Origin of the sequence: Gilvimarinus chinensis DSM 19667 (assembly GCF_000377745.1) — a bacterium.
Taxonomy (GTDB): domain Bacteria; phylum Pseudomonadota; class Gammaproteobacteria; order Pseudomonadales; family Cellvibrionaceae; genus Gilvimarinus; species Gilvimarinus chinensis.
Genome location: NZ_KB898708.1, coordinates 115,343 through 346,028, shown reverse-complemented (window position 1 = coordinate 346,028; position 230,686 = coordinate 115,343). Strand labels below are relative to the sequence as shown.

General features: G+C 49.7%; 197 protein-coding genes, 5 tRNA genes and 1 pseudogene (2 of these 203 cut by a window edge). 106 read left to right on the top strand and 97 right to left on the bottom strand.

The genetic code is table 11. The annotated features are described in order from the left end of the window. From lon to D568_RS0111030, 3 genes are all read left to right on the top strand, one after another. Positions 1-225, top strand: the 3' portion of a protein-coding gene (gene lon / locus D568_RS0111040; RefSeq protein ID WP_020209664.1) for an endopeptidase La. The gene continues 2,190 nt to the left of window position 1, outside the view; the window shows 225 of its 2,415 coding nt (coding positions 2,191-2,415); its start codon lies beyond the left edge, outside the window; it ends in the stop codon at positions 223-225. 266 nt (positions 226-491) lie between these two features. Beyond that, positions 492-764, top strand: a complete 273-nt coding sequence (gene hupB / locus D568_RS0111035) for a nucleoid-associated protein HU-beta (RefSeq protein ID WP_020209663.1) — start codon at positions 492-494, stop codon at positions 762-764. 134 nt (positions 765-898) lie between these two features. Then, positions 899-2,761 carry a SurA N-terminal domain-containing protein gene (locus D568_RS0111030; protein ID WP_020209662.1) on the top strand — a complete coding sequence of 621 codons (1,863 nt, stop codon included), beginning with the start codon at positions 899-901 and terminating at the stop codon, positions 2,759-2,761. 110 nt (positions 2,762-2,871) lie between these two features. Here D568_RS0111030 and D568_RS0111025 read toward each other — a convergent pair whose 3' ends face one another. Both D568_RS0111025 and D568_RS19980 read right to left on the bottom strand, forming a co-directional pair. Further along, positions 2,872-3,828 (bottom strand): GGDEF domain-containing protein, encoded by a 957-nt coding sequence (locus D568_RS0111025; RefSeq protein ID WP_026286990.1) that lies wholly within the window; start codon positions 3,826-3,828, stop codon positions 2,872-2,874. Positions 3,829-3,834: 6 nt separating this feature from the next. Beyond that, positions 3,835-4,452, bottom strand: coding sequence for a hypothetical protein (locus D568_RS19980; RefSeq protein ID WP_020209660.1), 618 nt, complete (start codon positions 4,450-4,452; stop codon positions 3,835-3,837). A 227-nt stretch (positions 4,453-4,679) separates the two neighbouring features. Here D568_RS19980 and D568_RS0111015 point away from each other — a divergent pair, with 227 nt between their 5' ends. Genes D568_RS0111015 through D568_RS0111000 form a run of 4 tightly spaced genes read left to right on the top strand, consistent with a single transcriptional unit; the run spans position 4,680 to position 10,255 of the window. Continuing rightward, positions 4,680-6,497, top strand: coding sequence for an extracellular solute-binding protein (locus tag D568_RS0111015; protein WP_026286989.1), 1,818 nt, complete (start codon positions 4,680-4,682; stop codon positions 6,495-6,497). Positions 6,498-6,516: 19 nt separating this feature from the next. After that, positions 6,517-7,608, top strand: a complete 1,092-nt coding sequence (locus tag D568_RS0111010; protein WP_026286988.1) for a microcin C ABC transporter permease YejB — start codon at positions 6,517-6,519, stop codon at positions 7,606-7,608. After that, the gene (locus D568_RS0111005) at positions 7,608-8,630 is read left to right on the top strand and encodes an ABC transporter permease (RefSeq protein WP_020209657.1); all 1,023 of its coding nucleotides are present in this window, start codon (positions 7,608-7,610) and stop codon (positions 8,628-8,630) included. Before D568_RS0111010 ends, D568_RS0111005 begins: the two co-directional genes overlap by 1 nt. Positions 8,631-8,635: 5 nt before the next feature. Further along, positions 8,636-10,255, top strand: a complete 1,620-nt coding sequence (locus D568_RS0111000) for an ABC transporter ATP-binding protein (RefSeq protein WP_157497825.1) — start codon at positions 8,636-8,638, stop codon at positions 10,253-10,255. Here D568_RS0111000 and D568_RS0110995 read toward each other — a convergent pair. Continuing rightward, entirely contained in the window at positions 10,252-11,820 is a 1,569-nt protein-coding gene (locus D568_RS0110995; protein WP_020209655.1) for a LysM peptidoglycan-binding domain-containing protein, read from the bottom strand. The genes D568_RS0111000 and D568_RS0110995 overlap by 4 nt on opposite strands. Before the next feature lie 68 nt (positions 11,821-11,888). Beyond that, a complete protein-coding gene (gene gloB, locus D568_RS0110990; RefSeq protein ID WP_020209654.1) occupies positions 11,889-12,674 on the bottom strand; it encodes a hydroxyacylglutathione hydrolase in 786 nt (261 codons plus the stop codon). 91 nt (positions 12,675-12,765) lie between these two features. On the opposite strand from gloB, the gene D568_RS19975 reads away from it, so the two are divergent. From D568_RS19975 to msrA, 9 genes are all read left to right on the top strand, one after another. Next, on the top strand, positions 12,766-13,524 hold the full coding sequence (locus D568_RS19975; RefSeq protein WP_051084043.1) for a methyltransferase domain-containing protein: 759 nt from the start codon (positions 12,766-12,768) through the stop codon (positions 13,522-13,524). A 52-nt stretch (positions 13,525-13,576) separates the two neighbouring features. Next, the gene (gene rnhA, locus D568_RS0110980; RefSeq protein WP_020209652.1) at positions 13,577-14,017 is read left to right on the top strand and encodes a ribonuclease HI; all 441 of its coding nucleotides are present in this window, start codon (positions 13,577-13,579) and stop codon (positions 14,015-14,017) included. A gap of 1 nt (position 14,018) precedes the next feature. Further along, entirely contained in the window at positions 14,019-14,750 is a 732-nt protein-coding gene (gene dnaQ / locus D568_RS0110975) for a DNA polymerase III subunit epsilon (protein ID WP_020209651.1), read from the top strand. 161 nt (positions 14,751-14,911) lie between these two features. After that, positions 14,912-16,627, top strand: coding sequence for a FimL-related protein (locus tag D568_RS0110970; protein WP_020209650.1), 1,716 nt, complete (start codon positions 14,912-14,914; stop codon positions 16,625-16,627). Between the two features lie 9 nt (positions 16,628-16,636). Beyond that, the gene (nudC, locus tag D568_RS19970) at positions 16,637-17,437 is read left to right on the top strand and encodes an NAD(+) diphosphatase (protein WP_083915352.1); all 801 of its coding nucleotides are present in this window, start codon (positions 16,637-16,639) and stop codon (positions 17,435-17,437) included. Then, complete coding sequence (locus D568_RS0110960) at positions 17,430-18,080, top strand: cation/multidrug efflux pump (RefSeq protein WP_245551630.1); 651 nt, start codon at positions 17,430-17,432, stop codon at positions 18,078-18,080. The genes nudC and D568_RS0110960 overlap by 8 nt, the downstream gene beginning before the upstream one ends. Positions 18,081-18,106: 26 nt before the next feature. Beyond that, complete coding sequence (gene sohB / locus D568_RS0110955) at positions 18,107-19,159, top strand: protease SohB (RefSeq protein WP_020209647.1); 1,053 nt, start codon at positions 18,107-18,109, stop codon at positions 19,157-19,159. An 8-nt stretch (positions 19,160-19,167) separates the two neighbouring features. Beyond that, a complete protein-coding gene (locus tag D568_RS0110950) occupies positions 19,168-20,166 on the top strand; it encodes a YhdH/YhfP family quinone oxidoreductase (RefSeq protein ID WP_020209646.1) in 999 nt (332 codons plus the stop codon). A gap of 37 nt (positions 20,167-20,203) precedes the next feature. Further along, positions 20,204-20,848 (top strand): peptide-methionine (S)-S-oxide reductase MsrA, encoded by a 645-nt coding sequence (gene msrA / locus D568_RS0110945; RefSeq protein WP_020209645.1) that lies wholly within the window; start codon positions 20,204-20,206, stop codon positions 20,846-20,848. Here msrA and D568_RS0110940 read toward each other — a convergent pair. Continuing rightward, entirely contained in the window at positions 20,837-21,109 is a 273-nt protein-coding gene (locus tag D568_RS0110940; RefSeq protein ID WP_020209644.1) for a hypothetical protein, read from the bottom strand. The two genes, msrA and D568_RS0110940, sit on opposite strands and share 12 nt — an antisense overlap. A 36-nt stretch (positions 21,110-21,145) precedes the next feature. Further along, positions 21,146-21,868: a phosphoadenylyl-sulfate reductase gene (locus D568_RS0110935; protein WP_020209643.1), complete on the bottom strand. Its 723-nt coding sequence runs from the start codon at positions 21,866-21,868 to the stop codon at positions 21,146-21,148. A gap of 223 nt (positions 21,869-22,091) precedes the next feature. On the opposite strand from D568_RS0110935, the gene thrH reads away from it, so the two are divergent. From thrH to D568_RS0110895, 7 genes are all read left to right on the top strand, one after another. After that, positions 22,092-22,709, top strand: coding sequence for a bifunctional phosphoserine phosphatase/homoserine phosphotransferase ThrH (thrH, locus tag D568_RS0110930; RefSeq protein WP_020209642.1), 618 nt, complete (start codon positions 22,092-22,094; stop codon positions 22,707-22,709). A gap of 205 nt (positions 22,710-22,914) precedes the next feature. After that, positions 22,915-25,968: an HD domain-containing phosphohydrolase gene (locus D568_RS0110925; RefSeq protein ID WP_169334797.1), complete on the top strand. Its 3,054-nt coding sequence runs from the start codon at positions 22,915-22,917 to the stop codon at positions 25,966-25,968. Positions 25,969-25,983: 15 nt separating this feature from the next. Then, on the top strand, positions 25,984-26,844 hold the full coding sequence (locus D568_RS0110920; RefSeq protein ID WP_211211673.1) for a DMT family transporter: 861 nt from the start codon (positions 25,984-25,986) through the stop codon (positions 26,842-26,844). 207 nt (positions 26,845-27,051) lie between these two features. Next, positions 27,052-27,258 carry a cold-shock protein gene (locus D568_RS0110915; RefSeq protein WP_020209639.1) on the top strand — a complete coding sequence of 69 codons (207 nt, stop codon included), beginning with the start codon at positions 27,052-27,054 and terminating at the stop codon, positions 27,256-27,258. A gap of 620 nt (positions 27,259-27,878) precedes the next feature. Further along, positions 27,879-29,210, top strand: a complete 1,332-nt coding sequence (locus D568_RS19965) for a hypothetical protein (protein ID WP_020209638.1) — start codon at positions 27,879-27,881, stop codon at positions 29,208-29,210. Beyond that, positions 29,210-30,157: a 1-aminocyclopropane-1-carboxylate deaminase/D-cysteine desulfhydrase gene (locus D568_RS19960; RefSeq protein WP_020209637.1), complete on the top strand. Its 948-nt coding sequence runs from the start codon at positions 29,210-29,212 to the stop codon at positions 30,155-30,157. Before D568_RS19965 ends, D568_RS19960 begins: the two co-directional genes overlap by 1 nt. Positions 30,158-30,166: 9 nt before the next feature. Further along, positions 30,167-31,300, top strand: a complete 1,134-nt coding sequence (locus D568_RS0110895) for a cyclic nucleotide-binding domain-containing protein (protein WP_020209636.1) — start codon at positions 30,167-30,169, stop codon at positions 31,298-31,300. Here the strand turns inward: D568_RS0110895 and D568_RS0110890 are convergent. Beyond that, a complete protein-coding gene (locus tag D568_RS0110890; RefSeq protein ID WP_020209635.1) occupies positions 31,261-32,214 on the bottom strand; it encodes a DUF1853 family protein in 954 nt (317 codons plus the stop codon). The two genes, D568_RS0110895 and D568_RS0110890, sit on opposite strands and share 40 nt — an antisense overlap. A gap of 59 nt (positions 32,215-32,273) precedes the next feature. On the opposite strand from D568_RS0110890, the gene D568_RS0110885 reads away from it, so the two are divergent. The 16 genes from D568_RS0110885 (at position 32,274) to D568_RS0110810 (ending at position 48,377) form a co-directional block, all read left to right on the top strand. Continuing rightward, positions 32,274-33,173 (top strand): NAD(+) kinase, encoded by a 900-nt coding sequence (locus D568_RS0110885; RefSeq protein WP_020209634.1) that lies wholly within the window; start codon positions 32,274-32,276, stop codon positions 33,171-33,173. After that, on the top strand, positions 33,170-34,135 hold the full coding sequence (locus tag D568_RS0110880) for a metallophosphoesterase (RefSeq protein WP_020209633.1): 966 nt from the start codon (positions 33,170-33,172) through the stop codon (positions 34,133-34,135). Before D568_RS0110885 ends, D568_RS0110880 begins: the two co-directional genes overlap by 4 nt. 43 nt (positions 34,136-34,178) lie before the next feature. Then, positions 34,179-35,063 (top strand): rhomboid family intramembrane serine protease, encoded by an 885-nt coding sequence (locus D568_RS0110875; protein ID WP_020209632.1) that lies wholly within the window; start codon positions 34,179-34,181, stop codon positions 35,061-35,063. Next, positions 35,063-35,329, top strand: a complete 267-nt coding sequence (locus D568_RS0110870) for a YeaC family protein (RefSeq protein WP_020209631.1) — start codon at positions 35,063-35,065, stop codon at positions 35,327-35,329. The genes D568_RS0110875 and D568_RS0110870 overlap by 1 nt, the downstream gene beginning before the upstream one ends. A 16-nt stretch (positions 35,330-35,345) precedes the next feature. Beyond that, a complete protein-coding gene (gene pepN, locus D568_RS0110865) occupies positions 35,346-38,027 on the top strand; it encodes an aminopeptidase N (protein ID WP_020209630.1) in 2,682 nt (893 codons plus the stop codon). Positions 38,028-38,036: 9 nt separating this feature from the next. Further along, entirely contained in the window at positions 38,037-38,969 is a 933-nt protein-coding gene (locus D568_RS0110860; protein ID WP_020209629.1) for a 5'-nucleotidase, read from the top strand. A 105-nt stretch (positions 38,970-39,074) separates the two neighbouring features. Continuing rightward, positions 39,075-40,049 carry an HTH-type transcriptional regulator CysB gene (gene cysB, locus D568_RS0110855; RefSeq protein WP_020209628.1) on the top strand — a complete coding sequence of 325 codons (975 nt, stop codon included), beginning with the start codon at positions 39,075-39,077 and terminating at the stop codon, positions 40,047-40,049. Between the two features lie 162 nt (positions 40,050-40,211). After that, on the top strand, positions 40,212-41,162 hold the full coding sequence (locus D568_RS0110850; protein WP_020209627.1) for a YbgA family protein: 951 nt from the start codon (positions 40,212-40,214) through the stop codon (positions 41,160-41,162). A 62-nt stretch (positions 41,163-41,224) separates the two neighbouring features. Continuing rightward, entirely contained in the window at positions 41,225-41,671 is a 447-nt protein-coding gene (locus D568_RS0110845) for a nuclear transport factor 2 family protein (protein WP_020209626.1), read from the top strand. Then, complete coding sequence (phrB, locus tag D568_RS0110840) at positions 41,671-43,110, top strand: deoxyribodipyrimidine photo-lyase (protein WP_020209625.1); 1,440 nt, start codon at positions 41,671-41,673, stop codon at positions 43,108-43,110. The genes D568_RS0110845 and phrB overlap by 1 nt, the downstream gene beginning before the upstream one ends. Beyond that, positions 43,107-43,862, top strand: a complete 756-nt coding sequence (locus D568_RS0110835; protein ID WP_020209624.1) for an SDR family NAD(P)-dependent oxidoreductase — start codon at positions 43,107-43,109, stop codon at positions 43,860-43,862. Before phrB ends, D568_RS0110835 begins: the two co-directional genes overlap by 4 nt. Next, entirely contained in the window at positions 43,862-45,127 is a 1,266-nt protein-coding gene (locus tag D568_RS0110830; RefSeq protein ID WP_020209623.1) for an NAD(P)/FAD-dependent oxidoreductase, read from the top strand. Before D568_RS0110835 ends, D568_RS0110830 begins: the two co-directional genes overlap by 1 nt. Continuing rightward, positions 45,124-45,891: a DUF1365 domain-containing protein gene (locus tag D568_RS0110825; RefSeq protein WP_020209622.1), complete on the top strand. Its 768-nt coding sequence runs from the start codon at positions 45,124-45,126 to the stop codon at positions 45,889-45,891. Before D568_RS0110830 ends, D568_RS0110825 begins: the two co-directional genes overlap by 4 nt. Then, entirely contained in the window at positions 45,884-47,152 is a 1,269-nt protein-coding gene (locus D568_RS0110820; RefSeq protein WP_020209621.1) for an SAM-dependent methyltransferase, read from the top strand. Before D568_RS0110825 ends, D568_RS0110820 begins: the two co-directional genes overlap by 8 nt. Beyond that, entirely contained in the window at positions 47,145-47,669 is a 525-nt protein-coding gene (locus tag D568_RS19955; RefSeq protein ID WP_020209620.1) for a DUF2878 domain-containing protein, read from the top strand. The genes D568_RS0110820 and D568_RS19955 overlap by 8 nt, the downstream gene beginning before the upstream one ends. Before the next feature lie 3 nt (positions 47,670-47,672). Further along, positions 47,673-48,377 (top strand): hypothetical protein, encoded by a 705-nt coding sequence (locus D568_RS0110810; RefSeq protein WP_020209619.1) that lies wholly within the window; start codon positions 47,673-47,675, stop codon positions 48,375-48,377. A 10-nt stretch (positions 48,378-48,387) separates the two neighbouring features. Here the strand turns inward: D568_RS0110810 and D568_RS0110805 are convergent, their stop codons facing one another. After that, on the bottom strand, positions 48,388-48,669 hold the full coding sequence (locus D568_RS0110805) for an EscU/YscU/HrcU family type III secretion system export apparatus switch protein (RefSeq protein ID WP_020209618.1): 282 nt from the start codon (positions 48,667-48,669) through the stop codon (positions 48,388-48,390). Beyond that, the gene (locus D568_RS0110800; protein WP_020209617.1) at positions 48,666-50,240 is read right to left on the bottom strand and encodes a hypothetical protein; all 1,575 of its coding nucleotides are present in this window, start codon (positions 50,238-50,240) and stop codon (positions 48,666-48,668) included. Before D568_RS0110800 ends, D568_RS0110805 begins: the two co-directional genes overlap by 4 nt. Before the next feature lie 146 nt (positions 50,241-50,386). Here D568_RS0110800 and ccmA point away from each other — a divergent pair, with 146 nt between their 5' ends. From ccmA to D568_RS0110765, 7 genes are read left to right on the top strand one after another with little or no spacing between them, the layout of a single operon-like run. Further along, positions 50,387-51,055 carry a cytochrome c biogenesis heme-transporting ATPase CcmA gene (ccmA, locus tag D568_RS0110795; RefSeq protein WP_020209616.1) on the top strand — a complete coding sequence of 223 codons (669 nt, stop codon included), beginning with the start codon at positions 50,387-50,389 and terminating at the stop codon, positions 51,053-51,055. After that, positions 51,048-51,740: a heme exporter protein CcmB gene (gene ccmB / locus D568_RS0110790; protein ID WP_020209615.1), complete on the top strand. Its 693-nt coding sequence runs from the start codon at positions 51,048-51,050 to the stop codon at positions 51,738-51,740. Before ccmA ends, ccmB begins: the two co-directional genes overlap by 8 nt. Positions 51,741-51,765: 25 nt before the next feature. Then, on the top strand, positions 51,766-52,524 hold the full coding sequence (gene ccmC / locus D568_RS0110785; protein ID WP_020209614.1) for a heme ABC transporter permease CcmC: 759 nt from the start codon (positions 51,766-51,768) through the stop codon (positions 52,522-52,524). A 4-nt stretch (positions 52,525-52,528) separates the two neighbouring features. Further along, entirely contained in the window at positions 52,529-52,750 is a 222-nt protein-coding gene (ccmD, locus tag D568_RS0110780; protein WP_020209613.1) for a heme exporter protein CcmD, read from the top strand. A 3-nt stretch (positions 52,751-52,753) separates the two neighbouring features. Continuing rightward, complete coding sequence (gene ccmE, locus D568_RS0110775; protein WP_020209612.1) at positions 52,754-53,218, top strand: cytochrome c maturation protein CcmE; 465 nt, start codon at positions 52,754-52,756, stop codon at positions 53,216-53,218. Then, positions 53,208-55,181, top strand: a complete 1,974-nt coding sequence (locus D568_RS0110770) for a heme lyase CcmF/NrfE family subunit (RefSeq protein WP_020209611.1) — start codon at positions 53,208-53,210, stop codon at positions 55,179-55,181. Before ccmE ends, D568_RS0110770 begins: the two co-directional genes overlap by 11 nt. 2 nt (positions 55,182-55,183) lie before the next feature. Beyond that, entirely contained in the window at positions 55,184-55,714 is a 531-nt protein-coding gene (locus D568_RS0110765; RefSeq protein WP_020209610.1) for a DsbE family thiol:disulfide interchange protein, read from the top strand. Positions 55,715-56,186: 472 nt separating this feature from the next. Here the strand turns inward: D568_RS0110765 and D568_RS0110760 are convergent. After that, positions 56,187-56,263: transfer RNA gene (locus D568_RS0110760), tRNA-Asp, on the bottom strand. Positions 56,264-56,275: 12 nt separating this feature from the next. Then, positions 56,276-56,351: transfer RNA gene (locus tag D568_RS0110755), tRNA-Val, on the bottom strand. Positions 56,352-56,523: 172 nt separating this feature from the next. Between D568_RS0110755 and D568_RS19945 the strand changes: the two genes are divergently transcribed. The 9 genes from D568_RS19945 to D568_RS0110705 all read left to right on the top strand — a co-directional run bounded on the left by D568_RS19945 (position 56,524) and on the right by D568_RS0110705 (position 67,840). Further along, positions 56,524-57,039 (top strand): cytochrome c-type biogenesis protein, encoded by a 516-nt coding sequence (locus D568_RS19945; protein ID WP_083915351.1) that lies wholly within the window; start codon positions 56,524-56,526, stop codon positions 57,037-57,039. Further along, complete coding sequence (gene ccmI, locus D568_RS0110745; protein ID WP_020209608.1) at positions 57,036-58,301, top strand: c-type cytochrome biogenesis protein CcmI; 1,266 nt, start codon at positions 57,036-57,038, stop codon at positions 58,299-58,301. Before D568_RS19945 ends, ccmI begins: the two co-directional genes overlap by 4 nt. Positions 58,302-58,540: 239 nt before the next feature. Next, a complete protein-coding gene (smc, locus tag D568_RS0110740) occupies positions 58,541-62,053 on the top strand; it encodes a chromosome segregation protein SMC (RefSeq protein ID WP_020209607.1) in 3,513 nt (1,170 codons plus the stop codon). Positions 62,054-62,085: 32 nt separating this feature from the next. After that, positions 62,086-63,072: a cell division protein ZipA gene (gene zipA, locus D568_RS0110735; protein WP_020209606.1), complete on the top strand. Its 987-nt coding sequence runs from the start codon at positions 62,086-62,088 to the stop codon at positions 63,070-63,072. Between the two features lie 30 nt (positions 63,073-63,102). Further along, positions 63,103-65,151, top strand: a complete 2,049-nt coding sequence (gene ligA, locus D568_RS19940) for an NAD-dependent DNA ligase LigA (RefSeq protein WP_020209605.1) — start codon at positions 63,103-63,105, stop codon at positions 65,149-65,151. A 29-nt stretch (positions 65,152-65,180) separates the two neighbouring features. Then, the gene (locus D568_RS21685) at positions 65,181-65,606 is read left to right on the top strand and encodes a hypothetical protein (RefSeq protein WP_020209604.1); all 426 of its coding nucleotides are present in this window, start codon (positions 65,181-65,183) and stop codon (positions 65,604-65,606) included. A 3-nt stretch (positions 65,607-65,609) separates the two neighbouring features. Then, a complete protein-coding gene (gene hemB / locus D568_RS0110715) occupies positions 65,610-66,590 on the top strand; it encodes a porphobilinogen synthase (RefSeq protein WP_020209603.1) in 981 nt (326 codons plus the stop codon). A 77-nt stretch (positions 66,591-66,667) separates the two neighbouring features. Continuing rightward, positions 66,668-66,985: a DUF3012 domain-containing protein gene (locus D568_RS19935; RefSeq protein ID WP_020209602.1), complete on the top strand. Its 318-nt coding sequence runs from the start codon at positions 66,668-66,670 to the stop codon at positions 66,983-66,985. Between the two features lie 9 nt (positions 66,986-66,994). After that, positions 66,995-67,840 carry an ion transporter gene (locus D568_RS0110705; protein WP_020209601.1) on the top strand — a complete coding sequence of 282 codons (846 nt, stop codon included), beginning with the start codon at positions 66,995-66,997 and terminating at the stop codon, positions 67,838-67,840. On the opposite strand, the gene D568_RS0110700 is transcribed toward D568_RS0110705, so the two are convergent. Further along, positions 67,837-68,424, bottom strand: a complete 588-nt coding sequence (locus D568_RS0110700) for a response regulator (RefSeq protein WP_020209600.1) — start codon at positions 68,422-68,424, stop codon at positions 67,837-67,839. The two genes, D568_RS0110705 and D568_RS0110700, sit on opposite strands and share 4 nt — an antisense overlap. A 129-nt stretch (positions 68,425-68,553) precedes the next feature. Here D568_RS0110700 and D568_RS0110695 point away from each other — a divergent pair, with 129 nt between their 5' ends. The 6 genes from D568_RS0110695 (at position 68,554) to D568_RS21430 (ending at position 74,592) form a co-directional block, all read left to right on the top strand. Continuing rightward, positions 68,554-69,405, top strand: coding sequence for an ATP-binding protein (locus tag D568_RS0110695; RefSeq protein WP_020209599.1), 852 nt, complete (start codon positions 68,554-68,556; stop codon positions 69,403-69,405). A gap of 681 nt (positions 69,406-70,086) precedes the next feature. Beyond that, positions 70,087-70,629, top strand: coding sequence for a HEPN domain-containing protein (locus D568_RS0110690; protein WP_020209598.1), 543 nt, complete (start codon positions 70,087-70,089; stop codon positions 70,627-70,629). 132 nt (positions 70,630-70,761) lie between these two features. Then, positions 70,762-72,786 (top strand): hypothetical protein, encoded by a 2,025-nt coding sequence (locus tag D568_RS0110685; protein WP_020209597.1) that lies wholly within the window; start codon positions 70,762-70,764, stop codon positions 72,784-72,786. Further along, positions 72,767-73,057 carry a hypothetical protein gene (locus D568_RS0110680; RefSeq protein WP_020209596.1) on the top strand — a complete coding sequence of 97 codons (291 nt, stop codon included), beginning with the start codon at positions 72,767-72,769 and terminating at the stop codon, positions 73,055-73,057. Before D568_RS0110685 ends, D568_RS0110680 begins: the two co-directional genes overlap by 20 nt. A 487-nt stretch (positions 73,058-73,544) precedes the next feature. Then, entirely contained in the window at positions 73,545-73,955 is a 411-nt protein-coding gene (locus tag D568_RS0110670; RefSeq protein WP_020209594.1) for a hypothetical protein, read from the top strand. Between the two features lie 163 nt (positions 73,956-74,118). Beyond that, entirely contained in the window at positions 74,119-74,592 is a 474-nt protein-coding gene (locus D568_RS21430; RefSeq protein ID WP_083915347.1) for a DUF3592 domain-containing protein, read from the top strand. A 241-nt stretch (positions 74,593-74,833) separates the two neighbouring features. Here the strand turns inward: D568_RS21430 and glgA are convergent, their stop codons facing one another. Together glgA and glgB are read right to left on the bottom strand one after the other, a co-directional pair. After that, on the bottom strand, positions 74,834-76,315 hold the full coding sequence (gene glgA / locus D568_RS0110665; RefSeq protein WP_020209593.1) for a glycogen synthase GlgA: 1,482 nt from the start codon (positions 76,313-76,315) through the stop codon (positions 74,834-74,836). Positions 76,316-76,343: 28 nt separating this feature from the next. Further along, a complete protein-coding gene (glgB, locus tag D568_RS0110660) occupies positions 76,344-78,518 on the bottom strand; it encodes a 1,4-alpha-glucan branching protein GlgB (protein WP_020209592.1) in 2,175 nt (724 codons plus the stop codon). Between the two features lie 605 nt (positions 78,519-79,123). Between glgB and glgC the strand changes: the two genes are divergently transcribed. From glgC to D568_RS0110635, 4 genes are read left to right on the top strand one after another with little or no spacing between them, the layout of a single operon-like run. Continuing rightward, positions 79,124-80,377, top strand: a complete 1,254-nt coding sequence (gene glgC, locus D568_RS0110650) for a glucose-1-phosphate adenylyltransferase (RefSeq protein ID WP_020209590.1) — start codon at positions 79,124-79,126, stop codon at positions 80,375-80,377. Positions 80,378-80,388: 11 nt separating this feature from the next. Beyond that, complete coding sequence (locus D568_RS0110645; RefSeq protein ID WP_020209589.1) at positions 80,389-82,122, top strand: glycoside hydrolase family 57 protein; 1,734 nt, start codon at positions 80,389-80,391, stop codon at positions 82,120-82,122. After that, positions 82,119-83,678 carry a 4-alpha-glucanotransferase gene (gene malQ / locus D568_RS0110640; protein ID WP_020209588.1) on the top strand — a complete coding sequence of 520 codons (1,560 nt, stop codon included), beginning with the start codon at positions 82,119-82,121 and terminating at the stop codon, positions 83,676-83,678. The genes D568_RS0110645 and malQ overlap by 4 nt, the downstream gene beginning before the upstream one ends. Positions 83,679-83,681: 3 nt before the next feature. Next, complete coding sequence (locus D568_RS0110635) at positions 83,682-84,032, top strand: PilZ domain-containing protein (protein WP_020209587.1); 351 nt, start codon at positions 83,682-83,684, stop codon at positions 84,030-84,032. 47 nt (positions 84,033-84,079) lie between these two features. Here the strand turns inward: D568_RS0110635 and D568_RS0110630 are convergent, their stop codons facing one another. Continuing rightward, entirely contained in the window at positions 84,080-86,137 is a 2,058-nt protein-coding gene (locus D568_RS0110630) for a TonB-dependent receptor (RefSeq protein WP_020209586.1), read from the bottom strand. 256 nt (positions 86,138-86,393) lie between these two features. On the opposite strand from D568_RS0110630, the gene D568_RS0110625 reads away from it, so the two are divergent. From D568_RS0110625 to D568_RS0110590, 8 genes and pseudogenes are all read left to right on the top strand, one after another. Further along, on the top strand, positions 86,394-86,807 hold the full coding sequence (locus D568_RS0110625; protein ID WP_020209585.1) for a BlaI/MecI/CopY family transcriptional regulator: 414 nt from the start codon (positions 86,394-86,396) through the stop codon (positions 86,805-86,807). Next, complete coding sequence (locus tag D568_RS0110620) at positions 86,804-87,715, top strand: M56 family metallopeptidase (RefSeq protein WP_020209584.1); 912 nt, start codon at positions 86,804-86,806, stop codon at positions 87,713-87,715. The genes D568_RS0110625 and D568_RS0110620 overlap by 4 nt, the downstream gene beginning before the upstream one ends. A 113-nt stretch (positions 87,716-87,828) precedes the next feature. After that, a pseudogene (gene uvrA / locus D568_RS22280) lies at positions 87,829-90,675 on the top strand (excinuclease ABC subunit UvrA); the annotation flags it as partial. A gap of 33 nt (positions 90,676-90,708) precedes the next feature. Next, positions 90,709-93,444 (top strand): excinuclease ABC subunit UvrA, encoded by a 2,736-nt coding sequence (gene uvrA / locus D568_RS22275; RefSeq protein WP_425401966.1) that lies wholly within the window; start codon positions 90,709-90,711, stop codon positions 93,442-93,444. A 327-nt stretch (positions 93,445-93,771) separates the two neighbouring features. Then, the gene (locus tag D568_RS0110605) at positions 93,772-94,395 is read left to right on the top strand and encodes a hypothetical protein (RefSeq protein ID WP_020209581.1); all 624 of its coding nucleotides are present in this window, start codon (positions 93,772-93,774) and stop codon (positions 94,393-94,395) included. Between the two features lie 68 nt (positions 94,396-94,463). Continuing rightward, positions 94,464-94,805: a DUF6122 family protein gene (locus D568_RS0110600; protein ID WP_020209580.1), complete on the top strand. Its 342-nt coding sequence runs from the start codon at positions 94,464-94,466 to the stop codon at positions 94,803-94,805. 286 nt (positions 94,806-95,091) lie between these two features. Continuing rightward, complete coding sequence (locus D568_RS0110595) at positions 95,092-97,179, top strand: TonB-dependent siderophore receptor (protein ID WP_020209579.1); 2,088 nt, start codon at positions 95,092-95,094, stop codon at positions 97,177-97,179. Between the two features lie 14 nt (positions 97,180-97,193). After that, positions 97,194-98,366: a PepSY-associated TM helix domain-containing protein gene (locus D568_RS0110590; RefSeq protein WP_020209578.1), complete on the top strand. Its 1,173-nt coding sequence runs from the start codon at positions 97,194-97,196 to the stop codon at positions 98,364-98,366. A gap of 6 nt (positions 98,367-98,372) precedes the next feature. On the opposite strand, the gene trxC is transcribed toward D568_RS0110590, so the two are convergent. Then, complete coding sequence (gene trxC, locus D568_RS0110585) at positions 98,373-98,810, bottom strand: thioredoxin TrxC (protein ID WP_020209577.1); 438 nt, start codon at positions 98,808-98,810, stop codon at positions 98,373-98,375. Positions 98,811-98,955: 145 nt separating this feature from the next. Here trxC and D568_RS0110580 point away from each other — a divergent pair, with 145 nt between their 5' ends. Next, the gene (locus D568_RS0110580) at positions 98,956-99,672 is read left to right on the top strand and encodes a GntR family transcriptional regulator (RefSeq protein WP_020209576.1); all 717 of its coding nucleotides are present in this window, start codon (positions 98,956-98,958) and stop codon (positions 99,670-99,672) included. A 146-nt stretch (positions 99,673-99,818) separates the two neighbouring features. Here D568_RS0110580 and D568_RS0110575 read toward each other — a convergent pair whose 3' ends face one another. The 6 genes from D568_RS0110575 to D568_RS0110550 form a co-directional block, all read right to left on the bottom strand. Then, a complete protein-coding gene (locus D568_RS0110575) occupies positions 99,819-102,656 on the bottom strand; it encodes a TonB-dependent receptor (protein ID WP_020209575.1) in 2,838 nt (945 codons plus the stop codon). A gap of 256 nt (positions 102,657-102,912) precedes the next feature. Further along, complete coding sequence (locus tag D568_RS0110570) at positions 102,913-104,355, bottom strand: exonuclease domain-containing protein (protein WP_020209574.1); 1,443 nt, start codon at positions 104,353-104,355, stop codon at positions 102,913-102,915. 152 nt (positions 104,356-104,507) lie between these two features. Continuing rightward, complete coding sequence (locus tag D568_RS0110565) at positions 104,508-107,519, bottom strand: TonB-dependent receptor (protein ID WP_020209573.1); 3,012 nt, start codon at positions 107,517-107,519, stop codon at positions 104,508-104,510. A 307-nt stretch (positions 107,520-107,826) separates the two neighbouring features. Further along, a complete protein-coding gene (locus D568_RS0110560; RefSeq protein WP_020209572.1) occupies positions 107,827-108,078 on the bottom strand; it encodes a hypothetical protein in 252 nt (83 codons plus the stop codon). A 53-nt stretch (positions 108,079-108,131) separates the two neighbouring features. Then, on the bottom strand, positions 108,132-109,958 hold the full coding sequence (locus D568_RS0110555) for a coiled-coil domain-containing protein (RefSeq protein WP_020209571.1): 1,827 nt from the start codon (positions 109,956-109,958) through the stop codon (positions 108,132-108,134). A 29-nt stretch (positions 109,959-109,987) separates the two neighbouring features. Then, entirely contained in the window at positions 109,988-110,875 is an 888-nt protein-coding gene (locus D568_RS0110550) for a coiled-coil domain-containing protein (protein ID WP_020209570.1), read from the bottom strand. A 196-nt stretch (positions 110,876-111,071) separates the two neighbouring features. On the opposite strand from D568_RS0110550, the gene D568_RS0110545 reads away from it, so the two are divergent. The 3 genes from D568_RS0110545 to D568_RS0110535 all read left to right on the top strand — a co-directional run bounded on the left by D568_RS0110545 (position 111,072) and on the right by D568_RS0110535 (position 113,850). Further along, positions 111,072-112,007: a LysR family transcriptional regulator gene (locus D568_RS0110545; protein WP_020209569.1), complete on the top strand. Its 936-nt coding sequence runs from the start codon at positions 111,072-111,074 to the stop codon at positions 112,005-112,007. A gap of 77 nt (positions 112,008-112,084) precedes the next feature. Then, the gene (locus D568_RS0110540) at positions 112,085-113,140 is read left to right on the top strand and encodes a putative urea ABC transporter substrate-binding protein (protein ID WP_020209568.1); all 1,056 of its coding nucleotides are present in this window, start codon (positions 112,085-112,087) and stop codon (positions 113,138-113,140) included. Continuing rightward, complete coding sequence (locus D568_RS0110535) at positions 113,137-113,850, top strand: cysteine hydrolase family protein (protein ID WP_020209567.1); 714 nt, start codon at positions 113,137-113,139, stop codon at positions 113,848-113,850. Before D568_RS0110540 ends, D568_RS0110535 begins: the two co-directional genes overlap by 4 nt. Positions 113,851-114,071: 221 nt before the next feature. Here D568_RS0110535 and D568_RS0110530 read toward each other — a convergent pair whose 3' ends face one another. Further along, complete coding sequence (locus D568_RS0110530) at positions 114,072-115,583, bottom strand: cellulase family glycosylhydrolase (RefSeq protein ID WP_026286979.1); 1,512 nt, start codon at positions 115,581-115,583, stop codon at positions 114,072-114,074. Positions 115,584-116,912: 1,329 nt separating this feature from the next. Between D568_RS0110530 and D568_RS0110525 the strand changes: the two genes are divergently transcribed. Further along, a complete protein-coding gene (locus D568_RS0110525) occupies positions 116,913-119,435 on the top strand; it encodes an HD domain-containing phosphohydrolase (RefSeq protein WP_245551628.1) in 2,523 nt (840 codons plus the stop codon). An 81-nt stretch (positions 119,436-119,516) separates the two neighbouring features. Here D568_RS0110525 and D568_RS0110520 read toward each other — a convergent pair whose 3' ends face one another. The 6 genes from D568_RS0110520 to D568_RS0110500 all read right to left on the bottom strand — a co-directional run bounded on the left by D568_RS0110520 (position 119,517) and on the right by D568_RS0110500 (position 127,882). Then, positions 119,517-122,633, bottom strand: coding sequence for an efflux RND transporter permease subunit (locus D568_RS0110520; RefSeq protein WP_020209564.1), 3,117 nt, complete (start codon positions 122,631-122,633; stop codon positions 119,517-119,519). Between the two features lie 10 nt (positions 122,634-122,643). Next, entirely contained in the window at positions 122,644-123,534 is an 891-nt protein-coding gene (locus D568_RS19930) for an efflux RND transporter periplasmic adaptor subunit (protein ID WP_020209563.1), read from the bottom strand. 3 nt (positions 123,535-123,537) lie between these two features. Continuing rightward, positions 123,538-124,824, bottom strand: coding sequence for a TolC family protein (locus tag D568_RS19925; RefSeq protein ID WP_020209562.1), 1,287 nt, complete (start codon positions 124,822-124,824; stop codon positions 123,538-123,540). A gap of 70 nt (positions 124,825-124,894) precedes the next feature. Further along, positions 124,895-125,224: a hypothetical protein gene (locus D568_RS21680; protein WP_157497819.1), complete on the bottom strand. Its 330-nt coding sequence runs from the start codon at positions 125,222-125,224 to the stop codon at positions 124,895-124,897. 135 nt (positions 125,225-125,359) lie between these two features. Then, complete coding sequence (locus D568_RS0110505; protein ID WP_020209561.1) at positions 125,360-126,208, bottom strand: hypothetical protein; 849 nt, start codon at positions 126,206-126,208, stop codon at positions 125,360-125,362. A gap of 549 nt (positions 126,209-126,757) precedes the next feature. Continuing rightward, entirely contained in the window at positions 126,758-127,882 is a 1,125-nt protein-coding gene (locus D568_RS0110500) for a hypothetical protein (RefSeq protein ID WP_020209560.1), read from the bottom strand. Between the two features lie 530 nt (positions 127,883-128,412). Between D568_RS0110500 and purE the strand changes: the two genes are divergently transcribed. Together purE and D568_RS0110490 are read left to right on the top strand one after the other, a co-directional pair. Further along, on the top strand, positions 128,413-128,895 hold the full coding sequence (gene purE / locus D568_RS0110495; RefSeq protein WP_020209559.1) for a 5-(carboxyamino)imidazole ribonucleotide mutase: 483 nt from the start codon (positions 128,413-128,415) through the stop codon (positions 128,893-128,895). Continuing rightward, entirely contained in the window at positions 128,895-130,016 is a 1,122-nt protein-coding gene (locus D568_RS0110490; protein ID WP_020209558.1) for a 5-(carboxyamino)imidazole ribonucleotide synthase, read from the top strand. Before purE ends, D568_RS0110490 begins: the two co-directional genes overlap by 1 nt. A 268-nt stretch (positions 130,017-130,284) precedes the next feature. Here D568_RS0110490 and D568_RS21130 read toward each other — a convergent pair whose 3' ends face one another. The 5 genes from D568_RS21130 to D568_RS0110465 are packed head-to-tail and all read right to left on the bottom strand — an operon-like array spanning position 130,285 to position 134,762. Beyond that, the gene (locus D568_RS21130; RefSeq protein WP_020209557.1) at positions 130,285-131,244 is read right to left on the bottom strand and encodes an alpha/beta hydrolase; all 960 of its coding nucleotides are present in this window, start codon (positions 131,242-131,244) and stop codon (positions 130,285-130,287) included. Positions 131,245-131,268: 24 nt separating this feature from the next. Beyond that, entirely contained in the window at positions 131,269-132,789 is a 1,521-nt protein-coding gene (locus D568_RS19910) for a sulfite reductase subunit alpha (RefSeq protein WP_020209556.1), read from the bottom strand. 4 nt (positions 132,790-132,793) lie between these two features. Further along, positions 132,794-133,615: a DUF4198 domain-containing protein gene (locus tag D568_RS0110475; RefSeq protein ID WP_020209555.1), complete on the bottom strand. Its 822-nt coding sequence runs from the start codon at positions 133,613-133,615 to the stop codon at positions 132,794-132,796. Between the two features lie 19 nt (positions 133,616-133,634). Beyond that, positions 133,635-134,144 carry a DUF2271 domain-containing protein gene (locus D568_RS0110470; protein ID WP_020209554.1) on the bottom strand — a complete coding sequence of 170 codons (510 nt, stop codon included), beginning with the start codon at positions 134,142-134,144 and terminating at the stop codon, positions 133,635-133,637. Between the two features lie 24 nt (positions 134,145-134,168). Continuing rightward, entirely contained in the window at positions 134,169-134,762 is a 594-nt protein-coding gene (locus D568_RS0110465; protein WP_020209553.1) for a PepSY-associated TM helix domain-containing protein, read from the bottom strand. Between the two features lie 263 nt (positions 134,763-135,025). On the opposite strand from D568_RS0110465, the gene D568_RS0110460 reads away from it, so the two are divergent. The 7 genes from D568_RS0110460 (at position 135,026) to pabB (ending at position 143,970) form a co-directional block, all read left to right on the top strand. Continuing rightward, complete coding sequence (locus tag D568_RS0110460; RefSeq protein ID WP_020209552.1) at positions 135,026-136,396, top strand: class II fumarate hydratase; 1,371 nt, start codon at positions 135,026-135,028, stop codon at positions 136,394-136,396. Positions 136,397-136,405: 9 nt separating this feature from the next. Further along, positions 136,406-136,855 (top strand): hypothetical protein, encoded by a 450-nt coding sequence (locus tag D568_RS0110455; RefSeq protein WP_020209551.1) that lies wholly within the window; start codon positions 136,406-136,408, stop codon positions 136,853-136,855. 207 nt (positions 136,856-137,062) lie between these two features. After that, a complete protein-coding gene (locus D568_RS0110450) occupies positions 137,063-137,650 on the top strand; it encodes a YceI family protein (protein ID WP_020209550.1) in 588 nt (195 codons plus the stop codon). Between the two features lie 258 nt (positions 137,651-137,908). Beyond that, complete coding sequence (locus D568_RS0110445) at positions 137,909-138,457, top strand: flavodoxin (RefSeq protein ID WP_020209549.1); 549 nt, start codon at positions 137,909-137,911, stop codon at positions 138,455-138,457. 154 nt (positions 138,458-138,611) lie between these two features. Next, positions 138,612-138,908: a hypothetical protein gene (locus D568_RS0110440; protein ID WP_157497817.1), complete on the top strand. Its 297-nt coding sequence runs from the start codon at positions 138,612-138,614 to the stop codon at positions 138,906-138,908. 447 nt (positions 138,909-139,355) lie between these two features. Then, on the top strand, positions 139,356-142,457 hold the full coding sequence (locus tag D568_RS0110430) for a phosphorylase b kinase regulatory subunit alpha/beta (RefSeq protein ID WP_020209547.1): 3,102 nt from the start codon (positions 139,356-139,358) through the stop codon (positions 142,455-142,457). A gap of 76 nt (positions 142,458-142,533) precedes the next feature. Beyond that, the gene (gene pabB, locus D568_RS19905) at positions 142,534-143,970 is read left to right on the top strand and encodes an aminodeoxychorismate synthase component I (RefSeq protein ID WP_020209546.1); all 1,437 of its coding nucleotides are present in this window, start codon (positions 142,534-142,536) and stop codon (positions 143,968-143,970) included. Here pabB and D568_RS0110420 read toward each other — a convergent pair. The 3 genes from D568_RS0110420 to D568_RS0110410 form a co-directional block, all read right to left on the bottom strand. Next, positions 143,938-144,843: an aspartyl/asparaginyl beta-hydroxylase domain-containing protein gene (locus D568_RS0110420; RefSeq protein ID WP_020209545.1), complete on the bottom strand. Its 906-nt coding sequence runs from the start codon at positions 144,841-144,843 to the stop codon at positions 143,938-143,940. The two genes, pabB and D568_RS0110420, sit on opposite strands and share 33 nt — an antisense overlap. 304 nt (positions 144,844-145,147) lie before the next feature. Then, positions 145,148-145,224: transfer RNA gene (locus tag D568_RS0110415), tRNA-Asp, on the bottom strand. Positions 145,225-145,236: 12 nt separating this feature from the next. Continuing rightward, positions 145,237-145,312, bottom strand: a tRNA-Val gene (locus D568_RS0110410). A gap of 222 nt (positions 145,313-145,534) precedes the next feature. Between D568_RS0110410 and D568_RS19900 the strand changes: the two genes are divergently transcribed. From D568_RS19900 to trmA, 3 genes are read left to right on the top strand one after another with little or no spacing between them, the layout of a single operon-like run. After that, the gene (locus D568_RS19900) at positions 145,535-147,004 is read left to right on the top strand and encodes a two-component system sensor histidine kinase NtrB (RefSeq protein ID WP_020209544.1); all 1,470 of its coding nucleotides are present in this window, start codon (positions 145,535-145,537) and stop codon (positions 147,002-147,004) included. A gap of 19 nt (positions 147,005-147,023) precedes the next feature. Next, positions 147,024-147,776: a hypothetical protein gene (locus D568_RS0110400; protein WP_020209543.1), complete on the top strand. Its 753-nt coding sequence runs from the start codon at positions 147,024-147,026 to the stop codon at positions 147,774-147,776. Positions 147,777-147,784: 8 nt separating this feature from the next. After that, positions 147,785-148,870: a tRNA (uridine(54)-C5)-methyltransferase TrmA gene (gene trmA / locus D568_RS0110395; protein ID WP_020209542.1), complete on the top strand. Its 1,086-nt coding sequence runs from the start codon at positions 147,785-147,787 to the stop codon at positions 148,868-148,870. 3 nt (positions 148,871-148,873) lie between these two features. On the opposite strand, the gene D568_RS0110390 is transcribed toward trmA, so the two are convergent. Further along, entirely contained in the window at positions 148,874-149,338 is a 465-nt protein-coding gene (locus D568_RS0110390; protein ID WP_020209541.1) for a DUF2489 domain-containing protein, read from the bottom strand. Then, entirely contained in the window at positions 149,331-150,836 is a 1,506-nt protein-coding gene (locus tag D568_RS0110385) for a DNA recombination protein RmuC (RefSeq protein ID WP_020209540.1), read from the bottom strand. The genes D568_RS0110390 and D568_RS0110385 overlap by 8 nt, the downstream gene beginning before the upstream one ends. Positions 150,837-150,971: 135 nt before the next feature. On the opposite strand from D568_RS0110385, the gene D568_RS0110380 reads away from it, so the two are divergent. The 5 genes from D568_RS0110380 (at position 150,972) to D568_RS0110360 (ending at position 159,820) form a co-directional block, all read left to right on the top strand. Beyond that, entirely contained in the window at positions 150,972-151,394 is a 423-nt protein-coding gene (locus D568_RS0110380; protein ID WP_020209539.1) for a tetratricopeptide repeat protein, read from the top strand. Beyond that, the gene (gene murI, locus D568_RS19895) at positions 151,387-152,280 is read left to right on the top strand and encodes a glutamate racemase (RefSeq protein ID WP_020209538.1); all 894 of its coding nucleotides are present in this window, start codon (positions 151,387-151,389) and stop codon (positions 152,278-152,280) included. The genes D568_RS0110380 and murI overlap by 8 nt, the downstream gene beginning before the upstream one ends. Positions 152,281-152,448: 168 nt before the next feature. Beyond that, positions 152,449-155,145, top strand: coding sequence for a PD-(D/E)XK nuclease family protein (locus D568_RS19890; protein ID WP_020209537.1), 2,697 nt, complete (start codon positions 152,449-152,451; stop codon positions 155,143-155,145). After that, positions 155,142-158,591, top strand: coding sequence for a UvrD-helicase domain-containing protein (locus D568_RS0110365; RefSeq protein WP_020209536.1), 3,450 nt, complete (start codon positions 155,142-155,144; stop codon positions 158,589-158,591). Before D568_RS19890 ends, D568_RS0110365 begins: the two co-directional genes overlap by 4 nt. Before the next feature lie 143 nt (positions 158,592-158,734). After that, positions 158,735-159,820 (top strand): 3-deoxy-7-phosphoheptulonate synthase, encoded by a 1,086-nt coding sequence (locus D568_RS0110360; protein WP_020209535.1) that lies wholly within the window; start codon positions 158,735-158,737, stop codon positions 159,818-159,820. A gap of 130 nt (positions 159,821-159,950) precedes the next feature. On the opposite strand, the gene D568_RS0110355 is transcribed toward D568_RS0110360, so the two are convergent. From D568_RS0110355 to D568_RS0110340, 4 genes are all read right to left on the bottom strand, one after another. Beyond that, entirely contained in the window at positions 159,951-161,057 is a 1,107-nt protein-coding gene (locus D568_RS0110355; protein WP_020209534.1) for a DUF481 domain-containing protein, read from the bottom strand. 44 nt (positions 161,058-161,101) lie between these two features. Continuing rightward, on the bottom strand, positions 161,102-161,689 hold the full coding sequence (gene nfuA / locus D568_RS0110350; RefSeq protein ID WP_020209533.1) for a Fe-S biogenesis protein NfuA: 588 nt from the start codon (positions 161,687-161,689) through the stop codon (positions 161,102-161,104). 157 nt (positions 161,690-161,846) lie between these two features. Beyond that, positions 161,847-162,641, bottom strand: a complete 795-nt coding sequence (locus D568_RS0110345; RefSeq protein ID WP_211211671.1) for an ion transporter — start codon at positions 162,639-162,641, stop codon at positions 161,847-161,849. 24 nt (positions 162,642-162,665) lie between these two features. Next, positions 162,666-163,355 carry an RluA family pseudouridine synthase gene (locus D568_RS0110340; RefSeq protein WP_020209531.1) on the bottom strand — a complete coding sequence of 230 codons (690 nt, stop codon included), beginning with the start codon at positions 163,353-163,355 and terminating at the stop codon, positions 162,666-162,668. Positions 163,356-163,403: 48 nt separating this feature from the next. Between D568_RS0110340 and D568_RS22205 the strand changes: the two genes are divergently transcribed. The 3 genes from D568_RS22205 (at position 163,404) to D568_RS0110320 (ending at position 166,339) form a co-directional block, all read left to right on the top strand. Further along, positions 163,404-163,682 carry a DUF2970 domain-containing protein gene (locus tag D568_RS22205; protein ID WP_020209530.1) on the top strand — a complete coding sequence of 93 codons (279 nt, stop codon included), beginning with the start codon at positions 163,404-163,406 and terminating at the stop codon, positions 163,680-163,682. 505 nt (positions 163,683-164,187) lie between these two features. Next, entirely contained in the window at positions 164,188-165,852 is a 1,665-nt protein-coding gene (locus D568_RS0110325; RefSeq protein ID WP_020209528.1) for a nitrite/sulfite reductase, read from the top strand. Beyond that, entirely contained in the window at positions 165,836-166,339 is a 504-nt protein-coding gene (locus D568_RS0110320; RefSeq protein ID WP_020209527.1) for a DUF934 domain-containing protein, read from the top strand. Before D568_RS0110325 ends, D568_RS0110320 begins: the two co-directional genes overlap by 17 nt. A gap of 27 nt (positions 166,340-166,366) precedes the next feature. Here the strand turns inward: D568_RS0110320 and D568_RS0110315 are convergent, their stop codons facing one another. From D568_RS0110315 to D568_RS0110305, 3 genes are read right to left on the bottom strand one after another with little or no spacing between them, the layout of a single operon-like run. Further along, a complete protein-coding gene (locus tag D568_RS0110315; RefSeq protein ID WP_020209526.1) occupies positions 166,367-166,984 on the bottom strand; it encodes a MiaE family protein in 618 nt (205 codons plus the stop codon). Between the two features lies 1 nt (position 166,985). Further along, positions 166,986-167,453, bottom strand: a complete 468-nt coding sequence (locus tag D568_RS0110310) for a DUF1289 domain-containing protein (RefSeq protein ID WP_026286974.1) — start codon at positions 167,451-167,453, stop codon at positions 166,986-166,988. A 52-nt stretch (positions 167,454-167,505) separates the two neighbouring features. Further along, entirely contained in the window at positions 167,506-168,465 is a 960-nt protein-coding gene (locus tag D568_RS0110305) for an SMP-30/gluconolactonase/LRE family protein (RefSeq protein WP_020209524.1), read from the bottom strand. A 233-nt stretch (positions 168,466-168,698) separates the two neighbouring features. Between D568_RS0110305 and acnB the strand changes: the two genes are divergently transcribed. The 3 genes from acnB to D568_RS0110290 all read left to right on the top strand — a co-directional run bounded on the left by acnB (position 168,699) and on the right by D568_RS0110290 (position 172,705). Further along, the gene (gene acnB / locus D568_RS0110300) at positions 168,699-171,317 is read left to right on the top strand and encodes a bifunctional aconitate hydratase 2/2-methylisocitrate dehydratase (protein ID WP_020209523.1); all 2,619 of its coding nucleotides are present in this window, start codon (positions 168,699-168,701) and stop codon (positions 171,315-171,317) included. Between the two features lie 61 nt (positions 171,318-171,378). Beyond that, the gene (locus D568_RS0110295; RefSeq protein ID WP_020209522.1) at positions 171,379-172,218 is read left to right on the top strand and encodes an SDR family oxidoreductase; all 840 of its coding nucleotides are present in this window, start codon (positions 171,379-171,381) and stop codon (positions 172,216-172,218) included. Between the two features lie 13 nt (positions 172,219-172,231). Continuing rightward, complete coding sequence (locus D568_RS0110290; RefSeq protein WP_020209521.1) at positions 172,232-172,705, top strand: methylglyoxal synthase; 474 nt, start codon at positions 172,232-172,234, stop codon at positions 172,703-172,705. A 42-nt stretch (positions 172,706-172,747) separates the two neighbouring features. Here D568_RS0110290 and htpG read toward each other — a convergent pair whose 3' ends face one another. Further along, entirely contained in the window at positions 172,748-174,655 is a 1,908-nt protein-coding gene (gene htpG / locus D568_RS0110285; RefSeq protein ID WP_020209520.1) for a molecular chaperone HtpG, read from the bottom strand. A gap of 161 nt (positions 174,656-174,816) precedes the next feature. Then, positions 174,817-174,893: transfer RNA gene (locus D568_RS0110280), tRNA-Val, on the bottom strand. A 245-nt stretch (positions 174,894-175,138) separates the two neighbouring features. On the opposite strand from D568_RS0110280, the gene D568_RS0110275 reads away from it, so the two are divergent. Continuing rightward, on the top strand, positions 175,139-177,058 hold the full coding sequence (locus tag D568_RS0110275; protein ID WP_020209519.1) for a polysaccharide biosynthesis protein: 1,920 nt from the start codon (positions 175,139-175,141) through the stop codon (positions 177,056-177,058). Between the two features lie 6 nt (positions 177,059-177,064). Here D568_RS0110275 and D568_RS0110270 read toward each other — a convergent pair whose 3' ends face one another. The 18 genes from D568_RS0110270 to gyrA form a co-directional block, all read right to left on the bottom strand. Beyond that, positions 177,065-178,084: an MraY family glycosyltransferase gene (locus tag D568_RS0110270; protein ID WP_040516586.1), complete on the bottom strand. Its 1,020-nt coding sequence runs from the start codon at positions 178,082-178,084 to the stop codon at positions 177,065-177,067. Then, positions 178,081-179,049: an NAD-dependent epimerase/dehydratase family protein gene (locus D568_RS0110265; RefSeq protein ID WP_020209517.1), complete on the bottom strand. Its 969-nt coding sequence runs from the start codon at positions 179,047-179,049 to the stop codon at positions 178,081-178,083. The genes D568_RS0110270 and D568_RS0110265 overlap by 4 nt, the downstream gene beginning before the upstream one ends. Continuing rightward, positions 179,039-180,448, bottom strand: a complete 1,410-nt coding sequence (locus D568_RS0110260; RefSeq protein WP_020209516.1) for a mannose-1-phosphate guanylyltransferase/mannose-6-phosphate isomerase — start codon at positions 180,446-180,448, stop codon at positions 179,039-179,041. The genes D568_RS0110265 and D568_RS0110260 overlap by 11 nt, the downstream gene beginning before the upstream one ends. Positions 180,449-180,543: 95 nt before the next feature. Then, complete coding sequence (locus D568_RS0110255; RefSeq protein ID WP_020209515.1) at positions 180,544-181,929, bottom strand: UDP-glucose dehydrogenase family protein; 1,386 nt, start codon at positions 181,927-181,929, stop codon at positions 180,544-180,546. Positions 181,930-182,003: 74 nt separating this feature from the next. Continuing rightward, positions 182,004-183,191: a lipopolysaccharide assembly protein LapB gene (lapB, locus tag D568_RS0110250; protein WP_020209514.1), complete on the bottom strand. Its 1,188-nt coding sequence runs from the start codon at positions 183,189-183,191 to the stop codon at positions 182,004-182,006. A gap of 1 nt (position 183,192) precedes the next feature. Further along, positions 183,193-183,492 (bottom strand): LapA family protein, encoded by a 300-nt coding sequence (locus D568_RS19885; RefSeq protein ID WP_020209513.1) that lies wholly within the window; start codon positions 183,490-183,492, stop codon positions 183,193-183,195. 21 nt (positions 183,493-183,513) lie between these two features. After that, a complete protein-coding gene (gene ihfB, locus D568_RS0110240; RefSeq protein ID WP_020209512.1) occupies positions 183,514-183,813 on the bottom strand; it encodes an integration host factor subunit beta in 300 nt (99 codons plus the stop codon). Positions 183,814-184,008: 195 nt separating this feature from the next. Further along, positions 184,009-185,688 carry a 30S ribosomal protein S1 gene (gene rpsA / locus D568_RS0110235; RefSeq protein ID WP_026286972.1) on the bottom strand — a complete coding sequence of 560 codons (1,680 nt, stop codon included), beginning with the start codon at positions 185,686-185,688 and terminating at the stop codon, positions 184,009-184,011. Positions 185,689-185,986: 298 nt separating this feature from the next. Next, positions 185,987-186,886, bottom strand: coding sequence for a UTP--glucose-1-phosphate uridylyltransferase GalU (galU, locus tag D568_RS0110230; RefSeq protein ID WP_020209510.1), 900 nt, complete (start codon positions 186,884-186,886; stop codon positions 185,987-185,989). Positions 186,887-186,906: 20 nt separating this feature from the next. Further along, positions 186,907-188,262 carry a phosphohexomutase domain-containing protein gene (locus D568_RS0110225; protein ID WP_020209509.1) on the bottom strand — a complete coding sequence of 452 codons (1,356 nt, stop codon included), beginning with the start codon at positions 188,260-188,262 and terminating at the stop codon, positions 186,907-186,909. A 210-nt stretch (positions 188,263-188,472) separates the two neighbouring features. Continuing rightward, the gene (gene cmk, locus D568_RS0110220; RefSeq protein ID WP_020209508.1) at positions 188,473-189,144 is read right to left on the bottom strand and encodes a (d)CMP kinase; all 672 of its coding nucleotides are present in this window, start codon (positions 189,142-189,144) and stop codon (positions 188,473-188,475) included. 22 nt (positions 189,145-189,166) lie between these two features. Next, positions 189,167-189,868: an orotidine-5'-phosphate decarboxylase gene (gene pyrF / locus D568_RS0110215; RefSeq protein WP_026286970.1), complete on the bottom strand. Its 702-nt coding sequence runs from the start codon at positions 189,866-189,868 to the stop codon at positions 189,167-189,169. Between the two features lie 117 nt (positions 189,869-189,985). Beyond that, positions 189,986-190,276, bottom strand: coding sequence for a ComEA family DNA-binding protein (locus D568_RS0110210; protein ID WP_020209506.1), 291 nt, complete (start codon positions 190,274-190,276; stop codon positions 189,986-189,988). A gap of 129 nt (positions 190,277-190,405) precedes the next feature. Further along, on the bottom strand, positions 190,406-191,824 hold the full coding sequence (gene cysN / locus D568_RS0110205) for a sulfate adenylyltransferase subunit CysN (RefSeq protein ID WP_020209505.1): 1,419 nt from the start codon (positions 191,822-191,824) through the stop codon (positions 190,406-190,408). A 74-nt stretch (positions 191,825-191,898) separates the two neighbouring features. Then, positions 191,899-192,810 (bottom strand): sulfate adenylyltransferase subunit CysD, encoded by a 912-nt coding sequence (gene cysD / locus D568_RS0110200; protein ID WP_020209504.1) that lies wholly within the window; start codon positions 192,808-192,810, stop codon positions 191,899-191,901. A gap of 166 nt (positions 192,811-192,976) precedes the next feature. Continuing rightward, the gene (locus D568_RS0110195; protein ID WP_020209503.1) at positions 192,977-193,885 is read right to left on the bottom strand and encodes a prephenate dehydrogenase/arogenate dehydrogenase family protein; all 909 of its coding nucleotides are present in this window, start codon (positions 193,883-193,885) and stop codon (positions 192,977-192,979) included. 2 nt (positions 193,886-193,887) lie between these two features. Next, positions 193,888-194,985 carry a prephenate dehydratase gene (gene pheA / locus D568_RS0110190; protein ID WP_020209502.1) on the bottom strand — a complete coding sequence of 366 codons (1,098 nt, stop codon included), beginning with the start codon at positions 194,983-194,985 and terminating at the stop codon, positions 193,888-193,890. Between the two features lie 7 nt (positions 194,986-194,992). Then, the gene (gyrA, locus tag D568_RS0110185; protein WP_020209501.1) at positions 194,993-197,584 is read right to left on the bottom strand and encodes a DNA gyrase subunit A; all 2,592 of its coding nucleotides are present in this window, start codon (positions 197,582-197,584) and stop codon (positions 194,993-194,995) included. Positions 197,585-197,816: 232 nt separating this feature from the next. Between gyrA and D568_RS0110180 the strand changes: the two genes are divergently transcribed. From D568_RS0110180 to D568_RS0110165, 4 genes are read left to right on the top strand one after another with little or no spacing between them, the layout of a single operon-like run. Next, positions 197,817-199,157: a TRZ/ATZ family hydrolase gene (locus D568_RS0110180; protein ID WP_020209500.1), complete on the top strand. Its 1,341-nt coding sequence runs from the start codon at positions 197,817-197,819 to the stop codon at positions 199,155-199,157. After that, complete coding sequence (ubiG, locus tag D568_RS0110175; protein WP_020209499.1) at positions 199,154-199,879, top strand: bifunctional 2-polyprenyl-6-hydroxyphenol methylase/3-demethylubiquinol 3-O-methyltransferase UbiG; 726 nt, start codon at positions 199,154-199,156, stop codon at positions 199,877-199,879. Before D568_RS0110180 ends, ubiG begins: the two co-directional genes overlap by 4 nt. 7 nt (positions 199,880-199,886) lie before the next feature. Next, positions 199,887-200,564, top strand: coding sequence for an HAD family hydrolase (locus tag D568_RS0110170; protein WP_245551626.1), 678 nt, complete (start codon positions 199,887-199,889; stop codon positions 200,562-200,564). Positions 200,565-200,571: 7 nt separating this feature from the next. Then, positions 200,572-201,333 carry a YciK family oxidoreductase gene (locus tag D568_RS0110165; RefSeq protein ID WP_020209497.1) on the top strand — a complete coding sequence of 254 codons (762 nt, stop codon included), beginning with the start codon at positions 200,572-200,574 and terminating at the stop codon, positions 201,331-201,333. Between the two features lie 7 nt (positions 201,334-201,340). Here D568_RS0110165 and D568_RS0110160 read toward each other — a convergent pair whose 3' ends face one another. The 31 genes from D568_RS0110160 to fliF form a co-directional block, all read right to left on the bottom strand. Continuing rightward, positions 201,341-201,721, bottom strand: a complete 381-nt coding sequence (locus tag D568_RS0110160; protein ID WP_020209496.1) for a DUF2802 domain-containing protein — start codon at positions 201,719-201,721, stop codon at positions 201,341-201,343. Between the two features lie 11 nt (positions 201,722-201,732). Beyond that, entirely contained in the window at positions 201,733-202,218 is a 486-nt protein-coding gene (locus D568_RS0110155; protein WP_020209495.1) for a chemotaxis protein CheW, read from the bottom strand. A gap of 105 nt (positions 202,219-202,323) precedes the next feature. Continuing rightward, a complete protein-coding gene (locus D568_RS0110150) occupies positions 202,324-203,151 on the bottom strand; it encodes a chemotaxis protein CheW (protein ID WP_020209494.1) in 828 nt (275 codons plus the stop codon). Then, positions 203,148-203,963 (bottom strand): ParA family protein, encoded by an 816-nt coding sequence (locus tag D568_RS0110145; RefSeq protein ID WP_020209493.1) that lies wholly within the window; start codon positions 203,961-203,963, stop codon positions 203,148-203,150. Before D568_RS0110145 ends, D568_RS0110150 begins: the two co-directional genes overlap by 4 nt. Positions 203,964-203,989: 26 nt before the next feature. Next, on the bottom strand, positions 203,990-204,898 hold the full coding sequence (gene motD / locus D568_RS19880; protein ID WP_020209492.1) for a flagellar motor protein MotD: 909 nt from the start codon (positions 204,896-204,898) through the stop codon (positions 203,990-203,992). 2 nt (positions 204,899-204,900) lie between these two features. Continuing rightward, positions 204,901-205,641 carry a flagellar motor protein gene (locus D568_RS0110135; RefSeq protein ID WP_020209491.1) on the bottom strand — a complete coding sequence of 247 codons (741 nt, stop codon included), beginning with the start codon at positions 205,639-205,641 and terminating at the stop codon, positions 204,901-204,903. Further along, positions 205,641-206,735 (bottom strand): protein-glutamate methylesterase/protein-glutamine glutaminase, encoded by a 1,095-nt coding sequence (locus D568_RS0110130; RefSeq protein WP_020209490.1) that lies wholly within the window; start codon positions 206,733-206,735, stop codon positions 205,641-205,643. The genes D568_RS0110135 and D568_RS0110130 overlap by 1 nt, the downstream gene beginning before the upstream one ends. Before the next feature lie 28 nt (positions 206,736-206,763). Then, positions 206,764-208,980, bottom strand: a complete 2,217-nt coding sequence (locus tag D568_RS0110125; RefSeq protein ID WP_020209489.1) for a chemotaxis protein CheA — start codon at positions 208,978-208,980, stop codon at positions 206,764-206,766. A gap of 11 nt (positions 208,981-208,991) precedes the next feature. Beyond that, positions 208,992-209,789 (bottom strand): protein phosphatase CheZ, encoded by a 798-nt coding sequence (locus D568_RS0110120; protein WP_020209488.1) that lies wholly within the window; start codon positions 209,787-209,789, stop codon positions 208,992-208,994. A gap of 26 nt (positions 209,790-209,815) precedes the next feature. Continuing rightward, positions 209,816-210,199, bottom strand: coding sequence for a chemotaxis response regulator CheY (gene cheY / locus D568_RS0110115; protein WP_020209487.1), 384 nt, complete (start codon positions 210,197-210,199; stop codon positions 209,816-209,818). 139 nt (positions 210,200-210,338) lie between these two features. Beyond that, complete coding sequence (locus tag D568_RS0110110) at positions 210,339-211,058, bottom strand: RNA polymerase sigma factor FliA (RefSeq protein WP_020209486.1); 720 nt, start codon at positions 211,056-211,058, stop codon at positions 210,339-210,341. 26 nt (positions 211,059-211,084) lie between these two features. After that, the gene (locus D568_RS0110105; protein ID WP_020209485.1) at positions 211,085-211,912 is read right to left on the bottom strand and encodes a MinD/ParA family protein; all 828 of its coding nucleotides are present in this window, start codon (positions 211,910-211,912) and stop codon (positions 211,085-211,087) included. Positions 211,913-211,965: 53 nt separating this feature from the next. After that, on the bottom strand, positions 211,966-213,312 hold the full coding sequence (gene flhF, locus D568_RS0110100) for a flagellar biosynthesis GTPase FlhF (RefSeq protein ID WP_020209484.1): 1,347 nt from the start codon (positions 213,310-213,312) through the stop codon (positions 211,966-211,968). 14 nt (positions 213,313-213,326) lie between these two features. Then, on the bottom strand, positions 213,327-215,423 hold the full coding sequence (gene flhA / locus D568_RS0110095) for a flagellar biosynthesis protein FlhA (RefSeq protein WP_425401965.1): 2,097 nt from the start codon (positions 215,421-215,423) through the stop codon (positions 213,327-213,329). A 204-nt stretch (positions 215,424-215,627) separates the two neighbouring features. Further along, on the bottom strand, positions 215,628-216,764 hold the full coding sequence (flhB, locus tag D568_RS0110090) for a flagellar biosynthesis protein FlhB (RefSeq protein WP_020209482.1): 1,137 nt from the start codon (positions 216,762-216,764) through the stop codon (positions 215,628-215,630). Further along, positions 216,764-217,549 carry a flagellar biosynthetic protein FliR gene (gene fliR, locus D568_RS0110085; RefSeq protein WP_020209481.1) on the bottom strand — a complete coding sequence of 262 codons (786 nt, stop codon included), beginning with the start codon at positions 217,547-217,549 and terminating at the stop codon, positions 216,764-216,766. Before fliR ends, flhB begins: the two co-directional genes overlap by 1 nt. Continuing rightward, positions 217,549-217,818: a flagellar biosynthesis protein FliQ gene (gene fliQ / locus D568_RS0110080; protein WP_020209480.1), complete on the bottom strand. Its 270-nt coding sequence runs from the start codon at positions 217,816-217,818 to the stop codon at positions 217,549-217,551. The genes fliR and fliQ overlap by 1 nt, the downstream gene beginning before the upstream one ends. Before the next feature lie 2 nt (positions 217,819-217,820). Next, positions 217,821-218,660 (bottom strand): flagellar type III secretion system pore protein FliP, encoded by an 840-nt coding sequence (gene fliP, locus D568_RS0110075; protein WP_020209479.1) that lies wholly within the window; start codon positions 218,658-218,660, stop codon positions 217,821-217,823. Next, entirely contained in the window at positions 218,644-219,045 is a 402-nt protein-coding gene (gene fliO / locus D568_RS0110070; protein WP_020209478.1) for a flagellar biosynthetic protein FliO, read from the bottom strand. Before fliO ends, fliP begins: the two co-directional genes overlap by 17 nt. Next, the gene (fliN, locus tag D568_RS0110065; RefSeq protein ID WP_020209477.1) at positions 219,046-219,492 is read right to left on the bottom strand and encodes a flagellar motor switch protein FliN; all 447 of its coding nucleotides are present in this window, start codon (positions 219,490-219,492) and stop codon (positions 219,046-219,048) included. Continuing rightward, positions 219,482-220,489, bottom strand: coding sequence for a flagellar motor switch protein FliM (gene fliM, locus D568_RS0110060; protein ID WP_020209476.1), 1,008 nt, complete (start codon positions 220,487-220,489; stop codon positions 219,482-219,484). The genes fliN and fliM overlap by 11 nt, the downstream gene beginning before the upstream one ends. An 11-nt stretch (positions 220,490-220,500) precedes the next feature. After that, a complete protein-coding gene (locus D568_RS0110055; protein ID WP_020209475.1) occupies positions 220,501-221,025 on the bottom strand; it encodes a flagellar basal body-associated FliL family protein in 525 nt (174 codons plus the stop codon). Positions 221,026-221,317: 292 nt separating this feature from the next. After that, complete coding sequence (locus D568_RS21125; protein ID WP_020209474.1) at positions 221,318-222,823, bottom strand: flagellar hook-length control protein FliK; 1,506 nt, start codon at positions 222,821-222,823, stop codon at positions 221,318-221,320. A gap of 97 nt (positions 222,824-222,920) precedes the next feature. Then, the gene (locus D568_RS0110045; RefSeq protein WP_020209473.1) at positions 222,921-223,262 is read right to left on the bottom strand and encodes an Hpt domain-containing protein; all 342 of its coding nucleotides are present in this window, start codon (positions 223,260-223,262) and stop codon (positions 222,921-222,923) included. 28 nt (positions 223,263-223,290) lie between these two features. Then, complete coding sequence (locus D568_RS0110040) at positions 223,291-224,988, bottom strand: ATP-binding SpoIIE family protein phosphatase (RefSeq protein WP_020209472.1); 1,698 nt, start codon at positions 224,986-224,988, stop codon at positions 223,291-223,293. A 10-nt stretch (positions 224,989-224,998) separates the two neighbouring features. Next, a complete protein-coding gene (locus D568_RS0110035) occupies positions 224,999-225,304 on the bottom strand; it encodes an STAS domain-containing protein (protein WP_020209471.1) in 306 nt (101 codons plus the stop codon). A 153-nt stretch (positions 225,305-225,457) separates the two neighbouring features. Beyond that, positions 225,458-225,901 (bottom strand): flagellar export protein FliJ, encoded by a 444-nt coding sequence (fliJ, locus tag D568_RS0110030; RefSeq protein WP_020209470.1) that lies wholly within the window; start codon positions 225,899-225,901, stop codon positions 225,458-225,460. A gap of 10 nt (positions 225,902-225,911) precedes the next feature. After that, positions 225,912-227,315, bottom strand: coding sequence for a flagellar protein export ATPase FliI (gene fliI / locus D568_RS0110025; RefSeq protein WP_020209469.1), 1,404 nt, complete (start codon positions 227,313-227,315; stop codon positions 225,912-225,914). Next, positions 227,312-228,196 (bottom strand): flagellar assembly protein FliH, encoded by an 885-nt coding sequence (locus D568_RS19870; protein WP_020209468.1) that lies wholly within the window; start codon positions 228,194-228,196, stop codon positions 227,312-227,314. Before D568_RS19870 ends, fliI begins: the two co-directional genes overlap by 4 nt. 10 nt (positions 228,197-228,206) lie before the next feature. Further along, positions 228,207-229,193, bottom strand: a complete 987-nt coding sequence (fliG, locus tag D568_RS0110015) for a flagellar motor switch protein FliG (protein ID WP_051084051.1) — start codon at positions 229,191-229,193, stop codon at positions 228,207-228,209. A gap of 42 nt (positions 229,194-229,235) precedes the next feature. After that, positions 229,236-230,686, bottom strand: the 3' portion of a protein-coding gene (gene fliF, locus D568_RS0110010; protein ID WP_020209466.1) for a flagellar basal-body MS-ring/collar protein FliF. Its footprint extends 247 nt past the window's final position; 1,451 of the gene's 1,698 nt are visible here — the last part of the coding sequence; its start codon lies beyond the right edge, outside the window — the gene reads right to left on this strand; it ends in the stop codon at positions 229,236-229,238.

The window sequence follows — 230,686 nt, the reverse complement described above, 5'->3', positions numbered from 1 at the left end:
GGGGGAATCAAAACAGTTTTGATTCCGGCTGATAATGAGCGTGACCTGAAAGAAATACCCGATAATATTAAAGCCGATTTGGATGTTCGGCCCGTCAAATGGATTGATGAGGTATTGCAGGTGGCGTTGCAGCATACCCCCAAGCCTCTGTCGGATGAAGAATATCAAGCACTGGAAAAGGCGGCTGAAAACAAGCCCGCAGAAGCAAGGATTAGCGCCCATTAACATGTTACTTTGTGTAACCAATATTGAGTTTCTGCGCAATTCTAAGCCCCGTTAGTCGGGGCTTTTTGTTTAAAACGCGACCAAATATAGGTTTGCTTACGCAATTACTAAGAGCAGCCTTGACCCACACTCTGCCACTTGGTATAAATCGCAATTCAATAGTGAGTGGTGCTGAGCCGCACTGGGTTAGCCTGATGTCGCCAAATCAAAAACACACTGCACAACTATAAACACGTGTTCTGGAAAATCTATTTAAGGGGTTAAACGTGAACAAAACTGAGCTGATCGAAGCCATCGCCGCATCTGCGGATATTTCCAAAGCTGCTGCTGGCCGTGCATTGGACGCCGTTGTCGACGGTATCACCGATTCATTGAAGAAGGGTGACCAAGTTGTGCTGGTAGGGTTTGGAACCTTTTCTGTTAAAGAGCGTGCTGCTCGTACAGGTCGTAACCCGCAAACTGGCGCAGAGATTCAAATCGCTGCTGCGAATGTTCCCAGTTTCAAAGCGGGTAAAGCTCTGAAAGACGCTGTAAATTAATCGGCTTCGATTAAGATAAACATCGATAAATAACCTTGTATTTATCGATGAAATAAGGCGCATCACAGATGCGCCTTTTTTATGTTTAATAAGTATTAGTGTCAACGTAGACACAATGGGTCTGGGAGCAGAACATGTTACAAACCATGCGGGACAACTCTAAGGGTGTTGTTGCGGGGATACTAGTCGGGCTGCTGGTAATTATTTTTGCGCTATCGGGGGCTGAAGCCCTGTTTAGCACCGCTAATAATACCCAAGTAGCCTTGACCGTAAATGGCCAAGAAATAACTGAAACAGAGGTGTTACGCGCTGTTGAGCAGCAAAAGGTGCAGCTTCGCAATCGTTTTGGTGATTCGGTCCCAGAAAGCTTTCTCTCGAATGAGAATTTGCGTCAACCGGCTATTGATCGTTTAATTGACAGAGCTGTAATGATACAGGCTGCAGAAAGCGCCAACATGGCTATCTCCCGTCAGCGCATTGATGATGTTATTGTTTCCATTCCCGCCTTCCAAAACAGTGCAGGCCAATTCGATCCTGAAGTATTTACAATGGCTTTGCGTCGCCTTGGTTATACCCCAGCCAATTATCGTACTGAGTTGTCTCGGGATCTGATTGTGAATCAGTTGGCAAATGGAATTACAAATTCTGGCTTTGCGACTGCTGCAGAGGTGGAATATCTGGCTGAACTAAATAATCAAACACGAGATTTTTCGTACGTAACCCTAACCGTTGAAAGTTTGTTAGATGAAGTAGAGGTGTCTGAGGCAGAGATTGCCGATTACTACAAACAGAATGCAGAGCCTTTCACAGAGCCAGAGAAGGTTATCGTCGAATATATTGATCTAAGTGTTGAGCGCTTGATGGCATCCGAAGAGCTTTCTGAGGCGGAAATCAAGTCGTACTTTGAGGAAAATATAGACAGCTTTACGCCGGTGGTAGAGCGTCATGTAGCTCACATTTTATTGGAAGAGGCGAGCGAGGCTGAGCTTGCGCAGGTGCAGGCAGCAATTGACAGTGGGCAAGATTTCGCAGAGCTGGCACAGCAGTACTCTGATGATATGGGCTCTAAAGATATGGGCGGAGATCTCGGTGTCACAACTGGAGATGCTTTTCCTGAAGAATTTGAAGAGGCCTTGGCGCAGTTGAATGTTGGAGAAGTTTCCGCGCCAGTTGAAACGGACGCAGGTACACACTTCATAAAGTTGGTGGATATGTCTGGTGGTGAAGCACCAGACTTTGATGCCGAGCGAGACAGTATTGCCGCGCAGATTAAGCGGGCGAGGGCTGAGGGGCGCTTTGTGGAGCTGCTGGATCGCCTTGAAGACTTGTCTTATAACGCCGAATCTTTGGCTGATGTGGCTGACTCCCTTGGGCTGGAGGCTCAGAGCACAGATGCCTTTTCTCGAAATGGCGGAAATGGGGTGGCAGCTTATGATGCTGTAGTCCGTGCAGCTTTTGGCGAAGAGGTTTTAGAGTTCGGAAATTCAAGTGAATTAATTGAATTAGCCTCGGATCGAGTTGTGGTGGTTAAACTGCTGGAGCGCGAAGCTAGTTTTGTGAAGCCGTTGGCTGAGGTGCAGAGCGATATCCGAGCTACTTTATCAGAGCAGAAAGCAGATGAGGCACTTCGCCAGCGAGGAGATGCTTTAGTCCGTCGTGTTGAGTCTGGAGAAGATTTGGCTGTGGTGGCTTCCAGCGAAGAGTTAGAGTTGGTGGAAGTAACTGAGGGGGCTCGTTCAGATACCTCCCAGCCTCGCAGTGTTATTGAGTTTGCTTTCTCTTTGCCGCGTCCAGTAAGTGGAAGTATTGTGGACGGCTCAGCGGGCAATGGGGAATATCATATTGTGCAGCTTAAAAAGGTGGCTGTGCCTGCCGTTGATATGCCTGAAGAACAGCAGCAAGCCATGCGACAAGGCGTTGCGGGCTTTTATGGTTCGGCTGACTTTGAATCTTTTAGCAATTATTTGCTTGAAACTGCCAATATAGTGGCTGAGTAACAATATTTAGATCGTTTAGCTTTACTTCATTTCAGCTTAAGAGCGACTAATATGTTTAATGGCGTGTCTCTTTGAGGCGCGCCATTTTATTGCACGGCTCGTGATGAAGTTCAGTTCTGGGTGCTTTGATTTCTGCCGCGATTTTTGCTGTGATAAAGTGCTTGATCGGCGCGCTTTATCCAGGTTTGTGTATTCTCAATACTCTCATTTAGCTCGCAAACTCCAAGGCTAATGGTTACCCGGATCTCATTCTGCGCCATAATTCGCTGATTTTCGACTCTATTGCGCAACCGTTCGGCAAATTCCAGCCCTCCATCACTATCTGTGGCGGTGAGGATGACACAAAACTCCTCTCCACCATAACGTCCGGCCACGTCGGTTTCCCTCATCTCTTCTTTTAAGCATTGACTTATGACACGTATTACATCGTCCCCGACGCTATGACCATGAGTGTCGTTGACTCTTTTAAAGTGATCGATATCGAACATGATCAATGTGCAGGGAATATGATAGCGATCAAAACGTTTAAACTCTTGCTCAAGGCAGCTCTCCCAGTAGCCTCGATTAAAAAGTTGGGTCAAATGGTCAATTCGGCTCAAATCTTCCAGACGATTATTGGTTTCAGTTTGGGTGATTTTGCTGATAGCGGTGTCAGTAACATCGTATAAAATCAAGCAAATATGCGAAACTTCTGCATGAGTGTTGAGTAAAGGGATAATAGTGCTGTTTTGGTACATAAATTCGGCGCTACCGGTAATGGGGCGGTAGTGCGGAAAGTGGAAAAGGTAAGGGCGCTGCTCCCAGGTGGTGAAGGCGGCGCTTTGCAGGACAAAAGCGGGTTCGGCCTTGCGGCAAAACCATTCTTGCGGCAGCTGAGGGAATACATCAAACAATGATTGGCCTAAGACGTGCTCAGGGGCCTTACCGCTGTGGTTCTGCATAAACTGGTTCCACAGGCAAACCTGATACTCCCGGTCTAAGACAACCAGGCCAACATCAATATTTTGCAGGATGTCCATTAGCCAATGGACATCTTTAAGAAAGTGATTTATGTCGTCTTGAGCCATCTCTTATTATTCAAGGAGGTAATTTAATTTTTCAAGTAAGCCGTCTATGCAATTCTCACTGATAACCAACAATAGGTCACAATTTACTTTATGGTCTTCGATCGAGTAATTGATCTCTATTACAAGAGCCTCAGACCAACCGGTTTCTCGTTCTTGCAGGCTACTGGCCAGGTCTGGGTTGCCATTGAGCAAGGTGGGAGGACCAAGGCTGAAATGGGTGTCGAGCTGTTTAGCCAGGCTATGTAAACAAGCGCCTCCCAGTACATTGGTGGTGTCCATGAGTAGCTCGTTTTTAATACCTTCGCTCTGCTGATAGCGAAGTAGTGTCGCCAGGTCATGATAATTGGTGCCGTTAAAGATCAATAGAGCTTCACCGGCGATTCCGCCACCGATAAACCCTTGGCACACCCCAGTCAGGCCGTGTGTGACCTCGGTATTTGACTGCTGTAGGCTTTGCAGCGCCATGGCGATATCATTGCGAGTTAGAATGCCCACGGTGGGAATGGAGAGCACGACAAATACGTCAAGCAGGCGCGCTAGTCGATCTGCCGATTGCCCCATGGCGACATTGGCAATTTCTTGTAGGCAGTCCCGCTGGTCTTCATTAAGAAGCTTGGTTGTCATTGCGCAACCTTGCGTTCGAGAAATGATAGGGTTAAAAAATGATCAGCTTTGGCTGGCTGTCACTTAATTTAGTCTAATAGTAGCACTATAACATCAGGTTGTCCGTGCCAGTCTCCATAAGGCCTTGCTTAATATTATAGTGCTCGCTTTGCTCAACTTAGTTGTACATAAGGGCACTAGTTTCCGTACAATTTGTCCAACTGCCTTCGTTATCGCGAGATGAGAATATGAACAGATTTAGATACGCCGTGTTCGCATTGGTATGGTTATTCGCCTCCGCGGCTTATGCGCAAGACGCAGCTGAGGTAAATGTGATCAAATCCCACGCCTTCGCGGAGCGTGGCGAGCCAAAATATTCGGCAGACTTTGAACATTTTGACTATGTAAACCCTGACGCCCCTAAAGGGGGGCAGTTAGTCTTGGCAACGGTCGGTACCTACGACAGTTTTAATCGATATGCCTCGCGAGGTGATAGTGAGGTCAATAGCGAAGCCTTCTATGATTCTTTGATGATCAGCAGTGACGATGAGATAGGTGTTTATTATCCGTTGATTGCTGAGAGCATTGAGTACCCCTCAGATTACACATGGGTCACCTTTTATCTTAACCCCAATGCTCGCCATCAAGATGGTAAAAAAATCACGGCTGAGGATGTCGTATTTACTTTTCATAAATTTATGGAAGAGGGGGTTCCTTTCGTAAAGCAGCGTTATGGCGATGTTAGTGACGTGAAGGCTATCGATGAGTTAACAGTTAAGTTCTCATTTAAGACCTCGAATAAAGAGCTGGTGCCTAGTATGGCTTCTCTGCCTATTCTTCCTAAACATTATTGGCAGTCTCGTGACTTTTCAGAGCCATTAAAGGAGCCTCCGCTGGGGAGTGGTGCTTACCGTGTCGCCGACTATAAGTTGGGGCAGTCGGCGACCTACGAACGGATAAAAGATTATTGGGCTAAAAATTTACCTAGCCGTAAAGGGCTTCTGAATTTTGATACGATTCGCTATGACTATTATCGGGATGATACAGTCAGCTTAGAGGCATTTAAGGCAGGAGAGTTTGACTTCAGGCGGGAGAATATTGCCAAGCAATGGGCTGAAGGCTATCAGGTGCCAGCTGTCACCCAGGGAAAAATTGTGAAGGAAGAGGTGGCTCACTCCATTCCTCAGCCGATGCAGGCATTTGTTTTTAATACACAATACAAGTTGTTTCAGGATCGTCGCGTGCGTCGCGCACTGAACTTAATGCTGGATTTTGAATGGTTGAACAAAAACCTTTTCTATTCATCGTATACGCGCAATGAAAGTTACTTTGAAAACACACCGTACAAAGCCGAAGGCTCGCCCAGTAAAGCTGAGCTGGCGGTGTTAGAGCCTTTTCGTGATCAATTGCCTGAGGAGGTGTTTGGTCCTGTGTGGCGGGCACAAAAAACCGATGGCTCGGGCCGCAACAGAGAGCAAATGCGACAAGCGTTGGCACTTTTGAAAGAGGCGGGCTGGAGCTTAAAAGATAAAAAGTTGGTGAATGAAAAAGGCGAAGCATTTGCGTTCGAAATACTGCTTTATAGCCCTTCGATGGAGAGGGTAACCTTACCTTTTATTCGCAATTTAGAGCGCATTGGTATTAGTGCAAGTATTCGTATGGTGGATTCAACTCAGTATTTGAATCGTCTGCGTTCAAGGGACTATCAAATGACGCCGCAAGGATATAGCGCTATGCCGTACCCTATGCCGGTAATGGAACTTGCCTGGCACTCTGACTACCTGGACTCAACCTATAATCAAGCCGGTGTCAGTAATCCTGTGATCGACGCCTTGATTGCCCAGATTCGAGATAGTCAAGAAGATGATGACAAGCTCATGGCTTTGGGGAAGGCTTTTGACCGTGTTGCTTTGTGGAATTTTTATGTTATCCCGCAGTGGCATTCAGGTGTCTTCCGAATTGCCTACTGGAATAAATTCTCACGCCCTGAGAAACGTCCTAGATATGCCATTGGGTTGGACTCCTGGTGGTACGATGAGCAAAAAGCAAAATCTTTGGCGAAGTGATTAGGATGGTGGTGTAAATTTGGCGGCATATGTACTTAGGCGGTTGCTGCTGGTAATACCGACATTGCTGGCAATCATTACGCTCAATTTTTTTATTGTCCAGGCTACACCGGGCGGTCCAGTGGATCAGGCTGTTGCCAAGATGCTAGGGATGGGTGATAGCTCAATTCAGCGTGTGACAGGCAGCAGCTCGGACCAACCCGACTCTGGCTTGAGTGCCGCTGGCGAGTCACCTGAGTCCCGCGGGGCACGTGGGCTGGATCCTGAGGTAATCGCTGAAATTGAAAAACAGTTTGGCTTCGATAAACCCATGTACGAACGCTATTTCACTATGCTGTGGGATTATGTTCGCTTTGATTTTGGCGATAGTTTATTCAAAGCCAGTTCGGTTACAGAGCTAATCATTGATCGCTTGCCTGTATCTGTATCGTTAGGATTGTGGAGCACGTTGATTATTTACCTTGTCTCCATTCCTTTGGGAATTAGGAAAGCGATAAAGCACCACAGTAGTTTCGATGTTTGGAGCAGTTGGATTATTGTGATTGGCAACGCTGTGCCGGGCTTCTTATTTGCCATATTGCTTATCATCGTGTTTGCCGGCGGGTCCTATTTTGACTGGTTTCCCTTGCGAGGCCTGGTGTCTGACAACTTCGATTCCCTTCGATGGTACGAAAAAATTGCCGATTATTTTTGGCACTTAACCTTGCCGATTATCGCTATGGTCATAGGTGGCTTTGCCACATTGACCATGCTGACCAAAAACTCTTTTTTAGATGAAATCAATAAGCAGTATGTCATTACGGCTCGGGCAAAAGGGGCGATGGAAAGCCGGGTTTTGTACAAGCATGTGTTTCGAAATGCGATGCTGATTATTATCGCTGGCTTTCCTGCCACCTTTATCAGCATGTTTTTTACTGGTTCGCTTTTAATTGAGGTGATTTTCTCGTTAGAGGGGCTGGGCTTGTTAGGTTTTGAGGCTACTTTGCAGCGCGATTATCCCGTCATGTTTGGCACGTTGTATATGTTTGGCTTACTCGGCCTGCTCATTGGTATTGTGAGTGACCTCGCTTACACCTGGGTTGATCCCAGAATTGATTTTGAGGGTCGCTAATGAAATTGAGTCCATTGAATCAGGAGCGTTGGCAGCGCTTTAAAAAGAACCGTCGTGGATTTTTTAGCCTTTGGCTATTCTTAGCTTTGTTCACTGTAACCTTGGGTGCGGAGTTGATTGCCAATAGCGCCCCTATCATTGTTAAGTATGATAATAACTTATACTTTCCTGTTATACAGGAGTATTCAGAGCTGACATTTGGCGGCGATTTTGATGTTGCCGCCGATTATCGTGACCCTTATATTGCTGAGTTAATTAATCAGTCTGGTTGGATGTTATGGCCTCCCATCAGATTTGATTACAAAACGATTAATTATGACTTGCCTTCTCCGGCCCCCAGTCCTCCATCTGCCGAGAATTGGCTGGGGACTGATGATCAGGGGAGGGATGTCCTTGCTCGTTTAATTTATGGGTTTCGGATATCCGTTGTTTTTGGTCTGATCCTGACCTTGTTAACCACGGTTATCGGCGTTGCGGCAGGTGCAATACAAGGGTTTTACGGTGGAAAGATAGACCTGATTGGGCAGCGCCTGTTAGAGGTTTGGTCTAGTATGCCGACCCTCTTTGTGCTCATTATTATTGCCAGTTTAGTGCCTCCCAGCTTTTGGATTTTGTTGTTGATTTTATTATTGTTTGGCTGGATGACTTTAGTGGGTGTGGTGCGCGCCGAATTTCTGCGCGCGAGAAACCTTGATTATGTGTTGGCCGCACAGTCTATGGGGGTTTCGGATGCAACACTGATGTTTCGTCATCTATTGCCCAATGCGATGGTCGCGACAGTGACGTTTATTCCTTTCTTGTTGGTTGGAGGTGTTACCAGCCTGACGGCGCTGGACTTTCTTGGTTTCGGATTACCACCGGGGTCTGCCTCGCTAGGCGAAATGGTAAGTCAGGGTAAGAACAATTTGCACGCTCCCTGGATTGGTATATCAGTGTTTATTGTTTTAGCTTTGTTGTTAACGTTACTGGTTTTTGTGGGTGAAGCAGTTCGAGATGCCGTCGACCCTAATAAAACGCGATGAAATTTATGAGTACTCCACCTCTGTTACAGATTAAGAATTTAACTGTCGCTTTTGCTCAAGATGGCACACAGCGTAAAGTGGTTGAGGGCGTCAACCTTGATCTGAGCTCAGGTGAAATAGTAGCGTTGGTTGGGGAAAGCGGGTCCGGAAAATCGGTCACCGCTCAATCAATTCTAAAGCTATTACCTGCCTATAGTGCACACTACCAAAGTGGTGAGATTCTTTTTGAGCAGATAGATTTGCTGCAGCTTAGCGAAGCTAAGCTGGGGGGGTACCGTGGTAATCGCATCAGTATGATCTTTCAAGAACCCATGACCTCTTTAAATCCGCTGCACAGTATTGAAAAGCAATTGGCTGAAGTTTTATTGCTGCATAAAGGGTTGTCGCGTGCAAAAGCTCGACCCCAGGTATTGCGGTGGCTTGAAAAAGTAGGCATTCGGGATGCGCAGCGAAGATTGTCGGCTTTACCCCATGAGTTAAGTGGCGGAGAAAGACAGCGCGTAATGATTGCCATGGCGCTCATTACAGAACCTGAGATATTAATTGCTGATGAGCCCACCACTGCACTTGATGTGACAGTGCAGGCGCAAATCCTGGCACTGCTGAAATCGCTTCAGCAAGAGCTGAATATGGCGGTATTGTTTATCACCCACGATCTTCATGTGGTTCGGGCATTGTCCGACCGAGTGGCCATTATGAGAGAGGGGAAGTTAATCGAAACTGGCGCGACGGCCGATATTTTTGCCAACCCCAAAGAGGGTTATACGCGAGAGCTGATTGCCTCTGACCCTGGGGGGGCACCCATTCCAGTGCCGGCCAGGTCGCCTGAAATACTCTCAGTGTCAAACTTGCGAACGTGGTTTCCTGTTTATAAGGGTGTGTTTAAAAGAGTCGCGGATCATGTAAAAGCCGTTGATGATATTTCATTTACCCTTCGTGAGGGCGAGACGGTAGGTGTGGTGGGAGAAAGTGGCTCGGGTAAAACAACACTGGGACGGTCTTTGTTGCGTTTAATCGAAAGCGATGGTGAAGTTGCTTACGGCACCCATAAGCGACTTTCATTACTTCAGTTAAGCGCCCGCGAGCTGAAACCTTTACGGCGGGAAATACAGGTTATTTTTCAAGATCCGTTCTCAAGCTTAAGTCCGCGGATGACAGTGGCTGATATTATTGCAGAGGGGCTGAAAGTCCATGAGCCAGGCTTAAATAAGGAAGCGATTGAGGTTCGAGTTATCGACGTTTTAACTCAAGTGCAGTTAGATGCGGCGGCTCGATTTCGGTATCCCAATGAGTTTTCAGGTGGACAACGACAGCGAATTGCTATTGCAAGGGCGTTGATTTTAAAGCCGCGATTAATTGTGCTAGATGAGCCAACGTCAGCGCTTGATAGAGCCGTTCAGAAAGAAGTGATTACGCTGCTTAAACGTTTGCAGCAAGAGCACAAAATGGCGTTTATATTTATTAGCCACGATTTGGATGTGGTAAAAGCCATGAGTCATACTATTTTAGTGATGAAGGCTGGCAAGGTGGTGGAGACCGGAAGTGCTGAGGCGCTCTTTAATCGTCCTCAGCATCCCTACACTAAAACGTTACTTCAGGCCGTTCGTACTGTGACGAGCGCTTAACGCCCATTTTTTACATCCACAAACAGTGTCAGCTTTTGACCTGGGTGTATGTAATTTTTAACTGCCACATTATTCCAACGGCTGATGTCCTGAATGCTTACATTAAATTTACGGGCGATGGTATCAAGTGAGTCTCCGCTGCGGACTTTGTAGGTTAGCTTGCGGGTAATACCATTACTGTCTCCGGATTTTGAGGTTTTACTCCAGACCACCAGAGTTTGCCCAGGCTTTAAGGTATCGCGGGAGGACATGCCATTCCATTTGGCAAGTGAACTGACGCTTACCTTATGTTGATTGGCGATACGCCAAAAACTGTCTCCTTTTTTAACCACATAGTTGACCTTGGTGCTGCCACTGCTGCCCTTTGATTTGCTTTGGCTGGAAGCGCGTCTTTGTGTGGCGCTAAAGGCGTAGTGCTCGCTTTGCTCTGAAGCGCTGGGGATGAGCAATGTATCTCCAGCGCGAATTCGTGAAGACTTTAAATTGTTCGCTGTGCGTAAGGCTTCTGGGTTGGTGTTAAAGCGCTTGGCGATTTTAATTAATGAGTCACCGCGCTTAATGCTGTATCTCTGCCAGCTGATACGCTCTGCGGTAGGGATAGCAGCCAGTGCATTGGCAAAGCCTTCCGCGTGAGCGCTTGGAATTAAAAGGCGGTGTGGCCCCTCCGGATCTGTCGCCCAGCGGTTATAGCCCGGGTTGAGTAGATAGAGTTCGTCCATGGAAATGTTGGCGAGTTCGGAGGCGCGGGCCAAATCCAGCTGTGAATCGATGTCCACGGCTACAAAATAGGGCGCGTTGGGAATCTCGGGAAGCTCAATATCGTACTCGGCAGGGTTGGCGATAATTTTCGAAAGAGCTAATAGCTGAGGCACATAGGCGCGTGTTTCACGGGGCAGGCTTAATGACCAAAAATCCGTTGGTTGGCCGGCTTTGGCGTTACGATTGATTGAGCGTTGCAGACGCCCTTGTCCGGTGTTGTAAGCGGCCAGGGCGTGAAGCCAATTGTCATCGAATAACTTATGCAATCGCTCAAGATAGGCTAACGCCGCGTCGGTAGAGTCGATAATATCCCGGCGTCCGTCATACCACCAGTTTTGTTTCAGGCCGTATTCTCGCCCAGTGCCGGACATAAATTGCCACATTCCTGAAGCCGTTGCGTAGGAGTAAGCGAAGGGATCAAAAGCACTTTCTACTACTGGCATCAGGGCGATCTCAAGGGGCAGGCCTTGAGCTTCTGTTTTTTCAACAATGTGGTACAGATAACGTTGGCCGCGTGTGAATACCCGTTCAATATATTCTGGGTGATTTGCGTACCAATCTACATATTGATCGAGCTGTTTCTGATCGTAGGGGCCCAGTGAAAAACCACTGCGGATACGATCCCACAAATCCTGATCCACTGTTGAGCTGGTTTTAGCAATGCTTACAGGCGGTTTATCGCTTTTGCTCTGTACGGCTGGAACAGGCTTCTCTGCCGTGGTATTTAAGGGGGGAGTGGTTGGGGTTAGGCCGCAAGAAGTGAGAAAAATACTTAGGGCAACGGCGATAGTTTTGGTCAATCTCATGCGGCTGGAGTCTTATGTTGTTTCATCATTCAAAGTTCACGGGATTCTAGGGTTTTCACTGCAGCTGGTCAATTTTTGCCAAAGTTGTCTTTCCAGTGCCGAATGGCGGCGAAAACTTCACTTTCTGAAGTGAGTCTGCGGCCTGAGTAATGCTCAGCGCTGGCAATTACCTCTACTTCGGTGGTTCGCAAAAATGGGTTCGTGGCAAGCTCAAGGGCTAAGGAGCTGGGAATCGTCGGTAGCCTTTGCGCTCGCTTTCTTTTCTCTTCTTCCTGACGCTTACGTAGCTCAAGATTGTTGGGCTCAACACTTAATGCAAACTGAATGCTATCGATCGTGTATTCGTGGGAGCAGCAAATCAGAGTATCTGGTGGGAGCTGGCAGAGCTGTTGCAATGAATTGACAAATTGCTCGGCACTCCCCTCGAACATACGGCCACACCCGGCTCCAAAAATATTATCGGCGCTAAACAGTCGCGGTGGTTCAGAGTTGGGTAAAAAGTAGGCGATGTGTTCTAAGGTGTGCCCGGGCGTATCAAGCACTTCGAGTGTAAGAGGACCCAGCGCCAAGGTGTCGCCGCCTTTAAGTGGATGGGTTATCTGAGGGATTTTAGGGCTCGAGGGGCCGTAAACCGGCACGTTGAAATCTGTAAGCAGGTCGTCGATACCGTCGGTGTGGTCCCAGTGATGATGAGTGACCACTATTCCCGCTAAGGTCAGCTCGTGTTGCTTTAGCTGTTGGCGTACAGGTTCTGCATCGCCTGGGTCGAAAATATAGGCATTAGCCGAGTTATCATCAGGTTGCAGCAACCAGAAGTAATTTGTCTGTAGGGCTGGAAAGGAAAAGAGTCGCACAAAGCCTCCTGTAGCCTCGGGGTTGATGGTATCGGAGATGTTGGTCGGCTATGGTAACATCGCTGACTAAACGACTTACGGGTGATACGGTTTGGCGGGCAAAATTTGCAAACCTCAGCAGGCGGTAGACGCTGCATCTCAGTGGTTTTCGAGTGCCACAGGCCAGGTGTTGCTAAGTCGTCAACAGGAGGCTATTGATCCTGTTCTCTCTTGTATGTTCGGGTATCATTTGTGTCAGATCAGCGTTTGCCGTGGTCTAAACCTAACCTCAGCCAGTCGTATTCCCCATAAATTTGCGATTAGCCCTATTGCCGATGGAAATAGTTGGGAGGGGGCTCGAGGCGATTTTAGTCTGTTGCCGTTAGCGTCAGAATCGGTGGATGTGGTCTTACTGCATCACTCTTTGGATTACAGCGCTACGCCCCAGCAATTGTTAGCGGAAGCCGCGCGGGCGACAATCCCTCGGGGGCATATTATTGTCTGTGGGTTTAACCCGTGGAGTCTGCAGGGAGTATGGCGTTTCTCTCGGCGTTTCAGCAGCAATAACCCTTTGTGGCATCACCATCATATCCGCTTAGGGCGTTTGTTAGACTGGTTTGCTGTGCTGGGCTTGAGCCTGGTCGAGGTGCGTTATGGCGGTTTTTGGCCGGGTGCCGCGACTGCAGACATGTTCGAGCGCAGCTGTGATCGCCTGAAGTTACCCTGGGGGAGTTACTATATGGCCTGTGTGCGTAAAGATGTACCGGGTGTTTTGGCCATCAAACCTGACTGGTCGACGATTGAAATCAGGGCTTTGGGGGCAGCTCAACGTAAAGCAAGCCGAGATGGCTGTTCAGTTAGAGGTTGGTAACCTTGCATTGAAAGCTCAAAGCCCTAAGAGAGAATGAAGCGAGTAATTATTAGTGAAGAACATTGAGATTTTTACAGATGGTGCCTGCCGGGGTAACCCGGGGCCTGGTGGCTGGGGGGCATTATTGCGATACAACGAAAAAGAAAAAGAGCTGTTTGGTGGAGAGGCTAATACAACCAATAACCGAATGGAGTTAATGGCGGCTATTCAGGGATTAAAGGCTCTGAATGAGGCCTGCAATGTCGTGTTAACAACTGACTCTCAGTACGTACGTAAAGGTATAACCGAATGGCTGTCCGGCTGGAAACGCAATGGGTGGCGTACCTCTGCTAAAAAGCCCGTGAAAAATGACGACCTTTGGCGTTTATTGGATGAGCAGTGCCAGCGTCATGAGGTAGATTGGCGCTGGGTAAAAGGGCACAGCGGTCACACGGAAAACGAGCGCGCTGACCAGCTAGCGAATCGTGGTATTGATTCTTTAAAGGGGTTATAGCATGAGTATAGATGTGAAGGGCCACCGTCAAATTGTTTTGGATACAGAGACTACAGGCCTGGACCCTGCATCGGGGCATAAGATTATTGAGATCGGTTGTGTCGAGGTGATCAACCGTAAGTTAACGGGAAATCATTACCATCAGTACATTAATCCGCAGCGAGAAGTGGATGCTGGGGCAATAGAAGTTCACGGTATTACCAATGAAATGCTGGCTGATAAGCCCGTGTTCTCTCAAATTCGTGATGAGTTTCTCGCCTTTATTGAGGGTGGGGAGCTTGTGATTCACAACGCCCCGTTCGATGTGGGCTTTATTGATCATGAGTTGCGTCAGCTCAATCCTGCGCATCAGACCATTGCACTTAGTAACTCTATTGTTGACTCTTTGGTCTTGGCGCGAGGTAAGCATCCAGGGCAAAAAAACAACCTGGATGCACTGTGCAAGCGTTATGGCGTCGATAACTCCCAGCGTGATTTGCATGGAGCGTTGCTTGATGCGGAAATTCTAGCTGATGTCTATCTGCTGATGACGGGGGGGCAAACCGCGCTCTCGCTGGGCAGTAGTGGTAATAGTGGCGATGAGGGCAGTGATGGGGCAGGAGAGATTCGTCGTTTAAGCCCTGAAAGGGCGCCTCTACCGGTACTACGAGCCACTGACCACGAGCTTGAGTGTCATCAAAAAAAGTTGGCGGATATTGATAAGGCCAGTGGTGGAAACTGCCTTTGGCGGTGAAATGCGACATCTTTAGCTATTGCCAAGTACTCGCTCTAGCGGTCTGTCATGTTTTAAGGTAGTTTCTACTATTTACGATTAACCTGTTGCTGCTAAACGTAAAAGTTTAATGTGATGAGCGTTTTTTGAGCGGCACCAAAGGTAACTTTAGGACGATAATAGTGAACCAGGATACCGCAGAGAATTTTAATGCTTCCTCTTTAAAGCTTGTACATGATGAACTCTTGGCAACAATAGAGTCGGCAGCCTCGCGTTTAGAACAATTTGTGGCTGACTTGGAAAATGGCGAGTTATTACAGCTGTGTATAGACGATATCAAGCAGATACGTGGAACACTCAGTTTGTTACAGCTGCGAGGCGTCGATTTACTGGCGCAAGAGCTTGTTGAGCATATTACGGATATCCCGCTGGGTGAGGACCCAAAAACGGTAGCAAAGCTGGATCGCCTCACCTCAGTCTTTTTTATTTTGCCGCGTTACCTTGAGTACTGCACCCAAGTAGGGCGCAGTATGGCTGTATTGCTCATTCCTTATATCAATGAGTTACGTCGGGTGCGTAAGGCACCCCCTGTGCCACAAAGTTACTATTACCCCGTTAATGTCACTGACCCGCAAAGAGAATCTAAGCCCGAATTAAACCTTCCGGAAGAGTTTCGTCAGGTCGTGCGCAGGCTTCGCCACATGTACCAAGTGGCGATGCTTAACGTATTACAAGGGCAGCAGGTTACTCCCTCCCTCGGCATGATGTCCCGGGCATTAGAACGCCTGGATAAAGTGTGTGGAAATCACCCCGTGGCCAATCTCTGGTGGGTTGGGGCTGAGTTTTTAACTCTTTTAAGCAAAAACCAGCTTGAGCTAACAAATGCTCGGAAAATGCTTTTTGGCGCTATTGACAGAGACATTAAAAGACTGCAGTTCGAAGGCGAAGCCGTTCTCAAGCGTGCTCCCAATGAACCTTTGTTGAAAGAGCTGATTTATCTGACGGTTTTAGCTCATCAAGATAGTGAGAGAAATCGTCGTATACGCAAAGCATTTGATGCTCCAGAGCTTGGGTACACGGAAAGTGGGCTTGCCAAAGAGCAGGAGCATTTAAAAGGGCCGAGCGCGACTACCGTTAGTTCCATGAGTGCCGTATTACAAGATGAGTTACGAACTACAAAAAATATTCTCGAAAGGGCCGCTCAGGGTGGTGTAGAGCTATTAATTGATAGCCCAGAGCTTGTGGATACCCTAAAGAGAGTGGCCGATACCTTGTCGGTCGTCGGTCTTGTGGCGCCCGCAAACTCTCTGAAAGAGGAAATTGCCCGAATCAGTAGCTGGCAAGATGGCAGCAACGAGGCCCAGGCGGATGAGCTACTGAAAGTAGCCGATACTCTGCTTTATATCGAGAGTACGGTGGCCGGTTTGTCAAAAATGAGCTTGTCAGAGGAAAAGCTTGCGCGGTTGAACGCCTTGTCCCGCGAAGAAGCGCTTTCTAACAGCCAGATTATGGAGGCTGAAACACTGGTCATTGAAGAGGCTGAGGCGGGCCTGGCATTAATTAAGCGCGGATTAAACTCTTACGCTGAATCTAATTATGATGTTGGCCATATTAAAAACGTCGCCTCCACATTAACCAGTGTTCGTGGTGGGATGTCCGTGCTTAATTTACCCCGAGCTGCCCAGGTTGTCGCTGCCTGTGAGCGATTTGTTAATGAAGCGCTACTAGGGGGAGAGGAACTCGCGGCCGTTCAGCATTTGCTGGAAACGTTTGCCGATGCAGTTATTAGCCTGGAGTACTATCTCGATTCAATCAAATCCGGTAAAGACGCCGATACCAGTGTTTTGCAAGTGGCAGAAGACAGTTTGGCGGCACTTGGCTATCCTGTCGATACTTGAGTGCCCGCTATGCAACCCAACTTCTCTAAGCTGTGGCTGGTGAAAAATGGCTCTATTGGTGTGGACAGTTCAGGAAACCCCATACACGAAGTAGAGAGCTTGAGAGAGGGTATATACTTACCGTTGACGGCCTCAGACTCTAACGACTATGCACTACTATTAAAAGACGACTTGGTAAATAGTGATGTTCAATGGGTGTCTTTACGCGAGTGTTTGTTTGAGTTTAACGAACAGCAAATTTTATCCGCAAGTCAAGCCGTACAGTTAAGTCATTGGTTTTACTCCCATCGTTTTTGCAGTTGCTGTGGTACAGCTTTAGGGTTGCCTCATGCAGAAGACCTGAAGCGCAAAGAGATGGTGTTGCGTTGCAATGCCTGCGACAGCAATTATTATCCACGAGTCTCACCTTGTATTATCGTTTTAATAAAGAAAGAAAAATCCTGCCTGTTGGCTAGGCATAAACGCTCTCATACCGCTGTTTACACGACACTGGCGGGATTTATAGAGGCCGGAGAGTCTGCCGAGCAGGCGGTTATACGTGAAGTTCGTGAAGAAGTGGGTATTGAAGTAAATAATCTCACTTTTCACAGCAGCCAAAGCTGGCCTTTTCCAGGGCAGTTAATGCTTGGCTTTTACGCTGACTACGCGGATGGTGAAATTAGCTTACAGGAAGAAGAGATTGTAGATGCTAACTGGTTTGAGTCAACAAATCTGCCGGAGATACCGCCTTCCGGTACTATTGCGCGGCGTTTGATTGATGGATTTTTAGAGCGTTGTAAGTCACAGGGGGAAGAATACAGTGGTGTATAGTGCGATAGCAGCGGTGGCTGCATTGCTTGCTCTGATGGTGGCCTATTCAGCCGCAAAACTGTTATGGAAAGACAGTTGGATACTTGGATGGCTGAGAGGCATGTTTGGCTTAGGCATGTTGGCCTTAGCGGTCGTTTTTGTGTTTATTGCCCTGGATATTTTCAGTTATCGGCAGATACAAACGGAGCAAACCGTTGCCACTCTAAGTTTTGATAAAAAAGCGGACCAGGTCTTTGAGGTGTTGGTGGTCGATGCGGAAGGTGTCGAACATCGTTACAAAATCAAAGGAGATCAATGGCAGTTAGACGCTCGGATTATTAAGTGGACGGGTGCGTTATCCAACGTTGGTATAAAGCCAGGGTATCGACTGGATCGCTTATCCGGCCGCTACTACTCGTTAGAAAAAGAGCGTGAGGAAGACCGGACTGTCTATGCATTCAATGAGAGCCCTGTAGGAGTTGATGTCTGGGCATGGCTGCGTGAGGCAAAAGAGCGTTTGCCGATCGTTGATGCGGTATACGGCAGTGCGACATATCTGCCGATGGCGGATGAGGCCGTATTTGAAATAAGCTTATCAGCGGCTGGGCTTGTGGCTCGCCCGGTAAACGATCAGGCGCGCTCAGCAGTGAGCGGCTGGCACTAAACCGATAAAAAGTTAGGAGAAATTGTTTGGAATTTATCAGTGAATATGGCTTGTTTTTGGCTAAAGCCATTACCGTTTTAGTGGTTGTTGCAGTGGTTTTAGCCTTAATTGCCAGTAATAAACAAAAGGGTAATAGCAATGAAGGTCATATTGAAGTAACAAAGCTTAACGAAAAGTTTGAACAATTTACCGATACTATCAAAGGTGAGGTGCTGGATTCAGCTGCGAGAAAGTTAGAGCTTAAGCTTAAAAAAAAGAACAGCAAAGCAGAAAAAAAGCGGCATAAAAAGCCGCCGGAAAAAGCTGATCATACCCTAAAGCGACGTAAACGCATTTATGTGCTTAATTTTGATGGCGATATTAAAGCATCGGCTGGAGATAGCCTGCGTGAGGAGATAACAGCGGTCCTTGGCGTGGCCGAGAGTAAGGACGAAGTGGTTGTACGGCTTGAAAGCGGCGGCGGCATGGTGCACAGCTACGGGTTGGCGGCTAGTCAACTTATGCGTTTTAAAGAGCGAGGTATTCCTTTAACGGTCAGTGTCGATAAGGTGGCTGCCAGTGGTGGCTATATGATGGCATGCGTAGCGGATAAAATCATTGCTGCACCTTTTGCAATTCTAGGTTCAATCGGGGTGGTGGCTCAACTTCCTAATTTTCATCGCTTACTCAAAAAGAACGATATCGACTTCGAAATGTTTACCGCCGGTGAGTACAAGCGAACGGTAACCATGTTTGGCGAGAATACGGACAAGGGGCGAGAGAAGTTCACCGACGATATTGAAAAAACCCACGTACTTTTTAAAGAGTTTGTTTCGGAGCATCGGCCCGTTGTTGCCATTGAACAAGTGGCTACCGGGGAAGTGTGGTACGGTCGCCGCGCGTTGGACATTCAGCTGATCGATGAAATTGTCACCAGTGACAGCTATCTTTACTCTCAGCACCCTGATGCAGATATATTCGAAGTTGAGTACGCACAAAAGAAAACATTGCCAGAAAAGTTAGGTCTTGCAGCCGAGGCCAGTTTTGATAAATTGACCTTGCGCTGGCTGTCACGGTTACAATCCACTCGCTGGTTTTAGGAGATATTATGTCTGATTTCAGCTCTGTTCGTGTGCATCGCAGTAAAAACGGCCAAGTTAGCTGCGTGCTTGAAAATGTTGCTGAATCTACCTTAGGTGATCGTGGCGTTTTGATCGATGTGTACTACTCAGGGCTAAACTTTAAAGACGCATTAAGTAGCGCTGCAAACCCTGGTGTGAGCCGCAACTTTCCTCACACGCCAGGCATCGATGCCGCGGGTATCGTTCGTGATGATCCCTCAGGAACGTTCAAGGCGGGGCAGAGGGTGTTGGTTAGCGGCTACGATTTTGGGATGAATACCCCCGGAGGTTTAACGCAGGTATGCCGCGCACCCGTGGAATGGGTGTGTGAGTGCCCTGAATCATTGAGTTTGGCTGACGCTATGATTTATGGCACTCCTGGGCTAACGGTTGCGCAAGGGTTAGATAAAATCAAACGGCTACAGCGAGCAGAGATAGACGGCGAAACGTTTGTGATCACAGGTGCATCAGGCGCCGTTGGCAACCTCGCCATTATTCTGGCGAGTTACTCAGGCTGCAAAGTCATTGCTTTAAGTGGCAAGGCGCAGTTATACCCCAGGTTGCGAGAGTTGGGTGCCAGTGAGTGTATGCCCAGTTCAGAGTGGTTAGAGCCACAGAAAAAAGCACTGCTAAAACCTTCTTGGCGCTTGGGGTTCGACACCTTAGGGGGTGACGCTTTAGTAAACCTGTTAAAAGCGACGGATCACGAAGGGGCTATTGTCAGCTGTGGATTAGCGCTGTCAGCCGACTTAACGGCTAATGTTTACCCCTTTATTCTGCGCGGTGTCTCGCTACTGGGCGTGGATTCCGCGGAGCAGCCACTAAGCTATAAACATAGACTTTGGCAGCAGCTGGCAGAGGTACCTTTAACCCAGAAGGTCAAAGATGCGATGGTGCGTGAAATTTCTCTTGCTCAAGTTCCTGATTATTTAAGTGCGATGTTAAAAGGTCAGGGGCAGGGCAGAGTCCTGGTTAAAACTCGTTAAGTCGCTAACGGCGATGGCTTGAACAGGAGTGGGGTGTATGTTTTCAGGACAAGATAAATCCAAAATGCCAACTGAAGAGCAGGCATTGCCGGGCAGGCCAGAACCCCTTCAGGTGGAAAATACTCACTGGGTATCAGGGGAAGTAATCAAGCCTCCTTTTCCAGAGCATACCGAGTGGTTTTTAGCCGGTTTGGGGTGCTTTTGGGGGGCGGAGCGCTGCTTCTGGCAAGAGCCGGGCGTATTTACGACTGCTGTCGGGTATGCCGCAGGCCATACACCCAACCCAACTTACGAAGAGGTGTGTAGTGGGTTGACGGGTCATAATGAAGTTGTTTTAGTGGTGTATAACCCTGCAGACACCTCATTCGACCGACTCCTGCAAGTATTTTGGCAGGCTCATGATCCTACTCAAGGTATGCGGCAAGGTAACGATCGGGGCACTCAATACCGCTCGGGGCTGTACTTGAGCAGTGAGGCTCAATTAAGCCGCGCCCAGGCAAGCCGAGACCTTTACCAGGCGGAACTTCGAGCCCGGGGGTATGGCGATATCACCACCGAGATTCAGCCTGCACCAGCGTTTTATTACGCTGAGACGTATCATCAGCAATATCTGGCTAAAAACCCTGGGGGTTATTGCGGTCTCGGTGGGACTGGAGTCACTTGTCCTGGGTTAAGCCTCTAAGACTTCAAGTAAGAACTTCATATAGACCGTGTAAATTTTAATCGGCTTTCCATCTTCCTCGACCATAAAAAATGGTGCCCGGTCCACGCCGTACTGTTTGGCAAGTTGCATGCCCGGGCTGTCAATGTCGTCTTCACGGGCTTCAACGATTTCGTCGATACGGGCCAAGTGGCCTGCTTGCTCTAGTTTATTTTGTACATCCAGACATTTTCGGCATGCAGAGCCGTCACGCAGTATTTTTTTTACCAGAGTTATTTTCATCGCCTGTACCGCTCATCGTTAGATGGGTGTTGCCGCTTAGCTGATATTACTGGCGTGGAGGCCGCACTCTTTTTTCGTCGCTTCTTCCCACCACCAGCGCCCTTCGCGTTCATGTTGGCCAGGGCCAATTGGTTTGGTGCAGGGCTCGCAGCCGATGGAAACAAAACCACGATCGTGCAGGGGGTTGTAAGGAACCTCGTAGGCCCGGATATAGGCCCAGACTTCCTCTGAACTCCAGTTGGCGAGAGGGTTAAATTTGGTCAGTGTCTCACCGGCGCGGGCAAATGCCAGGTCGTCCTGGATGACGGGGATGTCTGCGCGGGTGCCAGGGCTTTGATCTTTACGCTGGCCGGTAATCCAGGCATCAACCTCCAGCAACTTCTTGCGCAACGGGTTGATTTTACGAATGCCGCAGCATTCTTTATGGGTGTCCTCGTAAAAACTGAAAAGACCTTTTTTACTGACAAGCTGGCGTACTTCTTCGCCATCAGGAGATAGTATATCTATCTGGATTCCATAGTGCTTACGCACTTGCTCGATGAACTGATAGGTTTCGCTGTGCAGGCGCCCGGTGTCTAGGCAAAATACTGACACATCCGGGCGAATACGGCTGGCCATGTCTATGAGTGCAACATCTTCAGCTCCGCTGAATGAAATAGCTATATTTTGGTAGTTTTCCAGAGCGTAGCGCATTATCCGATGGGGACTTTGCTTGGCCAGTTCCTGCTCTATATCAACAGTGTTGATAACCTCGGTCATGGTTTGTGGTTCCTGAATCACGGTGGTTCTGGCTGATGCCAAGATCTAATTTTGCGCGAAGCATAGCAAAGCGAGGCGTGTCTGCCCAATACCTTGGGGGTATTATCTTATAACTGTCTATTATCCCGAGCTGAGGGTGCCCCTGGGTTATCTGGATTGCTTTTCGGCGCTTGGCAAGGTAGATTCGCCAACTTTTATACCGCTTAGGATAGGGGAGATAGCTGTGGAACTCGCTTGTTTAGACTTAGAAGGCGTATTAGTGCCTGAAATTTGGATTAAATTTGCCGAAAAGACCGGCATCGAAGCCTTAAAGGCAACGACCAGGGATATTCCTGACTACGATGTACTGATGCGTCAGCGGCTTAAAATTCTTGAAGAGAATAACCTGGGGTTGAATGAAATTCAGGAGGTGATTGCCACCCTTAAGCCCCTTGAGGGCGCAGTGGAGTTTGTTGACTGGCTGCGGGAGCGCTTTCAAGTGATTATTCTATCGGATACCTTTTACGAGTTCTCCCAGCCCTTGATGCGTCAGCTGGGCTTCCCCACGTTACTTTGTCACCGCCTTGAGACCGATGCCAGCGGGAGAGTTATTAATTACCACCTACGCCAGAAAGACCCAAAACGTCAGTCTGTTCTGGCCCTGAAGACCCTCTATTATCGTATTATCGCTGCCGGTGATTCTTATAACGATACCACCATGCTGGGTGAGGCTGATGCGGGCATCTTGTTTCATGCGCCTCAGAACGTAATAGACGAATTCCCTCAGTTTCCTGCCGCCCATACTTACGAAGAGCTAAAGAAGGAATTTATTAAGGCAAGCAATCGAGAGCTTTCACTGTAGTGTCAGGGGCGTTTTACGCCCCTGACTCTTTATTTGAAAGAAAGCGGGCATTGCTGTAAAAGCGAAACAATGCGTAATATAGTGGTCAAAAGTTGGGCAGACGGAGTTGGCCTTGAAGACCTTCCCCCGGGGTTTAAACCCTCAAATTTCCATTCGTACTATCACGGTGGTGCTGGTGGTGTTGACGATGGTGTTTACTGCCGTCGTGTCTATCTCTTTACAACACAACTTTTGCCGTCAAATGGCTCGGGATGCAGCTATAAAACGTTACCAGCGATCCGCTGACAGCATTGGTACTTATATTAAGTCCATTGAATCTCGAGGGGTTCAAATTGCTCGCGTCTTATCCAAATACCCATTGCTCGGCAATTCTGTTAGTGAGGGCAGCGCAACTCGTGAAGTGTTTGCAGAGTTGATGCTTAATAATCCCGTGTTTTACAGCGTGTATTTGGGGTTTGATAATGGCGATTTTTATGGGGTAATTAATTTACAGAGCAGCCACGGGGTTCGTCAGCGATTAAGCGCATTACCTGAAGATCGGTGGGTGGTAAATACGGTGTCAGAAACAGACTCTGGCCGAGTTAGGACGCTTTATTACTATGATGCAGCTTTTAGGCTTCGGCATGTTTATACGGAACCAAGTCGTTACGACTCCACGCAAAGGCCCTGGTACCGGCGAGCAAAAAAAGACGAGGTGGTTTCTTCTCCCCCCTATTTGTTTCAGTTTAATCAGTTAACCGGAAAATCTTTTTCAATTCGCCTGCCACAGAGTAAAGCAGTATTGTCTTTAGATGTAACCTTGCAGTCTTTCTCCGAAGATCTTCTTCATCACAAGGTCAGCGATAAGGAAAAGATTTACTTGTTCAACAGTTCCGGACTTTTGATTGCAAGTAATCAGATCCGGGGAGTTGGGGAGGCTGAATATGTTACTCAGCCCCTTGATTTGAACCATGCTCAGCGTAGCTATATTAAAGAGCTTGGCACTGTTCGTGTGTCAAATGATACTGATTGGCCTCCTTTGGATTTCGCAGTTTCTGGGAGCCCCAGAGGGTATATGGTTGACGTGATGAACATTCTGTCAACCAGTCTTGATTTGAAGTTTGAGCATATTAATGGGTATGCCTGGCCGGAGTTTCTCGCAAACTTTAAGGCAGCAGAGATTGATGTATTACAAGCTGTTCCTAACAGTAAAGACACCGTAAAGCATGGGCCGATTACCCAGCCGATATTAAGTCTGCCTTTCAGTGTGGCTGTCGCTCAAGGTAGCCCTCCCATCAATCATTTACAGGGTCTAGAAGGGAAGACGGTTGCTGTTGTCTCCGATTGGAGTTCAACTCAAAAACTGCAGCAGGTGGTGCCCGGTATTAAGGTGGTCGAGACTGAGACGCCCCTGGCATCCTTAATGGCAGTAGCCAATGGAATGGCGGATGCAACCATTGATTTTTCGGTTGTTTTGGCGTCAGCCGTTCAAGATTACTTTATTCATGATGTTTTTGTTGGAAAGCCTTTCTACCCGGACCCTGACGTTCTATATAGCACGCTTCATATCCAGGTTCGCCCAGAGTATAAAGACTTAATTCCATTGCTCAACTTAGCGCTGGAAAATATTGAACCTCAGGATTGGGAATTGTTAGAGCAAAAGTGGTTGGGCAAGCCCTTGGGGCGTGAATCGGATGTGGTTCCTTATTATGAGCTGTTAAAGGCCGCTCAAGACGAAAGTCTTCAAGGTCAGCTGCAAAAAGTGCCTATTAATGGTGTAAATAAGTTTATATACGTTGAAAACTTGTTTCCCCAGCGCGAAATGGGTGGTTATTTAGGTGTGTTACTACCAGAAGAACAAGTGTTGGGGGAGAGTCGTCAGCAACTGCGAACATCGCTTCTGTTTACTTCTTTTGCTTTGTTATTGTTGTTGCCTCTCGCGTGGTGGTGTTCTTCGCCATTGGTTAGGCCGATACAGGCGTTGAAAGAAAGTAGTGAGCGAATAAAAGCCCGTAAAGGTTATAAGCTTATACCTTCGGCCACCCCCATTAAAGAGCTTCAAGCATTGTCTAAAACGTTTAATTCAATGGCTGAATCTATTGATGCCCACGAGCAGCGACAGCAAGAGTTGTTGGATTCGTTTATTCAGATCATTGCTAATGCTATTGATGAAAAGTCACCATATACCGGTGAGCACTGTGAGCGAGTTCCAGAAATTGGGTTAATGCTCGCCAAAGCCGCACAAGACTCTAACAGCCCTCCTTTTTCTAAATTCAGCTTTAATGAAAATCAATGGAGGGAGTTTCGCATAGCGGCTTGGCTGCATGACTGTGGCAAAATAACCACACCGGAGCACATTGTTGATAAAGGGACTAAGCTGGAGAGCATCTACAATCGTATACACGAAATACGGATGAGGTTTGAAGTGCTTTGGCGAGATGCTCATATCGAGTACCTGGAGAAACTCCGCTTACACCCAGATTCTCATAATGAGCTGGCTCAGGCGTTGCAAAGAAAAAAACACAAGTTGCAACAAGATTTTGCTTATATTGCCTCGGTTAATCAGGGTAGGGAGACATCTGATGCTGATATGAGTGGGAAACTGACTGAATTGAGCCAGGTAACCTGGTTGCGTTATTTCGATAACCGCTTGGGGTTATCTCCGGTAGAGGAGAGGCGGCAGAGTATGGAGGAGCAACTGTTGCCGGTCATTGAGCCGTTGTTGGCGGATAAGCCTGAGCATATTATCCCGCGAGAACGGCTTCCAAGATATCCTCCTCACCTAGGGATTACCATGACGCCACCCGAGCAGCTGTACAATCGCGGTGAAATATATAACCTCAGTATTCGCTATGGGACGCTCACCGCAGAAGATCGTTTTAAAATCAACGAGCATGTAATTGCCACTATTAAAATGCTCGATGGTTTACCGTTTCCCCCTGAGCTGAAAAACGTGCCTCGCTATGCCTCTACGCATCATGAGTCGATGGACGGTGGTGGTTACCCGCGGGGGCTAAGTGCAAAAGATTTATCCATTCCTGAGCGTTTGCTGATGGTGGCAGATATTTTTGAAGCGCTCACAGCTCGTGACCGTCCTTATAAAAAAGCTAAAACTCTTAGCGAAGCGATTTCAATTCTGTCAAAAATGGTTGATAGGGGGCACGTCGATAAAGATGTATTTCATTTGTTGTTGGAAAGCGGCGTGTATTTACAGTACGCTCAACAGTTTCTGCCCGCGTCGCAAATCGATCGGGTAGATGTTGAACAATATCTTCGATAGTTGGTAAATCCTCAATTGAATACTCAATTTTCTCAAGTGTCCCGGGTGGGGCTGGTTGCGCTGGCGATGTTGGCGTTTGCTGGCAACTCATTGCTTTGTCGTTTGGCCTTAGCTTCCGGCGCTGTAGATGCCAATAGCTTTACCCTGATACGACTGTGCAGTGGCGCAGTGATGCTCTATCTGCTGGTGACTTTCAATAGCGCAGGCTCAAGCACCAAGATTCCTACATCGCAGCAGAGTTGGCGAGCGGCTATGGCGTTGTTTGTCTATGCGTTATTGTTTTCCTTGGCTTACGTCAACCTGGGCACTGCAGAGGGAGCCCTTATTCTGTTCGCGGCTGTGCAATTAACATTGCTGGGGTATGCCGTTTTCAGAGGGGGGCGATTATCCTACCGTGAATTAGCCGGTGCTGCGCTGGCGTTTAGTGGGCTTGTTGGTTTGTTGTTACCGGGTGCTTCTCGTCCCTCCTTTGGAGGCTTTGCGTTAATGGCTGGCGCTGGGCTTGCCTGGGCAGTGTTCACCTTGATAGGACGGGCAGGGCAAGCCCCACTTCAGTTGACCGCCCATAGCTTTTATCGCGCTGGTCTCATGTGTTTGGTTTTATTGCCTTTTGTATTGTTTGACCATCAATGGAGTGGATACGGAGTTTTATTGGCTGTGCTGTCCGGTGCAGGCGCTTCAGCTATTGGCTACGCGTTATGGTATTTGGTCTTGCCGAGCCTCAGCGTTACTCAGGCCGCAGCCGTGCAGCTCAGCGTCCCTGTATGGGCTGCGCTGGGGGGAATCGTGTGGCTTGATGAGGCGCTCAGCGTGCAGTTTATTGTGGCGAGTTTGATTATTTTGAGCGGCATTGCACTGACCTTGGTAAAGCGATAAAAAGTGCTCAAAATTTCTCTTTGGGGTCTGTTGACTTGGGTTGTTAGGGGTATATACTCAGATACGCTTGAAAGTATGTCCTATATTTATGCCCAACCTTAGTAACAGTAGTTTCTACAGTTCTGGTCTTTCAGTCATAAGTAATAGCAACACTTTTAGCACCAATCGCCTCATTAGGCTTACTCATTGATTGTAAAGGAATAGACTATGTCTACTGTAACTGGCACTGTTAAGTGGTTTAACGAAGCTAAAGGTTTTGGTTTTATTGAGCAGGAGTCTGGTCCAGACGTTTTCGCTCACTTCAGCGCGATTGTTGGCTCTGGTTTCAAAACCCTGGCCGAAGGTCAAAAAGTTGAATTTACTGTGACTCAAGGTCAAAAAGGCCCTCAGGCTGAGAACATCGTTGTTTTGTAAGTGTTGGGGTCAGTTATTCAGCCAAGCTGAATTGACGACAAAAAAGGCGAGGTTTCTACCTCGCCTTTTTTATGGCTGGAATATGATCGATAGATAATAATATGTCTTGTCTGCACATAGACGCGTGTCGATACTCCCTGTTCCCAGGTGGCTGAGTTGGAATGACACTACAGGTACTGAAACACGTCCTGCAGCTGTCCACTTTCTCGGGTTAGGCCCCGGTTTTTGCTTCTTTCATTTTTTGCATTCATGGCCAATTGAGTAAAATTAGGCCGCTCCGAGCCTAGTTATCACAATACTGTCATATTGCTATGAAATTCTGGGCTTGCGTTCAAGACAACGCTGAAGCTAATGAAATATGACCAGGAGAGACTAATGCAAGATTATTTAGAAGAGCTGTTGGATGTGACATTTGATGACATGGATGATGAAACCGGCGAGGACTACGCGGAAGTGTAGTTCCTTGCGTTATATAACCCACCCCTAAAATCTGAACTGAATCCCACAATTTTATCGACAGCCCCCCTCTATCAAGCAAGTTGCTGATTTATCGACGCCATATCCTTATACTTTTTGTTCGCTAATTACTCATAGAATCATTAAAAGCGCAAGGGGCGGCCATGTCCAGCCAGGATGTCACTGTTGAGGCAATTATTGTCTTTGACGAGGGTAAAATAGATCGGGAGCTTCAGTATCCCGAGTTTGAGGCCATTATGGATGGCTTTGTACCCATTCCCGAGTTCGCTGAGAAGCAAGTGCCAGCTGTATACCTGCGTATTAATTCAGCATTACGAATAACTGCATGTGTATTCTTTGTTGCTGACTTTGAGGCCGGTGGCATGATCGCCAAGCGGTGGAATGTTCCCTTGCAGGCTTTGGCCGATAACGCCGCACGAGGCCCGGATCTTGGTGCGGGGCCTATTGCGCTGGCATGTTACAGTCAATGTCCTATTAGTTGGCAAAAGAGTAAGCTCTGGGACCCGATGATGGAGCCTGGGCGGAACAGTTTTGTATTAATGAAAAAAGCGGTGGCGGCTAACCGCTTGGGGTTGGTTTTTCCTAAGGCTGACAAACCTGTGGAGCCGGAGCATGGGCTTGTTGATCAGCAGCTACGCGAGACTCTTGAGCGAGAATACGCGCGTACAATGCGTACCCGGCTGGCCCACACCTTGCGGGAGCAGCGCCTGCGTATCAACACCTTGAAAAGCCGCATGGCCCTTAAACTGGATGGCCTTAAAAGAGAACATCAAGTCCGTCTTGATGGTTATCAGCAAAGAATTGATCAGGCTGAGGAGGCAGTAAAGCATCTTGATGGGCGAATTCATGAACTCGAGCACGAGCTGGCACTAAAGGATGGAAAGATAGAAGGTTTACGTGAGTATTATGAGCACAAGCTCAAGTCGCTACAACATGACGGTGGCGCTGAAATCGAAGCCTTAGAGGCCGGATTCGCGGAGCAGTTACAAGCCAAGCTTGAGCAATCTCAAGAGCATATGCAACAACTGCTGGATATGCGTGAAATGGAGCTTTTTTATCGCCAGCAACAGGAAGAAGCATTACGTGATGAGCTCGCCGCCTTACAGCGAGAACACGATTCGTTATTGAATCATGGTGCGGCGCAGTTACTCGCACCAATGAAGAAAGCGGGAGTCAGCTTTGTTGTATTTGCGCCAGGGTGTGGTCAATTGACGCTCAGCGCTGAAGAGGTGCCGGGTTATATGGCGGACCCACAATCGTTTGCAGCTCAGAAAAGTGGTTTGAGCTTGCAGTCTTACAGGCAGTGGCTGGATCACTATCATTCCCCTTACTGCACCGCCGTTAACATTGACGGGGAAGAGTGTGGCACAGGTGTAACAAGAGTCATGGCACCTGCCGATTTTCACGACGGGGAAAGTAACCGCTGTGATGTGCACCGGGAGTCTAACCCGACGATCATTGCAGGACAGAGTTAATGGGTAAGTACGAGCCAGAGACTGAGCTGCTGCAGCGTGCATTGCAGGTAAGCTATGACCCACTAGTCCTGCCTAACTGTGCAAAGGCCGGGGTCAAAGTAGTATTGCGTAGGGACGATTTAATCGACCCTTACTGCAGTGGCAATAAGTTTTATAAGCTCTTTTATAACCTTTTAAACGCCAAACAACTCGGGGCAAAGCGGTTGACCACTGCCGGTGGCGCTTGGTCCAACCATATTTATGCCGTGGCACTGGCTGCGCGTAAAATCGGGCTGCCTTGCCGAGGCCTTATTCGAGGCGAAAGGCCGAGAGTCTTGAGCCCAACGCTGCTTGATGCCAGCAGGGCGGGTATGCAACTGGAGTTTATCAGTCGAGCCAATTATCGTCAGAGCGCTGTATTTGGCCCTGCAGACTTACCGGAAGAAGATTACTTTATTCCAGAGGGGGGAGCTAATAGCGCAGGAGAGCGAGGTGCTGCCGTACTCGGTCAGGCCATCGCAGCCACTGTGCCTACGAGTAAAAACTCCTACGTCTGTATGGCGGTGGGTACAGGAGGCACGTTAAAAGGTGTCGTAAGCGCTTTACCCGCCTCGGTGACCGCCATCGGCATCAGTGTGTTGAAAGACAACTCAGGTTCAAGCGCTATAGGCTCGAGTATGTGTGAAGGGCGCTGGCGTTTGCTGTGGGGGTTTGCAGCAGGGGGGTACGCAAGGCGGCTACCCACTTATTTGCTTGAGTTTTGGAAAAGGTTTGAACTCTCTCACGCCATAGCATTAGACCCTGTGTATACCCTCAAAGCACTCTACGCGGTCGATAACTTGGCGGCTCGGGGTTACTGGCCTGCGGGCTCGCAAGTCGTGGTCATTCATTCAGGAGGCTTACAGGGGCGTCGAGGTTTCAGATCGCAAATTGATTGGCCAGAACCATCTTTTTCTCATTGTTTTTGAGTGCTTACCATGGAGCAAATGTTAAAACAGGCAGAGCAAAACGTGTTACTAGACCTGCAACAGACCAAGTCTTTTGTGCCGCTTAAAGATATGGGTAGCGAGCACCTGCAGGTGTTATTAAGCACTGCGAAGACTGAGTATTTATACCCTGGTCAGGTGCTGTTTAACCGCGGGTCGGTTGACGAATGTCACTTGTATTTACTCTATGGCGACCTCTTGCTCGAAGATAGTGAGGGGCGTGAAGCCTTGCTGAAAGGTCGCTCAGAAGTAATGCCACTGGCCCACCATCGACCACGCCGTTTTCAGGCAACAGCAGCTACTGATTGTGCCATTTTACGTTTGCGCAGTGATGAGCTGGATAAACTACTGACCTGGAGTCAGGTGGCTGATTATTTACACAGTGTGATCGCTCGGGACCGTGACATGGACGAAGATGTCCAGTGGATGATGCAGGTGCTGCGGTCAAATTTATTTTATAAAGTCCCCCCCCTGAATGTCGAAGAAATTTTCACCGAAATGCAGGCCCAGTCTGTACACGCCGATGAAGTAATTGTACGACAGGGTGAAATTGGGGATCGCTGCTATTTCATCAAAGAAGGGCGTGCCGAGGTAACCCGTCAGGGTGCCACAGGCATTGAGCAAGTGGCGGTGATTGAGCCGGGGCGCTGTTTTGGTGAAGACGCTTTAGTTAATGACGCACCGCGTAACGCCAACGTTCGAATGCTGACGGATGGTGTTTTAATGTGTTTACCCAAACAGGCTTTTTATCGTTTGTTGCGAAGCCCGCAAGTGCCCTCCACGACATTAGCGGTCATGCCGAACCGAGATCTCACTCGATCAAGTATTGTCGATGTCCGCTCTGACGAAGAGTATGCGCTGGGACATTTGCCTGGTGCGGTGAATATTCCACTGCACTTACTGGGCATTAAGTCGCGCTTAATGCGCCTGGGGGTAGATTATATTTGTTATTGTGATACTGGTCGACGCAGTGGGGCGGCCACACACTTGCTGCGTGAACAAGGTTTTAATGTGACCGTGTTGGCCGATTGCGACGAGCTATTTAACCGTGCGGATTTTGATCGCCATTTGGAAACTGAAAAAAATTACGTGTTAAAAGAGGGGCTGGCCGTACCTGGCCAATGATTGGGCACCACAAAAAAGCGCTCCTGTTCTCGCCACACGCCTTTGTCTAAACGCAATTTAGCCACCATTTTGGGTCTTCCCTGGCGGTTCAGCTGGGCGGTGAGGGCCTTTATTAGCTGCGAGCACCCCAGCGGGCGTACCGCGTGGTGGTGAACAATCGGTGCCAGCCAATGGTTACGCGGTACTATGCAGTAATTTGCCGTTAAGGTATTGGTCAGGCTGCCGACTAAACGGTTTAGGTGATACCAGTAGCCTTGCACCGCCTCGGGATTAACCCCTGGTGGCAGGGTCCATTCTGCGGCTCTTGGAGCGAACAAATACCCTTTTAATAAGAACTGTGTGCCGGTTACCGGTCTGGCGGCTGCTTTTAATGTGGTCAATCCTTCGGGGGTATTCGATAAGTTCAGTTGATGCATTCTTAAATGGTTGATTTTGTTCGCTAGATTATCGCTGGTGTTTGGCCCTAGCCAATGATCTGCACATTGCAGGTGATTACCCACCCCCAAGTAAAACTTCAGCGCAGCTTCGATATGCCACACATGGGCATCACGTTTTACGATAAAGTCGTAAGCACCCAAGGTTTTTCCATCACGATTAACTTGTAGATTATGGGCCAGAAGTGTCTCTTTCGTGCTGAGGTGTAACCAGTAAAAACGCCACAATGTTTCAAAATAAACGCCCAGCCGGGTACTGGTTACTTGGGCGATAAAATTCAGCAGGGGAGCAGGTTCGTGATCAAGCGCTAGAAGCCTTTGCTTGGTTTTGTCGTCTAACAGGGCCTGATAGCAAACGGAGGGGTGCTTTAAGCTTGTTATCATCGGTGGGCCAAAACACGCGTAGGCAAGATCACGCACCTCCCGGCAACGTAAATTTTGTAACAGTGTGCGTAAAGCTGCTTCGTTGTTTGAGGTCATTGGCGTATACGTGGTGGTTAGGCATAATAGCTGCCTATTAAATGTATAAGAGGGCAATCATGACACAATTTGCCAACGTCGGCCTGATAGGCAGGCTTGATAACGAGCGAGCCAAGTACAGTGTCGACAGGTTGATTGATTTTCTCACCTCGCGGCACTTAAATGTGGTCATCGAAGCGCGTAGCGCCGAGATTATCGACGCCGCCAAGCGCTACCCGAACATCACCATTGCGACTATGGATAAGCTGGGCACCGGCTGCGATCTGGCAATTGTGATTGGCGGTGATGGCAGTTTGCTGAGTGGGGCTCGGGATCTGGTGCAATACAATGTACCGCTACTTGGTGTTAACCGCGGTCGACTTGGGTTCTTAACGGATATTGTGCCTGAGGATATTGAACAAAAGGTAGCGGAAGTTCTGGCAGGAGAATTCAGCAGCGAAAGCCGGTTTTTGCTGGATATGAGTGTAGAGCGTAACGGTGAAATTATCTGCACGGGCGATGCGCTCAATGATGTTGTGCTGCACCCGGGCGAATTTATCCGAATGTTAGAGTTTGAGCTGTATGTGGACGATCACTTTGTTACCTCGCAGCGTTCAGATGGCATGATTGTCTCTACCCCCACTGGATCTACGGCCTACGCCCTGAGCGGTGGTGGCCCAATTATGCATCCGAAACTGGACGCATTGGTGTTAGTCCCCATGAATCCACACACCTTGAGCAGTCGCCCCATGGTGGTTGCCGGTGATAGTGTGGTACGAATCCTGGTTGGTGATGGCAACAGTGCGGTACCGCAGGTGACGTGCGATGGCCAAACCCATGACTCTGTGCGCGGTGGTGATCAAATCATCATTCGCAAGAAGCCCCAGCGGTTACAGCTTATCCACCCGTTAAATCATAATTTCTATGAACGCTGCCGCTCCAAGCTCGGTTGGGGAGGGCATCTGTTGGACAAATCATGACGCTACAGGTGCAGTATAACCTCGATCATGATGCCGCTCGGCTTGACGTAATTGGTGATATACACGGTTGTGCGCTCACACTAGAGCGGCTGCTTATAAAGCTTGGCTACAGTAAACGCCGCGGCGTATACAGTCATCCGAGCCGCAAAATCGTGTTTGTGGGGGATATTGTCGATCGGGGGCCACGAATCCGACAAGCACTTGCGTTAGTTCGGGAAATGGTTGAAGCGGGCACCGCTTATCTGATTCTCGGTAACCATGAGGTGCACGCTTATTGTTATTGCACTGCACACCCCTCTGCGCCGGGAAATTATTTACGTCCACACACCCCCCGCAATACCGCAATCGTGGCTGAAACACTGGAGCAATTTGCTAACTACAACGATGAGTGGTCCGATTATTTACGCTGGATGGCTCGGCTTCCTTTATATTTAGCCAATGAGCAGATGCGAGTGGTACATGCCTGCTGGGATGCTGCAATCATTGAGGGGCGGGGCAGTGATACTGTTTCACCCTCCCAGTGGGTGGCGATGGCTGACCCCGGAAGTGACGATGCTCAGGCAATCAAAAGACTGACCTCGGGAATCGACTTACCTTTGCCCAATAACACCAGCATGCTGTCCGCTGACGGCTATAGACGCACTCGTTTTCGCGCCCGGTTTTGGCCCCCTGTACCGGAACACTATAACGATTTGGCTTTTCAGCCAGATCCGCTGCCTCCAGAAATTGGCAGCTTGCCGCTTGATCCCAAGCTGCTAGAGCGCTTGGTGGTGTATGATAGCGCCGAGCCTCCACTGTTTTTAGGCCACTACTGGCTGAGCGGCACTCCTGAGCCTGTAGCCAGTAATATTGCCTGCCTGGATTATGGTGCGGTGCGCTTTGGCCGTTTGGCGGCGTATCGGCATGATGGTAAACAAACCGTAAACCCTGATAATTATGTATGGGTGTACGTTGACCCTTAGAATGCCACACTTAATGACCGCGATATTTGATTCTGGAGCCTGAGTGTCCTGGAGTAACGTTAAACAGTTTCCACTGCAGCAAAATTTAGCCCCCCTGACTTTAGCCCTGCGCGAGCGTGGTATTCCACACCGAATCGTCGAACTTTCGGGTAGGCAGGTGCTCCAGGTGCCAGAGGCGACCTTGGCGGAGCCGGTGGGGGACTTCGTCGAGGCCTGGCAAGATGGTCGGGTTACTGCGATCCCGCAAGAAAGTGCTAGTGTAAACACCCGTGATCAGTCCCGTGAAGCTTTGCGGCGAAGTGTGTACCGCTCGCCCGTCACGTTTGTGTTAATCCTGGCGAGCATCTTTGGTTTTGCGTGTATCGAATTTGCACCATTGCGATCCTGGGCGGCCCAGCTGACATTCGTGCCTGTTATGCCAGCCCCCCAGGGTTTGGTGCTGGGTACTTTGCAAGACACTTTGCAGCAAGCCGACTACTGGCGGCTACTGACGCCAGCCTTTTTGCACTTTTCGATCTTCCATATTGTCTTTAATGCCTTATGGACCTGGGAGTTAGGCCGACGCCTTGAGTGGAGCATGGGTTTGGGGCTCTACCTCGTATTTTTCGGGGTTACCGCCATAGCCAGCAATGTTGCACAGTATTTTTGGCCAGGCCCTGTCACGCTTTTCGGGGGCATGTCTGGTGTTATCTACGCAATGGTTGGTTACATAGGTGTGTGCCAATGGTTAAAGCCCGAGCCGGTGCTCGCGGTACCCAAGGGTATTTTGATTTTTATGCTCGCCTGGCTTGGTATTTGTATGCTGGGTGTGGTGGACTTTTTTATGGCGGGGGGCGTTGCCAACGGCGCCCACCTTGGCGGACTTTTAAGCGGTGTGCTATTCGCTTTGGGCAAGCTCGCAGTAGCTAAAAAATCTGAGATAAAGTGATGAGTGATTTTAAACAAGTGTTATCTAGCCTGACCCCTGAAATTTACACCAATATGAAGCGCGCCATAGAGCTGGGCAAATGGCCCGATGGCCGCGTATTAACTGCTGAGCAGCGTGAGTTGTGTATGCAGGCGGTCATCGCCTATGAACACGACAACCTGCCGGCCGAGCAGCACACTGGGTATATTCCGCCCAAACCCCACAGTCACTGCGGTGAAGCTGGAGACAATGACCCCAATACAGAAACGCCACTGAAGTGGCAGTGAGGTAGCTGGAATGACTATGCCTGAATCTTTGCATCAGCCAAACACCGTCTATTTAAAGGATTATCAACCTCCGACCTACACCATTGAAAAAACCTACCTGGATGTGGCGATTCATAAAGGTGAAACGTTTGTTGATTCTACCCTTAACTTGGTTTGCCGTGACAGTGATGCCCCTCGGGAGCTTGCTCTGGCTGGCGAACAGTTGGAGTTGGTATCCATCGCCGTAGATGGCGAGCCCCTAGATAAAGCCCAATACCGTCTGGAGGCGGGGGCTTTGGTGCTGCTAAACCCGAAGCTGAGCTTCCAGCTGCAAACGGTGGTTCGCATTGAGCCTGAAAAAAACTCCTCGTTAGAGGGGCTGTATCGTTCGCGTACCATTTACTGTACTCAATGTGAGGCCGAAGGTTTTCGCAAAATTACCTACTACCTGGATCGCCCCGATGTCATGAGCGATTTCACCACGCGCATCAGCGCTTCGAAAGCAGAGTGCCCCTTACTGCTTTCAAACGGCAACTTACTGGAGAGTGGCGACCTTGAGAATGGTCGTCATTTTGCGTTGTGGCATGATCCACACAAAAAGCCCTGTTATTTATTTGCCTTGGTGGCAGGGGATTTAAGTGTCGTTGAGGACTCTTTTGTCACCGCTAGTGGGCGTAATGTCGAGCTGAAAATCTTTGTTGAAGAAAAAGATTTGGATAAATGCGCCCACGCCATGAACTCACTCAAAAGCGCCATGCGCTGGGATGAGAAGGTGTACGGTCGTGAGTATGATCTCGACATCTTTATGATTGTCGCAGTTGACGATTTCAATATGGGCGCAATGGAAAACAAAGGTCTGAATATCTTCAATACCTCCTGCGTTCTGGCCAAGCCTGAAACCACAACGGACGCGGGCTTTCAGCGCGTGGAAGGTGTGGTTGCACACGAATACTTTCACAACTGGTCGGGTAATCGTGTCACTTGTCGCGATTGGTTTCAATTAAGCTTAAAAGAGGGCTTTACCGTTTATCGTGATGCCGAGTTCTCCGCCGATATGGGTTCACCAACGGTAAAACGAGTTGAAGATGTAACGCTTCTGCGAACACATCAATTCGCGGAAGATGCAGGGCCTATGGCCCATCCGATTCGGCCAGCCAGCTACATGGAAATATCCAATTTCTATACGCTAACCGTTTATGAAAAAGGTTGCGAAGTGGTGCGAATGCTGGCGAATTTATTAGGGCCAGAACTCTTTCGCAAGGGTACCGATTTGTATTTTGAGCGCCACGATGGACAGGCCGTTACTACGGAGGATTTTGTTCAGGCATTGGCAGACGCTTCTGACCGGGATTTCAGCCTCTTCCAGAATTGGTACAACCAGGCAGGTACGCCAGAGCTGACGGTGACAGATCATTACGACGAGAATAGCCGTCAGTACACACTTACCATAAAACAATTCACACCACCGACCCCCGAATGCACTGATAAGCAGCCATTTCATATCCCGGTTGCCATGGGATTGCTGGGTGAAGCGGGTGAGCTTGCCCTGAATCTTGAGGGAAATACACCAGAGGATCTACCTTCGGATAATACTCACATGGTGCTGGAGTTAACCGAGGCGGAACAGACGTTTGTCTTTACGAATGTCCCTGAAAGGCCCGTTCCATCGCTTCTGCGAGGGTTTTCCGCACCGGTCAAACTCAAGTACGAATACAGCCGGGATGATTTAGTCAAGCTCAGCTTGCACGACAGTGACGGTTTTAACCGTTATGAAGCCTGCCAGAAATTAGCTATGGCGGTGATCGATGACGCTCTGCACGCTTATACCTGTGACGAGTTAGAGCACTTTACTCCCGATGCGCGATTGTTACAGGTGTACCGCAGCTTGCTTCTTGAGTCAGAGCTGGATCAGGCCATGCTCGCGTATATGCTGATTCTGCCAAGTGAGGGCTATATTGCCGAGCAGCAAGACGTCATAGACCCCATTGCTATCCATGAAGCAAGGCGTGTGGTGGCGGCTGCGATTGCCAGTGCGCTGCGAAGTCAATTTCAGAGATTGGCTGAATCCTTTGATCCTGCACAGGAATACAAACCCGTGGCTCGGGACATCGCCGCGCGGCTTATACGCAATACCGCGCTGGATTACCTGATGATCAAGCCGAGCGAAAGCAACACCAATACGTGTTTAGCGCAGCTCAACCAGGCAAATAATATGACCGATGAACTGGCCGCGCTCACAGCTTTGGTGAATTGTGATGCTCCGGCCGTGAAAGCGCTGGCAGAAAAACAGCTGGAGGCGTTCTATCAAAAATGGCACCACGAGCCGTTGGTTATTAATAGCTGGCTGGCCTTGCAGGCACGTAATGCTAGGCCCGGAGGGTTAGAGCGGACCAAGGCATTGCTAGATCACCCGGCCTATGATGCCAGCAACCCAAATAAAATTCGCTCCGTGATTGGTGTATTCAGCAACGCTAACCCCGTTAACTTTCACGGCGGAACGGCTCAGGATTCAGCGGCCGGCTATAAATTTCTCGCTGACCAGGTCATTGCGTTGGATCGCAAAAACCCGCAAATTGCAGCTCGCTTGCTGACTCCGTTGACCCGTTGGCGTCGATATGCCGAGTCGCGGGGGCAGGCCATGTATCAAGAATTACTGCGTATTAACGAAACGGCGGGCTTATCCCCCGACTGCAGTGAAATTGTAACCAAGAGTCTTTAAGGGGCTGGCATGGCAAGTGGATTTGGTGACAAGCTGGTGATTGCTATATCTTCTCGGGCGCTGTTTAACCTTGATGACAGTCATCGGGTTTATACCGAGCGGGGGCTTGAGGCTTATGCACAGTATCAAATTGAGCATGAAGAAGAGCCCCTTGAGCCCGGCGATGCGTTTCCGATGGTAAAAAAGCTGCTAAGCCTCAATGACAGCGAACAGGGTGACCCTCGGGTGGAAATCATCCTCCTATCACGCAACAGTGCTGATACGGGGCTTCGTGTATTTAATTCCATCGAACACTACGGGCTTGCCATAACTCGCGCTGCATTCTGTGGCGGCCAGAGTCCGTATCGCTACGCCAGTGCGTTTGGTTGCCATTTGTTCTTGTCGACAGAAGCATCAGACGTGCGCGACGCCCTTGATCATGGCATAGCAGCCGCAACATTGGTTGCGCCCAAAACCCGCAATTACAATGACAATGAGTTACGGTTTGCGTTTGATGGGGACGCGGTGCTGTTTTCCGACGAAGCCGAACAAATTTTCAAGCGTCAGGGGCTGACAGCGTTTACCCAAAGCGAAAAGGCCGCCGCCAAAACCCCGCTTCCCGGTGGGCCGTTCAAACCATTTCTGGATGCTTTGCATAAGTTACAGGTCGAGTTTGGTGATGCAGAGAACTGCCCAATACGGACGGCTTTGGTGACGGCACGCTCGGCGCCCGCTCATGAAAGGGTGATTCTCACGCTCAGAGCCTGGAAAATACGTATCGACGAATCGCTTTTTTTAGGGGGGCTGCCTAAAGGTGCTTTTCTCAAAGCCTATGGTGCTGATGTGTTTTTTGATGATCAGGAAGCTCATATTGAGTCTGCCAGCGAACATGTGGCGAGCGGCCACGTACCCCATGGGGTGGCAAATTCACCAGAATTTAAACCTAAAGCAAAGAAAAATTAAGCAGAGTTTTATAAATTTGGTAGATATATGAAATTCAGCTATTCTTGCTCTGAATAATCAACTATATTTTTATAACACGAAATACAAGGGCCATTTGGAGGGCTTATGAAGCTGCAACAACTCCGGTATATATGGGAGGTGGCACACCACGATCTCAATGTATCCGCGACGGCGCAGAGCTTATACACATCACAGCCGGGCATCAGTAAACAGATTCGCCTCTTGGAAGATGAGCTGGGTGTAGAGATCTTTTCCCGTAGTGGTAAACACCTGACGCGGATAACGCCCGCAGGCGAAGCCATTCTGAAAACCGCTGGCGAAATTCTGCGCAAAGTCGAAAGCATTAAGCAAGTTGCCCAGGAGTTCAGTAACGAGCGCAAAGGCAGCTTGTCCATCGCGACCACCCACACCCAGGCACGGTACGCATTGCCCAGGGTAATAGAGGGTTTTATTGAGCAATACCCAGAGGTTTCGTTACACATGCATCAGGGTACACCGATGCAAATTTCCGAAATGGCGGCAGATGGCACGGTTGACTTTGCTATAGCCACCGAAGCGCTCGAACTCTTCAGCGACTTGGTGATGATGCCTTGCTACCGCTGGAACCGTTGTATTGTGGTGCCCAAAAATCACCCTCTGGCTAACCTGCACGAACTGAGTTTAGAAGAGGTTGCCAAGCATCCGATTGTCACTTATGTGTTTGGCTTTACCGGTCGCTCTAAGTTGGATGAGGCCTTTATTAGCAAAGGGTTAGCGCCCAAAGTTGTGTTTACCGCTGCCGATGCTGATGTGATCAAAACTTATGTTCGCCTGGGCTTAGGCATTGGTATCATTGCGCACATGGCTTTCGACGAAGAGGCAGATAGCGATCTGGTGGCACTGGACGCCAGCCATCTGTTTGAAACCAGTATTACTAAGATTGGTTTCCGTCGCGGTACCTTCCTGAGGGGGTTTATGTATGATTTTATACAGCAGTTTGCCCCTCATCTGACGCGTGATGTCATTGATCAGGCGTATGCCTGCCATTCAAAAGTAGAGCTTGAAGAACTCTTTTCGGATATTCCGCTACCGTCTTATTAAGTTGTCTGCCAACTGCGTAGCCTAACAGCCAGCCTTAGCGCTGGCTGTTTTCGTCTGCCTCCAGTGATCTATACTTTCCCTAGCATCGAACAATACAGTACGCAGTGGCTTGAACCGCCTGTAGTGCTGAAATTGTGACAATCGTGTATGGAGTGTAATGCTATGGCGTTGGAGAAAATCCCGGTTGGTGTCAGCCAATGTTTATTAGGCGAAACGGTACGTTACGATGGGGGGCACAAGCGATCGCGTTATTTGACTGATCAGCTCAATCAATACTTTGACTACCACCCGGTATGCCCTGAAGTTGCTATTGGCTTGGGTATCCCCCGTAAACCCATCCGTTTGGTTGCGACGGATACTGGCACCCGGGTACAGCAAAATGATGATCCATCGGTAGATCACACAGATGCTCTTGCCGATTATGGCGAAAAAATGGCCACCGAGCTGAGCCATTTATGTGGTTATATTTTTATGCAAAATTCACCCAGCTGTGGTGTTTTTGATATGAAGCGCTACGGGGATAACGGCTACCCGAAGGATAAGCACGGTAGAGGTTTGTACGCACAAAAATTGATGGAAAAACTACCTCTGTTACCGGTAGAAGAGGCCGGCAGATTGAACGATGCAGGCTTACGGGAAAATTTTATCACTCGGGTTTATGCCTATTTCGATTGGCGCACTCAGGTCGAGTCAGCCCCTACTGCGAAAAAGCTCATTAATTTTTACTCTCGTTATAAATACCAGGTGATGGCCCACCACCCACCCAGCTACAAAGCGATTGGTCGGTTACTGGCGGATTTAAAAAGCAGGTCGATAGCAGAATCATGCGACGACTTTATTCAAGAATTTATGTACGCCTTATCATTTCAAGCTACCCGTAAGGGCAATACCAATGCATTAATGCACTTGCGCGGCTATCTGAAAAACCAGTTAGATGCCGCTGAGAAAGCCGAGCTAAGTGATCTTATCGAAAATTATCGCCTTGGCTATGTGCCCCTAGTGGTGCCTATGACTCTGTTGAAGCACCATTTATTAAAGGTTGATGATGCCTACTTACAGAGTCAAAGCTTCTGGTCGCCTCACCCGGAAAAACTTGGTTTGCGCAATATTTGATGATCTGAAATTTTGCGATGCACGTAACTCCTCTCGGCTTCCGCTCAATGGATACTCGGCACATGAACGCGAAAAAAACTTTAATCGAACGACTAATGGATCATTATAAAACCTTTAATACAGAGTCTGTTAATGATATTGCGGCCCTATATCACGAGAACACCGTTTTTATTGATCCCGTCACCCAAATCGAAGGGCGAGAATCGTTACAAGCTTATTTTACGTCTATGGCAGAGGGATTAAAGACGTGTAGATTTGAGTTTGAACAAGTGATAACACAACAACAAGAGGGCGTTTATCACACCTGTTTGACTTGGGTAATGACATTTATTCACCCGAAACTGAACTCGGGGGCACCTGTTTCGGTACCGGGCGTTTCGTATCTACAGCACTCTGCTGATGCAATTTATAGGCATCGTGACTATTACGATCTAGGCGCAATGCTGTACGAGAAAATCCCCGTGCTGGGGACTTTGGTTAGCCATTTACGCAAACGGCTGGAGCACTGATGCAAACATTGGTGTGGTTTCGCAACGACTTACGGATTCATGACAATCCGGCACTGCACTATGCTTTACAAGACAGTGTTAATTACAAATCAAGTCGGGTTAGCGGTATTTACATTCTTTGCGGCGAATATGTTAAATCGCACCCTATGGGTAAGAGAAAACTGTGGTTTATCCGCGAAAGCCTGCGCGAGTTGCAGCAAACGCTCGCCCAATGTGGCATTGCCCTTGAATTTTTGTGGGTCGCCAAGGCGGCTGATATTCCCGCATCAATAATCGATTATTGCCAGCGCTTTAACTTCGAGCGCCTGACTTGCAACGCCGAATACCCGTTGGATGAACTCAACCGGGACAGAGCCACTAAGCACGCGTGCGAACAAGCTGATATCGAATTCAAGCGTTATCATGATCGATGCTTAGTACCGCCTGGCGCGCTTCACACTCAGCAGGGAGACACTTACAAGGTCTTTACCCCCTTCAGTAAAGCGTGGAAACGTCTGGTTTCTGAAACGAGTTTGCAAGTCTACCCAGCGCCGCAGGCACAGCCGAAAAATAGGCAAAAATTCAGTGCGAACCCCGAGGCACTGGAAAAGTGCTTTGCCAGCTTTGACCCTGACGATATGAGTGAATTCTGGCAGCCAGGAGAACAAGCGGCACTGGAGCGCTTGTCTGAGTTTTGCCGCGAGGATATTCACGATTATAACAAGCTGCGCGATTTCCCGGCAGTAGAAGGAACTTCCGGTTTGTCTCCGTACTTAGCAGTAGGCGCTTTAAGCCCCAAGCAGTGCCTTCTTGCAGCAAGCCTGGCAAGCGATGAGCACTGGAGCGCTGCTGAAGGAGTATCTGTGTGGGTCAATGAGCTTATCTGGCGAGAGTTTTACATGCACATCGCTGCGGCTTTTCCGCAGGTAAGCCGCTATAAACCCATGCAGGATTACACGGACAATGTGCAATGGCTGAATGATGAACAAACATACGCCGCTTGGTGCCGAGGTGAGACAGGTGTGCCTATAGTGGATGCAGCCATGGTGCAGCTGAACACAACGGGGTGGATGCACAATCGGCTGCGCATGATCACGGCGATGTTTTTAAGCAAAAACCTTGGTGTTGATTGGCGCCGGGGCGAACACTATTTTATGCAGCAACTTATTGACGCCGATTTCTGTGCGAACAACGGGGGCTGGCAATGGAGTGCTTCCACAGGCACCGATGCGGCGCCATACTTTCGTATTATGAACCCGATTACACAATCGGAGCGCTACGATCCAGGGGGCGAATTTATCCGCTCACAATTACCTCAATTTCACAACACAGATAAAAAATCTCTGCACACAGGGGAGGGCGTAACCTCCTATCCGAAGCCACTGGTAGATGTAAAGATCAGTCGTAAACAGGCTATTGAGCGATTTGCACAAGCCAAAGAAACCGAGACAACAGCATGAGCACACATACCCTCGCGGGTCGTAGAGTATTGGTAACAGGTGGCAGCAAAGGGCTTGGCCTTGCTTGCGTTAAACAGCTGTTAGAGCAGGGGTGTGATGTCTATGCTTTGGCCAGAGATACCTCCACCCTGGGTGAGCTAAAAAGGAACTACGGCGTACAGTTGCGTACGTTTGACTCAGACATCACCGATCTTTCCAGCGTAAATGCGGTCGCAAACCAACTGGAAGCTATCGACACCGTAATTTTAAACGCGGGCACCTGTGAATACCTGGCACCAGGGCAGGTCGATGCTGAGCTCACCAACAGAGTGTTTGAGGTGAATCTACAGGGCTCCATTAATGTTCTCAACGCCGTTATTGATGTTTTAGCTGCATCGGAAAATGCGCCTCATATCGTCGGTATATCCAGCCTGGTTACCGAGGTACCCTTATCGCGCGCCGAGGCCTATGGTGCATCCAAAGCGGCGCTTGATTATTACCTGAATAGCTTAAGAGTAGACCTTTATCACCGTGGAATCGATGTATCCATTGTGAAGCCGGGGTTTGTAAAAACGCCGCTCACCGCAAAAAATGACTTTCCCATGCCATTTATCATGGAGCCTGAACAGGCGGCCGAGCATGTGTTAAAAGCGGTAGCACAACGTCGGTATTTGTATAAGTTCCCCTGGCAACTGGCTCTGAGCCTTGGGGTTTTAAAATGTTTACCTACCGGATTTAGAGTAAAAATTATGCAAAAGATGGTGCGAACCTGATGACAGAGAACAAAAAGAGCATAGCGATCATCGGTTCCGGGGTTAGCGGATTAACCTGCGCTTATCTGCTTTGCCGCAATCACTCAGTTACCGTCTTCGAAAAAGAGCAAAGCATTGGCGGTCATACGGCAACAAAGCCGGTATCCACGCCCAGTGGTGATTATTGGATCGACACCGGATTTATTGTTTATAACGACCGTACTTACCCTAATTTTATCAAGCTGATGCAGCAGCTTAATGTTGCCGGACAAAAAACAGAGATGGGGTTTGGTGTCAGCTGTGAAAATAGTGGCTACGAATACGCTGGAACATCGGTTGGCGGGTTGTTTGCACAAAAGCGCAATGTGTTTAAGGTTTCGCATTGGCGAATGCTGGCCGATATTGTCCGCTTTAACCGCCGCTGCACCGAACTGTTTCAACGCGATAACATCGACCCAAGCTTTACTCTTGATGAGTTTGTAACAAAAGAAGGTTTTGGAAAGCGCTTCGTTAACTTTTATCTTTTGCCTATGGTGTCGGCAATCTGGTCGTCCGGTACCGAAACCGCCGCAAAAATGCCGCTGGATTTTTTTATCCGATTTTTTCATAACCACGGCTTGCTTACCGTCATGGATCAGCCTCAGTGGTACACCCTCGTGGGCGGGTCCCATTCGTACTTAAAGCCATTAACGGCACCTTTCGCAGACTCTATTATTACGGGCGCCTCCATAAAATCGGTGGTTCGCACCGATAGCGGTGTTGATATTCTGCACGCGGACGGAACCCTGAGTCAGTTTGACGAGGTGGTTTTCGCCTGTCATAGCGATCAGGCGCTGGCTTTGCTGGGTGATCCTACAGCGCAGGAAAAAAGCGTACTTGGTAGCATTCCTTACAAAGACAATGATGTGGTGTTGCATACCGATGCCTCTCTTTTGCCTGATAAAAAAAGCGCCTGGGCGAGCTGGAATTATCGCATCCCTAAGCCCGCGGATGATGCCTGCCTGCTGACCTACAACATGAACATTTTGCAGAACATTCGTTCGCCAGAAACCTTCTGTGTAACCGTTAACCCTGGTGAGCGCATTGACGAGGAGTATATTCATGGCCGGTATCGTTACGCTCATCCTGTTTTTACCAAAGAGAGCGTTGCCGCAAAAAGTCGCTGGGCGAATATTAACGCGCAGCATCATACCCATTTTTGCGGGGCTTATTGGCACAACGGTTTTCATGAGGATGGGGTTGTATCGGCGCTGCGTGTCGCGAGCTATTTTGGTGAGACTTTATGAGGCCCGAAAGCGCCATTTACAGTGGGTGGGTAAGGCACAGGCGCTTTACCCCGCGCAGGCATGAGTTTTCTTACCAACAGCATTTGTTTTTTATGGATTTAGACAAATTGCCCGAGCTTTTTTCGGTGGGGCGACTGTGGTCGTTAAACAAAACGAACCTCGGCAGCTTTCGCCGTGAAGATTACATGGCACCGACCGATCAAGGTTTGAAAGAGGTTGTGCTTAAAAAAGCATCACCTTTACTGCAGCGTGAGGGTGTTACGCAGGTTTTTTTACTGGCAAATCTTCGCTTATGGGGTTTTTGCTTCAATCCGGTCAGTCTTTACTATGTTTATCAAGACAGCGTTCTTAAAGGCATCGTTGCCGAAGTGAACAACACCCCTTGGAATGAGCGCCATACCTATGTGGTACCCATGGGGGATAACCAAAAAGCCAGGGATGTCAGGTTCCCCAAAACGTTTCACGTTTCCCCATTTAACCCTATGGATATGGATTATCACTGGTTCAGCAGCTGTCCAGGTGAAACGCTGAGTGTGCATATGGAAAACCATAAGGGTGGCGAGAAACATATGGACGCAACTCTCACTTTGGAGAAAAAAAACTGGAACGCTGCACATCTAAATAGAATGTTATGGCGTACCCCGTACAACAGTATAAAAGTACCTGCGGCGATTTATTGGCAGGCCCTTAAGTTGTGGTTAAAGCGGGTTCCGGTTTACGACCATTCAAGCCCAGATATGGGAGAGGAGAAACATTGTGACTGAATCGTCAACGCGCAAAGGGATCGCTGGATTTAGCGCCCATAGGTCGAAAACTTTCACCTACCGCGAGCAGGTAGCAAAGAAGCTGGTTCTGAAGACTTTACAGAAGCTGCACCATGGTTGCCTGAGAATTCACGAGCAAGACGAGTGTTACACCTTTGGTGAAGACCCCCGTAAGGCCAGTTTAGTCGCGGATATTCATGTTCATAACCCAGCGGCCTACGCCGATGTAGCCTTTGCAGGTTCTGTCGGCTCTGGCGAAGCGTATATGTCCGGTTATTGGTCCACTCCGAACTTGACCAATGTGGTCAGAGTTTTTGTCAGCAACATGGATGCGCTAGACGCAATGGATCAAGGTCAGTCAAGATTGAGCAAGTTGATTCTTAGGGTTTTTGCGTATTTTAAGCGCAACTCCAAAGAGGGAGCTAAGCGCAATATCAGCGCTCATTACGATCTGGGCAATGAATTCTTCTCGTTATTTTTAGACTCAAAGCTAATGTATTCGTCGGCCATTTTTGCCAACGACGCTCAAACCCTTGAAGAAGCTGCCGAATACAAGCTCAAAACCATCTGTGAAAAGCTTGAACTCAAGCCGACTGACCATTTGCTTGAGATTGGCACAGGGTGGGGCGGTATGGCCATTTATGCTGCGCAGCATTACGGTTGCCGTGTTACCACAACCACAATTTCGGCGGAACAATATGAGCACGCTAGGCAGCGTGTGCAAGAGCTCGGCCTGCAAAACAGAATTACGCTGCTGTTTGACGATTACCGAGATTTACAAGGCCAATACGATAAGCTGGTGTCGGTAGAAATGATCGAAGCTGTTGGTTACGAACACTACCCCACCTATTTCGAAGTTTGTTCGCGCCTTCTAAAAGACGACGGCCTGATGCTCTTGCAAGCAATTACCATCGCTGACCAACGTTACGAAATGGCCAAAAATTCGGTTGATTTTATTCAGCGTTACATCTTTCCCGGTGGAGGTTTGCCTTCAGTCAACAAAGTGCTTGAGCTCATGAGCGATGTTACCAAACTCAACTTGATGGGCTTTGAGGACATAGGTCAGGATTACGCCAAAACCTTAAAGTGTTGGCGAGAGAGGTTCCTGGCGCAACTTTCTCAGGTGAGAGAGCAGGGTTTTGACGAGCGTTTTATTCGATTATGGGAATATTATTTGTGCTACTGCGAAGGCGGGTTTATCGAGCGCAGTATAGGAACCGGCCAGTTCTTATTTGCAGGTCCTGCGTATCGCAATGGCTAAACCCGTTTACTTTTCAATTGCCAACGCCGTCGCTTTTCAGGCGGGGTGGTTTATTTGTTTGCTCGCCCCTGTGGCGTGGGCGCTGCTGTACACGGCGCTTTTTACGGTGGTTCATTTTCGAATTTTGAAACCAGAAGCCCGGTGCGCTGATGCACTGGCCGTCGCCGTCGCTATGGCTTTGGGCTTTATACACGACACGGCACTATTGCAGACGGGGGTGCTAAGCGACTCTGCAAGCGCGCAGCCCATTTGGTTAACCTGTTTATGGTTGATGCTGGGGCTCACTTTACGGCATTCGCTGTGGCCAATTTACTCTCGACCCTGGCTTGCCAGCCTGGTGGGGGCTGTGGCCGCCGGGCTTTCTTATACAGCAGGTATCGCCCTTAGCGATGTCAGTTGGGGCGAGTTTGGCCCTCGGGGTGCATTTGTTATCGCGGTCATTTGGCTTTTGGTTTTGCCTGCTCATAAAGCAATAACGGATTCATTTAATGTAATGCGCTATGCAAAGGGACGATAAACCATGCGAGTGTTCTCTATCGCGCTATTAATGGCGCTCAACGTGTTTAGCATCCACGCCTTCGGCGAGGTTGAGTCTTATGCTACGGGCAGGGCTTATTATTTAGACAAACGTGATCAACCTGCTTACCGAGAAGAATATTTTAACGACGGGGGTGGTCAGCAGCGAGTTCTGTACTTTTCACCAGGCGAGGTTCTCATCGGTCGAAAGCTACTTGATTATCACACAGGTAAAACCGCGCCCGACTTCACATTTGAAGATTTGCGATTTTCGCGGATACTGTCGGCAAAACATTCAGACGGGGGTATTAGGTTAACCAAAGAGATTGAAGGTAAACCTGAAAGCCAGACGATTAATGTACAGAAGAACCAAGTGATTGATGCGGGGTTTGTTGCCGCCATCGCCGAAAATAAAAACGAATTGGCACAGGGATTTGAATTTAACTTTGCTTTTGCTGACCGCTTAAAAAATATTTCGCTGCGTGCTCAAAGCGTAAACGTCGAGAGCACACCTTTTGCTCAAGGTGAGCCCTCTTATACATACGTTAAAATGGCTTTAAACAATCGATTTCTGGCAATGTTTCTCGATCCTATTTATTTGGCGTTTGACCAAAAAATGCGGCTTGCATTGTATGCCGGGCGGTCTAACTTAACCAATCAAAATAACGAAGCATTCGATGTGCTGATAAGGTATCAGTATCCTGATTAATGTATGAATGCTACTGCTCCGGAGTTTGGCCTTTAAGCTCGTAGGCAAACGCTATTATATAGGCCACAGCCAAATAAAGTTGTTCTGGTATCTCGTCCCCAAGCTCAAGAGTTACTAAAAAATCCACCAGTGAGGGGTTGTCACACAAGGGCACATCATGCTCCTGAGCCAGCTCAATGATTTGCTTGGCCAGCTCACCACTGCCTTTAGCGCTGATTACCGGACTGTTTTTTCCATCGTAATACAAGGCTACCGCTTTTTGCAGTTCGTGCAATTCTGCCGTGTCGCTCATGATCGTATGTCTACTAGGTTATAGGCTAAAGAGTTTCCATCTGACGCAGGGGCACCTTGAAGAAATTGTACACTGCTGATTTCCAAACCAGCGGCTGCAAGAGGCTTGACATAATCGGAAAAAGTCGCTTTTGCATTGCTGATGACGGTTTTATTCTCCCCCCAAAAAACAATGTCGAGCATTCGGTTTAGGTAACTGATTCGCGTATAAACAAGGCCCGCGTCGGGTGTTTCAAGAGTCAAATTAACGTGCCACAACTTGCCTTTTTTTCCTGCGGGGTTAGCGGTTTCAGCGTTTGCTTGCTCCTGAATGGCGATTTTGACGGGGTAAATCTGTTCATCAATTCGTATGGGGAGGTCAAAGTGAATATTAGTGCCGGCGGGGGTGTCTAGGGTACGGGCGCGGTTTGCTTCCGGCTGTAACTGTTGCTGGCGAATGCGCGCTAAACTGTTCAGTGTCAATTGGTGGGTTAGCAGCATCAGCTGGGTTCTAAGCACTCGGGCTTCTGCAGCCTCAGTGGGTATATTCTGAGGGTTTAGCAGTATTTGGTTAAGGTTCAGGTTCCCTGATTTATGAAGCGAAACGTCTGTAAATGCAGTGGCTCCGGCAGAGGGGGGCTTGTTTATCGAGGGCGTCGTCAGACCAGCCGTCGTTGGGGAGGGTGGTGCACTGGTTAATAGACGGGCAATGACCGTAGAGTCGGCAGTTTCTCGTGGCGTAAACGTTAACTGCGCCAATGGCGGGCTTGGCTCTGATCTGAGACTGGAAGGTGCGGGGAGTTGCGTTGCCACTTGCTTAGCCAGCTGTATTAGGTTCGCCTTGCGATCCAGCGCCAGAACCTGTTTCACGGCTTCTGGCCCGGTCGTGCTTGCCTTTGCCAGGTTTGTTTCGAATAAGCTGCCGCTATGCTGTATCGCAGCCTTTAACGTTGCGGGTTCAATGGGATTTGCTGGCGCCAGTGTCATGGGGGCGCTGGCAATTCGCTGTAACGCGCTGGCGAGTGATTTTACTTCTGGGGCGGGCGGTAGCTTCGTAAATAAACGGCTCAGTGCTTCGGCTAATGGTTCAAGCCTGGGGGCGGTCTGTCGAGGCAGCACTTCACGTAATGCTTGATTGAGTGTTTCAGGGCTAAGCTGAGCCCGTTGCGCGGCTGCTCCCGCTGCAGGTGATTCGCGCAAGGGCGCGACAGCAGCAGATTCAGGGCCGAAGGTTAACTGGCGAGCACTGTTCAAGGTAACTGTTAAAGCCTGCCCGGGCTGCAGCGCCTCGCGGGTTATAACCGCTAAGTTCTGCCCCTTGATCAGCAAGGTTGCCAAGCGTAATGCCGAAAGGGGCTCAGTAGTTTTAGAGGTCGGCGGGGGAATGCTGCCTGGGCGCTCACGATCAAGCCACAGTTGGTGCTCTGGCTTTATGTGTTTTACCGTAACCACTTGAGCGTTAGCGGGTTCTCCTGTCTTTAATCCAAGAGCTGCCAACATATGGCTGGTTTGGCGGTTCACCCCCGTATCTACAGCCGGGGCGCCCGTTTTCGCGCTGCTGGCGGTGTATAAGTGGGTGAAATCTATCGGCATATTCGACCTGTTGTGGTGCTGTTTACTTCATTTAACCCGGTTTTGGGTAAACTTTTAGCGCAGGTGGCTATATAATCGCCGCGCAACCCAATTTTGGCCAAAGGCTTACAGCTTTCGGCCGATGGCCATAAACATTGAGTGTCCTGATGTCGCAGTGGGAAGAACCCGCACCAAACGAACTTAGCATAAGTAACCTAACCTGTACGCGTGAGGACAGGGTGCTGTTTACGCAACTTGAGTATACCTGTTGTGCGGGTGCTGTGTTGCAAGTGCTGGGGTTTAATGGCGCGGGAAAAACCACTCTGCTGCACACCCTTGCCGGATTAATGCCGCCTGCGTCTGGGGTCATCCGCTGGCGGGGGGAGTCCATTGCAGGCAATCGTAGCTACACCCGCTCGTTGTTTTACCTGGGGCATCAAGCACCGGTAAAGCCGGCCTTAACCGTGGCGGAAAATATTCAGTGGCTGGCTCGACTGCGTGGCCAATCCCCCAGTGCTGAAGAGCTTTGCTCGGCGTTAGAGCAGGTGGACCTAGAGGCGTACCAAAACACCAGCTGTGGTCATTTGTCTGCTGGTCAAAAGCGTCGAGTCGCTTTGGCGCAACTTTACCTCAGCGCTGCCCCCCTGTGGATTCTGGATGAACCTTTCACCGCGATTGATAAAGAGGGCGTGGGGCGCTTGCAGCAGTTGTTGGCCACCCACGCGTCCCATGGCGGGATCAGTGTTTTAACTTCGCATCAGCCTTTACGCTTAGAGAATTTACACACGCTGGATCTAGCGGCTTTTCAGCCAGATGAGGCTTGCGCGTATGTCTGAGCAAAGCACTGTAACTACCAGCGCCTGGCGTACCATTGTCGCTCGTGACTTAAAGCTCATCTGGCGACAGCGAACAGACGTGGTTAACCCACTGGTTTTTTATCTTATTACTATTACGCTGCTGCCGTTGGGGGTTGACCCCTCGCGCCAGTTCTTAGGCAGCATTGCCCCCGGCATGCTTTGGATCATGGCGCTGCTGGCCACCTTACTGTCTTTGGATACCTTGTTTCGCAGTGATTACGAAGACGGTAGCCTGATTCAGTTCCAGCTCTCCGCAGAGCCGCTATTTCTCACTGTGCTGGGCAAGGTTACAGCCTACTGGCTTACCACCGGGCTACCCCTTTCTCTGATCTCGCCAGTGCTCGCCTCCATGCTCGCGTTGCCCGATGGGGGTTACATTGCGTTAATGCTATCACTACTATTGGGCACGGCGATTATGAGCCTTATTGGTGCTCTGGGGGCGGCTCTCACCGTTTGCCTGCGGGCAGGGGGGCTGGTTCTTACCCTAATCGTGATGCCCTTGTATTTGCCGGTGTTAATTATCGGCGCTAACTGTGTGGGCAGTGCGGTGGCGGGGTTCAGTTTTCTGCGCGAGCTGGCGCTGCTAGGTGCAGGCTTAGCAATAGCATTAATTGTCATGCCTGCGGCGATTGCCGGGGCATTAAAAATATCGGCAAATCAATAACAATATATCCACGAGGGCATAGGTTTTGGCTTGGCAATGGTTTCACAAATTAGGTTCACCACGCTGGTTTTATGAGAAAACCAGCCGCTGGCTAACATGGTTTGCCCCACTGAGTGTTGCGCTTTTACTCGTCGGTCTTACATGGGGGCTGGCCTTTGCTCCAGTGGATGCCAAACAGGGCAACAGCTACCGCATTATCTACATTCACATGCCGGCCGCGGTACTGTCTTTAGCCGGTTATTATCTGATGGCTATCGCTGGTGGAATTGGTCTCATTTGGAAAATGAAGCTGCCTTTTATGGTTATGCAGTCGGCCGCTTATGTCGGCGCTGCATTGACTGCGCTTACGCTTATCACTGGTTCACTTTGGGGGTATCCGACCTGGGGTACGTTCTGGGAGTGGGACGCTCGAAATATCTTTATGCTGATTTTGCTGTTTCTGTATCTAAGCATCATCATGCTTGGGCGGGTCTACCCCGTTCGGGAGGCGGCTGACAAAGCCTGTGCCATTCTCGCTCTTGTCGGTACCGTCAATGTGCCAATTATTTATAAGTCGGTAGACTGGTGGTACAGCTTGCACCAGCCCGCCAGTATTAAATTAACGGGCTCCAGTAGTATTCACCCGAGTATGCTGTACCCCTTATTGTTGTGTATCGTCGCTTATTACTGCTTTTATACTTTATCGCTGATTCTGTACACCCGCCAGGAAATTCTCGCGCGCGAGGCCCGCACTAAGTGGGTATCCGAATTGGTGAACACGCAAAGCTCTCACACAAAAGATTAGCCTTATGTTCGACTTTAAGTTTGCCTCTGTTGCAGAGTTCGCCGCTATGGATGGTCATGGTATTTACGTTTGGAGTTGTACTGCTATTGCTTTGTTGATGTTAACGGCGCTGCTCGTGCATCCACTTTGGTTGCTGCGCTTGCAGAAACGTAAAATTCAACAACAATTGGCGCTGCAACAGTATCAACAAAAACGCCACAAACGCCCAACCTCCAGCGAGTCGTAACCTATGCATCCAGTTCGCAAACAGCGTTTATTGATTGTTCTCGCACTGGTGGTGCTTTCTTCCATCGCCATTGGTTTGTTGGTTTTTGCCCTGCGAGAAAACATTAACTTATTTTACCCTCCGGCGAAATTCAGTACCGGTGAAGTTCCCCGCGATGTCCGTCTGCGTGCCGGTGGCTGCGTTCAGCCGGGTAGTGTCTCTCGTGATGAAAACTCCCTGCAGGTCACTTTTGACTTGGTAGATCCCTCTGGCCGCCTAACAGTGAGCTATGAAGGCATTTTGCCAGACCTGTTTGCTGAGGGTGAGGCGGCTGTGGTGAATGGAATATGGCGTGAAGATAATATATTTTACGCCGATCAGGTGCTGGCAAAACACGATGAAAACTATATGCCGCCAGAAGTAGCCGAAGCGATGAATAACGGCGAAAAACATCAGGCAACCTGCGATGAGGCGAAGTATGATTCCTGAGTTAGGTCATCTGGCGTTAATTTTTGCGCTGGTATTGAGTGCGGCCCTTTTTGTATTGCCTATGTGGGGGGCTTACCGTTTAAACCAAACCCTGATGTTGGCTGCAAGGTCGCTGGCGACAGGCCAGCTGGTAATGATTGGCGCGGCATTTGTGGTGCTGGGCTGGGCGTTTCTGCAGGATGATTTTTCAGTGGCTTATGTCGCCAACCACTCAAACTCCTTGATGCCGATAAAGTACAAATTAAGTGCTATTTGGGGTGGGCATGAAGGCTCATTACTGTTATGGATTTTAATCCTTTCCGGGTGGACGTTCGCCATTGCCGTGTTTAGTCGCTCACTGCCGCTGGACATGCAGGCGCGGGTGCTGGCGGTGATGGGCTTTGTCGCCACTGGCTTCTTAATGTTTATTCTTTTCACCTCCAACCCCTTTGACCGAATTTTGCCGCTTGCACCGCAAGACGGAGCCGACCTCAACCCCTTGCTGCAAGATCCAGGGCTGATATTTCATCCGCCGCTGTTGTATATGGGCTACGTGGGCTTCAGCAGTGTGTTTGCCTTTGCTATTGCAGCCCTGCTTACCGGTAAGCTCGACACCGCCTGGGCGCGATGGTCTCGCCCCTGGGCGACGGTGGCCTGGGCATTTCTAACGGTGGGTATTGCTTTGGGTAGCTGGTGGGCTTATTACGAATTGGGTTGGGGCGGCTGGTGGTTTTGGGATCCCGTCGAAAACGCATCGTTTATGCCCTGGCTTGTGGGGACAGCGCTTATTCATTCACTGGCTGTCACAGAAAAGCGGGGGCTGTTTAAAAGTTGGACCATTTTGCTGGCAATTTTTGCATTCTCGCTCAGCCTGCTTGGAACCTTCCTTGTCCGGTCGGGGGTGTTGACCTCGGTGCACGCGTTCGCGAATGACCCCGAGCGCGGTTTATTTATTTTGGTGTTTCTCGCTGTAGTGGCGGGTGGTTCACTGCTGTTATTTGCCCTGCGGGCGCCGGTCGTAAAAAGTGCGCCCGGCTTTAAATTGTTGTCACGCGAGACCTTGCTGCTTGCGAATAATATTTTGTTGGTTATTGCCATGATCACCGTGCTGTTTGGCACGTTGTTTCCGCTGGTTGCTGACGCCCTCAAGCTGGGCAAATATTCTGTGGGCGCCCCGTATTTTAATATGACCTTCCTGCCATTTATTACCATCATTTGTTTGCTGATGGGGGTTGCGCCGGAAAGCCGCTGGAAGCGCACTGATACCAAGAAAGTCGCCAGGGCTCTGGCTTTACCGGCTGTGGTTAGCCTGTTGCTCGCCATAGTGGTGCCGCTGGCCTTGGGAGACTTTACCTTGGTAATGATGTTTGCTGTTTTTGTCGGTTGCTGGGTAGGTTTTACAACGCTGTTCGACTTGTGGCGCAAAAGCGCCGCTAAAGAAGGGCGTGTAGCAGGGCTGAGAAAGCTGAGTTTAAGTTATTGGGGGATGGTTGTTGCTCACTTAGGTATAGCCGTTGCTGTTCTCGGCGTTTGCTTAAACAGTCATTACGCTAATATGCAAAAAGTCCGTATGAACTTGAATCAGCCTGTAACCGTGGCCGGCTACCAGTTCACCTTAGAAAAACTGGAGAAAGTTCGCGGCCCCAATTATTTAGCCGATCAAGCTGTAGTGGTAATGAGTAAAAACGATAAAGTCGTTCAGGTGTTAAAGCCACAAAAACGCCAGTATTTTGCCAGCGGCCAAATCATGACAGAGGTGGCGCTGGACTCTGGCTTTTTCCGCGATGTGTATATTGCCATGGGCGATAATATTAACGCTGAGAGCTGGGCAATGCGTATTCACTATATGCGGTTTGTGCGCTGGATTTGGTTGGGTGCATTGTTAATGGCAGGCGGTGGTTTGCTGGCTGTTATCGACAAGCGATATCGCAAACGCCAAGTAAAGAGCCAGCCAGGGGCAGTCACCAGAGTTCAGGAGGCCTAAGCGTGGGGCGTTTAAAGCTGTTTTTACCGCTGATTATCTTGCTGATTCTGTTACCACTTTTTTATGTGGGGCTTAGGCTTGATCCAAGCGCTATGCCTTCGGCTCTTATTGGCAACCCGGTGCCCGAGTTTAGGTTAAGCAAGGTCGCAAATGCCGATGAGTTTATAACCCAGGCTGACATCGGCAATCGACCAGTCTTATTAAATGTTTGGGCTACCTGGTGTTTTGCGTGCAAAGCAGAGCATCCTTATTTGAATAAGCTGGCAGAGCAGGGTGTCCGCATTATTGGCGTTAATTACAAAGACGAGCGAACTGCGGCGCAAAAATGGTTACGTGATTTGCATAACCCTTATCTGTTCAGTGTTTACGATGACGAAGGCCGCCTGGGGTTGGATTTAGGTGTAACCGGTGCGCCCGAAACGTATTTGGTGGATGGTGAAGGTATGATTCACTACCGTCATATCGGGGTGGTGAACGACAAAGTCTGGAATGAGGTGCTTGGGCCCAAGTATCGGGAGCTGGAAGGGCTATAGCCTTGTGAATGCTCAGCCTTTTCAAGTACTGTCAGCTGGCCCATGCGCCGAGTGTGGGCACGGCAAAGAGCGGTGCAGGTAAAGAGTCGGCGTGAGCGCTGCAAGGCTCTTATGGATATAAAAAGGCTCCACACTATGGGGCCTTTTTAATTTGTGGCGGATAGGGCGAGAAGCACTGGCGCCATCCTCGCCCTGCGCGAAATGCCATTTTATCGTCCGCGGCTTTCGGGCTTATCATCCCGTCGAGGCCCCACAGGGTGGAGCCTTTTTTAAATAGTGGCGGACCGGACGGGAAACACTCGAGCCCTCCTGGCCCTCGCCCCACGGGCAGCGCATGCGCGCTGTGCAAAACGGCTATCCTGCCGTTTTGTCGAACATCGCTTCGCGGGTTCATCGTCCCGTCCGTGATCGACATGGGTATTTTAAACGGGCATAAAAAAAGGCCCCACAGTGTGGAGCCTTTTTTAAATAGTGGCGGACCGGACGGGACTCGAACCCGCGACCTCCGGCGTGACAGGCCGGCATTCTAACCAGCTGAACTACCGGTCCGCAGTCTTGAATTGGTGGGTGGTACAGGGATCGAACCTGTGACCCTCGCCTTGTAAGGGCGATGCTCTCCCAGCTGAGCTAACCACCCCCTCCGTTCAAGAGCTGCGTATTCTAATGATAAACCGCCCAAGGTCAACCACTTTTTTTAAATTTTTATTTGTCCGTCGTCGATGACCAAAAAGCATACAAACGCAGAGTCCAAACTCGCACCAGATTGGCGCTACAGTTATACTCGCCACTCTGTGACAATTGAGGTCGATATGGTGCGTTTAGTTTTTGTTTTACTTTTATTTTTTGTAAAGGTGCAGGCAGAAGAAATCTACCAGTTTTCGAATCCCGTCGATCGCGCAAGATTCGAGCATTTCTCCAAAGAGCTGCGCTGCCCTCAATGTCAGAATCAGAACATTGCCGACTCTGAATCCATGCAGGCGGGAGACCTGCGACGCGAATTGTACGAGCAGATACAAGCCGGACGCAGCGATAAAGAAATTGTGGATGAAATGGTTCAGCGTTACGGCAACTATATTTTGTATCGACCTCCATTTGATTCTTCCACCGCGGTGTTGTGGATTTTTCCGGTCGCGCTTTTGCTGATTGGCGTTATTGTTGTTCTCCTGATGGTGCGTAAGCGCGCGAAAGCGGAGCACTCAGAAGAAGGGGAGTTAACGGCTTCCGAGCAGGCGCGTCTTGACGCGTTACTGGAAGCGCATACTCAAAGCGATCACGCTGAAACTAACCGCTCAGAGTCCATTCATTCCCGTGAGAAGTCTGTATGACCGTTTTTATCGTCGGCGCCATAGCGCTGTCTCTGGTTACCGTAACCTGTGTGCTTTGGCCTTTGTTTGCACGCAAGCAACGAAAGCAAGCGCATGGGCATCGTCTGGCAGAAAATGTCGCGCTCTACCGAGAGCATGAGCAAGAATTGGCTCAATCTCTCGCCGCGGGCGAAATTGATCAAGTGCAGTTTGACAAGCTTGTGCTCGAAGCGAAAAAAAACTTGTTGTCCGACCAGCCATCAAGCAGCGCGGGTTATCAACATGGGGGGCGCTGGCTTCTGCTGGCCGTTGCCAGTATTGCGGTTGTGGTTTCCGCGGTGCTCTATCTAGCGCGTGGCGCGAGTGGCGATGTGGCGTTTACGCATTTGCAGCGGCAAGTGCTAGAGGATAACTTCCTTGCCATGCAGGCGGGTGAAAGCCCAGACCCAACCGGTACACGGGAGTTAATTGACTTAGTGCAAAGCCGCCTTGAGCGTCACCCAGATAATACCCAGTATTGGTATTTGCTGGGTAATTATGCGAGTCAGCTCGGTGACTTCACGCTGGCTGAAAAGGGCTATCGCGAAGTGTATCAGCGGGTGCCTAACGAGCCGGGCAGTGCGTCCGAATTAGCGCAAGTGCTCTTCCTCGGGCAGGGCAACCGCATGAGCGAAGAGATCAGCTTTCTCACCAACAAAGCGCTGGAGGTGGATGCGGACGATACCACGGCCTTGGGCCTTGCTGGTATCCGCGCCTTTGAGCAACAAAATTTTGCCGCTGCTGCCCAGTATTGGCAGCGCGCCGCCGAATTAACACCACCGGGTGCGCCAGGCCGTCAGGCTCTGATGGCCGGGGTTGAACGAGCCCGTGCCGAAGCTCAGGGGGGCAAAGCAGAGCCGGCGCTCAAGAGCGACACCAATTCTTCGGCCCAAGGTGGCCAATGGAATATTCCCGTCGAGGTTTCCTTGGCGGATAACCTGCAGGTGCCTGCCGGGTCAACGCTGTTTGTGTTCGCGCGCGAGTATCAAGGCAGTCCTATGCCCCTGGCTGTCTATCGCGCGCCCGCGGGTAAGTTTCCGCAGGCGGTAACGCTTGATGAATCCATGGCTATGACCAGCGCCGAACGTTTACTGCAAGAGGGGCAAATTGAGCTTGTTGCCCGCTTGTCTCTGTCGGGCCAGGCTATGCCGCAATCGGGTGATCTGGAAGGTCGGGTGGGGCCTTTGGATATGGCTGATCTGCCGGCGGGAATACGCCTTATCATTGATACCCGACGCCCCTGAGTCTCTGGGGGTAGGGCGATGATTGGCCTGCTTTGTACAAAAGCTAAACAGGCGGCTTGGCTGCGCCCAGCTCGAAGGCAAAAAACTTGTCACAAACGCTGATAGGGCAGGTGTAATGCCCACGGCAAGTGTGTAGAATTCTTTGTTTTATCCGGATAATTGAACGGCCCATTGGCGTTTAAAGCATCGCGGGATCGATGCGCTGAACCGGAAAGGCATATAACGAGTGACAAGGACCTATGCGGTTAAAGTGTATTAAATTGGCGGGTTTTAAGTCGTTTGTCGACCCGACAACCGTCAACTTTCCCAGCAACCTATGCGCCGTGGTAGGCCCCAATGGTTGCGGCAAATCCAACATTATTGACGCCGTGCGCTGGGTGATGGGTGAATCCTCAGCCAAAAACCTGCGCGGCGAATCCATGACCGACGTTATTTTTAACGGCTCCGGTGGTCGCAAGCCCGTGGGCCAGGCCTCTATTGAACTGGTGTTTGATAATAGCGACGGCTCGCTGGTGGGTGAATACGCCGCCTTTACCGAAATCTCCATCAAGCGTCGCGTGAGCCGCGACGGGCAAAATGTCTACTTTCTGAACGGTGCCAAGTGCCGCCGCCGAGACATTACCGACATCTTTTTAGGTACCGGCCTTGGGCCTCGCAGCTACGCCATTATCGAGCAGGGTATGATCTCCCGCTTGATTGAAGCCAAGCCGGAAGAGCTGCGGGTTTATATTGAAGAAGCCGCCGGTATTTCCAAATACAAAGAACGCCGCCGCGATACCGAAAACCGCATGCGCCGCACCATGGAAAATTTGGAGCGCCTAACCGATATTCGCGATGAGCTAGAGCGCCAGCTGGCAAGGCTGGAACGTCAGGCCCAAGCCGCCGAAAAATACACCGAATTTAAAAAGCAAGAGCGCGTCTTAAAAGCTCAGGTGCAAGCACTGAAATATCGCAACCTGGACCAGCAGGCCAAAGGCAAACAGGATGCCATTCGCGACCTGGAATTGAAAATGGAGTCCTTTGTCACCGAGCAGGTCAACAAAGACACCCAGATTGAGAAGTACCGCACCCAGCACTCTGAACTCGGCGATAAATTTCACGAAGTGCAAGGGCGCTTTTACGCCATTGGCGCTGACATTGCCCGCATCGAGCAAAGCATCAAGCACGCCGAAGAGCGTAACCGCCAGTTGCAAACCGATCTGGAACGTACTGATCGTGAAGTGCGAGAGTCCCGTGAACGTCTTGAGCAAGATACCGAGCGCGAGCAGCAGTGGCAGGCGGAGCTGTTAGAAATAGAGCCCGAGCTTGAGCTGGTAGAGGCCGCGGAACAAAGTTCCGGCGACCTCTTGCACGAAGCCGAAGAGCTGATGCAAGCCTGGCAAAGTGACTGGGATACGTTTAACCAGCGCGCGGCAGAGCCGCGTCAGCGCGCCGAAGTACAGCAATCGCGCATCCAGCATTTAGAGCAGGTGCAAGCGCGTTTGTTAACCCGGGTTGAAAAGCTCAACGATGAAAAGAAAAGCCTGGGTGAAAACGCCGTTGAAGACGAAGACTTAGCCATCGCCCGCGAAGAGCTGGCCGAACTTGAAGTGGATATGGAAACCCGCCGCGAACGCAGCGAGGTCTTATCCGACGAGTTAGAGCAGGCGCGCAACACTGGCCGCGATATTGGCGATGAGCTAGACAGCGCCCGCGGTAAATTGCAGAGCATGCGCGGGCGTCACGCCTCGCTTGAGGCTTTGCAGCAAGCCGCGCTGGGTGAGAAAAACAAAGCCGTCACCCAGTGGTTAGAAACACAGTCGTTAACCGATGCACCTCGTTTAGCCGAGCAGGTCAGTGTAAAAGACGGCTGGGACAAAGCGCTGGAAACCGTGCTGGGCACTACCTTGCAAGCGGTGTGCGTCGACGGTGCCGATCAGGTAGCCGCGACGCTGGAAAATTTAAGCCAGGGCGAGCTGGTGCTGCTGGATGCCAGCGCCAAAGCCGCCCCGGCCACATCAGGTAAAGGCCCATTACTGGCCGATTACGTCAATGCCGATTGGGACGCTGCGGGTGTTTTGGCGGGTGTACATGTGGCTGAAGACCTCAGCGAAGCCCTGACACTGCGCGCCAAGCTGGCCGCTGGTGATACCGTCGTCACCCGCGATGGCATTTGGCTGAGTGCCCACTGGATTAAGGTAGCCCGCGATACCGATGCCAGCGCTGGTGTTATTGCCCGCCGCCAAGAGTTAGAAGCGCTCAGTGCCGAGATCGAAACCACCGAAGCGCAGGTTGACCAGCTCTCACAAAAACGCGAACAGAATCGCGAAGCCATTAAAGCGCAAGAGCAAGAGCGGGAAAACCTGCGCCGCGAACTCGACAGCCTAAACAGCCGCCACGGCGAGCTGCGCTCAAGCATCAGCGCTAAACAAGTGCAGATTGAACAGCTGGGCATGCGCAAATCTCGCCTGGAAGGTGAAATTCGCGAAGCCCGCGAGCAAATGGAGCAGGAGGCCGAGCAACTGGCCGAGGCTCGCGTTATTCTCAGCGACGCCATTGAGGCGATGGAAGCGGACACCGAAGAGCGCGAAAACCTGCTGGCCCGACGTGATGACATTCGCAGCAAGCTGGACGACGCCAGACAAAAAGCGCGTCACGACAAAGACAAGGCCCACGAGCTGCAAATGCGGGCCTCGTCGCTTAACACTCAAATAGACAGTATCAAGTTAAGCATCGCTCGACTGCAAGAGCAGAGCGAGAGCCTGACCGAACGCCGCGAACAGCTGGCCGAGTCCATGGCGGAAAACCGCGATCCGGCCGAAGAGAACAAGTTAGAACTGGAAGCACTGCTGGCAAAACGCGTCAACGTTGAAGAAGAGCTCAACGAATCTCGTCGCGCCCTTGAAGCGGTCGAACACGAGCTGCGCGAAGTTGAACAGTCGCGCAACCGTGCCGAGCAAGAAGTACAAGCGGTGCGCTCACACCTTGAGCAGGAGCGTTTGCAGGCACAAACCTTTGATGTGCAGCGCCGCACGTTGGCCGAACAGCTGGCCGAAGACAATTTTGACTTAGAAACTCTGCTGGCCAACACCCCGGAAGACGCCGAGATGGCGCCTCTTGAGGCTGAGCTTGAGCAACTGGCAAACCGAATTGCACGTTTGGGCGCCATTAACCTGGCCGCCATTGAAGAGTACAAGTCGGAGTCCGAGCGTAAAAATTACCTCGATGCGCAAAACGAAGACTTAATGGAAGCACTGGAAACACTGGAAAACGCCATTAAGAAAATCGACCGCGAAACCCGTACGCGATTTAAAGAAACATTTGATCAGGTTAACGGCGGTTTGCAGGAGTTGTTCCCCAAAGTCTTTGGCGGCGGTCACGCGTATTTGGAACTCACCGGCGAAGATATGCTCGATACCGGTATTGCGATTATGGCGCGTCCGCCCGGCAAACGTAACAGCACCATCCACTTGTTGTCCGGTGGCGAAAAAGCCCTGACCGCTATCGCCCTGGTGTTTTCAATTTTCCGTCTGAATCCGGCGCCATTCTGTATGCTGGACGAAGTAGACGCACCGCTGGACGATGCCAACGTGGGCCGCTATGCGCGCATGGTGGAAGAGATGTCCGCCCAGGTACAATTTATATACATTACCCACAACAAAATCGCCATGGAAATGGCGCATCAGTTAATGGGTGTAACCATGCACGAGCCGGGCGTATCGCGTCTGGTAACCGTAGACGTAGACGAGGCGGCCGAACTGGCCGCTGTGTAAGCAACGAATTTACAGGAATTGGAAGACTCACTATGCAAGAATGGTTAACGGTCATCGTAGTTCTGTTAATCGTCGCTATCCTCCTGGATGGCTGGCGCCGTATGCGCGCTTCAAAACGCGACAGCATAAAGGTTTCCAGACGGGCCAGGCAGTTTGAATCCGGCCCGGACTCAATTGATGAACCCTACACCAGCGAGCTTCCTAACGGTGGCGCGCGAGTCGTGGCTAAACGTGAAATTCTCGATACCCCCACACCAGCTCAACATCATGGCGACCGCGACAGCATCCCACAGCAGGTTACTTTAAACCTTGACGAGTCGGTACCCATGTTAATGGAGTCTGTCGACGAACAAACTGACATTGCCGCTGAGCCGCACGAGCGTGTCGAGCCAAGTTTCAGCGCCACTGACCCCGAAGAGCAGCACTCCCATCAGGCCGAGCCTGCTAACGAAGCCCGTCATGAGCCTTCATTTTCGGCCATCGATACAACCTCGGAAGACTCTGCGCCACCAGCATCCAGTGCCGAGATGGAGGTAGATGAGCGTCTATCCGCCAGCGACGAACCACAAACTGCGCCAGCCGCACCCGACGAAGTCATAATCATTAATGTCATGGCGCGGGAAGGGCAGGTCTTTGCCGGAGAGCGGTTGTTGGATGCGCTGTTGCAGGTCGGTATGCGCTACGGCGATATGAATATCTTTCACCGCCACGCCCGCGAAAGCGGCGAAGGCCCTGTGCTGTTCAGTCTTGCCAATATGGTAAAGCCCGGCACTTTTGATCTGGATAATATGGCCAGCTTTCAAACTCCGGGTGTCAGTCTGTTTTTAACCCTGCCGCTTAGGGTCGATAGCATTAAAGCGTTTGATATTATGCGCGACACCGCATGGGCCATTGCCGACGGTTTAGGCGGCGAGTTAAAAGACGAAAACCGCAGCGTGATGACCCGTCAAACCATGGAGCACTGCCGTCAGCGCATTGCCGAATACGAGCGTAAGCGCCTGTCACGCGCCGGCGCCTGATCCCTGTACCCGAACCATACGAGGCACCCAGTGTCGCAAGACTCTGTTTCCCCCAACGCGCGCAGCCGTATCAGCGAGCTGCGCCAGCAAATTGATGATCATAACTACCGCTATTACGCCCTTGATGAGCCCAGCATTCCCGATGCGGAATACGACCGCCTGTTAAACGAGCTGCGAACGCTCGAGCAACAGCATCCCGAGCTGATTACCGCCGATTCTCCCACCCAGCGGGTGGGCACCGCGCCGCTGGACAGCTTTGTCAGCGTGCGTCATGAAATGCCCATGCTGTCGTTGGACAACGCCTTCAGCGATGAAGATTTAACAGCGTTTGATCAGCGCCTGAAGGACCGGCTGAAAATCACCGGCGATATCGAATACGCCTGCGAACCAAAACTGGATGGTATTGCCATCAGCATTCTTTATGAGCAAGGCAAGCTGGTGCGCGCCGCCACCCGGGGTGATGGCACCAATGGCGAGGACATTACCGACAATGTGCGCACCATTCGCTCGGTGCCGTTGCAGTTGCGCGGCAGCGATTACCCCGAACGATTAGAAGTGCGGGGCGAAATTTATATGCCCAGCGAAGGCTTTGCAGCGCTCAATAAACGCGCCGCCGAAGCCGGTGACAAGGTGTTTGTAAACCCCCGCAACGCCGCGGCAGGCAGCCTGCGCCAGCTGGATTCGCGCATTACCGCAACACGCCCGCTGGAGCTTTGCGCCTACAGCGTTGGGGTGCATCAGGGTATGGCATTACCCGCCCGGCATACCGACATCTTGCATTTGCTCAAACAGTGGGGCTTTAAAATCAATCGCGAGATGATTGCCGCACGCTCCATCGCTGAATGCATTGATTATCATCAGCAGCTGGGCGAGAAGCGTGCCTCGCTTGCCTACGACATCGATGGTGTGGTGTTTAAAGTAAACGACATTGCCACTCAAGAGCAGCTTGGTTTTGTCTCACGCGCACCGCGCTGGGCAATTGCGTTTAAATTTCCCGCCCAGGAAGAGATGACCGAACTGCAAGCGGTAGAATTTCAGGTAGGGCGCACCGGTACCATAACCCCCGTGGCGCGCTTGACACCGGTATTTGTTGGCGGCGTGACCGTGTCCAACGCGACCTTGCACAACCGCGATGAAATAGCCCGTCTGGATGCCCGAGTAGGGGACACGGTTATTGTGCGCCGCGCCGGTGACGTTATTCCGCAAATTGTCGGCGTGGTCGCCGAGCGCCGCCCGGCCAACGCGGCCCCCATTGAATTTCCCTCACGCTGCCCCATTTGCGATTCACCGGCCGTGCAAGTACCGGGTGAAGCCGCCATTCGCTGTGAAGGTGGTTTGATTTGTCCGGCGCAACGCAAAGAGGCCATTATTCACTTTGCCTCGCGCAAAGCCATGGATGTAGACGGCTTGGGGGATAAACTGGTTGAACAACTGGTGGATAAAGAGCTGATTAAAACCGTCGCCGATTTGTTCACCTTGACCGCCGAGCAAGTGGCCGAGCTTGAACGTATGGGGCCGAAATCCGCCGAAAACCTGATTGCTGCACTGGAAAAATCCAAGCAGGTCAGTTTTGAGCGTTTTATTTATGCTTTGGGCATTCGTGAGGTAGGCGAAGCTACTGCGCGCAATCTGGCGGATTATTTCGGTACATTGCAGGCGCTGAGCGAAGCCGATGAAGAAGCCTTGCAGCAAGTAGACGACATTGGCCCGGTGGTAGCCCGTTTTGTGCGCGACTTTTTTATTGAGCCCGATAATTTAGCTATCATCCAAAAGCTGCGCGAGCTGGGCGTGCACTGGCCAGAAAAAACACCACAAGCCGCGGACGACACCAACGACCAACCGCTGGCGGGGCAAACCTGTGTGTTAACCGGCACATTAGAAGCCATGACCCGCGATGAAGCCGGTGAAAAACTGCGCGCATTGGGCGCTAAAGTGGCGGGCAGCGTGTCCAAGAAAACCGCCTTCGTGGTGGCCGGTCCGGGCGCGGGCTCGAAGCTCGCTAAAGCCGAACAACTGGGCGTAGAGGTTCTGGACGAGGCCGGGTTGATGGCATTGTTACAGCAGCACGGAATTTCCTAAAGGTTTAGCAGGTTGAATACATGAGTACAATGGACCCTGAATCGATAGTTTACGGTTGCATCAAAGACAGCATTGTCGGTGCCGGGCAGGGCGATCGTATGCGCGTTAACCGCGACGCAATGCTGTCGCTGCCCAAGGCTGAGCAATGGCCGTTTCTGTGCCAGGAGATGTTCTCCATTCCCGAACCCCGCTTACTCAGCACTAATTACCAAACCGAAGTGATGCACTTTGGCGCCTCCTACAAGGCTGTTGAGTACGAATGGAATCAGTGGATTGAACAGTTTGAAGGCCTGCTCAGTAAAATGTATTGGGTTTCCGCCACAGTACACCTTGAAACCGAACTCTACGGTACCCACACCTTTAGCTGGGAAAGCAGCCGCAACTTTCACGTACCCGGCTCTGGCGATATGCTCGTGCAGTGCCAGTGGAGCCACGAAGATTATTTAAGAGCCTGATTTATGAACCAAGCCATTCGCTTTCGCCGTCGTCGTCGCAGTGCAGCCATCCGCGATTTAGTCCGAGAAACCCAACTGACCACCGACGATTTAATCCTGCCGATTTTTGTGCAAGAAGGCATCTCCGAGCCGGTGACCATCGAAAGCATGCCGGGCGTTGTGCGCTACCCCGAAGATCAACTGGCCCAGGCCGTGCAAAACGCCTGGCAGCTTGGTATTAAAGCGGTGCTGCTGTTTGGCGTGTCGGAAAACAAAGATGACACCGGCTCAGACACCTGGCGTGAAGACGGTTTGCTGGCGCGTATGATTCGCACCGCCAAAGCCGCCGCCCCCGATATGCTGGTGATTAGCGACAACTGCTTTTGCGAATACACCAGCCACGGCCATTGCGGCGTGGTCTGCGATCACGACGTGGATAACGACAAAACCCTGAAAAACCTGCAAAAACAGGTGGTCAATTGCGCCCGCGCCGGGGTCGACATGATTGCCCCCTCGGGCATGATGGACGGCATGATCGCCGCCATTCGCGACGCTTTAGACAGCAGCGGCTACAGCCATATACCGGTCATGTCCTATTCCACTAAATTCGCCTCGGCATTTTACGGCCCATTCCGCGATGCCGTGGACAGCACCTTCAAAGGCAGTCGCAACACCTACCAGATGGACCCGGCCAACGGCCGCGAAGCATTGGCAGAATCACTTGAAGACGAAGCCCAAGGCGCTGATTTACTGATGGTAAAACCGGGCACCGCGTATTTGGATGTTATTGCAGACATTCGCGCCAACTCGGCGTTACCGCTGGCGGTTTACCATGTGAGCGGTGAATACGCCATGATTAAAGCCGCCGCCAGCGCCGGTGTGATTGACGAACAAGCCATTGTGCTGGAGACCATGCTGGCCTTTAAACGGGCAGGGGCGGACTTAATCATTACCTATTACGCCACTGACCTTGCTCACTGGCTAACGCCCTCGCAGGCGGACTGATTTACAGCGGGTAAGCCGTAACGCCTATTCGTTACGGCCAGTACTAACAAAAGCCAACTCATACAAACGTTAACTTTATGAATAAATCACTGCTCATCGCTTTAGTAGCGACGGTTATCGGTGTGTGTACGCTGGGCGTGGGGCTGTATATACTCGCCACCACACCAGCGCCCGCCCCGGAAACCACTCAGGTTGCACCAACGGATGCCAGCAGCTCGTCGCCTCAGTCGGTTGCGCTGGTGCCTCAACTGAGAAACAGCGATGCCTCCTTAGTACCCGATACCCAGGCGGAGCCCGGCACTGAGCCCTGGTGCGACGCCATGATGGCGACGCCAGACGGCAATTGGTCGGATAGCGACGCACGGCTGTTCTCCAAACACTGCATTTATGAATAGAGGCTAGCCGTGAGCGGTCATTCTGATTTGTCCGAATTGCATTTCGACCCCAACAGCCTGCAGGCACGTTTTCATCGCCTGCGCAGCAACAAAGCGTTTGAGTTGTTTGTGGTGGCTATTATCGTGTTCTCGGCACTGGTTATCGGCGCCAAAACTTACGATATTCCACCCCTGCTGTCACAGGTCATTGTGGTTCTCGATTGGTTAATCACGCTGTTTTTTCTGTTTGAAATCACCATTCGCTTTATCGGTGAGCCGCGCAAACGCGACTTTTTTAAATCCGCCTGGAATATTTTCGATACCTTAATCGTTGTGATCAGCTTGGTGCCCATCGAAGACAGCGACATGGCGCTGGTAGGTCGCCTGATTCGCGTGTTCCGCGTGCTGCGGATGGTATCCATTATCCCCGAGCTGCGGATTTTGCTCAGCTCGCTCATCAAAGCCATGCCTCAGCTTGGCTACGTCGCGCTGTTAATGTTTATTATCTTTTATATCTACGGCGCAGTGGGCAGCTTTTTCTTTGCCCCTATCAATGACGTGTTGTGGGGCGATATTGCCGTCAGCATGCTGACATTGTTTCGAGTGATGACGTTTGAAGACTGGACCGACGTAATGTACGAAACCATGGAGCAATACCCGCTCAGTTGGATGTACTACGTCAGTTTTATCTTTTTAACCGCTTTTGCTTTTTTGAACATGATTATTGGCATTGTGGTGAACGTGATTGAATCTGAAAACCGCGCCCGCCAGATCGAAGAGGAGGGCGAACAGCCTGCGCGCTCCGAGCTTGAAGCTCAACTGATTCAACTGCAAAAATCGGTAGATGAACTGTTGGCGCTCAACAAAAAAAGCTAAATCATGCCCGGAAAGAGGCGTTTAAACTTTCGTTCAAGCGTCTCGGCCGAAATGGGTTTAGCCAGGTAATCACTGACACCGCGCTCAATGGCTTCACGAATTTGACTCGCTTGCGTGACAGAGGTGGTCATCACGAAAACAGAGTCTTTATACCGGTCAGAGGCCTGCATAGCGGCATGAACCTCTAAACCGCTTTTAATGGGCATGTTCCAGTCCGAAAGAATAAGGTGGTAAGGAAGGTGTTTCTCGTACATCGATTTAATCGCCGACTGGCCGTCATGGACAACATCAATACTGCTAAACCCCAAGCCTTCCAGCAGTGTGGCAAGCAGCTCGGTTAGGTCTTCGTCATCGTCCACAATTAATACTCTAACCTCAGCAGGGCTGGAGGGTGTGGCGCTGGTAGGCTCCGCGCCTGCGGTAGAGTCAAACTTACCCACAATTGCGGCAAGCTGTTGCTGAACGGATTCAACCTTTTGGCGGGACTCCCCCTCAGGCATATTCGTTAATTTTTTACTTAACCAGTCACAGCGCTGCTGTAAGGTTTGCAGAATGAGAGACTTTTCCTGGGGGCTGAACTGCATGGCATCCTTCCTCTGTGTTGCACATACTATAACGTAAGATACCCAAGTTTGTGCCCCAGTAACATAAAAGTGGCGCTTGATTTTCCTGTTTCAGTTGCTATTGTGACCCTCCTTTTTCAGGAGGTCCCAATGGCTGAATTGTCTGATGTACTAACCAAGGTAGACAAATTACTGGATCGGTTGGAGCAAGTCGTGCCGCCGCTTCCCCCCCAAACACAGTGGCACGCGGATGCGTTTTACTGGGTTGCCGATTCCCGTGGCGGTTATCTGGAGGCGGTAGAAGACCCCCACCATATTCCCCTGAACGCGCTGCAGAATGTCGATCGGCAAAAGCAGGCTATCTTGCGCAATACCGCTCAGTACGCGGCAGGCAAACCCGCCAACAATATCCTGTTAACGGGCTCACGGGGCACCGGAAAATCCACCCTTATCAAAGCCTGCTGGTTTGAGCATAAAAGCCACATCAAACTGGTGGAAATTGACAAGCCCGATTTAAAAGACCTGGGGCGTTTGCTGGGTATTTTGGCAAAGCGGCCTGAGCGTTTTATCGTATTTTGCGATGACCTGTCGTTTGAAGAGGGCGAGCATAACTACAAAGCACTTAAATCGGCTTTGGATGGCTCCATCCGCGCCCCCGGCGATAACGTGCTGTTCTATGCCACCAGCAACCGCCGACACCTGCTGCCCCATAAAATGAGCGATAACCTGGAAACCGAACAGGTAAACGGTGAAATTCGCCCCGGCGACAGCATGGAAGAAAAAACCTCGCTGTCGGAGCGTTTTGGCTTACTGCTAACGTTTTACCCCTTCCGTCAGGACGAATATTTTGCGGCCTGCCATTACTGGGTTGAGTTTTTCGGCGGACAGTGGACAGATGACGTGCAGGCAGCTGCGCTGCGCTGGAGCATGACCCGTGGGTCGCGAAGCGGGCGGGTGGCTTGGCAGTTTGCGAGGGATTATGTGGGTGGAGCGGGGTTGTAGGTTTCGCTTACGCGAGTCATTGAGCTGCCGCTCTTTTATCATCATCGGCCTTGAGCCGGTGTCTAGACAAATTGCGCCGCCGGAGGCGGTAACTCTTTGTTTGCCCGTTTCGCCGGGCGGGCGAGTCACTTTTCTTTGTTTGGGCAAAGAAAACTAACGAAAAGAAAGCCCACCCCGGCATTCAGCCCTTCGGGTGCCCTCGCTACGGCCGATTTTAGGGGGCCGCATCGACACGCCGTCCCTGGCGTGGCGATGCTTGCGTACGCGTCCATGCGTACTTACCGCCCTAAAATAGGCCTTCGCTCGGCTGGATGCAGGGGATTCTAAGAGCGGTGCTTCGTAGTTGGCTGAGATTTTCTATCTCACCTTTAAGGCGCGACTTTTTATACAGGTATATTTGACCTCTATCGCCTAAAGCGCACGCATCGCTCGTAGGGCTGGCTCGCTTTGCGGTTTTCAATAATTAAAAAAACGTTTATAGTCAAATGCTTAACCAACTGGGAAGGTTAGATAACAAGACCGCCGTGAGCGAGATAATACGCATGCACACTTTGCTTCTCCTTCCCAAGACCAAGAAATTGGTTAAATAGTTTATAAATCATAAGCCTGCGTACAATTCCTAATGCTGTTTCAAGGAATGATAACGCGCATGCGCGATATACAAATGTTAGAGAAGGGAATATGTCACAAGCAAAGAGCTCATTCGAGCATGGAATAAAAGACGCAGAAGAGCTCCTTGCTCATTTCGATGCGATCAACTGCAATCCACCCCCAGCGAATGCTGAGGTGCTAAAGCGAGCTGGTTTGGTCATGGCTTTGACAGCGTGGGAAACGTACGTTGAAGACCGTATCACCGAGGCTATGGATAAACGTCTCAGTGTCGTCTCCGGTAGTTACGTTGGGGAGTTTATACAGAAAAAACTTCGACAAGAGCTAAAGCAGTTCCATAACCCAGCCTCAGATAAGACCAAAAAAATATTTCAGGACTATCTTGGGTTAGACGTTACTTCAGCTTGGTCCTGGGCGAACGTGACCCCGGAAAAAGCTCGAAAGTCGCTGAATCAGTGGATTTCAAAGCGTGGGGATGCAGTTCATCGCTCAAAGCCAATCAATAACGGATCGCCGGCCGCTCATCTGATCAAGAAAGATGAATTGGAGAAGGTGATTCGATTCCTGAGGGATTTGGTTCGCGTAACGGATGAGTATCTTGACCAACATCTCTAACAATTCGCGCCAGTACGCGGCCGATGGTCGCCGGACGTCCCTGACGGGCCGCCGCTGCGCTCCGCGTTATACGGCATTGTGCGAATGTGCGTTTCGGATCGTACGTTCTTCTAATTATTTATGGAGAAAAAATTGAAGAAAATTGACCTTCACATGCACACAGTGCCTACGATTAGTGATGCTCACTTTGATTTTTCGTTAGAGAAATTAGATGAGTATGTTAAAACAGCCGAACTCGACGCTATAGCAATAACAAATCATGACGTGTTCGATTTGGCACAATTTAGAGAAATCGATAAAGCGCTTGACTGTGTTGTTTTTCCAGGTATTGAGATAAATCTAGCTAAAGGTCATATTCTTCTCATTTCTGAAAATGAACATTTAGATGAGTTTCAAATAAAAACTCAAGCCGTAACTGAAAAAATCAAGGTTATAGGTGACTTTATTAGCATAGATGAGTTGTTCCATATTTTTGGTGACCTCAATAAGTACTTGCTAATCCCCCATTATGAAAAAAAGCCATCCATATCGCGACAGACGATTGACCAAATGGACGAATTCATATCTGCTGGTGAAGTTGATAGCCCCAAAAAATTTATTCGTTTGGCTAAAGATGACACAGAATTAACACCAGTTATTTTTAGTGATGTAAGAATTCGTGAAGGTATGAGCAAGTTCCCCTCAAGACAAACATATATCGACTGTGGAGATATTTCCCTTAGTTCATTGAAATATAGCTTGCGTGATAGAAATAAAGTATCTCTATCTAGGTCAGAGGGGAATTCACTATTTCAGGTTTTTGACGATGGTCAGAAGCTATCCACCGGGCTTAATATTGTTCTAGGTGCACGATCTTCAGGGAAGACTGAAATGCTAACTCAGATAAGCAATGACTGCGAAAATGTAAAATATATTCCACAATTTTCACTTGTTCAAAGAGATGACGTTAACTATGAAAAAGAATTCAATGACGATGTCGCTCGGAAGAAGAGTATATTCGCTGATAAGCATCTGACTCCATTCAAGACTGTTCTCGATGATGTGTTAAATATTGATCTTAGAGTTAATCAACGAAAGGTTGACGATTATCTGGCAACACTTCTAAAGTCGGCAGAAGAGGCAGAGAAATATGACGCATTCTCTAAAGTGGCACTATTTAATGAAACGCAATTTGAAGTGGCCCAGGATAAGGGGCTTGGAGATCTTGTCGGTGCTGTTCGACAACTGATAGAGAACATCGAATATAGAGGGATCATTGACAAACATATTGATGTAAATAACTTGAAATCTTTGGCAATGGAGTTAATTGAGCTTCTTTGGTCAAAAGCGTATGAAAGAAAGAAGAGAAGTTTTGTAAATGACATCGTTAGAGATGTCAAAAGTAAGCTCCAACTAAGAACGTCAGCGACACAAGTTAAAGATGTCGACCTGTACAGGGTTATGATTGAGCACAGGAAGGTTTTAAAATTCAACCAAATTGCAAAGTTACTACAAACTGAGAAGGTAATATTTCAGGAGAATATTCAGGGATTTAAGGTGGTTTGCAAGCAGCGAGCATTTAATGGTGCCGGCGAAATTTTGCGTGTAAGTGGGCAAAAGGTTGGTTTCAGCGACGCCTATAAAGAATATGCTTTACCTTATAAGTATCTCATTGCATTAAAGGAAAATGGAGCTTGGACTCAATCCGAGTTTTATAAGTACTTTGCATGCATTGAATATGAAATACTCAACAGAGATGGATTCAAGGTGTCAGGTGGTGAAAGGTCTGAATTTCGTCTTTTGCAGGAAATAAAAGATGCACAAAACTTTGATTATCTATTGATAGATGAACCAGAGTCGTCGTTTGATAACCTTTTCCTGAAAGGCGAAGCTAATCAAATGCTGAAAGAAATATCTAAGACAATGCCGGTAGTCGTTGTCACCCATAATAGTACAGTTGGAGCTTCAATCAATGCAGATTATATGGTGTACACATCAAAAGAGATTGAAGATGATGAGATCGTATATAGAAGGTATTCAGGGTACCCATCTGACAAAGAACTTTGTTCAGTTGACGGAAAAACAATAAACAATTTCCAGGTTACCATGAACACACTGGAGGCTGGCGAAGAAGCTTATGTTGATAGAAGAGGCGGCTATGAAAGCATTAAAAATTGAAAATAGTCAGGGACACTTCCTGACAGAAGACGGTACGTATGAAACTATCGATAAAATAGATAAGACAATTCTTTTGAAGTTAGTTAATGCGGCTCTAGAGGAAGGCTTCCAAATCGATGAGTACAATGAAGATAACCTAAAGAACCAAGCTCATCAAATTATATATAAAAGTATCAGTGAAAAGCTTAACGATTTACACAATAGAAGAAATCAGTTTCGTGATGAGTCAGAGCGCCTGTATCTAGATGAATACGAAAAGTATAAATCTTGATGTCGGCGATGTTGAAACCAGATCCGTTTAAATGCCGTATAACAAGTTGCTGCACACGGAAAAATTACTCGCTACGCTCCCAATTTTACGGTGAGCAAAGCGTTAAGCCGGTTGTCATGAGAGACTTCGTAGGACAAATAACATGTGGCGCTCCGCCTATCATTGCAATTTTCGGAACTATTTACCTCGCACTGACGAACATGCAATCGGCTAACGGGTTCTGGTCGAAGCAAGTGCGAACTTTTGAAGCTTGGGACTATTTCGTTCTTGGCTCAATCGTTTTAGCTTTTCTTGCCTACGCGATTGTTGCGGTGATTGGTTCAAGCTTCGTTTGGTTACGGGCGGCATCAAAGATATTAGGCGCTGAAGAAGCCAGACGTATATACCACCGAACGTACCAAACGCCCAGGCATGGGTATGGGCGAAAGTGGAGCATTCGTTTTGTAGACTGGATTCTGAAAGATGCTTAACAAGGCGCAGTCTATCTATGGCTGCCGGACGTTCACAAGGTCCCGCCGTTAAGCATTTAATCATGAATAGACAGAAAACTCTGATCTACATAATTTCCACTGTAATATTCGGCGTGTTTGGATTGCTGGCTGTAGTTTTATCGTTCGCGACTTTGTTTTTAGAGGGCAGGGTGGTCGTTTTGGGGTGGGTTATGCTGGCGCTTTCATTTTTGATTCCAGCGCTAGGTGCATACTTTATAGTAAAAATATATGGATTAGTTTGGTGGTGTCCATCATTTGCAAGCTCGCTTCCAGGTTTGATCGGTTATATCTATTTTCTATGTAAGCCATACACAAACCCAAGTATATTACTGGTGCCGATTTTTCTACTACTAATCTTAACTATTCCTACCGGATGGGCTGCTCACATAAAAAGAAGTAAAAATTGATTATCAAGAATAGAGCCGAGGGTCAGGCATTTAATTTTACATGCAACGTTTTAAGTGATCGAAACTTGTAAGGCTTGACTCAAACAGCTGTGTATCAGCCACCAATTAAAGAAGACACTCGCTTGCTCCAATTTAATTCGACCCCACGGCTAGGGATAGTAAATTGAAATTTATTAAATTGTCTTTAATTTCACTGCCACTGGCGGCAGGCCTGTTTCTCGTTGGAAGTTCGCTTTGGAACGGGGTTAATAGCGCTAAAGCTAGTTCGTGGCACTTGATTCAGGCGAAAGTTCAGGGGGCATATGACAAAGGGTATTCTGTCGTGTCCGTTACTCGCCATTTAAGCAATAGTGGATCTGGAGGTCGGTTTAGCTACTCCTATGAGTTTGCGGGGAGGGAGTATAGTTCCTCTTTTGTGGGTTTTGGTTTTTCTGGCCCAACTCAAAGTTATAGAGTCGGAGAATATATAGAGATCTATGTTAACCCAAGAAATCACGCTCAGGCATCGTTAAAGGCCGGCATTCGGAGACCACATTTAATTTCCATGGTTTTTGGTTGCTTATTTATTTTTATTGCGTTTCGCTTAAATAAAGCGTTCCTATGTCCAGCATCAAAGAATCCTGGTGTCAGGGCTTAACTTTAATATCGTTTTTGTACAAGATAAAAAATAGAGGATGGATAAGGTGCCGGGGTGATAAATGGGTTCACTAATGCCATGGCCGAATAACGGTCTATTCGATAGTTTTTTTCCAAACAAAGAGAAGTGACAGCAAGCGCGAGTATTCGCGCATATTAAAAGCCCCGTTAGCAATATCTCTTTTTAGAAGATGGGAGTCGGGGCGGTCTGCACGATGCGAATAGCCGCACAGAGCCAGTAATCACCCCTCCAGCAACCCCTGATAAAGCTCCATATACCCTTCGCAGCTGTGTTGCCAGCTAAAGTCTTTGTGCATACCGTTTAGTTGTAACTTTCGCCATAGCTCGGGTTGTTGGTAGCAGGCGAGGGCGCGATTAATACATTCGGTTAAGGCTGTTGGGGTTGGTTTGCGGAATAAAAAGCCGGTTTCATCCACTTGCTCCAGGCTTAAGTTGCCGTTTGTGTAGGCTTCCAATTGCGATTTGCAAAAATTGACCACGGTATCGCGCAAGCCGCCGACATAATGACAAATGGGTACGGCGCCATAACGCTGGCTGTACATCTGGTTCAAACCGCAGGGTTCGAACAGTGATGGCATTAAAAACATATCGCAGCCGGCTTCAACCCAGTGGGATAGTTGCTCACTGTAACCTATGGTGACGGCGACGGCCTCGGGGTATTGGTCCTGCAGTTTTAGCAGGCCCTGTTCGAATTCCCGCTGCCCGGTGCCCACAGCAACCAGCTGGCATTCACCGGCGGCCAGCAGTGGCTGCATTACTTCCAGAATTAAGCTAACGCCTTTTTGTTCCACTAAGCGACCGACAAACCCGAACATGGGAATATTGGCGTTAACGGGCAAGTTTTTTTCAGCCTGCAGTGCACGTTTGTTTTCTACGCGACGTTTTAGGCTGCGCCGAGTGTATTTGCAGGGGAGGTGACTGTCGCTGCCCGGATTCCAGACTTGGCAATCAATGCCATTCACAATGCCTGACAAGTTTGCTTTTCGGTGAGTCAATAACCCTTCCAGCCCGTGGCCGAATTGCGGTGTCTGAATTTCTTCGGCGTAGCTGGGGCTGACCGTGGTAACGGCATCAGCAAAGACAATACCCGCCTTGAGGTAAGAAAAATTCCCCCAGAATTCAAGTTTTTCGTGATGCCACCAAGCATCTGGAAGTTTCAGGGCCGCGAAGGTGTCGTAGTTAAAAATACCCCCGTAGGCGAGGTTGTGAATGGTAAATACGGTGGCAGGTTTGTTCTTGTGGCGGCTTAATAACGCTGGAACCAAACCCGTTTGCCAGTCATTGCAGTGAGTGATGTCCGGTACAAAATCAACCGGCAATTCACCTGTGGATATTTTTTCAGCGACGCGGCTAAACAAATAAAACCGCCAGGCGTTATCGTGCCAGTCGACACCGTTGCTGTCGGTGTAGGGGCCACCGTCGCGAGCTGAAAACTCTGGTGCATCCACTAACCAGGTTGTCACCCGGCTGCCGGGCAGTCTTGTTTGCCATAATTTGAGCGGCACCCCGTCGCACTCAAATTCCAGCAGTAGTTTAACGCCTGACTCTTTTGCGTTTGCCATCACCGCGCCATAAGCTGGCAGAAGCAATCGCACTTGCGAGCCGCGCTTTTGCAGGGCACGGGGCAATGCGCCGCCCACATCACCCAGCCCGCCGGTTTTAATCAGAGGGTAGGCTTCGCTGCACACAAATAAAATTTTCACGCGTTGCTCCTTTTTTCGGCGCGGTCCATTAACTCAGGGTTAAAATAATTCCTGCCAAGGGTGGCAGTGTAAGTTCCAGGCTGACGGGCTGGTTCATCCAGGGTGTGTCGTCTGCCTTTAAACTGTCGCCGTTACCCAGGTTGCTGCCGCCGTAAAATGCCGAATCTGAATTAAATACCTCGCGATACTGGCCAAGGGCCGGCACGCCTACGCGGTATCCGCTGCGAGGTTCGGGGGTAAAGTTCAGTATAATTAGGTAGGTTTGCTCATCGGCTATGCGTAAAAAGCTGATAACCGATTGGGTATTGTCATGGCAGTCCACCCAGCTGAAGCCATCACCTTGATAGCTGCGCTGATATAACGCCGGTGAGTCCCGGTACAACCGGTTCAAATCGGCAACGGTTTTTTGTACCCCGGTGTGGGCATCAAACCCCAGCAGCGCCCAATCGAGCTGCCCCTTGTCTGCCCACTCGGCCCACTGGGCAAACTCAGAGCCCATAAACAACAGCTTGCTGCCGGGGTAGGTAAATTGATAGGTGTACAGCAACCGCAGGTTGGCAAATTTTTGCCAGTAATCACCGGGCATTTTATTAATCATGCTGCCTTTGCCGTGTACTACTTCATCGTGACTAAAAGGCAGTTGGAAGTTTTCGCTGTAGGCGTACATCATGCCAAAGGTTAGGCTGTTGTGATGGTACTGGCGGAAAATGGGGTCTTTGCTCATGTAATCCAGCGTGTCGTGCATCCACCCCATGTTCCACTTGAGGGAAAATCCTAAACCACCCAGATACACAGGCCCGGATACCTGCGGCCAGGCTGTGCTCTCTTCGGCGATCATCAAGGCGCCGGGGCACTGACCATGACACTGAACGTTCAGCTCACGAATAAATTCAACCGCCTCCAGGTTTTCGTTGCCGCCGTAGCGGTTGGGTATCCACTCGCCGTCTTCGCGGGAATAATCCAAATGCAGCATTGAGGCGACAGCGTCTACCCTCAGGCCATCGATGTGAAACTCTTTTAACCAGAAAAGGGCGCTGGCGATTAAAAAGTTTTTCACTTCGTTACGGCCGTAGTTAAAGATTAAGGTGCCCCAATCTTTGTGCTCACCCAAGCGCGGGTCTTCATGTTCGTAGAGCGCCGAGCCATCAAAGCGGGCGAGGGCGAATTCATCTTTAGGAAAGTGCGCCGGTACCCAGTCGAGAATAACACCAATGCCGTGCTTATGAAGGTGGTCTACAAAGTAGCGGAAATCGTCGGCGGAACCGTAGCGGCTGGTGGGGGCAAAGTAACCTGTGCACTGATACCCCCAGGAGTCATCTAATGGGTGCTCGGAAACGGGCAAAATTTCAATGTGGGTAAAGCCCAGTGGTTTAACGTAATCGCACAAACGATGAGCCAACTCGCGGTAACTTAAAAAACCACCGTCGTCGCTGCGCTGCCATGAACTTAAGTGCACTTCGTAAACCGAAAGGGGACTGTGCTGCCAGTCCCAGCGTGCGCGCTCTGTCATCCACTCGGCATCTTGCCATGGGTAGTGGCTATCGGCCTCTACTTTGGCGGCGGTCGCCGGGCGCATTTCAAAGGCCTGGGCGTAGGGGTCGGTTTTTACCACCACTTGGGCATTTTCGCGGCTGCGAATTTCAAACTTGTAAAGCTCACCTTCCTGTAAGTCGGGAATAAATAGCTCCCAAACACCTGAGCCACCGCGCGAACGCATGGGGTGCAGGCGACCATCCCAATGATTAAAGTTGCCTACCACACTGACACGTTCGGCGCCGGGTGCCCAGGTCGCAAATAACACGCCGCTAACGCCGTCCACCTCTTTTGGGTGAGCGCCAAGCACACGGTACAGCTCCCAGTGTCGGCCCTCGTTAAACAGGTGTAGGTCGTAGTCGGACAGTTGCGGTGCGAAGGTATAAGGGTAATAGCGTTCGTGGGTGTAGCCGTTGCCATTTTGCCAAACCAGTTTATGGTGACCGCTGTTAAGGCCCTGCAAGGGCGCGGTAAAAAAGCCGCTGGCGGCAACGGGGGTTAATGGTGTTTTACCCTCTGGGGTGAGCACTGAGGGTGGCGACTCCAGATCTGGAAGGTAAACCACTAGCTGGTCTTGCTGGTTGCCGAGAACGGCGAAAGGGTCGTGATGGGCTGCTGCACTGATTCGTTGCATTTCCGGGGTAAGGTGACTTCCTTTGGCGCGCGTCATAGCTGACTTATTCCTTTTGATCTGAGCTGAACACAAAACCGTAACACACATTGGTTATAGTAGCGTTAAATCGATGCCCGCTTTGGCGACACTCTACAGCGACTAAGGTTTTCCGCAAAATGCTTTTGCACTATTGGTGCCACTCCATTGTTCGGCCTGTTACGACATCAACTTGTAGCCTCTTGACCTTTCGCTCTGTGATGCTTTGCAGGGGTTAATGGCTTTAATGATAAGTTTTGGTTTTTACAAGCGTACGACTAAGTCAGGTTGCATGATGCAAGCAGTGGACAATTTTAGATTGCACAAGCGCTTTGTGGACAAGGTCGCAAAAGCGATTTCGCTAAAGGCTTGTGGCACCTATATTGCTGTTAAATGATTTCGTAACAATGGCTCGTTGGTTTGTTTTTCGTGTGAATTGGCAATCAGGAAAGGTAAACCACAAGGCTGTGATCAAAAAATATTGTTGCGCCCTTAGGTGTGGATATAGCTTCGGCTAAAGGTAGTACTACACTGAAACAACCTTGTGCTTCACGTGGCTGCAGGTTGTACTCAGCGCTGGGGATTTATGCGTTAACTACCGTTCTATTGAGAAGGAGCTTTACCCTATGACCAACCACAAATCGGGACGTTTTGTCAGTCGCTTGACGCGCGAGACATTGGCATTGGTACTGGCAGGCGGGCAGGGAACCCGGTTAAAAGATTTAACCCGTTGGCGCGCCAAACCCGCCGTTCATTTTGGCGGCAAATTTCGAATCATCGATTTTCCTCTTTCCAATTGTGTGAATTCCGGCATTCGCCGTATCAGCGTGCTTACCCAGTACAAGTCTCATTCTCTCAATCGACATATTCAACGGGGCTGGGGGTTTTTAGGGGGCGAGCTGGGCGAATTTGTGGAGTTAATTCCCGCCCAGCAACGTTTGGGTGACTCCTGGTATGCGGGTACCGCCGATGCGGTGCTGCAAAATCTAGACATCATTCGCCGCCACGAACCCAGCTACGTTCTGATTCTTGCCGGTGACCATGTGTACAAAATGGATTACGGCACCATGATCGGCGCCCACGTTGAAAGCGGAGCCGACATTACCGTGGGCTGCATTGAGGTGCCCTGTGCCGAGGCCAGCGCGTTTGGGGTAATGGCGGTGGACGAGGATTACCAGATCGTTAAATTTAAAGAAAAGCCCGCTCACCCCGAGTCAATTCCGGGCAAGCCCGGAATCGCATTGGCGTCTATGGGTATTTACGTGTTCTCGACGGACGTGCTGTTCAACGAACTGGAAAACGACAGCAGTGTCGAAGGCTCCAGCCATGACTTCGGTAAAGATATTATTCCTTCGTTGTTAAACAAACGAAAAGTGCAGGCCTTTCCGTTTAAAGACCCGGTCTCGGGCGGTGAGGCTTATTGGCGCGATGTCGGTACGGTCGATGCCCTTTGGCAGTCTAACCTTGAGCTGACCGGCATCACCCCCGAACTGGATTTATACGATGCTGAGTGGCCCATCTGGACGTACCAAGAGCATGTGCCACCGGCCAAGTTTATTTTTGACGACAGCGGCCGACGCGGTATGGCAGTCGACTCAATGGTGGCCGGTGGCTGTATTGTCTCGGGCGCTACCGTGCGGCATTCGCTGTTGTTTCCACGGGTACGGGTGAACTCCTACAGTGAAATCACCGACTCCGTGCTTTTTCCCAGCGTTGAAATCGGCCGCAACTGTAAAATCAAAAAGGCCTTGATTGACCGCTCCTGCGTCATCCCGCCAGACACGGTTATCGGTTTTGATGAAGCGGCGGACCGCGAAAGGTTTTATGTGTCGCCAGGCGGTGTTGTGCTGGTGACCCCCGATATGCTCAACCAAGAGTAGAGGTTAATATCATGAGCACTGGCACAAAAATACCCGTTGTTTTTTTGTGGCACATGCACCAGCCGGACTATCGCGACTGTGTGTCCGGTCAGTATTATTTTCCCTGGACTTACCTGCACGCCATAAAAGACTACGTGGATATGGCGGCACACCTGGAGGCACACCCAGAGTGCAAAGCGGTATTTAACTTTGTGCCCATTCTTATTGAGCAGCTGGACGATTACGCCAGTCAGTTAAACGCCAACCTTGAACAGGGCGCAGCGATTAAAGACCCATTGCTGGCCCTGTTAAGCGAAGCCGAAAGGCCGAGCCCAGGCAGCCCCGAGTTTTTAGACTTGCTGGAAAAGTGTACCCGGGCGAACCGTGACAGAATCATCGATCGCTTTTCGCCTTTTCGCCAGTTAGTCCACATGCTGGATGCCTGGCGGCAAGACGATGATTTACCCTGTTATTTCAATCAACAGTTTTTAACCGACTTGGCCATGTGGTACCACTTGGGCTGGCTGGCAGAAACCGTGCGCCGTAAAGATTTACGCATTAGCGAACTGCAAGAGCAGGGCACAGGTTTTACCGCCGAGCACCGGCGCACGCTGTTAACGGTGATTGCGGAATTAATGACGGACCTGCTTCCTCGTTACCGACGTTTGGCCGAAAGTGGCCAGGCAGAAATTATTACCAGCCCCTACGCCCACCCCATTATTCCGCTGCTGCAAGACTTTAAAACCACCCGCGAGGCGATGCCCGATGCCCAGCTGCCGGCCGCGTCCTGCTACCCGGGTGGGCAGGCCCGTGCCCAGTGGCATTTACAAAAAGGGTTGGATGTTTTTGAAGCTCACTTTGGTTTTAAACCTAAAGGTTGTTGGGCCTCTGAGGGCGCGTTAAGCGACACCACCTTGGACGCGTTAGCCCAGGCCGGGTTTAACTGGACCGCCACCGGTGATTCGGTTATGCATCACAGCTTAAAACAGCAGCAAAACCACGCCGCCGCCTCTGACATTGAACAAAACCCGGACAAACGCCACCGCGAATTTACGGTGGCTGATAAAAAAGTCGGTGTGTTTTTTCGCGACGATGGCCTCTCGGATAAAATTGGTTTTGAATACGCCAACTGGCATGCCGACGATGCGGTAGGGGATTTTTTACATCACCTTGAAAATATTGCCGACAGCGCCAGCGATCCATCAAGCTGTGTGATCTCAATTATTATGGATGGAGAGAATGCCTGGGAGTACTTTCCAGAAAACGCCTATTACTTTCTGGATACCCTGTACGCCCGGCTTGCCGATCACCCACGCCTTTACACCACAACGTACAGCGACTGGTTAACCGCAAACCCCGCGCCGGTTAGTCTTGCAGGGTTGTGCGCAGGCAGTTGGGTATACGGTACTTTTTCTACGTGGATTGCCCACGTGGAAAAAAACAAAGCCTGGGATATTCTCTGCCAGGCAAAAACCGAATACGACGCGGTGGTTCAAGCGGGCACCTTGGATGAAAAAACCTTAGCGCTTGCTACGGCGCAACTTGCGCTGTGCGAGGGCAGCGATTGGTTCTGGTGGTTTGGTGATTACAACCCGTCCGACAGCGTTCGCGATTTTGACTATTTATTCCGCCAGCATATTGCCAGCCTGTACGAGTTGATTGGTAAAAAAGCCCCCGCGAAAGTGTTTCAGCCTATCAGTAAAGGCTCGGGCACACCCGCCAACGGCGGCGTAATGCGGCAAGGACATACGGACGGCCATTCGTGAAACCCGCCGATATTTTTAACCGCCGCACCGCCGGTTGTTTGCTGCATCCTACCTCGCTGCCCGCCACGCTGCAGGGTGGCTGCCGCTTGCCGTGCGGTAACCTTGGGCACCACGCGCATCACTTTATACATTTCTTACGCGATTCTGGTTTAAGTGTGTGGCAAATGCTGCCCACCGGCCCCACCCACGATGATCGCTCCCCTTATCAATCCTGGTCAGCCCATGCGGGTAACCCCGAGTTAGTTTGCCTGCAAACCTTAATCGACTGGGGCTGGATCAGTCAGGCGGTATTACAGCCGCAACTGGCCGAAAGTCGTGCGCTAACCTTCGAGCAGTTGGCGGAGCTTCGCGTGCTCGCCTGTGAAGCGTTTTACGCCTTTATCAAAACCCAAGACGGCGAAGCGCTGGAGCAAAACTTTAAGCGGTTTGTGGCCGAGCAACACCATTGGCTGGATGACTTTTCACTGTTTCTGGCTCTGCGCAAAGCGCACGGGGGTGCCTCTTGGTTGCAGTGGCGTGAACCTTTGCGGTTGCGCGATGCCAAGGCGCTGGCCGAGGCAAAAGCGCACTACCAGCGGGATATCGAACAAGCGCACTTTGAACAATTTGCGTTTTATTCCCAATGGCAGGCGCTGAAACAAACCGCAGTAGAGAAAAAAGTGCAGCTGTTTGGCGATATCCCTATTTTTGTCGCACTGGACAGCGCCGATGTGTGGGCCCACCCCGAACAATTTAAATTGGATGACAATGGCCAGCCGCTGACCGTCGCCGGGGTGCCGCCAGATTATTTTTCCGAAACCGGTCAACATTGGGGTAACCCCCATTACAACTGGTCGGTAATGCAGGCAGATAACTTTAGTTGGTGGCGCGAGCGCATTGCGGGCCAGCTGGCGCAGTTTGATTTAATTCGCATCGATCATTTTCGCGGCCTTGAGGCCTACTGGGAAATACCGGCCAGCGCGCAAGATGCCCGTGGCGGCAAATGGGTAGAGGCGCCGGGCAAGGCGCTGCTTGAAAGTTTGTTTGATCACTTTCACACACTGCCGATTGTGGCTGAAAACCTGGGGCTAATTACCGATAAGGTTGAATCGCTGCGCAAAGCGTTTGCCTTACCGGGTATGCTGGTACTGCAGTTTGGGTTTGACGGTAACGCCGAAAACATTAATGCGCCGCATCATTTTGAACCGGTAAACATCGTTTATACCGGCACTCACGATAACGACACCACAAAAGGCTGGTTAGAAAACCTCAGCGCTGCCGAGTGCGACGCGCTGGCCGATTACCTGGGTACCACAAAAGTCACGAGCTGGGGCTTAATCAAAACCGCGCTGTCCTCGGTGGCCCGTATGGCCATTATTCCGTTGCAAGACTTTTTACAGCTGGACAACCGCGCCCGCATGAACACACCGGGCACCACAGACAATAACTGGCATTGGCGTTTTGACTGGTCAGATTTGCCTGAAGATTTAGCCGCACGAATTCACCACGAAGTGTCTATTTATGACCGGCTAGGGCGGGACTTGCCGTTTTCCGACGCCGTTACACCCGAGGATTAACCTATGGAACACCGCGCAAGCCCCCGCACCAACACCGACTTGCTGGCCGAGTTAATTACCCCTGGTAAGAATCGCTCGGCCGGACGTTTAAAAAACATCAGCTTGTTGGGTGTTTTTATCGCCACGCCGCCCGACGATTTTCGCCTTTATCAATCGCTGCAGGTGGTGGTAAGGCTTAGTAATGCCACTTACACCTTGAAAGGCAATATTGTGCGTAAGCAAATGAATGGCATTGCCCTTGAGCTGGACGCTAACTCCGCGTCCTACCATCAATCTTCCGGCTTACTGCGGGCCATAAAGCAATTTAACAGCGTGGCTGATCAGCAAGTGGGCGATAAGCTAGTCAATCAATAGTGTATTAACCGCAGCCAAAAAAGCCGGGCAGGGCCCGGCTTTTTTACTTAAAAATTCATGTCTAACGACACGCGAACTGTACGCGGCTCAAGCGGATGGTAGTGAATATCTTCTACTGGCACAGTTTCAGTTGCTAACTGCGATTCGTAAAAGTAATCAATGTCGTGATCGTGACTGTTGAGCGCATTTAAAACATCCATGCTGAGTGTAAAGCGCTCAAAGTGATAACCCGCCTTAAGATTAATCACGGTAGAGGTATCCGACTCCACCTCGCCGGTTTCAACCAGTGGCCTGGGCCCAAAATAGCGCAATCGGGCACTGGCAAAAGCGCCACCGGTAAAGTCCGCGCTGATGCCTAATTGCAATACGTCTTTAACCGCGCCGGGAATGTCGCGCCCGGGTTGCTCGCGGGTAAATTGCGCGTTTGTATAGGCGTATTCGGCGTCCAGTGTCCAGCGTTCATTAAGACGGTAGTAGGCGGTCAGCTCAATACCGGTGCGCTCGGTTTCATCGCTGGGCTCAGTATTACCTGCATCGCCTACGAACAGTAACTCACTATCGAGCTTTAAATACCAAAGGGCGGCGGACACATTTACCTGTTTGTTAAAGTGGCCACGTACACCCCATTCACTGCCCAGCGAACGAACAAGCGGGTCTACACTGTCAACCGCGCTGCCGTCATTCGGATCTATACGAATGGTTGTGCCTCGCGCATCGTTAGAGTGGTATCCGGTTCCTGCTGACAAGTAGGTTTCCCAGTGCTCGCTTAGGGAGTAAATCGCGCTGGCTTTTAACGAGCTTATGCCGTCCGAAGCCTTGCCGCTGTTGTTGCTTAAATCGATGCCCGCGGTATTCAGACCTACTTTGTCGCTTACCTCAAACTCAAAATAATCGTAACGTGCTCCCAGCACGGTTTTAAACGACTTGTTCCAGGCAATGGTGTTATCCCAGTAAAGTGCGACACTGGCTTCGTCTACCGCATCGGCGCGTACGACACCATCACGCGAACGGTTGCGAGTGGTGTACAGGCCTACCTCGGCAATATTGTCCCAACGGGTCTGTACGCCAAAGTGATTCTCGATTTCTTTATCGTCCCAGTTGCCGTTCAAGGTGTAGCGAGCCTGGCCGCCGAACAGGCGACGATCATCCACCTGCTCAAATTGGTCACCCTGTTCAGGATCGTCGAGAAAGTAGGTGAAGTTAGACCATAAGTTCATGCGGTAATCGATAGCATAGGCTTCAAACAGCCACTGTTCATTTTCAAACCCCAGGTTCACACTGAAGCGAGAAGACTCACCGCCGGTGCTGGTGTCAATTGAACCCAGCTCATCAATCATGCCTTGCTGTACCGCTCGCGTGGGAATTTGATCGGCGCTGTTCCAGCTGTTGTGGTAAGCCATCAGGCCCCAGCGAAACTTACCATTGGCCAAGGCGTGGCTGGCTTTCAGTTGTGCGTTAAATTTTTCTAAATCTTCATCAACGTCTGTCCAGGGCCCTTGATAGCCGGTGTACTCCAATGCCCATAGAACATCATGAGCGCCGCTATGCACGCTGTCTGTGGCTAACAGGCGCTGGTATTGGTTTTCACCGCCCGTGATTCGCAAAAGGCCCTGATTGCGGGTATCCACACTCTTTATAGTTGCTGCGCCTGCGCCACTGAAATCACCAACCTCGGCGTAGTAGGGGCCTTTTTGATAATGCAGCGTGCCCACGGTTTCTGGAATAATAAAATTAAGATCGGTGTAACCCTGGCCATGGCCATGGGTGCGCATATTAACCGGCATGCCGTCGTAAGAGGTGGCAAAGTCGGTGCCATGGTCCAGATTAAAACCGCGTAGAAAATACTGGCTCGCTTTGCCTGTACCACTGTGCTGGGTCACCACCATGCCCGGTACCAGCTCAAGAATTTCTCCAACCCGTAACATGGCTCGCACTTCCATATCGGCTTGCGATACCACCCCCTGAGAGGCCGACACACTGCGGCCCAATAAATTACTGTGTTGACCGGATACGTTAATTTCTTCTACAACCGGATGGGCAAAAGCCCACGGGGCTGCAACCCATATACCTAACATACTTGCCTTGGCAGGCCAGTAGCGATTCATAGCTCATCCTTTTTTGTTGGCATTGTCGCGGTACGGCGCAACCTGTAATCTGGATTCAGGCATTCACACACTGCGCAGCATCGCGTTCATACGAGCGCGCTATTTTAAGTAGCGCCAGAAAAGCGCGCTTTAAAAGCCCTGCGCGAATTGCCACAGGCTTGTCAAAAAGCTATATAATTCATGGGGTTATTGGTCGTATTTAATCCTGTCTTAATGGCCCACTAAAACCGCTTTGCAATCGGTTTTAAGAGTTTTGATGAAAAATCGTTCACAAAGTAATGCCTTACCCCAGCTTGGCGAGTTAGAACTGTCGGTTCTGCGCTTGCTTTGGGATGCCCCTGTGCAGGAGGCAAAAACCATTTGGCAAAGGTTGCCCGAGGGCGAGCGTTTAAGCCTGAATACGGTGCAGTCCACGCTGGAACGCTTACACCGCAAACAATGGCTGACCCGTGAGAAAAGGGGTCGGGCTTACTTTTATCAGCCAGCGCTAGAGCGCGGTGAATTTTTGGGGAAGTTGTTGGGCGGGGTGATTACCAAGGTTCACACTGGGCAGTTATCTCCCATTCTCAGCGGATTTGTAGACTTCGCCGATACTATCAGTGAAGACTCGTTAACCGAGCTGGAACAGCTGATTGCGGCAAAACGAAAAAAGCGGCAGGAAGAATCATGAGCGCGCTTTTTGCTCCCCTTAGTCAGTGGCTGATGTTGTGGGTATTTACCCTGCTGCTATTACGCGCAGTCTATCCGCTGGTGCGGCGCTACCTTATGAGCTTGCATCCCGCTGACAGTGCCGTCGTACAATTAACGTTATACAGTGTGCCGGCTGTACTCAGTGCCGCTTTGGTATGGGCTGTAAATGGCGGGGCGGGCGGATTACTGCTGTCGCATTGCCACGGTACTATCTGTGACCCTCATCGGCCGGATATTCAGTACCCATTGGCGCTGCTGCTTTTAGGTGCGCTACTGTTGACGGGCTTGTTGGCAAGGGTGTTTTGGGTATGGCAGGGCAGTCGGCGTTATGCGTCGCAGCTGCTGCAATTGGCCAAACGCCGTGGTGAGTGGTGGGTGCTGCCCACGACGACACCCACGGTATTCACCCTGGGGTTCTGGCGGTGCAAACTGGTGGCAAGCCAGGGGTTACTGACGGCACTACCAAGCGCGGCGCTCGAGATCATCGCCGACCACGAGCGTGCCCATCGCCAGCGTGGCGATAACCTGCGCACGCTCATCGCAAGGGTGGCACTTTTGCCACTGCTGCCGCTTTGCCGTCCGTTGCTTGAGGATTTAGACCTCAACCACGAAAAAGCCTGTGACCTGGCCGCCTGCCATAACGCCGAGCCAACTCAGGTGGCGCAAACCATTATTGATGTGGCGCGTCTGCAACAAAAGGTTCAGGCTCCCAACAATGCCAGCTTTTTTGCCCATAGCCACACCCAGGCCCGGGTGAAAGCCTTGCTCTCATCGGTGCCTGCTAGGGGTAGGCGCATCGCACCCATCACTGCCGTTTGCCTGACTTCTCTGGCTGTTTTTAGCCTAAGCCTGGATCCGTTGCACCACTTGCTGGAATGGCTTTGGTAACAAGCTGTCGCTGAACCATAACTTCCGAGTGGTCGTAGTGCTGTTGTAAGCCTTGGCCACTACCGGCCACTCCTGTATATTTAGCCAGTCATTTTAGTCGTGAGAGTCCAGCCATGAGTTTCGACGCCATCAAAGTGCGCGGCGCGCGCCAAAACAACCTTAAAAACCTCGACCTGGATATCCCGCTGGGAGAAATGGTGGTGGTTACCGGGGTGAGCGGCTCGGGGAAGTCTACCCTCGCGTTTGACACCATCTACGCCGAGGGCCAGCGCCGCTATGTCGAGACCTTTTCGGCTTATGCGCGCCAGTTTCTTGACCGTATGGACAAGCCCGCGGTCGACAGCATTGACGGTATCCCGCCCGCCATCGCCATTGAGCAGAGCAACACCGTGCGCACATCTCGCTCTACCGTCGGTACCATGACTGAGCTGAACGACTATTTAAAGTTACTGTTTGCCCGGCTGGCCGATTTGTACTGTGCAGGCTGCGGTAAAAAGGTTGTCACCGACAGCCCACAGAGCATTGTCGAAAACTTGTACAAAAATTGGCCCGCCGAGCAACGCCTGATGGTGTGTTTGCCCATTACGGTGCCCGAAAATCTCAGTGACGATGACGTGCTACAGCTGTTGAATCAGCAGGGCTACGCCCGTGTTCATCAGCGTGAGGGCAGCCGGGTAGAGGTCGTGCAGGATCGTTTGCGCCTGACAGCCGAAAACCGCGGCCGGTTAACCGAAGCCCTGGAAGCCGCGCTGCACTACGGTAAAGGCCATGTGTTGGTATACCCGCTAAACGACGAACGCGAAGCGGGCGACCCCGCCAGGTTTTCCAGCCATCACCATTGCCCAAGTTGCGATATCAGCTACGGCAAACCCACACCCAGCCACTTTTCGTTTAACTCACCTATTGGTGCCTGCGACACCTGCCGGGGTTTTGGCCGGGTGATTGGGGTGGACTGGGGGCTTGTCATACCCGATGAAAGTAAAAGTCTGAAAGAGGGTGCCATTAAACCGATTCAAACCCCAAGCTACGCCGAGGTACAGCGCGACTTAATTAAGTTTGCCAAAAAACGCGGTATTGCCATCACCACGCCCTGGCGCGACTTATCCAGCGCTGACCGCCAATGGGTGCTGGAAGGCGAGGGCAGTTGGGACAAAGGCGTTTGGTACGGCGTGCGCGAATTTTTCGACTGGCTGGAATCCAAAGCCTACAAAATGCACATTCGCGTGCTGTTGTCTAAGTATCGCGCCTACACGCCTTGTAAAGCTTGCGGCGGGGCACGCCTAAAACCCGAGTCTTTATGGTGGCGCATCGGCAATAAGGCGCAAGCCGAACACGCGCTGGCCGGTCGCAGTCGCTTTAAGCCTGTGGGGACGACCCTTGCCGACAGCACCTTTAACCAGCTACCCGGCTTGAATATTGCGGATACACTGCGCCTGCCACTGACCAACGCGCTGGAATTCTTTAACCAGATTGCCGCGCACAGTGAACAAAAAAAATCGGCTCACGCGCAAGAAGAAAGTGCGTCGGCCATCGACGAGGCCACCGAATTACTGCTTAACGAGATTCGCTCGCGGCTGGGGTATTTGTGTGAAGTGGGGCTTGAATACCTAACACTGGATCGACAGTCGCGCACATTAAGCGGCGGTGAGGTACAGCGCATTAATTTAACCACCGCCCTGGGCACCTCGCTGGTCAACACCTTGTTTGTGCTGGATGAACCCAGTACGGGATTACACCCACGGGATATTGATCGGTTGGTTAATGTGTTACACCGCCTGCGCGATGCGGGTAACTCATTACTGGTGGTCGAGCACGATCCGCAAGTCATTCTGGCGGCTGACCGCATTATCGATATCGGCCCAAAGCCCGGTCGCGATGGCGGCAACATCGAATTTTTTGGCACACCCAAAGCGCTATTGAAAAACAAAACCAACACCACCGCGCGCTATTTAAACGGCAGTGAGCGTATTGAAGTCGCCACAACCACCCTCGGTGCGCACGGCGAAGGCGTTAGTGAAATTGCCGCCGAGTATTTACCGGCCTTGCAGCAACGTCAGGGTAAGCACATTTGCATTAGTGGCGCGCGGGAAAACAACCTTAAAAATACGACGGTGAACATTCCACTGGGACAACTGGTGTGTTTAACCGGCGTCAGTGGCTCGGGTAAATCCACCTTAATGCGACAGATTTTGCACCCGGCCTTGTTAAAGCACTTTGGCGAGCAAACCGAAGCGCCCGGCGATTTCGACTCCATTACAGGCCTTGAGTCTATCGATCAGGCGGTGATGGTGGATCAAAGCCCCATTGGCAAAACCACACGCTCCACCCCAGCCACCTATGTAGGTGCCTACGACGCGATTCGTAAATGCTTTGTCGCCACACCACAAGCCAAAGAGCGCAACTACAAACCGGGAATATTCAGTTTTAACTCTGGCAATGGCCGCTGCCCAACGTGTCAGGGCAACGGCTTTGAACACGTCGAAATGCAGTTTTTAAGCGACGTGTATTTGCGCTGCCCCGATTGCGATGGCAAACGCTTTCGCGACGAAATTTTAGAAATTAAATTGCTAAAAGATCAGCGTGCGGTATCCATTGCCGATGTCCTGGCCATGACCGTCAGCGAAGCGTTAGGCTTTTTCTCTGACCGGCCCGAAGTACTGAAAAGCCTGCAACCCTTGGCAGACGTCGGTTTGGAATACGTGCAGCTGGGGCAGGCGGTACCTACGCTAAGTGGTGGCGAAGCCCAGCGCCTGAAGCTGGCTGGGCATTTGGCCAACAGCAAAGGCAAAAACAGTGAACACATTCTGTTTATGTTTGATGAGCCCACCACCGGTTTGCACTTTGCCGATATTGCCACTTTAATGAAAGCTTTTCGCCAGCTGCAGGCTGCAGGTCATTCGTTGCTGGTTATCGAGCATAACCTGGATGTCATTCGCGCAGCCGACTGGGTTATCGACATTGGCCCCGAAGGTGGCGATGCCGGTGGCGAGTTAATGGCCGAGGGAACACCCGAACAGCTTATTGAAAAGGGCAAAGGCTACACCGCAAACGCTCTCGCCGATTACGTAAAAACCCTGACAAGCGGTGCCGATTTATCCGTGGCCAAGCGAAGCGCACGCGGCAAAAAACCAGCGAACGTTATCAGTGTTCACCACGCCCGCGAGCACAATTTAAAAAATATCGACGTCACTATTCCTCGCGATACCTTAACGGTTATTTCCGGCGTCAGTGGCAGTGGTAAAAGCACCCTGGCTTTTGATTTGATTTTTGGCGAAGGTCAACGCCGTTATTTGGAATCTTTAAACGCCTACGCGCGGCAGTTTGTGCAACCCGCAGCACGCCCGGATGTAGACGCTATTTACGGCATTCCCCCGGCCGTTGCCATTGAGCAGCGCACGAGCCGTGGCGGCCGTAAAAGCACTGTAGCGACCCTGACGGAAATTTATCACTACCTGCGCTTAATGTTCGTAAAACTAGGCGTTCAACATTGCCCTAGCTGTGACGTGCCCATACAGCCGCAAACGCTGGAGGCCATAGTCGCGCGCGTACAAAAAGATTACCGCGAACAAAGCATTACTTTGTTGGCCCCCATGGTGGTGGCCCGTAAAGGTATTTATCGTGAATTGGCACAATGGGCAGCAGAGAAAGGGTTTGCCCAACTGCGGGTAGACGGTCAATACCAACCCACCAGCGACTGGCCCACGCTGGATCGCTACAAAGAGCACGATATAGAACTACCGTTCGCCACTTTAACCGTAACCCCAAAAAATCACGAAGCATTAACTCAGGCACTGCAACAAACCCTAAGCCTGGGTAACGGCGTGGTTATGGTAGCCGCCGCGAGCAAGAGAAAAACCAAAGAGCGGTTGTTCTCTACCCAGCGTGCGTGCCCAAGCTGCGGTTGTGGCTTTCCTGAGTTAGATCCGCGCTTGTTTTCGTACAACTCAAAACATGGCTGGTGCAATGGGTGTTTTGGTACCGGAGTTAAACTCAAAGGCTTTGATGAAGAACAAACTGGCGAGGAGAACACCTGGCAAGCCGAAGAAGAGGGCACAGAACAAACCTGTCCAAAGTGTGACGGCCAGCGTTTAAACCCCACCGCATTGGCTGTGCGTTTTCGCGATCGCTCCATCGCCCAATTGGCAGCTTTACCCGTGGACGATGCCGAGCAGTGGTTTGGCAAACTGAAACTCAAAAGCGCCGAACAAGCCATTGCCCGCGACCTGTTAAGCGAAATGCAAAACCGTCTGCATTTTTTGCAGAAAGTTGGGCTGAACTACTTAACTCTTGATCGCGCCGCACCAACCCTAAGCGGTGGCGAAGCGCAGCGCATTCGCCTGGCGGCACAACTGGGTTCAAGCTTACAGGGTGTTTGCTATGTATTAGACGAACCCACCATTGGCCTGCACACACGGGATAACCGTAAGCTCTTGCAAACCCTGCGCGAATTACAACAACAGGGCAATACCGTATTGGTGGTAGAGCACGACGAAGACACCATGCGCGAAGCCGATCATATTATCGACATCGGCCCCCGTGCCGGGGTTAATGGCGGCACAGTGGTGGGCGAGGGTAGCGTGGCAAAGCTGATGAAAAACAAGCAGTCGCTTACCGGGCAAATGCTGGCCAACCCATTGCGTCACCCCATGCCAGAGCTGCGTAATCCTAAAATGCGCAGTTTGTGGGACAAAGAATCTCTCACTATTGAAGGCGCCAACCAAAACAACCTACGCGATGTCAGTGTGTCTGTGCCCTTGCATCAATTGGTGGCCATCACCGGTGTGAGCGGCAGTGGTAAAAGTACCCTGGTGCGGGGCGTGCTTTACCCCAATGTTAAAAACGCCATTGCCAATAAGCGCAAAAAAAACCAGCAATGGCAGGGGGCCGATAACCTTACGGGCTGGCAGGGTATCGACCGCATCCTGGAAGTGGATCAAACGCCCATCGGCAAAACCCCGCGTTCCTGCCCGGCTACCTATATTGGTATTTGGGACGCTATCCGCAAACTGTTTGCCGGTACTGTGGATGCACGCCTGCGCGGTTACACACCGGCTCGTTTTTCGTTTAACGCCGGGGACGGCCGCTGCGAGGCTTGCGGCGGGCAGGGCATGCAGAAAATCGAAATGAATTTTTTGCCCGATGTACGCGTGCCTTGCGATGTATGCCACGGCTGGCGCTTTAACGACGAAACCTTAAGCGTAGGCTACAAAGGCAAACACATCGGTGAAGTGCTGGCCATGAACATCGACGAAGCCGCCGAGTTCTTCAAACCCATCAGTAAAGTGCATCACGCTCTGTGCCTGCTGCAAGACGTGGGCTTAGGGTATTTAACCCTGGGCCAGCAAAGTCCCACCTTAAGCGGTGGCGAAGCCCAGCGCATTAAGCTCGTGGCCGAACTCGCCAAAGCCAAAATGACCCCCGAAGACGCCAAAGGCCGGGTTAATCAGCACAACCTGTACGTGCTGGACGAGCCCACCGTGGGGCTGCACATGGCCGACGTGGATAAACTGCTGCACGTATTGCACCGACTGGTAGACGCCGGTAATTCGGTTTTGGTGATCGAACACAACTTGGATGTAGTAGCCGAGGCAGATTGGATCATCGATATGGGGCCAGAAGGTGGCTCCGGGGGGGGTAAAGTTGTGGCACAGGGCGCCCCGGAAACCATCATTAAACGCAAGCGATCACTGACGGGGCAGTTTTTAAAAGAGGCTCTGACAGAATTGTAAACAACCCCTAAAAAGTGTAGTTTAGCTGGCTTGATCCTTTCGGGGCTGAATCACTCAGCCCCGAAAGGATCAAGCGCTCAGCGGTTACAGAGGCACCAAAAAAATAATGAACAAAGGGACTTACCGACGAAAACCTACCAGCAGCTTCTTCAAAATTTTTGCTCTTTGGGTAACACATTTTTCTTACGTCTTGTGCTACCACCCAAGATTACACTTTTTCCAAAAAGTATCAGCCGATGGGCAGTAAGAGGCTTGGTATAGGCGTTGGCGGCATAACAAAAAGCGCCGCGTAAAGGCGAAGTATTAAAACCATAAAAGGATGTAGTTATGCCGTACATAAAGTGTTTGATTTTAATTATTGTTGCGCACCTGCTAACTGGATGTATAACAAAACTATCCTATAGTGACGAGCCTGGCCGACCCATAGACAATCAATATTTAGGCGAATGGGGTGGGGACAATGGCGGATCAAATGGCGATTATTACCTGGACATAAGCAGAGTCAGCGATACCGTCTACGGCATTAAGTTTCAGCTTGATTCGTTGTTTGTTGAATCTTCGGTGACGATTACGATTGAAGGCAAGGCAAATGTTTATCGTTATAAAAATGTTAACTTCTTTCAGCTGACAGTAGAGGATACTGGTTTTATTGACAGCGACGAGTTCTACAAAGAAAACAGAAAAGAATACCCAGAAGAAATTGCCTTCCGAGAGGCCTTTGAGGGAAGCAACCTATTTTTTACCCTCGACACTAAAGACGGTAACGCGCTGTCCCTTCGGCTTCTGATAAACAGCGATAGTGAAGACTTAGACGAAAAATTCAAATACCTCTCAGAAACTGAGGCGAGACAGGCGCTAAAAGATCACATTCATCAAATTATTGACAATGAAAGTGCAAAATCACGCCCGCCTATTGAGCTAATGAGAAAGCCATCGTCCGAAACTTCGTGAATAAATAAGCCCTAGTATCAAGTTTGAATCGCGACAGTTCGACCTTATTGAGGTTTTAAGATACACCTATGGAAGTTAACACTGAGCTATTTAGACATGCAGTTCATTATTCCTTTCATTTTATCATTCCGGTGATCTTCGCGAGGTTGTTCTGGAAGGATCATTGGCCTAAAGCCGCCTTGATTATGCTGGCAACAATGGTGATTGATATCGACCATCTGCTGGCGGATCCTATTTTTGACCCTAATCGCTGCAGTATCGGGTTTCATCCGCTGCATACGCTATGGGCGGGTGGGGTGTATTGTTGCTTGTTAGCTATCCCTTCCTGGAAATGGCGAGCCATAGGTGTGGGATGCCTTTGGCACTTGGCAACGGACTTTACAGATTGCTGGATGGCCGGGTTGGGTTAAAACAATGAGCGCAGAAGCTTACGGCCTGGATATAAAAAGCCGGTTTACAGCGGCCTCAAAGTTGGTATAGGAAGAAACGTGGTCGATCATAAAAGCTTCAGGCCTTACAGACATTCAGGTGTCTAACGTGTATAACCGAGCCTTCAAACTGCGAACCGGTTTCCAATGTAAAACAAAGAATGTGACGACCATCAAATTCATCTGTGCGACATATTGCCACACCCAAATAAATCTAAATTCAGCCTGTTAGTGTTTGTGCCTTTGCAAAACAACGGGCTTACGGGTTATGGGGAATCACACTAAAAAAGCTTTGACAGCCGCTTTGTTTGCGCTAAGCACGACATGCTTTGCCAGCGAATCGACTTTACAAAAAACCAGCATTATTGAAGAGCTTTATGTGGTCGGTGAAGGCGAGGGCGCCTATCGAGCGGCAGATACATCCTCTTTTACTCTCAATGGTTTACCCCTGTCCGATACACCCATGTCGGTGCAATCGATACCTGTGGCCATTTTGAATGAACAAGCGGCCGACAGCCTGCAGGAAGCACTGCGAAACGTAAGTGGTGTGCAACCGGCCTTTACCATGGGTGGCGCCTATGAACGCTTTACGGTTCGCGGTTTTGCAAATAACGTGGCCAGCTATCGCAATGGTGTATTGCAGCCCATGTATCGTTTTTTTCGTGCTAATACCGAAAGCGTACAAGTACTAAAAGGCCCGGCGGCACTCGAACTGGGTATGAGTGATCCGGGAGGGGCAATTAATGTAATTACCCGTGCCCCTGCCGCCGAACCCGACATGCAATTAAGCCAAAGTGTCGGCTCTTTGGATGAAGTTTCATCCGTTCTGAACGCGACTGGCGCTTTGGGTAATAGCGGCATTGCAGCACGGCTGGATGCGTCCTGGCGCAGCTATGGTGGTTTTCGCGACGTTACAGACAGCACCGAATACCTGATTGCGCCGTCTTTCACGGTTGGTTTTTCCGAGCGAACCTCGTTAAGAGTCAATCTTGAAGTATCCAACGCTGAATATATTTACGACCAGGGTTTACACGCCTGGGGTGATGGCTTGATCGATCTGCCTCGTGAAACCAGCTATGCCCAAGGTGACGCCTATCAAAACTTTGATAGTAGCACTGCCGAGCTGGTGCTGGACCACGTCTTTAATAACGATTGGCGTATGCAGCTGGGGTTTTCCAGCTCTAGCTCCGAGACTTACTTTCGCTCCATCTATGCCACTGGCAATCCCAGCCCCGGCAACACCATTGTGCGCCGCTCTGCCTGGTTTGGCCCAGAGGCCGCTGACTATCAAAGTATGTGGGCAAGCGTTAATGGCCAGTTTACTACCGGCGCGGTACGCCATAACCTGACCTTTGGGGTGCAGGATTTTTCATACGATTTTGACGCTAAAGCGTCCATTACTTTTATTGAAGAAATCGACATACTTACCTACCAGGCAGGTGATTCGTACATCAATGTGGCTGAATTTGACAGCTTCCCCCAAGACGATGCCATTACCCAGCAAAACGATCGCACCACTGGTTTTTACCTGCAGGATCAAATGTACCTCACGGATCAACTGATTGTGCTTGCAGGGCTTAGGTATGATTCGGCCAGCCGCGAATTACATACGTCTTATTTTTCGCCGGTGGAACACTACCAGCGCGATGACGATAAAACCACTGGTCGTCTAGGTGTGATGTATAAGTTCGACAACGGCTTTTCACCGTACGTGAGTTACTCCACCTCTTTTGGTCCTGGTTTTAACTACTTGCCCAGCGCTCTTTACGATCCAGAGACCGCAAGTCAACTGGAGGTCGGGTTTAAAAGCGATTGGGTGAACGACAAAGTCTCGGTAACGGCAAGCCTGTTTGAATTAAGCAAAGAAAACATACCCACCGCAGACCCCGAAATCCCCAATCGCACTGTGGCCATTGGCGAAGCACAAAGCCATGGGCTTGAATTGGATATTGTTGGCGAGTTAAGTCCCGCATGGTCTCTACTGGCGAATCTGGCACTTACTGAGACTGAGATTACCCGAGATTACAAAGGTGCTGAGGGCAACAAGCTGCCTAACGCCCCTGATACTCAGGCGGGATTATGGCTTCGTTATAGCAGCCACCGCTTAGCACTAGGCGGTGGCCCGGTATACGTATCCGAGCGGTTCGGCACAACGGATAACAGTTACCAGGACGACAGCTATACGCGCTGGGATGCGTTTGTCAGTTACGGTTTTAATATGGGCGGTACCCCGGTAGAAACGCGGTTGACCCTAAACAATATTACCAATGAGCGTTACTACACCTTACGTTCACGTTGGTCTAATATGCCCAGCGAGCCATTCAACGCTGTGGCTTCTATTAACGTCGACTTTTAAGGCCTGCTGCGTTAATGAGCCACTACCTGCGTTTACTGCACCGCTATGTCGGTCTCGCCATCGCGCTGTTTTTGGTTATTGCAGCGCTGACAGGTAGCCTGCTGGCATTTATGCCAGAACTTGAACGCGCCAGCGCCCCCCATTTGTACGCGCCTAAAAACACCAAACCGCAGCTGAACATAGCCGAGTATGCTCATGCTGCTGTGCAGCTTGATGACCGGCTTGCGGTTAAAGGTGTGTCATTGGCCGAACGGGATAGGGTGATTGTGACGGTGGTCAGCAAAAGCGATACTTACCTACCGAACTTTACCGAAGTGATTCTGCATCCGGCGGATGGCCGTGTTCTGGGGACTCGGACCCCCGGTGTATTGGCCGAAGGTTGGCACAACCTGATGCCGTTTATTTACGAATTGCATTACACTTTGCTATTGGGTGACGCCGGCTGGTGGTTCTTGGGTATTGTTGCGCTTGTATGGACCATTGACTGCTTTACCGGTTTGATCATCACCTTTCCCCGCAGAGCAAAAAAAAGAAGCGTTTCGAAGGACTATTTTAAAACCTGGACAAAGGCCTGGAAAATCAAAACCGGCCGCTCGGCCGCGCGCTTTAATTTTGATTTACACCGGGCGCTCAGCTTATGGCTTTGGCTTGCGCTGTTAATTTTTGCCTGGAGTTCGGTGTACATGAATTTGTGGAACAGCGTGTATTTGCACACAACCCGCAGTGTGATGGAATTTCACCCGCCCTGGTTCCACCTGGCCGACCGCGAACCCGGCCCGAGGCTTGCACCGCTTGGCTGGCAGCAAGCAGAACAACACGCCAACGCAGCCATAGAAACACTTGCGCAACAACATTCACTGACTTTACAAGGTGCTAATGCACTGGATTACATACGAGGTTACAACGCCTACCGCTACCGGGTGCAATCCGATCGGGATTTAAGCCGCTTCCAGGTGCGTACCGAGGTATATATCGACGCGAGTACAGGTGCCCCTATTTTCAGTTACCTTCCCACAGGAGAATACGCAGGCAATACTGTCAGTACCTGGCTGCACACAATTCACAGAGCCAGTTTATGGGGTATGCCGTTTAAAATTTTTGTCGCTTTACTTGGTCTGTTAATTACGGTGGTGAGTGTAAGTGGCGTCCTTATTTGGTGCAAAAAAAGAAGCACACCCATTTCGTAAAGCTGATCAATCCATCAGAATACCATGCAACCACTGCAGAAATTGCGGGTAGGGCAGTGCGCCCGCCTGCTGAGCCACAACCTGACCACCGCGAAACACCATAAGCGTTGGAATGCTGCGAATCGAAAACTGCGCCGCTGTTTTTTGTGCTTGCTCGGTATTTACTTTCACGAACCGGGCAATGGGCTCAAGCTCACTGGCGGCTCGCGCGTAACCGGGGGCAAAGCTCTGGCAGGGGCCACACCATGGTGCCCAAAAATCCACCACCACCGGTAATTGTTCGTATTCCATCCAGCGTGCGAACTGGTTGTCATCAGCGGCTAACGGCTGGCCACTGAATACCTTCCCCCCGCACTTACCGCATTTGGGAATATCGCCCAAACGGCTTTCATCGATACGATTGGCAGTTAAACAACCGGCACATAGGGTGTGTACGCTGGCCATGGTGTGATCCTAAAACATTGACGGACTTGGATTATATCAGCTCGGTCGGCAGGCTTCAGTTGCTGACAAATCAAACCGCTATGCTTTAGAATAAACCGTATGAGAAGAATAAAGGTAACTCTCACAACCTGAAGGATTTGCGCTTTTGAGCAAACAGCCCCTGAAATTTTTAGACAAAGCTGCGGCTTACGGCAAGCAGCTGGATTACTCACGCCCGGCCAGTGGTCAGATATACGGCTTCATACGCGATGCGATTGTCAGTATGGAGCTTGAACCTGGGCAATTGATTTCAGAAACGGCTTTGGCGACCAAGTTTGGCGTAAGCCGCACCCCGGTGCGTGAAGCGTTAATTAAACTCTCCAATTTGGCGTTTGTTGAGGTATTACCACAGCGGGGCACTTATGTTTCTCGTCTGAGCATGGAAAAGATTCTCGAAGCGCGTTTTATTCGAGAGGCGCTAGAGGTATCGGTGGTAAGCCATTTGGCAGAAAATATTGATGCTCAGAGCATACGTGCGGCTGAAGCCGTTATTGCCGAGCAACAAATCGCCGCAGACGCTGACAATGCGCTTTTGTTTCGAGAGCTTGATGATAAGTTTCACCAGCTCTTGGCCAGTTACACCGGGTATACCCGCGTAGCGTCAATGATTGAAGAGGAAAAGGCGCACATGGACAGGGTGCGTACATTGAGCTTACACATTAGCGGCCAATATAAGCGTGTTATCAGTCAGCATAAAGCGATTCTCAAGGCTTTGAAATCAGGCTCTGTCGGCGACTCAGTAAGCGCCATGAGCCTACACCTGCGTGGCGTGTATAAAGTGCTGGAAACCCTGCCTAAAGAACACCCGGAATACTTTCAATAAAACCCCAAGCATAAAAAAGCCCCGTAAAACCGGGGCGAAGGTCTACATCATGCTAAGGGTTCAACAAATACTCATTAATTCCATTGACGGTCGTCGCGGTCCAGTCACTCTCTAATCAGTAGCGCCGCCAGGCGGCGCTAACCGCTTTAGAATGAGGCGCGCACACCCATGGTGTACGTAGCGCCAGGGTAATACACGTTATACGACTGTGAATCTTCCTCTACGCCATCGCCCACGAAGCGGGTCGACAGAGGTTCGTTGTTCACATTATAGGCATCGAACGTCAAGGTCAGATCGTTGTCCTGCATGACCGGCAGTCGATAGCTGGCCGACACATCCACTTGAGAACGATCGCGGGTTTCTACGTCTTGCCCCCAAGAGTTAAACGCTACGGCGCCTTCCTGATGGTAGAGAGTAACGCGCGCCTGGAACACATCATTTTCGTAGTAACCGGTCAGGTTGTAAGAGTCAGACACGCCGGTAATTTCGGCGCCCTCGGGTGAGTCGTCTTCGATTTTATTGGCACTGGCGTTAAAGCCTAAGCCTTCAACCAAAAAGTCCAAAGGCTGAACCCAAATCAGCTCGAAGCCTTTTAACGTGCTCGCCTCACGGCTGTTCACGCGGGTGATAACCTGTACGGTACAGTTTGGAGTACAAATGGATTCCGCCTCAAGCTGGGTGGGAGTTAACTCGTTTAAATCTACGCCGTACTGTCCGAGGTTATCCAGATTTTCCAAAATGGTATCTTGGTAAGTGAAACCCGTAATGTCTTTGGTGTAGTAGGTTAAACCCACGTAACCTAAATCGCTGAAATACCACTCACCGCCAATATCCAGGTTGGTGGATTCAAACGGCGCCAGGCCTGGGTTGCCCACCCGTACTACATCGATACCAGAGCCATCCCACTGAGCACCCGGAAACATGTCGCTGGGGTTCGCACGGGTTAAGCTGCGCGACGCACTGGTACGCAACTTGATGTCGTCGCTCAGGTCGTACACCGCACTAAACGAAGGCAGAATGCGATCGTAGCTTTCGCTGGTGGCGCCTGTTTGGTCTTCCACAAACTGATCGGTTTTAACCGCACGAACACCACTGTTGGTACGTAAAATACGACCGCCGATTTCAGCCTCGGTATTAAACTCTACGTACAGGGCGGTGACTTCTTCTTCAATATTGGTCAGGTTTTGCTGCTCTTCCTGCCACTGGTCAAAGCCAATAAGGTTTTTCATGGCGGACCAGTCGGTCGCACCAAAACTCTGCACGCCATTCCAGCCATCGATGTTAGAGCCAAAATTAACGGTGCGAATATAATTTTGAATATTGTTGGTCAGCTCGGCCGTCGCGCCAGAGCCTTCAAGGTACTCGGCCATGGTGACAGAGCCGTCTGCATTGCCGTCGTACTCTAAAGAGAAGACCGGCAAAAAGGTTTGCCGGGTAGACTCAACTTGATCGTGATGGATACCAAACTTAAAGCCGTTGCGATCGGCGTCTTCACCGTATTCAAAATCCACATGGAAGCCCGTAGTAGAAGTCTCGCGCTCGGTATGGCTGGCACGAATCCGATCTTCGCCATTGTGTGTGGTGTAGTTGGCGTAGTCGTTGGTGCTGCCGTAGCTGACATACGGAACAATGCCGTTATTGTCGTATTCAAGCGTGGTGTTAGCGCCAAACATCAAACCATAAGGGTTGTAACGAGAGAATTCCGAGTCGGTAAAGCTGGCCGATGCGGCCATAGAAAAGGAATCAGAAATTTGCCAGTCAACGCTCGGCATAATACTGGTAAACGTGGTTTCTTCGTCGTAATCCTGCGAACCGATCCAAGGTGAAGTACCGTAAAACGTACCGGAAACCACCTGGTTTTTACTGTCCAGCACTATGTCAGAAGGGATGGGCTGGTAGACATAGTTACGACGGTAAAAATGGGAGATTTCATCGCGGGTGTATTCGTTCGAGGTATCCGCACTTAAAATATCTAGAGCGGCGGTAATATCGTCGTTAGGGGTGTACTCCAACGACACCAGCGCAGAAATGCTGTCTTTTTTACCATTGGTCGATACCATTCGGCCAATGTAAGGCAGTTGCATACTATCGAAGGTGGATTGATTGGCACTGATGTCAATAACATCACCCACATTCACGCCGGGGTGGGCCGCGGCGTAATCTGCGGTGGCAATGTTTGAATAGCGCAGGCCATCGCCACTGCCGTCGTCACACGCGTTCGTTCCGGTTTCACCAAGACACGCGCCCTGTAATACATTACCAATTACTTCGTAACCTTCAACGCCGTGATCATTCGCCTGAGCCACAACGCTGGTTAAGACACCGAATGTGTCATTAGAAAAGCTGTAGGTGAGGGCGCCTTTCGGGCTTGTGGAACTGGTGGCTTCTTTGTACACGCCATCCAAACCCACATTGAAAGTATGGCCTTCACCCAGATCGGATGGGCGCAGAGTTTTCATGTTCACATAGCCGGAAACCCCGCCTTCAATTTGCTGTGCGGTCGCGGTTTTATTTACCGCCAAACTTCTAAACAGCTCTGGCGGGAAAATATCCAGACTCACCTGGCGACCATCACTGCCGTTCTGGTTCATGTCACCCATAGAGGCGACCGCCATAGAGTTACCGTTTAATACCACTTTGGTGAACGAGGGGCCTAAGCCGCGCACAGAAATCTGCTGGCCTTCACCGGTAACCTCACGGTTGATGTTTACCCCGGGAATACGGCTTAGGGATTCCGCCAGATTCTGGCTGGGCATCTTGCCAATATCGTCCGAGAAGACTTCGTCTGAAAACCCGACGGAATCGCGCTTTGCTTCGGTGGAATTCAGCAGGCTGCCACGATAGCCGGTGATCACCACCTCTTCAATGGCAACGTTTTCAGCGTCGGGGGAGCTTGATGTTTGAGCCACGGCGGTGGTCGAACTGGCGATTAAGAAACTAAGCAGGCCTAACTTGGAGCGCTTAAATTGCGGCTTGGCTGACATGGATCTGATCCTCTCTTAACAGTGCATTTATTTTTATATACCTGCCTGTGGCGCCTGGAGGCACCGCAACCAGAGGCGACACACTTGTATACAAGTTGTCGATAGGGTCGATACTAGACCCGCCAGAGGTATGTGTCAACCGGACTATAAGGGGTGTTTCACAGAGATTTGTTAAAAAGGGTAATACTGATATTCGGTGTCATTGCTTGGCGCAACCAATCGTACCGATGATTTCGGGGCAAATTCCGAGCTTTGTCTACAGTGGCAGTAAGCGAGTATCTTTTGCGGGTTTGAGCAGCGCTTTACACAGATAACGATACAAATCGCGATCCAGCATAGGCTCGCAAGCCATGCGTGACAGCTCTTGAATATCTGGGTCGCCAACACCTTCTTGGCTGGCAAGCAGGCACCAGTTATCCAGCAAAAAAGCTGTGTAGCGTTTATCGTTGTCATCGCCCGAACGAGTGAACTCAACCAGACACACGCGGCCGGCAAAGGGCCATGCACTGAGACCGATTTTCGCCAAGGCGTCCATTAGCCATACATTGTGCTGTACGACTGAAACCTCGCCGACACATAAACCCTCGCAACGCTTTAGCTGCCGCCCCATGCAAGGGCTTTGGGGGTCGGTGCCTGGAACCATGACGTGATCACAAAGCCCTGTGGCCTTTGCCGTTTCCTGCAAGGCGTTGCGGGCTTTTTTTTGTGCGGGAAAAAGACCGTACATTTTTAAGTGTCGTTGGGCTTCGGTAACGGGTGTTACCTTGGGGCGTAATAGTCCTTTGCTGTCTTCCAGTAATTGGATGGTGTAAAGCGTGCTTAAGCGACGTAGGCGTCGATTAAAAATGGGTTGTTGCTTTTTGATTTCTGCTGACTCAAGCAGCAGCGCACTTAGTTCTCCGGTGGTTTCGGTAGCGCGAATATCCCGTATTTGCTGGCACATTGTCATGGCTTTAGCGCTGGCTTTATCGCCACTGAAATGCGACATCACACGTTTGCGTATATTGACGCTTTTGCCCACGTACAAAAGGTTGTCGTTGTCGCCGTAAAAATAATAAACACCGGGGCCGTTTGGCAATTGTTCGATAATGCTAGGGTCTAAGCCCGGTGGTAAACTCGGGCGTTTGGTTTGCAGTTGCACCGCGGCCATAAAGTCGGCAGCGCTTTTGTCTTGCTGGGCTTGCTTTAAAAAATGATAGGTGGCTTTGGCATCTTCAAGCGCACGATGCCTGGCAGAGGTGGGTATGTTAAAGCGCTCAATAATGGCCTCTAAACCATGGCGTTTATACTCTGGGTAAAGGGCTCGCGACAGTTTTACGGTACACAATAGGTTCAATTGCATACTAAAACCCAAATCAGCGAAGGCGTTGCGAATAAACCCATAATCAAAACGCACATTATGGGCGACAAATATTTTTCCCTCTAAGCGCTGCCAGATTTGTTTGGCCACCTGCTCAAAGCGTGGTGCATCTGCCACCATATCATTATTAATGCCCGTTAAAGCCTGCACTGTACGGGGGATAGCCATGCCCGGATTGATCAACGTGCTCCATTCCTTAACGCCATCGTGGTCGAACTCAACTATGCCAATTTCTGTAATACGATCACGGGTGACATTCCCACCCGTGGTTTCAATATCCACAACGGCGATAGGACCGTCCAGGCCTGGAAAAAAGCATTGCTGTGTTGTTTCTGCCACGCGCACTCCCGTTTGGCTAAAACTTCATCATACGCGAAATTAACTGAACAAGATCAGGGAATTATGACAGGAATTTAGCAGGCATAAAAAAGGGGCCAGAAAGTCTGGCCCCAAAGTAAGTTCTACAAAGGAGAGCAGAACACGTAAAGCGATTACAAGCGTGCGCGCAAACCTACTGCAACGCGACGCTCTTGTACGCTCAGCGAGTAGAATGAATCTTCAAACTGCGAGTAGTTGCGATAATTCGTTTCTGTCAGGTTAGTGCCCTGCAGGTAAACCGTAAAATTATCGTTGATGTCGTAGTTCACAGAGGCATCCAGATAACCGGCGGGCTCACTCCAGTTGCCCAGGCTAATGGGTGCTTCGTTGGTGTTCAAACCCGCCTGACCCTGGAAGATATCGCTGCGCCAGTTGTAGGCAATACGCGAGCTGAGTTTATCGCCCTGATACCACAAGATTAGGTTGGCCTGATGCTCAGAGTTGGACTGCAATGGGAATGCGTTGCCCTCTAAATCTTCAGCGCCCGAATCATTGTCGGAATAGGTGTAGTTGGCCTCGATGCCCGTATTGGACAGCACCCCCGGCAGGAAGGTAAATGCCTGCTTATAGCCCAGCTCGATACCCTGCAAGTCGGATGCTGGCACGTTTTTAGTGGTCCAGATATTCGCGGTGCGACGTACCACACCATCCGAATCAGGGTAAGCACGGGCCTCTTGCAGAGTCTGGGTAGCACTTTCGACTTCAATTAAGAAAATGCTGGCACCGAGAATGCCGCCATCAGCAAAGTACCATTCGGTCGACAGGTTGTAGTTATTGGCGCGCCAAGGTTCTACATAAGGGTTACCCTGATCATTACCGCCGCCTGGGCTGGTAACGACGTTGTAGTTACCGTTTTCGTCAGATTGGTTTCCGTCTTCGGTGTAAACCTTATACTCCTGATACCACAGAGATTCGCCTTCACCGACGTTGGTCAGGTCATTACGAGACATCGTCTCGGCGTAACCTAAACGTACAATTACGTCTTCGCGAGGGAAGAAGTTGATGTTGAACGAAGGCAATACATCGGTAAATGAAGTTTCAGTGGTTTCGGTGCCGAGGGTTTTGTACATCACCTGCCAGCCCTGAGGTTGACCATAGGTCGCGGGGTAACCGCCGCCATAGTAAGTGCCGTCTTCAGGTACCGCTTGCTGGTTGTAGACGGCGTTTACAACTTCGCGTTGGGTTTCCACTACTTGAACCCCCAAGTTCCCGTCGAATGGAATACCAAATAAACCGTCTTCGTTAGCAAAGTTCAGCTGCACATAACCGGATGTTTCTTCCTCAACTACCGAGTAGGCGCGCGAAGGGTCGGTAAAGCGCTCAGAGCCTGGGTATACAAACTCCATAAAGCCGTCAAGGTCGTCCAAAACATGTGGGTCAAGCGCTGCTACGCCTTCGCCCCAACCACCGAAGGGGCCGAAATCGTTGTATGAAATCAGCATATCGCGCAGTTCATCAAACGGCTCGATACCCAACTGTGCATTGCCACCGAAGTCGTTCCAATCCGGGTACTGCTGCCACTTGTAGTCTCCGGGCAGAGGCTGATACCACAAGTCTTCAGGTACGTTAGGATCGGCCCAGGTCGAGTAATAACCTGTGGGGGTCATGTAGATGAAACGCTCGTTGTCCACATCGCGACGGCCGTAGCGTACGCCGAAATCAACCGAAGTGAAGCTGGTAAAGTCAAACTCGTACGAGCCGTCTGCCCGAGCCACGTCCAGAGTCGCTTCTTGCTCAACGCCATCGGCAAACGCTTGAAACAGGTTCAAGCGATCAATGCTAGACAGGTCATCTTCGAACTGAAAGGTAGGGTAGTCCTCGCGGTAGTCAACGGTTACCCAGAAGGGGTCAACCGGATCGTCCATGCCATCGCCGTCTTCATCCACCCAGTACCACTCGGGTGTTCCCTGCTGGAATGTGGCGTTTTCGTAGGTTTTTTCTGCTTCGCCGTGAATGTAACGCACGGAGCCGGTGAAGGGGCCGCCGTTATCAAACGCCAGCTCAATGTTGGCATTAACTGACTCTGTATGGTTTTGAATGCTCTGGGTTGTCGCCTGAAAGTCTGGTGCCTCGACCACGGCCACCTGAACAGAGTTGATATCTCGTGCTGGAGTATCGCTCTCGGCAGGCACTGTGGTTTCAAAACTGGTTTCAGTACCGGGGCGTAACACATCGTAGGCGTCTGAGTTGCTGCCGTTAAAGGAGGTTTTTACGCCGCGGTCATACTGATCCATTTTGGTGTAGAACACGTCAGTGGTCAGCTGCAGACTGTCTGAAATATCGAACTGAAAGGAGCCCGACATACCTTCGCGCTCGCGCTCCATCACAAAAGCACTAACACCATAGGCCCCTGGCACCAGATAACGATCGCTCAGGTTGCCATTACCATTCAAATCCAGAGGGTCGCCGCCCTGATTAACAAAGCCTAAGCGTAAATCTTCGCGGATCTGGTAGTTAGCTGAGTTAGAATCGGTTTGAAAGCCGCCCAAAGTAAAACCGAAGCGGTCGCCGTTGTAGCCAACAAAGGCGTTGAAATTGTAATTATCCTCATCGGTAATGGATCCCTGAGACACTTCGACACCGCCAGCAGCAGTCCAGCCCTGCTCGAGGTTGCGTGGACGGCGAGTTTTCAGGTCAATCACACCAGAAATACCGCCCATTGAAAGGGCTGCACTTTGCGATTTATAGACATCTACGCCGGAAATCATAGTCGACGGAATATCTGAATAATTTGCGCCAACGTTAGTTATTGACCAGGGGCTTAAGAACTGCTCACCGTTAAGGGTTGTTAACACCTGGGGCATACCACGAACATTCAGGCTGGTGCCTTCACCCGCAGTACGCTGAATTTGTACACCGGTTACACGTTGAAGTGAGTCGGCGATGGTGACATCTGGCAGCTTGCCAATGTCCTCAGCGACAATAGAATCGACAATAATCTGCGAGTCACGTTTGATATCGACAGCTGCTTTTTGCGAGCCGCGAATACCAATTACAACGATCTCTTCTAACTGATCAAGTGATTGCGTATCGCTACTTTGAGCAAATGCTGATGATGTGATTAAGCCTGTAGATAAGGCTGAAATTGACCAGGATAGTAATTTTTTATGCAGTTGCACTGGCATGTGGGCATCCTCATTGTTGTGATTATTCACTGTTTTTCGCGCCGTTGATTCTCTGTTGTTTGAGTATGAATCAAGGCAAATAGCTTATCTTTAAGAGTGCAGGGGAGTTTTACACTCGATACCATTTATGTAGTTCTAATAAGATCGGGCGAGCAGACCTTAACTATTTGTGTAAACGGTTACACGAAAGTTTACGTAAGTTTACATTAAGGTCAAATATTGATCTATTGGCGGTTGGAAAGGGGATAAAGCGGATAAACAACAGGGGGTTAGGTGGAAGTAGGGAGGCCTAGCCTCCCTGGGGGGCTTAAAGGCCCATTTCATTTTCGGCTTTGCGGATGGCTTCAGCATGTTCGGCCGTCATACCGTTTATCAAGTTCGCCTGGCCTGCATCCATGAGCCGAAAATCTTCAATCGCCTCATTGATTAAGTTTTGTCCATGCCTGTCTGGTGACCCGCCCTTGGTATTGTGTTTTGGGTGGGATTTTTTCGCTGAGTCACTGCCTGCTCTGGCAAGAATGGAGCGAGCTTTGTTGTATTGGTTGTCTTTAATTGTCATGGGAAGCCTTTGGTTTAAATGAATTTGAATGCTTAAAGTCGTGAGCTACAGGATTAGCCTTGCGCGTTTATTTGGTCTCGATAATGTTGCAGCTCAAGCGTCCGCGCTAATGAGGCTTGTTTTCTGTCTCGAGCGATTTGATCAATTTGGTTGGCGGCTTGATGTAAGTAATCTGTGAGTTCATCGCCGGTTAAATAGTGACCTGTTAGCGCGTTCAGTCTGCTCCAGCCTTCTGTAAAATTTTCTTCAAACTTAGATGAAACAACTTCAACGGCTTGCCATTGCGCAGATTGCGAGGCAAAAAAGTCATTGGTGGTGCGTATTACTCTGGCACTTACGCGGCTTCGATCTTTGGCTTTCTCAAGTGTGTTGGCCTGATTCTGGGCCTGCTCCATAATTTCGTGCATATAACTGGAAAAAGCATTAAAGAAGAAGGCGATTTCGATGATGATCTCTCGTGCTCGCTTTAAGGCTTTTAAGCTTAAGCCTAAAGACTGGATAGCGAGTTTTATCGTTTCTTCTTTTGTTCTTTTTCCGCTTAACAGCGCTTTGATTTTAACCAGTTCGGCAGCCTGGGTGCGTTTCTCAGCTTCATAGAGCTCGACTTTATCAAGCATTTTCATTTGTAATTCACGTAGACTGGTGGCTTGTTGCTCCTGTTTTTTTGCCATGTCCCCCATGCCTTTATCTAATGCTTTAAAAGCTTCTTTTGCGCCTTCCAGTGCAGCTTTTGCCGCTATAACCTTTTTATTTTTCTTCTTTATATCTTGCTCAACCTGATCAATCCGTTTCTCTATAGACTCTACCTCAGCCTCCTTTGCGTCCTCTTCAAGAGTATCGTTATCGGCAACTGCTTCTTTTTCATCTTCTAGCGCTTGTTTTTTTTCGACTAACTCTTTTATCTCTCGTTCTGCCGTTTCAACCTCCGACTTTTTATCGGCAATTTCTTTTTTTACCTCAATGGCTTTTGCTGCATCGTCATCATCCGTGCTGGCTGCTTCTGAATTCGTCAATTGTCTGGTGGTATTAATGGCAGACGCAGCCACTAATGAAGCACCCCCGGTAGCAGCACCGGTTAAGGCAGTGGTAATTGCAGGAATGGCGGCTGATATCATTTGGGCACCAACCTGTACAATGGACATGACAAACGCTCGCTCTTCGGCGGTCTCGGCTTGCGTTTTGTATTCATTAGCCATTTTTTCGTATTTTTTAATATCAGTTTTCAAGTCTTCGACAAGACTTTCCAGCTTTTGGCGCTCAGCTTCCTTTTCGGCGAGTTCTTGTTCTATTTCTGCTTTATTCTGTAATTCATCCGCTAGCGCTTTTTCGCTGTCATGAGTGGACTTTGTTGTATCTTCGATGATCTCTTCGTAAACATCGGCTATTTCATTGAGGTCTTGGGATATGCGCTCGGCCCGATTTTTGATGTCTTCGGCAAGATCCACTAAATCTTCGCCGACAAATTGGACTAGCAAATGCTTGTCTGTACTGTTTTTAACCTTGCTCCAGTCCTTGAAGGTGCCGCGAATATCCTTTTCAATGGTTGCAGCGCTGGTGACGGCGGCAGACATTTTCAATTCGCTTTGCTGCTGGGCCGATATAAGTCGAGTCATAAGCTTATCAAGCTGAGTTCTTATATTTTTTTTGGTTTGAGGGGTTGTGTTGTACGCTATGTATAAAAGATCAATGGCGTTATCCGTATCCAGCTTAGAGCGGGTTACATCATAGCTTCCTTCTATTTTTCGTACGTAATCTTTAACCAATGGGTGATCTGAGTTAGGTAAAGAGAAGTTCGGTTGAGCAATCAAACGGTCTAAACCTTCGTCGATTCTTTTTCGAACATCAAAGTTGACTGAGATTATGTTTTCTTGTGCTGTCATGACTGTGTCCTCTTTTTCGGGTTATGGGTTTACAAGCAGGCAAAGTTGCCGTCAGGCAGTTTCAGATGATTGTTCTTTAAGGTCTTTTGGGTTGCCAGCATGGATGAGCTCAGGGTTTCTGTCTCACGTCTAAGTTTGTTCTGGTAGTACCGGCGTTGGGACTCCGGGTCTAATGTGTCAAGTGTTTTCAGAGACTGCTTTAACGTCTGAAGGGATCGCCCGAATTCTTGCTTTTGAATACGAAGGTGCGCTAAAGTTTTTTTGGTTTCTTTAATCCCGGCTTCCACCTTTTTTATTTGAGCAGAGGTTTTTTGGGCATTTTTTTGGTAGGTAAGGCTCTTCTGGCTGGCCTCGTCATACTGCAGCTTCAGGTTGCTCATGATGCCTTCAAGTATTTTTTGTTTTTTCAGCATCACGTTAAGGTTGTGGTTTTGTTCGCGTATTATGTTAGTTAGCCCCATAATTTCGCTAGCCCAATCACATGTAAAGCCTAATATCCACAAATCTTTTTTGCATGAGGCAATTTGACTTTGAATGGATTTAACCCTTCGCAGTGATGCTTCAATACTCTTACGGCTAGTTGTTAGTTTATTCTTCAGATCGGCGCTCTGATCGGTAAGGTTGCTTAAAGTGTTCTGTGTCACGCTTATTTCTTGATTTAGTTGTTGCTCTTTGCGGCGTAAGTTTGCTGAATTTTCTTGTAACGATAGGCTTTGTGTTTGAAGTTTTTGGTCAGTTATCTCATAGCACTCTAAACGATGGTCAAGCTCACTTAGAGTGCTTTTCGCTTCCATTAATTGGTTCTGAATAGTGTCTTTTTCTTCGGGTGTTAATGGTTCTGCGTAACTTTCAGTGGCTGTAGCCGTTAATAGAGTGAGCGACATGATGAATATTTTTGAGAGTCGAATATTTTTCATGAAGCAGTAAAGCCCTTGGGTTATAGTGGTTGGTTTTTAAGTGTTTGGTCTGTTTTAAGATGAAGATGATATTCGGCTGTTTGTAAAAAAAGAATTACAGGAGATTACAAAACTTTTCTGTGTTTCGATTTTGAAAGCTGTGTGCGTATTCTGGTGGCGGTAAAAACTGAATGTTAAGTTCAAAAGGGTTGCAGCTATGATGAAGGTGGATAGTGGGGTAATAAAGGGACTGGAAATTTTCTTAGCCGTTATTGAGGCAAATGGTGTGTCCAACGCCCAAACTTTGCTCAACAAAGATACCTCGGTGATAAGTCGAAGTTTAAGTGCGCTTGAAACCCGCTTGGGTTTGGTGTTGTGCGAGCGAGGCCGACAAGGGTTTCGTCTTACCGATGAGGGGCGGCAGGTGGCAGAAGAGGCAATCAAACTTTTTTCTTCATTTCGATCGTTCGAGAATCGAATGGATAGCTTGGGAGGGCGCGGGTCTGGCAGGGTGGCGATAGGGGTAATTGATAACATTATTGGCGAAACCCGCTTTAGTTTGGATCAGGCAATTTCCGAGTTAAGTAATTATTTTGACGGTGAGCTGCACATAGATCTGTATATAAAAAACCCCTACGAATTAGAAAAGTACTTATTGGACAAACGAATTGATATCGCTCTCGGAATTTTTGAAAGGTATCACGATGCTTTGCAGTATCGCCCCCTCTATGAAGAGGTTGACTATTTATACGCGGCTCCAAATAACCCTGCTGCCATACTCCACTCACAGGGAGTGACAGACGGTCAGCTGATCGAGACTTTAAAGTATCAGAATTTTGCGGCTCGGAATTTTTTAAACGAAGCTGATATTGAGTGTCTGGGCTACGACTTGCTGGCAGATGTGAGTTATACAGCCAACCTTGAGGCGATCGCGTTTTTGATTTTGTCGGGACGTTATGTTGGTTTTATGCCCGCCCAGTACGCTGCGCCCCTTGTGGCTCAGGGAAGGTTAACCAGCATTCTTGCAAAACAGATCAAAAGAACTTCTGTTATGAGTTTTGCATACCGTAAAATGGAAGATAAGAACCGCCCTGTAATAGGTAAGTCACTGAGTTTATTGACAAAATCAAAACTTGCGAAAAATAACAAGTAGGCTGGCATATATGGTCATTTTAAGCGCCAAAATATCGGGTTAATCTGAGTCTACAGTCACTCAGCAGGAGTTATACGATGTTGAATAAGCTCGCCCGGCCCATCTCTTTTTTTGCTCTTGGTTTAGCTGCCAGCGCTTCGCTGGCGCAAGCCGAAGATCAGTACAAAATAGCATGGACCATTTATGCCGGAACTATGCCTTTGGGTTATGCGCAAGATCATGGAATTTTACAAAAGTGGGGCCAGAAATATGGCTTTGGTCTACAAGCGGTGCAACTCAATGATTATATCGAGGCTCAAACACAGTTTGCCGCTGGCACCTTCGACGGTTCTGTTGCGATTACACTCGATGCGTTAACTATTCCTGCTGCTTCTGGGGTTGATACCACCGTTGTTTTGCCCATGAGTACTTCAGCAGGCAGTGATGGCATAGTCATGCGCGGTAAAGAGGTAAGTTTAGAATCCATTAAGGGAAAGCGCGTTAATTTGGTTGAATTATCAGGTTCTCATTATATGCTTGCGAGAGCCCTCGACAGTGTAGGGTTGAGCGAACAGGACATCACTGTTGTCAATACCTCTGATGCGGATATTGGCTCGATTTTCACTGACTCTTCCACGGAAGTTGTTGCCACCTGGAAACCACAATTAAGTCAAATTCTTAATCAATTCGATGACACTTCATTAGTATTTGATTCATCTGATATTCACGGGGAAATTGTCGACGGCCTTATTGTCCACACCGAGACTCTGGCGCGTGAGCCCAATTTAGGTAAAGCACTTGCCGGTGCATGGTATGAAACCACCGCCATGCTTGACCCCGATCATCCCGAGCACACTCAATTTGTTCAATACATGGCCGAGCAACTTAACACCACGGCTGAGGACCTAAATTCACAGTTGGCCACGATAGAGTTCTTTAACGCTCAGGAAGGACTGAGCTATGTAACCTCTGACAGCTTCACTGTAACGATGGAAAGAATCGCTGACTTTGCTTTTGCCCACGGGCTGCTTGGAGATGGAGCACCTAGTGCTGACTTTATAGGCATAGAAACGGGTACTGGCTCAGTGATAGGCAGCGAGGAAAATGTCAAGCTGCGCTTTTCTACTCAATGGATGCAGGAGATTCAGCCATGAGTACGTTTGCTTCTGTGGCGCAAACGATACCTTACCCTTGGCCCCTGTCGGGGTCTTGGGGCCCTGAAAATACAGCGATTGTCGTGATTGATATGCAGCGGGATTTTCTCGCTGAAGAGGGTTATTTTGCCAGTCTAGGTGAGGATGTGAGTCATCTGCGCCAAGCCATTGAGCCGGCGCAAGATTTTTTGCGCGCAGCGCGGCAGCACCCATTTTTAATTATTCACACCCGTGAAAGTCATCGCCCGGAGTTGTTGGACCTGCAAGACAACAAGCGCCGCAAGGGGCTGCGGCAAGACTCACCCGTGGGTAAAGCCGGACCACTGGGCCGCCTGCTGGTACGCGGTGAAAAGGGCTGCGACTTTTACCCAGGTTTTACGCCACAGCCGGGCGAAATTGTTGTCGATAAGCCTGGCAACAGCGCATTTTATGCCACCGATTTCGAGCATATTTTACGCACGCGACAAGTTCGTCATTTGATTCTGTTGGGGGTTACTACGGATGTCTGCGTATCATCGACGATGCGCGAAGCCAATGACAGGGGCTTTGACTGCCTGCTGCTGAACGACTGCTGCGGCGCGGCCAACGAACAGCTGCACCAGAATACATTAAGCAGCCTAAGCCACGAGGGCGGGATTTTTGGTGCCTACAGCGAAAGCGATGCGATTATCCAAACTCTCCGTCAGGCGATTAATGGTCCTGAAAGCTAACGACTTTCAACGAGGATCGCGCCTATAAAAAGCTAACTCAGGGGAGCTGAGCGCATTTTTGTAAGCGAGGGGCAGCGGGTAGGGGGTATGGTCAATCAAAAGTCTGCCCCTTTGGTCGCTATCCACTTAGGGCAAAGCCATTAAGTCAACGTCTAAAACGATTAAGAAAGTTTTATGTTTCGACACTGCGGGCAGCGTTACGCCGCCCGCAGTGAACGTAATTATTCGATCGCGCTGGTGATGGCGTCGATCAAATCTGGCTCTATCTCGGCGCCACTGTAGCGATCAAACAGCGCAAAACCGCCGTTACCGGCGTAGCCGTTATCCCAATACACAGGTACCAACTGGTGGTCTACCGCCGACTGGGTAATGTACTCGTTCCAGTAATTGCGATACACCTCGTGGCCCGACACATTCTGGCGGGAGATTACCCCGTATTCACCCAAAATAACGCCAATACCTTGATTCACAAAGTGTGTTTGCATGCGGCTGAACTGATAATCAACGAATGATTCGTTAGCCCAGGTTTCAGTCGCATTCGGGTCAGTGGCAATTGAGCCCCACTGGGTGATGTTGCTGCTTTGGTTTAAGGTGAAATTGTAAGGGTCGTAGTAATGCACTTCCATCAACAAGCGATCCGTCGTCGGGTCGGTGGGGATCTCGGCAAAATTGATCGTGTGATCAATATTGGTGTTAAACCCCTGAACCACAATATAACGGTCAGCGTTATTACCACCGGTTGCCCGCACTGTATCCACAAACGTTTGGTTAAAGCTATTTTGTACGGTGTAATACTCCTCGGTGGGCGTGCCATAATCGCCCTCGACCATCACTTCATTGGTACCAGCAAATAGCAGGCGATCATCGTAACCCTCAAAATGGGTCGCAATTTGCTCCCACATAATGGCCAGGCGATTATTCACATACTCTTGTTGGGCGTAGGTGGGTTGCATCCAGCCCTCATCCCAATGAATGTTCATAACCACATACAAGTCGGCATTGAGCGCGTAGTTCACCACTTCTTCTACGCGATTCATCCAGCTTTGCTCGATCACAAAATTTGCAGGGTCGGAAAACTTACTCCAGGCCACAGGCACGCGAATGGTTTTAAAGCCGGCGTTCGCCACCGAATCAATCAATGCCTGTGTGGTTTCCGGGTTGCCCCAGGCCGTCTCACCGCCAATGGCGTCCAGGGTATTGCCCAGGTTCCACCCCACACCCATTTCACCGGTCAGCTCAACGGCGGTTAAACTATTGCCGCTGCTTGAACTGCTTGAGCTTGATGAGCTGCTGGAGCTTACGGACGAACTACTGGAGCTGGATACCGAAGAGCTGCTGGACGATGAGCTTGCCGCGTCGCAGATATCGCCCGTCACCGCAACGGTTTCTACCCCATTGGGGGCATTAACCTGCATCCCAAAACTTATGCTCTGGCCAGGCTGAATACTGCTGTTCCAGCTTAAATTAGACGCCGAGTAGGGGTTAGAGCCACTCAAACTCGCATTCCACAGATTGCTCACGGTGTTTGACTGATACTCCCAGCTTACATTCCACCCGTTAATGGATGTGGTACCCGTATTGGTGATGACGATATTCGCCGTTGCACCCGCGCCCCAGTCGTTGGTAACGGCATAGGTACAACTGGCCGTTTGGGCATTGGTCAAAGGTAAGTAACTCAGGCTCGCGCCCAGCACCGCCACTGCGCTGAGCTTTTTCATTGTTGAAAACTTCATTTGGCGTTGTCTCCTTATTTCATTTATTTTTGACGTTCACCAGACACCAGGCAATCATTTGCCCGCTGGTTTTTTTGCTGCACAAACAGTTTTGACCGGGATGGTACCGAGCTGAGGCGTTTGCTTTTATTGTGATTGTTTCAGTCAAACGAGATTCGATACAGCACTAAAAAGTATATCGAGGGGGCGTTTTCGGGTGAGGTGCCAGGACGGAAAATAAAGCGAATGTGATCACAAAAAATGGTTGCTTTGATCGCATTTTTTACGAATTGAAATTATAAACTTTGTGCTAATAACAAAAATGAAGCAGCGCTTGTTTCAAGGTGTTAGTGGTTTTCAGAGCCCTGGGAGCATTTCAATGGCGTTGTTTCGGGGCAGCCTGCATAGCAAAAACACGCGTGTATTATTAAGTTGCGATTGAAGGCTTTAACGTTCTCATATTTTTATGGATGAAAAGGTCACTTCTATGCGCTATTTTTTATCGATAACAAAATCTGTAGCTCCTGATTGAGGGCACAATGTAGTGGGCCTTTGGCATCGGAAATATCTGCAGCGGTAACTTGGGTACTATTTCATTGAGGGGGTTAATTAGAGGGCTCTATTTGGCATCTATATCCGCAGGGTATATAGTCTGAGGTTAAACAACGGCCAAAAAGGACACCCGCCGTGCCCCACGACCCGACTCATAAACCTTTTCGTATCTCTATACGTACTCTTGTGGTATCTACCGTCGCTATGACGATGCTGTTAACGGCGTTTTTGGCGATTGTGCTGCAATATTACTTTACTCGTACCATGGCTATTGAGGCCACAGTAAATAAGTATCAACTTGCCGCTCTAAGCACGAGCCAGTTCATTGAGGAGGAAGAGCGTCGGGGTATTCAGCTAACCCGTCTGATCTCGCGGTACCCGGCCTTGTTGGAGCCCGAGACCGATCAGGTGAGTATGCGCGACTTATTTGCTGAAGTGATGTTGAGTAACAACATTTTTTTCAGCATTTATGTAGGGTTTCCCAGCGGAGACTTTTATGAAGTTATCAATCTGAATAACAGCCCTAAAATCCGTAGTCAGCTACAAGCTCAAGCCGAAGACCGCTGGGTCATAAATCGGGTTTTTGAGCAGCAAGGCAAAAGAGTTAGAAGGCTGGAGTTTGTAGACCAAAATCTTCGAACTCGCCACTCTCGCACAGAGTCCACTAGCTACGATGTACGCCAGAGAATGTGGTTCACTAACGCTAAGCATCAGGCCCAACGTTCCGCTCCGTATATGTTTCAATACACTCAAGATCCAGGTAATACATTTTCTATAAAAATACCTAACAGTGAGGCCGTGCTTGGTATCGACGTAACACTGCAGTCTTTTTCCACCTACCTGAAAGAAAACTCACTGGGCAAAGGCAGTGAAGTCTTTGTCTACGATAATCAGGGAACGGTTATCGCATCAAATCAACTGGCCGACTACTATCGAGAAGACCTAAATATTACTCCTTTACCGTTAACGAACGATGAGCGTGAATACATTCGTTCGCTAGGCGCACTAAAAGTGTCTAATGAAACGGATTGGCCACCTATTGATTTTTCGGTTGCGGGTGAGCCCAAAGGCTATGCTGTGGACATTATTCGTTTAATGGCAAAGAGCCTTGATTTGCCTATTCAGTTTATTAATGGTTATTCCTGGCCTGAACTTATGGGTAAATTTAAAGAGGGGGAGATAGATCTGATTCAACCCTTACAAGGGAGCGAAAGTAATCGTCAGCTCGGGCCAAGGAGCAAAGCATTACTCAAGATTCCATACAGCGCCGTGTCCCATGTAGAGAATCCTCCCGTGATGTCGCTGGCTCAGCTAGCTGGAAAAACCGTAGCAATACCTGAGGGCTGGTCGTTGTATGATGTGCTCTCTCAACACCACCCTGAAATTATATTGGTGGACGTGGCTTCCACCAAAGAGGCCTTGAGGGCGGTGAGTGAGAAGCGCGTCTATGCGACTATAGATGCGCAAGTGATATTGCGCTATAACGCTCGTGAACACTTTATTGAAAACATACAGATTGGTCCGACGTTACCAGCCTCGGGCCACACAATATCTGAAAGCTTACATTTGCTGGCCTCGCCACGATTAGAGCCCCTCGTTCCGCTTCTTAACCGAGCTCTGGATAGCTTAACCCCTGAGCATCTCGCTCAGCTTGAAAATCGTTGGTTTAAAGCGGATGACAGTGAACGAAATTTATCCGTGGTGCCCTACAAAGTTTTGCTTGACATGCTCGGCGCGCCCCAGCAACTTGGAACTATGCAATCAGTACACCTAAAAGGGGAGCGACATTTTGTATTTGTTGACAAGCTTCTCCCTCAAGAAGATGACACTGACTATTTTGCGGCGGTTATCCCGGCTCGGGAAATTCTCCAGGGAAGCTTAAGTAGAATCAAAATTTCATTGCTGGTGACGGGTTTATTTCTACTGCTACTGCTGCCGGCCTGTTGGTTCAGTTCAATCCCCGTCGTACGCCCTATACGTCAGTTATTTGATAAAAGCGAAAAAGTAAAGCAGCGTCAATATGATCAAGTGAGCTATTGCCCCTCGCGCATTAACGAGCTGCATGAGTTGTCCCAGTCAATGGTGGATATGGCAGAGGCTATTCAGAAGCACGAAGAGCAGCAGCGCTCTTTGATGGACTCTTTTATCCAGTTGATTGCAGAAGCGATCGACGAAAAGTCCCCTTATACAGGAGGGCATTGTGCTCGTGTACCGGAGTTAGGTTTGATGTTGGCTGATGCGGCTCATCGCTCTAATCACCCGGCGTTTGAACGTTTTCGCTTCAATAATGAAGATGAGCATCGAGAGTTTAAAATAGCCGCCTGGCTTCATGATTGCGGGAAAATCACCACACCTGAGCATATTGTAGACAAAGGCAGTAAACTCGAAACGATTTACAACCGTATCCATGAAGTGAGAATGCGTTTTGAAGTGCTTTGGCGCGATGCAGAGCTGAACTACGAACGTAAGTTGAAGGTAGCGCCACAAGATGAAGTAAAATTAAAAGCAGAGCTTATAAAGAGTCAAAATACCCTACAAGAAGACTTTAGGTTTATTGCGCAATGTAATGTGGGCGGCGAGTATTTAGACCGCTCGGCGGTTGATCGTATAAAACGTATTGGTGCTGCTAATTGGCTGAGGCATTTTGATGACCGGCTGGGCTTGTCACCCGCTGAAGAGCGTAGGTTAAACCAATTGACCCCACGTGAGGGAAGGGAGCTTCCAGTCCTTGAAAAACTGTTGGCGGACAAAATAGAACATATCATTCCTCGTGCTCGGAAAACCGAATACCCGGCCCACTTTGGTATCACCATGCAAGTTCCGGAAAATCTCTATAATTTAGGTGAAATTTATAATCTGTCGGTATCTCGAGGAACGTTAAATGCTGAGGATCGATTCAAAATAAATGAGCACATCATCAGTACAATTAGAATGCTGGATCGACTGCCTTTCCCGCCAGAATTAAAACGAGTACCGCGCTACGCATCAACCCATCACGAAGCAATGAATGGTGAGGGGTACCCCCGAGGTTTACGCGCTGAGGAGTTAACCGTTCCTGATAAAATATTGATTGTTGCTGATATCTTTGAGGCGCTCACGGCCTCGGACCGTCCCTATAAAAAGGCGAAAACTGTCAGCGTTGCGATGGATATTTTATTTAAAATGGTGCAAGACAGGCATGTGGACAAAGATACGTTTGAGCTGTTTTTAACCAGTGGCGTGTACGTGGAGTACGCAAAACGGTTTTTGCCTCCAGAGCAAATTGATAGGGTTGATGTACGGAAATATTTGGATTCTGACAGCCTTTGTGAGCCAGCCTGACCAAAATGGCGGATGTTAATGAAGGAGTAGGCGTTCACTGGTGCAGCCAAGCTGCACCAGCTTTGATATCAGTTATGCCCTTCAGGGTTCAGAGTGCTTTACATTATGTAACCAGTGGTAAAGAACGGGTAAAACAACAAGTGTTAATAGGGTAGAAGAAATAATTCCACCAATTACGACGGTTGCTAAGGGCCTTTGGACTTCAGCACCGGTGCCTGTATTCAGCGCCATAGGTATAAAGCCAAGGCTTGCCACCAAAGCCGTCATAAGCACGGGTCTTAAGCGAGTCTGGGCTCCGTTTACTACCGCATTCCAAAGAGTTTCACCTGAAACTCTAAGCTCGCGAATAAACGTCAGCATGACCAATCCATTCAGCACAGCTATACCGGAAAGGGCAATAAAGCCTACGCCTGCAGATATAGAAAGCGGCATGTCTCGAAACCATAAGGCTAAGACGCCTCCAGTAAGCGCTAGCGGAACCCCTGTAAAAATAATGAGTGAATCCTTCAAGGAGCCAAAAGCGATAACCAATATTGCTAAAATACCCACTAGAGTTAATGGAACCACCCAGGTTAAACGTTGGCTTGCAGATTCTAATTGTTCAAAAGTGCCGCCATAATCCAGCCAATAACCACTTGGTATTTCTGCCTGCAAGGGTATTTTCTTTTTCAGCTCAGTAACAAAGCTGCCTAAATCTCTATCGCGTACATTGGCCGTTACCACAATACGGCGTTTGCCGTTCTCTCGGCTGATTTGCGCTGGAGCAGGAGCTTTTTGAATTTTAGCGATTTCACTTAATGGAACATAGCCACCTTGCCGTATAGGTATTGGTAAGGCGAGAAGCCTGGGTAAATGGTTACGGATTTCATCGCTCAGGCGTACAGTTAACTTAAATCGACGATCACCTTCATATATCAGTCCGGCCTGACTTCCACCGACGGCGGTCGCAACCATGTCTTGCAGTTGTTGTACGTTAAGTCCATAGCGAGCAAGAAGATCACGTTTGGGTATAATTGTCAGCATAGGTAAGCCGTCAACTTGCTCTACGCGTACATCGGCCGCACCTTGAGTCTCGGCAACTATTGCTGAAACTCTTTGTGCCGTATTACGCAAAACGGTTAAGTCGTCACCAAAAATCTTTATGCCGACATCAGCTCTAACCCCTGAAATCAGTTCATTAAATCTCATTTCAATAGGTTGTGTGAACTCATAGTTGTTGCCCGGAAGTTCTTGTAACGCTTTTTCAATCGAGGATATTAGATCTTCTTTGCTACGGTTAGGGGCAGGCCATTCATCACGTGGATTCAACATGATAAAGGTGTCGGCCACATTGGGGGGCATTGGGTCAGTGGCGACCTCAGGCGTTCCAATTTTAGAGAAAACTCTATTGACTTCCGGGAACTCCATTAGTCGATTTTCAAGAGTGATTTGCATCTTAATGGATTGCTCTAAACCTGTACCGGGGATTCGCAAGGCATGTAAGGCGATATCTCCTTCATCAAGTTGAGGTACAAACTCAGATCCCAGGGTTGTCATTAACCATATGCAGGTGGTTACTAATACCCCAGCTAAAGCAAGAACAACTGCTCTCCCTTTCAGAGCTTGTTCCAGTAGCGGAACGTAAATACGGTTTGCACCTTTAATTAGAACGTTTTCTTTTTCGCTTATTTTGCCTTTTAGAAAAACGGCAACCGCCGCAGGAACTAAGGTTATGGAAATAACCATGGCAGCGAGTAGAGCCATTACCACAGTGGCGGCCATAGGATGAAACATCTTTCCTTCAACACCACTGAGGCTAAATATAGGTAAATAAACCAGTGTGATTATGGCCACCCCAAATAGGCTAGGGCGGACAACTTCAATGGTTGCTTCGTAAACCAGTGCCAGGCGTTGTTTTAGTTGAGGCGTGGTGCCGCTATCGCGCTGCGCTAAAGATAAACGCCGAACACAGTTTTCAACAATAATGACAGTGCCATCGACGATTAATCCGAAATCTAGCGCACCTAAACTCATTAAGTTGGCTGACACACCGGCTTGAACCATGCCGCTGATGGTTGCCATCATGGATAGCGGAATAACAGCGGCCGTAATTAAGGCTGCGCGTATGTTACCCAATAATACAAATAGCACGACAACAACCAGAAGCGCACCTTCAAGCAGGTTGGTTTGTACTGTCTTGATGGTTTTGTCTACAAGAGTCGTTCGATCATACACACTTTCGGCTTTAACGCCCTTTGGCAGTGAATCTTGTGCAACCGTAAGTTTCGCAGCAAGTTGTTGGGCGATTGAGCGAGAGTTTTCACCGACCAGCATCATGGCGGTGCCCATGACTGTTTCCAGCCCATTTTGTGTTGCAGCGCCTGTACGTAATTCTTTTCCGATAATGACCTGTGCTACATCTTTCACTCTTACCGGTGAATTATCCTGATTTAGGATGATGATATTTTCAATATCCTCTATGGTTTTTAGTTGGCCTTCGGCGCGAACCAAAAACTGTTGTCCGTACTTTTCAATGTAGCCTGCACCTGTATTGGCGTTATTACTTTCTAGGGACGCGAGTAGTTGTGCCAGAGTTACGCCATGTTGCAGTAATAAGAGGGGATCTGGTTGAACCTGATATTGCTTGTCGTACCCCCCGATAGTGTTTATTTCCACCACTCCTGGAACCTGAGCAAGCTGAGGCTTAATGACCCAATCCTGTAGCTCTCGTAAAGCCATAGCGTCGTAGGGTTGACCATTTTCTTGAACCGCTTGTGGATCAGCACTTAAGGTGTAAGTGAAAATTTCCCCAAGTCCTGTCGCTAACGGGCCCATAACAGGGTCTAACCCTGGGGGAAGCTGGGTTTTAATTGACGCTAACCGTTCGTCAATCAAATTTCGCGCATGATATATATCCGTTCCCTCTTCAAAAACCACCGTAACTTGAGAGAGCCCATAACGAGACAGGGAGCGCGTATAGTCAAGTTGAGGTAAGCCATAAAGAGCGGTTTCTACGATAAAGGTAATACGTTGTTCTGCTTCCAGTGGTGAAAACCCTGGGGCCTCTGTATTGATTTGTACTTGTACATTGGTAATGTCGGGGACGGCATCAATATTTAAACGCTGGTAGCTCCAATATCCTGTACACACAAGAGCCAACACCAAAGTTAATACCCAATACCTTTTTTGTACACTAAAGTGCACGATGGCATTTAACATTTGTGGCTCCTCAGTGGCTGTGTGCTGCGCCGGATTTTTTGATATCCGCTTTTACTAAGTAACTATTGACGGCAACATAGCGTTCGCCCGCTGAAAGACCGTCTGTGATTTGTGCATACTGACCATCATTTACTCCGACTTTAACCGGGCGAGCATAATAGTTTTGGCCCTGCTGTATAAATACGACCGTACCGCCTTCAAATTCCTGTAAAGCCTGTGCTTCAACCACAACCTCCGCCTGCAAAACTTCTACATTAATTTGCGCATTTACCATATCGCCGGGTGACAAATCGTCATTATTATTTTCCAGTAAGACTCGCGCAATAACGTAAGGTGCTCCCTCAGGACCAGGCAATATATGATGTATGGTTCCCTTATGTTTATGGTTGTTATGTCCTATGTGCACAGATTGCCCAGGTTTAATTTCATAACGCTGCGAGGGGAAAACCTGCAACTCCGCCCATAATGTGTCGTTATTGATAATGGTAAATAACGGTTCTACACCCGTTATTTCGCCGGGATTGATGTTGCGCTCTTGTATACGACCTGTGAGTGGAGCTTTGATAGGATAGTCTTGAAGGCTGTCATTAGACTCAATCATCGCTAACTGAGAGCCTTGTTCTACTGCGTCACCAACATTAACGGACACACTTTTTACCAAACCTGAAAACCGTGCGCTAACCTGAGCCAAGCTGTGGGGTGGGGTTCTTAAACTTCCAAATACCTGTATGTGGCGCTCAACGTTTCCGCTGCTTGCCGCTTTGGCTATTATTCCAGAGCGCTCGGCTATCTCCTCAGAGATTTCTGTGCTATCTGTGGAGGAGTTTTCATGGTTATTTGAAGCATTGGCCCAAAATGATAATGGGATAAAAACCATACAGAATAAAATTCGTATCAACATAGCTTAATCCTTTGTTTTGTTCGAAGTTGATGGGCTGGCGTAGGTTTGTGCGGTCAGCTGCTCAATGAGAATCTGATTGGCCAGCGCTTCTGCAGCCGCGTCTATCGCATTTATTTCGGCGTAATAGAGTTCTCGCTGAGAGCTCACCCAGTCAACATAGCTATAACGGCCACTTTGATAGGCCTGTTTTGTTTGCTTAGCGGCTTCCTTCAGCGCGGGAATTATTTGCTGGCGTAAAGTTGTCGCACGTTTGGAGTACTCTCGCTGTTGGCTCCAGGCAGAATAGAGGCGTTGCCGGAGCTGTAAGAGGGCGCTACTCTGTTCGCTGCCCGCAATATCTCTTGCCGCCAGGGCAGCGTTAATTGAGCTTTTAGCTCGACTAGCGCTGAACAGCGGCATAGAAATCCCTGCCACTAATGCGGTATCGTCACTGACTGGCATTTGTTTAACACCCAGAGTCCAGTTTAGGTCGCTACTGGCGTTACTTTTTGCTCGTGCCAGTTCAGCTTCCTGCCAGCGTATGTTTGCAGCTAATTGTTGGCCAACAGGAGCGGATTCAAGTTGTTTCCAAAGTTCTACAAAGTTTTCTGGTTGAGCGAATTGATACAGCTGGCCGCTTACGTCTCCCACTTCATCGGCTGTACCGCCCCAGAAGTTCGCTAAAAAAAACTGCTGACGCTCCAGTGCGGCGTTCGTTGCTTCAACCTGGAGCCGTGCCTCGGCCAATACAGCTTGTGCACGTAGTCTTTCAGCTTCAGGAGCGGCGCCGCTATTGACTCGACGACTGACTAAAGCCTGCGAAGCTTCAGCCAAATCTACCTTTTGCAAGTTGATTTTTTGCTTCTCTTGTAACGCTAAGAGTTGAATAAACGCTCGATTTACTTCGCCTAATAACGCTAGAGATTGAGCCTGACGCTGGTATTGCAGCTGTGCAATACGGCTGTCTGCCGCTTGTAGGCGGGCGTCTCTTTTACCTCCAAGCTCAATAGTTGAGCTTAAACTTAACGTGTATTCGCCCCCATCAAAGCCTGAAAACTCTCCAGTTCCGGCAAAGTTTTCAGCCTCCAGGCCAATGTTGTACGCGGGTCTCAAGCTGGCAGTTTCGGCTTGCGCCATGGCGTGTTTATTTCGGTATTCAAATACCTGTAAATCTGGATTAGCCCGTAAGGCTTTTTCACTTGCTTCGGCCAAGGTCAGGGCTTGTACGGTTGGCACCCCGCTTACTATGGCCATAATAAAACCCAGCAGGCTGCTTAAGCGGCCTGCCGAAATAAAGCAGTACTTCTTCATAGAATTAATCCTTTCTTGCTTGTCTAGCGCTACTGCTCGAGTAGTGCCGTTAAATTGAGCAATTTAAGGATTAAGCAATAGGGGGGCGATCTATGGGGTAGGGGATTCGTGACAATACGCCAATAAGCAGAGAGGAAAAGACGCTTTTGGTGCTGCGCTCAGGCAGTGAAAAGGTATATGCGATAGGTGTTAAGTGTGAGCAGTGACCGTGACAGCACTGGTCGCACTGATCTATATGCTGATCTATGTGCCGATCAATGGTGTTGTATTCGCTCGTGAGTGTCTGACTATGAGTTTCAAGTGGATGGTGGTTTTCTGTTGGCGTGCCAACGTCGGGCGCCGCTGAAACCAGCGGCGCGAGAAAAGAGATGAGAATTAGCAACAGCTTTAAGCGCTTCATTACACCAGCATAAAAACAAGTAAGATCAATAATTTAGCATGCATAATTCTACTGTACCACCCTCAAAGTTCAAACCAGTAGGGTTTGCTGCTTTGAAAGTGGGGTTGTTTACTAATAATCGCTCGACTGTATTGGCTATTGAGCGTCGGATTTACTATCACTAAACATCAAGAAAAATGATTCAACATCCATTTGTTTTGGTAACCCAAGAATCCAGCAAAGCTCGACGGTATCAGAAAAATCCAACCCTCCTGCCGATATGGCATCATTGTCGTAGCGGCCATTTAACCCGTTATAATAGTTTGCCTTTTCTATGGCGATATCCCACACCTTGCGTAACTCAGGGCTGGTAATAAAACGCGAAATATCCGGCATATTGTTCGATTTGAATCCCGGTGTACCGTTACCCACTGCATTACCATCAGGGATTTTCTGATAATCCGTCTGTTTTTTCACAAAAGCTAAATCTGCAGGGTTGGTTTGCTCTTCATTCCAATTGCTGTGCTGAATAACATGCACTCGGTTTTTGGCTGCTTCAGGGGCGACATTAGCGACCCAATCAGCCGAAAAGTTTGATTGCCCGGCTTCAACAACCCAAACGTCACCGCCGGCATTTAAGGTTTCTGACACCAAGCTTGTCACATGCTGCAGTGTCTTTTCATATTGATTGTGTGCATCTGACCATTGGTCGGCGAAAGCGGCCTTAAACAGTTCAGGGGAGGGGACATAGAGTCCATTTTGATCACCATAAGCGCCCGCGACAGCATGGTATTGGATGGAATCGAATTGCGGTAATCTCAATACGCTGGCAACAGCCGCAATGGTGTGCAGGTCGTCCACATCAGTTTTACTGTCAAATTGCAACAGCAACAGGTCCGACTCTATGTCAAAATCTGGCTCTGTCGCGGCAACGGCCAATGCAGAGCTCAAAGTAAAGTACATTAAGAGCGTGATAGCAGACGCATTTCGGATAATGGCTAACATTTATTTTCCTTATTCTTAAAATCTTGTTTATAGAATGGTTATCGCAGGTTAAGTGTCCCGCCTAGCGTAGTGAAAGGCTATGCAGTCGTTTACAACAGGTCAATTACTGTAGGGTTAAGTTAAGTAATGAGCACAATTTAGCCCCTCTCCTGAAGTAAGGCCGTGGCGTCGTTGAGATATTCAATTAACTTAATGGTATGGAAGGGCACTCGCACTGCAATACGGTTATACCGAAAAATAGACCATAAACTCTTGCAAGGTGGCTACCACAGGCCGCACAACCCTCTACTTTTACAGCTGTTTAAAATGGGGGGGGGGGGCACCGAGCCTGTCCTGATTAAGGCATTGCACACCTGAAGGTAGGGGAAAAGCAATCCGTAATCATGTTAATTAGACGGATTTTTTGGCTGTCAGAAGTGTACTGTTATTCTGTGATAACGACCTCAATGCTAATATTTCTTACTCAAAAGTCCCTATTCTATTTGCTTCAGAAAATAGCACACAACCTCTTAAAAAAGGGGGTGTGTGCTGTCGTCTTTGACGGCAGAGTTAAGCCTTGCTAAAAGTTCCTATTGCAGCTACAACACCGCCTCTGGCGTCATTTACAGTAGAGGTCATGCGTAACCCGCTGGATGTTTGGTCAAAACGAGTCTGGCGCTTATCATACATCTCTCGAAAAAGACGACTAAGGTCGGCAGGTTGATTATCAAGAACTTGCATGTAGGTACCGTTGTCGTTGACATATGGAACGGCAAATTGATGCGCAATCATCAATGGGGACGTAGTAGAGCTGAAAACCATAACACCTTCAGAACCTCGCAATCCGAAATTTCGGTCCGCAAAGTAAAGCCCTCCCCAGATTACGTCATCAGGGTCTGGGCTGCCGGGTGAAAACGAATTTCGACTTCTAATCTGAACCTTGGGTGAATCTAGGTCTCCTGTTGCATAATCAGACATGAAGTTTTTCATTTCTCCATGCTCCATATGTAGGTTGCCAGATTTGCTGGCCCAGTTTTTTACTTCGAGCATATCATCAGTGTCGTTGTAAATTACACCAAGGATTTTTTTAGGGTTCTGTAAAAATAAATACAAAAGAACAGCCGCCAGAACAATGATAATTACCGTGATAGCTGTTTTCATTCCAAGTGATGTAATTCCTGTACGAGTGGCTTGAAGTAGAGTTTCTCCACCTCGCCAAGCATTCCAGGTTAACTTTCCCCAAGCCGTTCCCACCGTGAATAATGAACTCGATACGGTTTCTACCGCCAGTTGTCCTGGGGTGGTAGATTTCGACATTGCTTCGAGCCGTTTACTAAGAGTAAAGACATAATCGTAAACTTTCTGTCCTTCGTAACCGCGAATAATATCGAAATTTTTTCTGGTAACGCTGACATTTGGCTCTAGCTCTATATCATCTTCCGCTAAAATCTTATTGGTTAAATTATCGTAGTCCTTAGAATCTAGGGGCACTCCAGCCTCTGACTTAAAAAGATCAACATGTGAGAGCGCAGCTTCCAGCATAACCGCTCGCAATCTTTTCAGTCGTTCCGTTTCACTCATGGCCTCATTTGACAGAATGGCAGCTAAGTCAACGTTCCAGTGTTGATCTAAGCGAGATACGATGTCTAAGCAAACATCTTTTGGATTGGCGTTTTTATGATCCATCAGTTGCATTTGTATTCCCTCGTTGGATATCCATTAAAATTCATTGAGCGAGGATAACGCATAGGTTATGCATATCCCTCGAAGCCAGTTTCAACCTGTATCCGGTGGTTACCAATTACAACGAATTACAAAAATGAACGCGGAAGCGGAGACGATATTATTTATTGGGAAGTAAAACCTGAACTTGATGGGACTTTTGGAGAGTAGAACCGGCTGTGCGTTGTCGAGCTCAAGTGAATCGCCGAAGCCTTGCGCAACCCAACCTAAGAAAATTGTCGGCGATTTCTGGAGTACATAAAGCACCATTGACGCTAGCATACGGCTAAATGCAATATGCGCATAATGTATATTATGTTAAATAAAGTTATTGGGCACAATCCTTTTTTGAGCCTGCCTATATTGTTATGACAGTGTTCTACCCGTTTACCGAGTCTAGATGGTATGAGCTTTCGGCGAAAAATTAGGATTATCTGTACGTATTCCGGTAAAATGCGCGGTTTTTCTTATTGTTACAGTTTCTCGCCATTTCGAGGTTATATATGCAAGATCCCGTTGTCAGCATCATTATGGGCTCCCGTTCCGACTGGCCGACTATGCGTTTGGCCGCCGAAGTATTGGATGAGCTGGGCGTTGCTTACGAAACCCGTGTGGTTTCTGCGCACCGCACACCACAGCGCCTGTGTGAATTCGCCGAGCAAGCGCCCGACCGCGGAATCCAGGTGATTATTGCTGGTGCTGGCGGTGCAGCCCATCTGCCCGGTATGACGGCTGCAATGACGCATATTCCTGTTGTGGCTGTGCCTGTGTCTAGTCGCCAGTTAAAAGGTTTAGACAGCCTGCTCTCTATTGTGCAAATGCCCAAGGGTGTTGCGGTTGCCACTCAGGCTATTGGTGAGGCTGGCGCCGCTAATGCCGGTGTTATGGCAGCGCAAATTCTAGCTTTGGGAGATGCCGAGCTGAGCAAGCGTTTTATTGCGTGGCGCGAGCGCCAAACGGACTCTGTTCCGGTGGAGGTAGAATAATGCACGTTGCCATTCTTGGCTGTGGCCAGCTGGCAAGGATGATGGCCCTGGCGGGTATCCCCATGGGCATGAGCTTCAGCTTTTTATCGGAGAACAATGAGGATACGGCCCCGGTAACCGGGCTGGGCAACATAATAGCGGTGGAAGATTACTCAACCGCCGATGCTTTATTCAAGGCCGCAGGTGAGCCGGATGTGGTCACGGTAGAGCGTGAGCAGTGTTCCTTAGAGCCGTTAACAAAATTGGCCGAACATTGCAGTGTGCACCCTAACCCGACTGCAATTTACCATTGTCAAAACCGCCGCCGTGAAAAGCAACTGCTGATTGATTGCGAGGTATCGCACACACCGTTTGTAAGTGTGGGCGCGGCAGAAGATCTGCAAACAGCGGTAACTGAGCTAGGCTTCCCCATGGTGTTAAAACACACCGAGCAAGGCTATGACGGCAAAGCCCAGTGGCGTTTATACAACGACGAAGATGTAAAAAAGTTTATAAAAAACGCGCATTTTGAACCTCAGTCGGATGGTGCTGTGCCTTATGTGGCCGAGCCGTTTATGAAGTTCGACCGCGAGGTTTCTTTTATTGCGGCACGCGCCCGAAACGGCGAAGTGCGTTTTTATCCGGCCACTGAAAATGTGCACGACAATGGCATCTTGTTGCACTCGGTATCCCCTGCCCCGAACCTATCTCAAGCGCTTACGGAATTGGGGCAGTCCAGCATTCAACGAATTTTGGAAAAGCTTGATTACGTGGGTGTGCTGGCCATGGAATGTTTTGTGACCAAAGATGAGCTATGGGTAAACGAACTGGCGCCACGTGTTCACAACAGCGGCCACTGGACTATGCACTGCGGCGTTGCCAGTCAGTTTCAGAATCACATGCGAGCCATCGCCGGTTGGCCTTTGGGTGCAACGCAATTAAAGGGCGCTGCGGGCATGCTGAATCTGTTGGGTGTAGAGCTTAATCAAATGTCGCAGTTAAAAGATAATGCGGCACTGGACTGGTACAACAAATCGGTTCGACCTGGTCGTAAGTTGGGCCACTTGGTGATTACCGATGATACCTCCGAGGCCGTTCAAGCTCGCGTGTTGTCGTTGAAAGATCAGGTTTACGACACTTAAATTTTATTGCGCGAACCACACTGCCTGCAGAGACGAGTTGCTTTGTCAGCAGGCGGTGGACGAGCGCTTAAAAATCAGCGGTATTACACCCGGCTGTCTCTTAATGGTACCGCCCCATACAGGCTATTGCCTTCTGCCCTGCCCGATTGAATGGTCAAGCTAAGGCAATACAGCTTAATTCGTATCTTAAGGCACTTCACCGTCAAAGCGTTATGGTGCTGCTAATTATACAGAGTGAAAGCCCTTATTTGTGTCGCAGTTAGTGGCGCTACTCGTTATTCCCTTTGACCACCAATGTAAATGAGTGTGGAAAAGTCGCCCCGTGGCTCAAGCCGTCAAACACCAAGTTCTTGCCTGTCACGCCGACGGTTCTTAAGTGTTGTAAAAACTCCGTATAGGCACTGGCAGGTACACTCTCGCGCACGCGAATCATGTTGTTTACTGCCGCATTGTTACTGCGCTTTTTGTGTTTGCTGGACTCTTCTCGTTCGGCACTGCCATAGTGGACATCCAACTGTACGTTAGGTGTTACCCCTGTAGTCAGTTGAGTATTAAGCTGGCTTAAAAATTCACCACTGTTCCACCAAAGCGCAGGGCTTGCAGCCACTACTCGGTTAAATGCATCGGTGCCGAAAAATGCACTCCACAAGGCAAATAAGCCACCATACGAGTGCCCCCATAACGTTCGCTGCTGAGAGTTAAGCGGTGCGATTTTTTCAATCTTGGGAATGAATGTGTTCACCAGCAAACGGTAGTATTCGGGCGCATGCCCCCCCGCTCGCCCCATAGGGTCCGCAACCGGTTGTTGTTCCGCGTTCGGTGGGGTGTAATCGTAAGTCCGCTCTATGGAAGCAAAGCGTTTATTCACATCGTGACCTAGCGCAACAATGGCGGGACCGCCAGCTTCGGCCAAGACTTTTAACAATGGCTCAGACAAAATCCCAGCCACGGCAATACCATCCAGAGCGTACACAGATGCAAAACCGCCCTCGGGCACATCACCTTTAGGCCAAGCCACACTTACCTTGTACGCAGCCTGACCTTCTGGGCCCGGGAACGTAAACTCTTTGGTGTGGTAATACTCTGAACCTGTAATAAACACACTGTCTTTTTCGATGGTCTGGCTCGGCTGCACCAACGCCTTAGGAGCGCTTAGTGCACCAAGCCCCGCCCAAAAGCAGCATAAACCTGTGCGAAGAAGTTGTCTGCGCTTCTTTTGAAGATTCATAACAACCTCTTAGCCATACTGGCCCTAATAGACATCGCGCCGGTAACGACCTTGAGCTTGCAACTGCTGCAAGCGCTCTTCACCAACCAGAGCTTGCAATGCATCGTGAACGCCCTGGCCCATACCCTTGCGGCTTCCGCAGACATAAATACACGCATTGCGTTCTAGCCACTGCAGCAGTAAATCGCTGCGCTGACGCAAACGATCCTGCACGTATTCCGATTGCTCACCATTGCGCGAGAACACCAAATCCAGCTGCTGAATAACGCCGTACGTCTGCAGCTCGGTTACTTCCTTAGCGAATGGACGGTCTGCCTTAGCGTTGCGCTCGCCATAAAGCAACCAGCAAGGTTCACCTCCGGTGTTTGAGCGGTGCTGCAAATGAGCGCGCAACCCGGCGATACCTGAACCATTGCCGATTAAAATCAATGGCTGTTCTGCAGGTGGGGTATGAAACTCCTGATTGTCGCGGATGGCAATATCCAACTCTGCACCCTCTTCCAGCTGTTCGGTTAACCAACCGGACGCCAAACCCAGCTCGCCTTGCTCATTAATGTTTTGCCGCACGACTAATTCTAGGCTGCCTTTTTTAAAGGCGTTGGCGATGGTGTATTGACGGGGCGCAACTTCAGGCAGACTCTGCAACCATTGCTGCACCGTTGACTGTTCTGGTTTTTCGGGCAGCGGCCACTGACGTGATGCCAGCCAGTTCAATACTGGCAGTGACTGACCGTTAACGGTGACACGTTTTTTTACAGTAATACCCATTGCCGTCAGCTGCGCGTGGCAAGCGGAAAGATTCTGTCGAGGAAAAACCTCAGCAATGTCTCCCGCACTGTAGTGCAAAGCGTTTGTACTGCTAAGTTCTAACCAGTACAACCCCGCGCCCGGACTGTTTTTATTTAGGTGTTTACGCGACTGTAAACTAACCGTGTAGCGCTTAGCGATAACGTTTTTTTCGGCCTTGTCAGCATAAAATTCTCCGCCCAGGTCTTGCACTAATTTCTGCACCTGCAGCAAAGCTGTATGTTCTTGTTCAGGGGCGCTGGCATCTAGTGTGATGCATTCCATTAATGGCTTGGCTAAACGTTTTTCCAGCTCGCTGTGAATTCTATAACCAAACGAACAGAAATCCGTGTAATAAGAATCGCCTAACGCAATCACCGCAAACTGAAAGGGCTTTATATCAAACTCTTTGCCGCTTTTGGGTTGCAAGGCCTTTTCGAATAATGCTCCGTTATCCGGCGCCTCGCCCTCGCCGTAAGTGCTGGCAAAAACCAACAGCGTTTTTATTTGCGATAAATGCTGTGGTGTTAATTGGTTAAGACTGAGAAGGCTGGCCTTACCAGAAAAGCCGTTAGCACACTGCTCGGCCAAGGCGTGAGCCCGCCCACTTTGACTGGCGTAGGCCACTACAAGATCACCCATGGTTTTGCTATCAGGCGCGCCATTGCGCTTGTGATGGCGGTGAAACGAAAACCAGGTGAATAATAAAAACAAAAGCGCCAGCATTACTGCCAGCGCTATGCGTTCTAACTCAGCCATTCGCTTACTGGGGAAGAACTTCTAAAGTAGCAATGTATTTGCCGCTACGCGTTGTGGCCGGCGCTTTGGCTTTGTCGTCCTCGTACTCAGCTTCTAACCAATAGCGGCCCGCGTGAGGCCATTCAACGCTTACTTTGCCGTTGGAGTCTGTGGTCAGCTCAATGGCCTCTTGCGAGTCACGGTAACGCATGCCGTCAGGAATAATCACCAGCTCAACGCCTTCTACGGCATCACCATCCATGAAAAATTGCAGCTCTACCGCTTCGCCGGTAAATAAATCGTTAGGGTGAATTGAGGCTTTCATCTCGAGGCCTTGATTGTTCAAGGCCAGCACGGTATCGGTGGGCTTGCCGGCGGTAATAAAGGCTTCAAGCTTGGTGGATGAGTGGCTCACCTTTAAGTTTTTGGCTTGCTTAGGTACTTTCTTTTCAAAGTCACCTGGCTCGGGCTTCTCGCCACGGCCGGGCCAGAATTTGCGTTGACCGTCTTCGGTTTCCCAGCTGGCACGCAAACCACTGGAATCCATTAACACCTTATAGGTGCCCTCTTCCGTCAAGTTTAAATCAAAGGTCGTGCGGTGTTTGCCTTCGCTCACATTCAGCATTTCGCCGTTTGATCTGCCAGGCTTAACAACGGTCAAAAAATGAGCCTTAAGAGGAAAATGGTTGAAGTAGAAAATATCGTTCGAGACCGCAGCATCCACTGTCACCCAAGGGTCGTCACCAGACAAAACGGTTGCGGCAGGCAAAACCCAAAAACGGTGCGCTTCGGCCGCCATGGGTAAGGCTAATGCCATGAGAATAGCCAGTGATTTTTTAAATTTCATAACCAACTCCTGTGGTTTATTAAGGGTTAAAAGTAACAGTTAATTTGCCCAGTTCTGTTTCGCCTTGCGCACTTAACGTCTGCGCTTTTTTTACCGGCCAATCAAAATCAACATTCAAAAGCTCGCGGCCGCCCACCTCGCGAGAGGCCTCTATATAGAGCTCGTATTGTCCTGGCTCTAGCTCCTCGGTCAGGTGGCTGAGGTCGACTTGGTAGATGCCGGGCTTACGAGTCGGGCCGGTGACGCCATCGATGGGCATTTCCAGCGAACGACCGCTTCGACGCCACCACAAGCGCATGTCTTTCAGCCATTTTTCGCCTTCACCGTCGTCGTCAATCTGATACCAAACAGCGCCGTTGGTGACGGCTTTACTGTCTTTGTTCTGCAGCCAAATCGCCACATAAGGGCGGTGGTATTCGGCAACATCCATTTCTGGAATTTCGATATCAACTGTCAATTCAGTGGCCATTAACGGGGCACAAGCGCCAGTTAATAAAGCCAAAGGGAAAAAACGTTTACTTAGGTTCATAAGGGTACAGCGTCCTTTTGCCATTCAGTGAACAAATAAAATAATAATAATCAGTGGAGCCAATACGCCAAAGGCAACGGCAGGCCATGTGCCGGGGCGTGTTTTCTGTAGTCGAATCAAGAGCCACAGGCCCGTGACCGAGAACACCACGCAAGCCACCGCAAAAACATCAATAAACCAGCTCCAGGCTACGCCAGTATTGCGCCCTTTATGAAGGTCATTGAGATACGCGATAACACCTCGGCTGGTTTCCTCATAGACAACATCGCCCGTTTCCAGATCAACACTCATCCAGGCGTCTCCACCTGGACGAGGCAAAGGGACGTAGATCTCGTCCTCATACCACTCAGCTTCAACGGCGTTGGAGATATAGACGCCTATAGTACGGCGAATTTCTAACCTGAGTTCACGAGGCAAAGGGCCGCTATCGGTTTCTGGCTGCACCAGGTGGTTAAGTATTTCGGCGTCGAGGGTGCCTTCAAGATTGGTAGACGTCTTTTGCGCGGGAATTTGATGGGCATGATTGAGCGTGATACCTGTTACGGCAAACAACAGCATTCCCACCAGGCAAATGGCCGAGCTGACCCAATGCCACTGGCGCAGGCTTCCAAAACTCAATTCAACCCCCAAGCTTAATTTGATTCTTGATTGCGTTATTTGAGATTAACAGGAATCTCGATAATGATTCTCATTTTATTGGCTGGGCTGAATCTTCGCAATATTTTTACACTGTAAAGCAGGTTGGGTCTCAATCCCCAAAAATAGTATTGATAACCGTTATCATTTGTGTGAGCATGCAGTCATGTGCTTGACAACAGAGCACAATGTAGCAACCTCGGTATACGGATCGAAATAATTTCAATGTCATCAGAGGTAACACCATGAGCCATACTCGCATCGAGACCGACAGCATGGGTGATTTGGAGGTTCCCCTCGACGCTCTGTACGGGGCTCAGACGCAGCGCGCAGTCAATAACTTTCCCGTTAGCGGTCAGGGACTTCCAGAGGCCTTTATTCGCGGCCTACTCTTTATTAAAAGCTCAGCGGCGAAAGCCAATGCCGAGCTGGGCACCCTCGACAATGATATCGCTAATGCAATTGTAGATGCGGCTGACAAACTGCAAACAGACCCTTCCCTACTACACCACTTTCCGGTTGATGTGTTTCAAACTGGCTCGGGAACCAGCAGTAATATGAATGCCAACGAAGTGCTGGCCACCTTGGCGAGCAAAAGCTGTGGTAAAAGCGTTAGCCCGAATGACCATGTCAATTGCAGTCAAAGCAGTAATGATGTCATTCCGACCGCCATTCACCTCAGTGCGGCAATGTTGCTTGTCTCTGACCTTTTGCCCGCCCTAAAGCATCTGGCAGACAGTTGTCGCCGTAAAGCGCAGCAGGTGGAGCAGCACGTCAAGACTGGCCGTACCCACCTGATGGATGCCATGCCTGTGCGCATGAGCCAGCCAATTAATGCCTGGGCAGGGCAAATAGAGCAGCACATTAGCAATTTGACGGCTCTACAACCTCAGCTGCAAAGCCTTGCCCAAGGAGGTACAGCAGTCGGTACCGGGGTAAACGCACCACCGCTATTTGCCTCGAGTTTCTGCTCTCACTTAAGCCGTGTTACGGGGCTTAACTTTACCCCTGCAGAGAATTTTTTTGCTCATATAAGCAGTCAGGATACGGCGGTGGCTTTATCGGGCCAGCTTAAAGGCGTAGCCGTCAGTGTGATTAAGATTGCCAATGATTTGCGCTGGATGAACTCAGGGCCCTTGGCAGGGTTAGGTGAAATAGAGCTGCAAGCGTTACAGCCCGGCTCTTCTATTATGCCGGGTAAAGTCAATCCTGTAATTCCAGAGGCAGCTGTAATGGTGGGTTACCAGGTGATTGGTAATGACGCAGCCATTAGCCTTGGCGGTCAGTCCGGCAATTTTGAGCTCAATGTTGCACTGCCACTCATCGCTCACAACCTTATCAATAGCCTCACCATGTTGAGCAACATAAGTGCCCTGTTGGCCGATAAGGCCATCACTGGCTTCAAGGTAAACGAGCAACGACTACAAGAGTCTGTGACTCGCAATCCTATCTTGGTGACCGCGCTTAACCCGATCGTCGGTTATTTAAAGGCGGCTGAAATCGCAAAAGCGGCTTACGCAAGTGGCCGCCCTATTGTTGATGTGGCAGCTGAAATGACAGATTTGAGTAAAGAGAAGTTGTCTCAATTATTGGATCCAAAAAAATTAACCGATTAGGTCTTCGCCATGGATAAATCAACAACAACACACTCGTCTTCACAAGCCTACTGGCAGCAGCCCTTAGAGGCGGGTGTACTCGGCTGCCGGTTACAAACAAAAGCACGTAAGCATTTACAAGCGCAACAGTGGGGGCTGGCGGTGAAAGACTATGCCACGGCGCTGGAGGTTGCCGACACCATGTTAATGGACCCAGCCACGCAAAAGTTTGCCATTGAGCGTTATTTACGTGCGGCTCTTGAATTGATTTACGCTATGCGTAAGTACAAACCGGAAACGGATGTAAGCCAGCTTATCGACACCATCAAGCAGCGATTGCAGCCATTGTTAGCGCCGATGCCTGCCGAGGCCGTTATAGCACCCTTGATTGACGTTGCCTTTTCACCTATCCGCGATGTGGACGATTGGGTCTGCCTGTTGCTCAGTTACGAAAACTCAGGCCAGAGTATGCCCCATTAACATTTAACTGATCCCTATGGCAGCTTTTATAGCGACACAAGGCGTCGGGGTGAACAACCGCAACCGTTTTAAAAGCCACCTGCCGGGCCAGTGTAGGGTTGACTGTTTATTCAATAACCGGTGCACTAACGGCGGCTTGATAAGGGTTATCATTAGAACTAGGATAGCCCGATCCCTAACCGCGCAATATTCAAAGAGGCCTTAACTATGCGTGCCGCGAAAGCTCTTTCAACCCTTGTCTTATTATCTGTCGCCAGCCTTCCAGCATTGGCACACTGGTCTTTGGTGTCTGAACAATCTGACTTACACTTTGTCAGCGTAAAAAATGATGTAATTGCCGAAACCAGCCAATTTACCCGCTTTTCGGCCAACGTAGACGACAAAGGCAAGGTCGATATAACGGTAGACTTGAGCAGTGTCGACACCTTAATTGAACTCCGTGATCAGCGCCTTCGTGACATTTTTTTTTCAACCGAGCAATTTCCTACAGCCCTCCTGAGTGCACAACTCGGGGCGGATTTTTTGGATGAGCTGACCATCGATGAGCCAAAAGCGTTAGACCTTGAGCTGAATATAACCCTGCACGGTGAAAGTCAGACGGTGCCAGCACGATTATCCGTTACCAAGCTAAATAGCCACTCCCTTTTGGTGTCCACCCGATCGCCCATTTTAATTAACGCCTCAGATTTCGCTCTGCTGGAAGGTATCCAGCAGTTACAGTCCATTGCGGGCCTCAAGAGTATTGAGCCTGTTGTGCCGGTAACCGGCGTTTGGACATTTAAAGTGGAGCACTGAAAAACCGCGTAAAAAGCCAGCCTACCGTGGGTTTAAATCCTTCTCGGGCTGGCTTCCATCTCAGTTGAACTTGCTCTCGCCCCCAAAAATTCAACGTTTTAGATTGATAACCAGCCTTAAAAAGGCATGACCCTCCACTTTACTCAAACAGAGTTGATAATTGTTTTCATTTGCACTATTCTGCGCAACCTATACCGAGGTGCTGAGCAGACAGTATTACCTCTTTAAAATTGGTTTACAGAAAGAACGGAGTTCAGCATGGCTGATATTACCGAAGCCAACGTTGGTTTAATTTTTGGTACCGACACGGGAAACACCGAAGAGGTGGGTGAAAAAATAACCACCGCCCTCGCTGCGCATGGCGTTATCGTAGAGATGATTAATGTTACTGACACCTCCGCGGAAGAAATCGAAGGTTTTGACTTTATTATCATGGGTATTCCCACTTGGGATTTTGGTGGTATACAGGAAGATTGGGAAGAATTTGAAGAGCAAATTTTAGCCACAAAATTATCGGGAAAAACCGTGGCGCTTTACGGTTTAGGTGATCAACGTGGTTATGGCTTTTATTTTTTAGACGCCGTAGGTTGGTTACATGAGCGCGTCCTTAAAGCAGGCGCCTCGGTAATTGGGTACTGGCCCACCAAGGGCTATGATTTTGATGAATCTCTTGCTTTGAATGAGGCGCGTACGCATTTCGTTGGGCTAGGTATCGATGAGGACCAGCAGTTTGAGTTGACCGACGAGCGAGTGGACGCTTGGGTTAATCAAGTTGTTGCGGAATACGCCAGTGCCAACGCCGCATAACCCCAAAAACGCCTTTCTTTGCGCCAGACACAAGGCTCTGGCGTGTAACAACTCAACTCGCTGCCGAGCGCTGGTTAAACGCTTACACCTCGAGGGTCGCCAGGCAGTATGTTCCTCCCAGTGGAGTAAGGCAATTCCGATTTTGGGAACGGCTTTGGAGAGCACCGAAACCCTGCTTCAGCAAAATACGGTTTCTCCGGCGGATATTGAACAGTATTTGAAGCTCTCTCTTGAATTAATTTACGTGTGCCGAAAGGCTCAGCATTCGATTCATATTGATGAATTAATCGAAGTGGTGAAGCGGCAACTAGAACCCCATTATTCATTAAGCCGCGCCCAAAAACAGCTGGCCCCGTTACTTGACGTTGCCTTTAAACCGATTGCTCAGGTGGATTACTGGATGCAGCTCATGCTGGCACTAGAAGAAAAACGTCTACACACCTTGCAGTAAGTGAAGCGCAGGTATCGTCAAGTTTAAAAATGGCAACCGGTTAGCTGAACGCTTACCCAGAGCATTACGCCGTCCTGATTGGGGACAGCTTCACGCCCTAAAATATTGGCAGCTGCGAGTCTATTGGTATGCCCCCATTTTCTCCTTCCACCACTTCAGTGCCACGTTCAGGGCCCTACCCTAAGCTCAGCCATGCACTGAAAATACGCGCTCAATGCTCACCTCGCACCAACGTTAGGCAGCATTAACGCCTGTGTTTAATGGGTGTAAGAATTTAGTGTTTGTTTGTTGGAAATTTGTCATACAGAAACAACAATCCTTTTCTATACTGAAGCTCGGCACGGCTAATGCTTAAGAAAAGCGTTGGTTTATGCAGCATTCAACCGAGCTTATCTTAGCGGTACTCAAAGTAGAAGCCGACGCCTCTGCGGTGTATAGGGAAGGTTTATGAAACGGCAAAACGATACTCTGGAGCGTATTTACCAAGAGGTAAAACAAGTCGTTCTTGAAAGACAGCATCCAGTAACCGGCTTGCTGCCTGCAAGCACAGCCATTACCAGCCATGGCAATTATACCGATGCCTGGGTGCGGGATAACGTCTATTCGATTATCTGCGTGTGGTCACTGGGCATTGCCATGGGGCGTGCGGGCCAGCAAGAGCGCCAAGACCTCTTAAATCAGGCTTGTATAAAACTGATGCGCGGCTTGCTTCAATCTATGATGCGTCAAGCCGATAAAGTCGAAAAGTTCAAACACACGTTAGCGCCCCTTGACGCCCTGCACGCCAAATATGATACCGCGAGCGGGTTGCCCGTCGTTGCCGATGATGCCTGGGGTCATTTGCAAATCGACGCTACGTCTATCTTTTTGTTGTTACTCGCCCAGATGTCTGCTTCAGGCCTACGTATTGTGTGTACTGGTAGTGAGGTGGATTTTGTACAAAACCTGGTTTACTACATCTCCAGCGCTTACCGTACTCCTGATTTTGGTATTTGGGAGCGAGGTAATAAAATCAACAATGGTCTAACCGAAATTAATGCCAGCTCAGTAGGGATGGCCAAAGCAGCCATGCAAGCTTTAGACGGACTAAATCTGTTTGGCCCCAATGCGAGCCGTCGTGCGGTGATACACGTAATACCGGATGCGGTTTCCCTGGCCCGCAATACTCTGGGTGCTCTATTGCCCCGAGAGTCATTATCGAAAGAAGTGGACAGCGCTTTACTCTCTGTCATCGGGTTTCCTGCTTTTGCCGTAGGCCGTCAGGAGTTGCTCACCAAAACCCGCGATACCATATTGTCAAAGCTCGGTGGTAATTTTGGCTGCAAACGATTTTTGTGGGATGGACACCAAACGGCGATAGAAGAAAGCTCCAGGCTTTATTACGAACACTCTGAGCTGGCGACCTTTGAGCACATTGAATCTGAGTGGCCGCTCTTTTATTGTTTTTTGTACCTCAATGCGCTGTTTGATGAACTGGACACTACGGCCAATCATTATCGGCGCAAAATTGAAGCTTTGATGGTACGTAAAGGGGGTGTCGGACTTATACCAGAGCTGTATTATTTGCCCCAAGAGTCCATTGCAGCGGAAAAGAAAAAGCCACGCTCACAAGCACGCGTACCTAATGAAAATATTCCGTTGGTCTGGGCACAAAGCCTCTTTTATACCGGTCTGTTACTGGATGAGGGTTATGTAACCACGACTGACCTTGATCCGTTGCATATTCGCAGGCGTTCGACACGGTTTTCTCAAGCCCAGATTGCACTGGTGGTACTGGCCGAAAATGAAGACGTTAAAAATACCCTGTCGCATAACGGCGTAATCACCGAGTCACTAGAGGATATAAAACCTATAAATGTTATTTCTGCACCCCATTTGATGGAGGCCTTTACTCAAGTGGGGGCCAACCCCTCCCTTGGGTTGAGTGGGCGCCCGAGACGCCGGCTGCAAAGTCTGGCAACCTCTCATACTTACCGAATTAACGGCAAGGCTTGTTTATGTTTATCCTGGCTGCAGAGTGAAGCATTTGATTATCGTCTGTATGATTCCGAGTTTCTCAGCGAATTATTAATCACTGAAATCTCTCATATTCGCAAGCATTGGACCGATGCAGAAGTGGCGGTGTTCACCCTGAAGGTTAATGCCAGTATCTGCAATATTCCAAATGCGGAGAAGTTCTTCCGCACATTGCGCGATTTACAGCTGCGCAATACCCATGAGCATGTCGGAAACGCATCGGCTAGTTTAGCTGTACGCGCGTCTCGGGTTACCAAACTCACCCTGCCTGACTTTTCTCTTGTACCCCTGAAAAGCACCCATAGTCAGGTGCTCACACACCCGGGTATCGACACGGGTACGCTGCACGCTCAGTTCACAAAGTTGCACGACTATGCCATTAGTAACGCGAATGCTTCTGAGCTGCGTCAGGGTTTTACTGGCATTCTTGATGCCTGCAAATTATCGGAGGATGCTGGTGGGGGGCACACGGTTGCGGAGGTGCTTGAGGATATTTACCAGTATGCACGGCACAACAACCGCTGGGCGCTGTGTCGATTATGTTTTGCGTATTTAGGTCACGGTCATCAGGATCTTGCCGACAGCTTAACGCTGCTGGCGGCTCGGCACCTTAAAATAGCCATTGGAGAAACGGCAGAGTCTGAGTTAATGATTCAATCGGGCCTAAGTAATCAAGAAATTCTGGATGGCCTGGACGGTGTTTTTAATGACCCCTTAGAGCGTTCGCTTGCTCAAGAGGTGATTATTGCAGTCGGCGCCCTACTTCGTACACAACCCTATTTGTTTGAAGGTGTCCGCTCAATTCAATTGCATAATTTTATGATGCTCTGCTCCCACTTTGACCAATCTAACACTGAATCCCCTATAGAGTGGCTGGCCAGTCAGCCCCCCGTTTATTTGTATAAACGCCTCAGAAAAGTGTTTGATTCACAGCGCAAGGTGTTCTCGCAAGGCATTGCCAGTAGCTTTGTTCACAACGTCGAGCAGCCGCAGTCATTGAGTGGCAGTGATGCTATTAATGCTCACGCTGTGGATGCAGATTGGTTCGAGTGGCGACTGGCGAGGGGGTTTATCACGCGCTTTGACGACAACTTTTTAAGCGCTATTTGGCAAAGTTTAGCCTGTGCCAAAACGCTTATTATCGGTGATAGCAATAGCGACGGTAAAATCGACTGCGAGCTTGTAAGAAGTTCTATGACTCCGGGAGAAGAAAGTTTTGCGCAGTTGATTGATCAGCTCACCCAACCATTGCACCCCAGCTATTACAAAAGTGCTGTGGTTGAATCTTTGCAGGCTTTTACTGTTTTCTGCCAACGCCATCCTAATGCTTATTTTGAGCAGCCACTGGCTTTTAACCGACTTCTGGAAGAGGCCGCTCAGAATTGGGCGGATGAAAATAAACAAAGTCCAACCGCTGGGCGATACCTTGATCTATTGCTGCAGCAGTCACCTGCGGTGTTACAAAATGCCGTTCTCACGATTCTGGCTCATTATGCTACTGAAATCAGCGACGAGCATATTACTGAATTGTAGTGACTTAAGGAGCTAACCTTACCGTGCTTGTTATAGGTATACTGCGCAGCCATTTGAGTAAACACGCGTAGGATTAATGAGTTTACGACAGCCTCAAGTCACGTCTATTCCTTACCAGGCTGACTCGTCCAGCTATTTTAACGGTCTTCGTTATCAGCCAATGCCCGTTTGGCTGGACAGTTGCCACCCCTACTCCCAGCAAGGTCGTTACGACATTATTGCCGCTGCCCCAACGGTAGAGATGATCACCCGAGGAAACCAAACCCTCATTAGGGAACAGCAGGGTGAGAATCACTGGGAAGAACACAGCAGTGAGCTGGACCCATTTTTCATCCTGCAACAATTTATGCCTGAACAATGTGCTGCAGCTGAGTTCGAGGGTGAACCCTTGCCTTTTTGTGGTGGGGTTTTGGGGTACTTTAGTTATGACCTGGCCCGCAGGCTTGAGCAAATTCCCACGATTGCCACCTCAGATCTTGAAATGGCGGATATGCACGTAGGGGTTTATTCATGGGCTTTGGTGGTCGATCATCACCGTCGGAAAGCGTTTCTTGTGAGTCTTCCAGGTGTTGACCATAAGCCAATCATGCCGCTTTTAGCGCCATCGGAGAAGTTAAAGTCAATTCTGGAAAACAGCACTTTCCCCTTTAGAATCAACAAGTTTAAAGCATGTTCTGATAAACTGGATTATATTGAAAATTTCGATGTAATCCAAAAGCATATTCGCGTGGGAAACGCTTACCAAATCAATTTCGCCCAGCGGTTCAGTGCTGATTATCAGGGTGACCCTTACCTGGGCTATTTAAGTTTGCGTCAAGCCTCCCCGGCCCCTTTCGCGGGGTTTATTGGATTGGGTAGAAATGCCATTCTTAGTTTATCTCCGGAGCGTTTTATTGCCTGCGACAAAGGGATTGCCACCACATCCCCCATCAAAGGCACGGCTCCACGAGGGGATGACCCCGCCGAAGACAAGCTCAACGCCCAGAACCTGCTGGCAAGCGAAAAGGATCAGGCCGAAAACCTGATGATTGTTGATTTACTTCGTAATGACCTGAGTCGTTGCTGCACGGAAGTAAAAGTACCCAAGCTTTTTGAGTTGCAGACTTTCGCCAATGTTCATCACCTAGTCAGTACCATCACCGGGAAGCTGAAGCCCGGCGAGTCCCCTATCAGTTTACTCAGAGCTGCGTTTCCCGGTGGGTCCATCACTGGCGCCCCCAAAGTGCGAGCTATGGAGATTATTGAATCTATAGAAACTCATAGGCGCGGCCCCTATTGCGGCAGCTTAGGCTACATAAGCGCCTGTGGCACAATGGATAGCAACATCGCCATCCGCACCCTGTGTTGTGATCAGGAAAGACTGTTGTGCTGGGGAGGCGGTGGGGTGGTTGCGGACTCCACCTGCGAAGCGGAATATCAGGAAAGCATCACCAAGGTAAGGCTGTTAATGCATACCTTGGAGAAAAATTTTGCGGCCCCGTTAGACGAGCTTGCTGGCGATGAACAGCAGTAAGCCGCCAATAATGATCCACTTTGCCGCGTAATAAAACCGGCGGTTTTTCGTTTTAACCGACTTGAGGAATTTTTGGTAGCCCAGCAACCCCTGCCCTAGCTTATTGCCAATGCCTGAGTGTGACGAGTCGACATTATCAATCATAAAGAGACGATTAAAAAACCGTCCAAAGTACCAATAACCCTTTTGCACAAAACCGAGTTTCAATGGGCGATCAATATCCGTCATTAAAATAACACGCGGGGTGTCCGTGTCATTGTAGGCACTGTGCAGGTAGGTTTCGTCAAATATGATGCTGTCGCCATCACGCCAGGGGTAATGAAAATCATCGATTTGCAACCCACATTTTTCACTGTTAGGCGTGCTCAACCCTAGCGAGTAACGCAGCGTGTATGCAAAAGGGTCATGATGCTGATTAAGCTTCTTGCCCGGGTTGAGTACCGCGAACAGTGCCAAATTTAAATAAGGCACCTGTTCAAGCAGCGCCATAGTTTTTGGCGCAAGCTCGTGGGCAGACGGAATTTCGTGATCATAAAGCTTTAAATAAAAGCTGGTCCAGCGGTTATCTTTATAAAAGCTGCTGGCAGGCAAGTCGTCTTTTGCGGTGATCTTCCCCCCCTGGTAAAGGGCTAACGCCTCATCGCGAATAACCTCCCAGTTATCCTCGATGATTTGAAGCTCAGGAAAGTGCTCTTTAGAAACTCTAGGAGTGGTTGGAACCTTACTCAAACCATAAGCCGGCAAGTTAAAGGGCACCATAAAAGTCGAAAAGTCCGTCATTTGACGGCTGAGTGGAAAAGTGACCCGGTTGCGGGTGCGAACGAAGGCTATGCAGCCAATGTATATTGCAATACAGGTAAGGATTGCCCCCATAACCTGATGACCTCTTTTTAATCATGTCGCATCTGGGCGCGTATCATACGCAAAAAATAACGGCCTGACCAAGTCTGCTAATGGGCTGCCGTCAACAACCGGCTCTTCCAGCGTCATTTCACAGCCCTGCTCACTAGCAACATATTGCGCAGGTAGCGACACCTTGAAAATTGCAGGCAGTACCGCGCAAAGGGGCAGACCTGCCGATACACGATAAGGGGCGGGTAAATCTGATTCCGGGAGTTAAAGCAGGCTTAAGCAGATACGAAAAGGCCCTCGCAAAAGCGAGGGCCTTTAGGTAATGTGGCGGACCGGACGGGACTCGAACCCGCGACCTCCGGCGTGACAGGCCGGCATTCTAACCAGCTGAACTACCGGTCCGCATTCCTGATTTGGTGGGTGGTACAGGGATCGAACCTGTGACCCTCGCCTTGTAAGGGCGATGCTCTCCCAGCTGAGCTAACCACCCCCGATCAGGTGGAACGCATTCTACCCAAAAGCTTTCAGCTGTCAAACACTATTTCGAATTTTTTTGGCTAAGTGTTTAACTTGTATACGTTTATTGTAAAACTTGGCCAAGTTGTTCAGTGGCTAAACGGTGCCGATGAGTCGTGTGAGAGGTATTCAGTTCTCTAATGTCGGATATCGATGCTAGACTTTGACGCCTTAGGTTTCTCGACGTGATGATTGAATGCTATTTTCTGTCTTGATTACGACCACTTTAAGCGTATTGGCCCCACCGGTTTATGCGGACTCGGCGTCGGTGTCAGAGCGCGATTGGCTGTGGGTAGCCATTATTATTTTGCTACTGCTGCAATCGCTGCTCATTATTGGAATGCAGCGCAGCCGTCTCAAGTTAAAGCATGCTCGTCAAGCCCTGTTTAAGTCGCAAAAAGAGCTTGAGGCCAAAGTCCATGACCGCACAGAGACTTTGCACAACACCAATGAACAGCTGTATCAAGAGATTGGGCGGCATGAGGCTACCGAACTATTACTAAGAGAAACCCAGGAGTATCTGCACAGCATTATTAACTCTATGCCCTCCGTGATTATTGGCGTCACCCACCGAGGTTTTATAACCCATTGGAACGCAGCGGCCACGGAAAAAACCGGCATTAACTCTGCTGATGCTCTCAGTAAGCATTTAAAGGATGTCTACCCAAGCCTGCCCGTAGATGGCGACATAATCAGTGACACTATCGAGGCTGGCATCCCGTATACCAGCCAAAACATCCAAGAAACCTATGCTGGCGAAATGCACTACAGCGATTTAACCATCTACCCCCTTATTGCAGTACAAGCCATTGGTGCGGTAATTCGTATTGATGATGTCACCATGCGTGTGCGTGTCGAAAACATGATGATTCAAAACGAAAAAATGTTGTCTTTAGGTGAGTTAGCGGCTGGTATGGCTCATGAAATCAACAACCCGTTAAGCACTATTTTGCATGGCGTGCAGAACATCTACAGGCGCATCTCTCCTTCCTTAACAGCGAATATCGAGGCAGCTCAAAATCACAGCATTTCCCTTGATAACCTTCTAGCGTATATGGACGAGCGTAAAATTTCCCAGTTCCTGGAGGATATTCGAGAGGCCGGAGAGCGATCCGCTGATATTGTGACCAATATGTTGGACTTTTCACGCTCCAGCGGTCAGTCCCAGCGACCTTTTGACCTTTCCCACGTGATTCGACATGGGGTGGAGCTGTTGGCAGCCGAGCGGACTCAGTTGCCCGATATTCGTATGGTGCTAGACCATACTGTGCCACAGATCATGGGGAGTGCCGCTGAGATACAGCAAGTGTTGTTGAACCTGGTTCGCAATGCCGCGCAAGCGATTGGTGAAGAGTTTGACCAAACAGACTGGATTAAGATCACCTTGAGTCAAAACGACCTGGATGCCATTTTAGAAGTGGAAGACAGTGGCCCCGGGATGGCCGAAGAAGTAGCAAGACACATATTTGAGCCTTTCTTCACAACCAAAGACATTGGTCAGGGCACGGGGCTGGGACTTTCGGTATCCTACTTTATTGTGACGGAGCACCACGGGGGGAGTATTGAAGTATCATCAAACCCTGGTGAAGGAACACGGTTTACGGTGAGGCTGCCTAAGCAATCCAGCTCAACAGCTTCCCCCTCTCCACCGCCATTACTTCATTAAGTTAATAGGGTTCTCTGTTATGCCACTGGTTAATACTCTGCGCTTGTGCGCCTTTTCTATGACGGTTTGCACCTTCCTCAGTGCCTGCCAAACTCAAGAAATCGCCCCTCCAACTGAGGCAGACTTGCACGATTACGCCGTTGAGGTACAACGTGCTGCTGTATCTGACCTAACCGTTTTACAACGTTGTGGCAGCTTAGGTGGAGATGTCGCAATAAAAGCTGTTGGAGCACGCGATAACTGGACTTTCAGCAACAGCTCCCTGCTCAAAGCCGCCGAAACCCTACTTGCCCAGCAAACGAGTGACATCGTTCACTGGCAGCAACAAGCTTATTCGTTAACAAGCCTGGCTCTGGTTAAAGACGAAAGCCTTCGTCGCGCACAGCGTTTGAACCTCGCACAGCGAGTTCCGAGCGACCAAAAAACAACCTGCGAACGGGAGTTGCAACGAATCGAAACCACTTCTTATGCCGACATCGGTAAAGAACAAAGGTTAAGTCAATTTTTACTGGCCAGTGTTACTGAGCAAATGGATATCTCCGACGTTAGCTTAATCTCTGACCAATTTAGTCGCTGGCCAGAGCCTGGACGTACCTACTTCACCTTGAAGCAGTCGGTCGATACCGAATGCACCGAGAATTCCCGTATAATGGCCTTGGTAAATCACTGGCCAGAAGAGGCCTACGCCTACTTTTGCGGCGACAAACCCATCTCCCTGATCGAATGCCAATGGGGTGAATGCACCAGCCAGGCCGTCGGTCCCGCGAACTGAGACATCGAATGACACAAGCTTTTTCCAACGAGGCTTACGCAGAACAGTTACAAGTAAAGGTCGAGCAAATACAAACTTCATTTAAACAGTTTGAGCTGCCCGATCTTGAGGTGTATGACTCTCCACCTGTTGGCTTTCGCATGCGTGCCGAATTTAAAATTTGGCACGAGGGTACTCGGGCACACTATGCCATGTATCGTCAGGGAGAGTATAAAAAGCCTTATATTGTGGAAGACTTTCCCCAGGGGTATGCAACTATTGGCAAGCTAATGCCTTTACTTTTGCAAGCCATCAATAACAGTGAGCTTCTTAGGCGTAAGCTTTTCCAAGTCGAGTTTCTCACTACGTTAAGTGGCGAAGCTTTAATAACCCTGATCTACCATAAAAAACTGGATGACTCTTGGGTTGCTCAAGCAGAAAGCCTGCAGCAACAGCTGAACATCAAAATTATGGGGCGCAGCCGAAAACAAAAGCTTGTGCTCAGTGAAGATTTCGTCACGGAAACGCTCAGCGTTAACCAACAGTCATTTCACTATCAGCAGATTGAAAGCAGCTTTACCCAACCTAACGCTCGTGTCTGTGAAAAAATGCTGAGCTGGGCGGTGGCAAAAAGTAAAGATTTAGGCGGAGACTTATTGGAGCTTTACTGCGGTAATGGTAATTTTACCCTGCCCTTATCGAAGAACTTCAATCGGGTTGTGGCAACAGAGCTGGCCAAAAGCTCGGTCTACTCTGCCAAGCACAATATGGCATTGAACAACATTGAAAACGTAGCCTTGGCGCGAATGTCCAGCGAAGAGTTCTCCCAAGCGATGGATAAAGTCAGGCCTTTTCGTCGTTTGCGTCATATCGATCTGGATGATTACAACTTCAGTACTATATTTGTTGATCCACCTCGTGCCGGGCTCGACCCTCACACCACGGATATCTGCAAACGCTTTGAGAATATATTGTATATCTCCTGCAACCCAGAAACCCTACAGCGAGACTTAACTGAACTCTGCCGCAGTCACGATATTCAGGCGTTTGCCATATTTGATCAGTTCCCTTTTACCCATCATATTGAGTGTGGTGCTCTCTTAAGGCGTAAATAACTCCTAGAAATTACGCTGCTTGATGCGCTGAGCCGCATCAAGCACAAACTCGCGATAAGTTTTCTCGTGCTGCATACGCTCTTTGTCAAAGGCCTTTTTTTGCTTGGCTGGTAATTGTTTCCATGCTTCTAGAATGGGGATGTGCGCGGTAGCCTCGCGCAATTGATAAAACGCTGAAAACTCTTCGCGTACAGAGTCACTGACACCTAGGCTATCCAACAATACTGACAGTCGTATGCTGGCCTCTGTTAAGGTAAGCTCATCTTTTTCAGCTGCGGCCGCGATAACTTGAATGCTGTTATTGATACGGCTACGTTGCTCAAGTCCTTGCTGCTCAAGTAATTCAATCTGCTTTTTCTGACGACGACGAAGTTGACGCAGCTGGAGCAGATAATAAACGGCCACCCCGCACAATATAAGTATCACCAAAGTGGCCAGCCCAAGTAATACGGCCATTACATTACTCATCAAAACTCTCCTCACCATCGCCCTCACTGACTTCTAGTAGAGCTGGGTCAATGGTTTTTTTGGTCTTTGCGCCTAAACGACGAATGGAGTCCACTCTGCGCAGCAAATTGCCACGACCAGAATGCAGACGTTTATGTGTTTTGTCATACGCTTCACGAGCTTTGTCCAGCTGCAGCCCCAGCTGATCAAGTGCTTCTAATACACCCACAAACTGATCGTGTAAACCGCCAGCGTCTTTAGCAATTCTCTCTGCGTTTCGGTTTTGCTTTTCGTAACGCCAAATATTGTCTACTGTGCGTAATATGGCCAGCAGGGTTGTGGGGCTTGCGAGAATAATCTGACGATCGTATGCGTCTTTATACAGGTTTGGATCGTGCTGTAAGGCGAGCATAAACGCCGCTTCAATGGGTATAAAAATAAACACAAAGTCTAAAGCGCGCAGCCCGGGTAAGTTTTCGTAATCTTTGGCACTTAAGCCTTTAATATGGTTGCGCACCGATTGTATGTGAGCCTGAAGAAATTTTTGTCGGTCAGAGTCATTGTCGCTATTGCAGTAGCGTTCGTAATCCGTCAAAGATACTTTCGCATCGATTACAATATCTTTCCCTTCGGGTAGGCGTACCACCACATCGGGCATGCGGCGTGCGCCGCTCTCGCTGGTAAAGCTAAGCTGCGTTTCATACTCTCGTCCTTTCTGCAGCCCCGACTGCTCTAGCAGTCGCTCTAGCACCACTTCACCCCAGCCTCCCTGGGCTTTGCTGTTGCCTTTGAGCGCCTGGGCGAGATTAACAGCGTCTTCGCCAATTTTATGAGCCTGCTTTTGCAGCTCATGAATCTGTCCTGCTAATCGGTTTCGTTCGGCGTTCTCTTTTTCATAGACATCTTCGACTTTCTTACGAAAATCCGACAGCTGAGCCCTGAAAGGTGATAACGCTCCTTCAAGCAGGCTTTGACTAGAGGTATTAAATTGCGCACTTTTTTGATCGAACAGCTTGCTTGCGGTTAACTCGAACTCCTTTTTCAGCTCTTGTTTGGTTTTTTCCAGTAAGCTTTCTTGAGCGTTGAGTTTCTCTCGTTCTGCTTCTAGCTGTGTCGTCAACTGTGATCGTTGCTCGCTGAGCCGAATCACTTGCTGCTCTAGTGCTTGCTGCTCGGACTTCAGCGTCTCAAAATGCGCTAAACGCTCTTTGAGCCCCGACACCAGTGAACTTTGCTCAGACAACTTGCGGCTTAACTCTTCTCGGGCAAGTTCTAATTGATGGCTGACTGTTTTTTGCTCTAACAGCTCGCTCTCGCTGTATTCAAGTTGCGATTGCAGATGGGCTTGTTTTAACTGACTTTGATGGGTTTGCTCGTTAAGTTGGTCTATTAAGCTGGCTTCGAGCCGCCTAAATTTACTTGAAGATAAAAGGTAAACCAACACAGCGCCCACAAATACCCCTGCGCCAATCGCTGACAGCAATAAAGGTGTTGATATATTGGCTAGCTCTTCAATCATTCAGTTTCCAGTTGTAGGGTGTTTCACTTGGCTGTCACAGTGCCAATATACTAGAATCAAATACTGGCTGTGCCACAGGCCGAGGTTTGTCTGAGGCCGGGGCTAATATCCAACCATCAGAGACATAGCAGCAGTATGGGCAAGCCAGATCTGACGTTACAGGTACGCCGCCTTTGTGCCGACGGTTATCGTTTATATGACAGCAAAGAGTACCGATTGGCGTTACGCTCATTCTACCAAGCTTGGCTTTTGATACCCAAGCCCCAAACCGAGTATACAGAAGCCAATTGGGTGCTAACGGCTATTGGCGACACTTATTTTAAATTACAGCAATTTGAGCAGGGGGCCGAATCCCTAACCTCGGCTCTTTATTGTCCCGACTCAGAAAAGAGTCCTTTTTTGCAGTTACGGCTTGGGCAGTGCCTGCATGAGCTCGGGCGAATCCCTGAAGCAAGAAAGTATTTATTGCATGCTTACCAGGCTTCACCCAGCCTTTTTGATAACGAAGCCCCTTGCTATAGCAACGCCATCGCCGACTTAATTAAGCCGCATGACTAAACCGTATCGTACGCCTCATATCTTAATTTTTGATTCGGGTGTTGGTGGCCTGAGTGTGTACCAGCATATCCGCCTGCATATTCCTCAAGCGCAGCTAAGTTATTTGTCTGACAACGGAGGCTTTCCTTATGGGGACAAAGAAGAACGTTTTTTGATCAGCCGCTGTGCAGGTGTGATTGAGCAATACCTGCAGCAATCTTCAAATAAACCTGATGTCATTGTGATTGCCTGCAATACAGCCAGCACCCTCGCATTGCCGCACCTGCGACAGCGTTTGACGCAGCCGGTTGTTGGTGTTGTACCCGCTATTAAGCCCGCAGCTAATGCATCGAACAATAAGTACATGGGTGTTCTGGCAACCCCCGGAACCATTAACCGAGATTACACGCGCCACCTGATTCAAAGCTTTGCCTCCTCATGCCACGTTGTCACCAGTGGATCGACACAGTTGGTTCATCTTGCAGAGGCTAAACTCCGCGGCGAAACAGTGCCAGAATTATTACTGGCATCTTGTTTAAAAAAATTCGTCTCTGTAAGCCCTGCCAACCCTTACCCTGCGGCGTTAGACTGCCTGGTTTTGGCCTGTACGCACTTTCCTTTACTTAAGGAGGAAATAGCCCGTGTGTTAGGCCCGCAAGTAATGCTGATGGACTCTGGAGACGCGATCGCTCGTCGGGTGGCTTACTGGATACATGAGCTGGGGTTCATATTGAGTAACAACGCTCAGCCACATAAGTCCAATGCTTTTTTTACTCTGCAAGACGATAAGCTTAACGAGTTGAAGCCAGGTCTAGAACAGTTTGGCATTGAAAGCTATAGCGTCTTGACTCTCAGCGCAGAGGTGCCTAAACCTGCACCGTTATTCGCTAATCATCTCATTCCTTAACGGTGTTTAGCGCCCTCACCTGGCCATAATCTTTTACCGGTAAATAATCCTGTGGCGCCGAAGCTGTGGGCACGCTGCTCCGCTGAACTGCAGCCAACTGATGCTCGAGATCTTGCTCCACCGCTTGGTATAACCGTACACTTCGACGACCATCATAAGGAGAGAAATATGTCGGCGGTATTATTTGCTATCGAGCCTCTGTTGGAGCGCCTAAAAGATGGTCGGTTGTTTATAACTGCCAATAACCGCCAAAGAAATCAAATCTTGCGCGCTTACCACGACTTTCAGCATAGACAAGGTGGCCAAGTAAGCTGGCCAGAGCCGCAGGTTTATGCCTTAAACCAGTGGTTGGAGCACCAATGGAATCGCTATTTATTTACCCCTCAGGCACAACCCAAGGTCATCATTAACCGCTGGCAAACCAGCTTGATCTGGGAGCAGGTGATTTCGGATCAGCTAGGCGCACAACAGCTCTTGCAAGCAAGCCAATTAGCCGCTAAAGCAGAGGCTGCTCGCGTTGCTCTGCAAGCATGGCGATGCCCTATTCAAGAGGTTGCCAGCTGGCCCGCGGCCCAGGAGCCGTTTAGCCAGTGGTATGACGCATTCCATGGTCGCCTTAATGCGCTTGACCTTATCACCAGTGAAGACGCTCAAGAGCAGCTCATTATTGCCCTCAATAACGGACAGCTGCCCCAAACGTATAACGCCAGTATTTATGGGTTTGATGATATCCCACCCCTGATCGAAGTTTTGCTAGAGACGGCTCTCCCTGATGCGCAGATTATTGATGACGCCACCTCTGAAGGCTTACTAAGTGTTACCAGCGAAGCTGACTCCGAGCATGAAATACGGCGGGCTGCATTATGGGCAGATGAAATACTGGATAAGAACCCGAAAGCGGTGATCGGTATTATTGTTCCTGAGTTGGGACGGCAGCGCGATCAAGTAGAACGCATATTTAGCGAAGTATTTACTCCTCTATCGCCTCTGCCAAACCAGCCCCGACAGGTCGCCCCGTTTAACTTTTCTACCGGTACGCCTCTCGGGCGAACTCCCATTATCAACTCGGCTTTGGAGTTGATCACCTTCCATTGTCGCCCCTGTCAAACAGACTTGGCGGTAAGCGTTCTTGATTCTATTTTTTGGGGTGAATACGAAGCTGAAAAGCTTTTGCGCACAAAAGCTATTGCCACCTTAAGAAGCCGAGCAAAGTATCAACTTAAAAGCTCTGAAATACGTAAGCTTTGTCGAGAATTAATCGAACGTTCAGGCAGTGAGGCCGGCTTTGCCAAGCGTTTAGAAGTCACTCAGGATGTTGAGCGTCAAGCACATTTTAAATTGAACCTGGGCGAATGGGTCGAAAAAATATCCAGCTTGCTGGCTCAACTCGGCTGGCCCGGCGAACGCCGTTTGGATAGTGTGGAGTATCAGCAAGTCTCGCTTTGGAATGATACACTCATTGAGCTCTCACAACTCTCTCGAGTGCAAACACCTCTGACACTTGGTGACACGCTTAACTTACTTAAAAAGCAACTTGATCGCACACCTTTCCAACCACAAACACCGGACTCCCCTATTCAGGTGCTGGGATTACTTGAAGCATCGGGGCTTAATTTTACTCACGCCTGGGTGATGGGTATGCACCATCAGGCGTGGCCACCCGCCGCAAGTCCCAATCCACTATTGCCGATAGGGCTTCAGCGTGAATGGAAAATGCCTCGCGCAAGTGCGGAACGAGAACTCGTTTACGCAGAGCAGTTAACTCAGCGTTTACGCCACTGTGCCCCTATGGTTATTTTCAGCTACCCCAGGGCCGAGGGTGACAGGCAATTATTGCCCAGTGCATTAATTCAAGATATACCGAAGCTTGATACTCCCCTTCTCACGGAAAATTCACAAACTCTTTCGCAAATTAATTACCACAAGGTTGCAGCAAGTCAGGCTCTTGAATGGGTTGATTGTGAGTTCGGACCTCCGCTGCTTCTCAATTCGCTTCCTGGTGGTAGCGGCATATTTACGGCGCAGGCTCGATGTCCATTTGCGGCCTTTGCTAATTATCGATTAGGTGCTTACCAGATTGAGGCACCGAGATTCGGTTTTTCGGCCGCAGAGCGCGGAAATATATTGCATAGTATTCTCGCCAACTTCTGGCAGGAGATACAAACACAAAGTGCCCTGCTTGCCTCAAGCGCAGAGGCGCTGAGCCAGCGGGTCAATAAGCTTGCACAGGAGGCCGTAGCTAACGCCTCTCGCAAGCGCCCTGAACTCACCGCTGCCTTGATCGCATTAGAAAGCGAAAGGCTTAGCCAGCAAATACTGGAGTGGTTAGAGCTTGAAAAGCAGCGCCCGGATTTTACGGTTCACTGGCTGGAAGAAAAGGTCAGCGCGCAGTTCGCAGGCCTGGAGTTTGATGTCCGTCTCGACAGAGTAGACACGCTAAGCTCAGGCGAGCGACTGGTCATTGACTACAAAACCGGCAGCTCAAGCACCAGCGGCTGGAAAGAAACAAGATTTACCGACCCTCAGCTGCCTCTTTATGCCTGCGCTCTAGGCAATCTGAATATCGCTGCTATCGCTTTGGTCAGCATTAGTGCCAAAGCAACGGAGTTGTCTGGCTGGGGGGATGAAGCGACCCAGGTCATTGAGGGTATTGGGCCTCCTGAGGCGGGTAGTTGGCCGCAACAGCTGGATACCTGGCAGGAGAAACTTCAGGAGCTTGCCTCGGAATTACAACAAGGGTACGCCAGTACGACCTATCGCAGCCTTGACGCTAAGCGCTACGACTCTTGGTTAGAGCCGTTATCTCGTACTAATGAAAACGCCCAGCTCCAACGCTGGCTAAGCCAGAATGAGGGCACCTTGTGACACAGCTAACTGCCAATTCAACGCCTGCGGATAGTTCCGCGCGAACCCGAGCTTTAGATCCGACCGAGTCGTTTGCCGTTAGTGCTCCGGCAGGGTCAGGAAAAACCGGGTTGCTCACCCATCGCGTACTTAAGCTGTTGTTAAGCGTTGACGCCCCTGAGCAAGTGCTGGCAATCACGTTTACGAATAAAGCTGCCAGTGAAATGCGCGAAAGAATCATCAACGCGCTTGATCATGCCGCCAACACCCCTGAGCCATCCGCGGAGCATGAAAAAGCCCTTTGGCACAGCGCTCGCGCTTTATTAGAGCATGATAAAGCCAATAACTGGCAGCTATTAAAAAACCCAAGCCGCCTAAGGGTTCAGACAATTGACGGACTGTGCCGCTCAATTGTGGCGCAATTACCCTTTCACAGCGGTATGGGTGAATTACCTGACACGCTGGAAGACTCACAGGCCGTCTATCGTGAAGCGGCCTACCGTCTACTGAAAAGCACGGGCAATAACACCCCGCATGGGAGTGCACTGGTAGAGCTTTGTAGGCATCTGGATAATCGTCTAGAGAACCTGACAGACTTGTTTGTAGACTTGCTCAGCAAACGTGAACAGTGGCTCGGCCTAATTATGTCAGCCTCTGATGAACACGCAAGAGACTACTTTGAGTCTGTTCTCAATAGCGTTATTCAAGAGCATTTATGCACCGTAAAAAAACAGCTTTTACCAATAGCCAGTGAATTATGTGAACTGCTAGACCGGGCTGGCTCTTTCTTAAGCGAACAGCAGCCCGACAACTCTTTTGTCGAGTTCTCGGGTATCACTGAGCTGCCCGAAACAGAGGTTCAACAGCTGGAAATGTGGCAGCTGCTGGCCGACTTTTTACTCACCACGGCGGGCAGCTTTCGAAAGAGTCTGAATAAAAACCAAGGCATTCCCGCTGGGGCAGCGGGGAAAGAATCAAAAGCACTTTTTAGTCATATTGTGGCAGCGTTGCAATCTGAGAGCCCGGATATGGCTGTTAAGCTCCACGAGCTTCGCACTTTACCAAGCGCTCATTATCATGATGATGAATGGGATATTCTACAGTGCCTAACCCGCTGCCTGCCCCGCCTGGCAGCAGAGCTTTGGTTATGCTTTGCAGAGCTAGGGGCCACAGATTTCACCGAAGTCACCCTCGCGGCGCTTCAGGCTTTGGGGGAAGAAGACTCACCCAGTGATATTGCCCTGAAGCTTGATTATCGAATCCGTCATATTTTAGTGGATGAGTTTCAAGATACTTCACAGCCCCAGCTGCAACTGCTGGAAAAGCTTACTGCTGGCTGGGAGCCTGGGGACGGACGAACCTTGTTTATCGTCGGTGACGGGATGCAATCGTGTTACGGTTTCCGCAACGCTAATGTTGGCCTTTTCCTGCAAGCGAGAAGCCACGGTATTGGTAGCGTTTCTCTCACTCCATTAGATTTGACGGTCAATTTTCGTTCACGCGCGCCGGTAGTGAATTGGGTAAACGACGTTTTTCAGCAAGCCTTTCCTGCTAATGACGACATTTCTCGCGGAGCGGTAACCTACAGCCCGTCGGAGGCATTCAAGTCTTCTACAGCAGACTCGGGTGTTCAGCTTCTTGCTTTTGGTTACGATGAAGACCAAGGTCAGTGCATTGATGATGCTCGAGCCAGTGAAGCCCAGAGCATTGTTCAGCTCATAGAAAGCACGCTTACACAAAAACCAGATGAAAGCATTGCCGTGTTGGGGCGCAATCGTCGCCACCTTAGTCAAATCATCGAAACGCTAAATCGTCAGGGCATTGAGTTCCAGGCTCAAGATATGGATTCACTCGCCAGCCGCATGGTGATCACTGACTTAATGAGCCTAACCCGAGCCCTGTTGCGACCTGAAGACCGGACGGCCTGGCTCTGTGTATTGCGCACTCCCTGGGTTGGCCTGGACTTGCACGATCTGACTTTGCTGGTGGGTAACGCTGATTCAGACAATACGCTTGCCGAGCGTCGTGGGTTGGAGTTTGTTTGGGCAAGACTGTGTAACGCTGAAGCCTTGCAGGGGCTTAGTAATACAGGGCAAACAAACTGTCGCCGCCTTGACTCGGTTTTGCGGTTAGCCTTTGAGCAAAAACAACGTAAATCTCTGCGCTCATGGGTCTATGGTGTCTGGTTAGCGCTGGGGGCTCCCGCCACTTTATTAGCGGATGATGACCACGCAGTAGCCGCCCAATACTTTGACTTATTAGATCAATACGACGAATCAGGCAAAATTGGCGACTGGGATGGATTCAACCGTGCCATCGAGTCTTTGTATGCCGTGTCCAACAACCCCGGGGCTCGAGTCCAGGTTATGACCATGCATAAATCCAAAGGGCTGGAGTTTGATACGGTTATTATTCCTGGCTTAGATCGGCGCACCCGCGGCGATGATAAATCACTGTTTTTATGGCGGGAAAGATTGTCAAGCACGGGCCAGACTCAATTACTGCTAGGGCCGCTTGCCCCCGAAGGACAGAGCCAGGGGCCAATTTACACGTATCTACGTGCTGAACAAAAGATACAAGCCGATTTTGAAGCAACCCGCCTGCTCTACGTAGGCTGCACCCGTGCCATTAATAATCTTTACTTAACCGCCTGTATCAAACATGCGGCGGACCAACCGCCCGAAGCTATTAAGCCCACTGGCCAGCTAAGCACATTGTGGCCTTATATGTATCAACAAGCCACGATTAGACGGGCCAGCGCTAATACTCAAAGTAATGAAAAGCAACAAGAACAGATGGCAGAACCGTTGAGACGTTTAGCCCCTCAGTGGTGCCCCCCCGCGCCCATTGACAACCCGCACTTGGCGGCTCTGCGCGGAAGAGAATTTACCGCAGATGATGTTAATCTGCCTGAAACGGAAACTATGGATGCACGTCTGGCGCGACTCACAGGCACCGTTGTGCACCGAATATTTGAAGCTCTAGCAGCCAGCCCTCTTCCATCAGAGCCCGAAGACTATATTGCTTCTCAGAAAGCCCTCTGGCGAAGCCTGCTCACTGCCGCAGGAGTTCTACCGCCACAGCTCTCTAAAGCTACAGCCAGAATAGAGTTATGCATCAGGAATGCACTGGGTTCGGAACGCGGTCGCTGGATACTGGACAATAGTCATCCGCACAGTGCGATTGAAGCGACCTATGTCACAGCATCTGGGCAATCGGCCGTTAACTACAAACGTCATGTGATCGACCGAACTTTCGTCTGCAACGGGCAGCGCTGGATTATTGATTATAAAACGGCAGAGCTGTTGGCAGGGGAGTCGGAAGCGGAAGTAGCGGCTCGGTTACGAGAAGCCTATACCGGTCAGCTTCAGCGCTATGCTTCCTTGTTTTCGCAAGAGTCCTACCCTTTGAAGCTAGCGATTTACTGTCCAATGTTAACGGCCCCGTTGGACTTCTTGGAGATTTAATCACACATCTCTTTATGATAGATTTCAAATATTCCTGTAATTGGCAAAATCATCACCAAAAAGCCATTGAAATTCAGTAGAATAAGCGTGTCTGATGATTTTCAGACGCGCAACTACGACAACATAGGAAATCTGTAAAGACAATGTCACACGATACTCAAGATGCAGCGGTAGACGATATCAACGTCGTCTCTCAAGAGCTGCTCATTTCGCCGGCTGAGCTCAAACGCGAGCTGCCGCTGACCGATAGCGCACGTACGGTAATTACCGAAGGTCGCGCCACCATTCGCAATATTCTTGATCGCAAAGACCCCCGTATTTTTGTAGTGATAGGCCCCTGCTCTATTCACGACGTTGAGGCCGCCAAGGACTATGCAGCCCGACTGAAAAAGCTGGCCGAAGAAGTCAGTGATACTATCTATGTTGTCATGCGCGTTTATTTTGAAAAACCTCGTACCACCGTTGGCTGGAAAGGCCTGATTAACGACCCGTATTTGAATGACTCGTTTAAGATTCAAGAAGGATTACATATTGGTCGTAAACTCTTGCTGGATATTGCCGAACTGGGCTTGCCCACCGCCACTGAGGCGCTGGACCCTATTTCGCCACAGTACCTGCAGGACTTGATCAGTTGGTCTGCCATTGGTGCTCGTACGACAGAATCGCAAACTCACCGTGAAATGGCCAGTGGTTTGTCTTCTGCTGTAGGGTTTAAAAACGGCACAGACGGCAGCCTGACAGTTGCCATTAACGCCCTGCAATCGGTCTCTAAACCACACCGTTTTCTGGGCATTAATTCAGACGGTCAAGTGTCTATTATCCACACCCGCGGCAACAGTTACGGCCATGTGGTTTTGCGCGGCGGTAACGGCAAGCCCAATTACGATTCGGTAAGCGTTGCCATGTGCGAAGACGAGCTGGAAAAATCGAAGATCTTGCCGAACATTATGGTGGACTGCAGTCACGCCAACTCCAACAAAGACCACAACCTGCAAACCCTGGTTATGGATAATGTTGCCAATCAAATCGTAGAAGGCAATAAGTCCATTATTGGTTTAATGGTTGAAAGTAACATTGGCGCCGGCAATCAGAAAATTCCAGAAGATTTAAGTCAGTTAGAATACGGGGTGTCAGTCACCGACGCCTGCATCGATTGGGCCGCTACCGAAAAAGCGCTTCGCTCTATGCGCGAAAAAATAAAGCCAATGCTGGAAAAACGCTACCCTTAAGCGTTAACAGCTTATTGGCTGCAAAGCCTACCCGCTGCGGCTGGTAGGCTTTTTTATTGCCTGAAAAACCTGACCGATTTGAAACCGGGTGGTGGTTTTGCTTTAGCCTACACGGGTACAAAATCTGGTGCTAATAATTCCAGGTCACACCAACAGACATCGTGTAATCGTCTTTTTCGGGTAGTAAGCCATCCTCGTCCACCTGGGGCTTTGCCGTTCTATCCCATGTGTAAGTGAAATCCACCGCCAGTTTAGCCGTAACATCCAACTTTAAACCGGTTTCAAGATAGTGTTTATAGCGACCGGTCTCGTCATTAGTAAATTGCGGCTGGTAGCTTAACTCGTAAGTGATATCGTCCGTGATGTCCCAGGTTAACTTCGACTCGGCCAACAAGGCCGGAGTTTCTTGGGTCAAATCCTGGCCTACGGGTGCGGTGGTAAACTCTTGGTACTGATAACCTGGGCCGCCACTGATGCTCCAGGTAAAGGTCTTGCTGTCGGCAATGTAATAACCAATAAAAACACCGTAGGTAACACGGGCATCTATGTTCTGGAATTGGTCGCGGAAATACTCTATATACACTGGCGTCCAGTACAAAGAAGAGCCGATAAATCGATCAAAGCGACCGTTAGAGCGGTGGCTCTCTTGGGTTTGCACACCAGCGGTTTCATCAAAGCTGCCGCGATAATCGATGCTTAAACGCGACATCGCCGTACGACGCGCCACTTCAAAGTTCAGGTTGTAGCCCTTTTCATCGACATTACCGCCCTTTAGCGTGCCGCTAAAGCCCAGCTCGGTGCGCCACAGGTCTCGCTCTCTGTCGCCTTTTTTGGTCATGGCGATGATGGTCGAGCGCGGGTACTGCGCGGCCACAGGTGAAGCAAAATTAAGGAAGTTTTCGTCGATATCAACCGGGCCATAGACCGTCACCCCGGTGCTGAGACGTACACTCATGCTTCGAGCGGACAGTACACGGTTGACGTCATCGTCCCAGTCAAGGGTCATTTCATCGAAGTGATCTGAATCGAAGGTGAGCGTGTTATCGTACAAGCCGATAATTTCACCTTTGACCCACTCACCGGAGTCGAGCTGTAACCAGTCCCAACCGGCGAGCCTGTCCGGGGCTGCAGGCCAGACCGAACCCTGCGCATTGGTATCAGTCTGTGCCGCTAATAAGGCCGGATAACAATACAGGCCAAGCAGTAAAAGCCGTAAAACGTTCAGCGTTTTGTTCACCGACCACCCAAATCCTTGTGTATTAGTCTGAGCGTATCAAGCAGTTAATAGTAGGATTGGGTGCGGTCTGTATGATCGGTTATATCGCGAATACCCTTGAGCTCCGGCAACTTATCCATCAAAGCCACTTCAACCCCGTTCTTCAGGGTCAAGTCTACCGCGCTACACCCCTGGCAGCCACCACCAAAACGCAAAATCGCATAGTTGTCATCAGTGACCTCCACTAAGCTGACATCGCCGCCGTGTGCCGCCAAGCCGGGGTTAACTTCGTTAAAAAGTACGTAGTTAATTCGATCTTCAAGGGGGCTGTCGTCGGTTACCTGGGGCATTTTGGAGTTGGGCGCCCGAATGGTTAGCTGGCCTCCCATTTTATCGGCCGAGTAATCCACTTTGGCATCTTTTAAAAATGGTAAACTGCGCTCTTCAAAGTAGGCGTTGAAGCCTTCAAGCTCTAAGGTAACGTCCCCTTCTTTGACTTCCTCAGGGCGGCAGTAGGCAATGCACGTCTCTGCCTGAGCCGTGCCTGGGTTGGCGACAAACATACGAATGCCAATACCTTCGTTGTTGTCCTGCTTATCCAGTAAGCCTTTGAGGTAGGTTTGTGCAGATGGAGTAATATCAACGCTGAGCATAGCCGACAGTATTTAACCTCTATACCTGATTAATTTAGTCAGGTATTTTACGCTACTTTCGATGAAATTAACATTAACAAGGGAGTTGACCTAAGATTCAATCGGCAGATGCTTATAACTGTCGGCGTTGCGAAGGGCATTCCCACCCGCTAACCCATTAGTGCCTGCGTTGGTTGCCAATCTCATCGCGCCCCCTTCGCATAGCATCACTGAACGCTGAAGCGAGAATGCCCGTGGGCATAGCGATCAAACCGATACTCGATAACGCCGTCAGTGCCGCGAACACTTTGCCCCACTCAGTAACCGGGTAGACATCGCCATAGCCCACCGTAGTGAACGTAATAATTGCCCACCACATGGCCCTGGGGATACTGCCAAACGCTTCGGGCTGCACATTGCGCTCAGCAAAATATAGAAGTGTGGATGAAGCCAAAATCATGCCGACGGCAATGAAAACGCTGACCATTAACTCATAGCGCCTGGACATTATGGCTTTAATCACCAGCTGCACTGCGCGCGCCAGCTGACCGTAACGAGCCAAACGCAGCACGCGAAACAAGCGTGCAAAGCGCAACAGCAAAGACTCCGAGCTGGCAACACCCAAAAGCAGCGGCAAACAAGCCAGCAAATCCAGCAGCGCGGCGGCCGTTAACGCGTATTTAATTCGCCCCCAGAGCGGGTGCTGATAACGCCGATCTTCTACACACACCCACAACCTGGCAAGGTATTCCAGCAAAAAAACGCCGCTGATAACCAGCTCGCAAAAGCGAATAAAAGATTCATGGCCGCGAGTTAAAGTGGGTTCGGTCTCAAGAATCGCACCGATCATCGACAATAGAATTAAGACGCAGACAGCGATGTTGAACGGCGAGACTCCGAAAGGCCAGGCGCGTGGCTCCAGATAAATATACAGCCTGCGTCGCAATGGCATTCGTGCGGTTCGCTTCAACATGACTCCATCGTCAGCTTGCGTAAATTAAAAGGGGCATGGGCTAAACCCGTCGATCAGCTCACCCCTGCCCGGCGCCTTAAATCGCAGCCGTGTAGCGTGCAACAGCAGTCGCTTTGATAAGGCCGCCGTGTTTTCTGAGGCGTAAAACCCACAGCCAAGAATAGAGTGACCCATGGCGGCCATATGCAGCCTGAGCTGGTGTGAGCGGCCGGTCAAGGGCTCAAGCTCGAGACGGCTGGTGTTGGTCGCTGCATCGAAGTGCAGTACCCGGTAGCGGGTAACCGAGGGCTTACCCTCTTCGATATCAATTTTGTACTTAGGACGGTTGGTCTTATCGGGCGCAATGGCCAAGTCGATAACACCTTCGGAGTCTGCCAGCTCTCCTTCGACGACAGCCGTGTAAAGCTTGTAGGTCTCCCGCGCTTGAAACTGTTTGGCAATAAACCCGTGGGCGGCTTTATTGCGTGCCACCGCCATAATGCCTGACGTGTCAAAATCCAACCGATGGATAATGCTGCAGCCGGGATAAACTTTTTCCAGGCGTGTGTGAACGCAGTCGTTATTGTCTGGATGACGCCCTGGCACGCTCAGCAACCCCGCTGGCTTATTGATCAGCACAAAATCAGGCGTCTCTTGAAGAATATCTATATCTTCTTTACACGGAGGCAAAATAGCCAATTCCCGAATGGGGGTATTCCCTGCAGGTGTAATCATCGCAATCAGCTGTTATCCTCAAAAGTGACTATTTTAGCGGATAACCCTATGAACTATAAACAAGAGCCTCCGCATGAGCAGACCGAGCAGCATCAATTGCAGCGCGAAGCGGACGCGGTAACAAAGCCACGAGGCACCAAGATAAGCATGGGCCAGCTCGCCCTTAGCACTTTGGCGGCGGCCGTAGGGGTACAAAGCCATAAAAATCGCGAGCGTGACTTCGCCAGTGGCAGCATTTTTCCCTATATTTTGGCTGGGGTTATTTTCACAGGGCTGTTTATTGGTGGCCTCATGCTTTTGGTCCACCACCTTCTAAATTCACCATAACTCAATATTACGAAAACGACTCTCCCAGACAGACAAAAGCCGCCTCTATGGGCGGCTTTTGTCTGTGGTGGAAGCAAGCAGCTATTGGCCGCTGATCCAAAAAATACAGGTGATTACGAAAATAGCAATTAACGAGACAGCCGCTACCGCATCCGCCACACTGTCACCTTGCTCTTGCATTTCAATCTGTTCATTCATTATTTTTATTCTCCCAGTCTTGAAGGTCTGGTGTTGCTGCTAAAGACTCAACACCCTGTTAGTCGTTCACATCCTATGCGTTTTTCTCCTAATGAATGGCTCTTATATACCAAATGACCGCGTCTGGCAAGATGCGCCGCATGCTTATAGCCATAAGATTTAAGGTTAGTGAAATATATTCATTTAAACCTGCGTTTGAACTTGTTACCTTGCCCCGCTCCGGGCCTCGCCGCCGCGCACGTTTTGCTGTATCCTTGCGCGCCTGCGACGCCCTGCCCCGGGCTTTTTCAGCTATGGTAAATGATATATGTATATTTACGACCAATATGACCACGAGATTCTGCGCCAGCGAGTTGCTCAGTTCCGCGATCAAACCGAACGCTATTTAAAGGGTGAGCTGAGCGAAGCGGAGTTTCTGCCCTTGCGCCTGCAAAATGGCCTCTATGTTCAGCGACTGGCCCCCATGTTGCGTATTAATGTGCCCTACGGAATGCTTAACAGCACCCAATTGCGTCGTTTGGCACGCATCGCCCGGGATTACGATAAAGGCTACTGCCATGTCAGTACCCGCCAAAACATCCAATACAATTGGCCAGAGCTAGCACAAGTGCCGGATATTCTGGCTGAACTTGCCGAAGTTGAGATGCACGGCACTCAGTCGAGCGGTAACTGTATTCGTAACGTCACATCCGACCAGTTCGCGGGCGTAGCCCCAGACGAGGTCGTCGATCCACGCCCGTATTGTGAAATCATTCGTCAGTGGTCCAGCTTCCATCCAGAATTTGCATTTTTACCGCGGAAATTCAAAATCGCTGTGTCTGGTTCAGAATTGGATCGCGCGGCAATTCAGGTACATGATATCGGCCTTCAGCTGATCAAAAGCGAAAACGGAGAGGTCGGCTTTAAGGTGCTGGTGGGCGGCGGCTTAGGGCGAACCCCTGTAATCGGAAGCGTAATCCGCGATTACTTGCCTCAAGAGCATATCCTTACGTATCTCGAAGCCATTTTAAGGGTGTACAACCTGCACGGCCGCCGAGACAACAAATACAAAGCCCGTATCAAGATTTTGGTGCGAGCCATGGGGCCTGAAAACTTTGCCGCAGCCGTGGAGAAAGAGTGGGAGCACCTTAAAGACGCGCCAAGCACCCTGCGTGAAGAGGATATTGTTCGCGCCAAGTCTTATTTTACGGAACCTGACTACACCACCCTGGACGATGCCAGCGCTCAGGCGTCTCTGGATCAACAAGCCCGCGACAATGTGCCATTCTCCAAGTGGTTAATGCGCAATGTACGACAGCACCGTGTGGCCGGTTACGCGTCTGTTACCCTCTCGCTCAAGCCTACTGGCATCGCCCCCGGCGATCTGACTGACACCCAGCTTGAGCGAATTGCCGATTTGGCTGAGCGTTTCAGTTTTGGCGAGGCGCGCACGACGCACGAGCAAAACATGGTTCTGGCCGACGTTCGCAAAAGCGATCTAATGGAGCTGTGGCTCGCCGCAAAAGAATACGGCTTTGCCACCCCAAACATCGGCACGCTTACCGATATCATCTGCTGCCCAGGTGGCGACTTCTGCTCGCTGGCAAACGCCAAATCGATCCCTATTGCCGAGGCTATTCAGCGTCAGTTTACGGACCTCGATTACGTCTATGATCTGGGTGACCTGGATTTAAATATCTCTGGTTGCATGAATGCCTGCGGGCATCACCATGTCGGCCACATTGGTGTATTGGGCGTGGACAAAAAGGGCCAAGAGTTTTATCAAGTAATGTTGGGCGGCAACGCTGGCAACCAGGCCTCGCTGGCCAAAGTACTGGGGCCTGCTTTTGAGGCCGAACAGATGCCCGAAGTGGTTCAGAATCTGGTTAACGTTTACTTGGAAAATCGCACCGAAGAAGAATTGTTTATCGATACCTACAACCGCATCGGTATCACCCCATTTAAGGAGCGCGTGTATGCCAAAGCTAGTTAAAGACGGCGCCATTGTCGATGACACCTGGGTGCGTCTCGATAAACCTGAGGGCGACGCAACTGAGGCCAAGGTCCCCGCCGGTCAAGTGATTGTTCCTTTATCAGTATGGAAAGCTCAGCGTGAGCAGCTGAAATCACGCAGCGATATCGGTGTATGGCTTGACAGCGACGAAAGCGCGCTTGAATTGGGTGATGACGCTAAAGCCCTTCCTTTGGTGGCGGTAAACTTCCCAGGCTTCATGGATGGTCGCGCCTTTTCTACCGCTCGCTTAATTCGAGAGCGCTTTGGTTTTACAGGTGAGTTGCGTGCCGTGGGCGCATTTATACGTGACCAGCTGTGTTATTTATCTCGCTGCGGGGTGAATTCATTCCGCTTTGACGATGAAGCAGCGGATCTTGAAGCGGCTAAGCAGTCGTTAAAAGACTTTACCGAGTTCTATCAAACAGGCGTGGACCAGCCACAGCCGCTGTTTCGCCGTCGCGCCTAACAGCCCTCAGGCTAACGGTTTCAACCGTTAGCCTGCCCCCTCTTCTATTGGCCCGCTGTGAAAACGAAACTCTGAATCTCCTGCCACAACCAAATCCCGCTCCAAAGCCAAAAACTCATCCACCCTTTCCTGAATTGACTCGCCGCCGGCGAATTTTTGCGCAAGAGTTAAATAGTCTTTGAAGTGACGCGCTTCTGATTTCAATAAGGATAGATAAAACCCTTGCAGCTCATCGTCCAGATGCGGCGCGAGTTTGGCAAAACGCTCGCAAGAGCGCGCTTCAATAATAGCGCCTACGATCAGCGTATCAATCAGGCGTCCGGGCTCGTGGGTACGCACCGGCTTACGAAGCTCAGCCGCGTAACGAGAGGCGGTAATTTGCTCGTAGGGAACCCCGCGCTTTTCCATGATTGCAATCACCTGCTCGAAATGGCGCAACTCTTCACGAGCCAGGCGCGACATTTTATTCAGCAGCTCAAAATCCGAAACGTAGCGATACATCAAATGGATGGCAGTAGAAGCGGCTTTTTTCTCACAATTAGCGTGATCCAGCAACATCAATGCCGGATGCTGCAAGGCATTATCCACCCAGCTGTCCGGGGTTTCACACAGTAAAAAATTCTTTATTTCAGATAAGTCAATCATATTAGGTATCAGAAGCTATTAAGCCTGGGGCTATGTATCGGTCGTAGTAGGCACAAGACAGCGCGTAATAATCCTTATCGATATCGTCGCGGATAGTCACTAACGAGGTGTCACGCCATTCAGGCATCAACTCCAGCCCGTAAACTTGTAAATTGCTGATTTGACTCGCACCGGCGCGCAGTAAATCAAACACCCAGCACTCGGGGCTTTGCTCAGGCTTAAACTGGATTTGTTGATGACGAATTTGCGTCAGCAGCAGCGTTTCATCTAGCACGCGAATACGATTGGCGACCACTTGCGTGAGGTAGGACTCCAGCCGATTGGCAATAATACGACGCTGCTCTTGGCTGTATGCGTTCCAGTGAATAACTTCATGAGAGAAACGCTTGCAGCCACGACAGACACTATCGCCAATGCCGGTAGAACAAATTCCGACACACGGTGTTTTTACAGATTTAAATACGGGCATCATAATGTTACAGCGGTGCGGCAAGTGAGCCCGTATTCTACATGAGCAATGGCTAGTAAGGCAGACCTTTAACCGGCAAATCCACTTGCCACAAAGACCCTGCCCCAGTGATAAACAACGTTTTACCCTCATCACCACCAAAAGCCGCGTTGGTGACATTAGCGTCCAGGGCAATGGTGGCAATCACATCACCTGCGGGATTAACCACTCGAATTCGCTGAGCAGTATGCTCCGTCACATAAACATTACCCAAGCAATCCACCGCCATGCCGTCGGGTACCTCAACTTCGTCGAGCAGGTTACCCGCCTCCACAGGCAATTCGCCCCTCAAGTCATAGCGGCGCACAAAGCCATTTTCACCACCGCCCGCGACGTACAAGAATTGCTCATCGGGGGACAGAGAAATACCATTTGGGTTTTGAATGCTGTCATCCACCAACACCACCTCGCCATCGCGAACCCGGTACACACCGGTTACTGGCTGCCCACCAGGGGCTGCGGCGCGCTGAAAATCAGGGTCCGTAAAATACACGGTGCCATCGCTTGCTTGAGTTAAGTCATTGGGGGAATTAAATACCTCTCCCTTAAACGACGATGCCACATTGGTGCGCTGCCAATCGTTAAGCTGATAACGCGAAACGGATTTGTATTTATGCGTACCGGCGAGAATATTTCCCGCGTGGTCGCGGGCCAAGCCGTTACTGCCAGAATCTTCCAAGGCAATCGTCAGCTCACTGCCGTCGTACGCAAGAATATTGGCAGGAAAGCCATCAGAAAATCGAAAATGCGAAAAATACAAACGCCCACCTGTCCAAACCGGCCCCTCATAAAGACTGGGAACCGAGCTGTCGGCGGCGTGAATGCGAGTAGCCTGCAGAGCGCCCTGCGGGGCGCCCCCTTTAACGCCAATGCAAGCCTCATTGTTGGTGGTGCTCAGGTTGGAGTCGTGGGACGCATGAGTGCAGGCTGCGCATACCAAGGCGGCGGTCAAAGGGGCAATAAGGCTCTTCATATTTAATCTCTTTATGGTTCGAATAGACGCTGTATTCTAGCAGAGCATGTTTGCGCTACCAGCTTAAATATTACCCAAGTTAACACGCGCAGCTCGATAAGGTATAATTCGCGCCCGATTAGCCCGCAGGGCCGAGTGACAGGCCCGGGTATCATCCATGTGGGTCATGGATAGCCTCCAAAGCAGCGATCCTGCCGACGGAGTAATTCAAATACAATCAGAGGATCACAATCGTGCTTGAAGCCTACCGCAACCATGTTGCCGAACGCGCAGCCCAAGGCGTGCCCGCAAAACCTTTATCCGCAGAACAGGTCGCCGACCTGGTTGAGTTGTTGAAGAACCCTCCCGCTGGAGAAGAAGCCTTTTTATTAGAGTTGATCAGCGAACGTGTGCCACCAGGCGTAGACGAAGCGGCTTACGTTAAAGCGGCCTTTTTAAGCGCACTGATCAAAGACGAAGCACAATCTCCTCTGATTGACAAACCTAAAGCCGTTGAGCTGCTGGGCTTGATGCACGGTGGCTACAACATCGAAACTCTGGTTGAGTTGCTGGATGATGAAACTCTTGCACCTTTAGCCGCTAAAGAGCTGAAGCACACCCTGCTGATGTTCGACGCCTTCCACGACGTTGAAGACAAGGCCAAGGCCGGTAACAAACACGCTCAAGAAGTCTTGCAGTCCTGGGCCGATGCCGAGTGGTTCACCTCGCGCAAAAAAGTGCCCGAAAGCACTAAACTGACCGTATTCAAAGTTACCGGTGAAACCAACACCGATGACCTGTCTCCGGCGCAGGACGCCTGGTCCCGCCCTGACATCCCGCTGCACGCGCTGGCCATGTACAAAAACAGCCGCGACGGCATCACCCCAGACGATGAAGGCAATATCGGCCCCATCAAGCAGATCGACGAACTGAAAGCCAAAGGCCATCCGCTAGCCTTTGTGGGTGACGTTGTGGGCACCGGCTCTTCGCGTAAGTCGGCCACCAACTCGGTACTGTGGTACATCGGTGAAGATATTCCCGGCGTTCCCAACAAGCGCACCGGCGGCGTCTGCATTGGCGGTAAAGTTGCGCCTATTTTCTACAACACCATGGAAGACGCTGGCGCACTGGTTTTTGAAGCCCCCGTTGATGACTTAAATACCGGCGATGTGATCGATGTTCGCCCTTACGAGGGTAAAATCCTCAACGCCGAAACCGGCGATGTCATTTGCGAATTTGACTTAAAATCTCAAGTCCTACTGGATGAAGTGCAGGCTGGCGGCCGTATTCCGCTGATCGTTGGTCGCGGCCTCACGGCTAAAGCTCGCGCCTCTCTAAACTTGCCCGCCACCGATGTCTTCCGTCTGCCTGAGCAACCCGCCGATACCGGCAAAGGCTACACCCTGGCGCAGAAGATGGTAGGCCGTGCCTGCGGCACCGAAGGCATTCGCCCCGGCACCTACTGCGAGCCCAAGATGACCACCGTAGGCTCACAAGACACCACCGGCCCAATGACTCGCGATGAGCTGAAAGATCTGGCTTGCCTCGGCTTCTCAGCCGACCTGACCATGCAATCTTTCTGTCACACCGCTGCCTATCCCAAGCCCGTTGACATCGACACTCAGCACACCCTGCCCGACTTCATCATGAATCGTGGCGGTGTTTCCCTGCGACCAGCCGACGGTATTATTCACAGCTGGCTGAACCGTATGTTGCTGCCCGACACCGTGGGCACCGGTGGCGACTCGCACACCCGCTTCCCACTGGGTATCTCCTTTCCGGCCGGCTCTGGCCTGGTAGCTTTTGCCGCCGCCACCGGTGTTATGCCGCTGGATATGCCCGAGTCAGTATTGGTTCGCTTTAAAGGCGAAATGCAGCCCGGCATTACTCTGCGCGACCTGGTTAACGCCATCCCCTACTACGCTATCAAGCAAGACCTGTTGACCGTCGAGAAAAAAGGCAAGAAGAACATCTTCTCTGGCCGTATTCTGGAAGTAGAAGGCCTGCCCAAGCTGAAAGTAGAACAGGCTTTCGAAATCTCTGATGCCTCAGCAGAGCGCTCTGCGGCTGGCTGTACCATTAAGCTGGATCAAGAGCCAATCATCGAGTATCTGAAATCCAATATTGTGATGCTGCGCTGGATGATCGAACAAGGCTACGGCGATGTTCGCACCCTGGAGCGCCGCGCACAAAAAATGGAAGAGTGGCTGGAAAACCCGGAGTTAATGGAAGCGGACGCCGATGCCGAATACGCCGCTGTAATCGAGATTGACCTCGCGGACATCAAAGAGCCTATTCTGGCTTGCCCGAACGATCCCGACGATGTGAAAACCCTGTCGGACGTGCAGAACACCAAGATTGATGAAGTGTTCATCGGTTCGTGCATGACCAACATCGGTCACTTCCGCGCCGCCGGTAAGCTGCTGGACGCCGCTAAGGAAGAGCTGTCTACCCGCCTGTGGATTGCGCCACCCACCAAAATGGATGCGCACCAGTTAATGGAAGAAGGCTACTACAACATCTACGGCCGCAAAGGTGCCCGCACCGAGATGCCCGGTTGCTCGCTGTGCATGGGTAACCAAGCGCGTGTAGCTCCTAACTCTACGGTTGTGTCTACCTCAACCCGTAACTTCCCCAACCGTTTGGGGCAAGGCGCTGGGGTTTATCTGGGGTCTGCTGAGCTGGCTGCCGTTGCAGCTATTTTGGGTAAGATTCCAACGCCCGAAGAGTATTTAAGCTACGCCAGCAAACTCGATAGCATGAGCGCTGATATCTACCGCTACCTCAACTTCAACGAGATTGAGGAATACCAAAAATCAGCGGATGAAGGCAAGCGAATAGCTGCTGTTGAAATTCAAAACGTAGCCGTTTAATTTGCGGAATACGTGAGTTTTAAAGCCCACCACCCGGTGGGCTTTTTTATAGGTGAAATATATGACCACGGAACAGAAAAGTATTTTAATTACCGGCGCTTCAACTGGGATTGGTTACTACTGTGCCAAAGCCCTGGTGAAGGATGGCTGGCAGGTTATCGCAAGCTGCCGAAAAACAGCCGATGTCAGTCGCTTACAGGCAGAGGGGGTCACCTGCATCCAACTGGATGTCTCCGACACTCAAAGCATTACCCAGGGGCTGGAAAAAGCTCTGCACCTTACCAACGGAAAGCTGGATGCGTTGTTTAACAATGGCGCCTATGGACAGCCGGGGGCAGTTGAAGATTTGTCTCGAGACACACTCCGTAAACAGTTCGAGACAAATTTTTTTGGCTGGTGCGAACTCACAAACGCAGTATTGAAAGTTATGCATCAACAGGGTTATGGCCGTATTGTACATAACAGCTCTGTACTGGGCTTTGCTGCCATGCCCTTTCGCGGCGCCTACAATGCCAGCAAATTTGCCCTGGAAGGGATTACGGACACACTCAGGCTCGAGTTGGCCGATACGAATATTAAAGTATCGCTAATTGAGCCTGGGCCAATATTAAGTGATTTTAGAAAAAATGCACTGCAGGCGCTGGAACAGAATATCGACTTTAACAGCAGCCGCCATGGCTTTAAGTACGCAGCTGCGGTGAATCGATTATCCAAACCTGGGCCGGCATCTAAATTTACTTTAGGCCCAGAAGCCGTCTATAAGAAGCTGCTCCACGCACTTACAGCAAAAAAACCTAAGCCTCGTTACTATGTTACTTTCCCCACATATTTGATGGGATATCTAAAACGTATCCTGACAACGAGAATGATGGACAATATACTGGGGCGAATTTCCAGCTAGTTGGGATAAATTTATGCAATACAAGAACATCACCTTACCCGCCAATAAATCTATCGCCCTTGTGGCTCATGACAACAAAAAGCCAGATATAGTCCGCTGGTGCGAAACTCACGCGAGTCTTCTTAGCAAACACACCTTGTATGCCACTGGCACTACCGGTACCGTCATCAATAAAGCCACCGGTCTTGAAATTAATAAGCTTATCAGCGGGCCATTAGGTGGAGACCAGCAAGTTGGATCGTTAATTACCGAAGGCAAAGTGGATTTTTTAATCTTCTTCTGGGATCCGTTTGAACCTATGCCACATGACCCTGATGTAAAAGCGTTATTACGAATCGCCGCGGTGTGGAACGTGCCGGTAGCCTGCAACGTCATTAGCGCAGACTTTATGATTTCATCCCCCCTATTCAATCAAGAGTTTGCACGCGCCGTCCCCGATTACGAAGGCTATATGAAAAGCCGCACCGAAAAAAAGCCGGGCAATTAATGCCCGGCTTTTTTATGTCACTCAAGTCACTGCAAATCCAATTTAGCCGTTGCTGAGCTCCAAGAGCAGCTTGTTCAGGCGCTGAACGTAAGCCGCCGGATCCGCTAAGTGAGCACCTTCTGCGAGATTTGCCTGATCAAACAGCACTTCAGTTAAATCGGCGAAACGATCTTCATCCTGCTCCTGATCCAGCTTCTGCACTAAGGGGTGCTCTGGGTTCAACTCAAAAATGGGCTTGGATTCCGGTACTGCTTGGCCCGCAGACTCAAGCAAGCGACGCATTTGCGCACCCATTTCATGCTCTGGTACGACCACACAGGCGGGTGATTCGGTTAACCGGTGAGTGACACGCACCTCGGCCACTTTTTCACCCAGAGTTTTTTGCGCGCGCTCGATCAGTGGCTTCATCGCCTCTGCGGTTTTTTCTTTCGCCTCTTTGTCGTCTTCGTTATCCAGCTCACCCAGATCCAACTCGCCCTTGCCCACGTCCTGTAAGGGTTTGCCATCAAATTCCGCCAAGTGGCTCATCAACCACTCATCAACACGGTCCGACAACAGCAGCACCTCAATGCCTTTTTTACGGAATACTTCGAGGTGGGGACTGTTTTTTGCCGTGTTGTGATTTTCTGCGGCGATGTAATAAATCTTGTCTTGCCCATCTTGCATGCGGGCAAGATAGTCTGCGAGCGAATGGCTTTGTTCTGGTGTGTTGGTATGAGTGCTGGCGAACCGCAACAGTGCGGCAATTTTTTCGCGGTTGGCAAAATCTTCTGCCGGCCCCTCTTTAAGCACCTCACCAAACTCTTTCCAGAATTCGGCGTACTGTTCTGGCTCATTTCTGGCCAGCTTGTTAAGCATATCCAGCACACGCTTAGTGAGCGCAGAGCGCATGGAATCAATATTGGGATCTTTCTGCAAAATTTCCCGCGACACATTCAGCGACAGGTCGTTCGAATCCACTACACCTTTTACAAATCGCAGATACAGAGGCAAGAACTGCTCAGCCTCATCCATAATAAAAGTACGCTGCACATAAAGTTTTAAGCCTCGTGCACCGTCTCGATTGTATAGGTCGAAAGGGGCTTTGGCGGGAATATACAGTAAGCTGGTGTAATCCAGCTTTCCTTCAACTCGGTTATGACTCCACGTTAAAGGGTCTGCAAAATCATGACTGATGTGTTTATAAAACTCTTTGTATTCCTCGTCACTCACGTCAGAGCGAGAACGGGTCCACATCGCCGTAGCCGTGTTGACTACTTCGTCTTCGCTGGTAGCTTCACCACCCTCTTCTTCCGCAGGAACCTCCTTCTCCATGACGATGGGAATGGCGATGTGATCAGAGTATTTTTTGATGATCGAGCGCAACCGCCAGTCATCGGCAAACTCTTCAGCATCGCTTTTTAAATGGAGTTCAATCGTGGTTCCGCGTGAAGTCTTTTCGATATTTTCGATGACAAACTCAGCCTCACCATCGCATTCCCAGCGCACCCCTTGATCTGCAGAATCACCGGCTTTACGAGTGGTAACAACAACCTTATCAGCCACAATAAAGGAAGAATAAAAGCCCACCCCAAACTGGCCAATCAGTTGTGCGTCTTTTTTATCATCCCCTGTTAGATTTTGCATAAAAGCGGCAGTGCCGGATTTGGCGATCGTTCCGAGGTTTTCGATGACATCGTCGCGATTCATGCCAATACCGTTATCACTAATAGTGATGGTCTTGGCATCCTTATCCACACTGACGCGCACCTTAAGATCACCATCGCCCTCGTAAAGAGAGTCATCCTTAACCGCCGCAAATCGCAGCTTATCAGCAGCATCTGAGGCGTTAGAAACCAGCTCGCGGAGAAAAATCTCACGATTCGAGTAAAGCGAGTGAATCATCAAATGTAAAAGCTGTTTGGCTTCTGTCTGAAAGCCGCGGGTTTCTTTTTGCGCTTCTACCGTCATTTTTAAAGCTCCTGTACACAAATACCAGGCCATATTTTGGCCTATTCATATCCGGTTCAGTAGATGGGGGAGAGAATGAAGAAATTCAAGCGACAGGGAATAAAAAGTCACTATGTATAAAAGTGCTTTGGGTCTATAAGGGGTTGATTTTGCAAGAGAATTGGTACGACCGAGTGGACTCGAACCACCGACCCCCACCATGTCAAGGTGGTGCTCTAACCAGCTGAGCTACGGTCGTACAAAAGAATTGTTGAGCAGTGTAGAGTTCCACCTGCGTCAACTGGGCGCGAACTTTACCAAGCATTAACAACCTAGGCAAGGCCTATTTACTTCAAACTGATAACAAATTAATACAGCATTAGAATCTAAGCCATTGAATAATGGTGAAAACTGCAACTTTGATCTCACTCTTCGTGTGTGAATAAAGTATAATGACTTATTGTAAGGAAACGGCGCGTGATACCCACACCTAGGCTAATCGGCATGCTGAAAACCCTTTTCGAGTCCTCCCGCACGACTAAGCGTTTAATATCACTGGCTTACGATTCGCTGGCCATTACCCTTTCTCTATATGTCGCCATTTGTCTGCGCCTAGGCAGCTTTAATATACCGGTTACTGAAAGAGAGATCGGGACCTTAGCCATTACCATTGCATTTACCCTGGGCGCTTTTATTAAAATGGGTATGTATCGGGCTATTTTACGCTATATGACCCCCCAAGCCCTTAACACCGTATTTTTAGGGACCTGTTTTTCTGCACTTATCCTCGCTGTGGGCAGCTTTTTTACCCACTCTTTTATTCCACGCTCGGTTCCCTTTATTTATTTAACCGTAGCACTGATTTTATTGGGTGGCCCCCGGTTACTGGTCCATCATATTGTCATGGTGTTGAATGGTCAGAAATTTGGCAGTAAGGAGCCTGTAATTGTTTACGGTGCAGGCTATACAGGCCACCAGCTGCGGCTGGCGCTTAAAGCCACAAACTATAAAGTAGTAGCCTTTGTTGATGATGACGCAGCCCGACAAGGGTCAGTTTTTGCAAATATTCGTGTTCAGGCCCCCAGAGAACTGCCAGGAATTATCCGAAAGCACACTGCGACACGGGTTTTATTAGCGCTGGGCAATACACCACATTCTCGGCGTGCAGAGATTATCAAAAGCCTAGAACCGCTGGGGGTAACCGTGCAAACGGCCCCTGCTATACCTGACCTTATTAGCGGAAGAGCCCGTATAGAGCATATTCGTGATGTCGATATTGAAGATCTTCTCGGGCGTGACCCGGTAAAAGCCAACGACGACCTACTAAGCGCTTGTATCACGGGAAAAGTCGTTATGGTTACTGGTGCTGGCGGCTCAATAGGCAGTGAATTGTGCCGTCAGATCGTACGTCAACAGCCCCGGCGGATCGTGCTGTTTGAGCTAAATGAATTTAGCCTTTACCGACTAGAGGCAGAACTCCAGCAGATTATCGCCAAGGCGCAAATAAACGTAGAGATCACCCCTTTGCTCGGCTCAGTTCAGAAAGAGCATCGTGTAGAAACCATCATGAAAACTTTCTCGGTGCAAACGGTCTATCACGCTGCCGCTTACAAGCATGTACCCCTTGTCGAGCATAATATTGTTGAAGGTGTCCGCAATAATGTCTATGGCACGTGGTACACAGCCGAAGCCGCTATTCGCGCTGGCGTTGAATCTTTTGTTCTTGTCTCAACCGATAAAGCTGTACGCCCTACTAATATTATGGGCGCCTCGAAACGAATGGCCGAATTAGTCCTGCAAGGGTTATCCGTTCGCCAAAGTAAAACCCGTTTTACGATGGTTCGCTTCGGTAACGTTTTGGGCTCGTCAGGCTCTGTCGTCCCGTTGTTTAGACAGCAGATTAAAGTCGGCGGCCCTGTTACCGTCACCCACCCTGAAATTATCCGCTACTTTATGACTATACCGGAAGCAGCTGAGCTTGTAATTCAGGCCGGATCAATGGGAACCGGAGGTGATGTTTTGGTACTTGATATGGGCGAGCCCGTGCGGATTGTAGACCTCGCGAAAAGAATGATTCACCTATCCGGCCTAAGTATTAAAAATGAAGCTCAGCCTGAAGGGGATATCGAAATCACTTACACCGGGCTTAGGCCTGGCGAAAAATTATACGAAGAATTGCTCATTGGCGATAACGTCTCTGGAACCATGCACGACCGAATAATGAGAGCAGAAGAATACTGCATGTCCTGGAAAGAGACTAAGGCGGTTCTGGATGAACTCGACAAAGCGTGCCATGGATACTCGTGTGACAAGGTTCGGGAACTACTTATGTTAGCGCCTACAGGTTACTCCTCAAACGAAGACCTGGGAGACGCCGTGTGGCTACATAAAACAAGCACTGCCCGGCTAAGGGTGATTAAATAAACTCCTTTAGGCGGATTTTACGCCAGCCTTAAAATAATAAGCCAGCGCCAGAGGAAGACTAAAGGCCGCCACCAATCCCACCCACATTGACACTGCTGATAAAGCGACCAGAGCAGCCCAAGGTACCAGCCAAAAAAGATTTATTGCTCCAACCCCTAGCGTAACAACTGTGTGGCTATTGAAACACCTTGAGGCCTTTTGGTAGGCATGATCCCGGTGTGCGTTTTGTATTTTTTCTCTATTGAACAAGCGGACAAGAAGCGTACTGGTTGCATCGATAACAAAGACGCCATGAACAATTAACCCTGCTACAAAAAGCCTTTGAGATGCGCAGAGCAAATCAATCAAGCCAATGGCGATGAGCAAACCTAAAAAGCCACTACAGCCGTCTCCCATAAAAATACGCGCCAAGGGAAAATTCCACACTAAAAACCCTGCACAAGCTGACGCCAATATCAGCCAGAACTCAGCCGATACAGCAGTTTGCCCTCCCTCCCAATACACCAATACTGAAAAGCACAGAAAGACCAGTATCGCTTGAATGCTCGCAATCCCATTAATTCCATCCATAAAATTAAAAAGATTAATAGACCATATCACCGCAAATAAAGCGATCAAGCCAACCAGCTCTGAGGGCACCTTCACCCCCGGTAATATAAGTGCAGGAATCGTGAAGAAATAGACCACCATTAGCGCGGCAAGGGCTTGCACACACATACGTGTACGGGCAGAAACGTCTTTTATGTCATCGACCACCCCTATTCCTGCCACCAATAATAGTGGCAAGAGTAGGAATGCAGGATAATTAAAGACTTCACTTCCTGCTGATAAAAAGCCACAAACAATTGCCACTATTACTACCGACAACCCTCCTCCTCGCGGAGTGTCGGCAGTGTGTGAGCTTCGATGTGTTGGTCTGTCGACAATGTTTTTATGGAGTGCGTAGCTGCGCAAAACGCCCGCCAATCCGTAGACGCCAAAAAACACCCCAACCAACACCACCAAACCATACAAATAACTGGTCACTTAGAGTTACTCTGTTTAAATGAGGATGCCATTATCTCTATCTCTTTGCTGGCCCTTAAATCAGGCTGCCAGGCAAACCTTTGCCGCACTAAGCTTGAATCAACCAGCAAAGAGCCACAAAGCTTGTCATAAGCATCCTTTTTCCCCATTAAAGCTAAACTTTTACGCAAAACCCCCTGAGGAAAAGCAAACAGGCGCGGCGACATTATCAGCCCTTTTGCCATGGAGCTTATTATCTGTGGAGTCGACAATGATTCTGCATCAGTGAGATTAAAAGCGCCTGACACCTCGAAATTGGTGCGCAAAGCATGATCCAAAAAACCAATTAAGTTATTGACGCTCAACATGCTGCGAGAGTTTGCGATGTTAGCAAGAGGCATGGGAACTCCTGAAGCAACCAGCTTTAACAGTCGCAACATATTACCCTTCGGGTTAGCGCCGTACAGTAAGGGCAACCGTAACCGCAGGCACTGAATCTTTTCCGGGTTTAGAATCCTTTGCAGAGTTTCTTCAGCAAGCAGCTTGGAATAACCATATTGGGTTGATGGCATTAAGTCGGTGTGCTCGGTCAATATGGCAAATGTACTATCGTCATATACACTTATCGAACTCAGGTGAATAAAACGCTTTACACCCACATTCGCAGACGCTCTGGCAAGCTTTTCAGTAAAAGCGACATTACCTTCGTAGAAGGTTTCAAGCTCACGGCTTTGAGGACCTAAAACATGAGCTGTACCCGCACAGTGAATAACAGCACTGCAGCCTGTTAGTGCGGTACTCCACTCTTGCTCAGAGGACTGACTTGAAAGGCACAGCTCATTGAGTGAGCGCTTTTGACCGGCTTTATAATGCCGTGAGACACGAACAACCTCATGGCCCAAGCAATCCAAGCCTTGTGCTAAATGCCATCCAGCAAAACCACCCGCACCCGTAATAAGAATTTTTGAATGGACGCTATCGGTCATCGCCTGGCAAATAGTTATTCGTGAAGCGAACTATATCCTCTTCATCAATACGCGTTCCAGTTTGCACCTCAATAATCTCGAGTACACTAGTACCTATATTTTTAATCGAATGCACATCCCCTGAACGTATATGCACAGAGTCATTTTCAGTGAACGTATGAAGCTCTCCAGCAAGGCTAACCTCAGCGGTACCAGACACGATAACCCAGTGCTCAGAACGATACTTATGCACCTGCAAAGCGATTTCACCACCAGGTTTAATCATCACATGCTTAATTTGGTAATGTTTACCAAGATTAACCGTCTCGACACTTCCCCAGACACGGTAACTATTTTGAGGCAGGCGATGCTCGGTTCGATGTAAATCCTTAAGCTGTTGAACAATTTTTTTCACATCCTGTGAAGAGTTTCGGTCCATAACCAGTAACGCATCAGCGGTATCAACAATAGCCAAATTGTTGACACCCACAGTGGCGATCAAGCGACCGGCAGAATTGATATAAGAGTTTTTGGTTGCTTCTAACAACACATCACCAACGCACACATTACCATTGTCATCTTGGGGTTGTGTTTGGTGAACCGAATCCCAGCTACCGACATCGCTCCAGTCACCACTATAAGGCATGACCATACCCGCCTTGGTGCGCTCCATAACCGCCACATCTACTGATACCGATTCCGCTCGCTTAAAAGCTTCTTCTCCTGCCCGAATAAAGTCTAAATCAGTGTACTTTGAGTGGTAGGACTCGGCCACAGCATCATACAAAGCAGGCTCAAATGCTTTTAACTCTTGTAAAAATAGCTGTGCTGGAAACAAGTACATTCCGCTATTCCAGTAATAGTTACCGGCCTGTAGATAATCTTGAGCCTGTTTTAATGCGGGTTTTTCGTGGAAAGCGGAAATAGCCGACAATTCACCATAGGTTTGCGCCTCAATATAACCGTACCCTGTTTCTGGGTAACGAGGTACAACACCGAAAGCCAGCAGACGTGAGTTCATTGATTGATGAGCAAAGGTAACTGTTTTTGCAAAACTCTGTTGCTCGTTAATAAGGTGATCCGCAGGAAGGACAAGAATTTGTGCATCCGCACTACGAGATAGAGCTTCGAATGCTGATAGAGCAACAGCTGGTGCGGTATTTCTCGCGGCAGGCTCCAGTATGATATCCGCATCTAGAGCCAGCTCTTCAATTTGCTGAGCTACTAAAAATCGGTGCTCGTTATTACAGACGATAATGGGTTTTTCAGTGAAGCCGCTACGACTTACCCGCAGCAGGGTATCCTGAATAAGAGTAAAGTCTGAATTTGTTAGCTTTATGCACTGTTTAGGACACAGCTCTCGGGATAACGGCCAAAGCCGGTTTCCCGAGCCTCCAGCTAGTAACACTGGTATAATCATACGGGCTCGTATCTCATGCCATTTATGAAATCAGTAAAACGATTTCAATACTTTGGCTTAGGTTATTAACAGCCCGCTATTTTGACAGATAGATTTCAATTAGCAACCAGGCGCTGCTCTGGCATTAAAGCTGAGCTTACAGACGCTGAGGGTGCCACCGGAGGTCGCCCTATCGAGTGATAAATAAACCCTCTTTTGGCCATTCTATGAGGCTGATATACATTTCTACCATCAAAGATTAAAGGCTCACTTAAGGCTTTAGCAATAACCTCAAAGTCTGGAGCGCGAAAAGCCTGCCATTCTGTCATCACAATTAAGGCATCGGAACCTATCAAAGCTCGCTCCTTGTTTTCACACAAGATTAACTCGTCTCGTTCACCGTAGATGCGAACAGTTTCCTCCATGGCTTCAGGGTCATACGCTTGAACTTTAGCCCCGGCCTGCCATAAAGCTTCCATAAGCGTGCGTGAAGGTGCTTCACGCATATCGTCCGTATTGGGCTTAAAGGATAGCCCCCACAGTGCAAAGGTCTTACCCGCTAAATTACCGTTGTAATATGAATTGATTTTTTGGAATAACACCTGCTTTTGTAATGCGTTACGCTCCTCTACGGCCAGCAAAACTTCTGGTTTGAAGCCTTGACTGCTGGCCGTATTAATGAGCGCTTTTACGTCTTTGGGAAAGCAAGAACCCCCATACCCCACTCCGGGGTAGATAAAGTGATACCCAATTCGTGGGTCGCTACCAATCCCCCGTCGCACTGACTCGATGTCAGCACCCACATGCTCAGCTACATTGGCCATTTCATTCATAAAGCTGATTTTCGTTGCGAGCATGCAGTTAGCGGCATATTTTGTCAGCTCCGCACTTCGTACATCCATAACCATTATTTTTTCATGATTTCGGTTAAATGGTGCGTACAATTCACGCATTAACTCCTCAGCCCAGACTTCATTCGTGCCTATGATAATGCGATCAGGCCTCATACAATCCGCAACAGCTGAGCCTTCTTTTAAAAATTCAGGATTTGAGACAACCGTAAAATTTAATGTACTTGCGCGTTCAGAAAGACACTGAGAAATAGTTTCGGTAACGGCATCTGCGGTGCCTACAGGGACCGTTGATTTGTTGACAACCACGACATCATTGATTAGGTACTTACCTATCGACTGGGCAACCGAGAGCACGTATTGAACATCGGCAGCTCCACTTTCGTCAGGAGGAGTACCCACAGCGATAAATTGCACCTCACCATGTTCCACACCCAAGCGAGGATCATCACTGAACTCCAGTCGTTCGGCGGCATAATTTTCCACCACTAAGGCCGAGAGGCCAGGTTCGTAAATCGGTATTTGGCCAAGCTTAAGGGCGGCAATTTTTTCACTATCAATATCAATACACACCACATGATGCCCAGCCTCTGCCAGCACAGCAGCTTGCACCAACCCTACATACCCTACCCCAAATACTGTGACTTTCATAAAACTGACCCTCAAATATCATCAAGGCCAGTTAAGCAACAGAAGTTTACAGTTTTGTTAAGCCGAAGAAACAGCTACTCCCCACTAACACCACGAATTGGTTTGATGCTCCCCCAGGTTTTGCAGCCAGGACAAAGCCAATGCAAGCTATTCCCCGCAAAGCCACACTTATTACAGCAATAATTAGGCTTTTCTGTAATCACAGTATCCACCAACTGTTTTAATAATTGGAGATTCTCTCTTGCTCTCCCTTCAGAGTGTGGTAAGTAAATCTCAATAAGCCGGTTCAGGGTGCGAATGCTTGGCCTTCTTTTAAATTGCTCAGCGATAAAGTCAGCCGCTTGGTGATCGTCACTACGACGGAGCAGTCGATCTGCAATGACGATGACCAAACTATTACTTGGATGAGTTTCCAATAACCACTGCAAGTAACCCAATAAGGCATCTGACTCGCCAAGCCTGTCATAACTTTCACAAATCATCGGCAAGGCCTCTGGTATAAGATCTGGGTCTTGAGAAGGTATTTTATGCAAATAATCCAACGCAACCCTGTAACTACCCAGAGACATTTGCAATCGAGCAAATAGCAAGCTGGCACGAACCGATGAAGCGTCATAACTTAACGCATCTAATAGATGGGCTTTAGCCTTGGGGTGATTCTTTTGCTCCAAATCCACTAACGCCTGCTCGCAAGAGAAATGAGCTTGCAATTGCCGTAAGGATTGACCTCCCCCGAACATGCAGGATTTATCTTCGATTTTAGAAGCCATAAAAATAGCATTATCCCACTCATTCTCATCTTGATAAATCTCAATTAAATGAATGAGCGCTGCCTGTTTGTAGGCCGAAGACAATTTCACAAGTTCTAACAACAACGCTTCTGCACGATCCAGCAACCCGGAACGAATGTAATCCCTGGCAAGCTCCAGCTGAGACTCATGCTGCTGTTTAATCGTTAGCCCGGGGCGCGCAAGTAGATTTTGATGTATTTTTATGGCTTTGCTGACCTCACCCCGCTTACGCAGCATATTTCCAAGAGCAAGGTGTGTTTCCAAAGTGTCGCTATTTACCTCAAGGGATGAGATAAAAGCATCTATAGCACCGTCAGGCTGTTCATTAAACAGATAACTTAAGCCTTTATAGTATTGCAGTGTATAGTCATTTTTTGATGAGGTATTGGTCTGGCGAGACTTGAAATAACCCGCCCCATAGCCGATAGCCAGAGCGAATAGCAGTAACAGGAAATAACCTACAGCATCCATATCAATCCCGCAGGCTTTGACTTCTGAGGTGGCGAAGCTCCCGCTCTAAATTTTCATTCCGCTTAACAAGAAGTTTAACTTTTCGTGACTGCAGCATGATAGGAATGCTGGTAATGAGCATGCCCAAGATTAACCCGACAAGGGCAAAAAGCAGGAGCCATACCCCTAGCCCCAAAGCGGGAAAAGTGAAGCCAAGTAGAACAACCGCAACGGCTGAACTATTTTCTAGGCTAAATAAGTACCCCCAGAAGACAGCCAGTATCGCCAGTAACACATAAATCCAGCCAGCAAACCTTTTCATACTAACCCCAAAGCCAATCTGTTAAGAGGTGGTTGACTGTATACTTTCATTCACTCTATCCCGCATTTCTTTGCCCGGCTTAAAGTGAGGTACGTACTTTCCTTCCAGCTCAACTGACTCACCTGTTTTTGGGTTACGCCCTGTGCGAGGAGCGCGATAGTGTAAAGAGAAACTGCCAAAGCCACGGATTTCAATACGCTCTCCATCAGCCAGCATTTCAGACATGTAATCCAAGAGAAGCTTTACCGCAAGCTCTACATCACGCACCGGTAAGTGGTCTTGCTTTTCAGAAATATATTCGATGAGTTCCGATTTTGTCATAGCCTGATCTCAGTTATCCATCATTGTGCAGGCTCATATCTATAGCCGAAGTTAGCTTATAACGTAGCCTTAAATGACGCAATACTTAACAGAAACATAACGAGCCGAGTGTAAGTCCTTGATCTTAAGCCTATAACAAAATTGAAGGTAAAAAAAAGGCCGGCTTTAAGCCGGCCTTTTCATGGAGCTCCAGACTTAGTCTTTTGCTTCCATTTGAGCTTTAATCAGGTCACCCAAGGTGGCAGGCTGAGCTTGCTCAGACTGCTTGGCTGAATGCTCTTTGATCGCCGCTTTCTCTTCAGCTACGTCTTTAGACTTAACAGACAAGCTGATAGAGCGGTTTTTGCGATCAACAGCAATGATCTTAGCTTCAACTTCTTCGCCTTCTTTCAGAACATTGCGTGCATCTTCAACTTTCTCACGAGAAAGCTCAGAAGCCTTAAGAACAGCTTCAACGTCGTCAGCCAGGGTCACTACCGCTGCTTTCGCTTCAACTTCCTTCACAATACCCTTAACAACGGTACCCTTGTCGTTTTCCGCTACGTACTCAGAGAACGGATCGGCTTCCAGCTGCTTGATACCCAAAGAAATGCGCTCGCGCTCTGGATCGATAGCCAACACAACGGTTTCAATTTCGTCACCTTTCTTGTACTTACGCACGGCTTCTTCGCCGGCTTCGTGCCAAGAAATGTCAGACAAGTGAACCAAACCGTCGATGCCGCCGTCCAGACCGATGAAGATACCAAAGTCGGTGATTGACTTGATCTTACCGGTGATTTTCTCGCCTTTGGCGCAAGTGCGGGCAAATGCATCCCATGGATTCTCTTGACACTGCTTAACACCCAGAGAGATACGGCGACGCTCTTCGTCGATATCGAGGATCATCACTTCGATTTCGTCACCTACATTAACCACTTTAGAGGGGTGAATGTTTTTGTTGGTCCAATCCATTTCAGATACGTGAACCAAGCCTTCTACACCCTCTTCCAGCTCAGCGAAGCAGCCGTAGTCGGTCAAGTTGGTTACAACCGCCTTAACGCGGGCACCTTCAGGGTAACGACCGGTAATTTGCAGCCATGGATCTTCACCCAATTGCTTCAGACCCAGGGATACACGGTTGCGCTCGCGGTCAAACTTCAGCACTTTAACGTCGATTTCATCACCCACATTAACGATTTCACTTGGGTGCTTAATGCGCTTCCAAGCCATATCGGTAATGTGCAGCAGGCCATCAACGCCGCCCAAGTCAACGAAAGCACCATAATCGGTCAGATTCTTAACGATACCTTTAACCACCATGCCTTCTTGCAAAGTAGCCAGCAACTCTTCGCGCTCGGCGGAGTTAGCTTGCTCCAATACGGCACGGCGAGAAACCACAACGTTATTGCGTTTTTGATCGAGCTTGATAACTTTAAATTCGAGTTCTTTGCCTTCCAGGTGCGCCGTTTCGCGCACAGGGCGTACATCTACCAGTGAGCCAGGCAGGAATGCACGGATACCGGCAACATCTACGGTAAAACCACCTTTAACCTTACCGTTGATAACACCTTTAACCACTTCATCAGCAGAGTGAGCGGCTTCCAGTACTTTCCAAGCTTCAGCGCGCTTGGCTTTTTCGCGAGACAGGCGTGTCTCACCGAAACCGTCTTCTACGGTTTCCAGGGCAACTTGTACTTCATCGCCCACTTCCAGACTAACTTCACCATTTTCGTCGGCGAATTGACTGGCCGGGATAACACCTTCTGATTTCAGGCCTGCGTGAACGGTCACCCAGTCCTTATCTACGTCGATTACAACGCCAGTCACAATAGTACCGGGCGCCATTTCAACGGTTTTCAAGCTCTCTTCAAATAACTCTGCAAAACTTTCAGTCATGGTCACAAAAAATACCTATATAAGAGACACTGCCCAGAACAAATAAGCATTTATTTGTTCGACACAGCACCGAACGGTCAGTCGTACGGGTCGATTCATAAAAAGAATTAAGGCTTTCTATGCTGACAAAACCCTTAATTCAGCCGCTAACCCCTGTTATCTCAATGTTATCGAACAATTTGAGCACAACCAAGTGTTAGCAGGTGCGGCAGGCTAGCAGAACTGCAGAAAAAAGGCAAGATAAAACGTGTGCGCCCGCGGAAGGGGCGCACTGGTGGAGAAAAGACAGTAAAGATAGTTACGAACTTACCCCGTAGACTTTCTTAAGATGCTCGGTGACCCCTGGGCCAACCTCATCGTGCCGGGCACCATAGGTAATATTGGCGATCATGTAGCCTGTTTTACTGCCACAATCATGGCTACGCCCTACCAGCTCGTAAGCCTCCACCTTTTCTTTTTCAAGCAGCTTATCAAGGGCATCAGTTAACTGAATTTCGCCACCCGCCCCGGGCTGTGTGCGCTCAAGCAAGTCCCAGGTGGTCGCAGACAAGATATAGCGGCCCACTATCGCCATATTGGATGGGGCTTCATCAACTGGGGGCTTTTCTACCATGGCTTTAATTTCACGGCTTTTGCCCTTGCCAATCTCCTGACCATCACAATCAACAACCCCGTACTTGTACACCCACTCCCACGGCACCCCTTCCACCAAGATCTGACTCGCCCCGGTTTCGTCAAACTGCTTAACCATGCCAGCGAGATTTTCTTTTTTCAGGTTGCACTCATAACCGTCGACAAGTACATCCGGCAACAAGACGGCGAAAGGCTCATTACCAATCACGGGCTTAGCGCACATAATCGCATGACCGAGTCCCTTAGCCTCTGCTTGTCGAACAGAAATAACTGTTAAGCCTGGAGGCGTGATTGACTGCACCTGCTCTAACAAAGAGCGCTTAAGGCGGGCCTCTAACTGAGCTTCGAGCTCAAAACTGGTATCGAAATGGTTTTCAATGGAGTTTTTTGATGCATGAGTTACCAGAACAATTTCTTTAATACCTGCCGCAGCGGCTTCATCCACCACATATTGGATTAACGGCTTGTCCACCACTGGCAGCATCTCTTTAGGGATGGCCTTAGTCGCAGGAAGCATACGCGTACCTAAGCCTGCCACCGGAATAACTGCTTTTTTAACCTTCATCCTGATCTCCTTACAGTAACTTAGCTGTCGAGCAACGCTAAAATCTCGTCGGTTTTAGCTCGCATTAATTGCTTATCAGCGCGGCTTTCAACATTTAAGCGCACCACAGGCTCGGTATTGGACATACGCAAATTAAATCGCCAGTCGTCAAAAATCATGCTAACACCGTCAGTGATATCAACCTGTACGGCTTCAGAGGCGAAATGCTTACGAACCTTTTCAATGGCAGCCTTGGCATCGGCCACCTCACGATTTATTTCTCCCGGCGAAGGGAAGCGCTCAATACACTCAGCCATCATGGATGACAGCGTGGCATTCTTTCGACACATCAGCTCCGTAACCAGTAACCAGGGGATCATGCCGCTGTCACAGTAAAAGAAGTCGCGGAAATAGTGATGCGCACTCATTTCGCCGCCATAGATCGCATCCTCTTTTCGCATGCGCTCCTTAATAAACGCATGCCCTGTCTTAGATTGCACCGCCTCACCGCCGCAGCGCTCGGCGATATCTATGGTGTTCCAGGTCAGGCGCGGATCGTGTACTACCTTGCCACCCGGCTCTTTGGTTAAAAATGCCTCTGCCAATAAGCCGACAAGATAGTACCCCTCAATAAACTCACCGTTTTCATCAAAGAAAAAACAGCGATCGAAGTCGCCATCCCAGGCGATGCCCAAATTAGCCTTATGCTCAAGCACAGCTTCACGAGTTGAGTGACGGTTTTCCATCAGCAGTGGATTGGGAATACCATTAGGAAAGGTTCCATCGGGTTCGTGATGGATTTTAATAAACTCAAATGGCAAGTGTTTCTCAATGGCGTCGATCACGTGGCCTGCCGCGCCATTGCCTGCGTTGACGACGATCTTTAAAGGCTTTAACTCCGCCACATCAACATACCCGAGCAAGTGAGCAACGTACTCTGTCAGTGTGTCGGTTTTGGTATAGCTGCCACGGTCCGCCTCAGATACAGGCTCAAACTCGCCCTCTTCTGCCAGCTTCTTGATATCCAGCAAACCTGTATCACCACTGATCGGCTTTGAACCTTCTCGAACGGGTTTCATGCCGTTATAGTCAATGGGATTATGGCTTGCTGTAACTTCGATTCCTCCACCGGCTTTTAAGTGACTGGTCGCAAAGTACACTTCCTCGGTACCGGTCATGCCAATATCGATAACATCCACGCCCTCATCGCGCAGGCCGTTTCCAACTGCGAGCTTTAGTGCTTCGCTCGTTTGACGAACATCCCCGCCTAAAACAACGTCTTTAGGCTTTAGGAACTGGCCATAGGCACGACCAATTCTGTAGGCGATTTCTTCATTTAACTCCTCTCCTAACTTTCCTCTAATATCGTAGGCTTTGAAGCAGGTCAGACTTGCCATATTCTCTTCCATTTTCGGTTCAACTAAGCGGCACTGCGGCCGCATTCGGGTAAAAGTTACAACGACTGCTCGTAAACGGTGCAAGCAAAGTTAATCGCTTGTTTGTGACAATTGCCATGTCGACCTTACAAACAGGCCTCTTTAAGGAGGCGTACATGTAAAACGCCCATCCGATGGGCGCTTGCATGTCTACTGCAAGGATCGTGCGCGTTATTGCTTTTGTTGGATATAATCAAGCATTGACGCTAGAACTTCTTCAATTCCAAGCGAAGTGCTATCGATTAAAATGGCATCTTTGGCTGGCCGCAGAGGTGAGCTAGCACGATTCTGGTCCTGATCATCTCGGATTTTAATATCAGCAATCAAACGATTAATATCCACCTCTTCCCCACGATCCTGCAGCTGTTTAAAACGCCGGTGGGCACGAGCCTCTGCGCTCGCGGTGAGAAAGAATTTCCAATCAGCTTCAGGAAAGATCGTTGTGCCCATATCTCGACCATCGGCCACCAGAGGGCCAGATTCTGCAAACTGCCGCTGCCTGAGCAATAAAGCCTGCCTAACTTCAGGCAGGGCCGCTACCTTTGACGCCCGCATCCCCACGGCCTCGTCACGTATAGCTAGGCTAACATCCTCATCATTAAGCAAAATAGAGATGCCGGCTTCAGAGTGCCGGAATTGAACAGGCAACGACCGTGCGCACTCACTCAGAGAAGCAACATCTGTAATAGCTATACCCTGCTGAAAGCTATGCAAAGCCACTAAGCGATACAAGGCGCCGCTATCAAGTAAGTTTGCCCCGAGCTCCTGTGCTAACAGCTGACTTAAGGTCCCCTTTCCAGCACCACTAGGGCCGTCTATGGTGACAATAAAGCTCTGTTTCATAATCAAGAACGCTCCTAGGGAATTATGGCAGCTCAGAAAGAATGGCGCGGCAAGCTTGGCTAGGGTCACCAGCCTGAGTGACAGGTCTCCCAACAACGAGATAATCGCTGCCCGCACCTACCGCTTCAGCGGGAGTCATAATACGGCGTTGATCATTTTTTGCCGCGGAAGCAGGACGAATGCCTGGAGTGACTAACGAGAAGTCTTCACCACATTTTCGCTTTAGAGCGCTCGCCTCCAACGCAGAACACACCACACCGTCAAGACCGGAGGATTTTGCCAGCGAAGCCAGCTTTAAGACTTGCGCCTCTGGCTCTGAGTCAATACCAATGTCCGCAAGGTCCTGCGACTCCATGCTTGTGAGCACGGTCACACCAATAAGCAACGGCTTGTTAGAGAAAGGCGCTAGCGCGTCACACGCGGCTTCCATCATCCGTCGACCACCACTGGCATGAACATTCACCATCCATACCCCGAGGTTCGCGGCGGCGGCAACAGCTTTTGCCGTCGTGTTAGGAATATCGTGAAATTTTAGATCGAGGAAAACATCAAACCCCAAAGTCATTAACTGTTCAACGAGCTGAGGCCCGCTTGTAGTAAACAGCTCTTTACCCACTTTGAGGCGGCAATCCTGAGGTGATAATTGGTGTGCAATTGTTAGGCAGTCTTCAGCGTTATCGTAATCCATCGCCACAATCAGGCGAGGTCCATCCAGCTGTCGCATATTTCCCCCGTTGTCAGCAACACCCGTCGTAGCGGGTTTGAGTTGGCTATTAAACCAAACTTGGGGTAAATAAGCAGCAAGAAATGCCATTGAGGGTCTCCCCAATGGCAGCTTGCGTCACTGCAATTTGATTTGTGATTTAATATCTTCCAGCGTGGCTTCTCCTATACCATTCACAGCCAGTAGTTGCTCAGGGCTTTCAAAGTTACCGTGTTGTTCCCGCCAGGCGACAATGGCCTTAGCTTTCGTCTCGCCGATTCCTTTTAGCTGCGTAAGATCTTGCACATCAGCTGTATTAATATTTATCACCTGTGCAGGCGGGTTTTGGGCCTCATCGGCTAACGCGCTTAAAGGTGTAAAAGAACAAATCGTGAGAATCAAAAAAAGGGTACGAAAGAAATGTTTCATAGGAATCTCCATATATTATTGGGATGACACGGGCCCTGTCACATGAAAACTTAGTCTATAGTCACATTTCTGCAACATAAGACGAAAAAAGCCGCGACCTTTGCCGCGGTTTTTTGAACTACTTAACATTTATTTAAGCAGCGATGAAAGATCCTTAGCTCCCCAGTGAGGGAAATGTTTGCGAATGAGAGCGTTGAGCTCAACCTCAAACTCGCTGTAATCACTTTCAATACCCGCTTCTGCTGCCAGGCTTTCGATGACCATACCAGCGCCAACGGTTATGTTGGTCAATCGATCAATAACGATAAACGCGCCCGTTTCACGGTTACGACGATATGAATCAGTGACCACCTTTTGCGCAAGAGTAACCTTGGCCACCGCTATGTCATTAAGAGATAACTCCGAGATCGCAGCATGCTCCTGGGTGTTTACATCAATCTGATACTCTAAATCAGAGAAATGTCCACTCACCACCTTGCTGGCAAACTTGAATAAATACTCAGACTTTTGTTTGCCCGGATTTTCATTCATCCACACCACATGCGCTTTCAGGTGACTTGTTTGCTCGACAGCGTCATTTTCCAAGACAAACATGTCGCCACGGCTTACATCAATTTCATCTTCCAGTGTCAGTGTAACCGCTTGACCTGCAAATGCTTCCGCAAGATCCCCATCATAAGTCACTATCGATTTAATTTTACTGCTTTTACCAGACGGCAAAGCTTTTACCGCATCCCCTACTCTCACAACGCCCGAGGCGACGGTGCCGCAAAAACCGCGAAAATCTAGATTCGGACGGTTGACGTACTGAACAGGAAAACGGAAATCGTCAAAGTTTTTATCCGCTGTTACCGGAACCGACTCCAAAATTTCCATCAGAGTTTTGCCGGTATACCAAGCAGACTTTTCAGAGCGATTTACCACGTTGTCGCCATCAAGTGCCGAAATCGGCACAAACTGCACATCTTCCATGCCCAGCTTTTGGGCAAATGCCAAGTAGTCAGATTTAATCTTGATAAAGGCCTGCTCATCAAAATCCAGCAAATCCATCTTGTTAACAGCAACCACGATATGTTTTACGCCCAGAAGTGACGCAATATAGCTGTGGCGACGAGTTTGAGTGACCACGCCATAACGGGCGTCAATCAGAATTACGGCCAGATCACAGGTGGAAGCCCCGGTTGCCATATTGCGAGTGTACTGCTCGTGCCCGGGGGTGTCGGCAATAATAAACTTACGCTTGGACGTAGAAAAATAACGATACGCAACATCGATGGTAATGCCCTGCTCACGCTCGGCCTGCAAACCATCAACCAGCAATGCCAAATCCAGCTCTTTACCTGTTGTGCCATGACGACTGGTATCGGAGCGCACTGCATCCAGCTGGTCTTCATAAATCATTTTTGAATCGTGCAGCAAGCGACCAATTAAGGTGCTTTTACCGTCGTCCACACTTCCGCACGTGAGAAAACGCAGGAGCTCTTTATGTTCATGCTGCTTTAAATAAGCGTCAATATCAGTTTCGATCAAGTCCGATTGATGACTCATTTTGCACTCTCAAATTAAATAACTTTTTGGGGAGGCCAAGCCTCTACCCGAATAGAAAACGAACAAAAAAACTCTTAGAAGTAGCCTTCTTGTTTTTTCTTCTCCATGGAGCCCGCGCTATCATGATCGATAACTCGACCTTGCCGTTCTGATGTTGTGGTCAGCAGCATCTCTTGAATAATTTCTGGCAGAGTTGTCGCTTCTGACTCTACAGCACCGGTAAGCGGATAACATCCCAGGGTTCTAAAGCGCACCATTTTTTCTTGCACCTCTTCCCCGGGCTCTAGTGGCATACGCTCGTCATCTACCATAATGAGGGTGCCGTCGCGCTCCACAACTGGGCGCTTGGCAGCAAAGTACAAAGGCACCAGTGGAATATTCTCAAGATGGATGTACTGCCAGATGTCCAACTCTGTCCAGTTGGATAATGGGAACACACGAATGCTTTCGCCTTGGTCAACACGGCCGTTGTAAATGCTCCATAACTCCGGACGCTGGTTTTTAGGGTCCCAACGATGGTTGCGATCGCGGAAAGAGTACACACGCTCTTTCGCTCGAGATTTCTCTTCGTCGCGACGAGCGCCACCAAAAGCTGCATCAAACTTGTACTTATCTAACGCCTGCTTCAAGGCCTGGGTTTTCATGATGTCGGTGTGTTTGGCGCTGCCGTGGGTAAACGGCCCCACTCCCATATCAACTCCTTCCTGGTTGATATGCACCATCAAGTCCCAGCCTAGCTCTTTCACCCGATTGTCGCGAAACTCAATCATTTCACGAAATTTCCACGTTGTATCCACATGCAACAACGGAAAAGGAGGTTTTCCAGGATGGAAGGCTTTTAAAGCTAGGTGCATCATCACTGCCGAATCTTTGCCGATGGAGTACAGCATCACCGGATTATCGAACTCTGCCGCAACTTCACGGATGATTTGAATACTTTCAGCTTCAAGCTGCTTTAGATGGGTAAGATTATATTGCTCGGACATGCCGCTCACAGTCTGTTGATCAAAAGTTAACCGCCAACCTGGCGTCAGGAGGCGCGTATTATAGACAAAGTTATTCCGCTATTCATCTTAAACCGGCGCAAGGTAACGTGTTTTAGAGGTAAAGTGAACAAACGAATACTTCTATGCTTATACCCTTAGCCAGTGCTCAGGCGGGTTCGCGCTTTACCTGCGAGTGGATATAACGGTCGCGCGCTGTTTTAGCGCGGGTGAATGTTTCTAATAGGTAGCCGCTGTCGCCATCTTCGATGGCTCTGCGTAACCGCTTGAGATTAGACATAAAGAGATCCAGCGACTCAAGAACCCCACTTTTATTCGCCTGCATAATGTCGTGCCACATTAATGGGTCACTGGAAGCAATTCGGGTAAAATCGCGGAACCCCCCGGCAGCGTAACGGAAGATATTGGGGTTATCGATATCATGAGCCAGTGTATCAACTAACGAGTATGCAATGGCGTGAGGTAAGTGACTGGTGGCCCCAAGCACTTGATCGTGCTCTGCAATAGACATTTCTACAACTTCAGCCCCCACACTTTGCCAAACCTGTGCAACCTTATGTAGGTGGGACGCCCCGGTAGTGCTCGCAGGGGTAAGGATTACTCGATGATTGACGTAGAGATTGGGGTTCGCCGCATCGACGCCGCTTTGTTCCGAACCAGCTATCGGATGCCCCAATACCACCTGCTCGGGAAATTCGCCGTACACTTCAAAGACAGCTTCAGCCACACTCCCCTTCACACTGGCACCATCGGTAATGGTCACTTCACTGGAAACGGTGCCTTTGATGCCAGCCAAAACCTGGGGAACGGCTAAAGTTGGTACCGCAATAAAAATTAAGTCGTCGCCATTAAGTTCGCTGGCGACATCACTTAGGCTCAATACTGCGCGGTCAGCCACGCCAATTTCAACCGCTCGGCGGGCTACTTTTTCGCGGCGCACAACGGCAACAACTTCCTCACAGCATTGACGCTCTTTCAAGCCTTTGGCAAGACTCCCTCCAATAAGGCCCGCACCAACCACAACCAGCTTTCGAATCGGTGGTTTTCTCTGCACCATAATTACAATACTGCCTTTGGGTATGAGCCTAATATTTTTAAATCCGCCACGCGCGTAGCCACTTCCTTTAAAGTTTCATGCACCAAAGGCTCATCGACATGGCCGTTAAAATCAACAAAAAAGACGTAGGTCCAAACACCGGTGCGCGAAGGGCGTGTTTCTACACGGGTCAAATCAATATTATTGCGGTGGAAGGGCTCTAACAAATTATGCAGAGCACCCGGCTGATTGCGCATAGCCACCAGTAAAGAGGTTTTGTCGCGCCCGCTGGCCGGCACTTGCTCGGTGCCGATAATTAAAAAGCGGGTGCTGTTATCAGGCTGATCTTCGATTTTCTCAGCCAGTATATCCAGCTCATAAATTTCAGCGGCTTTAGCCGGAGCAATGGCCGCAGCATTCCACTCCCCCTTCAGGCGGCGAGCAGCCTCGGCGTTACTCGAAACCGCTATGCGCTCAGCTTTCGGGTAATGGGAGTCTAGCCATTTTCGACACTGCGCCAAAGACTGACCATGAGAGTAGATTCGGCTGATGCTGTTAACGTTTGTCACCGAGGAAACCACTAAATTATGGTGAACACGTAACTCCACTTCGCCACAAATTTTCAGGTTTGAACCCATAAAATTATCCAGCGTGTGGCTAACAACACCCTCGGTGGAATTTTCTACCGGCACAACGCCATAATTCACGGCACCGGCTTCTACCTCACGAAACACTTCGTCGATTGCAGAAAAAGGCATGGCCACCGCCGACTGGCCAAAGTGTTTTAATGCCGCCTGCTGGGTGAATGTGCCCTCCGGCCCCAGATAGGCCACCTTAATAGGCTGCTCTAGCGCCAGACAGGCAGACATGATTTCGCGAAATAAGCGAGCCATTTCTTCATCGCTTAACGGCCCTTCATTGCGCTCCATTGCTTTACGCAACACTTGAGCCTCGCGCTCAGGGCGATAAAAAAGAACATCGGCATCACCACTTGCACTTTTCACATCGGCCACTTCCTGAGCGCAGCGGGCGCGCTCAGATATCAGTTTGCCGATATCGGCGTCAATGGTATCGATGCGATTCCGTAATGCTAAGAGCGCGTCTTTTGTTTGATCAGACATTTAACTATCAATCCTCATCTGATTGCGCCGCATTATCAGCCTCAGTGGATTCGTCTTCGGCATCCTCATCACCGGCATCTTCAATACGAGCAGCACCTTTCAAATGCTCATTTTCTCGCAGTTTAATCAACCGAACACCTTGAGTGTTACGACTCAACACAGACACTTCATCAACGCGGGTGCGCACCAATGTCCCTTGGTCAGAGATCAACATAATCTCTTCGCCGTCAAGTACCTGTACAGCCCCCACCAGCGGCCCATTACGCTCACTGGCTGCCATTGCGATCACACCCTGGCCGCCACGACCTTTAGCCGGAAATTCTTCCACCTCGGTACGTTTGCCATAGCCATTTTCACTGACGGTAAGCACCTTGCCGTCCTCAACAGGCACAACCATACCGATCACCGATTGGCCTTCGGCCATCTTTATGCCGCGCACACCACGACTGATACGCCCCATAGAGCGAACAGCCGACTCGTTGAAACGCGCCGCTTTACCGTTACTGGCGAACAAAATAATATCTCGATCACCGTTGGTAATGGCGGTGTACACCAGATGGTCGCCCTCATCCAAATCAATGGCTCGTAAGCCAACACTGCGCGGGCGCGAGAACTGATCCAAAGAGGTCTTCTTCACTGTGCCTTTTTCGGTGGCCATAAACACAAAGTGATCGGCATCAAACTCACGCACAGGAAGGATAGAGGTAATACGCTCCCCGTCTTCCAGCGGCATTAAGTTCACCACCGGGCGTCCACGGGACTGTCTTCCAGCTACGGGAATTTGATAGACCTTGAGCCAGTACACTTTACCGGCACTGGTAAAGCACAGCACTGTATCGTGGGTACTGGCAATCAACAGGTGTTCAACAAAATCTTCGTCTTTAACGGAGGTGGCGGACTTGCCCATTCCGCCGCGACGCTGCGCCTGATAATCAGCCAGCGGCTGACTCTTCGCGTAGCCGCCGTGGGAAATCGTCACCACACGCTGCTCTTCGTTAATCAGGTCTTCAACGGTCAAATCCAGAGTCGATGCGGTAATTTCGGTACGACGCTCATCACCGTATTCTTCAACAATCGCTTCCAGCTCTTCACGAATCACCTGCATCAAACGCTCAAAATTACCCAAAATTTCAAGGTATTCGGCGATTTGCTCAAGCTTTTCGCTGTACTCCGCAATCAGCTTGTCGTGTTCCATACCCGTCAGGCGATGCAGGCGTAACTCCAGGATCGCCTGAGCCTGGGTCGGCGACAAATAGTACTTGCCGTCGCGCATACCGAACGAATCGGGCAAATCTTCAGGGCGGCAAGCGTCTTCGCCGGCACGCTCAAGGAACTGCCCCATTTCAGAGGCCTCCCAACCGCGCGCTATCAAGCCTTCTTTAGCGTCCGCTGGCGTTGGAGAGCTTTTAATCAACTCAATAACAGGGTCGATATTAGCGATGGCGACCGCCAGACCTTCTAGAATGTGGCCGCGCTCACGGGCCTTGCGCAACAGATAAACGGTACGACGAGTGACCACTTCGCGGCGATGACGCACAAACGCCTCAAGCAGCTCTTTTAAGTTAAGAACTTTAGGCTGGCCATCCAACAGGGCAACAATGTTGATACCAAATACATTCTGCAGCTGAGTTTGCGCGTATAGGTTATTGAGCAACACCTCAGCGGACTCGTTGCGTTTTACCTCAATAACAACCCGTAAACCGTCTTTATCAGACTCGTCGCGCAGCTCACTGATGCCTTCGATTTTCTTTTCTTTAACCAGCTCAGCAATACGCTCAATTAAACGCGCCTTATTCAGCTGATAAGGAATTTCGGTGACAATAATAGTTTCGCGGCCGGTTTTTTCGTCGACTTCGATATCTGCTTTCGCACGCACGTAAATCCGGCCACGCCCCGTGCGATAGGCCTGAACAATACCCGCCCGGCCATTAATGATTGCCCCTGTCGGAAAGTCCGGACCGGGAATAAACTCCATCAACTCATCAATGCTGATGTCTTCGTTATCAATCAGAGCCAAACAGCCTTGCACCACTTCGCGCAGGTTGTGTGGCGGAATATTGGTGGCCATGCCCACAGCAATGCCCGACGAGCCATTCACCAACAGGTTGGGCACTCGCGTCGGCAGCACATCAGGAATTTGTTCGCTGCCATCGTAGTTGGGCACATAGTCGACCGTTTCCTTGTCAAGATCAGCCAACAGCTCGTGGGCGATCTTCTTCATGCGCACTTCGGTGTAACGCATGGCCGCAGCGTTGTCACCATCGATCGAACCGAAGTTACCCTGGCCGTCGACGAGGGTGTAGCGCAGAGAAAATGGCTGAGCCATACGTACGACTGTGTCGTAAACCGCGGAATCGCCATGAGGGTGGTATTTACCGATCACATCACCCACTACACGCGCGGACTTCAGGTAGGATTTGTTCCAGTCGTTTTTTAACTCGCTCATGGCGAAAAGCACGCGCCTGTGCACCGGTTTTAAGCCATCGCGCACGTCGGGCAAAGCCCGTCCAACAATTACGCTCATGGCATAATCCAAATAGGACTGCTTGAGCTCATCTTCAATATTGACGGGTAAAACTTCTTTCGCTAAATCGCCCATGGATCAACGGGTTCCTTATTGTCGTAAAGCGGTGTGTAGGCCCTGCTCAGAACAGGAGGCGAGACCTTAATCCTGCCGACTTGCACCGCGGTTAACACGGTCAAGGTAAAGTGCTCAATATTACCATAAAATCAGATGGATAGGTGACACAGTGAAGCCCGTCAAACCCACACACAAGCGTCGTTGAGATATAATCGAACTTTGTGGAAAGGTTGCATCCAAGGGAGCCACTATGCCCGCCAAGCAGGCTGTACAGTTATTGATCAAAGCGCGCTGGATTGTCCCGGTTATCCCCTCCAACAGGGTATTAGAGAATTGTGCCATCGCCGTTCATGGGCAAAAAATAATTGCCATCACCCCGTTTGAGGAAGCTGAAAAGCGTTTCCTTGCGGAGCAGACCCTTAATCTTGATCGTCATATTCTGATTCCGGGGCTGATCAACGCTCACGGTCACGCCGCCATGAGCCTGCTGCGAGGATTCGCAGATGATTATCCATTGGAGTCTTGGCTTAATGAGCATATCTGGCCGGCCGAAGCGCAACACGTAGATGCAGAGTTTGTGCGCGACGGGACAGAACTGGCGATCGCCGAGATGATCCGCTCGGGTATTACCTGCTTTTCTGACATGTACTTTTTTCCAGAGCAAGCCGCTCAAGTTGCCCGTCGGGCTCATATACGAGCGCAAATTACCTTTCCCATTCTTGATTTTCCCACCGCCTGGGGAGATGGTCCCGATGAGTATTTCTCTAAGGGCCTGGCCCTGCATGATGAATATCGAGGCGATGACCTAATTCGCATAGGCTTTGGTCCACATGCGCCCTATACGGTATCCGACGAACACCTGCAACGCGTGGTTACTTTAGCGGGAGAGCTTGAAGCTCCGGTACAAATTCATGTACAAGAAACGGCTAAAGAGGTTGCAGAGGCCATCGCTGAGACGGGCCTACGTCCAATAGAACGACTACAGCAGTTGGGATTATTGACCCCGCAGACTCAATGTGTACACGCGACGCAGCTAACGGATGACGACATACAGACGCTCGCCAGTCATGGCGCCCACGTTATCCACTGTCCGGAATCCAACCTAAAGCTGGCAAGCGGACTCTGCCCGGTAGACAAACTACATCGAGCCGGTGTGAACGTTGCTTTGGGCACCGACGGTGCTGCCAGTAACAACAATCTCAACTTGCTCGAGGAACTACAAACCGCTGCACTTCTCGCCAAAGCTGTCAGCGGAAATCCTGCGGCCATGAATGCACATCAGGCCTTGGCCTGCGCGACCATCAACGGGGCAAAAGCCCTGGGAGTTGATCACATCACCGGCTCACTTGAAGTTGGAAAATCTGCCGATATTACAGCCCTACAAATTGATAATATTGCTAATTACCCTATGTACGATCCAGTTTCAGCGATTGCGTACAACAACCGTTCGATGGTCGTAAGCCATGTTTGGGCCGCTGGAAGGGCCCTTTTATTATCAGGCCACCTGCAAACCTTGAACGAGCGAGAGATCAAAACGCGAACCCAGACATGGGCGGCTCGAATTCAATCTACCCCCCGGAGCAGAGCATGACCCCTAACGAGCAAACCCACTCAATCAATTGCGATGCAGAAGAAATCGCCAAATTTGAGCAAGTAGCAGAGCGCTGGTGGGACCCAGAGGGTGAATTTCGCCCTTTGCACGACATGAACCCACTGCGAGCCAATTACATCGATGAGCGCGCCTCTTTAGCCGAAAAAAGCGTGCTTGACGTAGGTTGTGGCGGCGGCATTCTCTGCGAGGCCATGGCCCTTCGCGGCGCCAGCGTCACTGGTATTGACCTGGGAAAAGCCCCACTTGACGTTGCACAAAAGCACGCCGAGCAAAGTAACTTAACGATTAACTACAATTTAATTAGTGCCGAAGAAATGGCCACGCAACAGCCGGGACACTTCGACGTTGTTACCTGCCTGGAAATGCTGGAGCATGTTCCAGACCCTGCCAGCATCGTACAAGCCTGCGCAAATTTGGTAAAACCCGGCGGCCACGTGTTTTTTTCGACCCTTAACCGCACCCCTAAATCCTGGGGCTTAGCTGTGGTTGGCGCCGAATACATTCTGAATTTACTGCCAAAAGGTACTCACGACTACGCCAAATTTATAAAACCTTCAGAGCTGGCTGGCTTTGCTCGCCAGGCGGGGCTCAACTTAATCGACACCTGTGGCATCAGTTACAACCCTATCAGTAAAAGCTTTAAACTTGCCCCCAACGATGTGAGCGTGAATTATCTTATGCACACACAAAAAAACCATTAGGCCCTACGTGAATACAGTAAACTACCAGGCCGTCATGTTCGATCTTGATGGCACCTTACTCGATACCGCCGACGATCTAGCGGCAGCGCTTAACCGGCTTCGGATAGAGCAAAAACTACCACCCTTGGATAAGGCTAAGATAAGACTTAGCGTTTCTAACGGTGCTGCGGCATTAATTCAACAGGCTTTTAACGAGGAACCTGGCAGCGATAATTTTGAAAGTTTACGCAGCCGTTTACTGGAGCTGTACTTGCTCAATGTTGCCGTGCACACAAAAGCCTTTTCTGGAATTGATCAGTTGTTACAGTGGCTTACGGACAACCAAATTGGCTGGGGAATTGCCACCAACAAACCCGAACTGTATACCCAAGCGCTTCTCGAGCAGATGCGCTTCCCCTCCCCCCCAAGTATTGTAATTTGCCCAGATCATGTGACGCATCGAAAACCAGACCCTGAGTCTCTGCTCTTAGCGGCGACCCATTTCGGCTGCTCGCCACAGGAAATCATTTATTTAGGTGATCACAAGCGAGATATCGACTGTGGCAAGGCCTGTGGGGCAACCACTATCGCCTGTACCTATGGTTACATCGAACCTCAGGACGACCCAGCCCAGTGGCATGCGGACCACACCGTTAGCGACCCGCTTCAACTTCCCAAGCTTTTACGTCAACTTTTTCGAAATTAAACACACTATGAATGAGCACATTAAAACTCTGCCCGCTGACTATAAGCCCCGTCAAAACTTACTGCAAAATAAGATTATTCTTGTTACTGGCGCCGGTGGCGGCATAGGCCGGACAGCGGCTATTACCTTTGCGCAGTACGGCGCGACCGTGGTTTTAACAGGGCGCACCTTACAAAAACTTGAAACTGTCTACGATGAAATAGAAGCGGCAGGCCTGCCGCAGCCAGCTATTTACCCTATTAATTTCGAAGGCGCCAAAGAGTCAGACTTTACTGAGATGTGCAACATTCTTGAAGCAGAATTTGGACAGCTGGATGGCATACTGCACAACGCCTCAGAGCTTGGAGACCGAATGCCACTACGTGACTACGCGTGTGACACCTGGAGCCGAGTAATGCAAGTCAACGTTAACGCACCCTTTATGTTGAGCCAAGCACTGCTACCTCTTTTGCTACGCGCAAGCCACGCCAGCATCGTTTTTACGGGCTCAAGTGTGGGTCGCCAAGGGCGGGCCTATTGGGGTGCCTACGCTGCCAGCAAAGCGGCGCAAGAGAACCTAATGCAAACGCTGGCGGACGAACTGGCCGACGATGAGATTCATGTCAATAGCATCAACCCTGGCGCCACCCGAACGCAGATGCGTGCGGCGGCCTACCCAGCAGAAGACCCTTCAACCTTGAAAACCCCCGAAGACCTAATGCCGCTGTATTTGTATCTAATAGGAGAGGACAGCCAAAACATCACCGGGCAACGATTTAATGCCCAATAGATGCTGATTAATTGGATTTTTTTCGCAGAGCGTCAAGCAAGGATGCCTCGGCCCGCGACAGGCCGCAGCGACTCGCCACTTCATCTTTGTCCAAGCCAAGAGAGAGTAAATGGGTCGCTTCGGTATAGGGACGAGAGCCTTCAGAGTTTAGTGCTCCGGAAGACTGGTACTGTGGGTGCGATTCTTCCATGGCAATAATGCGCCGCCCCATCCCCACAGCACCCGTTTTGATAGCAGTAAGATCTTTGTTTAACTTAGCAATGTCCCGCTGAACACTTCGAGCTTGAGCTCGGGCAGTGATCGCCAAACTTATGGCAAGAAGTGCAACGCACGCGGTTACACCACAAAAAAACAATACCCACGAAGCGCTAATCAATTGAGCTGCCATTCGCCCTTCCGTTAGATTTCATCCAACTCCGCCCACTCTTCATTCGTAAGCAGTTTATTGAGTTCGATTAATATTAACAATTCGTCGTTCTTGTGGCATACGCCCTGAATAAACTTAGCGCTTTCTTCATTGCCCACATTCGGCGCCATCTCGATTTCGGACTGTCGCAGGTATACCACCTCAGCCACGCTATCAACCAGAATACCGATCACATGGCTATCAGTTTCAATAATAACAATGCGAGTATTATCGGTAACTTCTCCTGCTGGCAATGCAAATCGGTGGCGAGTATCGATTACCGTGACAACATTGCCGCGCAAATTAATGATGCCTAACACATACGCTGGTGCACCGGGCACAGGAGCGATCTCTGAATACCGCAAGACCTCTTGCACCTGCATAACATTGATCCCATAGGTTTCACCATCCAGGCGAAAGGTGACCCACTGCAGTACCGGATCGTCAGAATTGATGTTTTGATTGGCATTTGTTGCCATGATTCTACCCTCAGTCACAGGCCTCTAGGGCCGCTTTAATTGTCCGAAGTCTGAATGAATACGCTTCAAACTCTTTTACTATAGCATTAATAAATGCGCCAACACTTAACGAGCGTTTTTATCCGCACGTGTCAGTAAACCGCCCATTTGTGGAATATCCAGTAGTGCGCACATGTGCTCTTTAACTGTCCCCGCCAACCAGGGCCGCTGGCTTCGCTCGGTACGCCATTTAACGTCTTCCGGGCTGAGTCGAATAGGTTGTTCTACTGTATCAACGGCCAACCCCCACGGCACACCATTAATAGAAATAACGTACTTGGCCGTTTGCTCAAACACTGAATCATAACGCTCAGGCATAACAAACTTAGCCGTATTGACCGTACGAACCTTACCTGACGGTGTAGGCTGAAGGCCCATAAACCAATCCGCCTGTCCAAATAAGGGGGTTAGCTCATCCGTAAGAGGAGTGATTTGACCCAAAGTAATCAGCGGGACCGCCAAAGTCAGCCCACACACCTTAAACAACAGCACCTCAAACACATCTTGCGCCCATTGTGGGCGGCCATTTTCAGACCAGGCTAACTCTTGCTGTAATGATTCAACCGCTAGCGCGCTTTCGTTTAATTCGGGATGACTTTCCTCAACCTCGGCCACAGACGCCTCTAATACCTTCGTGGTATCTGCAGTAAGTTCAGTTTCAAGCTCCTCAGAGGCTGGCGCATCCACAACCTGCGCAACCTGAAGCTTGGCACTGTGCAAGAGTTTTTGCAGCTGCAAGCGCTTATCGTCTTCAGTGGCGGCTTTTTGTGATAGAGCCTTACGATCTGTTATTTCACCGCTTGAAACAGGCTTGATTGGCTCAGCTTCCGAAGCATCAATAACCAACAAGTCATCAAGGTAGGTTTGCAATAAGTCATCTGGCTGCAAGCTCATCGAGCACCTCCAGCCGTATAAGTGTCAGCAATAGACCTAGAGCCAGGTAGTCGACACAGCCACTTATATAGGGAGCGATACGCATCCACACCACGGCTATCAGGTTCATATAAGTGTGGAGGAATACCCGCTTTACTCGCATCACGAAATTTAGTATCGATTGGAATACGCCCTGGCCATGTGTGCTCAGGATAATCATGTCGTATCGTATGGAACGTACTAACTGACGCCTGGGTTCGTCGGTCGAACATTGTGGGGACGATATGATAACTCACTTGGCGCTTATTTGAACGAAACATCATATTCAAGGTGTTAACCATGCGCTCTAAGCCCTTAAGGGCCAAAAACTCAGTTTGTACAGGAATAATCAGCTCATCACAGCACGCTAGAGCGTTAATCATCAAAACACCCAATAAAGGCGCAGTGTCGATCAAAACCAGATCGTATTCATCTTCAACGGCGGCCAAAGACTGCTTTACCACCAACCCCAACCCCCCTTGCCCGACCGTTTTCCGCTCCAACGTGGCAAGGGCCGTGGAGGCCGGCAATAACGTCATTCCCGGATAACGGGTCGGTAATAGATTGGTTTTGACTAGCGATGGACTTATTTTTTCACGAGCCATAAATAAGTTAATGGCGCCCTTCTCCAGCCTGTCGGGGTCTTGGCCAAAATAGCTGGTCAGAGAGCCGTGGGGATCCAAATCAAGCATAAGCACCCGCAAGCCCTGCTCTAACGCCAGACCTGCCAGGGCAACGCTGGTGGTTGTCTTACCTACCCCACCTTTTTGATTCGCAACTGTCCAAACTTTCAAGCCGTACTCCTGCTCAAATGGCACTCTTACTGGGCACTACCGCTGCGTGGTAATTCCGGGTCACTGCTAAACAACAAGTTCCCATTACCCATTTCCACCGCTTCAATATCCCTATCGGCAGCTGGATAGGTTTCTTCAACATTTTGTTTTTGTTCAGAAGCTTTAGACACTGGCTCCCGCCACTTGCTGGTAGGACGATCGCGCTGGTTTCTGGCGATCATAATGGCCACCCGCCGGTTTTGGGCGCGGCCTTCTTCGGTTTGATTAGAGGCAACCGGCTGAAACTCACCATACCCCACCGCCGCAAGACGATTCGGCTCTACCCCCTCAAGGACCATACGCTTAACAATAGCACTGGCTCGCGCGGAGGATAACTCCCAGTTGCTAGGGTACTCTGAAGTCTGAATAGGAACATTATCAGTAAACCCCTCAATCTGAACGGGGTTATCGGTCTGTTGAACAATCTTCGCGACCCTGGCAAATATATTTCGCGCTTGCGCGCTTACTTCTGCACTGCCAGAAGGAAATAAAATGCTGTCCCGTAACTCTATCTGTAACCACATTTCATTACTGGAGATACCCATAAGCTGGCTATCCAACAAAGACTTAAACTCCTGGCGAAACTGATCTTCGAGCTTTGGCAAGTTACCTTGATCAACGGCCGATGCGTCCTCTGCCGATGTAACGCCTGCAGGCAAAACATTGTCCTCTCTAAACTGTGCGCTCGCCCCCGTTTTACCCGAAGACGCCCTTTTCGGTATCGGCTTAAACGCTTCTTCGAGAGTCGAAGATAGAACACGATATTTGCTTTCATTGATTTGAGAAATGGAGTACATGACGACAAAGAAAGCAAATAACAAAGTGATGAAGTCAGCATAAGAAATCAGCCAGCGTTCGTGGTTGATTTTTAACTCTGTGGAGCGGCGACGAGGCATGACTATCGCAGATAACCGTTTAATTTTATCTCAATAGCCTTGGGATTTTCACCATCAGCGACCCCCATGCTACCTTCAATAAATAGTTCGTGATACCTGATGTCTCTGTCTACGCATTGCCGTAGCTTATTTGCAATGGGCAACAAAAATAAATTAGCTAAAGCTACGCCGTATATGGTGGCGACAAATGCTACAGCAATACCCGGGCCTAACTGATCCGGGTCCGCCAGATTACGCATGACATGAATAAGCCCCATAACTGCGCCAATAATACCAATAGTTGGCGCATAGCCCCCCATGCTTTCGTATACTCGCACAGCATCCATCTGGCGCTGCTCGTGCAGTAGCATATCGGCCTCAAGAACCCGCCTAATCGTATCAGGGGAGCTTCCATCAACCATCAATTCAAGTGCTTTGCGTGCAAAAACCTCTTTTTCCTCATCGGCGACACGCTCCAGCCCCAGCAAGCCTTCTTTACGCGCAACTTCCGACCAGCCAATAAGCTTTTTTACACCCGCGGAAAAGTCTACAGCAGGCGGAATAAATACCCATGAAAACATTGAAATAGCATACTGAAGAGTATCTCGCGGCGTCTGGAGCATTGCTGCACCTAACGTACCGCCAAAAACGATCAATGCAGCGGGAAAGTTCAGAAGCGATGAGAGTGAGCCACCCTCGATAAAATTCCCGCCAATAATGGCAGCAAAACCTATGATAACGCCGACAACGCTGAGTAAGTCCATCACCGCACCTCTTTTGCGATAGCCGGCCCGATCTCTTTCAGTGGTAGGACTTTATCCGTAAGCTTCGCCCGGGCAACGGCCATTGGCATACCGTAAATGACGCAACTGGCCTCATCCTGGCTCCAGATAGTGGCACCGCGCTGTTTTAATAACTCTGCCCCTTTACAGCCATCAGACCCCATGCCGGTCAAAACAACCCCTAGCACTCTATTTCCATAAGCATTAGCGGCAGAGCCAAAGGTGATATCCAGACTGGGCTTATAGTTAACTCTGGCATCATCGGGTACAACCTTGACTTGACCACCGCCACGTTTATCCAGCATAAGCTGTTTTCCGCCAGGAGCGAGCAGCGCTAATCCGGGTCTTAGTATATCGCCATCTACTGCCTCTCTAACCTCAATTGCACACTGCTTATTTAAACGTTCAGCAAAAGCTTTGGTGAAGTTTTCTGGCATGTGTTGAACCAACAACACGGGGGTTGGGAAGCGAGCGGGTAATTTTGTGAGCACCTCGGTTAAAGCTACGGGCCCACCGGTAGATGCGCCAATAATTACCACATTAGGTTTAACGGCTGAGCGAGCCACAGCCGTGCGCGACACAGAAGCTATTGACCTTGGTGCCACCGACGGAGAAGTCTGGTTGAAGTTAATTTCAGGCTCGGCAGGCTTCACTGTTACCTGGTTGCTCTGCCCCTTCCCCTGCTGAGCCAGCGTCAATAATCGTTCGTGCAGTTTTTGCGTTAGGCTTATCGAGTTGCGGGAAACCTCAGCAAAGTCTTTCGGAATAAAATCTAACGCCCCCGCAGCAAGAGCATCGAGCGTTATTCTCGCACCTTCGTAAGTCAAAGATGAAAACATCAGAATTGGCGTAGGATGATCGGCCATGATATGACGTACAGCGGTGACACCGTCCATCACAGGCATTTCAAAATCCATGGTGATAATGTCTGGTTTTAGCTGTTTGGCCTTCTCCACACCTTCTCGGCCATTACTGGCGACACCAACCACTTCAAGATTCGCATTCTGACCAATTATCTCTTTTAGACGGGTCTGAAAAAAATGCGAATCATCTACAATTAAGACCCGTACGGGCATGCTTAATCTCCAAAAATTCTAGGCCCGGTTATGCGCCAGCCGAGTAGTGCTTTAACAGGCTCGGCACGTCCAAGATAAGCGCAATAGTGCCATCGCCGGTTATTGTGGCGCCAGCCATACCCGGTGTGCCCTGCAGCATTTTACCTAACGGCTTAATAACCACTTCTTCTTGGCCAATTAACTGATCTACAACAAAGCCCACACGTCGAGTTCCTACAGAAACAATAACAACGTGTCCTTCCTGCATGGATTTGGCTGACACATATTCACCAGCCACCAACCAGTTTTTCAAATAGAAGATGGGGATTGCTTGGTCACGTACCGCTACACACTCCTGCCCATCTACAATATGCGACTTGCGCAGGTCCATGTGAAAAATTTCATTCACACTGACCAATGGCAAAGCGAATGTTTGGCTTGCCAGCATAATCATAAGGGTGGGCATTATTGCGAGGGTAAGCGGTACTTTGATATTAAACCTTGTGCCTTCACCCATCGTCGATTGAATTTCGATCGAGCCATTAAGTTGAGTAATTTTCGTTTTGACGACGTCCATCCCCACGCCGCGCCCTGAAACGTCGGAGATTTCTTTTTTGGTGGAAAATCCTGGAGCGAAAATCAAATCAAATGCTTCGCTGTCGGATAACCGCTGGACTGTATCCTCGTCAAACAAGCCTTTATCCACGGCGATACGACGCAGTTTGTCTGGGTCCATACCGGCGCCGTCGTCGGTGATTGAGAGCAATATGTGATCGCCCTCTTGCTCTGCGGCCAAAACAACTCGACCTTGGCGGGGTTTACCATTTGCCTCGCGAACTTCAGGCAGCTCAATACCATGGTCAACGGAGTTGCGCACCAAATGCACCAGCGGGTCGGCCAATGCTTCCACAAGGTTTTTATCTAAATCTGTATCTTCACCGACCAACTCAAGGTTAATGTCTTTTTTCAGGTTGCGCGCCAAATCACGCACCACCCGCGGAAAACGACCAAACACTTTTTTGATCGGCTGCATGCGCGTTTTCATTACAGATGTCTGCAGATCGGCAGTTACGACATCTAAATTAGACACCGCTTTGCTGAGCGCTTCATTTTGCGCACTATCGCCCAGGCGAACCAACCGGTTGCGCACCAGCACCAGCTCGCCCACCATATTCATGATTTCGTCCAACCGCTGGGTATCGACCCGTACTGTGGTCTCTACTTGAGGCCCTGCCTCACGCTCGCTCCGGGGCTTAGTTGCCGCCGGGCCAGGCGCCTGAACAGGTTCATTGCTCTTTTTGTCTGTTTCTGGCTTGGGTTGAGCTTTTACCGCCCCGGCCGAAGCTGCGGCTTGTTGAGGCTCGCCATTAGCGTCATGTCCTGAAGGCCCCTTGCCTTTACCATGAAGCTGATCCAACAGAGCTTCAAATTCATCATCTGAAATATCGTTTTTAGCGGCTGGGGGTTCAGGCTTTGACTCAGCGGCAGAGGCTTTTGCTTGCACCTGACCAGCAGGCCCTTTTCCTGCACCGTGCAGCTCATCCAATAGAGCCTCAAATTCATCATCGCTGATGTCGTCACTAGAACTGGCTGCAGTGCCGCCGGAATCATTGCCTGTGCCGGGCGCCTTACCTTGGCCATGAAGTTGATCCAGAAGAGCTTCAAACTCATCTTCGGAGATATCATCACCCGAATTCGAACTCTCTGCCTCAGACGAGGCGCCTGACGGGGACAACGCATCAAGCAGTTCGTTAAACTCTTGATCCGTAATGTCGCTTCCGCCGCGAACCGTTGAATCTGAGCTTGACTCAGCGGGTAACTCCTCGCTGGCAACCGCTTCAGATAAAACGGCTTCAGGTTCGGAAGACTGCAAATCTTCACAGGCCACTAATCGTTCTAAGGTGTGAATAAGCTCTGGGGCAGGAGGGGAAAGTGGTTCACGATGAGACACTTGGTCAAACTGCTGATTAACCACGTCCAGCGCTTGAAGCACAACATCCATTAACTCTGGCGTTACCTGACGCTTACCATTACGGAGTATGTCAAAGAGGTTTTCGGTCACATGGCAGCATTCAACCATGGCCGTTAACTGCAGAAAACCCGCACCACCTTTTACGGTATGAAAACCTCTAAAAATCGCATTCAACAGGTCTTTATCGTCAGGACGGCGTTCCAGCTCCACCAATTGCTCGGAGAGGTTTTCCAGAATCTCTCCAGCCTCCACCAAAAAGTCCTGGAGAATATCTTCGTCATCACCGAAACCCATGTACTATTCCTCTAAAACCCGAGACTGGAGAGCAAATCGTCTACTTCATCCTGGTTGGAGACCACATCGGCTTTATCAGCGTTAATTTGTGGGCCTTCACCATTTCTCTTATTATCGACAACCTTAGTGTTTCCCTCTGTATCGGCCTCAAAGTTCAAACCTGTAATTTCTTCTACTTGCCCCGCGATTCGGACAAGGCTGACAAGGTCTTGCTCTACCTCTTCAATCAGCCCCATTACACGCTTTAACACTTGGCCAGTAAGATCCTGAAACCCCTGCTCAAGAATAATTTCCTGTAGATTATGTCCCAGACGTTCGGTGCCACTTTCCATTTGACCGAGAAAGTCATCCATACGGGTGTAGAGGCTGCGAAACTCGTCCGCGCTCATTTCGCCACTTCGTAAACGTGTCCACTCGGTCCGCAGAGAGTTGGCCTCTTGCCCCAAATTCATCGCAATTGGAGCGGCCTCCTCTACCATATCCATGGTTTTGTCGGCAGCTTTTTGAGTGAGTTCGATTACATATTTCAGCCTATCCGTCGCATCACGAATTTCTGATCGCTCTATATCGGGCGGTTCTTTGCTTAAATCTCCATCAACATTGAAGTTAACGATGGCATTGTGAAGCCCGCGAGTCAGACGCCCTACCGACTGATATAAATGCTTATCACGAGACTCCATAATCGCCTGTATTAACTTGGATGCCTCATCAAAATTATTATCTTGCAGTTTTTCTACCAGCAAACTGGCACTTTCTTGCAGCTCTTGGACGAACAGGCTGTTGTCGTGCTCTTGAATCTCAGAAGTCATGGCAGTGCCTTGTTGTTATGGTTGGATCAACCTACCCGTTCGAATATTTTTTCAATTTTCTCTTTCAGAGCAGCCGCGGTAAACGGTTTAACCACATAACCATTAACTCCAGCTTGGGCGGCCTCAACGATCTGGTCTCTTTTAGCTTCAGCAGTGACCATCAAAACCGGTAGAGAAGCGAGCTTCTCATCGGCACGCACCGCTTTGAGGAGGTCAATACCGCTCATGCCCGGCATATTCCAATCGGTCACCAAGAAGTCAAAACCACCGCTTTTCAGCATTGGCAATGCTGTAACGCCATCGTCTGCTTCGTGTGTGTTGGTAAATCCTAAATCTCGTAACAAGTTCTTTATAATTCGTCGCATTGTCGAAAAGTCATCGACAATGAGAATTTTCATATTCTTGTCCAATGCTGCCTCCATCTAACCCAGGCGGGAAGTTGCGTTAGTAATAAGTCTAGAGTTTTGCCACGTTGACCTTGTGTCTCATGGCACAATTTTCCGCTAAACAGTGTTATCGGCTGAAAAGTACTGGGATTTAGCGTAGCGGTCAATCTTCTGAGCGCCAATCGACCATTCTGGCCCTTAAGCGACCGGCGGCCTGAGAGTGTATTTGACTCACGCGAGACTCGCTAACGCCTAATATTTGACCAATTTCTTTTAAGTTAAGCTCTTCATCATAATAAAGAGCCAACACCATTTTCTCTCTTTCTGGAAGCTGGCCAATAGCCTGCGCCAGTGATTTTTTCAAGCTGTCTCGGGCAAAACCATCCTGAGGATTGATAAATTCGCCACCCTCCCCTACAAGTGTGGCACTGGCGTCGTCGGCGAACGTTTCTTCATAGCTAAACAGGCGGCTTGAATTAGTATCACGCAACATCGCATGATATTCATCAAGATCTACCCCCAGCTCATTGGCGACTTCAGCGTCTTCAGCGTCACGGCCTTCTCGAGCCTCTACCCGGGCAATAGCGTCACTGACTCGGCGTGCATTGCGGTGCACAGACCTTGGCGCCCAATCACCGCGGCGCATTTCATCTACTATAGCCCCTCGAATTCGGATGCCTGCATAAGTTTCAAAGCTGGCCCCTTTAGAGCCATCATATTTTTGTGAGGCTTCAATAAGCCCTATCATTCCGGCTTGAATTAGATCATCTACCTGAACACTTGCCGGCATTCTTAACATCATATGATGAGCAATACGTTTAACGAGGTCAGCGTACTCTTCGACCTGTATATCACTGCCCTGCGCTCGTGCTTCACTGTACATAGCTAGCCCACTTGCCACGTTCACTGTTAATACTCCGATCCGGCCGCCTGCAGTAATCGCTCCACAAAAAACTCTAGCTTACCTGAAGGGGCCGAAGGTAACGGCCAATTGTCAACTTTTTTTGCCAGCTCGCGCAGTGCCAAAGAGGCTTTACAGTTAGGTGCAAAGTCCAATAAGGCCTTTTGACGCTGCACCGCATGTCGTACATTTTCATCAAAAGGAATTTGACCTACATACTGTAGAGCCACATCTAAAAAGCGCTCACAGACGGAGTTAAGTTTATTGAACATTAATTGACCTTCCCCGCTGGTGCGGGTCATATTCGCGACAACCCGAAAGCGTTGCAGGTCATATTCTTTATTTAACAGTTTGATCAGTGCGTAAGCGTCCGTTATGGAAGATGGCTCATCGCACACTACAACCAAGGTTTCATTGGCTGCACGGACAAAACTGAGCACGGTGTCTGAGATGCCCGCGGCTGTGTCTATAACTAATACATCAACTTGATCACTTAAATCGCTAAAAGCACTGATCACGCCTGCGTGCTCTTGCGAACTTAACTCGGCCATCCGCTGTACACCGGAAGCTGCAGGCACAATTTTAATTCCGCCCGGGCCAGCCATCAGAATTTCAGGTAGCGAACACTTTCCAGCCAACACATCCGCCAGGGTATGTTTAGGCGAGAGCCCAAGAAGCACATCGATATTGGCCAACCCCAAATCTGCATCCATTAGCACCACGCGACGACGCATATTAGCCAGAGCAATACTGAGATTTACCGAAATATTGCTTTTACCTACCCCCCCTTTACCTCCAGAGACTGCAATTACCTGTACGGGGCGATTTTGACTCATTCTTTTACTCTCTTAGACGCCTATGCTGTACCAACAATAGGCCAAAATTAACTTTATCCGCTCACTGCCTGTCGATCAGACACCTGCTGTGCCAACTGGACCGCCTTGGCGATCAATTTGTGACCACGAGCTAAATCAATATCATCAGGTACATCCTGGCCATCGCAAGTATAGGCTATTGGCAGCCCAGCTTGCATCGTACACTCCAAGGCTTCTCCTAAACTGGCGGCCTCATCCAGCTTGGTAATGATACAGGCTTTTAGATCAGCGGCCTGGTAAGAATGCATCGCCGCTTTTAAAACCTGAGCCTGACTATTAGCAGGCATCACCAGCAGACTTTGCACACGGCTGATGTTGGCAAGAGGCTCCATCTGCGCTTTTAAGTCAGGGTCGCCAGCGCGTAGTCCCGCCGTATCAATTAACACTAAAGAACAATTTCGCACACTTCGTAGGACGGTAGAAAGGCTGTTGTTTTCATCAACTAACCGCAGCGGCACCTGAAGAATACGGGCTATAGATCGCAGTTGATCCTGGCCACCCAGTCGCAGGGTATCACTGGTGATCAATGCCACCTGATCAGCGCCGTGCTGCATCACATAACGCGCAGCAAGCTTCGCTACGGTTGTAGTTTTACCAGCACCTGTCGGGCCCACTAAAGCAAACACCCCCCCGTTAGCCGTAATATCGTCGTCGACAACAGGGATGGTGTGCGCAACGCGCGCCATAGTTTCGGGCCACGCTTTAGCCAACAACTGTTGGCGCAATGGGCGCTCCAATATTTCATTGATAAAATTACCGCTGAACCCTAAGCGCTCTAACCGTTGACTTAAGGCACTGGTTTGCCGGTTAGCCGGCGCTGTGTGAGTCCCACTTAATCGCTTTAACTGCTCTTCCAGCAGTGAACGCATTTGCGCAATTTCTTCATGCAGCAACTCAATCTCATCGCCAGAGGTGGTTTGCGGTTCTTGTGGCAGCAGGCCGTACCGCTCTGCCGCACTCTGGCTGGCTACATCGATGTTATGTGAAGGTGTGATGGGCCTCTGGCGCGCTGTATTGACACGAATCCCCGCATTGACTACCTGATTTTTACGCAGGTACTCATCTGCGGATGCATCAGCTAACTCTTTGGCGGCAAGCCGCTGGCTTGCCAGTTCGATATCGGCGGCAATTTCTCGACCACTTTTCGAAACACTGGAGCTAACCTCCGTTTCGACTGGGGAGGGCTGCGACATTTCCGCGGGTTCTGCAGCCACCGGTTCTGATCCGGCCACACTCGTTAAAAGCTCCACCCCCTCTTTCACACGACGGCTGGAATGGATAATAGCGTCCTCGCCAAGAGCTTGGCGTACCATCTCCAGAGCCCTGCGCATATCTTTGGCAACAAAGCGTTTAACCTGCATGTGTTATCTCCCGCCTAGCCATCGGCACTGACCGATGCATCAATCGTAATCTGTTTGTTGTCTGGCACTTCGGTATATGCCAGTACGTGCATATCCGGCACACTGTGGCGACAAAAACGAACCATCATCTGTCGCAGTGGCGCTGCTACCAGTAATACCTGTGGCTTACCTGCCATTTCCTGCTTTTGCCCTGCCGCGGCCAATGAGCGCTGCAGCTTTTCTGCCAGAGCTGGCTCAACGAAAGCGCTGTCGTCGGCGCCAGCTTTTTGAGCTTGCTGAACGGTACTCAGCAACAACTGTTCCAACTGGGGGTTTAAGGTAACAACAGGCAGTTCAGCCGCGGTACCATTGATGCTTTGAACGATTTGCCTTGCAAGAGCCACGCGGGCTATAGCCGTCAGAGCGGCGGGATCTTGACTCTTACCGGACTGCCCCGCCAAAGCTTCGGCGATACTCCGGATATCACGAACCGCCACTTTTTCTCGCAGTAGGTTCTGCAGTACACGCAACAATGTATTGAGGTTGACGGTATTGGGAACCAGCTCTTCCACCAACTTAGGAGAGGTTTTAGCGAGCATATCCAACAGCTTTTGGACGTCTTCGTGGCCGATCAATTCGTGGACATGCTGGTGCAGTATTTGGTTGAGGTGAGTGGCAACCACGGTGCTGGCGTCGACGACGGTGTAACCCAAGGTTTGCGCCTGCTCTTTTTGACTGGCATTAATCCAAATTGCATCCAGGCCAAAGGCGGGGTCTTTGGTTTTGATTCCGTCCAAATCTCCGAACACCTGCCCCGGGTTAATGGCCAGTTCGCGATCTGGGTGAACCTCCGCCTCAGCGGCGGTAACCCCCATTAAGCTGATTCGATAGCCATTGGGGACCAGTTCCAGGTTATCGCGAATGTGCACGGTAGGAATCAAAAAACCCATCTCTTGAGAGAGCTTTTTGCGCACCCCTTTAATTCTGCCGAGCAACGCGCCGCCTTGCGACTTATCTACCATGGGAATCAAACGATAACCAACTTCCAAGCCGATCACATCCACTGGTTGAACATCATCCCAATTGAGTTCAACATTTTCACTGGGAGGTAAGGCCGCAGGCGACTGAGGAGCCCCCCCTGGGGACGCTGGCGCAGGGCCAGCTGGAGCGGCTCGTGCAGCACCGCCACTCGGAAAGTAATCATCCTCAACCGCTTCAGGCTGTTGCTTGCGCCAATAAATGTAGTAAGCAAGCGCCGCGCATAAGATCGCCAAGCCCAAAAAGGCTATATGGGGCATGCCGGGAATCACACCCATAATAAAGAGCATGCCCGCAGCGATGCTTAAAGCCTTTGGCGAGTCGAACATCTGCGACATCACCTGCGAGCGCATGTCCTGCGAGCTGTTAACTCGAGTCACCAAAATAGCGGTAGCGGTAGAAAGCATCAGCGACGGGATTTGCGCAACCAGGCCATCACCAATGGTAAGCAAGATGTATTTCTCCAGGGCATCGCTAAACTCGAGATTATGCTGCACCATGCCCACGCCCAGCCCGCCGATGATATTGATCGCCAAAATCAAAATGCCGGCAATTGCATCACCGCGCACAAACTTACTGGCACCGTCCATCGCACCGTAAAAATCTGCCTCGCTGGCGACGTCTTCACGGCGACGGCGCGCTTCTTCCTGATCAATTAACCCAGCGTTCAAATCGGCGTCAATCGCCATCTGCTTACCGGGCATAGCGTCCAAGGTAAAGCGCGCGCTCACCTCGGAAATCCGGCCCGCACCCTTTGTCACCACCACAAAGTTGATGATCATCAGTATCAGAAACACAACCAGACCGACAGCGTAGTTTCCGCCAATAACCACTTCACCAAATGCCTGAATCACTTTACCTGCGGCATCACCACCTTCGTGGCCGTTCAGCAGAACAACGCGGGTGGAGGCCACATTAAGAGCAAGGCGCAGTAGGGTTGCTACAAGCAAAATGGTGGGAAAAGCCGCAAAATCCAATGGGCGAAGTGCGTAAACGCCGACCAACAACACCACGATGGATAAGGCAATATTGAAGGTAAAAAAGGCATCCAGCATAAAGGCTGGCATGGGCAGAATCATCATCCCCAACAGCATAATCAGCAGAATGGGAATACCAATATTCCCCTGCCCCAAGCCCTTTAGCTGCAAAAGTGCTGCTTTGCTGTTGGATTTATTAATTTGCCCGAAAGAAAATGCCATAGATATACGTTTTTTTGACGCTTTGCGGTGTTACCGCTGACTATGGCAAAAAGCGTACCCAAAAGAGCTTTACGTGGTGTTAATTTTTATCGGTGATCATTAATCAAACTGTAAATCTCGAGGAACGGAGATATTGCGCGGATAAACCGGTCTTTCGCCCTGCCCGCGCCGATAGTTACGCAGGCCAAACACATAGGCGAGCACTTGCGCGACGGCCATATACAGGCCTGCCGGAATTTCTTCGTCGATGTCTGTAGTGTGGTAGATGGAACGCGCGAGCATCGGCGACTGAATCACTTCGATTTTGTGCGCGCCGGCTATTTCGCGAATTTTGAGTGCCGTATGGTCCACCCCTTTGGCCAATAGGATCGGCGTGCCCATATTTTCCGGGTCATACTTCAAAGCCACCGAGTAATGCGTCGGGTTGGTAATGACCACATCCGCCTCCGGCACCTGCGACATCATCCGCCGCTGGGCCATTTCCCGCTGTAACTGACGAATACGCCCTTTCACCTCGGGCTTACCCTCAGTATCTTTGTGCTCGTCCTTTAATTCCTGATGCGACATTTTTAACTTTTTGATGTGGTCCCATATCTGAAAAGGCACATCAATCGCCGCAACCAAGACGGTAACAGCGGCCATAGCAATGGTCGCATAGGCGCTGATTTGCAAAGACTGTATAACGCCCACTTCCGTTTCCTGGGCCGCCAGCTGCAACATATCCTGCTGCCAAAACAGCAATGCGGCTATCGCTACAATCATTACAATAGCAACCTTGGCAACCGACTTGGCCAGCTCTATTAAGGCCTTCACCGAAAACATTCTTTTCAGGCCGGCAATCGGATTCATCCGGCTCGCCTTGGGCGCCATAGCTTTGGCGCTTAACAGCCACCCGCCAAGGGCAATAGGTCCAATAATAGAGGCAAGTAACAGCAGCACCATTAAAGGCACCAACGCCATTAGTCCGTCGTAGAACGAGCTGACCAAATGCGCGAACATCGCCTCGGTATCAAAGGCCTCAGTTCGCGACAAGGTAAAGTTATTGACCGACAAGCCCGCCATTGCACTGCCGATGGTTTGTGCAAATACGGTTAATCCAATCGCACCGGCCAGTAAAATAAAGGTAGTGGTCAGGTCGCGCGAACGGGGTATCTGGCCGTCTTCACGGGCCTTTTCGAGCTTTCGCGCACTGGGTTCTTCCGTTTTTTCCTGACTGCTATCACCGCCCTCTGCCACTAATTCAACCTCATCAGTAAACGACCAATGGATGACATATCGGCAAAAACCTGCTCAAAATAGGGCAAAAAAGCCACAAGGCTGACCCACATAAAGAACAAGCCAAAAATCAGAGTGATGGGAAAACCCACGGTAAATACATTAATTTGCGGTGCGGAACGGTTCATTACACCAAACGCCATATTGATGACGAGCAGCGCCGTAAAAAGCGGTAATACAAACACCAACGCCGCACTGAACATCCAGCTTCCCATACTGGCGATTTGAATAAACTCCGCCGCACCGAGCCCTTCACTTCCCATGGGCATACTGGTAAAACTGGCCACAATTAAATTGATGATTAATAAATGACCGTCAAAAATCAAAAACAAAACGGTGGAAAGCAATAAATAAAACTGCGACAGCACGGTGACCGAAATGCCGTTGGAAGGATCGTTCATAGAGGCAAAGCCAAGCCCCATTTTCATCGCTACCAGCTGCCCCGACAAAACAAAAATATGCATAGCGACCTGAAAAGCAAAGCCCAAAGCTAAACCAATGACTACCTCAGTAACGATAATCATGAGCGCATCCAGGCTTAAAAAATCAACAGCCGGCGGCTCGGGCAGCATTGGCGCCACTAACAGGGTGATAAACAAGGCAAGCAAGACACGAACACGAGCGGTAACCGTTCTTGCACCTATGACCGGCGCTGCCATAAACAGCGCAGCAATACGAAAAAGCGGCCACAGGTACTGCGCAAGAAAACGCATAAGCTGGTCGTCTGAAAGCGCCAGCGTTTCCATTAGCCGATTAATCCGGGAATGCTGTTGAACAGTCGATCAAAAAAGTCCATCAACTCAGAGACCATCCAGGGCCCGGCAATCATAATCGTGATCAACATGACGATTAAGCGAGGCAAAAAACTGAGGGTTTGCTCATTAATTTGTGTGGCCGCTTGGAACATACTCACCACCAAACCCACGGCAAGACTTGGCCCAACGATGACCAACACCATCACCACGGTTAGGTAAATCCCTTCGGCGAATAAGCTGAGTGCAATCTCTGGGGTCATTGTTAAACTCCGAAGCTTGCCGCCAAGGTGCCAATTATCATCGCCCAGCCGTCCACGAGCACAAACAGCATAATTTTAAACGGCAAGGATACAATCAAGGGTGACAGCATCATCATCCCCATGGCCATCAACACACTGGCCACCACAATATCAATCACCAAAAACGGTATAAAAATAATAAAGCCGATTTGAAACGCCGTTTTTAATTCGCTGGTTACAAACGCGGGCACTAAAATCGAAAATGGCGTCTCTTCAGGGGATTGAATCTGCTCGTTACCGGCGATGCCGACAAACAACGCTATATCACTTTCACGCGTCTGCGCCAGCATAAACTCGTGAAACGGCCGCGACGCCTCCGCCAGTGCTTGCTGCGCTGATATTTCACTGGCGATGTAGGGTTGCAGGGCATTGGCGTTCACCTCCTCCAGCACCGGTTTCATAATAAACAGCGTTAAAAACAGCGATAAACCGATCAATATCTGGTTTGACGGCGACTGCTGCAGGCCCAAAGCCTGGCGTAAAATAGCAAAAACAATAATGATGCGGGTAAAAGAGGTCATCATCATGAGCAAGGCTGGCAAGAATGTCAGCATGGTCATGATGGCAAGAATTTGCAGGGTTACCGTGTACTCCTGCTCGCCGTCGGCATTGGTAGACACCGTAAGCGCGGGCAGTCCAGGAATAGCCGGCAAAGCACCCTGCTCTACAGATTCTGCCAAGCCACTGGGCGCTGTTTCAGTAGCGTTTTGGGCGGATACCGGGTGCGTAAACACCAGTAGGAACAGGGTCAAAACCGTTAAAAAAGCTGTGATGTTGCTTCGTTTTTCAGTGACCCGCGTCATTATTTTTTTCTCGTTTTTGCGGCAAAAATTCGGCTAACTTTGCGGCGAAATCAGGTGAAGATGCCTCATCGTCCGAAACAATAGGTTCGGCAAACACATGCAGCTGGTTAATCGAGTGCGCGGTGACGCCAAGCAATAGTTGCGTGCCTCCAGCATCCACTAAGATCAGCCTTTCGCGGGTACCGAGTGCAACGCTGGCGACAACCTTCAAATGCTGGGATTTCACCCACCCGCCGCCTGTACGCTTTACCAACCAGGCGAGAATAAAGATCAGCGCAATTACCGCTGCCAGCCCCAAGAAAACCGAGAACAACTGTGCGGCACCACCGGCTTTAACTTGAACAGGTTCACTCGCCGCTGCAGCCGTGGTTAGCAATAACAACATTTAGCGCAATTTCTTAATGCGTTCAGACGGACTGATAACATCCGTCATCCGGATGCCAAACTTCTCGTTGACCACCACCACTTCTCCGTGGGCGATCAAGGTTCCATTCACTTTAACATCCAAAGGCTCACCTGCCAGGCGATCAAGCTCTATGACAGAGCCCTGATTGAGCTGTAACAGGTTGCGAATGGTAATTGAAGTACTGCCAACTTCCATCGAAATGGACACAGGAATATCTAAAATTAAATCCAGCTCGGGTCCGACTTCTCGCGGTGAGCCTTCGTTTTCTAACTCATTAAGCGCCATAGCGCTTGCCATGTCCGTATCGCCCTGGTCCTGAGCTTCATCAACCGTTTCTTGTTCCTGCATTGCTGCAGCCCATTCATCGGCCATGGCATCCTGATCCAACTCGGGGTCTGTGTTGTTATCAATATCATCATTTGCCATGCTTGCCTCCTTCAGCAGCGGTAATGTTATAAGCGCTACTGTGATCAATAAAATCGTTAATTTTCAACGCGAGATTGCCTTTGTGTTGCCCCAGCTGGGTTCTAAAAACGGGTACCCCATTGGCCGTAAGTACATGGTGGTCGGGAAATTCGATCGGAATAATATCGCCTACGTCCAAATCAACAATGTCGCGTAAAGGAATCTCTCGGTTGGCGATTTCACACTCAAGATCGACTTGTGCGCTCAACACATCTTCGCGCAACGCTTTCACCCAGCGCTCATCCTGTTCGTCGCTGTCGCTTTGCAAACCCGCATCCAACACTTCACGAATGGGCTCAATCATGGAATACGGTATGGTCAGATGTAAATCACCACCGCCCCCGTCAAGTTCGATATGAAAGGTGCTGACGACAACAACCTCACTGGGGCTAACAATATTAGCCAGAGACGGGTTCACCTCTGAATTGATGTACTCAAACTCAATAGGCATGACAGCCTTCCAGGCCTCGCCAAGATCGACGAATACCTGATTCAATACCATCTGTACCACACGCAGCTCAGTCGGGGTGAATTCACGGCCTTCGATCTTGGCGTGCCGGCCATCGCCACCAAAAAAGTTGTCCACCAACTTAAACACCAAGCGAGCGTCTAAAATGATTAAAGCCGTACCGCGCAGCGGTCTGAACTTCACCATATTTAAACTGGTCGGCACATACAGGGTATGCACATACTCACCAAACTTTTGAATTTGAATGCCGCCCACCGAAACATCGGCGGTACGGCGTAGCATGTTAAACATGCTGATACGCGTATAGCGTGCAAACCGCTCGTTAATCATTTCCAAGGTCGGCATACGACCTCGAACAATACGATCTTGGCTCGTTAGATCGTAGGACTTAACCGCACCCGGATCCTGATCCGACTCGGTATCGATATCGCCCTCGTCAACACCATGTAAGAGCGCATCAATTTCATCTTGTGTTAATAAATCCTGCACAGAACCCGCCCCTATTGCAGCACTAAATTAGTAAATAACACCTGCTCTATACCCGGCTTGCCAATCTCTTGTTGCAGCACGTCCTGAATTTCAAACAGCGCTTGCTGGCGTAACAGCTCTTTGCCCTCTGGGGTTTGTAATGCTTCATAGCTCTGCCCCCGAACGAGCATAACTAAGGCGTTGCGAATCGCTGGCATGTGTAACTCTAAAGCAGGAACCACATCGTTCTCACGAAGCATCAGCGTCATTTCCACCTGCATAAAACGTTGACGCCCCCTAACCTCGAAGTTAGTAATAAACTCTGGCTTGAGTGGGTAGTAAATGGCTGCCTGCACCTCTACAGGAGTTTCTTCGGCCACCACTTCTTCGGTTTCGGGCTCGCTAAAAAAGCCGAGAAAGTAGAGTGTTGCAGCAACGGACAAGCCCACAAGCAAGAGTAAAATTAATCCCAGTATCAGCCACTTCTTTTTCTTCTTCGGCTGCTCCTGCTCACCGCCGTTTTCGGCCTGCTGTTCTTCCTGCTCATTTTCCGCCATGTCAATTATCCGTCACTCTTACGCGCATTTAGGCTTTTTGATACCCAACAGCAAAGCTCGTGCCATTGGCATGGGCAGAGTGTAGCCGAGGCAAGCGAGCGGGACAATTAGACACTAAGAATGGAGTGCCACTGAGTAAGAAAAGCAAGAAAACATAAAAGCCCCCACTTACGGAGAGGGCTTTTATAGCATTTGTTGCGAGGTCCGCGCTCTAGCATCAGCCAAGCTGCGATGGCGATGCATGCGGGGCCAAAAGAATTGCTAGGCTGCTCTTTCTAGAGCACACGTCTGACTAGGCATATTGATCAATCAGTCGAACCACCGACGAATTGAGCACTGACGGTTCGCCGGGCTCCTCAATATCAGCGGACGCTAAGGCAGGCTCTGAACCACCCTCCGCCTCCCTCGATCCATTCTCACCACCCTGCTGCCCCTGGCCAGACACATTGACGTCAACTTGTGTCATTCCCTGCTCGGCAAGCATTTCGCGCAATCTGAAGGCGTTTTGATCCAGCGCTTCTCGAACCACTGTCTGCTGGCTGGTAAAAGTGATCTGGGCCTGATCATTTTGCACACTGACCCTTACTTGCATCGGGCCCAGGTCCGGAGGGTCTAGGCGAAGCTCAGCGGTGGTGATATTTTGCTTTGCCATCCACAGAATTTTTTGCCCTACCGCATCGCCCCAGGCACCCGTACCAAAACGAGTACCTAATTGGCTTTGCAGCACCGGCGCCTGTTCGCTGCTGGCGGCCAGTTTTTGCGCGGAGGTTAACAGCGCGGATGCATTAGTGGTTGAAATAACACCCTCCTCGTTGCCGCGGGCGGAAAATAAATTATGCAGTTTGGCCACTTCGCTAAACTTGCCGGTGTCTGCAACTTTAGCGGCCTCCAGAAGTTTGCCTGACTCTAACGCCAAATCCAGCCCTTCCGGCGTCTGTTCGATTGTGGTTAGCTTGACAAGATTGTCGGCACCGCTGGCGATATCCGCTGAACTGCCAGTAAATGATGTTGATGTCGCCAGAGGTTTGTTTTGATGCTGAGCGCTGCTCTGCTGCGCCACGACCAATTGAGCACCGGCCAACCACTGGGCCAGAGCCTCGGCGCCAGACTTGTCAGAACTGGCCACAATATCACCGAGCTGCTGAGTTAAAATACCGGCTAATGGCGAGCCGTTAAGCTGCTCATCGATAATCTGTTGCGCCTGCGACAACTTGTCCTCGAGTGAGCCCTCCGCCCCAAACACGCGAGCCAGATCGTTCAGGATGCCTTGTAAACGCTCAAGATCGGCATCGGACAAATCCGCAAGAATGGCGTCCACTTCTGGGGCCATCGCAGAGGAACTCTGCTGCTGGGCCACCATCATTTGCAGTATGTCGGCCATGCGCTCGGGAGCCAGCGCTTTCAGTTCATCTTGCTGTTCTTGGGGCAAGGATTCAAACGCCTCGCGCTGCTCATCGGTAAGAGGGATGCCTGATTCATCGTCATTAGCGGCAGGCGCTGCACCCGCTTTGTCGTTTGAAGGCGCACCAGAGCCTCCATCGAGCTTTTGAGCGCCTGAGGCCTCACTGGACGGCTGAGACTGAGCAGCCTTCCTGTCGTTTCTCGTCGATTCCGTCTGGGCGTTGCGCTGGGGTAAATCGCGCCGTATCTCGCCCTGTTTAGAAGACTTACTCTGATGAACCGTATTTAAAACGCTGGAAAAGGGATCGGCAGAACCATCGCGCTGGTTGCCAGGCTCTGTTTTAAGCCCGGCACTTGGGCGGGGTGAAAGGGCATTAAGCAGTGTGGTATCGGCCATTATCCGATCACTCCTGTATCAAAGCGGCAACACTTAGCCGCCGGCAGAGGTTTATTGAGGTACTAAGGAGTAATCAGCAAAAGCGATGCCAAAGAGGTTAACAGTAAATTTCCAGCTGTTGTTTCACTTGCGAAAATTCGCTTTGTAAATCGACCAGTAAATGCTCTAAGCCCCGCAACTCGGAGGCGGCAGCGCGCTCTTCTATTTGCCTGCAGGTGTTCATTAACCCCGATGCGCCAATATTGGAAGAGCTGCCTTTCAAGCTGTGTGCGGCGCGTCTAAGCTCGTCGCTCTGTCCGGCGGCTAACGCTCGCTGCATGGTATTTATTTTAGCGTGTGAATCACTGACAAAGGTTTCAATCAGCTGAATAAAATCCTCGTCCATTACCTCGCGCAGCGCTGCCAGGGCGTCATGGTCAATAAGCTGAGAGCTAGACAAGGGTAACCTCCTGTTTACGATTTAAAGCCTAATCGTCCATGCGCCAGCGGTAGGTGGCACACACTCGATTGCCCGGCTTATGATATTCAAGACTGTCACATAGAGACTCTACCAGCGTTAGGCCGCGTCCACTGTAATCATTGCTCACTTCAGGTTTCAAGCGGTCGACATCGAAACCCGGACCGCTATCCTCCACCGTAACTTGCAGACACCCACCTTCAGCAAAAGTTTGGTGTGCGAGCGTAATTCGAATATAGCCTTCTTTTACCTCCTCCGTTCGAGATTTTCGCAACTGATAGTAACGGTCAAACCCCTGAGGGTCTGCTTTCATTGTGGAGTCAAGCTGTAAGACCCCATGCTCTAACGCATTACTGTAAAGCTCGGAAAGCACGGTATACAGTGTCCCACTGTGATTACGTAAGCCTGGCACTTCAAGCAACACGCTGAGCAACATCGGCAGTGGATCGAAAATTGCGAAACTCGACGGTTTTACTTCAAACAGTAAACTCCACTCAGCTAATCGCGACGGCTCGTGAGCTGAAGAGGTCGGACCGATTGGCTTAATATCAGAGGGTGCCATCAGTATCTCAATGAGTGATACGTCATCACTTTTTTCCCCCTCGCCCACAAAACCTTTAACTTTGGCCAACAACTCATCAAACATGCACTGTCGAGATTCATTACGAGCGAATGCCGCCAAAATTCGCTCTTCGCCAAACATTTCACCGTCAGAGTTTCTGGATTCATGAATTCCATCAGACCAAAGGTATAAACGTTCTCCCTCATGCAACTGAAAAAGCGCCGCGTCAGCTTTAAAGTCTTTAGTTGCTAATATGCCCAACGGTAAATGGTTGGATTTAACTTGTTCGATAGAACCACCCAAGCGGTAAATGTAGGCAGCGGGCAGCCCACCATTCCAAACCCGAACAGTATTTTTGCGGAAATTCACATCGACCATCGTGGCGCAGCAAAACAAGCCCACCGGCAAAATACTTTTTAGCTTACCGTTTATTTCCGCCAGAATATCCGACATGGAATACCCTTTACCGACCATGCCGTAAAAAGTAGTCGCCAGCGGCATAGCGCCAATGGCAGCTGGTAAACCGTGACCGGTAAAATCCCCTAACAACACCATTAAATTTCCGGCCGGTGTACTTGCCGCTACCATGACATCACCGTTGAAAACCGCCAAAGGCGACATAAAATAACGCAGGCACGAACTGTTTAAATTTCCACCGCTGGTGATATTGTCGAACACCTGCTTAGCAACCGTTTGCTCCTGTAAAAAATGCTCATTGTGGCGAGCGATCTGGTCGCGCTGCTCGAGCATGGTCCGATTCATGGTGCGCATACGGTAGAAAGCCCGTATCTTGGCTTGCAAGATCACTCGGTTATAGGGCTTTGAGAGAAAGTCATCTCCACCCGCTTCAAGACACTTCACCAGCGATGGGGTATCTGTCAGCGAGGTCAAAAAAATGATGGGAATCAGCTCTTCTCCGGCGAGCGCCTTGATTTGTTTAGCCGCCTCAAAACCATCCAGTTCTGGCATGAGTGCATCCAGCAGGACTATGTCTGGTCGGCACTTTTCAAACTCTTCCACTGCTTCGCGGCCATCACGAACGCTGATAACGTTATGGCCTTCTTTGCGAACGATAGCCTCCAGAATCAACCGATCTGTGTCAGTATCATCAGCGACCAGTACAGTAATGGCGCTGTCGTCTAACATGAACTAGCGCCTAGCTGATACTAAACAGCTGTTCAAAATTGGAAATGGTTAATATGCGCTTAACATCAGCACTGGTGTTAATGATCTGGATGTCTGAATTGTCCCCGCCCGCGTAGTCCCTCAATAGCAACAGCATCCCTAACGCCGAGCTGTCCAAATAAGCCGTATCCTGCATATCAATGATGTATCGGCTGGGTTTTTGGGGAAGGTTTTCATAGGTGCCACGAAAGTCTTGGTGTGAGCTAAAATCAAAACGCCCTTTAATGACTACCTGCAGTTCCGAGCCATCTCCAGATAATGTAGACGTTACAGTCATAACCTGCCCCTTTATTGTTTCACTAGGAAGTTCCTTGGTTGGGTTGCCCCATGACGATCTACCACTTTTTCTTATATTTTCAGTGAGTAGCAAAAGCTAGAATAGACCATTTTGTGGATAAACAATAGGTCTAACATGTGGAATATGTGCCTGTTATAAGGGCTTCCTACCTGAAGCCTGAGCCATATCGTCCAACTGTTTTTGCAGTTGTCGCTCGGCGAGCGCATCTTCGCCTTTTCTCAACCGAACGATTAAATCTTCGATGGCTCGGCGACGTAAATGTTGTCCGTGCCAGTGTTGCCGCAGCTTTAGCAATTGTTCAGTTAGCTGCTCAACGGCACGCTCTTGCTGATTAATCGCCTCTCCTAGCTGCTGAATAAACTGACTATAACGCATTAAATCATCAGGTCTCATACCTGTTTTGCTACTGGCATACTGCTCGACATAACCACTACGGTATTGAACCAGTTCAAGAGCTTTTTGACGCTGCTCTTCAACCATTGCCTGATGCTTAGCCAGGTAGTCTGCCGCCTCCTGCTCATGCCGCTCAGCTAACATGAGCACTACACCCAAACGTTTGGATCGCTTTTTGGTCATGGCAGCTTAATTAGGTCGATGCGTTTTTATTGGCTGGCGTCTTATTATGTGCCGCCGCTAGAGGGCTGCCCCCTTTTGATTGCACCGGGGCAAGTAAAGCACGCAGGTTATTCATGGATTCGGGCATGTGAACCGACTCCTGAAGCCCCTGTTGAATAAAGGCCCGCAACTTGGGAAATTTCTCGATGGCCTGGTCGGTTAGCGGGTCTGATCCAGCACTGTAGGCACCAATGGTAATCAGGTCTCGATTTTGATTGTAGCGCGATAACATTTGTTTGAACGATTGCATTAACTGTAAATGCTCGGTCGGCACAATATTGGGCATCGCTCGACTAATAGAGGCCTCGATATCAATGGCTGGGTACACCCCTTCCTCGGCCAAGGTACGAGACAAAACAATATGTCCATCCAAAATCGCACGTGCAGAATCCGCAATCGGATCTTGTAAGTCATCCCCCTCTGTTAACACAGTATAAAATGCGGTAATTGACCCCTCCCCCTCTGCCGCGTTACCGGCTCGCTCCACCAGCTCTGGAATCTTTGCAAATACCGAAGGTGGGTAACCTTTAGTCGCCGGGGGCTCCCCAATGGCCAGAGATATCTCCCGTTGCGCCTGGGCAAACCGGGTAAGCGAATCCATCAGCAGCAAGACGTTTAAGCCTTGGTCACGGTAATATTCGGCCACCCGACTCGCCAGTTGTGACGCTCGCAAACGCATCAGGGGGGCGTCATCGGCCGGGGACGCCACCACCACAGCACGCTGCATACCCTCGGGGCCAAGAATATGGTCAATAAACTCTTTTACTTCGCGGCCGCGCTCCCCCACAAGCCCTACGACCACCACGTCGGCGGTTGTGTACTTGGTCATCATGCCCATCAGCACACTTTTACCCACACCACTACCGGCAAACAGCCCCATACGCTGACCGCGCCCGACCGTTACCAAGGCATTGATTGCGCGAATACCCACATCCAGCGGCTCGCTGATGGGGTGGCGCTTCAGGGGGTTAATGTCGCGCGGGTGCGCATCGAGAAATTCACCGCCTTGCAGTGGGCCAAGACCATCCAATGGCTGACCTAAACCGTTGATGACTCGGCCCAAAGTTTGTAAGCCGATGCGCATAGCGGAACTGTGGGCTAAAGGAATTACTCGGGCACCAGGCTCAAGCCCCTCAACGCGTTTTACCGGCATCAAAAAAATACTCGCCCCCGCGAAACCTACTACTTCAGCCTCTACCTTACGGCCATCACGCGAGCACACCACACATTGACGCCCCACGGAAACACTTAATCCCACCGCTTCAAGAGTCAGCCCTACCGAGCGGACTAACTTTCCTTCTGCCTCTGGAACCACTTCAGAAGGATTCGGCAAATAAGGGCGAAGACGATACCAGAGATCGCGGCGGCTGCTCATGGGAGGGAATCTTGCTCGTTGGCGTCAAAGGCCTGCTCAGAATCTACTGGAGCTGATGTTTCTGTGTCGACAGCTTCCGTTCGCGATTCATCTGCAGCGCCACGAGCTGCAAACAACTGCTCATCGGAAGTTTGTTCGTCCACTTCTTGCTGCGACAAAAACCTATCGATAACTTCCTCCAGCCTGCGCTCCAAGGAACAATCTACTACGCTGTCACGGGTCACGACTTTGGCGCCGCCTGCGGCCAGTTCAGCGTCGGCGTGAAACGTCCAATCCAGGTTATGCTCTTGTGCGTATTGCTCGATTTGATCGGCATCTTGAGGGTTAAGATAAACGGTAAGGTGATCTCGCCCAGCCGGTAATGCCTGAACCGCCGATTTCACTAGCTTAACGATATCGTTGGGTTGCGTGGTTAATTCGCGTTGGACCACTGCACGCGACAAGCGACAGATCGTTTCTAGAATTAAAGTCTCTAGGCGTTCGTCTTGCTCACCAATGGGGTTGAATAACGCTTCGGCGAGTCCCTGAAAGGTTTGCTGCTCAGCCACCAATTGCTGACGCATTTCCAAAGATCCTTTGTGCTGCCCAGACTCGAAACCATCATCGTAACCTTTCTTAAAGCCCTCTTCGCGCCCTTTGGCAAAGCCTTCCAGCTCGGCCTCACGTACGATGGCTTCAAGCTCATCCGCGGTTAAGCCACCTTGGGGTAACTCCTCCACCTCGACGTCTTCAATGCTCTCTTCCTGCTCAACGTCTTGTTTTTGATGCTTCTGGTGTGCATTGATTACTTTGCCGTCATCGTCAATGGCCGGCATAGCCCAAGACTGCCAAGCCTCAGCATCGGCGGCAGGTATACGGTTAGGGGCTTTTTTTTCGCTCATCTAAGGCCACCTACAGCATTTGCTCGCCACCACCGCCAAGCACTATTTCTCCGGCGTCAGCCATACGGCGTGCTGTGGTGAGTATTTCTTTTTGCGCTGCCTCTACTTCAGACACACGTACCGGGCCTTTTACCTCAAGATCATCACGCAACAACTCAGCCGCACGCTTCGACATGTTTTTAAAGATTTTCTCCTGTAGATCGCTGTCTGCGCCTTTAAGGGCGATAATAAGCACTTCCGATGAAACCTCTCGCAGCAAGGCCTGAATACCACGATCATCAACATCTTTTAGGTTTTCAAATACGAACATCAAATCTTGGATTTGACTGCCCATATCTTCATCCACTTCTTTAATGGCATCCATCAATTCAGTCTCAATGCCACCATCCAGATGATTCATAATCTCCGCGGCAACTTTATAGCCACCCATAGCTTTAGTCTGAGAGCCCGCTTTGCCCGAAAACTGTTTTTCTAAAATATCATTAAGTTCCTGCAAGGCACTTGGTTGCACGGTATCCAGCGAAGCCACTCGCATCATGATATCGATACGAACTTTTTCCGTAAAAAAGGTCAAGACTTCGGCGGACTGATCAGCGTCTAAATAGGCGATTACGATGGCTTGAATCTGAGGGTGCTCATTGCGAATAATATCCGCGACGGAACGTGCGTCCATCCACTTTAAGGTATCGAGTCCCGTGGTGTTGCCTCCTAACAGAATTCGATCTACCAACGAATTGGCTTTATCTTCACCCAGTGCGGCCACAAGCATATTGCGGATATAGTTATCAGCCCCCATACCAAGCCCGGTTAAATTACGGGCCTCATCAAGAAAGTTTTGCATAACTGACTGGACATCGGCCTGCTGGACATTTTTTAACTCAGACATCGCGGCGCCAATTCTTTGAACTTCTTTGGGCCCCATGTGTTTAAGAACCTCTGCTGCGTCTCGCTCCCCCAGAGACATCAGTAAAATAGCCGCCTGGTCTACAGAACTCATGCGTGAGGCGATATTCTTTTCGTCGTTATTAGCCACTATCCGTTACTCGTCTTTATTTATCCAGGATTTCACCACTTGAGCCACACGGCCTGGGTCCTCAGCGATTAAGCCTTTAATGGCGTTGAGCTGTTGTTCATACCCTTCTTCCGGGCCAGGTAAGGCTACTGCACCGCCGGTCAGGGTAACAGAGTCGCTGGACAGGTCACCGCCCAGGCCCGCTGCTTCCAGGGCTTCTAACTGTCGAGCTTCTTCATCATCTGCAGCCTCAGAACCAGATCGAGCAATCGATTTTAGAACTGGCCTCAACAACCCAAAAATTAGCGCCAGCACCAGTAAGAACCCCACAACGGGCTTAATATAGGGCTGCAGCCAAGCCTGTTGCCACCATGGGACCTCATAGGTTTCAACTAGCCCATCTTCACGAGCAAAAAAGGCCGAATTAATAACATTAACACTATCTCCCCGTGCTTCAGAAAAGCCTACAGCGTCACGCACTAATAATGTTAAGCGTTGTACTTCTTGGTCTGTCCAGGGCTCGCGCACCGCCTCCCCTTCGGCGTTGGTCACAAGCTTGTCATCCAGCACCACGGCAACACTGAGCCGATCGATGCTTCCCTGCTGTCGGCGAGTGTAACTGATCATTCGGTCTACTTCGTAATTACGCGTTACTTCTTCCCGGCGCAGTTGAGGCACAGGCTGCCCAGCCCCCTCTTCCCCCGGAACCACCTGTTCAGGGGCCTGACCATCTAATGGTGGCTGATTAGTCAACGCACCAGGAATACCACCAATTGTCGTATCGCCTGTTTTTTCTTCTACATTCGAATGTTCGCTGCGCAGAGCTGGCTGTTCGTCCTGATAGCTTTCCTCAGCTTGCTCAACCGCTGTAAAGTCGACATCCGCACTGACCTCAGCGCGAAAATTACCCGACCCAACAACCGGCTGTAAGATGCTATTAACCCGGGCTAACAAGCTCTCTTCAAGGTTTTTAGTGTACTGGCGCTGCTTATCCGCGAGTATCAACTCTGGTGATTCGTCTCCCGCTGACAGCAAATTGCCGTGCTGATCAATGACGGTTACATCTTCATTTTTTAACTCGCTGATACTGGATGCTACCAAGTTGGTTATGGCTTTTACTTGACGAGTTTCGACTTCACGCCCAGGGTAAACCTCTAAAAAAACAGAAGCGGTGGGTTTACGGGCATCGCGTACGAAGACACTGCGCTTAGGAATGGCCAAATGAACTCTGGCAGAACGCACAGTGTGAATGCTCATGATGGTTCTAGCCAATTCGCCTTCAAGGCTACGATGGTAACGAGCACTTTCGATAAATTGGCTGGTGCCTAAAGGTTGTTCTTTTTCCAGCAATTCAAATCCGACAGACTGATTGCTCCCTATACCCATTTCAGCGAGTTTTAATCTGGCAGTGTGAACCTCCTCGCTGGTCACCAGCAGCGCGCCCGTAGACGGCTCAATCTTGTAAGGAATTTGATTTT

What these genes read in the sequence shown, in the direction of transcription:
- gyrA (WP_020209501.1), bottom strand. Translation starts at nt 197,584, where the DNA reads ATGGGCGATTTAGCGAAAGAAGTTTTACCCGTCAATATTGAAGATGAG.
- D568_RS0110125 (WP_020209489.1), bottom strand. Translation starts at nt 208,980, where the DNA reads ATGGGTTTCGGTGATGACGAAGATATTCTCCAGGACTTTTTGGTGGAG.
- D568_RS0110770 (WP_020209611.1), top strand. Translation starts at nt 53,208, where the DNA reads ATGATTCCTGAGTTAGGTCATCTGGCGTTAATTTTTGCGCTGGTATTG.
- D568_RS0110560 (WP_020209572.1), bottom strand. Translation starts at nt 108,078, where the DNA reads ATGACAATTAAAGACAACCAATACAACAAAGCTCGCTCCATTCTTGCC.
- uvrA (WP_425401966.1), top strand. Translation starts at nt 90,709, where the DNA reads ATGGCCGAGGGAACACCCGAACAGCTTATTGAAAAGGGCAAAGGCTAC.
- D568_RS0110935 (WP_020209643.1), bottom strand. Translation starts at nt 21,868, where the DNA reads ATGACCGAGGTTATCAACACTGTTGATATAGAGCAGGAACTGGCCAAG.
- D568_RS0110870 (WP_020209631.1), top strand. Translation starts at nt 35,063, where the DNA reads ATGAGTGATTTTAAACAAGTGTTATCTAGCCTGACCCCTGAAATTTAC.
- D568_RS0110275 (WP_020209519.1), top strand. Translation starts at nt 175,139, where the DNA reads ATGCTGAAAACCCTTTTCGAGTCCTCCCGCACGACTAAGCGTTTAATA.
- D568_RS0110315 (WP_020209526.1), bottom strand. Translation starts at nt 166,984, where the DNA reads ATGATTGACTTATCTGAAATAAAGAATTTTTTACTGTGTGAAACCCCG.
- fliG (WP_051084051.1), bottom strand. Translation starts at nt 229,193, where the DNA reads ATGAGTTCTGTAGACCAGGCGGCTATTTTACTGATGTCTCTGGGGGAG.
- D568_RS0110380 (WP_020209539.1), top strand. Translation starts at nt 150,972, where the DNA reads ATGGGCAAGCCAGATCTGACGTTACAGGTACGCCGCCTTTGTGCCGAC.
- D568_RS0110475 (WP_020209555.1), bottom strand. Translation starts at nt 133,615, where the DNA reads ATGAAATTTAAAAAATCACTGGCTATTCTCATGGCATTAGCCTTACCC.
- D568_RS0110310 (WP_026286974.1), bottom strand. Translation starts at nt 167,453, where the DNA reads ATGCCCGTATTTAAATCTGTAAAAACACCGTGTGTCGGAATTTGTTCT.
- D568_RS0110595 (WP_020209579.1), top strand. Translation starts at nt 95,092, where the DNA reads ATGGGGAATCACACTAAAAAAGCTTTGACAGCCGCTTTGTTTGCGCTA.
- D568_RS0110575 (WP_020209575.1), bottom strand. Translation starts at nt 102,656, where the DNA reads ATGTCAGCCAAGCCGCAATTTAAGCGCTCCAAGTTAGGCCTGCTTAGT.
- D568_RS0110325 (WP_020209528.1), top strand. Translation starts at nt 164,188, where the DNA reads ATGTATATTTACGACCAATATGACCACGAGATTCTGCGCCAGCGAGTT.
- flhF (WP_020209484.1), bottom strand. Translation starts at nt 213,312, where the DNA reads ATGCAGGTTAAACGCTTTGTTGCCAAAGATATGCGCAGGGCTCTGGAG.
- D568_RS0110130 (WP_020209490.1), bottom strand. Translation starts at nt 206,735, where the DNA reads ATGCCCGTACGGGTCTTAATTGTAGATGATTCGCATTTTTTTCAGACC.
- D568_RS0110165 (WP_020209497.1), top strand. Translation starts at nt 200,572, where the DNA reads ATGAATGAGCACATTAAAACTCTGCCCGCTGACTATAAGCCCCGTCAA.
- D568_RS19945 (WP_083915351.1), top strand. Translation starts at nt 56,524, where the DNA reads ATGGTGCGTTTAGTTTTTGTTTTACTTTTATTTTTTGTAAAGGTGCAG.
- D568_RS0110180 (WP_020209500.1), top strand. Translation starts at nt 197,817, where the DNA reads ATGCCCGCCAAGCAGGCTGTACAGTTATTGATCAAAGCGCGCTGGATT.
- D568_RS0110400 (WP_020209543.1), top strand. Translation starts at nt 147,024, where the DNA reads ATGCCACTGGTTAATACTCTGCGCTTGTGCGCCTTTTCTATGACGGTT.
- cysN (WP_020209505.1), bottom strand. Translation starts at nt 191,824, where the DNA reads ATGAGTCATCAATCGGACTTGATCGAAACTGATATTGACGCTTATTTA.
- D568_RS0111025 (WP_026286990.1), bottom strand. Translation starts at nt 3,828, where the DNA reads ATGGCTCAAGACGACATAAATCACTTTCTTAAAGATGTCCATTGGCTA.
- D568_RS0110535 (WP_020209567.1), top strand. Translation starts at nt 113,137, where the DNA reads ATGAGTACGTTTGCTTCTGTGGCGCAAACGATACCTTACCCTTGGCCC.
- D568_RS0110950 (WP_020209646.1), top strand. Translation starts at nt 19,168, where the DNA reads ATGTCTGATTTCAGCTCTGTTCGTGTGCATCGCAGTAAAAACGGCCAA.
- D568_RS19870 (WP_020209468.1), bottom strand. Translation starts at nt 228,196, where the DNA reads ATGAGCGAAAAAAAAGCCCCTAACCGTATACCTGCCGCCGATGCTGAG.
- D568_RS0110340 (WP_020209531.1), bottom strand. Translation starts at nt 163,355, where the DNA reads ATGATTACACCTGCAGGGAATACCCCCATTCGGGAATTGGCTATTTTG.
- fliJ (WP_020209470.1), bottom strand. Translation starts at nt 225,901, where the DNA reads ATGACCAAAAAGCGATCCAAACGTTTGGGTGTAGTGCTCATGTTAGCT.
- D568_RS21125 (WP_020209474.1), bottom strand. Translation starts at nt 222,823, where the DNA reads ATGGCCGATACCACACTGCTTAATGCCCTTTCACCCCGCCCAAGTGCC.
- D568_RS0110825 (WP_020209622.1), top strand. Translation starts at nt 45,124, where the DNA reads ATGAGGCCCGAAAGCGCCATTTACAGTGGGTGGGTAAGGCACAGGCGC.
- D568_RS0110695 (WP_020209599.1), top strand. Translation starts at nt 68,554, where the DNA reads ATGGCTGAATTGTCTGATGTACTAACCAAGGTAGACAAATTACTGGAT.
- D568_RS0110670 (WP_020209594.1), top strand. Translation starts at nt 73,545, where the DNA reads ATGGCTGCCGGACGTTCACAAGGTCCCGCCGTTAAGCATTTAATCATG.
- D568_RS0110450 (WP_020209550.1), top strand. Translation starts at nt 137,063, where the DNA reads ATGCGTGCCGCGAAAGCTCTTTCAACCCTTGTCTTATTATCTGTCGCC.
- D568_RS0110555 (WP_020209571.1), bottom strand. Translation starts at nt 109,958, where the DNA reads ATGACAGCACAAGAAAACATAATCTCAGTCAACTTTGATGTTCGAAAA.
- D568_RS0110850 (WP_020209627.1), top strand. Translation starts at nt 40,212, where the DNA reads ATGGCGTTGGAGAAAATCCCGGTTGGTGTCAGCCAATGTTTATTAGGC.
- trmA (WP_020209542.1), top strand. Translation starts at nt 147,785, where the DNA reads ATGACACAAGCTTTTTCCAACGAGGCTTACGCAGAACAGTTACAAGTA.
- D568_RS0110590 (WP_020209578.1), top strand. Translation starts at nt 97,194, where the DNA reads ATGAGCCACTACCTGCGTTTACTGCACCGCTATGTCGGTCTCGCCATC.
- D568_RS0110805 (WP_020209618.1), bottom strand. Translation starts at nt 48,669, where the DNA reads ATGAGCGACACGGCAGAATTGCACGAACTGCAAAAAGCGGTAGCCTTG.
- D568_RS19960 (WP_020209637.1), top strand. Translation starts at nt 29,210, where the DNA reads ATGGGTAAGTACGAGCCAGAGACTGAGCTGCTGCAGCGTGCATTGCAG.
- D568_RS0110470 (WP_020209554.1), bottom strand. Translation starts at nt 134,144, where the DNA reads ATGAACCTAAGTAAACGTTTTTTCCCTTTGGCTTTATTAACTGGCGCT.
- D568_RS19935 (WP_020209602.1), top strand. Translation starts at nt 66,668, where the DNA reads ATGAATAAATCACTGCTCATCGCTTTAGTAGCGACGGTTATCGGTGTG.
- nudC (WP_083915352.1), top strand. Translation starts at nt 16,637, where the DNA reads ATGCAACCCAACTTCTCTAAGCTGTGGCTGGTGAAAAATGGCTCTATT.
- D568_RS0110860 (WP_020209629.1), top strand. Translation starts at nt 38,037, where the DNA reads ATGGCAAGTGGATTTGGTGACAAGCTGGTGATTGCTATATCTTCTCGG.
- D568_RS0110810 (WP_020209619.1), top strand. Translation starts at nt 47,673, where the DNA reads ATGCGAGTGTTCTCTATCGCGCTATTAATGGCGCTCAACGTGTTTAGC.
- D568_RS0111015 (WP_026286989.1), top strand. Translation starts at nt 4,680, where the DNA reads ATGAACAGATTTAGATACGCCGTGTTCGCATTGGTATGGTTATTCGCC.
- D568_RS0110940 (WP_020209644.1), bottom strand. Translation starts at nt 21,109, where the DNA reads ATGAAAATAACTCTGGTAAAAAAAATACTGCGTGACGGCTCTGCATGC.
- D568_RS0110830 (WP_020209623.1), top strand. Translation starts at nt 43,862, where the DNA reads ATGACAGAGAACAAAAAGAGCATAGCGATCATCGGTTCCGGGGTTAGC.
- D568_RS0110305 (WP_020209524.1), bottom strand. Translation starts at nt 168,465, where the DNA reads ATGAAGAGCCTTATTGCCCCTTTGACCGCCGCCTTGGTATGCGCAGCC.
- D568_RS0110835 (WP_020209624.1), top strand. Translation starts at nt 43,107, where the DNA reads ATGAGCACACATACCCTCGCGGGTCGTAGAGTATTGGTAACAGGTGGC.
- D568_RS0110490 (WP_020209558.1), top strand. Translation starts at nt 128,895, where the DNA reads ATGCACGTTGCCATTCTTGGCTGTGGCCAGCTGGCAAGGATGATGGCC.
- D568_RS0110035 (WP_020209471.1), bottom strand. Translation starts at nt 225,304, where the DNA reads ATGACTGTAACGTCTACATTATCTGGAGATGGCTCGGAACTGCAGGTA.
- D568_RS0110680 (WP_020209596.1), top strand. Translation starts at nt 72,767, where the DNA reads ATGAAAGCATTAAAAATTGAAAATAGTCAGGGACACTTCCTGACAGAA.
- D568_RS0110210 (WP_020209506.1), bottom strand. Translation starts at nt 190,276, where the DNA reads ATGAAACATTTCTTTCGTACCCTTTTTTTGATTCTCACGATTTGTTCT.
- D568_RS0110520 (WP_020209564.1), bottom strand. Translation starts at nt 122,633, where the DNA reads ATGTTAAATGCCATCGTGCACTTTAGTGTACAAAAAAGGTATTGGGTA.
- D568_RS19965 (WP_020209638.1), top strand. Translation starts at nt 27,879, where the DNA reads ATGTCCAGCCAGGATGTCACTGTTGAGGCAATTATTGTCTTTGACGAG.
- D568_RS0111030 (WP_020209662.1), top strand. Translation starts at nt 899, where the DNA reads ATGTTACAAACCATGCGGGACAACTCTAAGGGTGTTGTTGCGGGGATA.
- dnaQ (WP_020209651.1), top strand. Translation starts at nt 14,019, where the DNA reads ATGAGTATAGATGTGAAGGGCCACCGTCAAATTGTTTTGGATACAGAG.
- D568_RS0111005 (WP_020209657.1), top strand. Translation starts at nt 7,608, where the DNA reads ATGAAATTGAGTCCATTGAATCAGGAGCGTTGGCAGCGCTTTAAAAAG.
- ccmI (WP_020209608.1), top strand. Translation starts at nt 57,036, where the DNA reads ATGACCGTTTTTATCGTCGGCGCCATAGCGCTGTCTCTGGTTACCGTA.
- D568_RS19900 (WP_020209544.1), top strand. Translation starts at nt 145,535, where the DNA reads ATGCTATTTTCTGTCTTGATTACGACCACTTTAAGCGTATTGGCCCCA.
- D568_RS0110160 (WP_020209496.1), bottom strand. Translation starts at nt 201,721, where the DNA reads ATGGCAGCTCAATTGATTAGCGCTTCGTGGGTATTGTTTTTTTGTGGT.
- D568_RS0110120 (WP_020209488.1), bottom strand. Translation starts at nt 209,789, where the DNA reads ATGACTTCTGAGATTCAAGAGCACGACAACAGCCTGTTCGTCCAAGAG.
- D568_RS0111000 (WP_157497825.1), top strand. Translation starts at nt 8,636, where the DNA reads ATGAGTACTCCACCTCTGTTACAGATTAAGAATTTAACTGTCGCTTTT.
- D568_RS0110635 (WP_020209587.1), top strand. Translation starts at nt 83,682, where the DNA reads ATGGAACACCGCGCAAGCCCCCGCACCAACACCGACTTGCTGGCCGAG.
- D568_RS22205 (WP_020209530.1), top strand. Translation starts at nt 163,404, where the DNA reads ATGAACTATAAACAAGAGCCTCCGCATGAGCAGACCGAGCAGCATCAA.
- D568_RS0110700 (WP_020209600.1), bottom strand. Translation starts at nt 68,424, where the DNA reads ATGCAGTTCAGCCCCCAGGAAAAGTCTCTCATTCTGCAAACCTTACAG.
- ccmE (WP_020209612.1), top strand. Translation starts at nt 52,754, where the DNA reads ATGCATCCAGTTCGCAAACAGCGTTTATTGATTGTTCTCGCACTGGTG.
- D568_RS0110110 (WP_020209486.1), bottom strand. Translation starts at nt 211,058, where the DNA reads ATGTACAGTGAAGCACGAGCGCAGGGCAGTGATATACAGGTCGAAGAG.
- D568_RS0110605 (WP_020209581.1), top strand. Translation starts at nt 93,772, where the DNA reads ATGCCGTACATAAAGTGTTTGATTTTAATTATTGTTGCGCACCTGCTA.
- D568_RS0110600 (WP_020209580.1), top strand. Translation starts at nt 94,464, where the DNA reads ATGGAAGTTAACACTGAGCTATTTAGACATGCAGTTCATTATTCCTTT.
- ccmA (WP_020209616.1), top strand. Translation starts at nt 50,387, where the DNA reads ATGTCGCAGTGGGAAGAACCCGCACCAAACGAACTTAGCATAAGTAAC.
- pyrF (WP_026286970.1), bottom strand. Translation starts at nt 189,868, where the DNA reads ATGCGACAGCTGGATGGACCTCGCCTGATTGTGGCGATGGATTACGAT.
- pabB (WP_020209546.1), top strand. Translation starts at nt 142,534, where the DNA reads ATGAGTTTACGACAGCCTCAAGTCACGTCTATTCCTTACCAGGCTGAC.
- D568_RS0110540 (WP_020209568.1), top strand. Translation starts at nt 112,085, where the DNA reads ATGTTGAATAAGCTCGCCCGGCCCATCTCTTTTTTTGCTCTTGGTTTA.
- D568_RS0110845 (WP_020209626.1), top strand. Translation starts at nt 41,225, where the DNA reads ATGAACGCGAAAAAAACTTTAATCGAACGACTAATGGATCATTATAAA.
- cysD (WP_020209504.1), bottom strand. Translation starts at nt 192,810, where the DNA reads ATGTCCGAGCAATATAATCTTACCCATCTAAAGCAGCTTGAAGCTGAA.
- D568_RS0110105 (WP_020209485.1), bottom strand. Translation starts at nt 211,912, where the DNA reads ATGAGTCAAAATCGCCCCGTACAGGTAATTGCAGTCTCTGGAGGTAAA.
- ubiG (WP_020209499.1), top strand. Translation starts at nt 199,154, where the DNA reads ATGACCCCTAACGAGCAAACCCACTCAATCAATTGCGATGCAGAAGAA.
- D568_RS0110265 (WP_020209517.1), bottom strand. Translation starts at nt 179,049, where the DNA reads ATGACCGATAGCGTCCATTCAAAAATTCTTATTACGGGTGCGGGTGGT.
- D568_RS0110295 (WP_020209522.1), top strand. Translation starts at nt 171,379, where the DNA reads ATGACCACGGAACAGAAAAGTATTTTAATTACCGGCGCTTCAACTGGG.
- zipA (WP_020209606.1), top strand. Translation starts at nt 62,086, where the DNA reads ATGCAAGAATGGTTAACGGTCATCGTAGTTCTGTTAATCGTCGCTATC.
- D568_RS19930 (WP_020209563.1), bottom strand. Translation starts at nt 123,534, where the DNA reads ATGTTGATACGAATTTTATTCTGTATGGTTTTTATCCCATTATCATTT.
- fliN (WP_020209477.1), bottom strand. Translation starts at nt 219,492, where the DNA reads ATGGCAAATGATGATATTGATAACAACACAGACCCCGAGTTGGATCAG.
- D568_RS0110155 (WP_020209495.1), bottom strand. Translation starts at nt 202,218, where the DNA reads ATGGCAACAAATGCCAATCAAAACATCAATTCTGACGATCCGGTACTG.
- pheA (WP_020209502.1), bottom strand. Translation starts at nt 194,985, where the DNA reads ATGTCTGATCAAACAAAAGACGCGCTCTTAGCATTACGGAATCGCATC.
- fliP (WP_020209479.1), bottom strand. Translation starts at nt 218,660, where the DNA reads ATGACGCGGGTCACTGAAAAACGAAGCAACATCACAGCTTTTTTAACG.
- fliO (WP_020209478.1), bottom strand. Translation starts at nt 219,045, where the DNA reads ATGTTGTTATTGCTAACCACGGCTGCAGCGGCGAGTGAACCTGTTCAA.
- D568_RS0110455 (WP_020209551.1), top strand. Translation starts at nt 136,406, where the DNA reads ATGGATAAATCAACAACAACACACTCGTCTTCACAAGCCTACTGGCAG.
- galU (WP_020209510.1), bottom strand. Translation starts at nt 186,886, where the DNA reads ATGAAGGTTAAAAAAGCAGTTATTCCGGTGGCAGGCTTAGGTACGCGT.
- nfuA (WP_020209533.1), bottom strand. Translation starts at nt 161,689, where the DNA reads ATGCTCAGCGTTGATATTACTCCATCTGCACAAACCTACCTCAAAGGC.
- lapB (WP_020209514.1), bottom strand. Translation starts at nt 183,191, where the DNA reads ATGGATGCTGTAGGTTATTTCCTGTTACTGCTATTCGCTCTGGCTATC.
- D568_RS0110565 (WP_020209573.1), bottom strand. Translation starts at nt 107,519, where the DNA reads ATGCCAGTGCAACTGCATAAAAAATTACTATCCTGGTCAATTTCAGCC.
- cmk (WP_020209508.1), bottom strand. Translation starts at nt 189,144, where the DNA reads ATGAAACAGAGCTTTATTGTCACCATAGACGGCCCTAGTGGTGCTGGA.
- D568_RS0110320 (WP_020209527.1), top strand. Translation starts at nt 165,836, where the DNA reads ATGCCAAAGCTAGTTAAAGACGGCGCCATTGTCGATGACACCTGGGTG.
- fliR (WP_020209481.1), bottom strand. Translation starts at nt 217,549, where the DNA reads ATGGAAACGCTGGCGCTTTCAGACGACCAGCTTATGCGTTTTCTTGCG.
- trxC (WP_020209577.1), bottom strand. Translation starts at nt 98,810, where the DNA reads ATGGCCAGCGTACACACCCTATGTGCCGGTTGTTTAACTGCCAATCGT.
- msrA (WP_020209645.1), top strand. Translation starts at nt 20,204, where the DNA reads ATGTTTTCAGGACAAGATAAATCCAAAATGCCAACTGAAGAGCAGGCA.
- D568_RS0110420 (WP_020209545.1), bottom strand. Translation starts at nt 144,843, where the DNA reads ATGGGGGCAATCCTTACCTGTATTGCAATATACATTGGCTGCATAGCC.
- htpG (WP_020209520.1), bottom strand. Translation starts at nt 174,655, where the DNA reads ATGACGGTAGAAGCGCAAAAAGAAACCCGCGGCTTTCAGACAGAAGCC.
- D568_RS19885 (WP_020209513.1), bottom strand. Translation starts at nt 183,492, where the DNA reads ATGAAAAGGTTTGCTGGCTGGATTTATGTGTTACTGGCGATACTGGCT.
- phrB (WP_020209625.1), top strand. Translation starts at nt 41,671, where the DNA reads ATGCAAACATTGGTGTGGTTTCGCAACGACTTACGGATTCATGACAAT.
- ihfB (WP_020209512.1), bottom strand. Translation starts at nt 183,813, where the DNA reads ATGACAAAATCGGAACTCATCGAATATATTTCTGAAAAGCAAGACCAC.
- D568_RS0110630 (WP_020209586.1), bottom strand. Translation starts at nt 86,137, where the DNA reads ATGAATCGCTACTGGCCTGCCAAGGCAAGTATGTTAGGTATATGGGTT.
- D568_RS0110545 (WP_020209569.1), top strand. Translation starts at nt 111,072, where the DNA reads ATGATGAAGGTGGATAGTGGGGTAATAAAGGGACTGGAAATTTTCTTA.
- D568_RS0110150 (WP_020209494.1), bottom strand. Translation starts at nt 203,151, where the DNA reads ATGAGCTTGCAGCCAGATGACTTATTGCAAACCTACCTTGATGACTTG.
- D568_RS0110690 (WP_020209598.1), top strand. Translation starts at nt 70,087, where the DNA reads ATGTCACAAGCAAAGAGCTCATTCGAGCATGGAATAAAAGACGCAGAA.
- D568_RS19890 (WP_020209537.1), top strand. Translation starts at nt 152,449, where the DNA reads ATGTCGGCGGTATTATTTGCTATCGAGCCTCTGTTGGAGCGCCTAAAA.
- D568_RS19925 (WP_020209562.1), bottom strand. Translation starts at nt 124,824, where the DNA reads ATGAAGAAGTACTGCTTTATTTCGGCAGGCCGCTTAAGCAGCCTGCTG.
- smc (WP_020209607.1), top strand. Translation starts at nt 58,541, where the DNA reads ATGCGGTTAAAGTGTATTAAATTGGCGGGTTTTAAGTCGTTTGTCGAC.
- D568_RS0110055 (WP_020209475.1), bottom strand. Translation starts at nt 221,025, where the DNA reads ATGGCGGAAAATGAGCAGGAAGAACAGCAGGCCGAAAACGGCGGTGAG.
- D568_RS0110625 (WP_020209585.1), top strand. Translation starts at nt 86,394, where the DNA reads ATGAAAAATCGTTCACAAAGTAATGCCTTACCCCAGCTTGGCGAGTTA.
- D568_RS21680 (WP_157497819.1), bottom strand. Translation starts at nt 125,224, where the DNA reads ATGAAGCGCTTAAAGCTGTTGCTAATTCTCATCTCTTTTCTCGCGCCG.
- D568_RS0110500 (WP_020209560.1), bottom strand. Translation starts at nt 127,882, where the DNA reads ATGCAACTGATGGATCATAAAAACGCCAATCCAAAAGATGTTTGCTTA.
- D568_RS0110550 (WP_020209570.1), bottom strand. Translation starts at nt 110,875, where the DNA reads ATGAAAAATATTCGACTCTCAAAAATATTCATCATGTCGCTCACTCTA.
- D568_RS0110290 (WP_020209521.1), top strand. Translation starts at nt 172,232, where the DNA reads ATGCAATACAAGAACATCACCTTACCCGCCAATAAATCTATCGCCCTT.
- D568_RS0110225 (WP_020209509.1), bottom strand. Translation starts at nt 188,262, where the DNA reads ATGGCAAGTCTGACCTGCTTCAAAGCCTACGATATTAGAGGAAAGTTA.
- D568_RS0110800 (WP_020209617.1), bottom strand. Translation starts at nt 50,240, where the DNA reads ATGCCGATAGATTTCACCCACTTATACACCGCCAGCAGCGCGAAAACG.
- D568_RS0110645 (WP_020209589.1), top strand. Translation starts at nt 80,389, where the DNA reads ATGAGCACTGGCACAAAAATACCCGTTGTTTTTTTGTGGCACATGCAC.
- D568_RS0110460 (WP_020209552.1), top strand. Translation starts at nt 135,026, where the DNA reads ATGAGCCATACTCGCATCGAGACCGACAGCATGGGTGATTTGGAGGTT.
- D568_RS0110260 (WP_020209516.1), bottom strand. Translation starts at nt 180,448, where the DNA reads ATGATTATACCAGTGTTACTAGCTGGAGGCTCGGGAAACCGGCTTTGG.
- D568_RS0110880 (WP_020209633.1), top strand. Translation starts at nt 33,170, where the DNA reads ATGACGCTACAGGTGCAGTATAACCTCGATCATGATGCCGCTCGGCTT.
- glgB (WP_020209592.1), bottom strand. Translation starts at nt 78,518, where the DNA reads ATGACGCGCGCCAAAGGAAGTCACCTTACCCCGGAAATGCAACGAATC.
- cysB (WP_020209628.1), top strand. Translation starts at nt 39,075, where the DNA reads ATGAAGCTGCAACAACTCCGGTATATATGGGAGGTGGCACACCACGAT.
- motD (WP_020209492.1), bottom strand. Translation starts at nt 204,898, where the DNA reads ATGCCTCGTCGCCGCTCCACAGAGTTAAAAATCAACCACGAACGCTGG.
- D568_RS19980 (WP_020209660.1), bottom strand. Translation starts at nt 4,452, where the DNA reads ATGACAACCAAGCTTCTTAATGAAGACCAGCGGGACTGCCTACAAGAA.
- D568_RS21685 (WP_020209604.1), top strand. Translation starts at nt 65,181, where the DNA reads ATGGACCCTGAATCGATAGTTTACGGTTGCATCAAAGACAGCATTGTC.
- D568_RS0110430 (WP_020209547.1), top strand. Translation starts at nt 139,356, where the DNA reads ATGAAACGGCAAAACGATACTCTGGAGCGTATTTACCAAGAGGTAAAA.
- D568_RS0110505 (WP_020209561.1), bottom strand. Translation starts at nt 126,208, where the DNA reads ATGTTAGCCATTATCCGAAATGCGTCTGCTATCACGCTCTTAATGTAC.
- D568_RS0110195 (WP_020209503.1), bottom strand. Translation starts at nt 193,885, where the DNA reads ATGGTGCAGAGAAAACCACCGATTCGAAAGCTGGTTGTGGTTGGTGCG.
- fliQ (WP_020209480.1), bottom strand. Translation starts at nt 217,818, where the DNA reads ATGACCCCAGAGATTGCACTCAGCTTATTCGCCGAAGGGATTTACCTA.
- D568_RS0110385 (WP_020209540.1), bottom strand. Translation starts at nt 150,836, where the DNA reads ATGATTGAAGAGCTAGCCAATATATCAACACCTTTATTGCTGTCAGCG.
- ccmB (WP_020209615.1), top strand. Translation starts at nt 51,048, where the DNA reads ATGTCTGAGCAAAGCACTGTAACTACCAGCGCCTGGCGTACCATTGTC.
- D568_RS0110620 (WP_020209584.1), top strand. Translation starts at nt 86,804, where the DNA reads ATGAGCGCGCTTTTTGCTCCCCTTAGTCAGTGGCTGATGTTGTGGGTA.
- D568_RS0110040 (WP_020209472.1), bottom strand. Translation starts at nt 224,988, where the DNA reads ATGTTAGACGACAGCGCCATTACTGTACTGGTCGCTGATGATACTGAC.
- D568_RS0110995 (WP_020209655.1), bottom strand. Translation starts at nt 11,820, where the DNA reads ATGAGATTGACCAAAACTATCGCCGTTGCCCTAAGTATTTTTCTCACT.
- ccmD (WP_020209613.1), top strand. Translation starts at nt 52,529, where the DNA reads ATGTTCGACTTTAAGTTTGCCTCTGTTGCAGAGTTCGCCGCTATGGAT.
- purE (WP_020209559.1), top strand. Translation starts at nt 128,413, where the DNA reads ATGCAAGATCCCGTTGTCAGCATCATTATGGGCTCCCGTTCCGACTGG.
- pepN (WP_020209630.1), top strand. Translation starts at nt 35,346, where the DNA reads ATGCCTGAATCTTTGCATCAGCCAAACACCGTCTATTTAAAGGATTAT.
- D568_RS0110915 (WP_020209639.1), top strand. Translation starts at nt 27,052, where the DNA reads ATGTCTACTGTAACTGGCACTGTTAAGTGGTTTAACGAAGCTAAAGGT.
- rpsA (WP_026286972.1), bottom strand. Translation starts at nt 185,688, where the DNA reads ATGACTGAAAGTTTTGCAGAGTTATTTGAAGAGAGCTTGAAAACCGTT.
- D568_RS0110345 (WP_211211671.1), bottom strand. Translation starts at nt 162,641, where the DNA reads ATGTTGAAGCGAACCGCACGAATGCCATTGCGACGCAGGCTGTATATT.
- glgC (WP_020209590.1), top strand. Translation starts at nt 79,124, where the DNA reads ATGACCAACCACAAATCGGGACGTTTTGTCAGTCGCTTGACGCGCGAG.
- D568_RS19955 (WP_020209620.1), top strand. Translation starts at nt 47,145, where the DNA reads ATGGCTAAACCCGTTTACTTTTCAATTGCCAACGCCGTCGCTTTTCAG.
- murI (WP_020209538.1), top strand. Translation starts at nt 151,387, where the DNA reads ATGACTAAACCGTATCGTACGCCTCATATCTTAATTTTTGATTCGGGT.
- hemB (WP_020209603.1), top strand. Translation starts at nt 65,610, where the DNA reads ATGAACCAAGCCATTCGCTTTCGCCGTCGTCGTCGCAGTGCAGCCATC.
- D568_RS0110390 (WP_020209541.1), bottom strand. Translation starts at nt 149,338, where the DNA reads ATGAGTAATGTAATGGCCGTATTACTTGGGCTGGCCACTTTGGTGATA.
- D568_RS0110255 (WP_020209515.1), bottom strand. Translation starts at nt 181,929, where the DNA reads ATGAAAGTCACAGTATTTGGGGTAGGGTATGTAGGGTTGGTGCAAGCT.
- D568_RS0110895 (WP_020209636.1), top strand. Translation starts at nt 30,167, where the DNA reads ATGGAGCAAATGTTAAAACAGGCAGAGCAAAACGTGTTACTAGACCTG.
- D568_RS0110360 (WP_020209535.1), top strand. Translation starts at nt 158,735, where the DNA reads ATGTCACACGATACTCAAGATGCAGCGGTAGACGATATCAACGTCGTC.
- D568_RS21130 (WP_020209557.1), bottom strand. Translation starts at nt 131,244, where the DNA reads ATGAATCTTCAAAAGAAGCGCAGACAACTTCTTCGCACAGGTTTATGC.
- D568_RS0110890 (WP_020209635.1), bottom strand. Translation starts at nt 32,214, where the DNA reads ATGACCTCAAACAACGAAGCAGCTTTACGCACACTGTTACAAAATTTA.
- D568_RS0110445 (WP_020209549.1), top strand. Translation starts at nt 137,909, where the DNA reads ATGGCTGATATTACCGAAGCCAACGTTGGTTTAATTTTTGGTACCGAC.
- fliI (WP_020209469.1), bottom strand. Translation starts at nt 227,315, where the DNA reads ATGAGCAGCCGCCGCGATCTCTGGTATCGTCTTCGCCCTTATTTGCCG.
- D568_RS0110135 (WP_020209491.1), bottom strand. Translation starts at nt 205,641, where the DNA reads ATGGACTTACTCAGCGTTGTCGGCGTTATCATAGGTTTTGCTGCCATT.
- D568_RS0110530 (WP_026286979.1), bottom strand. Translation starts at nt 115,583, where the DNA reads ATGAAGTTTTCAACAATGAAAAAGCTCAGCGCAGTGGCGGTGCTGGGC.
- D568_RS19910 (WP_020209556.1), bottom strand. Translation starts at nt 132,789, where the DNA reads ATGGCTGAGTTAGAACGCATAGCGCTGGCAGTAATGCTGGCGCTTTTG.
- D568_RS0110885 (WP_020209634.1), top strand. Translation starts at nt 32,274, where the DNA reads ATGACACAATTTGCCAACGTCGGCCTGATAGGCAGGCTTGATAACGAG.
- flhA (WP_425401965.1), bottom strand. Translation starts at nt 215,423, where the DNA reads ATGCTGTTGGGGATGATGATTCTGCCCATGCCAGCCTTTATGCTGGAT.